The 179,185-nt window shown below is 67.6% G+C and carries 169 protein-coding genes, 1 tRNA gene, 2 CRISPR repeat arrays and 1 riboswitch (1 of these 173 only partly in view); of the genes, 116 read left to right on the plus strand and 54 right to left on the minus strand.

Going from position 1 to position 179,185, the window contains the following annotated elements:
* From H0B56_RS16770 to H0B56_RS16785, 4 genes are all read left to right on the plus strand, one after another.
* A protein-coding gene (locus H0B56_RS16770) for a peptidylprolyl isomerase (protein ID WP_180894032.1) crosses the window boundary here: on the plus strand, positions 1–305 show its 3' portion. 832 nt of this gene lie to the left of the window's left edge; only the last 305 of its 1,137 coding nucleotides appear in the window; the start codon falls outside the window, past its left edge; it ends in the stop codon at positions 303–305.
* Positions 302–517 (plus strand): hypothetical protein, encoded by a 216-nt coding sequence (locus H0B56_RS16775; protein ID WP_180894033.1) that lies wholly within the window; start codon positions 302–304, stop codon positions 515–517. Before H0B56_RS16770 ends, H0B56_RS16775 begins: the two co-directional genes overlap by 4 nt.
* Before the next feature lie 251 nt (positions 518–768).
* Positions 769–1,083, plus strand: a complete 315-nt coding sequence (locus H0B56_RS16780) for a hypothetical protein (RefSeq protein WP_180894034.1) — start codon at positions 769–771, stop codon at positions 1,081–1,083.
* On the plus strand, positions 1,080–1,718 hold the full coding sequence (locus tag H0B56_RS16785) for an RNA polymerase sigma factor (protein WP_180894035.1): 639 nt from the start codon (positions 1,080–1,082) through the stop codon (positions 1,716–1,718). The genes H0B56_RS16780 and H0B56_RS16785 overlap by 4 nt, the downstream gene beginning before the upstream one ends.
* Positions 1,719–1,776: 58 nt before the next feature.
* On the opposite strand, the gene H0B56_RS16790 is transcribed toward H0B56_RS16785, so the two are convergent.
* A complete protein-coding gene (locus H0B56_RS16790) occupies positions 1,777–4,107 on the minus strand; it encodes an ATP-binding protein (RefSeq protein ID WP_180894036.1) in 2,331 nt (776 codons plus the stop codon).
* A gap of 232 nt (positions 4,108–4,339) precedes the next feature.
* Between H0B56_RS16790 and H0B56_RS16795 the strand changes: the two genes are divergently transcribed.
* The 7 genes from H0B56_RS16795 to H0B56_RS16825 all read left to right on the plus strand — a co-directional run bounded on the left by H0B56_RS16795 (position 4,340) and on the right by H0B56_RS16825 (position 12,557).
* Entirely contained in the window at positions 4,340–6,007 is a 1,668-nt protein-coding gene (locus H0B56_RS16795) for a PucR family transcriptional regulator (RefSeq protein ID WP_180894037.1), read from the plus strand.
* Between the two features lie 249 nt (positions 6,008–6,256).
* Entirely contained in the window at positions 6,257–7,180 is a 924-nt protein-coding gene (gene purU / locus H0B56_RS16800) for a formyltetrahydrofolate deformylase (protein ID WP_180894038.1), read from the plus strand.
* Positions 7,181–7,253: 73 nt separating this feature from the next.
* Complete coding sequence (gene metK / locus H0B56_RS16805) at positions 7,254–8,498, plus strand: methionine adenosyltransferase (RefSeq protein ID WP_180894039.1); 1,245 nt, start codon at positions 7,254–7,256, stop codon at positions 8,496–8,498.
* A gap of 30 nt (positions 8,499–8,528) precedes the next feature.
* Positions 8,529–9,071 (plus strand): methylenetetrahydrofolate reductase C-terminal domain-containing protein, encoded by a 543-nt coding sequence (locus H0B56_RS16810; RefSeq protein ID WP_180894040.1) that lies wholly within the window; start codon positions 8,529–8,531, stop codon positions 9,069–9,071.
* The gene (locus H0B56_RS16815) at positions 9,058–10,023 is read left to right on the plus strand and encodes a methylenetetrahydrofolate reductase (RefSeq protein ID WP_180894041.1); all 966 of its coding nucleotides are present in this window, start codon (positions 9,058–9,060) and stop codon (positions 10,021–10,023) included. The genes H0B56_RS16810 and H0B56_RS16815 overlap by 14 nt, the downstream gene beginning before the upstream one ends.
* Positions 10,013–11,473: a class I SAM-dependent methyltransferase gene (locus H0B56_RS16820; RefSeq protein WP_180894042.1), complete on the plus strand. Its 1,461-nt coding sequence runs from the start codon at positions 10,013–10,015 to the stop codon at positions 11,471–11,473. Before H0B56_RS16815 ends, H0B56_RS16820 begins: the two co-directional genes overlap by 11 nt.
* 1 nt (position 11,474) lies before the next feature.
* A complete protein-coding gene (locus tag H0B56_RS16825; protein WP_180894043.1) occupies positions 11,475–12,557 on the plus strand; it encodes a uroporphyrinogen decarboxylase/cobalamine-independent methonine synthase family protein in 1,083 nt (360 codons plus the stop codon).
* Positions 12,558–12,866: 309 nt separating this feature from the next.
* Here H0B56_RS16825 and H0B56_RS16830 read toward each other — a convergent pair whose 3' ends face one another.
* A complete protein-coding gene (locus H0B56_RS16830) occupies positions 12,867–13,853 on the minus strand; it encodes an LLM class flavin-dependent oxidoreductase (RefSeq protein ID WP_180894044.1) in 987 nt (328 codons plus the stop codon).
* Positions 13,854–14,106: 253 nt separating this feature from the next.
* Between H0B56_RS16830 and H0B56_RS16835 the strand changes: the two genes are divergently transcribed.
* The 4 genes from H0B56_RS16835 (at position 14,107) to cofC (ending at position 18,535) form a co-directional block, all read left to right on the plus strand.
* The gene (locus tag H0B56_RS16835; protein ID WP_180894045.1) at positions 14,107–15,267 is read left to right on the plus strand and encodes a cobalamin-independent methionine synthase II family protein; all 1,161 of its coding nucleotides are present in this window, start codon (positions 14,107–14,109) and stop codon (positions 15,265–15,267) included.
* Positions 15,268–15,430: 163 nt separating this feature from the next.
* Positions 15,431–16,804: an L-serine ammonia-lyase gene (locus H0B56_RS16840; RefSeq protein ID WP_180894046.1), complete on the plus strand. Its 1,374-nt coding sequence runs from the start codon at positions 15,431–15,433 to the stop codon at positions 16,802–16,804.
* Between the two features lie 250 nt (positions 16,805–17,054).
* On the plus strand, positions 17,055–17,819 hold the full coding sequence (pgl, locus tag H0B56_RS16845; protein WP_180894047.1) for a 6-phosphogluconolactonase: 765 nt from the start codon (positions 17,055–17,057) through the stop codon (positions 17,817–17,819).
* Entirely contained in the window at positions 17,816–18,535 is a 720-nt protein-coding gene (gene cofC, locus H0B56_RS16850; protein WP_180894048.1) for a 2-phospho-L-lactate guanylyltransferase, read from the plus strand. Before pgl ends, cofC begins: the two co-directional genes overlap by 4 nt.
* Positions 18,536–18,736: 201 nt before the next feature.
* Here the strand turns inward: cofC and H0B56_RS16855 are convergent, their stop codons facing one another.
* Entirely contained in the window at positions 18,737–19,489 is a 753-nt protein-coding gene (locus tag H0B56_RS16855; RefSeq protein ID WP_343063928.1) for a TetR-type transcription factor C-terminal domain-containing protein, read from the minus strand.
* A gap of 122 nt (positions 19,490–19,611) precedes the next feature.
* Here H0B56_RS16855 and H0B56_RS16860 point away from each other — a divergent pair, with 122 nt between their 5' ends.
* The 7 genes from H0B56_RS16860 to H0B56_RS16890 all read left to right on the plus strand — a co-directional run bounded on the left by H0B56_RS16860 (position 19,612) and on the right by H0B56_RS16890 (position 26,902).
* Positions 19,612–20,880 (plus strand): alpha/beta fold hydrolase, encoded by a 1,269-nt coding sequence (locus H0B56_RS16860; RefSeq protein WP_180894049.1) that lies wholly within the window; start codon positions 19,612–19,614, stop codon positions 20,878–20,880.
* Positions 20,881–20,918: 38 nt separating this feature from the next.
* On the plus strand, positions 20,919–21,098 hold the full coding sequence (locus H0B56_RS16865; protein ID WP_180894050.1) for a hypothetical protein: 180 nt from the start codon (positions 20,919–20,921) through the stop codon (positions 21,096–21,098).
* A 596-nt stretch (positions 21,099–21,694) separates the two neighbouring features.
* Positions 21,695–24,352 (plus strand): AAA family ATPase, encoded by a 2,658-nt coding sequence (locus H0B56_RS23530; protein ID WP_180894051.1) that lies wholly within the window; start codon positions 21,695–21,697, stop codon positions 24,350–24,352.
* A 77-nt stretch (positions 24,353–24,429) separates the two neighbouring features.
* A complete protein-coding gene (locus tag H0B56_RS16875) occupies positions 24,430–25,698 on the plus strand; it encodes an MFS transporter (protein ID WP_180894052.1) in 1,269 nt (422 codons plus the stop codon).
* 88 nt (positions 25,699–25,786) lie between these two features.
* Entirely contained in the window at positions 25,787–26,005 is a 219-nt protein-coding gene (locus tag H0B56_RS16880; protein WP_180894053.1) for a hypothetical protein, read from the plus strand.
* 106 nt (positions 26,006–26,111) lie between these two features.
* Positions 26,112–26,495 (plus strand): hypothetical protein, encoded by a 384-nt coding sequence (locus tag H0B56_RS16885; protein WP_180894054.1) that lies wholly within the window; start codon positions 26,112–26,114, stop codon positions 26,493–26,495.
* 134 nt (positions 26,496–26,629) lie between these two features.
* A complete protein-coding gene (locus H0B56_RS16890; RefSeq protein WP_180894055.1) occupies positions 26,630–26,902 on the plus strand; it encodes a hypothetical protein in 273 nt (90 codons plus the stop codon).
* A gap of 42 nt (positions 26,903–26,944) precedes the next feature.
* On the opposite strand, the gene H0B56_RS16895 is transcribed toward H0B56_RS16890, so the two are convergent.
* A complete protein-coding gene (locus H0B56_RS16895) occupies positions 26,945–27,631 on the minus strand; it encodes a YqeB family protein (RefSeq protein WP_180894056.1) in 687 nt (228 codons plus the stop codon).
* A complete protein-coding gene (locus tag H0B56_RS16900) occupies positions 27,624–28,235 on the minus strand; it encodes a TetR/AcrR family transcriptional regulator (RefSeq protein ID WP_343063929.1) in 612 nt (203 codons plus the stop codon). Before H0B56_RS16900 ends, H0B56_RS16895 begins: the two co-directional genes overlap by 8 nt.
* A 156-nt stretch (positions 28,236–28,391) precedes the next feature.
* On the opposite strand from H0B56_RS16900, the gene H0B56_RS16905 reads away from it, so the two are divergent.
* Together H0B56_RS16905 and H0B56_RS16910 are read left to right on the plus strand one after the other, a co-directional pair.
* Positions 28,392–28,976 carry an AAA family ATPase gene (locus H0B56_RS16905; protein ID WP_343063939.1) on the plus strand — a complete coding sequence of 195 codons (585 nt, stop codon included), beginning with the start codon at positions 28,392–28,394 and terminating at the stop codon, positions 28,974–28,976.
* A 185-nt stretch (positions 28,977–29,161) separates the two neighbouring features.
* Entirely contained in the window at positions 29,162–29,959 is a 798-nt protein-coding gene (locus H0B56_RS16910) for a DUF2637 domain-containing protein (protein ID WP_180894058.1), read from the plus strand.
* Positions 29,960–31,185: 1,226 nt separating this feature from the next.
* Positions 31,186–32,498: direct repeats of the CRISPR family, unit length 29 nt; unit sequence CGGTCCACCTCCACGTGCGTGGAGAGCAC.
* 18 nt (positions 32,499–32,516) lie between these two features.
* On the opposite strand, the gene cas2e is transcribed toward H0B56_RS16910, so the two are convergent.
* The 12 genes from cas2e to H0B56_RS16970 all read right to left on the minus strand — a co-directional run bounded on the left by cas2e (position 32,517) and on the right by H0B56_RS16970 (position 46,938).
* A complete protein-coding gene (cas2e, locus tag H0B56_RS16915; protein ID WP_180894059.1) occupies positions 32,517–32,822 on the minus strand; it encodes a type I-E CRISPR-associated endoribonuclease Cas2e in 306 nt (101 codons plus the stop codon).
* A 6-nt stretch (positions 32,823–32,828) separates the two neighbouring features.
* Positions 32,829–33,806, minus strand: a complete 978-nt coding sequence (gene cas1e, locus H0B56_RS16920) for a type I-E CRISPR-associated endonuclease Cas1e (RefSeq protein WP_219632838.1) — start codon at positions 33,804–33,806, stop codon at positions 32,829–32,831.
* A 3-nt stretch (positions 33,807–33,809) separates the two neighbouring features.
* A complete protein-coding gene (gene cas6e / locus H0B56_RS16925; protein WP_180894060.1) occupies positions 33,810–34,451 on the minus strand; it encodes a type I-E CRISPR-associated protein Cas6/Cse3/CasE in 642 nt (213 codons plus the stop codon).
* Complete coding sequence (gene cas5e / locus H0B56_RS16930) at positions 34,452–35,204, minus strand: type I-E CRISPR-associated protein Cas5/CasD (RefSeq protein WP_180894061.1); 753 nt, start codon at positions 35,202–35,204, stop codon at positions 34,452–34,454. It lies immediately after the preceding gene.
* Entirely contained in the window at positions 35,201–36,397 is a 1,197-nt protein-coding gene (gene cas7e / locus H0B56_RS16935) for a type I-E CRISPR-associated protein Cas7/Cse4/CasC (RefSeq protein WP_180894062.1), read from the minus strand. Before cas7e ends, cas5e begins: the two co-directional genes overlap by 4 nt.
* Positions 36,394–37,008 (minus strand): type I-E CRISPR-associated protein Cse2/CasB, encoded by a 615-nt coding sequence (gene casB, locus H0B56_RS16940; RefSeq protein ID WP_180894063.1) that lies wholly within the window; start codon positions 37,006–37,008, stop codon positions 36,394–36,396. Before casB ends, cas7e begins: the two co-directional genes overlap by 4 nt.
* A gap of 73 nt (positions 37,009–37,081) precedes the next feature.
* On the minus strand, positions 37,082–38,701 hold the full coding sequence (gene casA / locus H0B56_RS16945; RefSeq protein WP_180894064.1) for a type I-E CRISPR-associated protein Cse1/CasA: 1,620 nt from the start codon (positions 38,699–38,701) through the stop codon (positions 37,082–37,084).
* Positions 38,702–38,807: 106 nt separating this feature from the next.
* The gene (gene cas3 / locus H0B56_RS16950; RefSeq protein ID WP_343063930.1) at positions 38,808–41,603 is read right to left on the minus strand and encodes a CRISPR-associated helicase Cas3'; all 2,796 of its coding nucleotides are present in this window, start codon (positions 41,601–41,603) and stop codon (positions 38,808–38,810) included.
* 238 nt (positions 41,604–41,841) lie between these two features.
* Positions 41,842–43,030: direct repeats of the CRISPR family, unit length 29 nt; unit sequence GTGCTCTCCACGCACGTGGAGGTGGACCG.
* A 505-nt stretch (positions 43,031–43,535) separates the two neighbouring features.
* On the minus strand, positions 43,536–44,327 hold the full coding sequence (locus H0B56_RS16955; RefSeq protein ID WP_180894065.1) for a class I SAM-dependent methyltransferase: 792 nt from the start codon (positions 44,325–44,327) through the stop codon (positions 43,536–43,538).
* Complete coding sequence (locus tag H0B56_RS16960; RefSeq protein WP_180894066.1) at positions 44,324–44,554, minus strand: HAD family hydrolase; 231 nt, start codon at positions 44,552–44,554, stop codon at positions 44,324–44,326. Before H0B56_RS16960 ends, H0B56_RS16955 begins: the two co-directional genes overlap by 4 nt.
* A gap of 228 nt (positions 44,555–44,782) precedes the next feature.
* The gene (locus H0B56_RS16965) at positions 44,783–45,616 is read right to left on the minus strand and encodes a class I SAM-dependent methyltransferase (RefSeq protein WP_343063931.1); all 834 of its coding nucleotides are present in this window, start codon (positions 45,614–45,616) and stop codon (positions 44,783–44,785) included.
* On the minus strand, positions 45,613–46,938 hold the full coding sequence (locus tag H0B56_RS16970; RefSeq protein ID WP_180894067.1) for an NsdA family TPR-like regulatory protein: 1,326 nt from the start codon (positions 46,936–46,938) through the stop codon (positions 45,613–45,615). Before H0B56_RS16970 ends, H0B56_RS16965 begins: the two co-directional genes overlap by 4 nt.
* Before the next feature lie 579 nt (positions 46,939–47,517).
* Between H0B56_RS16970 and H0B56_RS16975 the strand changes: the two genes are divergently transcribed.
* The 5 genes from H0B56_RS16975 to H0B56_RS16995 all read left to right on the plus strand — a co-directional run bounded on the left by H0B56_RS16975 (position 47,518) and on the right by H0B56_RS16995 (position 54,099).
* Positions 47,518–48,630: a phosphotransferase enzyme family protein gene (locus H0B56_RS16975; RefSeq protein WP_219632839.1), complete on the plus strand. Its 1,113-nt coding sequence runs from the start codon at positions 47,518–47,520 to the stop codon at positions 48,628–48,630.
* Positions 48,614–51,382: a Gfo/Idh/MocA family oxidoreductase gene (locus tag H0B56_RS16980; RefSeq protein ID WP_180894068.1), complete on the plus strand. Its 2,769-nt coding sequence runs from the start codon at positions 48,614–48,616 to the stop codon at positions 51,380–51,382. Before H0B56_RS16975 ends, H0B56_RS16980 begins: the two co-directional genes overlap by 17 nt.
* Entirely contained in the window at positions 51,355–52,485 is a 1,131-nt protein-coding gene (locus H0B56_RS16985; RefSeq protein WP_180894069.1) for an NAD-dependent epimerase/dehydratase family protein, read from the plus strand. Before H0B56_RS16980 ends, H0B56_RS16985 begins: the two co-directional genes overlap by 28 nt.
* 397 nt (positions 52,486–52,882) lie before the next feature.
* On the plus strand, positions 52,883–53,398 hold the full coding sequence (locus H0B56_RS16990) for a hypothetical protein (protein ID WP_180894070.1): 516 nt from the start codon (positions 52,883–52,885) through the stop codon (positions 53,396–53,398).
* Positions 53,395–54,099 carry an HAD family hydrolase gene (locus H0B56_RS16995; protein ID WP_180894071.1) on the plus strand — a complete coding sequence of 235 codons (705 nt, stop codon included), beginning with the start codon at positions 53,395–53,397 and terminating at the stop codon, positions 54,097–54,099. Before H0B56_RS16990 ends, H0B56_RS16995 begins: the two co-directional genes overlap by 4 nt.
* Before the next feature lie 421 nt (positions 54,100–54,520).
* Here H0B56_RS16995 and H0B56_RS17000 read toward each other — a convergent pair whose 3' ends face one another.
* Positions 54,521–54,664: a hypothetical protein gene (locus H0B56_RS17000; protein WP_180894072.1), complete on the minus strand. Its 144-nt coding sequence runs from the start codon at positions 54,662–54,664 to the stop codon at positions 54,521–54,523.
* Between the two features lie 317 nt (positions 54,665–54,981).
* Here H0B56_RS17000 and H0B56_RS17005 point away from each other — a divergent pair, with 317 nt between their 5' ends.
* From H0B56_RS17005 to H0B56_RS17015, 4 genes are all read left to right on the plus strand, one after another.
* A complete protein-coding gene (locus tag H0B56_RS17005) occupies positions 54,982–55,797 on the plus strand; it encodes an AP endonuclease (RefSeq protein WP_180894073.1) in 816 nt (271 codons plus the stop codon).
* Complete coding sequence (locus H0B56_RS23535) at positions 55,698–56,867, plus strand: glycosyltransferase (protein ID WP_180894074.1); 1,170 nt, start codon at positions 55,698–55,700, stop codon at positions 56,865–56,867. Before H0B56_RS17005 ends, H0B56_RS23535 begins: the two co-directional genes overlap by 100 nt.
* Positions 56,868–57,141: 274 nt before the next feature.
* On the plus strand, positions 57,142–57,264 hold the full coding sequence (locus H0B56_RS23300; RefSeq protein WP_281373678.1) for a hypothetical protein: 123 nt from the start codon (positions 57,142–57,144) through the stop codon (positions 57,262–57,264).
* Entirely contained in the window at positions 57,261–58,421 is a 1,161-nt protein-coding gene (locus H0B56_RS17015) for a methyltransferase domain-containing protein (protein ID WP_343063932.1), read from the plus strand. The genes H0B56_RS23300 and H0B56_RS17015 overlap by 4 nt, the downstream gene beginning before the upstream one ends.
* A gap of 218 nt (positions 58,422–58,639) precedes the next feature.
* On the opposite strand, the gene H0B56_RS17020 is transcribed toward H0B56_RS17015, so the two are convergent.
* On the minus strand, positions 58,640–58,951 hold the full coding sequence (locus tag H0B56_RS17020; protein ID WP_246361257.1) for a hypothetical protein: 312 nt from the start codon (positions 58,949–58,951) through the stop codon (positions 58,640–58,642).
* Positions 58,952–59,126: 175 nt separating this feature from the next.
* Here H0B56_RS17020 and H0B56_RS23305 point away from each other — a divergent pair, with 175 nt between their 5' ends.
* Both H0B56_RS23305 and H0B56_RS23690 read left to right on the plus strand, forming a co-directional pair.
* A complete protein-coding gene (locus tag H0B56_RS23305) occupies positions 59,127–59,261 on the plus strand; it encodes a hypothetical protein (protein WP_281373679.1) in 135 nt (44 codons plus the stop codon).
* Between the two features lie 30 nt (positions 59,262–59,291).
* Positions 59,292–59,687, plus strand: coding sequence for a GNAT family N-acetyltransferase (locus tag H0B56_RS23690; RefSeq protein WP_180894188.1), 396 nt, complete (start codon positions 59,292–59,294; stop codon positions 59,685–59,687).
* Between the two features lie 144 nt (positions 59,688–59,831).
* On the opposite strand, the gene H0B56_RS23695 is transcribed toward H0B56_RS23690, so the two are convergent.
* Together H0B56_RS23695 and H0B56_RS17035 are read right to left on the minus strand one after the other, a co-directional pair.
* Complete coding sequence (locus H0B56_RS23695) at positions 59,832–60,059, minus strand: DUF397 domain-containing protein (protein WP_180894075.1); 228 nt, start codon at positions 60,057–60,059, stop codon at positions 59,832–59,834.
* On the minus strand, positions 60,056–60,913 hold the full coding sequence (locus tag H0B56_RS17035) for a helix-turn-helix domain-containing protein (protein WP_180894076.1): 858 nt from the start codon (positions 60,911–60,913) through the stop codon (positions 60,056–60,058). Before H0B56_RS17035 ends, H0B56_RS23695 begins: the two co-directional genes overlap by 4 nt.
* 363 nt (positions 60,914–61,276) lie before the next feature.
* Between H0B56_RS17035 and H0B56_RS17040 the strand changes: the two genes are divergently transcribed.
* The 3 genes from H0B56_RS17040 to H0B56_RS17050 are packed head-to-tail and all read left to right on the plus strand — an operon-like array spanning position 61,277 to position 62,508.
* Entirely contained in the window at positions 61,277–61,768 is a 492-nt protein-coding gene (locus tag H0B56_RS17040) for a hypothetical protein (protein WP_180894077.1), read from the plus strand.
* Positions 61,769–61,826: 58 nt separating this feature from the next.
* A complete protein-coding gene (locus tag H0B56_RS17045; protein WP_180894078.1) occupies positions 61,827–62,258 on the plus strand; it encodes a hypothetical protein in 432 nt (143 codons plus the stop codon).
* Positions 62,248–62,508, plus strand: coding sequence for a hypothetical protein (locus H0B56_RS17050; protein WP_180894079.1), 261 nt, complete (start codon positions 62,248–62,250; stop codon positions 62,506–62,508). The genes H0B56_RS17045 and H0B56_RS17050 overlap by 11 nt, the downstream gene beginning before the upstream one ends.
* A gap of 1,859 nt (positions 62,509–64,367) precedes the next feature.
* Here the strand turns inward: H0B56_RS17050 and H0B56_RS17055 are convergent.
* From H0B56_RS17055 to H0B56_RS17070, 4 genes are read right to left on the minus strand one after another with little or no spacing between them, the layout of a single operon-like run.
* Positions 64,368–65,567, minus strand: a complete 1,200-nt coding sequence (locus H0B56_RS17055; RefSeq protein WP_180894080.1) for an FAD-dependent monooxygenase — start codon at positions 65,565–65,567, stop codon at positions 64,368–64,370.
* Between the two features lie 2 nt (positions 65,568–65,569).
* Positions 65,570–66,718, minus strand: a complete 1,149-nt coding sequence (locus H0B56_RS17060) for an MAB_1171c family putative transporter (RefSeq protein WP_180894081.1) — start codon at positions 66,716–66,718, stop codon at positions 65,570–65,572.
* On the minus strand, positions 66,715–67,266 hold the full coding sequence (locus H0B56_RS17065; protein ID WP_180894082.1) for a hypothetical protein: 552 nt from the start codon (positions 67,264–67,266) through the stop codon (positions 66,715–66,717). Before H0B56_RS17065 ends, H0B56_RS17060 begins: the two co-directional genes overlap by 4 nt.
* Positions 67,267–67,297: 31 nt before the next feature.
* Positions 67,298–67,765 (minus strand): helix-turn-helix domain-containing protein, encoded by a 468-nt coding sequence (locus H0B56_RS17070; protein ID WP_180894083.1) that lies wholly within the window; start codon positions 67,763–67,765, stop codon positions 67,298–67,300.
* A 144-nt stretch (positions 67,766–67,909) separates the two neighbouring features.
* On the opposite strand from H0B56_RS17070, the gene H0B56_RS17075 reads away from it, so the two are divergent.
* Positions 67,910–68,437 carry a winged helix-turn-helix transcriptional regulator gene (locus H0B56_RS17075; protein ID WP_180894084.1) on the plus strand — a complete coding sequence of 176 codons (528 nt, stop codon included), beginning with the start codon at positions 67,910–67,912 and terminating at the stop codon, positions 68,435–68,437.
* Positions 68,438–68,454: 17 nt separating this feature from the next.
* Here H0B56_RS17075 and H0B56_RS17080 read toward each other — a convergent pair whose 3' ends face one another.
* Positions 68,455–68,880 carry a winged helix-turn-helix transcriptional regulator gene (locus H0B56_RS17080; protein WP_180894085.1) on the minus strand — a complete coding sequence of 142 codons (426 nt, stop codon included), beginning with the start codon at positions 68,878–68,880 and terminating at the stop codon, positions 68,455–68,457.
* Between the two features lie 357 nt (positions 68,881–69,237).
* On the opposite strand from H0B56_RS17080, the gene H0B56_RS17085 reads away from it, so the two are divergent.
* The 22 genes from H0B56_RS17085 (at position 69,238) to H0B56_RS17185 (ending at position 92,916) form a co-directional block, all read left to right on the plus strand.
* The gene (locus tag H0B56_RS17085) at positions 69,238–69,747 is read left to right on the plus strand and encodes a prepilin peptidase (RefSeq protein ID WP_180894086.1); all 510 of its coding nucleotides are present in this window, start codon (positions 69,238–69,240) and stop codon (positions 69,745–69,747) included.
* Between the two features lie 234 nt (positions 69,748–69,981).
* Positions 69,982–70,482: a hypothetical protein gene (locus H0B56_RS17090; RefSeq protein WP_180894087.1), complete on the plus strand. Its 501-nt coding sequence runs from the start codon at positions 69,982–69,984 to the stop codon at positions 70,480–70,482.
* A complete protein-coding gene (locus H0B56_RS23005) occupies positions 70,482–71,471 on the plus strand; it encodes a hypothetical protein (protein WP_246361258.1) in 990 nt (329 codons plus the stop codon). Before H0B56_RS17090 ends, H0B56_RS23005 begins: the two co-directional genes overlap by 1 nt.
* Before the next feature lie 99 nt (positions 71,472–71,570).
* Positions 71,571–72,245 carry an SAF domain-containing protein gene (locus tag H0B56_RS17100; protein WP_180894088.1) on the plus strand — a complete coding sequence of 225 codons (675 nt, stop codon included), beginning with the start codon at positions 71,571–71,573 and terminating at the stop codon, positions 72,243–72,245.
* Positions 72,246–72,273: 28 nt separating this feature from the next.
* Positions 72,274–73,095 (plus strand): CpaE/TadZ family protein, encoded by an 822-nt coding sequence (locus H0B56_RS17105; RefSeq protein WP_180894089.1) that lies wholly within the window; start codon positions 72,274–72,276, stop codon positions 73,093–73,095.
* A complete protein-coding gene (locus H0B56_RS17110; protein ID WP_180894090.1) occupies positions 73,092–74,540 on the plus strand; it encodes a TadA family conjugal transfer-associated ATPase in 1,449 nt (482 codons plus the stop codon). Before H0B56_RS17105 ends, H0B56_RS17110 begins: the two co-directional genes overlap by 4 nt.
* The gene (locus H0B56_RS17115; RefSeq protein WP_180894091.1) at positions 74,537–75,427 is read left to right on the plus strand and encodes a type II secretion system F family protein; all 891 of its coding nucleotides are present in this window, start codon (positions 74,537–74,539) and stop codon (positions 75,425–75,427) included. Before H0B56_RS17110 ends, H0B56_RS17115 begins: the two co-directional genes overlap by 4 nt.
* The gene (locus tag H0B56_RS17120) at positions 75,427–76,335 is read left to right on the plus strand and encodes a pilus assembly protein TadB (RefSeq protein ID WP_180894092.1); all 909 of its coding nucleotides are present in this window, start codon (positions 75,427–75,429) and stop codon (positions 76,333–76,335) included. The genes H0B56_RS17115 and H0B56_RS17120 overlap by 1 nt, the downstream gene beginning before the upstream one ends.
* Before the next feature lie 34 nt (positions 76,336–76,369).
* On the plus strand, positions 76,370–76,618 hold the full coding sequence (locus H0B56_RS17125) for a hypothetical protein (protein WP_180894093.1): 249 nt from the start codon (positions 76,370–76,372) through the stop codon (positions 76,616–76,618).
* A 29-nt stretch (positions 76,619–76,647) separates the two neighbouring features.
* A complete protein-coding gene (locus H0B56_RS17130; protein ID WP_180894094.1) occupies positions 76,648–77,073 on the plus strand; it encodes a TadE family protein in 426 nt (141 codons plus the stop codon).
* Positions 77,070–77,498: a TadE/TadG family type IV pilus assembly protein gene (locus H0B56_RS17135; protein WP_180894095.1), complete on the plus strand. Its 429-nt coding sequence runs from the start codon at positions 77,070–77,072 to the stop codon at positions 77,496–77,498. The genes H0B56_RS17130 and H0B56_RS17135 overlap by 4 nt, the downstream gene beginning before the upstream one ends.
* Positions 77,495–77,914 carry a pilus assembly protein TadG-related protein gene (locus tag H0B56_RS17140; RefSeq protein WP_343063933.1) on the plus strand — a complete coding sequence of 140 codons (420 nt, stop codon included), beginning with the start codon at positions 77,495–77,497 and terminating at the stop codon, positions 77,912–77,914. The genes H0B56_RS17135 and H0B56_RS17140 overlap by 4 nt, the downstream gene beginning before the upstream one ends.
* A 2-nt stretch (positions 77,915–77,916) precedes the next feature.
* The gene (locus H0B56_RS17145) at positions 77,917–80,754 is read left to right on the plus strand and encodes a LysM peptidoglycan-binding domain-containing protein (protein ID WP_180894096.1); all 2,838 of its coding nucleotides are present in this window, start codon (positions 77,917–77,919) and stop codon (positions 80,752–80,754) included.
* 651 nt (positions 80,755–81,405) lie between these two features.
* Positions 81,406–81,666 (plus strand): hypothetical protein, encoded by a 261-nt coding sequence (locus tag H0B56_RS23700; RefSeq protein ID WP_425484544.1) that lies wholly within the window; start codon positions 81,406–81,408, stop codon positions 81,664–81,666.
* A 7-nt stretch (positions 81,667–81,673) separates the two neighbouring features.
* Positions 81,674–83,713: a hypothetical protein gene (locus tag H0B56_RS17150; protein WP_180894097.1), complete on the plus strand. Its 2,040-nt coding sequence runs from the start codon at positions 81,674–81,676 to the stop codon at positions 83,711–83,713.
* A 1,061-nt stretch (positions 83,714–84,774) separates the two neighbouring features.
* Positions 84,775–85,437, plus strand: coding sequence for a hypothetical protein (locus H0B56_RS17155; protein WP_246361260.1), 663 nt, complete (start codon positions 84,775–84,777; stop codon positions 85,435–85,437).
* 96 nt (positions 85,438–85,533) lie between these two features.
* On the plus strand, positions 85,534–86,025 hold the full coding sequence (locus H0B56_RS17160; RefSeq protein WP_180894098.1) for a hypothetical protein: 492 nt from the start codon (positions 85,534–85,536) through the stop codon (positions 86,023–86,025).
* Positions 86,026–86,114: 89 nt separating this feature from the next.
* On the plus strand, positions 86,115–87,350 hold the full coding sequence (locus H0B56_RS17165) for a DNA polymerase III subunit beta (protein WP_180894099.1): 1,236 nt from the start codon (positions 86,115–86,117) through the stop codon (positions 87,348–87,350).
* A gap of 431 nt (positions 87,351–87,781) precedes the next feature.
* Positions 87,782–88,336 (plus strand): hypothetical protein, encoded by a 555-nt coding sequence (locus tag H0B56_RS17170; protein ID WP_180894100.1) that lies wholly within the window; start codon positions 87,782–87,784, stop codon positions 88,334–88,336.
* A gap of 50 nt (positions 88,337–88,386) precedes the next feature.
* The gene (locus H0B56_RS17175; protein ID WP_180894101.1) at positions 88,387–89,154 is read left to right on the plus strand and encodes a hypothetical protein; all 768 of its coding nucleotides are present in this window, start codon (positions 88,387–88,389) and stop codon (positions 89,152–89,154) included.
* Between the two features lie 184 nt (positions 89,155–89,338).
* Complete coding sequence (locus tag H0B56_RS17180) at positions 89,339–90,235, plus strand: N-6 DNA methylase (RefSeq protein WP_180894102.1); 897 nt, start codon at positions 89,339–89,341, stop codon at positions 90,233–90,235.
* Positions 90,236–90,324: 89 nt separating this feature from the next.
* A complete protein-coding gene (locus H0B56_RS17185) occupies positions 90,325–92,916 on the plus strand; it encodes a DEAD/DEAH box helicase family protein (protein ID WP_180894103.1) in 2,592 nt (863 codons plus the stop codon).
* A 404-nt stretch (positions 92,917–93,320) separates the two neighbouring features.
* Here the strand turns inward: H0B56_RS17185 and H0B56_RS17190 are convergent, their stop codons facing one another.
* From H0B56_RS17190 to H0B56_RS17240, 11 genes are all read right to left on the minus strand, one after another.
* Entirely contained in the window at positions 93,321–94,016 is a 696-nt protein-coding gene (locus tag H0B56_RS17190) for a DUF6338 family protein (RefSeq protein WP_180894104.1), read from the minus strand.
* A gap of 130 nt (positions 94,017–94,146) precedes the next feature.
* Positions 94,147–95,112 carry a peptidoglycan DD-metalloendopeptidase family protein gene (locus tag H0B56_RS23010; protein ID WP_246361261.1) on the minus strand — a complete coding sequence of 322 codons (966 nt, stop codon included), beginning with the start codon at positions 95,110–95,112 and terminating at the stop codon, positions 94,147–94,149.
* Between the two features lie 7 nt (positions 95,113–95,119).
* Entirely contained in the window at positions 95,120–96,154 is a 1,035-nt protein-coding gene (locus H0B56_RS17200) for a replication-relaxation family protein (protein ID WP_246361262.1), read from the minus strand.
* Positions 96,155–96,265: 111 nt separating this feature from the next.
* Positions 96,266–98,761, minus strand: coding sequence for a type IV secretory system conjugative DNA transfer family protein (locus H0B56_RS17205; RefSeq protein WP_246361299.1), 2,496 nt, complete (start codon positions 98,759–98,761; stop codon positions 96,266–96,268).
* 43 nt (positions 98,762–98,804) lie between these two features.
* Entirely contained in the window at positions 98,805–99,626 is an 822-nt protein-coding gene (locus H0B56_RS17210; protein WP_180894105.1) for a GP88 family protein, read from the minus strand.
* Positions 99,627–99,712: 86 nt separating this feature from the next.
* Positions 99,713–100,084, minus strand: a complete 372-nt coding sequence (locus H0B56_RS17215) for a hypothetical protein (protein WP_180894106.1) — start codon at positions 100,082–100,084, stop codon at positions 99,713–99,715.
* Positions 100,085–100,100: 16 nt separating this feature from the next.
* Positions 100,101–101,930: a VirB4 family type IV secretion system protein gene (locus tag H0B56_RS17220; protein ID WP_180894107.1), complete on the minus strand. Its 1,830-nt coding sequence runs from the start codon at positions 101,928–101,930 to the stop codon at positions 100,101–100,103.
* The gene (locus H0B56_RS17225) at positions 101,930–102,982 is read right to left on the minus strand and encodes a PrgI family mobile element protein (protein WP_180894108.1); all 1,053 of its coding nucleotides are present in this window, start codon (positions 102,980–102,982) and stop codon (positions 101,930–101,932) included. The genes H0B56_RS17220 and H0B56_RS17225 overlap by 1 nt, the downstream gene beginning before the upstream one ends.
* On the minus strand, positions 102,979–104,907 hold the full coding sequence (locus H0B56_RS23015) for a TrbL/VirB6 family protein (protein WP_246361263.1): 1,929 nt from the start codon (positions 104,905–104,907) through the stop codon (positions 102,979–102,981). Before H0B56_RS23015 ends, H0B56_RS17225 begins: the two co-directional genes overlap by 4 nt.
* Before the next feature lie 4 nt (positions 104,908–104,911).
* Positions 104,912–105,304 carry a pilin gene (locus H0B56_RS17235; RefSeq protein ID WP_246361264.1) on the minus strand — a complete coding sequence of 131 codons (393 nt, stop codon included), beginning with the start codon at positions 105,302–105,304 and terminating at the stop codon, positions 104,912–104,914.
* A 53-nt stretch (positions 105,305–105,357) separates the two neighbouring features.
* Positions 105,358–106,251, minus strand: a complete 894-nt coding sequence (locus H0B56_RS17240; RefSeq protein WP_180894109.1) for a hypothetical protein — start codon at positions 106,249–106,251, stop codon at positions 105,358–105,360.
* Between the two features lie 501 nt (positions 106,252–106,752).
* Here H0B56_RS17240 and H0B56_RS17245 point away from each other — a divergent pair.
* The 6 genes from H0B56_RS17245 to H0B56_RS17270 all read left to right on the plus strand — a co-directional run bounded on the left by H0B56_RS17245 (position 106,753) and on the right by H0B56_RS17270 (position 113,530).
* Positions 106,753–107,610 (plus strand): hypothetical protein, encoded by an 858-nt coding sequence (locus tag H0B56_RS17245; RefSeq protein ID WP_180894110.1) that lies wholly within the window; start codon positions 106,753–106,755, stop codon positions 107,608–107,610.
* Positions 107,603–108,385 carry a TRM11 family methyltransferase gene (locus H0B56_RS17250; RefSeq protein ID WP_180894111.1) on the plus strand — a complete coding sequence of 261 codons (783 nt, stop codon included), beginning with the start codon at positions 107,603–107,605 and terminating at the stop codon, positions 108,383–108,385. The genes H0B56_RS17245 and H0B56_RS17250 overlap by 8 nt, the downstream gene beginning before the upstream one ends.
* The gene (locus tag H0B56_RS17255; protein ID WP_180894112.1) at positions 108,386–109,507 is read left to right on the plus strand and encodes a DNA-methyltransferase; all 1,122 of its coding nucleotides are present in this window, start codon (positions 108,386–108,388) and stop codon (positions 109,505–109,507) included.
* Positions 109,508–109,748: 241 nt separating this feature from the next.
* A complete protein-coding gene (locus H0B56_RS17260) occupies positions 109,749–109,997 on the plus strand; it encodes a hypothetical protein (protein ID WP_180894113.1) in 249 nt (82 codons plus the stop codon).
* A 101-nt stretch (positions 109,998–110,098) separates the two neighbouring features.
* Positions 110,099–111,724 carry a recombinase family protein gene (locus H0B56_RS17265; RefSeq protein WP_246361265.1) on the plus strand — a complete coding sequence of 542 codons (1,626 nt, stop codon included), beginning with the start codon at positions 110,099–110,101 and terminating at the stop codon, positions 111,722–111,724.
* Positions 111,725–112,525: 801 nt separating this feature from the next.
* Positions 112,526–113,530 (plus strand): abortive infection family protein, encoded by a 1,005-nt coding sequence (locus tag H0B56_RS17270; protein ID WP_180894114.1) that lies wholly within the window; start codon positions 112,526–112,528, stop codon positions 113,528–113,530.
* 100 nt (positions 113,531–113,630) lie between these two features.
* On the opposite strand, the gene H0B56_RS17275 is transcribed toward H0B56_RS17270, so the two are convergent.
* The 3 genes from H0B56_RS17275 to H0B56_RS17285 form a co-directional block, all read right to left on the minus strand.
* Positions 113,631–114,428, minus strand: a complete 798-nt coding sequence (locus tag H0B56_RS17275) for an inositol monophosphatase family protein (protein WP_180894115.1) — start codon at positions 114,426–114,428, stop codon at positions 113,631–113,633.
* Positions 114,416–115,297 carry a DUF5919 domain-containing protein gene (locus H0B56_RS17280; RefSeq protein WP_180894116.1) on the minus strand — a complete coding sequence of 294 codons (882 nt, stop codon included), beginning with the start codon at positions 115,295–115,297 and terminating at the stop codon, positions 114,416–114,418. The genes H0B56_RS17275 and H0B56_RS17280 overlap by 13 nt, the downstream gene beginning before the upstream one ends.
* A 150-nt stretch (positions 115,298–115,447) precedes the next feature.
* Positions 115,448–115,804, minus strand: coding sequence for a GntR family transcriptional regulator (locus tag H0B56_RS17285; protein WP_180894117.1), 357 nt, complete (start codon positions 115,802–115,804; stop codon positions 115,448–115,450).
* Positions 115,805–115,944: 140 nt separating this feature from the next.
* Here H0B56_RS17285 and H0B56_RS17290 point away from each other — a divergent pair, with 140 nt between their 5' ends.
* The 8 genes from H0B56_RS17290 to H0B56_RS17325 all read left to right on the plus strand — a co-directional run bounded on the left by H0B56_RS17290 (position 115,945) and on the right by H0B56_RS17325 (position 124,234).
* A complete protein-coding gene (locus tag H0B56_RS17290; protein ID WP_180894118.1) occupies positions 115,945–116,259 on the plus strand; it encodes a hypothetical protein in 315 nt (104 codons plus the stop codon).
* A gap of 142 nt (positions 116,260–116,401) precedes the next feature.
* Positions 116,402–116,932, plus strand: coding sequence for an RRQRL motif-containing zinc-binding protein (locus tag H0B56_RS17295; protein WP_180894119.1), 531 nt, complete (start codon positions 116,402–116,404; stop codon positions 116,930–116,932).
* Positions 116,929–117,873: a hypothetical protein gene (locus tag H0B56_RS17300; protein WP_246361266.1), complete on the plus strand. Its 945-nt coding sequence runs from the start codon at positions 116,929–116,931 to the stop codon at positions 117,871–117,873. The genes H0B56_RS17295 and H0B56_RS17300 overlap by 4 nt, the downstream gene beginning before the upstream one ends.
* Before the next feature lie 56 nt (positions 117,874–117,929).
* Positions 117,930–120,215, plus strand: a complete 2,286-nt coding sequence (locus H0B56_RS17305; protein ID WP_180894120.1) for an ATP-binding protein — start codon at positions 117,930–117,932, stop codon at positions 120,213–120,215.
* A 567-nt stretch (positions 120,216–120,782) separates the two neighbouring features.
* On the plus strand, positions 120,783–121,727 hold the full coding sequence (locus tag H0B56_RS17310) for a bifunctional DNA primase/polymerase (protein WP_180894121.1): 945 nt from the start codon (positions 120,783–120,785) through the stop codon (positions 121,725–121,727).
* A 26-nt stretch (positions 121,728–121,753) separates the two neighbouring features.
* The gene (locus H0B56_RS17315; RefSeq protein WP_180894122.1) at positions 121,754–122,803 is read left to right on the plus strand and encodes an AAA family ATPase; all 1,050 of its coding nucleotides are present in this window, start codon (positions 121,754–121,756) and stop codon (positions 122,801–122,803) included.
* 71 nt (positions 122,804–122,874) lie between these two features.
* Complete coding sequence (locus H0B56_RS17320) at positions 122,875–123,105, plus strand: helix-turn-helix domain-containing protein (RefSeq protein ID WP_180894123.1); 231 nt, start codon at positions 122,875–122,877, stop codon at positions 123,103–123,105.
* Positions 123,089–124,234 carry a site-specific integrase gene (locus H0B56_RS17325; protein WP_180894124.1) on the plus strand — a complete coding sequence of 382 codons (1,146 nt, stop codon included), beginning with the start codon at positions 123,089–123,091 and terminating at the stop codon, positions 124,232–124,234. Before H0B56_RS17320 ends, H0B56_RS17325 begins: the two co-directional genes overlap by 17 nt.
* Before the next feature lie 77 nt (positions 124,235–124,311).
* Here H0B56_RS17325 and H0B56_RS17330 read toward each other — a convergent pair.
* Positions 124,312–124,387 (minus strand) — tRNA-Ala (locus H0B56_RS17330).
* A gap of 209 nt (positions 124,388–124,596) precedes the next feature.
* Here H0B56_RS17330 and H0B56_RS17335 point away from each other — a divergent pair.
* On the plus strand, positions 124,597–125,439 hold the full coding sequence (locus H0B56_RS17335) for a glutamate ABC transporter substrate-binding protein (RefSeq protein WP_180894125.1): 843 nt from the start codon (positions 124,597–124,599) through the stop codon (positions 125,437–125,439).
* A gap of 7 nt (positions 125,440–125,446) precedes the next feature.
* On the opposite strand, the gene H0B56_RS17340 is transcribed toward H0B56_RS17335, so the two are convergent.
* Positions 125,447–126,211 (minus strand): ion transporter, encoded by a 765-nt coding sequence (locus H0B56_RS17340; RefSeq protein ID WP_180894196.1) that lies wholly within the window; start codon positions 126,209–126,211, stop codon positions 125,447–125,449.
* A 230-nt stretch (positions 126,212–126,441) separates the two neighbouring features.
* Here H0B56_RS17340 and H0B56_RS17345 point away from each other — a divergent pair, with 230 nt between their 5' ends.
* Positions 126,442–126,957, plus strand: a complete 516-nt coding sequence (locus tag H0B56_RS17345) for a Rieske (2Fe-2S) protein (RefSeq protein WP_246361267.1) — start codon at positions 126,442–126,444, stop codon at positions 126,955–126,957.
* A 22-nt stretch (positions 126,958–126,979) separates the two neighbouring features.
* Here H0B56_RS17345 and H0B56_RS17350 read toward each other — a convergent pair whose 3' ends face one another.
* Positions 126,980–127,753: an SGNH/GDSL hydrolase family protein gene (locus tag H0B56_RS17350; RefSeq protein ID WP_180894126.1), complete on the minus strand. Its 774-nt coding sequence runs from the start codon at positions 127,751–127,753 to the stop codon at positions 126,980–126,982.
* Positions 127,754–127,933: 180 nt separating this feature from the next.
* Between H0B56_RS17350 and H0B56_RS17355 the strand changes: the two genes are divergently transcribed.
* From H0B56_RS17355 to H0B56_RS17375, 5 genes are all read left to right on the plus strand, one after another.
* A complete protein-coding gene (locus H0B56_RS17355) occupies positions 127,934–128,329 on the plus strand; it encodes a Scr1 family TA system antitoxin-like transcriptional regulator (RefSeq protein WP_180894127.1) in 396 nt (131 codons plus the stop codon).
* 4 nt (positions 128,330–128,333) lie between these two features.
* On the plus strand, positions 128,334–128,483 hold the full coding sequence (locus tag H0B56_RS17360; protein WP_180894128.1) for a DUF397 domain-containing protein: 150 nt from the start codon (positions 128,334–128,336) through the stop codon (positions 128,481–128,483).
* Positions 128,484–128,636: 153 nt separating this feature from the next.
* On the plus strand, positions 128,637–129,251 hold the full coding sequence (locus H0B56_RS17365; RefSeq protein WP_180894129.1) for a VOC family protein: 615 nt from the start codon (positions 128,637–128,639) through the stop codon (positions 129,249–129,251).
* 169 nt (positions 129,252–129,420) lie between these two features.
* Positions 129,421–129,849: a DUF1801 domain-containing protein gene (locus H0B56_RS17370; protein ID WP_180894130.1), complete on the plus strand. Its 429-nt coding sequence runs from the start codon at positions 129,421–129,423 to the stop codon at positions 129,847–129,849.
* Between the two features lie 12 nt (positions 129,850–129,861).
* Positions 129,862–131,238, plus strand: a complete 1,377-nt coding sequence (locus tag H0B56_RS17375) for a pyridoxal phosphate-dependent decarboxylase family protein (protein ID WP_180894131.1) — start codon at positions 129,862–129,864, stop codon at positions 131,236–131,238.
* Positions 131,239–131,242: 4 nt separating this feature from the next.
* On the opposite strand, the gene H0B56_RS17380 is transcribed toward H0B56_RS17375, so the two are convergent.
* Positions 131,243–131,674, minus strand: a complete 432-nt coding sequence (locus H0B56_RS17380) for a CoA-binding protein (RefSeq protein ID WP_180894132.1) — start codon at positions 131,672–131,674, stop codon at positions 131,243–131,245.
* Between the two features lie 122 nt (positions 131,675–131,796).
* On the opposite strand from H0B56_RS17380, the gene H0B56_RS17385 reads away from it, so the two are divergent.
* Together H0B56_RS17385 and H0B56_RS17390 are read left to right on the plus strand one after the other, a co-directional pair.
* The gene (locus H0B56_RS17385) at positions 131,797–133,317 is read left to right on the plus strand and encodes a flavin-containing monooxygenase (RefSeq protein WP_180894133.1); all 1,521 of its coding nucleotides are present in this window, start codon (positions 131,797–131,799) and stop codon (positions 133,315–133,317) included.
* Positions 133,314–134,231, plus strand: coding sequence for an SDR family oxidoreductase (locus tag H0B56_RS17390; RefSeq protein ID WP_180894134.1), 918 nt, complete (start codon positions 133,314–133,316; stop codon positions 134,229–134,231). Before H0B56_RS17385 ends, H0B56_RS17390 begins: the two co-directional genes overlap by 4 nt.
* Here the strand turns inward: H0B56_RS17390 and H0B56_RS17395 are convergent.
* From H0B56_RS17395 to H0B56_RS17405, 3 genes are all read right to left on the minus strand, one after another.
* Entirely contained in the window at positions 134,228–135,022 is a 795-nt protein-coding gene (locus H0B56_RS17395; protein WP_180894135.1) for a hypothetical protein, read from the minus strand. The two genes, H0B56_RS17390 and H0B56_RS17395, sit on opposite strands and share 4 nt — an antisense overlap.
* A gap of 288 nt (positions 135,023–135,310) precedes the next feature.
* A complete protein-coding gene (locus tag H0B56_RS17400) occupies positions 135,311–136,513 on the minus strand; it encodes a DUF445 domain-containing protein (RefSeq protein WP_180894198.1) in 1,203 nt (400 codons plus the stop codon).
* Positions 136,514–136,658: 145 nt separating this feature from the next.
* Positions 136,659–137,288 carry a TetR/AcrR family transcriptional regulator gene (locus tag H0B56_RS17405; RefSeq protein WP_180894136.1) on the minus strand — a complete coding sequence of 210 codons (630 nt, stop codon included), beginning with the start codon at positions 137,286–137,288 and terminating at the stop codon, positions 136,659–136,661.
* Between the two features lie 234 nt (positions 137,289–137,522).
* Here H0B56_RS17405 and H0B56_RS17410 point away from each other — a divergent pair, with 234 nt between their 5' ends.
* From H0B56_RS17410 to H0B56_RS17475, 14 genes are all read left to right on the plus strand, one after another.
* Positions 137,523–138,719 (plus strand): thiolase C-terminal domain-containing protein, encoded by a 1,197-nt coding sequence (locus tag H0B56_RS17410; RefSeq protein WP_180894137.1) that lies wholly within the window; start codon positions 137,523–137,525, stop codon positions 138,717–138,719.
* Positions 138,720–138,822: 103 nt separating this feature from the next.
* The gene (locus H0B56_RS17415; RefSeq protein ID WP_180894138.1) at positions 138,823–139,254 is read left to right on the plus strand and encodes a type II toxin-antitoxin system Rv0910 family toxin; all 432 of its coding nucleotides are present in this window, start codon (positions 138,823–138,825) and stop codon (positions 139,252–139,254) included.
* A gap of 126 nt (positions 139,255–139,380) precedes the next feature.
* Positions 139,381–140,241, plus strand: coding sequence for a MaoC/PaaZ C-terminal domain-containing protein (locus H0B56_RS17420; protein WP_180894139.1), 861 nt, complete (start codon positions 139,381–139,383; stop codon positions 140,239–140,241).
* Positions 140,242–140,272: 31 nt separating this feature from the next.
* Positions 140,273–141,151 (plus strand): SDR family oxidoreductase, encoded by an 879-nt coding sequence (locus tag H0B56_RS17425; RefSeq protein ID WP_180894140.1) that lies wholly within the window; start codon positions 140,273–140,275, stop codon positions 141,149–141,151.
* 74 nt (positions 141,152–141,225) lie between these two features.
* A complete protein-coding gene (locus H0B56_RS17430; protein ID WP_180894141.1) occupies positions 141,226–141,882 on the plus strand; it encodes a TetR/AcrR family transcriptional regulator in 657 nt (218 codons plus the stop codon).
* Positions 141,883–141,986: 104 nt separating this feature from the next.
* On the plus strand, positions 141,987–142,889 hold the full coding sequence (locus H0B56_RS17435; RefSeq protein ID WP_343063934.1) for an MlaE family ABC transporter permease: 903 nt from the start codon (positions 141,987–141,989) through the stop codon (positions 142,887–142,889).
* Positions 142,890–143,753, plus strand: a complete 864-nt coding sequence (locus tag H0B56_RS17440) for an MlaE family ABC transporter permease (protein WP_180894142.1) — start codon at positions 142,890–142,892, stop codon at positions 143,751–143,753. It begins immediately after the preceding gene.
* On the plus strand, positions 143,750–145,018 hold the full coding sequence (locus H0B56_RS17445; RefSeq protein ID WP_180894143.1) for an MCE family protein: 1,269 nt from the start codon (positions 143,750–143,752) through the stop codon (positions 145,016–145,018). The genes H0B56_RS17440 and H0B56_RS17445 overlap by 4 nt, the downstream gene beginning before the upstream one ends.
* Entirely contained in the window at positions 145,015–146,037 is a 1,023-nt protein-coding gene (locus H0B56_RS17450; RefSeq protein WP_180894144.1) for an MCE family protein, read from the plus strand. Before H0B56_RS17445 ends, H0B56_RS17450 begins: the two co-directional genes overlap by 4 nt.
* Positions 146,034–147,026 carry an MCE family protein gene (locus H0B56_RS17455; RefSeq protein ID WP_180894145.1) on the plus strand — a complete coding sequence of 331 codons (993 nt, stop codon included), beginning with the start codon at positions 146,034–146,036 and terminating at the stop codon, positions 147,024–147,026. Before H0B56_RS17450 ends, H0B56_RS17455 begins: the two co-directional genes overlap by 4 nt.
* Positions 147,023–148,096 (plus strand): MCE family protein, encoded by a 1,074-nt coding sequence (locus H0B56_RS17460; RefSeq protein WP_180894146.1) that lies wholly within the window; start codon positions 147,023–147,025, stop codon positions 148,094–148,096. The genes H0B56_RS17455 and H0B56_RS17460 overlap by 4 nt, the downstream gene beginning before the upstream one ends.
* Positions 148,096–149,154 carry an MCE family protein gene (locus H0B56_RS17465; RefSeq protein WP_180894147.1) on the plus strand — a complete coding sequence of 353 codons (1,059 nt, stop codon included), beginning with the start codon at positions 148,096–148,098 and terminating at the stop codon, positions 149,152–149,154. Before H0B56_RS17460 ends, H0B56_RS17465 begins: the two co-directional genes overlap by 1 nt.
* A 3-nt stretch (positions 149,155–149,157) precedes the next feature.
* Positions 149,158–150,405: an MlaD family protein gene (locus H0B56_RS17470; RefSeq protein WP_180894148.1), complete on the plus strand. Its 1,248-nt coding sequence runs from the start codon at positions 149,158–149,160 to the stop codon at positions 150,403–150,405.
* 3 nt (positions 150,406–150,408) lie between these two features.
* Positions 150,409–151,128: a hypothetical protein gene (locus H0B56_RS17475; RefSeq protein ID WP_180894149.1), complete on the plus strand. Its 720-nt coding sequence runs from the start codon at positions 150,409–150,411 to the stop codon at positions 151,126–151,128.
* 82 nt (positions 151,129–151,210) lie between these two features.
* Here H0B56_RS17475 and H0B56_RS17480 read toward each other — a convergent pair whose 3' ends face one another.
* Positions 151,211–152,995, minus strand: a complete 1,785-nt coding sequence (locus H0B56_RS17480; protein ID WP_343063935.1) for an AMP-binding protein — start codon at positions 152,993–152,995, stop codon at positions 151,211–151,213.
* A 327-nt stretch (positions 152,996–153,322) separates the two neighbouring features.
* Here H0B56_RS17480 and H0B56_RS17485 point away from each other — a divergent pair, with 327 nt between their 5' ends.
* Positions 153,323–153,619, plus strand: a complete 297-nt coding sequence (locus tag H0B56_RS17485) for an iron-sulfur cluster biosynthesis family protein (RefSeq protein ID WP_089300886.1) — start codon at positions 153,323–153,325, stop codon at positions 153,617–153,619.
* Positions 153,620–153,705: 86 nt separating this feature from the next.
* Here the strand turns inward: H0B56_RS17485 and H0B56_RS17490 are convergent, their stop codons facing one another.
* Positions 153,706–154,635, minus strand: coding sequence for a proline dehydrogenase family protein (locus tag H0B56_RS17490; protein WP_180894151.1), 930 nt, complete (start codon positions 154,633–154,635; stop codon positions 153,706–153,708).
* Between the two features lie 202 nt (positions 154,636–154,837).
* Here H0B56_RS17490 and H0B56_RS17495 point away from each other — a divergent pair, with 202 nt between their 5' ends.
* Both H0B56_RS17495 and H0B56_RS17500 read left to right on the plus strand, forming a co-directional pair.
* Complete coding sequence (locus tag H0B56_RS17495; protein WP_180894152.1) at positions 154,838–155,248, plus strand: pyridoxamine 5'-phosphate oxidase family protein; 411 nt, start codon at positions 154,838–154,840, stop codon at positions 155,246–155,248.
* A 104-nt stretch (positions 155,249–155,352) separates the two neighbouring features.
* Entirely contained in the window at positions 155,353–158,226 is a 2,874-nt protein-coding gene (locus H0B56_RS17500; protein ID WP_180894153.1) for an FAD-binding and (Fe-S)-binding domain-containing protein, read from the plus strand.
* A gap of 31 nt (positions 158,227–158,257) precedes the next feature.
* Here the strand turns inward: H0B56_RS17500 and H0B56_RS17505 are convergent, their stop codons facing one another.
* The gene (locus H0B56_RS17505; RefSeq protein ID WP_219632841.1) at positions 158,258–159,016 is read right to left on the minus strand and encodes a carbonic anhydrase; all 759 of its coding nucleotides are present in this window, start codon (positions 159,014–159,016) and stop codon (positions 158,258–158,260) included.
* A 157-nt stretch (positions 159,017–159,173) separates the two neighbouring features.
* Here H0B56_RS17505 and H0B56_RS17510 point away from each other — a divergent pair, with 157 nt between their 5' ends.
* From H0B56_RS17510 to H0B56_RS17555, 10 genes are all read left to right on the plus strand, one after another.
* Complete coding sequence (locus H0B56_RS17510) at positions 159,174–160,391, plus strand: DUF445 domain-containing protein (RefSeq protein WP_180894154.1); 1,218 nt, start codon at positions 159,174–159,176, stop codon at positions 160,389–160,391.
* A 45-nt stretch (positions 160,392–160,436) separates the two neighbouring features.
* The gene (locus H0B56_RS17515; protein ID WP_180894155.1) at positions 160,437–161,354 is read left to right on the plus strand and encodes an Abi-alpha family protein; all 918 of its coding nucleotides are present in this window, start codon (positions 160,437–160,439) and stop codon (positions 161,352–161,354) included.
* 85 nt (positions 161,355–161,439) lie between these two features.
* Entirely contained in the window at positions 161,440–162,057 is a 618-nt protein-coding gene (locus H0B56_RS17520; RefSeq protein WP_180894156.1) for a TetR family transcriptional regulator, read from the plus strand.
* Positions 162,058–162,091: 34 nt separating this feature from the next.
* Complete coding sequence (locus H0B56_RS17525; protein ID WP_180894157.1) at positions 162,092–163,249, plus strand: trans-sulfuration enzyme family protein; 1,158 nt, start codon at positions 162,092–162,094, stop codon at positions 163,247–163,249.
* Positions 163,250–163,369: 120 nt separating this feature from the next.
* Positions 163,370–164,452 carry an alcohol dehydrogenase catalytic domain-containing protein gene (locus H0B56_RS17530; RefSeq protein WP_180894158.1) on the plus strand — a complete coding sequence of 361 codons (1,083 nt, stop codon included), beginning with the start codon at positions 163,370–163,372 and terminating at the stop codon, positions 164,450–164,452.
* Positions 164,453–164,723: 271 nt separating this feature from the next.
* The gene (locus H0B56_RS17535) at positions 164,724–165,941 is read left to right on the plus strand and encodes an alkane 1-monooxygenase (RefSeq protein ID WP_180894159.1); all 1,218 of its coding nucleotides are present in this window, start codon (positions 164,724–164,726) and stop codon (positions 165,939–165,941) included.
* Positions 165,938–166,102, plus strand: a complete 165-nt coding sequence (locus H0B56_RS23705; RefSeq protein ID WP_089300895.1) for a rubredoxin — start codon at positions 165,938–165,940, stop codon at positions 166,100–166,102. The genes H0B56_RS17535 and H0B56_RS23705 overlap by 4 nt, the downstream gene beginning before the upstream one ends.
* A gap of 43 nt (positions 166,103–166,145) precedes the next feature.
* Positions 166,146–166,319, plus strand: coding sequence for a rubredoxin (locus tag H0B56_RS17545; RefSeq protein WP_180894160.1), 174 nt, complete (start codon positions 166,146–166,148; stop codon positions 166,317–166,319).
* Complete coding sequence (locus H0B56_RS17550) at positions 166,316–167,578, plus strand: NAD(P)/FAD-dependent oxidoreductase (RefSeq protein WP_180894161.1); 1,263 nt, start codon at positions 166,316–166,318, stop codon at positions 167,576–167,578. Before H0B56_RS17545 ends, H0B56_RS17550 begins: the two co-directional genes overlap by 4 nt.
* 28 nt (positions 167,579–167,606) lie before the next feature.
* On the plus strand, positions 167,607–168,272 hold the full coding sequence (locus H0B56_RS17555; RefSeq protein ID WP_180894162.1) for a TetR family transcriptional regulator: 666 nt from the start codon (positions 167,607–167,609) through the stop codon (positions 168,270–168,272).
* 21 nt (positions 168,273–168,293) lie between these two features.
* Here the strand turns inward: H0B56_RS17555 and cobN are convergent, their stop codons facing one another.
* Positions 168,294–171,932 (minus strand): cobaltochelatase subunit CobN, encoded by a 3,639-nt coding sequence (cobN, locus tag H0B56_RS17560; RefSeq protein WP_180894163.1) that lies wholly within the window; start codon positions 171,930–171,932, stop codon positions 168,294–168,296.
* A 59-nt stretch (positions 171,933–171,991) separates the two neighbouring features.
* Positions 171,992–172,116, minus strand: a riboswitch (cobalamin riboswitch).
* Between the two features lie 91 nt (positions 172,117–172,207).
* Here cobN and cobG point away from each other — a divergent pair.
* The 3 genes from cobG to H0B56_RS17575 are packed head-to-tail and all read left to right on the plus strand — an operon-like array spanning position 172,208 to position 175,691.
* A complete protein-coding gene (cobG, locus tag H0B56_RS17565; RefSeq protein ID WP_180894164.1) occupies positions 172,208–173,524 on the plus strand; it encodes a precorrin-3B synthase in 1,317 nt (438 codons plus the stop codon).
* Positions 173,521–174,147, plus strand: a complete 627-nt coding sequence (locus H0B56_RS17570; protein ID WP_180894165.1) for a precorrin-8X methylmutase — start codon at positions 173,521–173,523, stop codon at positions 174,145–174,147. The genes cobG and H0B56_RS17570 overlap by 4 nt, the downstream gene beginning before the upstream one ends.
* The gene (locus tag H0B56_RS17575; RefSeq protein ID WP_343063936.1) at positions 174,144–175,691 is read left to right on the plus strand and encodes a precorrin-2 C(20)-methyltransferase; all 1,548 of its coding nucleotides are present in this window, start codon (positions 174,144–174,146) and stop codon (positions 175,689–175,691) included. Before H0B56_RS17570 ends, H0B56_RS17575 begins: the two co-directional genes overlap by 4 nt.
* Before the next feature lie 24 nt (positions 175,692–175,715).
* Here the strand turns inward: H0B56_RS17575 and H0B56_RS17580 are convergent, their stop codons facing one another.
* The 3 genes from H0B56_RS17580 to H0B56_RS17590 form a co-directional block, all read right to left on the minus strand.
* Entirely contained in the window at positions 175,716–176,141 is a 426-nt protein-coding gene (locus tag H0B56_RS17580) for a pyridoxamine 5'-phosphate oxidase family protein (RefSeq protein ID WP_180894166.1), read from the minus strand.
* 104 nt (positions 176,142–176,245) lie between these two features.
* Complete coding sequence (gene bluB / locus H0B56_RS17585; protein ID WP_180894167.1) at positions 176,246–176,896, minus strand: 5,6-dimethylbenzimidazole synthase; 651 nt, start codon at positions 176,894–176,896, stop codon at positions 176,246–176,248.
* The gene (locus H0B56_RS17590) at positions 176,893–177,639 is read right to left on the minus strand and encodes a cobalt-precorrin-6A reductase (protein ID WP_343063937.1); all 747 of its coding nucleotides are present in this window, start codon (positions 177,637–177,639) and stop codon (positions 176,893–176,895) included. Before H0B56_RS17590 ends, bluB begins: the two co-directional genes overlap by 4 nt.
* A 12-nt stretch (positions 177,640–177,651) precedes the next feature.
* Here H0B56_RS17590 and H0B56_RS17595 point away from each other — a divergent pair, with 12 nt between their 5' ends.
* A complete protein-coding gene (locus tag H0B56_RS17595) occupies positions 177,652–178,746 on the plus strand; it encodes a cobalt-precorrin-5B (C(1))-methyltransferase (RefSeq protein WP_219632842.1) in 1,095 nt (364 codons plus the stop codon).
* An 87-nt stretch (positions 178,747–178,833) separates the two neighbouring features.
* Positions 178,834–179,185: hypothetical protein (locus H0B56_RS17600; RefSeq protein WP_425484543.1), on the plus strand; the 352-nt coding region annotated here is incomplete at its 3' end.

The raw sequence follows: 179,185 nt of genomic DNA on the forward strand, positions 1-179,185 counted from the left end.
GCGCGGCGGAAGGTGACACGTTCGGCCCCGTGGAAACCGAGCACGGCTGGAATGTCGGCTACGTGGTCGAGGTCGTGGACGAACGCGAGCTGACCTTCGAGGAAGCCCGGGAAGAGCTACGGCGGACGCTGGAATCCGAGCGGGATCTCGAGATCTGGCGCGATTGGCTCGGCGAGCGAATCCGTGAAGCCGACGTCGAGTACGCCGACGCCTACCGCCCGGCGGAACCGGACGCACCACCGACCGGTCCCGAACAACCTGGAAGCACAGGTGATGGGAGCGAGGACGGTGGCGTGCCGCGATGACGATGTCGTTCCTGCTGGTGCTGTTCGCGATCGTGTCCTTCGCGTTCGGTACGTGGGGTAGACGGCACGCGGCGACGCTGGTCTCACCGTCGTTGTCGGACCATGGACGACATGTCCGGGAGAAGTCGTTGCGGAGGGGAAGTACGGCATTCCGGATTACCGGCGTACTGTGGTTCCTGCTCGCGGTCGTGCACGTGATCATGTACTACTGATGGTCGAGCCCCGTCACGCCGGCGCGATGGTCGGCACGCACGACTGAAGGCCCGAATGTTCAGACTTCTCGCCAATGACGTGGTGATATCGCGGTCTTACGATGTGACCATGCGCTGTTCCATTCTCCGCGTACGCTGAGGTGAGCAGGGGTACGGCGGAAGGCGCGACTGCCGGACGGGGTTCCCGTTCTGTCAGTCCCGCATGGGAACCACGCAGTCCATTGTCTCCGAGATCGTGTGGTTAGGCATTCATGACAGCGACTACCCAGCACGCGAGTACCCGGTACGAACACCCGCACGAGGCGGGGCCGGAACGCGATGGCGGCACGGTGGCGGAGAGTTTCGGGCATACTGTGACTGTCGCGGATGGATTCGACGGAGTGAACCGTATCATGGGAAAGCTCCGGAGCCATCGTTACCGGGTCACCGACTTCCACGCCTATCCCGTCTCGGAACCGAGTACCTGGGCCGCCGAGTACACGGTGGCCGGGACGACCGATGACGCGAGATTGCTGCGGGGTAAGCTCGAGCGGATCCCCAGTGTCATCGAGGTGCATTCGCGATGACCGTGCGCGGTGCGGGAAGCCGGCAGGTGGCCACGGGGAACGATAGCGCGCACAGCGAAGCTCCGCGGCGCTACCAACGCCCGTGCCAGGTCAGGGATGGAGACGCGCCGGTTCGCGGGCGCTGTAGCTGCGAGTCGAGTATCGCCGAGTGGTACGAGGACTACGGGCAGGCAGTACGCCAGTTCAGCATCTCGCGGACCGCTGACGTGGCGACGGCGGAGGATTGCACGAGTGAGACCTTCCTCCGCGCGCTCACCCGGAGGTCGCAGTTCTCCTGCGCGGGCGCGGGTGTACAGCCATGGTTGTTCACGATCACGAGGAACATCGTGCGTGATCACTACAACTCGGCCAGGCATCGGCGGGAAGTTCCCACGGAGTTCGTACCCGAGGATGTCGATACGGTCATGGGCCCGGAGCACGAGTTGGCGATGCGGGAGATGCGTGACTCCGTCGCGGCGCTGCTCGAACTGTTGCCGCAGGATCAGGCCACGTGCCTGCGGCTCCGCTTCATCGAGCAGCTCTCGGTGCGCGAGACAGCCGATCTGATGCACCGGACCGAGAACGCGGTCAGGGCCCTGCAGCACCGGGCCATCCGCAAGCTGAGCACGGTAGCTCCGGCTCATCATCACGCGTAGCGGCTGTACCGCCCGGCTCGCTGCCGTCGACGGACGCCGCCGTCTACATTCCGCGTGATCAGACCGCCTCGGTGCGGGCGTCACGCTCGGTCACCCATGCGGCGATCTGTGCCCGGGACGTGAAGCCGAGCTTGGCGAGCACGTGCTCCACATGAGCTTCGACGGTACGCCTCGAGATCACCAGCCGGGTGGCGATCTCGCGATTGCTGAGTCCTTCGGCGACGAGGTTCGCGATCTCGGATTCGCGTCGGGTGAGTTGTACTGAGGCCGCGTCGTGTCCCCTGGCGGGTTCCTCGTCGCCGGTCTTCTCGAGAGCGAACCTGACGGCCTCGTCGATACCCATCCTGGTGCCGGTTCGGAACGCCGACGTGAAGGGGCGTTCGCCGATGCGGCGTGCGCGCGCGACGCTCTCTGCCCGGTACCGGTTGAGGCCGGGGATGGTGCTCAGCGACATGCCCATGGCGCGCCATATCGTGTCCGCCGCGCCGAGGATGGTGGCAGCGCGCTCGCAGCGATGACGCGTTGCTTCGATCCAGGCTATCGCCTCGAAGCACTCCGCGATGCCGAGCTGGTCGTCGATGGCCCACTTGATGTTCAGACCGTCGAAGGCTCGCTGGAGTGCCAGGTCGATATCGCCTTGCTGCCAGGCGTTGAGCGACGCGGCCCACAGCGAATAGGACCGGATCCACAGCTCGCCTGCGGGCTCTGTCAGTGCCTGACAGCGGCGATGCGACTCTTCGGCCTTGGTCGGATCCCCGTTGAGAACGGCGGTAAGGCTGTGCAGGAACAGCGTGAAAGCGGCACCGATACGGTCGCCGATCTGGTCACAGATCTCGAGCGCGTACTCGAACACCGCGATGGCCTCCGCCGGCTCGTCGGCGTACATGGCAGCTAGAGCACGACCCTGTGCTACGTAGGCCATGCAGCGACTGTCGCCGACGCGCTGCGCGATGGTGTCCGCCTCGGCGAGCTGCTCGGCGGCGGTCTCGGGATCGTCCTGGAGAGTGGCCAGGTTCGCGTCGACGCAATGCGCATGGGCTTTGAGCTCGCCGTGGTTGGTGGTTCGCGCCAGTACGAGGTCCAGCCAGTGGCGCCCCTCGCTGATGAACCCGCGGGTGAGCCAGTAGAAGTACAGGTCGCTCGCCAGGCGTAAGGCGGCGTCCTCCTCACCGGGCTCGGAGACGCAGTACTCGAGTGCCGCACGGATATTCGTGTGGTCACGCCGCAGCCGGTCGAGCCGCTGCGCTTGTTCCGGCCCGATCCATTCCGCGAAGGTCCGTGCCACGAGATCGGCATAGAAGTCCCGGTGACGCCGTCGCCACCACGCCAGTTCACCGGAACCGCGGAGACGCTGTTGCCCGTACTGCCGGATCGTCTCGAGAAGCTGGTAACGGACGCGCGTTCCGTGGTCCTCGCGTATCAGGATGGATTTGTCCACCAGCGAGGCCAGTACATCGAAGATTTCCGAACCAGGTATGTGGCCGTCGGAGCAGACCTCTTCGGCGGCGTCGAGCTCGATGCCACCGGAGAAGACGGTCAGCCTGCACCAGAGGGCCTGCTCCTTGGGCGAGCACAGCTCGAAACTCCACGTGATCAACGCCCAGAGCGTTTTCTGCCGGTCGGGAGCATTCCTGCTACCGGAAGTGAGCAGATTGTAGCGATCGGTGATCCGCTCTACGATCTGGTCGAGTGACAGCGCGCGCAGCCGGATGGCGGCGAGCTCCAGCGCGAGCGGTAAGCCGTCGAGCGCGTGGCACAACGTCGCGACAGCCGTACGGTTGGCCTCGGTGAGCTGGAAGCCGGGGACGGCCGAGTTCGCGCGGTCCAGGAACAGGTTGACCGAGTCGTATTGCACGAGACTCGCCGCAGACGAGCACGCGGGATCGGGAACCGTGAGCGGGGGGACGGACAGCGTGCTCTCGCCGGCGATGCCGAGCGGCTCGCGGCTGGTGGCGAGGATTCGCACGTCCGGCGCGGTCTGCAGGAGCTCGTCTGCCAGGGTGGCGCATGCGTCCAGCACGTGCTCGCAGTTGTCGAGCACGAGCAGCAACTGTCGCGTGGCGAGATATTCGGTGAGCGTTTCGATCCGCCACTGCCGCGAGACTTCGCGCAGCCCGAGCGCGTCGGCTACAGTATGCCCGAGCAGCGAGGAATCCTGCAGTTCGGCGAGCCGGACGAAGCAGATTCCGTCGGGGAAAGCCCGCTCGAGCTCGCGTGCGAGCCGCGCCGCCATCCGTGTCTTCCCGGAACCGCCGACTCCGGTCAACGTGACGAGATGGGTGAGCGCGAAGAGGCGCTTCGCCTCGTTCAGCTCGCGCCGCCTACCCACGAACCGCGTCACCTCGACGGGCAGCGTGCGTGACGGCGGCTGCGGCGGTTTCTCTGTCATCGTCCGGATTCTAGACGAGGCCACTGTGAGGATTAGCGCAAATCATAGCCCTGGTTCAGCGCGTGTCCAGCCCCGTCGCTGCACACCGGGACAGTTATCCCCCATACGAGTGACCGAGGCACCGTCGACACCTCGCATCTAGGTATGACCGTGCGGTTGTCACGGTGCTGCCTCCGGGCGCCGCCATGGGACAACGGCCAGATCACGTCGACTGCGAAGAGGTGCTCCTGCTATGACGATCGTCGATAGGGTGAGTCTGGAGAGTGCCCCGATGGCCAACGGCTGCGAGGGACTTGTCACGAGCGATGTCGTCAGCGGCGACGGCGCACCGGGCCCGCCGTCGCTTCGCGATGTGCTCGGGCAGGCCGGCGAGCAGGCGCTCGATGTCATCTGCGCACCGCACGGGCTGGATGTGTCGCTACGTGGGGTACTGATCTGGGACTCCGGCGGCTTCGCTCGCATCGAGCCCGGTGACGTCGTGCTCGCGGTCGGACTGGCCACGGCATCCTCGGTATCGCAGGTCCTGCGGGCCGCCGCCCGGGCAGGCGCCGCGGCAGTGGTGATCAAGCAGCCCGACCATCCGTCGTGGGTGCGTTCCGAGGCCGATGCGCACGGGGTCGCCGTCCTGGCCGCACCGCAGGAGCTGTCCTGGGACAGGTTGTACACCGACCTGCGGGCGATCGTGACGGCAGCCTCGGTGTCCGCCGAGTCGGGCCACCGCACTCCTATCGGTGACCTGTTTTCCCTCGCGAACGCGGCCGCCGCGGTCTGCTCGGGCCCTGTCGAGCTGTATGACTCCGAGATGCAGGTGCTGGCGTACTCGAACCTGGACGAGGAGGCCGACGAGCTGCGCCGCCTGTCGATCCTGCACCGCCGTCCGCCGCCGTATGTCATGAGCTGGCTCCGCGACAGCGGCTCGCTTCAGCGTGTGCGCGGTGCGCACCGGCCGACCCGGATCGAGCCGGTTGGCCACCGTCCCCGGCTGGTCGTTCCGATCCGTGCCGGGGTAGACATCCTCGGTTACATCTGGGTCACCGTGTCCCCGGAGAAGTCCCGGGAGGCGAGTGGTGCCTCGTTGATCGATATAGCGCGCATCGCATCGGGGCTTCTCGTTCGCTTGCGGACGGCAGGCGACACCGAGCGGCGCATGCGTGGTGAGCTGTTGCGCGGCGTGATCGAAGGTGGCGGGTCGCCGGACGTGCTCGCAGGCTGCCTGGGAGTCGACAAGGACGAGTCGTTCCGCCTCGTAGCCTTCCGGTCACGCGCCGGCGAGCGGCTGGTGAACGCGCATCTGCTCATCGAGGAGCTTGTCGTGCTCCGTCTCGAGCTCGCCGGGATCCGCGGCAGCGCGGCATCGCTGGGTGGTCGTGTGTACGCCCTTGTGCCGGAGGCTCATGGGACGCACGGTGAGATGCGGGAGCTCGCGGAATCGATTCTCGACCACGTCGAGAACCAGCTGCGGACCGATGCCGTAGCCGCGATCAGCGACACGCTGCCGGACCTGGCGGCATTACCAAGAGGTCGCGACGAGGTCGATCGTGTCATGCGACTGACCTCCGGGACGGAGGGTTCGCGCGTCACCGGCCTCGCCGAGCTGCGGTCGAGCGTCATCCTCGCCGAGCTGCGCGAGCTCATGCGCGAGCGAACGCACCTGCTCCGTGGAGCGATTCAACTTCTCAGCGACATCGACAAGGCCAGGAACGTCGATTACGTCACGACCTTGCGCGAGTACTTCGACGCGCAGTGCGACCTCACGAAAGCCTCCAAGAGGTTGTGCGTGCATCGAAATACACTCCGATACCGGCTCGGTCGTATCCAAGAACTCTGCGGAATCGACATCAACAACCCGACGGAACGCCTCGTAGCCGAACTCCAACTGCGTATGGGGTTCGGTGAATGACACGTATCCCGATTCTCGTTCCGCCCGGAATTCCGTGCCGTTTCCGTGCGCCGTCGGGACCCGGGAACAGGTTCGTCGGCGAGGTGCATCAATGGGAGCCGAAGAAAGTTCCGTCCTGTCGATGGACTCGTGGTCGTGCGGCCGGTGAGAATAACGGAGAAACGTCCGAAACCGTGAGGTCGGCGATTGCGGCCGGGGATCGAACCGGTGCACCGGAAACAGTCGAGACGTATGGGAGGTGGCCGGTTCATGCTGGCAGGTGACGCCGTTGCGGAACCTGCGGCGCTGCCGAACGCCGCGCCGCACGCACCGCGATCGCACGTGGCAGGGCGCGTGGTGGCATCGGGTCCACGACGCGCGGGTGTCCTCTCCACCGTGCTCGCGTGTCTCGAGCCCCTGGGTGCGACCGTGCTCGAGTGCGATCAGCGCTGCATCGACGATGGCAGCGAGACGGATGCGCTGCGTGTCGAGTTCTCCGGCGAGCCGTCGGATGCCTGGTGGGACAGGCTCGGCGACCGGTTCGCCGATCTCGCAGGCGCACGCGGCATCACGTGGCGGATCGTCCCGGCCACCGACGTCAAGCGGATGGCGGTGATGGTCTCCCGGGAAGGTCACGTGCTGCAGGATCTGCTGTGGCGATGTGACTCGGGCGACGTACCGGCGAAAGTGTCCATGGTCATATCGAATCACGCCGACCTCGCGGGAATGGTTCGACCGTCGGGTATTCCTTATCACCATATCCCGGTTACCGCGGACCGCAAACGGTACGCGGAGGACCGGCAACTCGAATTGCTCTACGGTGCGGTCGACTTCATCGTGCTGGCTCGTTACATGCAGGTGCTGACTCCCAAGTTCCTCGAGTACTTCCCGGAAAAGATCATCAACATACATCATGGATTGCTGCCTGCGTTTCCGGGAGCGAATCCGTACAAGGCCGCGGCCGCGCGCGGCGTGAAACTCATCGGGGCGACGGCGCACTATGTCACAGAAGAGCTCGATGCTGGACCGATCATCGAACAGGGGGTGTGCCGGGTGAGTCATCGGCACGAGCCCGGCGAGCTGCGACGGCTCGGGCGATATGTGGAACGGGACGTACTCGGTAGGGCGGTGTCGTGGCACAGCGAGGACCGCGTTCTCGTGACCGGCAACCACACCACGGTCTTTGCCGACTGACGGGACAGGAGCACGGCCGGTGGCCGTGCTCGACCCGACAACACACAGATCACTATCACGGATGGGCGGTGTCATGAGCAGCAATGCCACAGGCGGCGACGAGTATCTCTTCACGTCCGAGTCGGTGACGGAAGGTCATCCCGACAAGATGGCCGACCGGATCTCGGACGCGATCCTGGACGCGGCGCTGGCCGAGGATCGAGCGTCCCGTGTCGCGTGCGAGACTCTCGTGACGACGGGCCTGGTCCTGCTCGCCGGTGAGATCACCACGTCCGGATCCATCGACTTCACCGAGACGGTGCGGCAGGCGATTCGCGATATCGGTTACGACAGCGGGACCTACGGGTTCGATGGCAATGCCTGCTCGGTGATCACCGCACTGGACCGCCAGTCGCCGGATATCGCGCAGGGCGTCGACGTCGGCCACGAGCTCCGCTCGCGACTCGCGGATGCCGATGTGTACGACCGGTCCGGTGCCGGCGATCAGGGCATGATGTTCGGCTACGCCACGAACGAGACCGACGAGCTGATGCCGATGCCGATCGCCATCGCGCACCGGCTGTCACGGCGGCTGGCCGAGGTGCGCAAGACAGGCAGCCTCCCGTACCTGCGCCCGGACGGGAAGACGCAGGTTACGGTCCGCTACCGGGACGGCGTGCCTGTGGAGATCGAGAAAGTGCTCATCCCTTCCCAGCACGCACCGGGGGCGGAGGATCGGCTGAGCGAGGACCTGTGGACGCACGTGGCGCTACCGGTGCTGCCCAGTGGCATGTACTCGCCGGACCTGCTGTGCAACAACTTCCTCGTCAACCCGACGGGACGTTTCGTGATCGGCGGGCCGGTCGGTGACGCCGGCCTGACCGGGCGCAAGATCATCGTCGATACCTACGGTGGCTTCGCACGGCACGGGGGCGGCGCGTTCTCCGGGAAGGATCCGTCCAAGGTCGACCGATCGGCCGCGTACGCGGCCCGGTACGTGGCGAAGAACGTGGTCGCAGCAGGGCTCGCGGACCGGGTCGAGATCCAGGTCGCCTACGCCATCGGCGTCGCGCGGCCGATGTCGTTGCTGATCGACACCTTCGGAACGGAGAAGATCCCGGTCAGGGCGATCCATGAGCTCGTCACGCGCCACTTCGACATGCGGCCCGCGGCGTTCAGGGATTACCTCGACATGAACCGTCCGGTGTACAGCAAGACGGCCGCGTACGGGCATTTCGGCCGCGATGACGCCGACTTCACGTGGGAGCGCACGGACAAGGCGGATGTGCTGCGCGATGAGGCCGCGCTGCACGCACCGGCGGAAGCGGCCGTGAACTGACGTGCCTGTGCGGAGGGAGAGGTGAGCGCGATGCCGTCACCACCCGCGGTGCCGACGCGCCCGGGGCTGTCCGTACGAACCTTGTACCGGCTGCATCGGCTCCTCGAGCCCAACGGGGCGTACCGGTTCGTGGCGAGGGTACTCGAGCGGCGGGCGTGGCTGCGCAGGCTGTTCACGCGCACGGAGGAGTCGGTCAAGCGAAACGTGTTCGGATGCCGCATGTGTGGCCAGTGCGCGCTGCCCGTCACGGGTTACGCGTGCCCGATGACCTGCCCTAAACAGCTCCGGAACGGACCGTGCGGCGGGGTGCTTCCGGACGGTGGTTGCGAGGTGTACCCGGGTGAGCGCTGCGTGTGGCTGATCGCCGTGGAGCGCGCCGAGGCAGGCGGTCACGCCGGAGACCTCGAACGATTGCACAGGCCGATCGACCAGCGGCAGTGGGGCGAGAGCTCCTGGATCAATTACTGGCAGGGACGGGACGACGGACTCTGGACCGAGCCCGGTGGGCGCGCGACTCCTGTTGATCTCGGCCTGCCGGTACTGGTGACAGGTAAGGGTGATGGTGAGCGGTAGCGGGTTGGCAGGAGCGCTTCGTGCGGGACGGTTCGTGGTGACGGCCGAGTTGGGCCCACCGCGCGGGGCCGATACGGACGTGATCCGGGAGAAGGCCCGCGCTCTGCGTGGCTGGGTGGACGCGGTGAACATCACCGACAACCAAGGCGGGTTCGTCCGGCTGTCCAGTCTGGCTGGGAGCCTTGTGCTCCTCGACGAGGGCATGGACCCGGTCATGCAGTTGACTGCACGGGACCGCAACCGGATCGCCCTGCAGTCCGACCTGGTTTCCGCGGCAGCGCTCGGCGTGCGCAATGTGCTGTTGCTCAGTGGGGACCATCCCAGTTACGGCGACCACCCGGACGCCAAACCGGTATTCGATCTCGACAGCGTGCAGATGGTATGGACGGCCCGGAACCTCCGTGACCGCGGGCAGCTACTGTCCGGCCGGTCACTCGACCCGCCACCCGAGCTGCATATCGGCGCGGTGGAGAATCCCTTCGCTCCGCCCGCAGGCTTCCGCGCACGACGCCTGGCCAAGAAGGTGCGTGCCGGCGCGGAATACGTCCAGACCCAGCTCGTCTTCGACATCTCCGCGTTCACCAGATGGATGGCCGAGGTCAGGGAGCTGGGGCTGCACGAACGCGCGCACATCATCGCCGGCGTCGGTCCGATCGTCAGCCCGCGGGCCCTCGAGCACATGCGGACCAAGGTGCCGGGGGTGTGGGTTCCGGACACGGTAGCCACGCGTTTGCTGCGCGCCGGAACGGAAGGCTTCACCGAGGAAGCGCTCCGGCTGTGCGCGGAGAGCATTCACCGTATCCGTGACATAGAGGGAGTGAGCGGGATACATCTGATGGCCTTCGGCAGAGAGCATCTCATTCCGGAAATCGTCGATCGTTCGGGGCTGGACCGGCCGCGATTCGAAGTGAACGCATGTGGTTCCCGTGAAAGGAGCGCCGATGCTGGTTGACGTGCGCCCGACAAAGCGACTGCACGGTTCGTCGCCTCTCGACGTCCGTCCCGTCCTGGGCCCGCTCGTTCAGGCACTCGGCCAGGACAGTGTCGATCTGTCGCGGCTACGAGTGGTGTGCGACTGGATCCAGTACAAGCACAACTTCCGCGACACCATTGATGTTCGCTCGATCACCGCCATGGACGGTATGGAATCGGCGGTGGAGGTCGCGGTCGACCTGCGGCGGGCGGGCAGTGTCGATATCAGTGACGAGGTCGTGGGCGCGTTGCGGGAACACCGCCACCCGGATACGCGTGGACGCACCTACCTGGAGCCGTGGACGCCCGGCAAGGACAGCTGCATCTGGGACTTCAACGCACTGTACTGGCAGGCGCTGTCGCTCTGGGAACAGGTGACCGGGGCCGCCTACGAGCAAGCGCTGCCGGGTGGGAGTAGCGACGCGCGCAGCGTGGGCGCCGCCCGCGAGATGATCCACAAACTGTTCTCGATATGGGACGAGCTGGCCACGCACAACGCGCTGCCCGACGAGCTCTACGTCATCGAGCTCGGCGTGGGTAACGGCGGTCCGGCGCGCATCTGGCTGGACGAGTTCCGGGAGCTGGCCCAGGAACACGGTGGCGACTACTATCGCAGGCTGCACTACATCATGGGGGACTACTCACCCCACGTACTGAAGCAGGCGCAGCGTGCCGTGGCCGACCATGCCACGAAGGTGAGCTCGATCGTACTCGACGCCACCGACCCGGCATCGTCCCTGGGATTCCTGCGCCACAAGGCTTTTCTCGCCTATGTATCGAACGTGTACGACAACCTGCCGACCGACGAGGTGGCATCCTTGTCCGGGCGGATGTACAGGGTGGAGGTACGTGCCTACATCGCGAACCGGGCCGCTGAGCGGCTCGCCGAGCACGCCTCGCTGCTGTCCTCGGATGTCGTCGCCGTAGCGGCGAAGTTGCTCCGGCTGGGCCCGGAGCTCCTCGCGGAAGCGATGCCGGGGCACTTCCCGGACGCGAGTGCCGCGGTCCGGTTCTGGCAAGAGCTCTGGGCGGAGGTCCGCCTCGAAGAGCGGTACGTCCCCCTCGAAGGGCTGGACCTGTACGAGATCGCCCCGTCGGTCACCGGAGAAGCCCTGCGCCCGGTCCTGGAAGGCTGCGGCGACATCCGGATGCAGGTCAGCAACGGTGCCGTAGCCAGTTTCGTCGGTACGCTGCCCTTGCTGCATCCCTATGGTTACCTGCACTGCCACGACCTCTTCGTCACCGATCCCGCCCGTTACGATACGAACTTCTGCGGTCCTGGCAAGTACGACGGTTCCGTAGTGAACTGGGTGAACGGTCCGTTGCTGCGGTACATCGGGAACCGTCGCGGATTCGATGTGGACTTCGTCCCGTTCACCCATCGTGCGAGTACCAACATCATGACTCTCACCGCACAAGCGAGGGATTGACGTGGCCGAGGAGAACGACTCGACGGAACTTCCGCTGTTGCCGACTACCGTGGTCGGCTCGTACTCGGTTCCGGAGTGGCTGGAAAGCGTCAAGACGGACTTCTACCAGCGGAAGATCAGCAGGCAGTACCTCGACGACATCCACGATGTCGCGACCAAGGCTGCGCTCAAGGATCAGGAGCGTACCGGCATCGACGTCGTCTCCGGCGGTGAGCTCCGGAGGGACAACGATGTGGACTACCTGCTGTCGCGCATACCCGGAATCGATATACCGGATGTCGCCAAATCGGACTCCTACAACTATTTCGACGCCGTGGTCAGCAGGCCGCTTCCGGACAACGCCATGCTCCCGCTGGGCCTGGTCGATGATCTGAGCTTCACCAGCGCCAACACCGATCGTCCGGTCAAGTTCTCGTTCACCGGACCGCTGTCGTTGTCACGTAGGATACGCAACCACGCGTACTCGGATTCCTCGGAACTGGTCCGTGCGCTCGCCCGGCTGTTGAACATGGAGGCCAAACGCCTGGCACAGGCGGGTGCGACCTGGTTGCAGATCGATGAACCGTTCCTGTGCGGTTACCGGGACCAGGTAGATGTGGCGGTCGAGGGAGTCAACATCATCACCTCCGATGTCGACGTGTACTGGTCGTTGCACGTGTGTTACGGCAACCGCTACGCGCGGCCCATCTGGGAAGGTCACTACGACTTCCTGTTTCCGGGGGTTCTGGACGCCAATGTGGATCAGCTGGTGTTCGAGTTCGCGCGGCGCGGGTACGGGGACCTCGGCCTGTTCGAACGATTCGGCTGGGATCGCTCAGTGGGTCTTGGTGTCATCGACGTCAAGACGGAGGAGGTCGAGACGGCAGGCACGGTTGCCGGGCGGATCCGCACGGCGCTGCGAACGATCCCCGCGGAGCGGCTCGTGATCAATCCGGACTGCGGACTGCGTCACCTTCCCGCACACATCGCCCGGGCGAAGCTGCTGGCGATGGTGGATGGCGCCGCGATGGTTCGTTCGGAGCTTCGAGATACACGGGACCGCGGCGCGTGCCACGCGGACTCCGCGCGGGAAGGTCCGGGATGACCATGAAGACGGCCCGTTCCGGACCGACCGTGACCGACCACCCGATGACGTTTCCCGGACGGTTCCGGGCGGGCTCGTGACGGAGGCTGTAAGGGTCCGAGTTCGACAGCGAGTACGGCTGCCGACACTCCGTTGGGGACGGTACTGATCGTGCTACCGACGTGTTGAGCTGATACGGGTGCGGGTCGGCGTGCCGGTTGGTCGGCAGCCGCGAGCACGGAGCCGCCGGTACGATCGCGAGATCGCCGTGTCCGTTCCGGTACGCCCCGGCACCCCGGCCGCCGTCGGCCGGGGTGCCGGCGTGCGGTGCTAGCTGAACTCGGGCAGGACGGACTTCGACACGAGGCGAAGTTCGTCGGCCGTGGAAGCGGGATTGACGGGAGCCAACACGACGCTCGAAGCCCCGGCGTCGAGCAGCCGCCGCACCTTGTCGGACACCTCCGCCGGGTTGCCCGCGATCGCCATCTCGTCGATCCATTCCTCGGGCATCTCGCGTTCCACCCGTTCCATGCCGCCCTCGAGCAGCTCCGCCAGGTGGTCGTTCCAGCCGAGTGCCCCGCTCAGCGGGTTGTGCGGTCCGAGGGCGGTGAGGTACATGGCCAGCGCAGGGCGTACGGCGGCACGAGCGGTCGCGCTGTCCTCGGAGACGCTCGACAAGGCGAAGACCGGCATCAGGTGTTCCTTCCGGTCGCCGGCAGCCATGCCCCGTTCGATGTGCTCGCGTGCCGACCGCACGTACGTCGGTCCCGCCAGGACACTGACCACGGTGCCGTCCGCGATGCGACCGGACAGTGCCAGCGACTTCGGTCCGACGACCCCGGTGAACAACGGTACGTCGGTCGTGGCGGGATGTGTCAGCGAAACGGACCGGTACGTGAAGCTGCGACCCTCGTCGTCGACGGTCTCCCCCCGCAGGAGACTCCGGATCCCGGAAACGCACTCTTCCATCGCGCTGAGCGGGGAGCGCGCGGTGAGTGCCATCTGATCGGTCCAGGCAGGAACGCCGTGCCCGATCCCGGCGGTGAACCGGCCGGGATAGGTCCGCGCGAGGTTGGCGATCTCCATAGCCGTGACCGCAGGGTGGCGGGCCACCGAGGCGACGATGCCCAGCTTGACGGGGATCGTCGATGTCGACGCGAGCGCGGCAGCGGACGCGGTGAAACCGCCGTAGAAGAAGTAGTCCTCCGCGACCCAGGCCTCCCCGAAGCCGAGGTCTTCGATCATGGCCGCGGTGGGCCCGACGTCTTCGGGGGGTGTCGACGTCATGACGAGGACACCCAGCGGGTTGGTGTTCATAAGCACTCTCCACGAGGAGTTCGGTCTCGGCGATCAGCCGGGAGTGAGCGTTTTCGGGTAGTATCTATCGCGATCGCGAACCGGTGCATTGACATATCGGTCAAGAACGCGATCGGTGTTTGGTGAATTTGGTCAATGGTCGCGCGTGCGCGAGCGCGGTACCGTGCACTGAGGTAAATAACCTCACCTGCATTCGGCCGTCGCGGATTCTGATCCGCATGACGATGCCACGTATGGAAGGACTACGAATACCATGAAGCGTAGCGTTGACCGCGTGCTGACGACGCATACCGGAAGTTTCGAAAGGCCCGAGGACGTCAACGAGATGATTACGGCTCGTGTGCTCGGGAACAATATCGACGACGACCTCTTCGAGAAACGTGTGCAGGAAGCGACCGCGGAGGTCGTGGCGCGGCAGGTCGAGTGCGGGATCGACGTGGTGTCGGACGGGGAGACGGCCAAGCCTGGATACCTCGAGTACGTCGGCGATCGTATCGACGGGTTCGACGAATACATCGATGCCTCGGAAGTTTTCCGGTTCATGGATATGGAGCCGTTCCCGGAGATCGTGTACCGGATCTACAAGGACACGCACGTCAAGATTCCGGTTTGCACCCGCCCGCTGTCGTACATCGGACACGACCAGGTTCAGCGGGACATCGACAACTTCAAGGCCGCACTGACACAGAGCCCACCCACCGAGGCGTTCATGCCCGCGGTGTCGCCGGGACTGCTGGCGATGTGTTCTCCCAACCGGTACTACAAGAGCTACGACGAGTACGTGCTCGCCATCGGTGAGGTCATGAACGCGGAGTACCGTGCGATCACCGACGCGGGGCTGCTCGTGCAGATCGACGCCCCGGATCTCGCGTTCGGTGCGGACATCCGGACATGGATGTGGGGCGAGGTGGAGGAACGCGGGTTCCGCACTATCCAGGACCTGCACGTGGAGGCACTCAACGTGGCGCTCCAGGGAATCTCTCCGGAACAGGTACGTATGCACCTGTGCTGGGCCAACTACAATGGACCGCACGTCAACGACATCCCGGTACGGGACGCGCTGGAGCCGGCGTTCAAGGCGAACGTGTGCGGTATCAACTTCGAGGCGGCCAACGCTGCGCACGCGCACGAGTGGGAGGTCTTCAAGGACCTCAAGGTCCCGGACGGGAAGGTGATCATTCCCGGTGTGGTCGACTCGAAGATCGAGATCGTCGAGCGTCCCGAGCTGATATCGCAGCGGATTCAGACCTACGCCAACCTGGTGGGGCAGGAGAACCTGATCGCAGGCGTCGACTGCGGATTCGGAACGTTCGTCAACGTTTTGATGGTCAACCCGAGGATCGCCTGGATGAAGTTGCGCAATCTGGTCGAGGGTGCGCAGATGGCCTCCGACGAACTGGCGAAGAAGAGGTAGCGACCATTCGCGGTTCAGTCATGGACCATCCGGGGAGCCGGGCAGGCGCACTCGTGCCGCGTGCCGCGCGATGGCGGGACCGGACCCGCACCGTTCCGCGGGGGGCCGGGTGGGGCGGCGGACGTCCCGCTGCGGGGCGGGGGACAAGGCAGGGAGCGCGTCGATGACAGTCAGCGTGTTCGACATGTTCTCCGTCGGCATCGGTCCCTCCAGTTCCCACACGGTGGGACCGATGCGCGCGGCCGGCAGGTTCGTTGCCGAGTTGCGGACCGACGGCCTCTTGCCGTCGGTAGCTCGGCTGCGTGTGGCGCTGTTCGGCTCCCTGGGTGCGACCGGCCGCGGGCACGGCAGTGACCGTGCGGTCCTGCTCGGACTGACCGGCGAGGAACCGGAAAGCGTCGATCCTGATGCGGCCGTGGAGCGTCTCGACGAGATGAGGCGCCGCGAACGGATCATCCTGGCGGGCGGGTATGAGATCGCGTTCGTGGAACGGCGTGACCTCCTCCTGTACCGCCGGAGAACGCTACCGGAGCATCCCAACGGAATGCGGTTCACAGCGCTGGACGCGAGCGGCGCGGCGCTGCGGGAGCGTACCTACTTCTCGATCGGCGGTGGCTTCGTCAGCGAGGGCGCTCCGGGTGAGCGGAACGGGACTGAGCTTGGGGCCTCGCGGGTACGGTACCCGTACGGGACGGCAGCCGAGCTGCTCTCCCGAACGGATGAGATCGACGGACCGGTGAGCGATGTCGTGTGGGCGAACGAACGCGTGTCGCGTCCGGAAGCGGATGTCCGAGCGGGACTGCTCTACCGGTGGCGGGTGATGCGGGAGTGCGTGCGTGCGGGATGCAGGGCCGCCGGTGTGCTCCCTGGAGGGCTGAAGGTTCCGAGGAGGGCGCCCGGCCTCTACCAGGACCTCCTCGCGTCGGCATCACCGCGCGACACGTTGCAGGTCATGGACTGGGTCGCGCTGTTCGCCCTGGCTGTCAACGAGCAGAACGCGGCAGGCGGCCGTGTCGTCACTGCTCCGACGAACGGCGCCGCGGGCATCGTTCCCGCGGTGCTGCACTACTACTGGCGCTTCGTCTCGGGCGCGAGCGAGGACGGTGTGGTCCGATTCCTGCTGACCGCGGGTGGGATCGGCATGCTGTTCAAGCAGAACGCCTCGATCTCCGGAGCCGACGTGGGTTGCCAGGGCGAGGTCGGTTCGGCGTGCTCGATGGCGGCCGCGGGCTTGACAGAGGTTCTCGGCGGAAGCCCGGCGCAGGTCGAGTATGCGGCGGAGATCGCGCTGGAACACAACCTCGGCCTGACCTGTGATCCGATCGGAGGGCTGGTTCAGATCCCGTGCATCGAGCGGAACGCCGTTGCCGCCAACAAGGCGGTGACCGCGTCGCGGATGGCATTGCGATCGACCGGTACGCATTACGTGTCCCTGGACGAGGCCATCGCGACGATGCGAGCGACCGGGGCCGACATGAAGGCCAAGTACAAGGAGACGTCGCGTGGTGGCCTCGCCGTGAATGTGGCGGAGTGTTGAACACGCCCACGTCATGCCGAGGTCACGAGGAGTCGTCTCGTGTTTGAGACCGACGCCCGCGATGCGGGTGTGATCACCGGATGCGACGTGCCCCGGTAGACCCCGCTGCCGGGCGGCCGCGGCGCGCTACGGCGACGGGTACGACAGCGAGGTCCTCCCCGGTCCCGGATGCGGGCGGGAACGGTTCCTGCGCGACTCCGGAGCGCGTTCGCGGGCGCCCGGCCGCTAGTTGTGCGAAGGGAGAGTGACTGTGTCCCACCACGCATCGTACGCCGAGCACGGATCGGACGTGCTCGTTCGGGACTCGGAGGACGCCCTGACCGAGTCGGTGGCAACGGAACTGGTCAGGTCGCTCGCGCATACGCAAGCCCGCGAGGGCTCGGCGTCGTTGGCCGTAACCGGAGGCCGTACCGGGATTGCGGTGTTCGAGCGTGTTTCCAGGCATCACCTGGTTCGCGAGGTGGACTGGTCCGCAGTGGACTTCTACTGGAGCGACGACCGCTTCGTTCCCCGTAACGATCCCGAGCGCAACGAGCTTCAGGTTCGTCGCGCACTGTTACAGTACGTGCCGGTCGAGACTGCCCGGGTGTTTCCGATGCCCGCTTCTGACGGTGTGTACGGGTCCGACTGCGCCGCCGCTGCGGCTTCCTACGCTGATTTGCTGGCTCGCAAGGCACGGACATCCGGGTCGTTGTTCGACATCTGCTTGCTCGGTGTGGGTGAGGACGGCCATGTGGCCTCGCTGTTTCCGGGGTCGGCCGCGGCTGAGGAACCTCTCCGCTACGCGGTCGCCGTACACGGTAGTCCCAAACCTCCATCGACCCGGGTCACGCTGACCTTCCCCGCGATCGCCCGGGCTGCCGAGACATGGTTGGTGACGGCCGGAGCGGCCAAGGCCGCCGCTGTAGCCTCGGCGGTGCACAAGGATCCCACGGACCCCGTTCCGGCCGCGCGAGTCCGTGGCCGCGTGAGGACGCGGTGGTTCCTCGATGATCAGGCGGCGAGCGCGCTGTGAGCGGGTGGGCGGTCGTGGTTCCCGTGAAGTCGTGGCAGGTCGCGAAGAGCAGGCTCACGGGTATGCACGCGCGTGCCCGGAAGGAGTTGGCGCGGGCTTTCGCGCACGACACCGTACGTACCGTGTGTGATACACCCGTGGTGGACGCGTGCTTCGTCGTAGCGCCAGCAGCTGAGTTGTGGGACCTCGCCCGTGCGCTCAGCGACCGGGGGCTCTGTCCGGTTCTGGAACCGGTGGTACGCGACGGGCGGGACACCCTGAACGCGGCACTGGTCTGCGGCAGCGACATCGCGCTCGACTCGGGGCACCGTCGCGTGGCGATGGTGGTGGCCGACCTACCCGGGCTCTCGACGGAGGGGCTGACCGGGTTCCTGCGTATGGTTCCGGCGGAACGTCCGGCATTCATCCGCGACGTGCACGGGACGGGAACGACCGTACTGGCGAGCCACCGAGGGGCGCTGCTGCGACCACGGTTCGGGCACGACTCGGCGGTACACCACCGGCGTTCGGGCGCGGTCGATCTCACCAGCAGGTGCGATCCGCGGTTGTCGCACGACGTGGATACCTGGCTCGATCTGGGAGCTGCGAGCCGTGTGGCTGGACCGCGGGTGAGCCGGTGGTTCGAAGGCAGCCGTTCCATGCTCGCCACGCTGTCGCGTAGTCGAACCGGTCGGTTCGCCGAAGCGGGTGATACCCGAGGACGGGAGATCGGATAGGCGGACAGGCCGGAACGCCGGGACAGGGCGACCGGAGATCCGCGTGCTTCCGCATCCGTCGCCGCCCCGGAACACGCCTTCCGTCTCCGGTGCCGGACCTTACGCGGATCCCTCGCGCGGACGTCGGTGCTGCCGACGGAAGCCACGACGCGGAGGAAGCGATGTCACCGGACGGTCGATTCCGTCGGCAGGGTGCCGGCATCACCGCTGCACGGCGTGATTGTCGTTCGCCGCTTCGAGGGTGTGCCGTACGAGCTCGGCGATGGTGCCGTTGGGGTCGCTGAGTCGTTCCACCCTGCTGTCGTCGATGACCAGCCCGCGGAGCGTGGTGGCGACGTACTCGCTGGCGATGTGGTCGACCGGGGCGTGGCCGTCCGGGTCGAACCAGGTCCACATCCAGTGGACCGAGCCGAAGATGTACAGGCTGACGATGTCCTCGTCACAGCGGCGGAACAGGCCGGTGTCGATGCCGTCGCGGATCACGTCGCGAACCAGCCGCCGGTAGTCGGCACGCTGCCGCCGGACGGTGGCGAGGGTCTCGTCGTCGAGTAGCTGGACCACTTCCCTCTGGAACGCGACCGTGGACGTCCGGTCGACGACCTGATAGTTCACGAACGCGTAGATCAGCGCGGCCAGTTGTTCGTCCGCGCCTGCCGTGTTGTCGAGAAGGGTTTCGGCCTCGGCGAGGCGCCTGCGCATGTATCGCTCTTGCAGCTCCCTGAGCAACACGCTCTTCGTGCCGAAGTGGTGCACGATCGTGCCTTTGGAAATACCGAGCTCGGCGGCGATGTCGCCGAAGTTGGCACGTTCGAACCCGCGCTCGGCTACGTGGCGGCCGAAGACGTCCAAGATCGTGCTGCGCCGGCCTGGCGCGCGTCCGTCGCCGGGGGCGCTGCCGGGGTGCTCGCTGGGGTTCACGTCGTATCGCCCGTCGCTCGGCGGTTGTCGATCCACAGTACGTCACCGTAGCCGAATCGGTCCGGCGCCGACCCGCTCCGTATTGACCGTACGTACGGTCAATACTATCGTAGCGGCCATCCAAGTGCCCGGTGGGAGTGCACAAGGAGGTGCTACGGGTGGGGAAACGGTGGATCCGAAGCGTGTTCGGTGTGCTGAGCGCGGCACTGTTGTGCGTCACGGCGCCACCGGCCGTGGCCGTTGCCGACACCGGCCCGTCGCGCGTGTGCCAGGAGCAGCGGATTCCGGTGTCGATGTCCGAGCGAGGCCCCGCGGACCAGCATGTCTATGGCGAGTTGTGCGTCCCGGAGGGGCGTTCCCCCGCCGCGGTGATGCTGCTGACCCATGGCATCACGTATGACCACCATTACTTCGACTTCCCTGGGTTCGACGGGCGGTACTCCTACGCGCGTTCGGCTAATGCGGAAGGGTTCGCGACCTTGACGATCGACCGGCTCGGGTCCGGGGCGAGCTCACATCCGCCGGGCTCGTCGCTGGGGATGAACACGCATGTGTGGGTGGCGCACCAGCTGGTTCAGAAATTGCGGCACGGTGGGATGGTCAGCGCGTCCGGGCCGATCACGTTCGACAAGGTCATCCAGGTAGGCCACTCCTACGGCAGTGGGGTGACCTGGATCGAAGCGAGTCGATTCGGTGACGTCGACGCGATCGTCGTCACCGGCGCCAACCACTTTCTCCGGATGGACACCATCGCCCAGGTCCTGACCCCCTCGTTCATCCCGGCGGCCGCTGACCCGAAGTTCGCGGGACGTATCGCCGACCCGTCGTACGTTACGACGCGCTCCGGTACGCGATACGCCGACTTCATGGCTCCCGGCAACGTCGATCCCCGGGTCGTCGCGGCCGACGAGGAACTCAAGCAGACCGTGACTACCACCGAGCTCGCCGAGATCCCGTTCGACATCGGCTACACCCTCGATATCCGGGTGCCGGTGCTGATCGCCCAGGGTGACGAGGACAGGCTGTTCTGCGGGGCCGGCGTCACATGTGAGTCCGAACGGCAGTTGATCAATGCCGAGGCGCCGCACCTGGGCGACCCGCCCTGCGTGGACGCCTACCTGCATCCCGGCGCGGGTCACGACAACGTGCTCATGCCGAACGCGCGCGACTTCTTCGAGGCCCTGAATTCCTGGGCGAAGCGAACAGTGCCGCCGGACGGCACCGTTTCGCATGGCTGTCCGCGGTTCGATCCCGACGAGTTCAAGTCGATGGACACCGGATCGCCTCAGGAGTATCCGTCCGACCCGGCGCAGGAACTGGCGACCACACCGCCGGTCGTGGGAGGAGTGCTCAACCACACCGGGCAGGCCTCCGCCGAGGTCCTCGACGGGCGAGTGTCCGACACCGTGTTCCCGGCCCTGCCGTGACCTCGCCCATCGTCCGGCATCACGAGGAGAGGATCCCGATGAGCACACCTGACACCCTCCACGGCCTGCTCGGAATGGTGAGCCGTACGACAGGTGACAAGACGTTCCTGCGGTGCGTGTCCGGTTCCGGCCCCGCCGATATCACCTTCGCCGAGCTGGAACATCGCAGCCGCCGCGTCGCGGCGGGTCGGGGTGGTGTGGAGCGGCCGGCGCGCTGATCCTTCGGGGAGGAGAAGTCACTGTTGCGGAGGACGGTGAGCACGGTGACCGATCATGCCGGTGTGGGGCTTGTGCGGTTGCTTCGCGAGTGATTGGAGCAGGCGAGTCCGGATCCGGTGCGGGAAATGCCGCGGATCTTCGCTGAGATGCCGTTGAGCGCCGCTGCCGACATCGTCTGCCGAGTGCCGTCCGTGTCCGTCGCCTCGACCAGTCCGGCGGGGGGGGGGCGAGCCGTGCTCAACCAACCCCAGCAGACACGCCGATCATTCTGAAACGAGCTCTTATAACAACGGGTCACGAAGGTGCACCTGGTGCAGGCGGCGTGATCCGACCACGCACGACAGAGCGGCAAGCACCTCCGGGCGCTCCCTGGATAGGGCTGAATACGCCGCACGAATCCGGTAGGCCAAGCCGATATGGGGCGTACCGGCCCAGCCCCGGGTCCACCGATGCTCAGCCGGCCCGATTCATCCCGGTCGGCCAGGAGACGCTGCCGGCCTGCTGCAACCGTCTCCTGCTGCCGAGGGTGGTGGACGCATGTGGGCATGACACGTGACGGTGTGGACGCGCTGGACCGAGTTGCCATGATGGGGGCGTGAGCAACTCGGGGTTCGTTGGTCGTGACGTTGAGCTGTCCCGCTTGATGGAGGTCTTCGAGCGGGTCCGGCATGACCGCACCGCGGAGGCCGTGCGCGTGGGCGGTGAGGGTGGTGTCGGAAAGTCCCGGCTGATCGCGGAATGGACCGGCCTGCTGGGGGAGGGGATTCGCGTCCTCTCGGGTGGCTGCGTCGAGCTCGGAACCGCGGGGCTGCCGTTCGCCCCGTTCACCGCGGCACTACGCTGCCTCGTCCGGGAGCTGGGGCCGGACGAGCTGCGCTGCTTCCTGCCGGGCGCGAGTGATCTGGCGTGGCTGGTACCGGACCTCGGGCCCGCCCACGGCACTGCCGATCGCGACCTGGACCGGGCTCGGCTGTTCGAGCGGGTCCTCGCCCTCCTCGAGGCGTTGGATCACCCAGTGGTCTTGATCATTGAGGATGTGCACTGGGCGGACCGGTCGACGCTGGATCTGCTGAGCTTCCTGACCTGCAACCAGCGATCCGTCGGTGGAGTGATCACCGTCGTGACCTACCGGCCGGAGGACCTGGATCACGAGCGGCGGGGCCGGTTGGCCGAGCTCGCCCGCGTGGCAACACGCATGGTGCTGCCGCGGCTGTCTCGCCGGGACGTGACCGTCCAGTTGCGGGGCCTGCTCGGCCGCGAACCACCTGCGGATCTGGTGGGTGATGTCTACCGGCGCAGCGAGGGAAACCCGCTCATCGTGGAGGCGCTGCAGGCCGGCGACCCCGAGCGGGTGGGTGATCTCTTTCTCGCGCGTGCCGATGGGTTGCCCGAACGGACTCGGCGTGCGGTACGCGAGTTGAGCGTGGCGAAGAGCAGCGTGCCGTTCCGGATGACCGATGAGGCCTCTCTCCGTCCCGCCCTCGACGCGGGACTGCTCATTGTCGACGGCGATGCGTACGACTTCCGCCACGAGCTGATCCGCGAATCCATCTACCGTGACCTGCTCCCCGGGGAGCGGACCGCGCTGCACCGGCGCTACGCGGAGACGGTCGACGGGTCGTCCGCGGAGCGGGCCTACCACTGGAGCCGGGCGGGCGAGCCCGACCGGGCGCTGGAGGAATTCTGGCGGGCGGCGGCCGAGGCCGGCGAGAGCCTGGCCTATACCGAACAGCTGGATCTGCTGGAGCGAGTGATCGAGCTGGAAGGCCCTGGTCGTGATCGGGCTCGTGAGCTCGCTGTCGAGGCCGCTAACCTCGCCGGGGAGCACGAACGCGGCGAACGCCATGCGACCGAGCTTCTCGTCCAGGAACGTTCCGCACGTATCCTGCTGCTACGCGCCCGGATGCGCCGTCACCTCGGTAACCCCGGCGACATCGAGGATCTCCGCGAGGCCGTGCGGCTGGCGCCGGAAGGGCAGCAGGCTCCCGCGCTGGCCGCACTCGCCTCCCGGCTCATGGAGAGTTTCGGCGCCGAGGAAACCGAGGCGGTCGCCGAGCAGGCCACGGAGGCGGCGCGGGCGGCAGGCGACGACGCGAGCCTCGCCATGGCGACGACCTGTCTGTCGGCCCTGAAGATCCGGGACGGTGATACCTCGGGCGGCTTCCCCGGGTTGCGTGAGGCCCAAGAGATCGCTCGGACGGGCGGGTACCACGGGGCCCTGATGCGGGCGATCCATTACGAGGCGCACCTTCTGGAGGCGTTCGGCGAACACGAAGAGGCGATCGCAGCCGCACGTAAGGGTATCGCCACCGCCGAGGGGACCGGCCTCGCGCGCACGTCCGGCGCCGTCCACTCGATCGATCTCGTGGAGGCGCTCGCGGTGTCGGGTCGCTGGGACGAGGCGCTCGAAGCCGCCGAACGTGGCCTCGAGCTCGCGCCGACACCGGCGCTGCGTGCCCACCTGCTCCGCCATCGCGCATCCATCGCCCTGGCCCGGGGCGACACCGCTCTGCCCGCCACGGTGATCGAGGAGAACCGTGCACTCGGTTCGGACCCGCACGAACTCCTCCCGTTGATCGTGCTGGAGATCGATCTCGCGCTCGTAGAGGGACGGCCCGACGACGCGGAATCGATCGCCGGCGGCGCTGTGGAGGAGCACGATCTGCGGCGGACGTCGCGCTTCTCGTGGCCGCTGCTCGTCGCCGCCGCCGAGGCAGGTGCGGGCGAGTCGCTCCGCGACGTGCGTGCGGACCTCCCCGTCACCGGCCCGATCCAGCGGGCTCACGCGGTCTACTTCGACGCTGCGACCGGTTCGGCCACGTGGGACGAAGCGGCATCGGCGTGGGAGGTCGCCGGGGATCCTTACCGTACGGCCCTGGCGTTGACGAAAGCCGCGCGCGCGTTGGCCACCTCCGATCGGGCCGCGAGCTCCGTCCGTCTGACGCGTGCCTTCGACCTTGCCTCGGACCTGCGTGCCGAACCACTTCTCGCCGAGATCGCCGATCTCGCCCGGCGCGCAGGCGTTTCGCTCGGTGAGCCAACCTCGCACTCCGAGAACGTCTTCGACCTCACCTCCCGGGAGATGGACGTGCTGCGTCTCGTGGTCGAGGGCCACGACAACCGGCAGATCGCGGCGCAGCTGTTCATCACCGCCAAGACGGCGAGCGTCCACGTCTCCAACATCAAGGCCAAGCTCGGAGCGGGATCCCGCACGGAGACTGCCGCGATCGCCCGCCACAACGGCCTGGCTTAGTTCGTGCTTCGAGATCCCGGCGGATATTGGGATGCATCCCAATGCGCGTGCGGGTGCCTTAGTCCGAGCCTGGTGCCATGAAGCAGACGAACTGGGCCGCCATCGTCGCGCTGGCTTTCGCCATCGCCCCGATGGCGCTGGACATGTCGATCGTCGCCGTCGGCTTGCCCGCCATCGGTGAGGATCTCGGCGCCCCGCCGTCAGGGACACAATGGGTGGTCCTCTCCTACCTGATTCCGGTGGCGTTACTCAGCGTCCCTGCCGGGCGATGGACGGACCGGTCCGGGACCAAGCCCGCGTTCCTGCTCGCCGTCGCTACCTTCGGGGCCGCAAGCGCACTCATCGCGGCCTCCACGACCCTGGCGATGCTGCTGGCCGCCCGAGTCCTTCAGGGAGTCGCCGGAGCAGTGCTCAATGGTATGGCTTATCGGGTCGTCGCGAATGTCACGCTACCGGAGCACCGCGGCCGGGCCATGGGGATTGTCACGGGCCTGATCCCGCTCAGCATGATCGCCGGGCCCGGCGTCGGCGGGCTCATGGTGGAGGCGTTCGGCTGGCGCTCGATCTTCCTCATCAACATCCCGATCGTGCTGATCACACTGGCTCTGGGCATTCGGACGCTGCCGGGCGGCGGACGGCCCGTGCTGCCGCACCTGTCCATGCTCGACATGCGGCCGGTGGTGGCGCTGGTTCGGCGGCCGGCGGCCGGCGGACGCCTGGTGGCACTGATGCTGGTGGTCACCGGCGTCGGCATGCCGTTCTTCCTGATGCCGTACTACCTCGACGAGTTCCTGGGGCTGACGGCCCAGGTCTCGGGCACCGTCATCCTCACCCTCCCGGCCGGAACGGCACTGCTCTCCCCGCTTGCCGGGTGGCTCGCCGACCGATTCGGCGCCCAGCGGCTCGCCCTGATCGGAGCGCTGGTGAGTGTCGGTGGCATGGCACTGCTGATTCCGCCCGTGGGCCCGGGCACGGGCTTGTCCGACATCGCCTGGCGCCTGTTCGTCCTCGGCGTCGGACACGGCCTGTTCAGTGGACCCCTGCAGGCGGCGATGATGGCGGCGGTGCCGGGGGACATGATGGCCACCGCCGGCGGTACGGCGGCGCTGTTCCGCACCGCCGGGTTCGCCATCGGCCCCGCGGCCGCCGCCACCTCGTGGACGTGGGCATCGGGTGGTGTCGCCGGTTTCCAGGCCGGTGCAATATCCCTCACCGTGATTACGGCGCTCGGTGTACCGGCTCTTCTGGTCGCGCGGAGGCGTTCGTCCGTCTCCACCGGGGCCGAGCAGGCGGCTACTGCTGACGTGGGTGGCGCCGGCCGTACAAGCCGGGTTCAGGACGCTTGATGTCGCTGCTGCGAGATGACCGGGGCTGGTCACCCGCTCGCTGTTCAGGCTCCGGGAAACAGGTGTGCGTCCGAGACGGTCCAGCGAGGTGACATGCCCGCGGTTGCGGGTCACCTTGCGCAGCCTGGCGTTGATCGACTCGTTCAGGTTGGTGATGAACATGACCTTACGCAGCGGTGCCGGGAACCGTAGCGATGGCGTGAACTCCGGCCGTGCCTCGGCCAGCCGCGGAACCAACCTCGCCGAACAGCACAGCCAGGTGGCGTCAAGTGGCGGTGATCACGACCGGCCGTGCCTGCTGCCGTGAACGTGTGTGCCGCGCTGCGGACCGTCGGACGAACGACGAACTGCCAGGGTAACGGCAGCGATCAAACGTACATGATTCACGACGCAACCTCCGTCAGACTGGAGGTATGCAGACCCGGCCCGAGCTGAATGCTCATCCACAGTGGCTCGGCACTGGCAACTCGTACTTCCCGGTTGCCGCTCGCGTTGACGGCCAATGGTGGGTGCTGCGACTGAACAACTTCCCTGACCACCCGATGTGGACCTTGTTCGTCGACGGCGTAAAGCGCTCCGACCTCGATGACGAACCGGAGGGCTGGGCCAATCCCGTGACACACACGGTTTCTGAGCTCGATGCCCGAACGGTCCGAGAAGTCTTGGAGCCGGTCAGTACCTTCCTCGCCTACGGCAGCGAGGTGGGTCAACCGTGTGATGGCCTGTTCTGCTGCTTCGGCGAACCGACGTCTTGCTTCGACGTAAATGGGTCCGAGGGCCCGCGAAGGTTCCGGTGACACCGACGTCCGTGGCGTGGATGCGCTCCCATGCTCTGTGCCGGGTTCCTGTGGCTGTGGCGGGCGACACATCTGGCCAAGCCGCTCCCGACGAGTCGGGCACAGGTAGCGGCGGTGCCCTGCGGTATGGCGACATGCTCGTCGAGCACCAGCCGCCCGCCTGGTGCGAGCGCGCGTGTCACCTCGTCGAGGACCGTGTCGCACAGCACCGTGAGCAGCTCGTCCTTGTCGGCGAAGTGGTAGCTGATCATCCCCGGGCTCTCGACAGGCCGGCCTCGGCGGCGATGCGGGTGAACGAGGCCTTCGACAGCCACTCGCGCGCGATCACCCGCACCGTCGGATCAACGATCTGTGCCCGCCGCGCCTGCATCGCGAACGACAGTCTTGTTTGCATGAACAAAACATGACACGCATGAACTGGACATGGTCGGACTCGACGCCAGCTGCCGTCAGCGCGATGAGATCACTCGGTACTGCTGCTCGTTGTCGCGGTCGCGCACGGCGATTCCCAGGGCGCGAAGTTCATCGAGCGCGTCATCGGCTGCGCCCGTTCGCTTGTCTGCGAGAGCACGGCGCCTGGTGCGCAGCAGATCGTGCACTCTGCTGTCCACGTCATCGCTCCCGTCGACCCACGTGACGTATGCGCTCTCGTAGGGGTCGGTGCTGCCCTGCCACGGATACCCGAATCCCTCGAACGCCTGACGCAGTCGCTTCGCAAGAACCCCGTCGGTGCGCGTTCGCGACACCTCGCCGCCGCGGTGGTCGGTGATGACGAGGTCGTGGCCGTCGGTGAACACGCCGCCGATCCATTCCCGGTCGATGCGCCTGTTCGCCCCCGCCCGCTGCATGGTGACGCTGTCGTCCGAGACTTCGACGAGGCCCATGTCCTTGCGCCACTCACGGACGACCCAGACCCCCAAGCCCAGCCCTGCCAGAGTCAGCACCGGGATGGCCCATGTGAGCGGCAGACCGGCCGCGAGACGCAACGGTCCGGGGGCATCGCCAACCTGAGACAGCAGCCAGTCCACGAGTGGGTGGACCAGGAACGCAGCACCGAACCCGAGGGCGGCGCCTGCAAGGCAGATGCCGGCAACCCACGCCTTCGGGAGCGTGATCGTCGTGCGACTCTCAGCCATCCGACTCTCCTTCCTCCTCGCGCGCGCCGAGATACCTCAGAACGGTGCGTCGCAGCTCGGGCACGGGCCAGTATCCGGGCCTGGCGTTGAGATAGGTCGCATCCACGATCGCCTGCAACCACCTCGCCGTCTCGACCGGATCCAGGGCCGCGTCGATCTCATCGTCGGCGATGCCCCGTGCGATCAGCGCGGCCAGACCGCCGGTGACCACCTCGGCGGTCTGCGCGACCACCGCGACGAGCGCGGGATCGTGCTCGGCGCGCCGCAGCAGTTCAACGAGCATTCCCGATGCGCTCGGATCCGCGGCGTCCTTGGCGAGCTCGCTGACCACGTCGAGGATCGCCGGCACGGGCGTCTCGCTGTCGGCATGCCTTTCGACCAGCGACTCCACGGCGGGTAGATCCCGTTCGAAGATCGACCGGAACAGCGCCGCCTTGTCGGTGAAGTAGTAGAAGACGCTTGCAGTGCTGACCCCAGCCGCCTCTGCGATGTCTGCCACGCTTGTGCGCTCATATCCCTGCGTCGCGAACAATCGGCTCGCCTCGACGGTGATCTGTTCGCGCTTCCGGGCGGCCCGCTCAGGATCAGCTCTCCTCGGCAACACCGACCCCCCATTTCTTTGTCTGACTGATCAGACAAAGAATACCGCCTTCCGTGCCGTGACTCGACACGGCACGGAAGGCGCAAGGGCCGGAGACGAACGTGGCGCAAGCCCCGAACGCCAGTGAGGGGTCGAGGCCCGGGCTGAGTCGGCCGTCGGCTGCAACGCAGGCGCCGCCAGATGCTGGCCGCTGGCGGCCGCGCCGGATCACACCTCACCCTCGAAACCGCCTGCCCCACCATGACCGCAGGCGGCGAGGCTCTGCTCATCGACTGGCTCGACAACAACCCGCACGCCCGCCTGGTCAACATCGACACCTTCGAGAAGATGCGCGGCAACGACCCGGCGGCCGCCTCGGCCTACGCCGCCGACTACACCGCCGCCGTGCGGTTCAAACGGCTCGTCGACCACGACAACGTGCCGTTCCTGCTCATTCACCATGTGCACAAGCAAGGCGCCGAAGACTTCCAAAGCCTGGTCTCCGGCACGAACGGCCTCACCGGCGCGGTCGACGCCGTGTTGGTGCTCGGACGCTCGCGCGGCCAAGCCGACGGGGTTCTGCACGTCACCGGCCGTGAGGTCGAAGAAGCCGACTACGCCATGAGCTTCGACGCCAGCGCCGGAGCCTGGATCAAGCTCGACGGTCCAGCCAGCGACCACCTCATGAAGGAGATCAGACCGGTCATGGTCGAAGGCGCAACCGCCATGGACAGGCTGTTTCCCCTCTGCGAGCGAGACACGTAGTCATGCGGTTAGTCATGCAAAAAGTTAGCGGGCCGCCATCCCTAAGGGACAGCGGCCCGCTAACCTGTGTTTTCGCTGGTGGACCTAACGCTAAAGCATACGAACCACCACGACGTGCTGGTCGAAGGTCCCGAGATCCGGATCAAGCCCGTCGGCGAGCGACGTCTGGCGGCAGGTGAGGTCTGATGCCCTCCGAGCCAGTTACCTCCAGCTCCCGTCCTGACCGGTCCTTGCGTCTGCAGTGCGCGCGCACGCTGCTGGTGTCCGTGGGTGCGGCCTACGTGTCGTATCAGCACGGCCGCGAGTTCGCCCTGCGGTTCGGTGCTGACGAGACCACCGCCGCCCTTTGGCCTCTCATCGTGGATGGCCTGTTGATCATGGCCACCATCGAACTGTGGAAGACCAGCCACCACCGTGCCGCCGGGCGGTGGAAGGCATGGCTGTCGTTCAGCTTCGGTATCGGCCTGTCGCTATGTGCCAACATCGCCTCCGCCCCCGAGTTGAACGCACCCGGCATCGCCGTGGCTGCCTGCCCACCGCTGGTGCTCCTCCTGTCGGTCGAATTGCTCAACCAGGCACTCAAGCGGCGCCATGCCGAGATCGCCAGCGGGACCGCCCCTGAGTACGACGAGAATGCGTCAGCACCGCCGCACTCGGCGGAAGCGAGCGAGGCCAACCCGCCCCTGGAGCCTCCCGAAGAAGCTCAGGATGTGCCAGCACCGCGCACGGTTGTGAACAACACGCCTGGTCACAGCGCCAACAGCGCGGACGATGTCCCGGAGACACCACACGCTGAGGAGGACGATCCGCTGTGCGTGCAGGCACACCGGCTCGACGCCGAACACTGGAACCTGTACCAACGTCCGATCTCCGCCGACACGCTTCGCCGCACGCTCAGCATCGGCTCGGCCCGAGCCCGCGCACTCACCCGCCACGGCCGCCAGCAGCACCAGCCGACAGCGGTGCTGGCGGCAGTGGAATGAGCACCCGACCCGCGGCGGGCCACCGACCTCCGAACGACCCACGACGACGGTCGAACATCGTCGCAAGCTCAGCGGCGGTGGGCATCGTGGCTGTCCGTACGGCTCCCGTCGAGCACATGTCTCCGGGGCACAGACAGGACCCGCCAAGCGTCAACCCCGCCGTACCGGGCGGCGTAGCGCTCCGCCGTCGCGCGATCACCGAACCGCACTTCTTGCGACCGCCTGACGTGCACGATCTTGACCGCCACCGCGACCTCCCCATCCGACTCCACGTTCACCCGCACCCAAATGTTCGCACATCAGTTCGATCGCCGCTCGTCGGCATCCGCTCGGCGACCGGATCACTGGCGGGCAGGGTCGTGTGGCGATTGCCGGGGCCTGGACCATGGTGGTCTCTTGCTGACGCCGCATGGGCCAGCGACGCAGATGACCATGCCGCGGGACTGGTGCATACATGACCTCGCAGGAACAGGTGAGGGTCGGGGCGACGTGAGGTGGTTCAGGAAAGGTCGGGCTAGGCGATCTCTGCCACCAGGCGTACTACCTGGCGAGCGGGGTCGCGCACTCCGAGTGGTGGTCGATTGAGACTCATGCCATGAAGCGCTCCGTGAACGTGCTTCACGGAGGACATCTCGCCCCGAGCTTCAGCCTCAGCGCGGGCGGGAATGTCGAGCTCGCGAACTCATAGATTGATCAGCTCTACATGCTGATCGAGTCTGCGTGCCAGAGTCCGCGACCCGACGCTCGTCATCGCGATGGCGCTCCCGGGACCGTGCGCCACCGTTTACGCGAACGTGGCATCGCGACGCGCGCCGAGGACAATCCCGTCGTCGGGGCAGTGAAACCCCTGGATCGGCAAGCGAACGGATTTCAGCGCTCACCCTGACTGACCCGTTCAACTGCAGGAATGCTATAACCATCCGGTTCGCAAAGTCCAGAGATCTCGCACTCTCAGAACGCCTCTGCAACCGACCACACAGGTCATACGTACTTCCACGTGCGTGGAGAACGCGGCGCATACACACATCACCCAGCGCGGTTCCGGTCCACTTCCACGTGCGTGGAGAACACGACCACGTTGTCGTGCTCGGTCATCTCACTGTCGGTCCACCTCCACATGCATGGAGAGCACTCGAGCACACGCTGCGGCAGGGCGCACAGCGCCGATCCACCTCCACGTGCTGTGGAGAGCACTCCGGATCCCCGGTCAGCTTCGCCGAGCTGCCCGGTCCACCTCCACGTGCGTGGAGAGCACAACCACAACGCCATCACCAGGTCACACACCTGCGGTCCACCTCCACGCGCGTGGAGAGCACTTCGACCCGGACAGGTACAGCGAATGCAGCGCCGGTTCACCTCCACGTGCGTGGAGAGGACGACGTCAGGACACCGATCAGCCAACCGGCCCACGGTCCACCTCCATGTGCGTGGAGAGCACTTTCCGCCCGAGTCGTACGGGTCGCGGGTGGTCGGTCCACCTCCACGTGCGTGGAGAGCACGGTGTCGTGCGGTACTGTCATTCCGTATGCTCCGGTCCACTTCCACGTGCGTGGAGAGCACCCGCCGCACCGGCCGCAGTGCCGCCAGTGCTTCGGTCCACCTCCACGTGCGTGGAGAGCACGCCAAGGATGCCCAGCACAGCAGCCGCGTCAGCGGTCCACCTCCACGTGCGTGGAGAGCACCAATGCCCAGCCACCGAGCACGTGCACGGGTGCGGTCCACCTCCACGTGCGTGGAGAGCACCGAGAACGTTTCCGGCGTGCTGCCGTCCACCATCGGTCCACCTCCACGTGCGTGGAGAGCACCGAGAACGTTTCCGGCGTGCTGCCGTCCACCATCGGTCCACCTCCACGTGCGTGGAGAGCACCTTGGCCCCGCGCCATTCGTTAGAGCCCCGGCCGGTCCACCTCCACGTACGTGGAGAGCACGACCAACGCGAAAGCAGTGAGCAGGAGGAGGACGGTCCACCTCCACGTGCGTGGAGAGCACACGGCGGGTCACATCGGACACCACGCGGTTCGCGGTCCACCTCCACGTGCGTGGAGAGCACCTCTATGAGCAGCGGAAGTAACGTGATGATCGCGGTCCACCTCCACGTGCGTGGAGAGCACTAATCCTCGTAGCACCCGGAGTCGTACGCCAGCGGTCCACCTCCACGTGCGTGGAGAGCACGACAGGCGCCGCGAGGACTTCGGCGAGAACGGCGGTCCACCTCCACGTGCGTGGAGAGCACCCGCTGCTGCTGCTTTTCTAGCCGCTCGCGGCGCGGTCCACCTCCACGTGCGTGGAGAGCACGGAACTCTTCTCCGCAATTGCACTCCCACCTACGGTCCACCTCCACGTGCGTGGAGAGCACCACCCCGACAACACAAGCGCATGCTGCCCCTGCGGTCCACCTCCACGTGCGTGGAGAGCACGTCGCTGCCCCGGCTGTAAGGGGCTACGCTCGCGGTCCACCTCCACGTGCGTGGAGAGCACGCGGGTCGGTACGCGCATCCTGACCCAGACGGCGGTCCACCTCCACGTGCGTGGAGAGCACCCTTTGCGACCTGCGGCTTTATACTTGTGGTATGTCAGTTTCGTCGCGGAACTCGATGAGTTGGAGGCCTTCGAAGTCCGCGACTCTGCGTCGGCGCTCTCCTGCGGTTTTGACGATGTAGCGTTGTTCGTTGTCCGCTGGGTGTACGCACACTGCGGCGCCGTCCTCGACGGCGTCGCTGACGGCTTCCCATAGCCGGTCGCGAACACGCGCTGAGACGGTGCCGACGTAGAGGCCGGGTGCTGGTTCGGTTAGCCAGCGGCTTAGGGATCCTCGGACGTAGTCCGGTACGGCAGTCGTTGAGATTACTAGCAGGTTCGACATGGTTGGTCACCATTCCGCGTCGGTCGCATAGTTCACTCCTGCCTCCATGGCGCCGAGATCCGGGTCCCATAGGTGCACCAGATCGACTTCTTCGGGTTGTTCTGTCTCGATTTCGGCGTCGGGTGTCAGGAGGCGCTGGATGTCGTGCACGATTTGCGGCATGAGCTTGTAGAGGCGGAACTCCGCCCGGAGGCGGATTCGGGCGTCGCGGTCGGGCTGGTTGCTGTGATGCAGCGAGAACGCCAGCGGTATGGTGTGTTTGGCCTTGTACAGGTCCGCGAGGTCGTAGACGAACGAGTGCTGCTTGCCACTGTGGATGAATCCGAGTGCTGGGGAGCAGCCCATGGCGAGGACGGCTGTGTGGACCACTCCGTACAGTGCGGTGTTCGCCGCTGATAGTGCCTGGTTGACCGGGTTCTGGTGGTCCCAGTGTTGCGGGTTGTAGTTGCGTTTGAAGCCACGCATCCGGTGGCGTTGCGCCAGCGACTGGTACAGCGCTTTCATTCGCTGCCCTTCGAGTCCGCGTAGGCTGTGCATGGTCGTGCCCTGCGGGACGGTCATGCCGAAGCGCATCTCGTACATCCTGCTGGCTACGTCGAAGCGGGTTGTCTCGTCGGCCCAGCAACGAACCTGGCGTTCGAGCCATTCGGTGGTGAGGTTCGATGGTTGGCTCGCCGAGTACATCCGCACCCCGCCGGCACCGCTCCACACGACGGTGGTGCCGTGTCGGGCGAGCGTTGCCATCGCGGGGTTGGTGATCGACGTTCCGGTACCCATCAGCACGCACGACAGCGCCGCCACGGGCAGGGACACGCGGCTGTCCGAGCCGTCGTCCTTCTGCACTTGCGCGCACACCCCGGTGTCGTCCTGCACGACCCGTACGTTCTCCAGGTAGAGGAAGGATAGCGAGTCGGCGATGCGGGGCAGCATCGCCACGGTCGGTGTCGTCAGTACGCGGCGGGGGTGTTGTGACGGTCCCGGCATGGGTCAGCGTTCCGGTCCGAGGCTCAGCATCCCGCAGCCGTAGCTCTTTGCGCGCCCGATGCCGTCGGCGAGGGTCTCGCGGAGCTGGTCGGCGTCAGTCACTACGGCGGTCCCGTCGAAACGTACGACACCGTGTCGTGCCCGGTGCTGCGCGCCGCGCACATCAGGCAGTGACGTCGATAGGACCTGTTGCGGCTGCAGGCCCGCCTCCTCGGCACGGCGAAGCCACCAGTCGTCGGCCGCGGATCCCCGGAGGGTGGCGAGCCGTCCTCGTTTCTCCGGTTCGGCGGTGTTGCCGTGTCGTTTCGTGGGATTGGCCGCGATGCGGTACCGCACCCGCATACCCGGCTGCAACGTCTCCAGCAGCGGCGAGAGCGGACGGGTGCGCACCGCGTCGGCGAACTCGTCCGCCAGCATGTCCGGGCGTGGTTGCAGGCATGTTTGCGCGAGGATGCGCAAGTTCCGCTGGTCCGGTGCCGGTTCGGCGCGGAAGAGTAGGCCGCTGGTCCTGCGTGGCTGGTCACCCAGGTCGGCGGGAACGAGCCGCATCAGTTCTCGGTGCAGGCGGTCGCCGTTGATGCCCTCACCGTGCCATGCTGCGTGAAACCGGTGTCGCACGGTGATCTCGGTTAGCCACAGCTCCATCTAGTGGTCACCACCCATGATGTATCCGGCGAGCTTGGTGAGGTAGGTGCGGGATGTGGTGTTCAGCTTGTCCGGGAGGCTGATTCGCTCGGTCTCGATCCAGCGGGTGCGGTACGTGCGGTCGATGGTCGAGAACACGTCCGGCACGTCGCGGATCTCGGCCTGTGTGGAGCTCGTCCGGTTCCGCGCTTCACGGATGATCTCCACCTGCTGACCGTCGCGCTGGCGGTACTTGTCCGGTGCGAGCGGAACACCGTGCTCTAGTTCGCGCGCCGCGTCGTCCGGCACCCTGCCGAGCAGGAACGGTTCGCTCGGTGGGCAGGATCGTCGCCCGAGGTACGGTTGCCAGTGCGGGTAGCGCAATGCCGCGTGCACCGGCTTCGTCAGTGTGTCCGGCCCGTCGACGGCTACGATGAAGACGGCGTCGGACAGGTACTCGCGCCACGTCTGCACCGTGCCCTTACCTTCCGGGCGGCCGGATCCTGCGGCGGTCGGTATCTTGGTTTTGCGTGGCAACCACCCGCCGGCCGTGTGGTAGTCCACGACCCGAACGCCGGGGCGGTCCACCCGAACCGTGAAGGTGAGAGGCGCGAGGTCGTCCAGCGATGCTCCGCGTGGACGTCCCATCGCGGAGGCGATCATGCCCAGCAGCCCGGAGCGGGTGGGCAATCGTGCCGTGTCGCGTGTCTCGTAGATGCTGCGCTCGCCCCAGCTCTGTAGGGGGGCGGCCAGCCGCAGCAGCAACCCACTCACGTCCGCTCACCCGCGTATGCGGCATCGACGGTCTCGCTGACCAGCGTGGTGAACAAGTCGTGGCGCGCTCCGAGAGCGGCCAGCTTCTCATCGAGATCGTCACCCTCCACGCCGTTCCAGTGCTGGTTACCCGCGTACCCGGACGCCAGCACGTGTTCGCGTCCCAGCAGCGTGTCGACCGACCCCGCGTAGGACGCCAGCGCCGTCAACGACGTCCGGATATAGCCGCCGTTCTGCGACAGCGGTTCCTCGAATGCCGAGGCGAGCGAGACCGGCCGGTCGTCGCGTACCGAGATGTGGACCAATTCGGGCACGGTCATCGCCGCTGTCGCGTTTTGCTTGCCCGACGGCAGGGTTCGGATGAACGCGTCCAGGAAGGAGCGCGTCACGGTCGCTGCCAGTGCGGTATCGCCGTCGAGGTTGTGCAGCAGCCCGGAGACGTCGATGTTGGCGTAGCGGTAGAACGTGCCGGCGCTGAACATCCCGGTGTTGATGTGCCCGCTTCCCGGGATGTCGAGTTTCTCTTCGACGTCGTCGACGGCCGAGAAGAAGTCGTACTCCACGCGGGTGCCGTGTGTGGTGAAGGCGTGGGCGACCTGGACGGCGCCGTCCACGTTGGCTCCGGGAAGTTCGGCCAGCATCCGGCCGAACAGGTTGATCGACGGGCTCCGGCGGGTGAGCACGGTGGCGATCTCGTCGGAGGGCAGTACCGGTTTCGGTGTGGCCCTTTTCCCGCGGGGTTTCGCGTTCAGAATCGCCTCACGATGGTCTGCGGCGATGCGCGCGAGCTCGTCGATGCCGCTTTCCGGTAAGAACAGCAGCACGTTGGTGGTCAGGACCTGCTCGTCCTGGTCGTTCTTGTCGTTCTTGAGGCTGATCCCGCCTCCGGCGGAGAGCGCGACCTGCTCGCCGGCGGCTTGCGCGTCCTCGTTGCTCCATCCTTGCTGCTCCAGCCGCTCGGCCACGCCGACGGCCACGCGGCGCGTACGCACGGTCTCCTCGCCGAGGTGTTCGTCGACCAGCTGTTGCTCGACCTGTTTACGGATCACTCGCTTCCAGCTCTGGCTGGACACGCGGGTGCGTTCGACCCCGCCGAAGTACACCGTTTTCGGCGATCCGAGATCGTCTCTGTTCACATTGGAGTAGGGAAGTGACTGGATGGCGTGGATGTTGATGTAGGACGCTGAACTCATCGATCCTCCTCGGATGCGGACGCGTTGTCCGCGCTGCTGGGTTTGTCGACATTTCGATAGAACTCCCGCAACCACCGTGCGGCGATCTCCTCGCGGCGTTCGTCCCATTCGGCGAGGTCGCAGACCAGTTGCTCCCAATTGATGGTGATCTGCGATGGGCGAAGCAGCGTGAGGACGCCCGGCAGTTGCCGGTGCACTGCAACGACATCGTTGCGGCAGAGCAGGAAGAGGCGTTTTTCGACACTGGTCTGCGCGGCGGCACCTTCCCGGGCGGCGTAGGCCAGGGTGCTGCCCAGGGACGGGTAGTGCCGCTGCCGGCTCGGTTGCGCCCCATCTGTGCTGTCTTCCGCGTCGGCGGACTCGTCGTCGTGGTCCGTCTCGCGCGTCGCGGTCGCCGCGCGTTCGGAGTCGCGCACCTGGCGCGGCTGGGCACACATCAGTGCCCCCACGGTCAGTAACGCGTGTTCCTCGGCCGGCCGAGGATTGTCGCTCGGCAGGAATCGCGCGATCTCGCGGTAGGCGTGGAACGTGCGGGGATGGCCGGGTTCCACCCCTAGTGCCCGCCGCATCGCGGCCCGGCGCCCCGGATCGCTGAGGACGCTGGTGCGCACATGCCGAACGAAGCTACCCGCCCGGCGTGCCAGCGCGGCGCGTCGACCGCTCGCGCGGAACGGCGTGGAGGTCTCAGGCATCGGCCGTGTCCTTCCTCTCGGTGTGCCAGGCACGCATGATGCGGCCGCGGTTGAACTCGAGTGTCTTGATGTCCTCCAGCGCGTGGGCGCGGCTGGCTGTGGCCCTGTCGTAGGCGTTCAACGCCCTGCGCACGAACAGGTTGCGAATGCTGCCGTCCGGACGGTCGTCGGCCCGAACCAGCTGCCAAAACACGGGCTCGGCACTGTCCCAGTACTCGGCCATTCCGCGGTGCAGCCACGGGACACCCTCGTCGCGCGCCTTGCCGTCGAGTTTGCTGCGCGTGACGTCTCGCCACGCGCCCCGCAACGCCTCCCGCAGCCGGTCTCCGGCCCGTTCGGCCGCCTCCCGCACACGAGCCACCCGGTCGGCACGGTCCGCCGAGATCCCTTCGAGCATGTCCAACACCGGCGGGGTACTGGCCACGTAGTACTGCCGGTTCTTCGCCTGGCTGCGGTCCTGGTCGAACCCGATCGCACGAATGGCGACCTCGCCGATGTCGATCGGCCCGCTGCCGTGTTCGAGCTCTTCCACGTCATCGAACACGCGCGGACGGTACCGCGTGAGCGTTCTGGCCGTGCCCGATTCGCGGGTCTTGCGCAACAGCGCATCGAGATCGCGCCAGACCGCTCGATCGGCACGGGCGTGCTCCGCAGACGGCGGCTCGTCCGCGGTGCGGTTGGCCCGGTAGAGCACGTACGGATCCCGAGCCGGCCCATGCTCGTACCGCCACGCCCAGGTGATGCGCGCGTCGGTGACCGCGCTGCCGTCCTCATTCGGCCTCAGCAGCACCGCGTGGCGAAACCGGCCGGTCAGCAGGCTCGCGATCCCGGCGGGCTCGCCCGGCACACCGAGCGGATCCGGCAGCTCCGGTGCCTCCCACGGCGCCACGTCCTGCTCGGTCGACGGTTCATGCACCAGCCCCAGCAGCAGCGTTTCGAACAGGTTCCGCCCCAGCGGGTGGAACGACGTCGTCGCCCGCAGCGGCGCAGCCTTGGTGTCGGCCTTGCTGACCGACCCCACCTGGCGCGACGTGCAGCGGCCCGGCTCGCCGTAGAACAACACCGCCAGCATCGACCACAGCGCATCCGGCGCAGCCACCGGCGGAGCATCCGCATCCCGCGTGTGCGACTGCCACACGAACGCATTACCCGCCGCCCGCCCCGACACCAGCTTGTTCACCCCCGACGAGACCGGGTGCCCCTTGGTGTTGCGACACTCCGACAGCAAACGCGGATCTTGCAGGAACGGCCACTCGGTAGCGGTATGAAACAGCTCGAACCGGGCGGCGCACCGGTCCAGGTAGGCATCAATAGCCCGCGCATCGAAACATCCGGCTCGCAGCACGCTGTCACGATGATCGAGCCAGTCGTCACGATCGACGATCCGATCAAGCCCGGTGATCCGCGCGGTCAGCACATACAGGATCCGCAGCAGCCCCGACTCGGCCGGCGGAAGCGGCACCCGAATATCGGCGATGTCGTGCGCGCACGCGAACAACGCGCGCAGACTCACCAGCTCGTCCGGCCCCGTCCCACCCGACGGTTCCCGCGGGGAAATCCAGCGCACCGGACAAAACCCCTGCTCAACGACATTGAAACTCGGTTGCGGCATACACACCTCCTCGGGCGCGCCGCAGTGTAGGGCACGAGACTGACAAGGACGGCCTCCACGCACGTGGAGGTGAACCAGTCGACGGGGCACAGGGCAGCTCCGGGAGTTATGCGGTGCTCGTGACCAGTCCCAGTTCGTGGTCGAGGTCGAACACGCGTTGCCCCAATTGGGCCGGCAGGACCTCGCCGTTTGTGGTTACTCGATGCCGCATAAGCAGCAGGCGGGCCAGGGCCCAGTTGTCCGCCCATGGGGACGGCAGCGTGTACTCCTCGCCCGCGTCGCGTACGAGCGACCCGGGTACGGGGATCGAGTGGTTCATTACCGTGGCGAGTTGTTGGCGGGTAAAGTGCCCGTCCGGGTCAGGGGTGGGCAGCCCGTCCCCGGTGGGGCTGCCGAGGCGGAGTTGGCCGTCGGGGGTTTCGAAACACACCAGTACGCGCACGGAATCGGCATTGAACCGGGTCGCGACGATTTCCTCGTCTACTTCGTGCTCGGAGAGTTTGCCCAGACTGGAGATTCTGTGGGGCTCGGGGATACTGCGCACCTCGGCGGATTGCCGCTCGACCATGGTGTTGGCGATGCGTTCGACCTCGGTGTCGTCAAAACCGTCCAACAGCGGATCGTGCGCAGGGAGCGCATCGCCCGGGTTGCCGAGATCAACGAGCCGTTGCACATCGTCGGGAATCCTGATCCCGTCGCCGATGCGGTCGTTGAGGATGCGGTGAGCCCGGATGAGGGTGGCTTTAGGGTAGATGTAGGGCCAGGTCACCGGCCATCGTCCCGCCTCGACGTCCCGCTCCGGCATCGTCAACACGACCAGGCGAGGATCCAGCGTGCCTGCCGTACACACCCAGTCGGGGCGGGACGTATCGAGCTGGCGGTGCCGCTGCAGCCGGCCCGCGCGTTGCAGCAGCAACTCGATCGGCGCCAGGTCCGTGATAACGAGATCGAAGTCGACATCCAGACTCTGCTCAATGATCGCGCTGGCCACCAGAATCGCCCGCGCGGGCCGATCCGGATGCACGCCATCGTCGGCATCGCCCTTACCGAACTTGCGCATCACCTGCGCGGTGATGTCCTCACGGCGATAGGCGGGAAAGCGGGAGTGCAGCAGCACCAGTTCAGGCTGCTGTGATTCCGGAAGGTGCGCAGACCACTGACGCAATGCCTGATACGTGCGTTGGGTTTCGGCCACCGTGGTACAGATGACTGCGGCACAGCCACCACGCTCGGCCAGCGGCTCCAGCTCGGTCGTCAGGGCAGGCATACGCTCCGGCGCGCCACCACTATCGCGGTCGATGGCCTGAACCGACACGGTCAGCGTTCGGCGGTGGGTCTGCGGCAGCGTCACTCTGGCGGATTCGGCCACCGGTGGTTCGGCTTGCACATACGCCCACCCCGGATACGGAACCACCGGGTCAGTGGGAGCCGCCGTCGTTGTCGGGCCGAGATAGGCCGCAGCCAGCTCACGCGCCACGCCCTGTGGCAACGTCGCTGACAGCAGCACCACCGGCACGCGCAACTCACCCAACCAGCGCAACAGCGTTTTCAACAACTCGCGCATGTACGGACTGAACGCGTGCACCTCGTCGATGATCACAGTCTTGCCGGACAGGGCGAACATGCGCAGCGCGTTGTGGCGCGTCGGCAGCACCGACAGCAGCGCCTGATCGATCGTGCCCACACCCACTGGCGCCAACATGGCCCGCTTGGCGCCACGCATCCATTCGGAAAACCAGCGCTGGTCGTCACCAGAAATGCCTGCCTTCTGATACACCTCGGCCAGAGTCGCCTCCACCGGCATCAGCCAGGCCATACCATGCAGCAGGGACGTGACCGCCGGATCCCGGCCCCGACGAGCCAGATACGTGGCCACCCGCCTCAGCATCTGGTCGGCTGTCGCCATCGTCGGCAACGCAACATACAAACCGGAGGTTCCCGCGATCTCGCTGAGGCGGCGGGCCGCATGCAAGGCGATCTCCGTCTTGCCGAACCCCGTCGGAGCCGCGACCATGAGCAACCCAGGACCGGTAGCGATATCACCAAGCCGATCAGCGATACTCGCCTGCAGCGCATTCGGCTCAAAATCCGGGAACTCCTCAGCAAACGAGCCAGCCTGCAAGTTCAAGCGCGACAGGCCCGACGAACGGACCAGCTCCGGCGCCGCCGCACACGAGCCGGCGAAGAACGACTCCAACGAGGCACCATCACCCCGCTGCGGAACCTCAGCCAGACGCGACTTGATGTACGGCGTCCCGCTGGCCAACCAATCAGCCAGAATCACCACACCACTGACCACCGCAGCACACGAAACACGCATCGACGCAGCCGGGACAGGCGGACGCAGAATCGATACCGCAGCAGCCAACGCTGCCTGCCGCTGCTGTTCCCACGCCCCGTCTCCAAGACCCTGCAACGGCAGCGCGTCCGGCATCAGAACCCTCGGCTCAAAACGATGAAACCGACCATGATGCCCACCCAGCAATTCCGCAACCAGCCGCGCCAACGACCGGCGCCCCGACGGATAGCCGAGCCCCGCCAACGCCGAAGCCAACCACACATGGGTTGCTTGATCATGCGCCCGGCCATCCCCATCCGACGCCGCATCCGCATATCCATCAGGAATCGCAACCTGCCGCTGAAACGTTGGCGTGAGCTTACCGACGTCATGCAGCCCCGCCCAAAACGCCACAAGACGTCCAGCATCCTCAACAGACATCCCCAACTGCTCCGCGACCCACCGCTGCGTGCCCGGAGCAACAACATCCCGCCACACCATCCGCGCCACCGCCGCCGTATCAAGCAAATGACACATCACCGGATAACGCGCACCATCCAAACCCCGCTCCTTCCCCCACAAACAGAGATCAACCCAACCCCCATCCCTCTCAAGTATCACCACGCACCCCCGCGCACAACCATCGCCACAACTCGACCTACCCCACCAAACACAACACCAAGCAGTTCAGAAACAACCACACACCCACGCACCCACCCCCGCGCTACACTCCCCCACACCACCACAACAACCACTACCCGAAACACGACGATCCACACATACATCGCGTTACAGACACAGCACCATTGAACACGCAACGTCAAACGTGCACAGAGCCACACAACACTCCAGGTCACAAAGGGTGCTCTCCACGCACGTGGAGGTGGACCGCTTGGTAGGTGGGCTCAGGACGCGCGGGACGCGTGCTCTCCACGCACGTGGAGGTGGACCGTACTTCTTCGCCCTGTTCGTAGCACTCACCGCGTGCTCTCCACGCACGTGGAGGTGGACCGCACGAGGTGAACGTCGGCACCCTGTGGCGCACGTGCTCTCCACGCACGTGGAGGTGGACCGGCGAAGGACAGGATTGCCTCCGGACTGAGCGTGTGCTCTCCACGCACGTGGAGGTGGACCGAAACCGAAGGTTGTCCACAGACGGGTTCGCCCGTGCTCTCCACGCACGTGGAGGTGGACCGGCACGCGCCGCTGTGGCGCAGCGAGACCAACAGTGCTCTCCACGCACGTGGAGGTGGACCGTGGGTGGTCGACGCTGGCGACGACGTGCACAAGTGCTCTCCACGCACGTGGAGGTGGACCGCGGGTCATTCCGGGAGCCGCACTGGTGTACTGGGTGCTCTCCACGCACGTGGAGGTGGACCGTTCGCTCCGGTGCCGTTCCAGGGTCTGCGCTGGTGCTCTCCACGCACGTGGAGGTGGACCGGCGTCCTCACTCAGGAGATCGGCGGGCCGCAGGTGCTCTCCACGCACGTGGAGGTGGACCGTCCTGGAACGGCCCGCCGGTTGGGATGCTGTTGTGCTCTTCACGCACGTGGAGGTGGACCGTCCTGGAACGGCCCGCCGGTTGGGATGCTGTTGTGCTCTTCACGCACGTGGAGGTGGACCGGCGTCCTCACTCAGGAGATCGGCGGGCCGCAGGTGCTCTCCACGCACGTGGAGGTGGACCGCACGCCGAACGCACCGCGAAAGCGCTGGAGGCGTGCTCTTCACGCACGTGGAGGTGGACCGGTGATGACCCAGCTGGGTCACAAGCAGCCGCAGTGCTCTCCACGCACGTGGAGGTGGACCGTAGATCACCGGCGGCGCGTCGTCGAAATCGTAGTGCTCTCCGCGCACGTGGAGGTGGACCGCTCAGCACGGCCCGGTCCCTGCTCGATGCCGAGTGCTCTCCACGCACGTGGAGGTGGACCGCCAACGACGGCGCGGCTACAGATGTTGTCAGCGTGCTCTCCACGCACGTGGAGGTGGACCGGACGACTGGAACATCGAAGAGGTTGAGGTGGCGTGCTCTCCACGCACGTGGAGGTGGTCTGGACGTACTCGCGGCTTGAACCGTTTAGTTGATGAGCTGACTGAAGTCAGGACAGTGCCCTTCAGTAGTTGGGGTCTAGCCGTGTCTGTCCTGTGGCGCAGAAGAGCGGGTCAGGTTGGCCGTGATTGTGTTCGGCGTTGGAATCGCTGGGGCCATCTTGTGTCGGCGGTGTTGGGTGTGGGGTGTTCTTCGTTCGCGGTGATGCTTCGGTGTCTGGGTTGTGCGCGTGAGGTGTGGGATTCGTTGGTAGCGCGTGCCACGATGCGGATGGCACAGCGGCTGCTGGTGTCAGTGCTTTGACGAGGGCTTGGTGTGTGAGGACCACTAGGCTGCCGCGGTGGTACTCCGTGCGCCAGCACCCCCCGTGGAGCGTGTGTGGGGTCTCGGGTCGGTGGAGGTCCGTGTCCAGGTCGACACCGCTGGCCGCGCGGATACGGACCGATGTCGTGGTCATGCTTGCCTTGTTCTGTTGGATGCGGCCATGGACGATCGGTCACCGTCGCTGTTTATGCTGTCGGCCGCTGTCCGATACGAAGGACGAACTCGTTGTCCTCGACGAAGACGTCGTGGGGGCTAACGGCGGCGAGCCGGTCCCTGAGGGTCGACTCGAACTCGGTTCGGCGGTTTCCGAACAGGCGTGGTGCGGCGAACGAGGTGGAGTACAGGTAGCCGAGGATGGTCTCGTAGCGCCAGTGGCGTGTCACGGGAACCCGGTATTCGCGGACTTCGCTGAAGGGGGATGCTGCCATGATCTCGCTGTAGGGGCGGTCGTGCTGGGTGAATGTGCCCGTCCCGGCGCGGCGGTTTTCGCCGAGGAACTCCTGGACCACGGTGCGCACCGTCTCGGTCCATGGTGTGCGTACGGTCCACAGGCTGCTGTCGCCGAAGATGGCCACAACCCCGTCCGGTGCGACGTGATGGTCGAGTCGCTGCAGCACGGTGGGCTGGTCGGTCCAGTGGAAGGTCCGGCAGATCGTGACGAGGTCGGCCTGCCAGCCTGCCGGTAGAGTGAGCTCTTCGGCCGCGCATTGCTGAAGCTCGAGTCGCACTCCCTGTGGGGTGTGCGGCCGCAGTGTGGCCTCGGCGGCGGTGAGCATGTCCTCGTCGGGGTCGATGGCGAGGATGTCGTCGACGTGCTCCTGTAGCGCTGCCACGACGAGCCCGGTGCCGGTGCCGATGTCGAGCAGTCGCCGTGGCCGATGATGCGGGGTGGCATCGGTCAGTAACGCCACGACCTCGCTGGGGATGCCGGGGCGGTAGCGGCGGTAGTACTCCACGGCGCTGGTGAACAGGTTCATCGATCCTCCGGTACACACAGGATTCGGACATGATCGCCAGCGGCGGTCAGGTCGGCAACCTCAGTGACGCCCAGGCGGCGGGGCGCGCTGATACGTTCCTGCGCGGCCGGTGCGGCGGAGATCCAGTACGGGTGGGTGCCTGCCAGTGTCGCGCTGACCACGTTCCACTCCCAATGGTCACCGATGTGCAGGGTCTGCTTCGGGAGCAGGCCGTGTCGGTCCGTCACCAGGCGAAAGGTGTGGAAGTCGGGTTTGGCGTGCCCGAGAACATGTGGTGTGTAGCTGTCGCCGGCCCATGGGTGTAAACGGTCACGGAGGTCATCGATGTTGGATTCGGCGGCGCTGACGTTGGACAGGGTAACGACCGGTGCGTGCCGGCTCATCTCCGGCAGCGCCGCGATCACCCCCGGGTACGGCACTACTGGTGTCGGCCCGGTTCGGCGCGGGAACGTGAGCTAGCGGTCGTATCGTGCTTTGTCGTCGTGTCGGGTGGTGTGGCAGAGCAGGATGCCGCCTCGGCAGGTGATCTGGAATCGGCCGTCTCGGTCGATCATGTGCTGGAGCAGATCTCGGGCGCGAGTCAACGTAGCGTCGAACGGCACGCCGATGTTTTCGGCCCAGCTGCGGTAGGAGGCTAGGTGGGCGATGACGGGTTCGGGTTCGTGCACCGTGATGGTGCCGGGCAGTTCCACGGTCTCGACTGCGGCGAAGTGGCTGCGTAGGCGCTGCGGGGCGTCGTTCAAGGCGAAACGAGTGCTCAGGGAGATGCGTCGCGGCCCGCGGTCGACACCGAGTACCTCTCCAGCCGCCCGGGCCCACAGATCGTCGAGCTCGGCCTTGTCCTCGCGTGCGTTGGTCGAGGCGATAAAGATGCCGCCGGGTTCGAGTACGCGCACCGCTTCGGCGACCGCCGCGTCGATGTTGTCGACGTGGTAGAGCGTGTGCATGGCCAAGACCGCGGTGGCGGAGTGATCACCTACCGGTAGACGGGCGGCATCGGCTGCCACAACCGGCGCAGACACGGTGGCCAGGATGCCCGGTGAGATGTCGAGCCCGACTACGGTCAGCCCGGGACGCTGGGAGCGTAGGCGGGTGACGTAGGTGCCGTTGCCGCATCCGACATCGAGGACTGTGCCGGTGCGGATCGGTAGGTGCTCGAGCACCAGCCCGGGCAGATCGTAGGTGGGCTGCTGCCAGCGATACAGCGATTGGCGCGCGGCGAGGTGACGGTCGTCGCGATAGGCGCTTCCGGTCAGGATCGTGGTGTCGGTGGTGTCCGGTTCGCTCACGGCAGCTCCACACAGTGCGTCGGTGATAGCGCAGGAGCCTGCGCGCAGAAGGAGTCGATCTCGCGTCGTAGACGGCGAGCTTGCGGTGACCGGGCGAATCGACCGGTGTCGAGGTATCGGCCGAGGGTGGCAGCGCGCTTGATGATACTGGCGGTCCGGAGGACCTGGGGCACAGCCAGTACCACCTGCAGCTGGTCGTCGAGGCCGTCCAGGTCCGATCGGCTGAGATAGGCGCGACCGAGGTCGAGGCGAGCGGCGAGCATGTCGCCGGACGAGCGCTCCTCGGGCGCGGCGACGTCGTAGATCCTCAACGCCTGCGACGATTGCTGCACCGCCCGGGCCACGGACTCCTGGTCGCCGAGCGTGAGTAGGGCGGTTCCGGCATAGACAGCCTGCTTGGCTGCCGGGAAGGTGAACACCCCGGCATCGTGCTCGTGATCGGCGGCGAACCGGGCCCGCTCGGCACGCTGGAGAGCTGTCAGCGCTCCGTTCTTGTCTCCACGTGCTGCGCTCGCGCGCGCTTCCAGACTGGGTAAGCGTGCTGCGATCGAACCATGCGGCCTATAGCGAACCCCATCCTGCGCGAACTCCACGGCATCGGCTAGGTGGCCGTTCCAATAGGCGATCAGGCTTTGCAGGCCACGTACCCACGCCCGCATACCGTTGTGTCCGGCGAGTTCGGCTCCCAGGAACGCTGTGTGCGCGTGCGTATGTGCCGCCCGATAGCGGCCGAGATCGAGACAGAGGTGGGCTTGCAGTCCGCCCAGTCGGCTCGCTTCCACGTAGAGCTCGCGCGTCAGATGCGGGTATCGCCCTTTCTCGACCAGGCGGAAGACGTCCTCACACAGCTCGTGGATATTCATGCTCAGGTCTGACAAGGGCCGCGAAACGTAATTCGTGGCGAGGCGACCAACCTCGGCATGAATGTATTCCAGGGGCGATCGGTTGGTGCGTGCTGTGGGGGCGGTTGGTCGCGCGCACCGAGCACCTTCGCGGTCGTGATCGGTGTCGATGATCGCGCCAGGAACCGTACCTGCATCTCCATGCTCCTGCGGGTGCGGTGGCCCTGATGGACCTGGTGGGATGCTCGTCCCAACGGAACTGTTACCGGCCTGACTCGGGGAGAGCAGCTCGTTCAGCTGCTCGAGTGTGATGCCGAGCGCCTTCGCGATACGCGCACGGCGTCCCGGTTGCGGAGTCAGCGTCCCGCGTTCCCACCGCCCGACCGTAGACAACTCCACACCCAGCGCAATCGCGAAGCTCTCCTGGGTGAAGCCCATCGCCTCGCGACGAGCCGCGAATGCGTCGCGCCGACCGGTCACGATTACCACCCCCGAGTACCGACCTCCCACAATAACCACTCCCACCGACGCTCCAGGACGACACACCTCGTTGGTACACGACCGGACGAGCAGACATCCCCTCACGGTAACGGTGTGTGACGGTCGACTGCCCTCTTGCTCGATCCGCGCCCATGCGAGCCGTGCAGAGTCTGTGCAGGTCACGCCATTCAACGCACGATAAACGCCTCAGTTTCGCCGACTTGACGCTCTGGCCGACCCACCGTCCGCACCGGCACAGTCCGGGAGACGTGACCGGTATCAATGGGCCGTCGACAGCATGCCGGCCGGTGGCCGGGTCACTGCTCTCGTCCACTGTCAGATGAAGCGAGCGAAGCTGTGGAGCAGATCAGAACAGTCACTCAGAGATCCAGGTGCATCGATACGTGGCGCTTACGCGTTCGGCACCCGGTTTCCTACCCACTCGGGATGTCCTCTCGGCACGCGCTGCGCGCCGATGTGCGCGATCCTCGGGGGTGCAGACGACAGAACACATCGCGCTGGTCCGTGCCTGGCACGCGAGGCACATCTCGGCTTCCGGAACGACGTCGGTGTCGGAGCATGCCGGTGCACCGTGAGGACCAGCAGCGCGCGTTCGACGGGACGGGGACGGTGATGACAGACCTCGGTCAGGGCGAGCTCGCCCGGCTGCTGCGTGAGCGGTACGGCCTGGCGGCGACCTCGGTGGAGTCGGTCGCCCGCGGGCAGGCTACGGTCAACTACCAGGTGTGGGCCGACGAGACAGCCTACTTCGTCAAGCACTACCAGGCCGGGTGCGACATCGACGCCGAACGGGAGGCGATCGGGCAGTCGGAACGGGCAGGTCGGCACGGCCTGCCGGTGGCGCCGGTGTGCCGCACCACCGAGGGGGAGACGATCGCCCGGGACGGCTCGCTTGTCGTGTCGGTGTGGCACTGGGTCGACGGCGAGGTCGTTTCCACCGGATTGACGCCGGCCCAGCAGCATGCCGCGGGCTCGGCCCTGGGACGGATCCATCGCCTGTTCGCCGACCAGCCGGAAAGCCACCGTCCGGCACCGCACGTGCAGCAGTGGTTGGCGGCCGATGCCGAGGCCCTCCGTGCTCGCGTCGATGACCTGCTGGGCACCATTGCCGCGCGCGACCGGATGGACGAGTTCGACCGGACCGCACGTCGGACGTTGACCGAGCGCCGCGCGGCACTCGACCAGCTACCCGACCTGCTGGCGGGGCTGCCGGAGTTGTCCACCCAGGTACTGCACGGTGACTACAGCGCGGTCAACCTGCTGTTCCAGGGCGATCAGCTGGCTGCCGTACTGGATTTTCGCCCGCCCGAGCCGTTCCTGCCCGCCTACGAGTTGGGCCGGATCGCGTTCGACCCCCGCACCGTGTGCTTGCGCGACGACTGGCGCGACAGCGCCCTGACTCTGGTTGAGGCCTACCTGCACACCAACCCGGACGCGGCGGCCCGTGATGTCACTGCCTGCGCCCGCGTAGCGGCGATACAGCTGCTGACCAGCCTGTACGGAATCAAGGAACACTACCGAAGCTCCGGCCTGTTGCAAGACGATCTCGATCGGTTTTGGGAACAACGCCACCGCACCGCCACCACCCTGCTGGAACACCTGCCCGAGCTCGAGCATGCCCTGAACACCCTCACAGGCCACCACGGGAAATGCCATGACACTGGCCGGTGACCACACCGACGAAGTCCCTGTCGAAAATCGCGATCACGCATGGACGGTGCTGCACACACCGCTAACCGCAGCGCAACTGGGGGATGCGGTGGCCGCCATCGCCGAACAGCACGATCTCCGGATCACCCAGGAGGGCAACGGTTCGGCGCACGTGAATCATTGGAGCGGTGCGACGGTCGTCGCGGTGTACTGGCGCAGCCTTCCTCCGCAACCGCCGAACACCTTGGGCTATCACGTGCCTGCCGTACCCGTGATGGAGGTGCTGATCCAATCCTGCGGCGAGCACGCTGTCGCGACTGCTCTCGCCCAATCGCTACGGACAACCGCCCTTACCTATCACGAGCGGGAACTCGACGGCGTCGCCGCATCAATGCCGCTACTGACGCAGTATACGCAGCCGGACGACGTCTTCGGCGATTGGGCCGTCATCTTCCGTGACCATTTCCTCGAACACAGCGTCGGGTTTCTGATGGCCCTGGAACGCTCCGGGTTACCTGCAGAGTGGATCTATGCATTGGACAAGGGCGACAGGACGCACAACCGCGATCGTGTGTGGGCGACGTTCCGTGCCCGCGGCTACCGCACCGACCTGCTCGACAACGCCGCGATCAACACGCCGGGCGAGTACTCCAACGAATTGGCCAGGACAACCGCTGGTATCGACGACTTCATCGACGCCGCCTGCGCTGAGGGAAGACGCGTGTTGGCGGTGGACGACGGTGGCCTGCTCGCACGCGGTTACGGCAGCAGCAACGCGGTGCGCCATGTCGACGCGGCCCTGGAGTTGACCGTCAGCGGACTCAAACGCATCCACGCAGCCGGGCCCATGACGATCCCGGTGTTCAACCTCGCCCGATCTCAAGTCAAAACACTGCTCGGATATCCAGAAATCGCCGACTCGTGCGTGCGCCGATTGCGCGCGCTGATTCCGGACACGAAATTCATGGGGCGCACGATTGTGCTCATCGGTTACGGCACGCTCGGTTCACGCGTCGCTCACGCCCTCCGCTCCTTGGGCTGCCGCGTCGAGGTGGTAGACGCTGATCTTCCCACCCTCATCACTGCCGCCGAGGCCGGATACGTCACCCACCGCACCGTCGTGCAGGCGCTGCGATCAACGCGACCCTTCCTCGTGATCGGTGCGACGGGCGAGACCGCGTTGTCCCACTCGGAGATCGACGCATTACCCGACGGGGTCTACCTCGCCCCACTTGCGACCCGCGACTTCGCGCTCCTCGGCGAATCCCCGTACGTCGAGTCACGCACCGACATTCCTGGCGTTGGACAGCGCTTGCACCTCCCGCGCGGCCAGTCGGCGACCCTGTTGGGCAACGGCCGCTCGATGAATCTGTTCGAGGCCGACTCCATTCCCAATCAGGGCTATGACGCCTACCGCGCCGCTACGTTGATCGCGGCGAAGGCGCTGTGCAGGAACCTCCATACGATTCCGGCGGGTGTACACCTCGAGCGTGTGGACCACGCCGTCGCCGAGGCCGGCCTGCTCGAGGCCTACTATCAGCACTACATCACCAACTGTACGGATTCGGAGTCGATACGATCGCCCGCTCGTGTCCATGAGCGACCACGAAGCTGCGTTATCGGCTATGGGGTTGCCGGGCGCTTACACGCCCGTATCTTGGCTGATATCGGTGCCGAGACGATCGTCATCGACCCGAAGCACCAGGACCTTCCCGCCACGGCACGTTCGTTCTCAGCCGATGTGGCGGATCTTCCCGCCAGCGTCGCCGACACGATCGATCTCTGGACAGTATGCTGTCCCACCCACGACCATCTCAGGGTCGTACGCTCGATACTTGGCCACGATCCTGCGGCACGAATCCTGTTGGAAAAGCCTGCATGCCAGGCCGATGAGATCCATGAGTTCACCGAGTTACTCGCGCAGCACCCGCAAGCCCGACTGGTCGTCAACGACCAATACCGTCACACGCGCACGGTTCCGGGATTAACGGAACTCCTCGAGTATTACGAACCCGATGTCACGCCCCACCATGTGGCGATCTCGTTCAGCAAAGACCGGACACCAGACATCGCACACGGCCGATTCGTCGATCGCTCCTACGGCGTCCTGGGATACGAGTGGCTACACATGCTCTCGATTCTCGACCAGCTGCTCCCGCAGGAGACGTACAAACGGTACCTCCAAGCCGAACCCGCCACAGCCGAACTGTGGGCCCACTTCGACACACGCATGTTTCTCACCGCGCTGACCGAACGTATGTTTGTGCACGCGGACACGCACGAGACTCATGTCGAACTGGCCTCATCACTACTGGGACCTCGAATACTTGCGCAACCTATTCCCGCCGCGCGAGCGCCGTGGCGTAAAAACCTGCGATCCCCCGACGATCGGCATCGCCATATCAGCATGAGAGCCGGGTGTACGCACCTCGTGCTCCACCTCGATCCGGTGACCACAGGAGACGAACACCAGCTCGACCGTAACCACCACCGCTTGACCGTGCAGCGTGGCACAGAGCTGGTCCACGACGAGATCATCCACGACTCTCCGCTGGACACCGCAGTACGACACTCGGTAGCCGCACTCAGGGGTGCCCAGCCACCTCCACCACCGGACTTCGCGGCGCTCCGCCGCATCGCGCGCTTGGCCGACTACCTCCGAAACCGCACAACCCCAGCACCATCCACGGAATCCGATCCGGACCAGGACGCGCCGGACGATCCACAGCCACAGCAAGGGAAACCATGCGGAGATATTCCTGTACAGCTCTGACAGAAAACCCGAACCGGAAGATATGGGCCGGACAACGAGTAGTCGTCACCGGCGGCGCCGGACTCATTGGTAGTCGTCTGTACCAACGCCTGGTTCGTGCCGGCGCCCACGTCCGCCTGTTCGACCGACTCGACGCTTACGAGCATCAGACACTGCGGCACTTCGGTGTCTCACACGATGATGTCAACCTGACGATCGCCGATATCCGCGACCGTCGTACAGTACGCCGTGCAATCGTGGATGCTGATTACGTCATCCACAGCGCCGCCTACGCCGACGTCGCCGCCTGTACACATGACCCGTTTCGAGCGTTTGCCTCGAATCTGCACGCCACCGAGGTGCTCCTCGAAGAAATCGCTCGTACATCACAAATTAAGCGCTTGATCCTTTACTCCTCGGCAAGCGTCTACGGCAACGGGACGCGCTCGACCGAGGGCCCACCCTGCTTTAGCGAGGACGACCCTGTCGCTCCGCTGTCGATATACGGCAACGCCAAGCAGTGGGCCGAACATCAGATGCGGCTCCTGCTCGATGAGGTCGTGCCCTACACGATTCTTCGCCTATTCTCCGTATACGGAGCACCGCAAGTTCCCAAGCGTTACAGTCATTCGTGGGCTGTCGCGTGGTTTGCCATGCGCGCCATCGTGGGACTTCCTATGGAAGTTCACGGCGATGGGTCGCAGGTACGCGACTTCATTCACGTGGACGACGTGGCCGACGCCACGATCCGCGCCCTGGCCAGTCCCGCAGCAGTAGGTCAGACGATCAACATCGGCACTGGCAAACCTACATCCATCCGCAGACTGGCGGGAGCGATCAAACAGCACTTCCCTCGTACTCGGATCCGTACCACGCCACGACCAACCGGTGATCCGACTGGTGGATATGCCGATACGACACGGATGCATCGCCTACTCGACTGGACACCGCCGATCTGTGTTGAACAGGGTGTGCCGGCCTATATTGACTGGTTGCAGCGCCATCCCGAGGTGGTCCCCAACTGGCTTACCGAAGCACAAGATCGCGATCGGCTCATCACCAACGCGTCCGGTCCCGATGCTCGGCTGGCGGGCCTCAACTACGCAGGGGATGGCCATGGGTGACGGTAAGCCAAACTCGGTCAGGCGTGCTCCCGACTCCGAGTGCCGCTTCAGCATCGTCAGTTCCGGCCGAACATTGGTTGTCGATGCGCCGGCGCGCGTGCTGCGGCGATGGAATGACGTGAGGCCCCATCTGCCAGCGGTGTCGAACCAACCGCCACGGAAGCAAGAAGTGGGACGATACCCGCCGGATGTCTCCTTGCCAGCAACAGTGACTCAGCATGACGCGCGACGTCTGATCAACGCCGCACTACACCGGCTTCACCTCCAACAGGACCAGTTGTGCGTACATGCTGTCGCTGCCACCCGCGATGATGGATCTGGCGTGCTCCTGCTGGGTGGGCACGGTGCAGGGAAGAGCCTTGTCGGACTCGCTTTGGCCGAACGAGGATGGCGCATCTTGGCGGGCGACATCGCACTGATGCGACCGGGCCACGGCAGCGAAACCCCGCGCATTCTCGGGGGTACCAGGGCCTACTACGTCCGGGCTGGCGTGGTGGGTCGCTGGTTTCCTCGCTTGCTCACGGTGGACAATCATCCCGGGAAGGTCGATATCGGGTCCCGACTGCCAACGACCGAATCACCGGTGTCGCTGGTCAGCGCCGCTGTCGTGAACATCGATGGTGATCCGCACCAGGTCATGGAGTCGTACACACAGTACTCCCGCCACACCGCACGGACGGTGTGGCTCCGAGCCAGCAGCCACCTGTTGGACCGCGTACTCACCGACGACGTCGTCGTGCTGCGCGAGTTCGAGAATGTCCGCGCGACGCGACGGCGCCTGAGCCTGATTCGCGTGCTGGCCAGCCAGGTCCCCATGATCAACAGCGTCGGATCAGTTCACATGGCGGCTGACCATATTGAAGCCCATGCCGCAGCCGAGGTTTCGGGCACGCCGTCTGGAGTGGTGCCATGAAACGTCCTCGCTACCTGGCATGGGATTTCGGCGGCACAATCGCGCGACCCGGTCCGGAACCAACAGGACCGATGGTCGCCGACATCCTGTGGTCCTCATCTCCGGCAACGGTGCGAGCGCAGTATGCCGCCGCGTTCGATTCGATACGTACCTACGTGCGGGAGAGTGACCGCATCAGCCATCAGCAGACGCCGTTTTCCACCATGCTCGCCGAGGCCGCACAACGCACAGGACTCGTACTCGCCGAACCGGCGCGCGCAGTCGAGAGGATCTTCACTGAGATCCCCGACGGAGCAATCGACCCACGTGCAGCCCAAACGATACGAGATCTGTACCGGCGAGGCTGGTCGAACCTACTGGCATGCAACACTCAGCGGCCCGAAGCCGTACGGCTACGAACCCTGGAACGAGCCGGCCTCGCCGCGTACTTCACCCAGCTGGTGCTCTCGAGTTCTCTTGGCGTCCGCAAGCCCCACCCTGCGTTCTACCGAGCAGTCGTCACGGCTGCCGACACGAAGCCACACGAGATCCTGTTCGTCGGCGACACCTATGACAAGGACGTGCGCGGACCACGTCGACACGGGATGAGCACAGTCCTGATTTCCTCCCCATCTATGACACCGCCTGCTGACACCACGACGACCGTTGTCGCTCACGTGACCGAGCTACCAGCCCTTCTGGAACGCGACTATGAATTCTGACGCTGACTCCTACGTTGGACCCCGAGTCTGGTTCACCCACAGACGTGTCACCGTGCTCCCCCCGACGGCACCGCCGTCCGGCTGGGTGCAGGCAACGTTCAGTGTCGTCAGCCCCGGCACCGAACGGCGCGCACTGGCCACGTCCACCGAATCGGCCATACCGGCCGGATACATGAATCTGACACCGGATCCGGAGCAGACGGGCGCCTGGTTGCTCGCACCGGTACCGCACGGTGCTGCGTTCAATCCTCACCATCCTTCGGCGCTGACGACGCCACCGAACACCACACTCGAGATCGCAGCCCTCGCACGCTTTCAACAGATAGCCCACCTCGGCATGAACAAGCTCGCGGCAGATGCGGAGCTGCACGACGCGCTCGTGATCGGCTCCGGGCCTGTCGCACTCGGCTGCGTGCTGGAGCTACATCGACGCGGTGCGCAGCGCGTGCGCGTACTCACCACACGACGCGATCCGCCCGTCGCTGCTGTGCCGGGCGTCGTCCTTGTCGCAGCCACCGACACGCACACCGCGGACGTGGTCATTGACGCCACCGGGCAGCCGCACCGAGCCACCGCCTGGCTCAACGAGGGCGGCGTATTGGGATTGCTCGGAACCCCCAACCAAGCACACCGCCTTGCCGCCCTCCCGATGCATCGGAGCGGATGGACCGTTCACGGCATGCACGAGCTCGCATCCTACGACCACGCTCACTACCGCGAGGCATACGCCACCTGTGCGCGCTGGCTCACGTCCGCGGTCACGCCACACCTCACCACTGCCTGCTGCCGGCTCGTCCCGGGAGCGCACGCTCCACAGCTATTCGAGTACTTGCAGCGTCCTCACGCCCGGCCGACGGAACCGATCTTGATCCTGGAGTGGCAGTGACATCCCATGCGAGTACCGACACCACGCACGCGGGCTCGCCGGTGGGGTTGTACAGCATCGGCGCACGTGACCTCGACGTCCCCGGGCTGCTGAGCTGGGCACATCAACACGGGCTCCCCTTCATGCACCTGCGCGCCGGTCCGCGCGGCTACGATCTCGCCCGACGCGACACCAGCACCCTGCGACACTGGGCGCGGGTGGCCACACACACCATTCCCGTAACCGGCCTGACCTGCGATGTTGATCTCGTCGATCTCCTCAGGTCCGACCCCGACAGCACGGCACAGACGACAGCGCTCACGGCTGCCGCACGCGTCCTCGGCTGTCAATGGATACGAGTGTTAGCCCGCACCCCACCAGAACGATTGCCCGAACCCGTGTACCTGCCGCCCGAGGTTCACACCAACCACCCGATCACCGTGCTGATCGAGCTGCATCATCCGAACTGGCTACTCGCCAGCTCGCTGGAGCTGCTTCGCAGGATCCTCGACAACGGACCGCATCTACGGCTCCTGATCGACACCGGCCAGATACACCGGGGACAACGCCTCCACCCTGACGACTCGGTTGCTGTGGACCAGCTCCTGGCCGCCGCGAAAGTGCTCCATCTGTCCGACGATGGAACCGGACTCGATGGTATCGGCCATGTCGACACCGCCGAATGCGCCGTACGGCACATCGACACCGGCCACAATCTCGAGGTGGCGTTCGAGTGGACCGGACGGGATCGCTCTCCGGCCCAATGCCTCCACCGGTACCGCTCGGCACTGCAGTGGTGGCAGCACAGACACCAGCAAGTGACGAACGGGTGACCAGCATGCGCCCATGGGTCATCGTGTCCACCCACCCGCACCGACCGAGCCCGTACTTCGCCGAACTTCACCGCCACGCCGACCCCGTCGTCGACATGCACTTCACCCCGACACTGCACGAGCTCACCCGCACGTTCACCAAGCCCGGAGTGGTGAATCTGCACCGGCTCAAACGGCTGTATCAAGATTCCCACGGTCGTCGCACAGCCGAACACGCCGACGCCTTCCTGACACAGATCCAAGACCTTCGCGCCCGCGGCTGGCGGGTCGTCTGGACCGTGCAGAACCTCCTGCCCATCGGCGATCCGCCACCCGGAAGACTCGACCGCCACGTTGCCAACTCCGTGCTGGCCAACTGTGACGCGGTCATCAGCCACACCCACGCCGACGCCGCATACCTGCGCAATCACACCGCAGCACCCGTCGTCGTCACCGGCTGGGGGGCCGGCATGCCCCCGCGGCCGACCACTTCACAGCCCTCGCATGTATCCGCACTCGTCGAGCACATGCGCGCAACGCGGCTGCCGATCCTGACGCTGGGACACCTGACCAGCTACAAGGCCATCCCGGAGACGCTCGAAGCGTTTCACACCCACACCCGAACAGCGCAGCTATTCCTCGTCGGAACCAGCGAAACCGACAGCATCAACCGGCGCATCACCGAACTCATGCGAACCTGCGGCTCCCGAGTGCATCGCCACCCCCACACCATTCCCGCAGAACACGTCCCCGATCTCTACAAAGTCGCTGCCGCAGCGTTGTGCCCCTACCGCACCGACGGGCCGTGGGCATTCTTCACCAAGGTATGCCGACCAGCATCAGTCATCACTGCCTCTGCCCTCGGCCGAGTCGTTATCGCACCCGACCTGCCCGCCGTAAACGAGATCACACATGGTCGACCCCGCATGCTGTACCCACCGGAGCAAGATCCCGGTCCGGCCATAGCGGCCACCGAACACGCGCTATCAACGGGCGCGCTCACCCCAGCGCCGGAGGACCCTCACCCCGGTAGCTGGGTCACCGTAGCCACCACGTATCAGTACCTCGCCCGCCGACTACTCACCAGTTGAGGAGCGGTCCAGGGCATGGCCCCGCATCCCCGACTCGCTTTCCCCCGCAGACAACACCCGATCGGACGCTCCACGCGTCCCGCTGCTACCGGCACTGACGTTGGTGAGCCAGACGAGTCAACAATCGCCGAGCAGAGACCTCGCCTGCGCATACCGAACGACGCCCGAAGTTCGCCTCACATTCGCCTGATGAGTGCTCTAGAGGACGAACCGTCGATACGGTTACCTGGTCCTCAGACTCGCCATCAACGAGATGACACGAAGGGCTCCCAAATTGGCGAAGACGGACGACGGCGACAAGGCGCCAAAGGATGACGGCAAGCATTCGGTCCAGGATGACAAGAAGACCGGCAAAGAGCCCAAGGACATCGATCCCAAGGAGTACGGCAAGAAGTGACCAGCACCGCCGAGGACGACAACGTCAATCATCTGGCCGCCGAGCTCGAATCGATGGGCGAACTCCCCGTCATATGCGCCTCGGCCTTTCGTACGGTGCCTCGCGAGCAGTTCATTCCCGACCGCATATGGGCACAGGAGAGCGACGACGACCCATACATGCCGATCGACCGCGAACGTGAACCCGAACACTGGTACAGGCTGGTCAATTCCGATCGTGTCATCGTCACACAGTTCGACGACGGAGCTACTCATTGGCCCGAGACCGGATACCGACCCTCATGCTCTACATCGATGCCGTCACTCGTCGTCGGCATGCTCGCCGAACTCGCTCCGCAACCGGGCGAGAGAATTCTGGAGATCGGTACTGGCACCGGATACAATGCGGCGTTGCTTGCCGAGCTCGTCGGCCCCGCAGGGCAGGTCACCAGTGTCGAGATCGATCCCGACCTCGCCGAGCTAGCGCGGGTGAGGCTCGTGCAGGCTGGCTACAGCAACGTACGGGTCGTCGTCGCCGACGGAGTCGCAGGCGTCGAACCCGAACAGCCGTGGGATCGAGTGATCGTCACAGCAGGGGTACACGTCGGTCGACTCCCGTACGAATGGGTAGATCACAGCCGAGCTGACGGTATCGTGCTGACCCCTATGCGCACCGACCTCGCATCAGGACCGTTGGTGCGGTTCGTCGTGAATGCCGACGGCACTGCCACCGGACGCGCTTGCGCGATGCGAGTCGGCTTCATGGAACTACGACAACAACGCGTGGCTGCTGCTCGCGCATCCCAGCTGCGGTGGGACGACGACAGCGCTGACGTCTCGATCACCACCACCAACCCATTCGTCGCCTTACTGGACGAGGCAGCCCGATGGGCCATCGCGCTCGCGGTTCCCTGCTGCCGCTATAACCTCGAAAAGCCAACTATCGAACGCAGGTACGGCCTCGCCTGGCTGCTCGACCCCGTCACCGGCTCGTGGGCCAGCGCGGTGCCGACCGACGACGAACATCGCTTCATCGTGCGCCAACGCGGGCCGCGCAAGCTCTGGAACGAGGTAGAAACCGCATACCGATGGTGGCAACACCACCATCAACCAACACTCGAAACCTGGGACTGGACTGTCACCCCATACGAGCAGAGCGTCACCCTCGCCGAACAATGAGAATCACAAGCATCGAAGCGACCTCGGGCAGGGCGCAACACCCCACACCAGCACCGAACGCACCAGCGAACACGACGACTACAACACGGCGCACCGACGCCACCCCTTGTCATGGTCGCCGAGGAAACCGCGCGTGCTGCCCGACTACTCGACAGACATCGGCATCGTGTCAACCCACCAACGTGGACGTAACGTTCTAGAGTTTCGCCGTGCCCGCCTTATCGGCGATACCCAGGTGCGTCTATCCGTGGGGTGAGTGCGCTGGCGAAGATCCACTGGTTTAGCCACGCCGTGCCGGCTCCGGAGCTGACGGGAAAGGTGACCCAACCGATCCAGTGCCCGGTGGTGGTGCGGTCCCACATGCTCAGCTCGCCCGGCACCGTCGCTTGGAGGTCGAGCCCGTCGACGAGAAACAGTCGAGGTCGCTGGCGCAGGGGGTAGACCGCTCCCAGGTCCACCCAGACCGGCTTCGGCGGCCTGATCGCACTCCGACGTCCGCGCCGTTCCAGCGTCGGCTGATTATCGAACATTAGTTCGATTGTCGTGCATGGAAGCGGCAATGTCGATGGGAGCGCAGGCACACGATCAGACTTCGAGCCATTCTGGGGCAGGGCAGCGGCACGATCAACGCGCAGGCCAGGCAGTACACACCGGGCGTGAGGCAAGACCATGTATAAGCCCGTGCTAGGGGATGGTGTACCGCGCTTGCGCCCGATCAGTATGACCGATGCGCCTGCGCACCGTGCGGGCGAGGATGCCGAACTCGTGCGCTGGCCGTCCGGAAGGCCCGGCACGCCTGCCTCGGTGCGTGCCTACATCGGGCGAGCTATCGCCCACTGAGCACAGGACGGCCCGACCAAGACCTTCGCGATCGAGCACATCGCCACCGCCGAGATCGCAGGCACGCTGGATACCCATACCAGGCAGGACCATCTGGCCAGGGATCAGGCAAACATCGCCTACGGTCTCTACCCCCAGTGGCGCGGCCGGGGCCTGGCCACCCGAGCCGTACTGCTGGCCTGCCACTACCTCTCCACCCGGACCGCCACACGACAGGCGGTGCTACGCATCCATCCCCACAACACCGCCTCCATCGCACTAGCCCACCGTGCGGGGCTCAGCTACACTCACCGCGTCCATGCTGACGACGGCCCGCTGTACTGGTACATCCGGGCGTTGGGAGAGCCTCCGACGGGGTTACGGCCAACGGGCTCTCGGCGACCTGATGCGGATGGTCTCCATCTATGGTGGTGCGGACGGGGCTGATCACGCGGTAGACGAATACAGAGGCCAGCTGATGCACCCACCGTTACCGGACGCCTCTGCGTGCGTAGGTCGATACATCGCGATTCCGATGAGACCTGGCTAGCGGGTGCCGGGGCCGCTTGACGGCCCACGGCACCCGTTGCTTCAAGCCTGAGGATCTACCGTCCCAGCCTTCGCACTGCGAAGGAACGCCTGAAACTCATCTGCCCTGAGCCGTAGGATCGGGCTGTCGTCGGCGAGCTTGGAGTCACGGATACCCACTCGCCCTTGCGCTGCCGCAACTTCCACGCAGTCGCTTTCAGCCTTCGAGTGGGACGACTTCTGCCATGGAGTCGTCTGCCCGAAGCCGTCGGCGGCAACGTGATTGTTCACTGAAGCTCCTCCGCGCGTTGGGCGATGATCTGAGCTGATTCTACGGGCTTGTGCGCTCCGATCTGTATGTGGGTGAAGGCGTTGCGATACTCGCGAATCTCTTCGGGTTCCACGTAGTAGGTGCCCTGGAGGAGACCTTCGGTGTAGGCGACGGACGGGTTGCCGATCAGATCGTCGAACTGCAGCAGGATGAACGACCCGTTGATTCCAGCGTGCGGACCTGCGTTCAATGGCAACACTTGGATCGTCACCGTGGGATGCTCGGCGAGCTCGACGAGATGGTCCAGTTGTTCCCGCATCACCTGTGGGCCCTTGGCCGTGCGATACAGGACGGACTCGTCGATGACCGACCACACGGTGGGTGGCTCTGGCCCTTGCAGGAGTTCCTGTCGAGCGAGTCGTAGCTCGACGAGCCGGTTCACCTCGTGCTCAGTGATCTCTGGTCGACCCTGGCGGATCACGGCCTCGGCGTACGCCGCGGTTTGGAACAGGCCCGGTATAACGAGCGCGTCGTACCGTTCGATCTGTGCGGCGCTTGACTCCAGACCCAGGTAAAGATCGAACCACGCGGGTGCGGCACCGGCGAACTGTGTCCACCAGTCCGATCCGGTTCGTGCCGCTTTGAGTAGCTCGATAAATCTGTCCTCGCGATCACTGGCACCGTACAGCGTGAGCATCTCGCGCAGCTCCGAGGCCTTTGGCAAGTTTCGTGCGATCTCGATGTGTGTCACCTTGCCCACCGCGCACACCAGCCGATCAGCGACCTGCTGCCGATTGATCCCTGCCTTGTCACGGAGCCTGCGCAGTTCTAAGGCGATCCACCACTTCAGCACCGTTGGGCTGGACGTCGGCATCAAGACCTCCTCCGTGTACTCCTCTACGTCAGCACGGGCTAGCTTGACATGTGACGCGTCACTTTCTAACTTGTCACAGTAACGCGTCACGTTGTAATGGCTGGCAAGCGTAGCAGGTGCGGGACTAGTGCAATGTGGTGATCAGGCGCCATCAGTCAGCGTCTCGTCGCCGGATCGGCCCGCGCGTTGCTTCCTGCCCTATGTGTGGCGTCGTGAACGTATGGCCCTGGGTACTGGACGGTGGTTGGAATGTCGGGTCGGCATCGGTTGCGGCGCGGTTGGTGGGGGTGGTTGGCGCGGTGGCGGTATGGGCGGGCGCGGCCGGTTTCTACGGTGTGGGCTCGGGATGAGCAGGGGCGGCGGATGGCGGTGACGGTGTGGGCCTGTCCGGGTGGGGTGGTGCTGAGCTCGCCGGTGGGTGAGGTGGTGCTCTCGCGCGGTCAGGCCGAGCGGTTGCAGGCGGCGATGTCTACGGCGGCGACCGCACTGCTCGGGGTAATCGGCAAGGGCCGATATGGCGGGCATCGCGCTACACACGCCGAGCGAGTTGCCGCCGAAGGGGGCGGCACCGGCCAGGAGGATGTGGACCCGGCCGCGGACCCGGACGAGTGGCGGGTGTCGCGGTCGGGGCGGGTACGGGTGGTCTTCGGCGGTCCGCAACCGCCCGCAGTGGCCGATCCGGAGGGTGTGGATGCGGGGGATCCGCCGACGGTGCCGCGTTTCCGTCCACTGGCGGGTCTGGGTAACGGCTGTATAGACGAAGGACGTGATCATGATGGTCAAAGCAATGGCGTCCCCGAGCCCCGTGGCCAGTGGGCGCACACGGACCGGGCCCGCAACGTGCGGGCGGCGTGAGGCTGGTCTGCTGGCGGCGGCCCGGGACTGTTATGTCGCCGAGTTCGGCTGGCCGGTCGTGGTCGATGAGCAGCGCAGGCAAGTGCACCTGGCCGCTGGTGCGGTGGTGAATGCGGTGAGCATGCCCGCCACCCCGCTCGGTGAGGCAGTACTGCACGGGCTGGTTACCGCGCTGCAGCCGGCCGCCATTACCACTCTGCCCACCCGTGGCGGGCGATGTCCGCAATGGCTGCTGCTGACCCAGCCGCGCCACAAGCCCCAGGCTGCACTAGCTGATGACCTGCAGACAGCCGGGGTGCGTCCGATTCGATCGGGTGAGCCGGTCGTGCTGCCGGTACCTGGGATGCTGCGCCCGGATGTGCAGTGGATCTGCCCACCGTCGCCCCGGCGCGGGCTGCCGGCCTACTCGGTAGTGCTGGGCCTGGCCCGGCGCGCCTGCCACACTCACGCCGCACACAGCAGAACGTCAGGGGGCACCAGTGTTGGCTGAGGACCGCGAATTCCTGGCACGTATCGCACGAGCCCACCGCACGGTCACCGAGTCCTTCTTCGCCCTGACCGAGGGCGCCCTCTCCCGCGAGGCAACCGCCTGGTTGGGAGGCGAGTACACCGCCATCGGCGCCGAGTTCACCCGCCGGGCCCAGCGCTCGGTGGTCGACCCCGAACCCCCAGTGGTCGACGATGACGGCATCGAGTACATCCCTGGGCCCGACAGCGGCGACGAGGACGGTCGGTCATGAGCACAGACCCGTTGCCGCGGGTCGGATCGGCTGGGCTTGGCCGTCGGTGGAGTGTGCACGGTCGCAACCGATGCGGTGTCGCGAAGAGGGACGATCGTACTCGACAGCCATCCTACCGCCACCGGCTGAGCGGGATGCCCCAGTGTGCAGGGGCTGCGCCTGGTCGAAGAGCAATGGTATGCGCAGCCGATGCGCAGTACGCGGGCTGCGGCCCGGATCTGGAAGATCACCTGGTATGGCGTGCTGCTGCCCTGCGGACTGGGGGTGGATGCGATCGAACCGTCCGGCAGCCTGTTCGCCGACGTGGTGGGCGCAGATCCTGGGCCCGGTCATCGCCGCGCCCCCGGGGGTGGCCGGATGCGGTTGTGCCGGTCGCCACGCGCCGGGGATGCCGCCTGCGATGGTGAGCACTGCCGCCGCTACGGCACCGGGACGTGGATCCCGTTACGGCCGACCCGCACCCATAGGGCCCGGTGCGCTGGCTGTGGCCAACGTGGCGCAGCTCCCTGGCCGTTGCCCAGATCTTCTACCGTGTAGCGGACGATCACTCGTGCTCCGATGGCACCTACCCTCAGCAGTGGTGGTGAGGTGGCGCGTGCGCGTTGCCGGTCGCAGGCTCATCCCGTGTGAACTCCGGTGGACCAATCTGGCGGTGTGCCCGCATGTGCCCACGAGCCGGGGTCGCTGCGGCTGCCGCTGGTGCAGTACCGGAGGTGGGATGCCGCTGCCATCTTCAGCGGCATCCCACCTCCACCCACGACGGCGGCAGTCGTGTCAGCCCGCGACGGTGATCAGAGTCTCCGACGTATCGATGGAGATGATCGATGTGGCGCTGATCGCTAGTGTCGCTGCGACCAGCAGGATCAATGCCCGCCAGGTGGGCCACCAAGCAGGCCGGAACAGGATGCCCTCGACAAGCCCGACCCATCCGTGGGACGCACCCTTATCGACCGGGAACGGCTGGTGTCTGCGGGCTCGGCAGGGTGGGGCGGCTACTGGTGCGAACCGATCCGTGTCGGCATCCAGCAACTCGTCCAGGCCCACCTCGGGAGCGGGATCCTCACGAGGCTTGCTACGGACAGTTCGCACCCGTGTGGGGGAAGGGGAGTGTCGGCGTGACCAGAACTGCGTTAGGTTACGCATGTCTGTCGGCCCTCCTGTCTAGCTCGGAAACGTTGCAGGGTTGCTGGCGGACACGCGGCTCCCCGGTTGCCTCGGGGAGCCGCGATCTTGTTTCCAGCGCCCTCATGATGGTCAGCCCGGTGCGCCAACGCATGCCCATTGAGCCCCGATGCGGCGGCCGGTGCCACAAAAGCGGCGAATGGTTACGAAAAGATAACAGAGCCGAAGTGGTCGGAACCGCGCACAGCGGAGCAAGGCCACTCGTCGTGCGGGTGTAACACGCGACTGGGTCGCGGTCGAGGTCGTCGACGCGTGCCGTGCCGCAGACCGGGAGGTGTTCCGGTTCATCGAGGTCATCAACGATGTTTTCGTGTAGGTGAGGCAGTGTGCGCGTGATGCGTGCGCGAGTGGAAGGCATGGTGATCACGGGTATGGCGTCGTCGGATACATTCATCTGCAGGGCGATCTGCATTTGCAGATGCACGTGCATATCACGTTATCAACGTTATAGTGCTGCTCGCTGATCCGCAGCCCAAGTACGGCGAAAGGTGGTCCTGGTGCGCTGGTCGTATCGGTAGTGATCGGTCGCGGCGAACTGCTCTGGGTGACGCTCTGGCTCCGGTCGTGACAGGAGCCGCTGACGATACGCGTGCTGCTGGACCAGCATCAGCATTGCGACCGAACGGTCAGGGCCACGGTCCTGGCGCGGATGAATGACCGCGAACCCATCTCTGAGATCACTCAGTCGTTGTGGCGCTGCTGGTTGTGTCGGTGACGGGGATGTGCCAGTCAATGTGGTGGCTGGTCAGCCAGGCCGAGGTGTTGCGGGGTCCACCACGGAGCAGCAGTGGCAGGAGTGCGTCGCGTACTCGGCGGGTCAGGGGACCGGGGATGGCGCGGCCGGTCATTTTGGCGCTCGTGGCCACGAGTTGTTCGGCGCGGGATCGCCGTAGGTGTTCGAAGGTGGCCAAGGCTTCGGGGATGGCGGGGAGGTCGCGGAGGCATTGGGCGAGGATGACGGCGTCTTCCAGCGCCAGTGAGGCGCCGTGGCCGGCGCTGGGTGAGGCGGCGTGTGCGGCGTCGCCGAGGACGATCGCGTGGTGGTGGTGCCAAGTGGGCAGGTGGGGGATGTCGTAGGCGCCGGTGCCGATGATGGTGCTGTCGCAGGCTGCGACGATGCTGGCGAGGGGTGTGTGGTCACGGGCCAGGAGTTCGAGCAGGTGGCGTTTCCACTGCTGGCTGGTGGTGGCGGCCAGCTCGGTGCGGGAGCGTTCGCGGCTGGGGATGGTGACGAACCACCAGGTGGTGCCGTCGGGATCGGTTGTGTAGCCGGCGAAGGCGCGGCGGCCGTAGGCCATGCGGTAGGTGCCGACTGGGGTCGTTTCGGGGCTGTGGTGTGTGTAGCCGCAGACGGTGATCATGTCGAGGTAGCGGGGCGCGGGGGCGGCCGGGTCGATGAGTCCGCGGGTGGTGGAGTGGACGCCGTCGGCGCCGATGAGCAGGTCGGTCTGGGTGTCGGTGTTGTCGGCGAAGCGCGCGGTGACGTGTGTATCGCCGCTGTGGCTGAGTCCGATCAGACGCTTGCCGTGGTGGATGGTGATGCCGCGCGGGGTGGCTTCGTCGTGCAGTAGGCGGTAGAGGGCGGCTCGGGTGAGGGTGCGGGCGGTGCCGGTGATGGGGACCGCGCCCAGCGGGCGGCCGGAGCCAGCCAGGAACTCGACCCGTTCGGCGGGTAGGGAGTGGTCGATGACGAGCTGGTCGGCGCCGATGGCGGCGAGCGCGTCGATGCCGTTGGCCATCAGGTTCAGGAAGGCACCGACGTCATCGGCTCCGGTGGGGTAGGCCTCGTGCACGGTGGCCTCGATGCCGGCTTGCTGCAGGGCCATGGCCGCAGCGGGTCCGGCGACTCCGCCGCCGATGATCACAGCATGGGTCACGGTCACCTCCGGGGGTGTGCGGCATCGAGTTGACGGGCCAGGGTGAGTAGCTGGTCGACGTCGGCGTCGAGCCCGGGCTGATCGGGCACGGCGATGGGTATCGCATGGGCGGGTACCACCTGCCCGGTCGCATGGGCGTGCAGGGCTTCGCGGATTCGACGCGCCAGGGGTTGGTCGTCACCGCCGTGGCTGTGTTCCAGGTGGGCGAGGTAGGGGCTCAGGCGCACCAGCCCATCGCGGCATTCGACCACACGCCGGTAGTAGCGGGTGTGCACCCCGCCCGGGCGTAGCGCCTCGATCCAGCGGCGGCCGGGCAGGCGTGGCAAGTGGTCTTCGGGGAACTGGGCGTGCAGCAGCGACCAGAGGGGTTCGAGCTGGTGGTAGGTGCGGCGGTGGCGCCACCACAGGCGCATGGCGGCCAGCCGCATGACCATGGCCGGGTAGATGATGCCGGCCAGAAACAGCAGGACCCCGGGCAGTAGCACGACGATGGCCGCGGTCAGCAGCGGCTGGGGCATGATTCCTCCGGCCCAGCGCACGATGTTGGCGACCACGAAGGTCGAGTTCGCCGCCACGATCGCGGCCAGTCCGAGGGCGACCAACCGCAGCCCCCGCCGCAACCGGGGTTCGGCCCGCTGCGCGTAGACCAGGGTGAGCACCAGCGCGGAGGTAAACGCCACCAGCAGGTAGGAGTTGGCGGTGGTGTAGAAGGCGCCGATGCTGGTGATCCCACGCGGTTCGGGATGGTTACCACCGGGCAGCATCGCCGCGGCCTGCCGCAGGGTGTCGGGAATCGCCGCCGCGGCCAGCATGATGATCACCATCGCCGTCGCCAACGGCAGAGCGTGCCCACTGGCCTGAAGCCGGGCACGAGCAGCATCGAAGGCCGAAAACAGGAAGAAGCAGATCAGCGCGTAGGCTCCGGCCAGCAGCAGCAGGTGCTGCACCAGCCGGGAGGTCATCGGATCCAACCCCGCCAGGGCGACCCCGTCGGTGGCGGCCACCCCGAACGGATACGCGGCGCCCCAGGTGGCGATCAACCCCGCGATCGCCCACAGCCGTACGTCCCGCGGCGTGCGAGCCAGCCGCACCGCCAGCCAGGCCAGCACCGTCAGCGCCGCGATCCCCTGGATCACCTGAGTGATGGTCATAGCCAACCCAGCCGATCCTGCAGGGCGCTGCCGAGCCGGCGGGTGGCGGCATCGGCGCCACCGCGCAGCGCGACCTGGTCGAGCACGCTGGCCCACTCCAGGATGATGGTCGCCGCCAGCTCCGCCTCGCGCTCCTGCTCGGAATCGTAGGCGGTGCGCCGCAGCGCACGACGGATCGCATCCGGGGTCAACTCCGGGTAGTGCTGCCGGAGCGTTCCCGGATCGGTGCCCGGGTACAGCTGGCTCAGCAGCGCGTCATCAGTCTCATCACTGCGATGCCCGGCCAGGATATGCCCGAACTCGTGCAGCACGATGTGGTTCTGGTGGGGCGCGCTGGTCTCCTGCTGGTACAGGATGTAGTCCCGCTCGCCGGTGGCGACCCACACCCCGAACGGCCCCGGCACCGGAATGGGGTGGGGCACCAGCCGGATCGGGCGATGACGGACTCGACCGATGCGCTCGCACAGCTGCTCGACATCCAGCGGCGGCTGGATGTCGAGTGCCCGCAACAGTCGGCGGCATCGTCGCCGCAGCTGCCGCTCCCGCATCACCGACGCTCCTCACGCGAGACGCGGGCGGCTACCCGCCGGGCTCCTGGGTGCCACGTTCGGACCGCTCGAGCCGGTAGACCACATCCAGCAAATCCATCACCTGCCGTCGCCCTTCGGGTGAGAGCTCCCCGGCCCGCAGTGCCATCACTCGCGCCTGGTCATCGCTGACCAGCTCGCTGACGCGTCGGCGTTCGGCACGGATCTCCGCCAGCCGTGCGTCGACACGGTCGCTGACCTCGTCGTCGAAGAAGTACGACACCGGCACCCCGAAGAACTCGGCCAACCCGCGCAGGTGGCGGTAGGTCGGATTGTCCTTGGCCCCGGTGCGTAGCTGCCAGATATAGCTGGGCGAGATCGTGCGGACCACACCACTGTCCTGGACGGCACTGGCCACCTGTTGGTTGCTGTACTCCCGCCCGTCAGCACGGGGGCAGGTGGCGAACAACCGGTTGAGCTTGTCGGCCAGAGTCTGCTCCGGTCCGTGTGGCGTGTCCATCGCGATGTCCCAGCCTTGTGTCGTTCACTGATATGAACACTCTATTAGGTGATGCTGTTCATCTCAGTTGATATGCGTACTGCGTGAACATAGACTGCTGCTTACCGTAGCTCAACTGAAGTGAATCGCACCATCACCTGAGCGATGCACGTCAGTGACGACGGTGTGGTGTTGCGGCAGGGGAGGATCGTGATGGTCAGCGCAGTTCGGGACACCTCCGTTCCCGGCAGTGGTTGGTGCCAGACGACGTCGGCAGGGGACGAGGGACACCTGATGGTCCGGGACGCACCCGCCGAGGATGACTTCGTACGGCAGCTCTCGGCGGTCTCGCATCTGTTCAGCGACAAGTGGGCACCATCGGTGATCGCCGCACTCTGGCAGGGACCTCGCAGCTACTCGGACCTCCAGGCCAGGATGCAGTCGTACTCGACGGCAGCGGCCTCACGCGGTCGGCCAGTCGTGCTGCATGCCACCGTGCTTACACGCATCCTCAAGCGGATGGTGGCCGAAGGTCGCATCATTCGCGAAGGCGTGCGCGGCGGACGTGTGCGCTATCGGCTGCACCCGGAGTTCGTCGACGCGATCTATGCCGCCGAGCCCTTGCTGCACTGGACGCGGTGCCACCCGGACTTGGCGCACCGCCTCGGATGCCACGGCACCGGCGCGGCGTGACACTCGGGCGCGCGCGGTTACCACGGGGACGACGCCTCGCGCTGCTGGCGCTGCTGCTGGGCGTGGGCGATGGCGTCGGGACGTGCGACCACCCAAGAGACCGCCGGGCGCAATGCGTCGAGCAGCTCGGCGGCTGTGGTGGTGAGCGCAAACCGCGGAGGCATCGTCGAGTCAGGCGTGCACTGCCGCTGCAACAGCCCTTCCTCGTGCATGGCCTCGAGCGTCTCCCTCAACACTTTGTCGGTGATGCGCCGGGACGGCCTACCCGTCCAGGCGTCGGGGCCGGTAGTGGCCTGCAAGGCGTGCAGCAGGTCGGTGTAACGCATCGGACCCGAGACGAGGGCGGTGAGGATGTGCGGTGCCCAGTACCGGTTGAGCAACCGCAACAGATCGCACAGATGCACTCGGAACGACTCGCTGTCCGGTGTGAGCGATGCGTCCATCAGCGGTTCCTTGCGCGCGAACAATCCTGGCGAGCATGGCAGCGCGGCAACGCTGCCGACGCGTTCTTTCTACTCAGCGTAATCGCCGTGGGCGTCGATTGGGATCCGTAGATGTACTCAGCGTGACTGTCGGAACTACGCATCCGGGGTCGAGTGGATCGCATTTGACTTGACCCGACAGCCGTGGGCCCGGTGAAAGGATGGTGGGTGGATATGGGTCCGGCTGTGTTGGCAGCCGTGGTGGGGCTGGTGATCGGCCCGGCACTGGCAGCGTGGGCCGATCGCGCTGCGCGACGCGAGCCACTGTTCGCCCCGGGCTGGTGGCGTGGGGGTAGCGCAGCACGGGCGGATCGGATCGTGGCCACAGCACTTGCGGCAGCTGTGTTAGCTGTCGTGGCCCATCAGTACGTTGGTAGCGCGAGCGTGCTGGCGTGGTTCTGGCTGTCCTGCACAGGCATTGTCCTTGGCCTCGTCGACGTTCGGTGTCGACGCCTGCCGCACGCCGGCACGGTGGCCATGGCAGTCGGTGGGGTGGCGTGCTTGGCGGGGGCTGCGGTGATCGAGAGTGCCTGGCCGCGCCTGATGGTCGCGATGCTGTCCGGTGTGGGCGTGTACCTGGTGGCGGCCGCGGTGCAACTACTGGCTCCCGGCCACACGGGCGGTGGCGATACCGCACTCTATGGGGCGCTTGCGCTGTACGTGGGCTGGTTCGGCTGGTCAGGTCTCGCGCTGGGGCTGCTCTTGGCGGTCGGATTGACCGGCGTCGTTGGTGTGTTTGTCGGGATCGCGCGCCGCACTGCGGCGGCCACGTTCCCGGCGGGCCCGTCGTTGATCACCGGCGCGATCACCGCGATCGTGCTGGCGTGACCGGTGCTTGCTCGCCATGGCGCACGTCCAACGGTAGCTACATACCTTGATGTTCCTACTTTGAAGTGGGTCTTCTCCGTCGTGTAGATGTGGTGTGCGTCACCGGTAGGAGTCGATCGGGCGCCTACGGTGACCACCCGCTATCCGGGGAGTCGTGTGGCTGGGAGGGATCTCATGCGGGCTCGTACACGATGGAGCACACGTGGCGCAATCACCGGTGCAGTGCTGGCGCTGATGCTGGTCATTGCTGGCTGTGACGAGATGCCCGATCGGGACGGGCACGACTCCGACGTCCAGGCGCCGACCTCGTCGGAGCTGACTACGCGCACCGAGCAGAACGATCGGGCGGCGGTGATCGAGGCCTACGACCGGTTCTGGGCGCGTACCCACGAGGTGCCGCACGAGCCAGAATCGGAGTGGGAGGAGTCGATGGCACAAGTCGCGGTGGATCCGCAGCTGAGTACCACCCTGCAGGGGATGCGGTTCCAGCACGAGGACGGTGTCACCTCCTACGGGCACGTTCGGTCGCGCGTGTCCGAAGTGGAAATCGACGCCGATGAGGCCGTGGTGGTCGATTGCCAGGATGCGTCCGAATCGGGACAGGCCGACCTCGACACCGGCGAGCGTAAGACCGTCGGCGTGGAACGCAATCCGATACGAGCGCGGATGGAGCGTGACACAGGCGACGGGCGATGGAAGGTCGCCGAGATCACCTATCCGGGCGGTGAATGCTGATGCGCGCACGCCACGAATCGCGGGTCGGTCTCGTCGGCGCCGTCACCGCCTCGATACTGATCATCTCCCCGCATGCGGCGCAGACCGACCCGGACGAGGAGTCCGGCCAGGTGACCGTGGCTCCCGGGGACCAGTTGGGCTGGCACGCGCCACCCCGGGTGGAGATGGAGGCCGAGCACTCCCTGCGTGCCCCCCAGGCAGGAAACGCCTCCGGTGGGGATAGCGCGACAGGGTCGTCGCACAGCGGTGGTGTGACGACACCGGCGTGCACGTATGAGCCGATCACCGCCGTCGGGGGTGTCGAGGGTGACCGCGTGGTGGACGCGCTGAAGGCGACGTTTCCGGACCTGCATTTGGGAACACGTGGTGGGGATGAGTCGCTGGCGTTTCGGGTGCGGTGTCCCGGAGCTGGCGGTGGCTGGGTGATCGGCGATGGCGACGCTGCCGGCCCCAGCGCGGCGGGCGCGTCGGCCTCGCTGCCTTCGGCGGCGGAGCTGGCCGAGCGGGCGCGGCAGAGACTGCAGCTGCCGCTGCCGACACCGAACATGTCGCCGGAGGTGACCCTGACGGATGGTCGCACGGCGACCATGGTGCGCGAACACACGTGGCTGTGGGTCGATTCCGAGGCGTGGACCGAGCAGTCCGCCCGGGTCTCGGCCGGGCCGGTGTGGGCCGAGGCGGTCGCCGTACCTCGGCGGTTGACTGTGGAGTGGAGCACCGGCGAGCGGACCTCGTGCGCAGGCCCGGGAACCCCGTACGACCGGTCGTACGGCATGCATGAGCCGAGCCCGGACTGCGGACTGCGACTGACCCAATCCACCTACGGCCTACCGGGAGAGCAGGCCGAGGTGGAATACGCCATCACGTGGTCGGTGCGCTGGCAGGGTTCGGACGGAGCGTCCGACGAAGGGGGTGAGCTGGCGACGATGGTTTCGCGAGCCAGCGAGCACGTCGTGGTCGCCGAGGCACAGTCGTTGCGGCAGGACTGATCACGACTCGCACCGCCGATCCAGTCCAGGCGGCGGGAACCGAGCGCGAAATTCACGACAGATCGACGACGAAGGTAGGTGCCTTCGATGGTCACAGGTGTGTCTCTACGACCCGACGCGGCGGACACAGCAGACGCCCAGGTGTCACCACCCACCACCGCGGCGAGCGAGCGCGTTCCGCGCGTGCCACGCCGACGCCGCTGGTGGCTGGCCGGGATCGCGGTCGCGCTGGCGGCATGCGGAGGATTGGGCGGCTGGCTTGTGATCGCGGCGGCCGATGAACGCGTCGAGGTCCTGGTGGCCGCGCACGACATCCCCTGGGGCACGAACCTGTCCGCGCAGAACGTGACCACTGCCTGGGCCGCCCCGGATGAGGCGACGGCGGTGGTCCTGGCCGCCGACCGGGACCAGGTGCTCGGCCGGACCACCGCGATGAGCGTGCCGCGAGGCGCACTGCTGGCGCCAGGGCACGTGCGGGAACACCCGCTACCCGGCCCGGAGGAGATTTTGGTGAGCATGCGCGGTCAAAGCCTTCCCGCGCACGGCGTGCAGCCGGGCGCTCGGGTACGCGTGGTGCCCGTGGCCGAGTCCGCGCCTGCCGAGACCGACACCACGACGGGCGAGTCAGTGGATGCTCGGGTGGTGGAAGTGGGTGAGACCGACACCCAGGACCGCACCCGGGTGGACGTCGTAGTCGCGGCCAGAGCGTCGCAGGCCGCGATCAACGCCGCTGCGGGCGACGTCGTGTTCGTCGTGCTCGGACCGGGCTCGTGACACATCAAGGGGGATGATGACGATGGCGATGATCACCATATTGTCGAGCAAAGGCGCTCCGGGGGCCACTACGGCGGTGGCCGCGCTGACCTGCGGATGGCCGGGACCGGTCGTGATCGCCGATACCGACCCCACGGGAGGCGACCTCACTGTAGGCTGGTTAGGACAGTGGCTCGTGGACGGACATTTCCATCGTGATCACGGTGTGCTGTCGTTCGTCACCAGCACACGTCATGAGTCGCCCGCAGGGCCACTGGCGGTGGGGCCCCATCTGCAACAGGTTCCGGTCGCGGCGCACGCTCGGATACTGGCAGGTCTGTCGAATCCTGCCCAGCAGGTCTCGATCGGACCGTCGGGTTGGCAGCGCCTGGCGAGCGCCCTGGCGGCACGCGCCGGGCAGGGATGCGATGTGCTTGTCGACGCCGGCCGATACGGTCCGACCACACCACTGCCGCTGCTGGCCGCGGCCGATCTCGTCCTGGTGGCGGTGCGGCCGCGCATCCGGCACGCGCTCGGCGCCGGCCCGGTCCTGGCAGGATTGCGCCGACTGGTCGAGCCCGCACGGTTGGGCCTGGCGATCTGTGCCGCGACCCCGGCTGGCAGCCGCGACATCCAACGAGCGCTGGGCATGACGCCGGGACTGCAGCTCCCGCACGACGTCGCCACCGCCGCGGCGCTATCCGACGGCGACGACGCCGGCCACCCACCGCGGCGCACGCCGCTGCTGGTGGCCGCGCATCACGAAGCCACACGGCTGGCGGCCGCGCTGAACGACACCGCCACCGAGTGCGGTCACCGTGACACACCCGCCGAGCACCAGGTTCCGGCAGCGGTCGGGAGCGGGTCATGAGTACGGCCAGTACCACGCACACCCACACCGACGGCGCCATGCGGCATGGTGCGGATACGGCAGCCGCACCCGCCGGAACGAACAGCGGGACCGGTGCGGCGCCAGGAGAGTGGCCGGATCCGCAAGTCGTGGCGGAGATTCGCCACGCGGTGGCCCGCCGCGTCGACGTGGACGACGACCAGGCGAGTGCGCCCGGCCAGCGACAGGCTCAGCTGTGGCGCTACGTCGCCGAGGAGATCGCCGCCTGGGTGCGCCGCCGCGCCGAGGCCGGCACGGCCCCACCGACTGCCGAGGCCGAGCGAGCTCTGCAACGGGCGGTGTGGGCCGCGCTCACCGGGCTGGGGCCGTTGGCGGAGCTGCTCGAACTGGATGAGGTGGAAAACATCCACATTCACGGGCACGACCAGGTCTGGCTGGAACGATCCGATGGCACCGTGGCGCGTTGGCCCGGCCGGATCGCCGACTCGGACACCGCACTGATCGAGATGCTGTCCACCATCTGCGCACGCCTCGGCCAGACGGCACGGGAGTTCTCCCCGGCTTCGCCGCTGGCTAACCTGCGCATCCCGGCGGGTGGACCGTTGGGAGCACGCTTGGCCGCGGTCACCGCGGTCACCGACCGGCCCCGGGTGGCAATCCGCCGCCATCGGCTGGTCAAGACCCAGCTCAGCGACCTCGTGCGGTCCGCCACCCTGGACGACACCGTGGCCGGGCTCCTGGCCGCTGCGGTGCGAGCTGGACTCAACATGCTGATCACCGGTGGGCCCGCTGTCGGCAAGACCACCTTGCTGCGAGCACTGTGCCACGAGATCCCCACAGCCGAACACGTCGTCACCGTCGAGGACGAGCAGGAACTCGGACTGCACCTGACCTCGGGCCGGCCCCTGGTCACCCCCATGGAAGCACGACTGGCCAACGCCGACGGCGCCGGCCGGATCAGCATGGACGACCTGCTCACCCAGGCACTGCGGCACAGCCCACGACGCGTCATCGTCGGAGAAGTGCGCGGCGGTGAAGTCGTCGCGCTGCTTCGGGCGCTGGGCAACGGCGCCACCGGTGGCATGGGAACACTGCACGCACGAAGCGCCGAAGCCGTGCCGGATCGCATCGCCAGCCTGGGCCTGCTGGCCCAGCCCCCGCTGCCAGTGGAGGCCGCCCACGCCTGGACGGCCTCGGCCCTGGACCTGGTGGTGCACCTAGCGGCCACCGACACCACCACACCATCCGGGCGACCCTACCGGCATCGGTGGGTCAGCGAGGTCCTCGAAACAGGTGTGGTCGGCGAAACCGGCAGACCCGAGACCACCCGGCTGTACGCGCGCGACCCCGCCACGGCCACATTCGCCCCGAGCCAGGGGCTGGCGGACCGGTTACGCCGCCACGGATTCGACCCGACCCGCCCGGCCACCGGCGACGACGCATGCCACGGGGTGAGTGCACCATGACCGCGATCGTGCCCACCCTGCCCGGCCTGGCGGTGGCCCTGGCGATCCTGTCCGGCTACGCCGCCTACCGACACGGCGAGAGTTTACGAGCCCTCCACCTGTTCCGACGGCTGCCCGGCCTCGTGCGCCGAGCGCGGAACCACGGCCGCCGACCGGGCCGTCTCGCGGCGGCACTGCTGGCGGGGACGGCCGCATGGCTGGGCACCACCTGGCCGGTGGCCGGGCTGGCCGTGGCCGCTGCGACGGTGGCCGGGCCACGAGTGTGGGCCGCGCCGGATGCCGAGTCGGTGATCACGCGTCTGGAAGCGCTGGCCGCCTGGTGCCGCCGCCTCGCCGACGTGCTCGCCTCCGGTGCCGGAGGCCTGGAGCAGGCCATCGCGACCACCGCCACCCGCACCCCGCCTGCAGCCTTGGAGCAACCCATCCGCGACATGGCGAGCCGACTGCGCAGCGACGGGCTGGAACCGGCGCTGCGTCACTTCGCCGAGGAGCTGGCCGATCCGAACGCCGACGCGGTCGTGGCCGCGCTACTGCTACGCGTGCGCGCCGGTGGGCGGGGACTGGTCGACGTGCTGCACGCCCAAGCCGAGGCGCTGGCCGCCGAGGCCGCCACGCGCCGCGAGGTCGAAGCCGAACGCGCCAAGCCCCGCACCGATGCGCGGCTGGTCCTGACGATCACCGCCGCCATGGTGGCCGGATTGGTCATCGTCAGCGGCGACTTCCTCGCCCCTTACAGCAGCGCAGGTGGACAGCTGATGTTGGCACTGATCGCGGCGGTCATGGGCACGGCCTGCTGGTGGATGTACCGGCTGTCCCGACCCCAGCGGCCCGGCCGCCTCCTGCTCGGCAGCCGACACACCCCCGTGTCCGGAACGGGGGTGCGGTAATGCATCCACCGCTCGCGATGGCCCTACCCGGCCTCGCGTTGGGCCTCGCCCTCTCCTGCGCCCTGGCCGCATCCTTGCCCCCGGCGCCGGTCCGGCTGGCCAACGCCCTGGACCGCCTAGGCGATCCCACCCGCACCCGAACGGAGGCTACCGCCCCGTCGTGGGGCCTGCGCATGCTGGATGCCTGGGCGGCCCGCGCCGGTGGGAGCACGCACCGCTGGTGGGGCATCCCGGCCACCGATCTCGACCTCCTCGCCCTGAGCCCCCGCCGGTACCTGGCGCGCCGCCTGACCTGGGCCGCCTGTGGCCTGGCACTCGCACTGGCGCTGGTCGGGATCGCGGCGGTGACCGGACTGGCACCGCCCACGGGCCTGGCGTTGTTCGCGGCCCCGGCCGGCGCCGTGGCCGGGCAGGCCGTGCCGGTGGCGGCGGTGGCCGGCGAGGCCGCACGCGGGCGGCACGAGTTCCGCCGCTGCCTGGCTGTGTATCTGGAGCTGGTCGCCCAAGAACGCGCCAGCGGCGCGGCGGTGGGCCCGGCTCTGGTCGAGGCCGCCTGCGTGGCCGACGCGTGGCCACTGGTTCGGCTGCGCACCAGCATGACCTACGCCGAGCACACCGGCCAGTCCCACTGGCAGGCTCTGGCCGACCTCGGCGAGCGTATCGGCGTAGCCGAGCTCGGCGAACTCGCCGACATCGCCGCCAGCGCCGCCGACGGCGCGGCGATCCAGACCACTCTGACAGCCACCGCCGCACGACTGCGGCGCAGCGCCCTGGCCGCCGAGACCGCCGAAGCAGGCGCCCGCAGCCGACGTCTGGCCCTTCCGACCAGCCTGCTGCTGACCGGATTCGTGCTGCTGGTGCTCTATCCCGCGCTCGCCCGCATGCTGGATCTCTACCCTCACACATGACGGACCGAAAAGGACAGACAGAAGGGATGAGACCATGAAACGATACGCAATCCACCGCGACGCAAGCACACGCCTCCACGTCTCGGTCGCCCTACTGGCCCTGTGGTGGTCAGGGCTCAGCGCCGGATTGGAACGGCGCCTGCGACGCGCGCGAGCCAGCGGCCAGACCGGCTCGGAAACCGTCGAGAAAGCCGTGATCGTGGCCACCATGCTCGCCCTGGCCGTGGGGCTGGCCGCCGTGATCCGCGCCGCGGTGACCCGCTACAGCGATCAGATCCAATAGGACCCCGCAGCCGGAGGAGGCGGCCGGTCATGCCAACCATCACACGATGTCGCGTCCGACAACTGCGACGGGACGCCGGCTCGGACACTGTCAGCCTGGCGATTCTCATGCCGGTGGCGCTGCTGCTGATCCTGTCCGTCGTGCAGGCCGGGCTGGCCTGGCACACACGCACCGTGCTCGCCGAGGCCGCTCAAAGCGGTGTCGCAGCCGGACGCGTGCACGCCAGCACCGCCAGCCAGACCCAGCACGCCGCGCTGTCGTTCATCCACCGCGCCGGGACCGGACTGATCACACGACCGGCCGCCGACGCCGACATCGAGACCACGACCATCGAGGTCACCGTCACGGGCACCGCCCCGCGCGTGCTACCGGTCCCCGGGCTGGACCTGCGCCTGACACAGGGCGCCCGCGCCCCGAGGGAACGGTTCACCACACCCCAACGGGACCGGTCATGATACCCCGCGGCACCGACACCGGATCCGTCACCGTCGAGCTGGCGGTGCTCGTGCCGCTGCTGGTGGTGCTCACACTGCTGGTGATTGCGGCAGGCCGCATCCACAACGCCCAGCAAGCCGTCGAACACGCCGCGGCCATGGCCGCTCGGGACGCCTCCCTTGCCCGGCAAGCCAGCACGGCGACTCGCCAAGCCGAGACCACCAGCCACCACGTGCTCTCCCAGCGGGAACTGACCTGCGCCCCCGCAGAAGTCACCGTCGATGCCAGCGGATTCGCCAGCACCCCTGGCGAACTCGGCCTCGTCGAGGTCACCGTGCGCTGCACCGTCACCCTAGCCGATCTCGGCGTACCCATGCTGCCAGGCACCACCACCCGCGCGGGCAGCGCAACCAGCCCCATCGACGGCTTCCGGGAGCGACCGTGACCCGCGCCCAGCCCAATGGCACCTTAGGCGACCGCGGTTCGGTGACCGTGCTGGCTGCCGTGCTGTTGCCCGCCCTGCTGCTGACCCTCGCGCTCGTCGTCGACGGGGCCGGCCACGCCCGGGCGATCAGCCAAGCCGACTCCACCGCCGCCGAGGCCGCCCGCGCCGCCCACACCGCACTCGACACTCGCGGCGCGACCATCACCGTCGATCCCGACGCCGCCATCGCCGCCGCTCGCACCTACCTCGCGCGCCGTGGCCACACCGGAACCGTGCGACTGACCAGCAGCGACACCGTCACGGTGACCGTGACCGTCACCACACCGGCGGTAATCGGGCTGCTCGGCACCACCTACACGGCCACCGGCACCGCCACCGCGCAGCTCAGCGTCGGCGCCAGCGACCCCGGAGACTAACCATGAGCCTCGAGACCTTCACCGCGCGACGCCTGATCCGGGCTGCTGCGGCCGTGGCTGCCCTGACCACGCTGGTGCTCGGCTACCCACTTGGCCTGTGGCACCTCCTCGGGGCCGATCCTCGCATGCTCATCCCCCACAGTTGGCCCGCGACCGAAGAGCTGCCCGCCTGGCTGTGGCACCAGGCCCTGTGGGGGTGGCGCACCGGGCGACTGCTCACGCACCTCCTCGTCGTCGCCGCCTGGGCCGCCTGGGGCGTGTTCCTGCTGCTCACACTGACCGAATTCGTCACCCAACTACACCGCGGCACCAGCGCGGCTCGACGAGGGCACCGCGGGCCGCGCCGCTGGATCGCCGCCCTGGTCACCGCCATCCTGCTGTCCGGTGTCAGCAACCCGGCCCTGGCCAGCACCCCGGCCACCGACGTGGTAGTCACCGCCCCGCAGCACCCCCCTCCGGACCACGCCAGTCCCACCGACCACACACACTCCGCAGACACCGCCCAGTCCGAGCCGGAAGCGCCCACCGACCGGTGCCGCCGCATCACCGTCGTCGCCGGCGACACCCTCTGGGGCCTGGCCGCCGACCACCTCGGCCACGGCGCACGCTACCCCGAGATCCTCGCGCTCAACCGCGACCGCCTCACCAGCGGTGCCGACCACCTCGAGATTGGCTGGCAACTCCTGCTACCCCCCGATGCCACCCAACTCGCCGACGACACCGATACACCATGCCCCGACCAACGCACCGTCACCGTCCAACCCGGCGAGACGCTCTCGACCATCGCCGCCCGCGAACTCGGCGACCCAACGCAATGGACCGTACTGTTCGAGCTCAACCGCCGACAGCCGCAACCCGACGGACGCGCCCTGCTCCACGCCGACATCATCCTGCCCGGATGGACACTTCATATACCGACGGCTACCGAACGCGGTGACGACACCGAAGCGTCCGGCCCAATCGACGAACCTGCAAGCGGCACGGGAACCGACACCCTTCCAGAGGCCCCAATACCCAATCAACAGGCACCAGATAGGTCCGTGACACTAGACCCTGAGACGAGCACGACACCGGACGACAGCTCCGCAATCGTGCTGTGGAGCGGTGGCCTGGTCGCAGCGAGCCTCGCCACAGCGATCGTCGCAGCGATGTTGCGCAAGCGCCGACGCCGAGACCGTACCTACCTCCCCGGCAGTGGCGATCGCACACCGCCACCACCCCCGGCTCCGGCCGTGCACGCGCTCCGCCTCGCCTACGACCGAGCACAAGTCGAAGCCGAGCCCGAGGACGCACACTCGACACGACCGTCCGGCGGAGATCACCAACCTCACACCGAGCATGAGGAGTGCAACCGCCATCCAGAAGCTACCGCCAACACCCTTGAGATCGGCGTAAGCGACCACCATGTCCGCGTGCTCGACATCGCCGCCGTCCAGGGACTCGGCGTAACGGGCGCGGGCGCCCAAGCGACCGTCCGGGCACTGCTGGTGCACCTATTGGGTACCACACACGCCACCGCAGTGGTTCCTACAGATACCGCACAAGCACTTATCGGCACCGAGTTACCCGAATCAGCGCGTCTGCACATCACCGACTCCCTTGAGTCGGCTATAGCCGAACTCGACGCGCGCTCACCTACGACGATTACTACGCCCCAGGACGGCGTGATCGACACAGTCCTGGTGGCGACCGTGAACGGTTCACACCAGCAGCTTCAGTCATTGCTCCACGTCGGCAGAACGACCGGAATCTTCTACGGGTATTGGCCAGACGGAGCCACCCTGCGCGTTAACTCCGACGGCATCGTGACCTCCGCAAGTCCAGCGATCGATGATCTTGTCGGTAGTCGCCTGTTCCACCTCGACGCCAGCGACACCCGAGACCTGGTCGCCTTGCTCGCCGACTCACGGCGCGCGCAAGAATTGCCATCGAACAAGGCAGACGAAGCACTGAATGACACGCACGAACCCACCAAGACGTCCGATACGGGCTCAGACACACACCGTTCCGCGGAGGACACATCGTCGACTCGGGCAGTTGAGGCATCACCGCAGCGCGACGGAAGTGCACGGCACCAGCAAGCACCATCAACACCATGGCGGCTGTCGATCTTCGGGCCGGTCACTCTCACCTGGCAGCCACCTCACGGTGACGAGTACGAACTCACGTCGGTGTTGGCGCCCAAACACAAGGCACTGCTAGTGTTCCTCGCCCTGCACCCCACGGGAACCACACGTGCAGCGCTTCGTGAAGCCCTATGGCCGAACGTCCGAGGACGTCGCCCGTACAACGCCTACTACGCCACGCTTTCACAGCTTCGGAAGGCCCTTACTGAGGCCGCTGATAGTGACGCCCCGGAACTCATCGAACAACGTGACGAGCACGTTGGCCTGCACAGAACACGTGTCGACGTGGACTACTGGCGGCTCGAACAGGCCGAGCATGACCGGCGCAATGCGGCTACCGATGACCAGCGAATGGCCGCTTGGACACGAATAGCTGCCGCATACCGAGGCGACATCGCCGACGGGATGTCGGCCCTCTGGCTCGACGGGCCGCGGGAAGCCGCACGCCGCACCGCCGTTGACGCGCTGGCAGGAATGGCATCCTATTACCGCGACCGTGACCCGCAGCGGCAGCTTCAGGTTCTCGAACACGCCCGCACCATCAACCCGGAAAATGAAAATATATATCGTGACATCATGCGGGTCCAGGCCAAACTCGGATTGCCCGACTCCATCAGTAGAACGGTTCAGTTGCTCACATCCAAGCTAGCAGAGATCGGCGAGCGTCCTGAGTCCGATACGCTCACCTTAGCGCGCGCCCTACAAAAACAATAAAGCAGACGTTGACATGATAGTATTTGGCACTGATCCGGCACTCGGGCATGACCGCATGGAAATTGCCAAAATATAACGTGGCCCAAGATGTGATTGCACACCTATCCGATGACTACCGTTACTGATGCAAACTCTGCGTCACACTATAACGCACGGCGCATCGAAGTCTGTGAACACCACACGCACTGACTGCAACCGAGACTCGTAGCTAGCAGGACCTCCCGCTGTGGAAGACCCTGCGAACCTGTAGGATCTCATCGGCCATTACATGTCGACCTTGTATGACCTGGGGTTTCTTGGTTGTCTTACCGTGACATCATCAAGATCAGTCTCAAATCCGTGGCATTTCCTCGGTGGTTGGTCTCGGCCACGCGAGACGAGCGCGGATGTTGCTACGGGGCTGCTGCCGGGCTTACCGGACAAGAAATGTTGGACGATCTCCGACCACGACGGTGACGACATTCCTGGACGGGGACGCAGTACTTGCTGCGTAGACGGGGTGGGATGCCGATGCGGTCGGTGACGAGCTGCGGAACTCCCGAACATCTCGGCGATACCGGCGCCGTACTGGTTGTCGACGAAACCGGCAACCTCAAGAAAGGAATTCACACCGTGCGTGCGCCAAGCTAATACACCGGCACCGCAGGGCGCATCGAGAAGGTCGAGGTTGCGGTCTACCTCACCTACGTCACCGACGCCGGACCCACGTTCATTGACCGGGCATTATATCTGCCGAAGTCCTGGACCAGCGATCCCGACCCGGTGCGCGGACACCAGAGTTCGCGCCGGCACCGCGTTCGCAACGAAGTCGGCACTGGCGAGGACCGTGATCGGACGTGCTCTCGACGCTGGCGTCGGGACCGGGTGGGTCGCCGGCCACGAGGTCTACGGCGCAGACCCTTAGCGCTATAATCCGAACGTGGTCGGTGGAGGCGCAGCAGTCAACTCAGGAATGGACTTTCAAGCGCGGGTTGGCGCTTTGGCGCTTGTCAGCATGCTCGCCGACGTGGTTGACCTGGGCTCATTCGGGCTCGGCGGAGTGGGCGAGGTCCCGCGTGAGGTTCGTTTCGAGACGGCCAACGCCGTCGATGACATAACCCTGGAGCTCCATCGAGGACGCGTCATGATCCAAGCGAAGAACTCGATCACGCTATCGAGTCGGGTCGACTCTGAGATCGCGAAATTCGTACGCCAGGTTGTCGCAGCGCACCGCGATTACTGTGAGGGCGATAGGTACGTCCTTGCCGTTTCACCGGCGGCATCGACTAGGATCCGTCAGGAACTCAAAAAGCTGTGCCACGCATACCGGCTGATTCCGACCGGAGCTGGCGCCAACCCACTCACCAAGAGTGAACGCGAGACAATGGACGTCCTTAGGGATCACGTGTTCCGGGAATACGAGATCGCCGGTGGCGTCCGTTGTGATGCCCGGACCCTCGAGGAGATCCTCCGAGCCGTGTACGTCGAGACAATCGATGTCTCCGAGGAAGCCATGGGGGAGCGAATGGCGCTCACCGCCCTCTCCACAGTTACACGGGACGACCCCTTGCCGTTGTGGCACAGCCTTGTCGCCACGTGTCTATCCTTGTCCCGCGACCGCGTGTCGATCGATCAATCCGGACTCACAGCTCGATTCGACGCGCTACTCACTGCCAAGAGCGCAACAGGCGCCGCCTCGCCTATCCTGGACAAAGCCGAGCCTCTGCTCGTCCTTCAAGGCGGCGCATCGATGGGACGGGAGGTGGTGCTGGCTGAAGACGCGGAGGGGCGTGTCTGCCTAGCCGAGTTTCGCCGCTTCGACGAGACTGGCGCTCGGCGTCTCCACTTTATTGACGGCTTCGTACATCTGGCAGAAGGTGTTCGGTGGCGCGTGCTGCGCCGCACCGCGACCTACAGCGGCATGGTTCGCGAGCTCGAAGATGGGCTCTCCACTCAGATCAGCGACAAGGCCGCCACTGTGTTCGAGACCAACCTTGGTGATCTCGACAACACGCCCTTCGCGCAAGCGCACGCAGCCGCCTTCGACACTGCCCTCGAGACCGCTGCCCGTCCTATGGTCTGCTTGGTCTGCGGTCGAGTCATCTCCCAGAACAGGGCCTACTCGATAGAAGTCGATGAGGCTAACCATCCGTACCAGGTCGGGATCGTCCACCGCGGTTGTCTACATCCCACACACCGCGTTGTCGGAGTGCTCGGCGCGGACAGTTTCCCTATCTCTACCTCTCTGATCGACTTCGACATCAGCACTTGGCTCCGTCAACTGCGGGCCGGGCAGGCGGCCTGGAGTTCACAGCACCCCGCTGGTGCTGGCGCTCCTCTGCGCGTTGCCTGGAACCCGGCGAACAGCGCACCCACGACCGGTGGATGGGCGGTCGAGTACGACCTCGCCGATGGTTCCACCAGATACGTACTCGTTCGAGGACATGTTCACAGAGGCAGCCGTCAACAGGCCAGACAGACAGCTACACAGTTGAATAAGTCTCTCCAGAAGGCGTCTGCCAAGGGAGATCCGCTGGTTTATGGATTGCGCGGCTACGGCCAGCGGTCGGTCGTCATATCGGCCGAAGATCCGAATCCACCCGAAGTCCTGACACATCGAGCAGTCCAAGTCACTGAAGCAACCGTCTCTGCCTACAGCGTGGCCGAGAACTATTATGCCCCGCTGTTCTACTTGAACGACCCCGAGACGGGGGAACTCTTCACGATTCTGCAGATGCCGATCCTGCTCACCAACCCATTGCGCTTCGACGAGATGACAGCCAACTGGAAGACCGCAGGAGTCGGCATGCCTGCCTCGGTATCGGCCACCGTCATAGCCACAGATGAACAGTTCGACCTGTTCATGACTCGTGCCAGTACCGGCGGCGCGGCAGCGTGTGTCGATCCAGTGCTGGCCTCTGATGGACAACTCGTCGCCGGTTTCCTAGTAACCAATCTGAACGATCTCGTTCGGGCATAGGTCGGCATGGAGCGTTCTCGGGCTCTGACCAGGGCTGGCAGACATCAATCAGCTCCACCGGCGGTGGTGCTGAGCCACGATATGGCGCACCGACACATCGAAGTCGGCGAACAGCAGGCGGGCCAGTTCCAACCGGGACTCGTAGATGACATGGCCCCGATCAGTGGCCGACCAATAGGTACCCGAGTAGTGCTTTTGGCCCTTGTACCAGCGGAAAGTCCGCCACGGCGACGCCAAACCCAACGACTCAACGTCAGCCCTACTCCACGGACGAACATCCTCAGTTCCCTCGGTTGAGCACCGGAAACACACAACGGTAGAATTGGGTTCCGTCGCATTTGGCATGACTTTCCTCCAGCATTGCCTCAACCAGATCGCTGAAGGCCACTAACTACACCCTCGATCCCGAGGGGAGCGTGTTCGAACCCGGCGAGTCGACGACACCACCCGAACGGCCTAAGAATCCGACCAGACGCTCAGTCTCAATGATCTTGGCGGATCCGCCAACTGTCCGCCAAGATCATTGAGAATCCGCCAAGGAAGCTGAGACCCTACAGAACCTACTCGTCTGCCTGCTCACCTTCCCACTCGTCTGCCTGCTCGTCTTCCTGTTAAGCCGGAAGCCCCTCGGCTACGCGTTGTCGCAGGTCAGCGCGCCCCTAGCCGTTCCTGAGTGCACCAAGCCTCGGTACCCCACGGGAACCGGTTGACGACTGCGGGGAAGGGAAAGGGGCAACCGAAGCCGACGGAGAACAGGGATGTCGTGTGAAGGGGCGCGCGAGTTCACTGCTAATCTTACTTTTTTCACATCATCGTGCCTCTCAAAAGAGCTTCCCTGGCTCCTCCTAAAAGACCTACACGTGGAATCAGTTCAGCTTCCGCAGCATCTGTTTAATGTGAACATCTGCACTGGGCAGACTCACGCGAAAGTAGTTAAGTGTCACCAAAGAAAAGCACTAGAAAACCAGGATAGATGTTGTGTGGCCTGGGGCGCCGGCGTTAGGATAGAGCCATCGGAATACAGGGAAGAGAATCCGGGACGTTCCGAGTAGAAGGAAATATTGCGGGTAGGGATTGGCACCCCGTTATTCCCGCAGTCACAAACTCCGAAAGGTATTCTCATGACTAGTGTGTCTGTTGAAGCGTGGTCGCACGGTGACGGTTATCTGATCGTGGACACGCAGGAGTGGATCGACGATCGTGGCGAGTACGCCGCCGACCTCACCGAGGATTTGCGCGCGTGGATGGACGAGAACGGGCATGATCACCCGTATGATGCGGTAATCGTTGCGTGGATCTCTGCGCGCACGGGTGAGCCTCCCGTCGGTTTGCACGGTGATGGGGAGGTGTGGTCGCACAACCTGCTCTCGTCGGCCGACCACCTGATTGATGATCTCGGTTTCGTGGTGCTGTCGTCGGCCGAGCACGGCGATTTGATGATCATCGTGAGCGATCATCTCGGCTTGTACGTCGCGCCGACCGTGTACCGCTCCACCGTGACCGAGCTGGAGGACTGGGCCGACTACTCGAACGCTACGGGCGAATGTGCGCACGGGCACCGGTGGACCACGGACGACACGGTCACGCTGCACGCGTGGGACGGCTCCGACATGACCGTCTACCGGGTGCCTGACCAGGTCCGCGTGCCGTTCGGCGACCGTGACCGCGCCTATGTGGCCTGCCCGACCTGTGGCAAGGCCGTGCGGTTCACCTGCCGCTTCTAACCTCCCGCGCGGCCGGCCGCGCCGTGCTGCCGCGTGCTGCGGCCGGCCGCCTCCCTGTCTCTGTTCTCGTTCCTGATCTGGCATGTGAGGTGTGTTGTGTTCGTGCTATCCGCCAACGGCGAGATGATCTCCACCGACTTCGACAACGACTCGTCGGTGATCACGGAGAACGCCGACGACACCGAATGGCGGTGCGAGGCGTGCGGTGAGTCCCTGTCTGAGGAATCGGACGGCTACGCCGACGAATCGGGGTCGCTGATCTGCGATGCCTACGACCCGTACGACGATCCCGGGATTGACGACGTCGAGGCCGCTCCGGACTTCCGCGAGGGTCCGCACCGTCCGCACCGGGTCCCGCTGTCGTGGGCCAACAGCGCCGCCATCCACGCCGACCCCGATGAGGACTCGATCACGGTCACGATCAGCGTCGGCGACCCGCGCGGCGCGTTCGCCGTCACCGTGCGCCGCATTCCGGACGACGCCGAGACCAACGGCGGCCGGTTGATCATGCACACCCCGTATCCGGGTGAGCCCATGCCACACGCCGCCCTGACCACCGCCCACACCGGCACCTACTGGGTCGACTGACCCCACGACGGGGGCGTTCGCAAGCGAGCCGGGCGTCCCCGTCCACTCCTGGGTTTCCGGTTCCCGCAACGCCTTTGGAGGTACCCACGATGACCACCGCCACCGACACCACCACGCCCACCGTCACCCCATCGACCCCGGAACTGGAGGTTCACACCGACCGGGCCACACTCGCAGGCGCCTTGACCACGGTCGGCGTGGGACTGGCGCGCCGGCCCGGCGTGCCCACGTTGGGCGGCGTCCTGTTGGACGGGCGCGACGGAGACTTGACCCTGACCGCTACCGACCTGGAAACCGTCGCCACGGTGCGCGTGCCCGATGCCGTGCGCACATCGGGCCGGCTGCTGATCGATCACACCGAAGCAACCAAGCTACTGGCCGCGCTGGTCAAGGGCGAGCGCAAGCGCGATGCCGACGCCGCGCCGGTCACCGTGCGCACCACCGATGACGGTACGGCCGTACTCGACGTGGGCGGCTACACCATGCCCGTGACCACCTACCGTGCGGCGGAGTTCCCGACGCTGCCGGAAGCTCCGCCCGCCGTGGCCGAGATCGACCGCGAGCGGTTCACCACCGACGCGCGGCGCGTCCTGGTCGCCACGGGCGACGACGACACGGTGCCGATGGTCATGGGCATGCAGATGCGGATCACGCCCGGCACGCTCACGCTCGCCGGCACCGATCGGTACCGGCTGGCCGTTGCCACCCTCGCCGCGACCACGGCCGCCACCGAGGAACGCGCGGTGCTGTTCCCCGCCCGGAAGCTCTCGGCCGCACTCAAACACTGTGCCGCCGACCGGGTCCGGCTCGGGCAGGACGCGGCCGGCGAGTGGGTGTCGCTGACCTGCGGGACGCTGACCGTGATCACGCGCCCGATAGACACGCAGTTCCCCACCGTCGAGGAGCTGGTCCCACACGCGGCCGTCACGGCACGGGCCGACCGCGAGGCGCTCACCCACGCGACGGCACGCGCCGCCGCCGCGCTGGAGGCCAAGAAACACACCGCCCGAGCCAGCCACGGACAGCCCACGGCGGCACAGGTCGCGCTCACCGTCGATCCCGCCGGATCAGTCTCCCTCGCGCCCGTCGTACGCGAGCACGCCGACGCGGTGACCGCACCCGCGCATCCTGCCGAGGTGGATGGTCTCAGCGAACCCGTGCGCGTGCTATTCACCGCGTCCTACCTACGCGACGCGTTGAACACCCTCGACGGCGACACCGTGACCGTCCAACTCGCCAGCCCCACACGGCCCGTGCTGCTCACCGGCACCGACCCGGACACCTACCGGCACCTACTCATGCCCGTCCGCCCACCACGGTCCTGACCCGTGGTGGTCCCGGCAGCGCGCTTCGCCACTCCCGGGACCACCACTGAGGTGACCACGACTACTCGCACGATAACCGCACAGCGCGAACGGCACGGGATGCTCATGGGTTCGGTGAGCTACCCTGGCCATGCCTCCCGGTAGGGATGGCAGCCCTTTCGAGGGTTTGTGACAGGCCGGCGGACCGTGCCAACACCCCTTCGGGGTGGGTCCGTCGGCCCTCTTACTGCCCGGGCTCCCGTGCCGCTCGCGTCGCCACCGCGACCATGCCGGGTTCGACGTCACATCGGACCCTCACGCCACTGCGCACAAACACCCCGACCGGCCTGTCCAGGTCTCTGGTCGCATCCCTCCTTCTCTTCCCCTGCCTTGTCGTCCTGTCCGTTGGGAGGCCTCTGATGAAAACCCGTTGCGAGCGCCCGTACCACAGCATGATCGCCACCGCCGGAACGGTGCGCCGACTGCCCGAAGAAGCCACCGAGTGGCATGTCCGCCGACTGGCCACCGAACTGGCCCGTGCGGTCTTCGACCTCGATGCCCGCATGCGCGCCGGACTGGCCCCACCCCGCGCCTGGCAACACGCCGCGCCCACTGAGCAAACACACGCAGCGAGCAAATCGCAGGACACCGAATACCCGGAGGGCACGATTGCTGACAACACTGAACTCGACGACACCCCCGACCGTCCCGTCTTCTACTGGTTGCCTGCCGCCGACCTCGACGAGGGCATGAGTACCGACGACGGGCAGGACATCGTCTCCGTCAGCGTCGCGGACGACTGGGTGTTCGTCGACGTGTACACACCCCGCTCGGACGATCCCGAGCAGGACGCGCAAAACCGCGACGAGACCGAATGCCGCATGTACCGGCCCGACGAACTCGTCGGCATGGCCACTTTCCCCGACACCGCCATCGACGGCTCATCGGCCGACCACGCCTGCCCGCATCCCCACGCGGACCCCCGCACCGATGACGCCCCCAGGTAAACGGACCAACGACGACGCGCACAGACTCACGCAGAAAGGAACGGCCCGCCATGACCACCGACACGACGCACGCGCACACGGTGTTCGCCCTCGGCCGCGGCGACCAGGCCGAACTACTCGGAGCGTTCGCCGGCTACCTCACCCCGAACGACCTGGTGCGCCTGCCCATCGGACGACAAGTACTCGCCTCCACCACGGCGACCGACGTGCGCGACCACTTCGCGCGTTTCGCCCTCGCCTGGGACGTGGCTGGACTCGACACCTTCATCCGGGCCTGCGCGGACCCTCACATCCCCGACGCCGCACCCTGCCATGCGGACCAGGTTGCCGACACACGCCGCCGCGATGTCTACGCCTTCGATGACGGCCAGTGGTACCACTGGAGCACCGCAGGCCACCCGCAGTGGCATCACCTCACCCTCGCTGCCAACAGCACCGTTATCGAGCACCCCGTCGCGCGTAGCTACGGCACGGACTACGTCCACACCCGAAGCCTGGACCTTCCTCACCTCGCCGCTTGGATCATGGGCGCGGCCACGGAACGCCTCGCCCGCTCAGACGTGCAGCTGTCCGCCCGCGTGCACACCGAGCCCACCGAGGACGGAACGACAATTCATCTAATCGTCCACAACGCACACGGTGGCGACCTCGACTGGGTATCGACGGAATTGCAGTCGATCGCGCGAGCCTGCAACTGGACGAATCCGTGCGATCCGGGAGACCGACGCTTCGGCTGGTGCGCACCGTGCACCGACGGCCCGATCGCCACACTCCCGGGAGAGATCGTGATCGTGCCCGCTGATCTGCCCGACGAATGACCTCATGCCGACATTTCACCGTGACCGTCGTATCTGAACGATCGTAGTTCTGAATTCCGTTCGTTCCACTCACACCTATTCCGTGGTCGGGCACACGTGTGTCCGACGACGAAGCGTCCGGTGTCACGGCCGATTCGGCCTGGAAGCCCCGGGACGCCATCACAACATCAAGGAGGGCTGACCCGTGAACCGATCCATGAAGCAACGACACGCCCACCGCGATCTCGGCCAACACGCCATCGCCATCGCCCAGGCCGTTGACACGGCCTGGAACAAATCCAACCACTCCGGTCGCCGCGACGTGGCCTTGTCCGTGGTGGCCGCGTTGTCGCTGGTCACCCAGCGCGACCCACACGGTCCGGACCCCGCCGAACAACTGCGCGCACAGGACGCGCACACCTTCACCGGCACGCTCCAGGAGATCTACACTGCCCTGGTCAACAGCCGACCCGACTTGACCCACTTGGTCTATCCGCTCATGGCCTGGGTGTTCGACGAACCAGAGTCCGCCATGCAGCAGGCCGCCAAACACGTCGCCGACGCCGCTCTACGCGAAGGCCAGCTCAGCCTGACCGGCACCGAAGACCGCTACGACACCGACCTGCTGGGCATCGTGCTCACCCTGCTGAAATCGGACAGCGCCACCGGCGCGAACGCCCAGATCTACACACCCACCGTGGTCGCAGACATGATGGCGCGCATAACCACACCCCATAACGGGGACACCGTCCAGGACCCCGCCGTCGGCACCGGTGGACTGTTCCGCGCCACCGCCGAAGCCATGCGCCAGAAAGGCCGCGACCCCTCCACCGTCACCTGGTACGGCGCCGACATCGACGACCTCGCAATTGCCGCCTGCGCGATCAACAGCCTGCTGTGGGGACTCGGCCCCCGCATCCTGCTGTGCGTAGCCGATACCCTCGCCGACGGCGACTGGGCATACCGAGCCGAAGCCCAACGCACCGAGATCCTGCAGCTGTCGGAGACCATCCAACGCCACAAGCAGATGATCCACGCTGTGCGCACCGCCCGGAGTTTCACCGAGACAGTCATTGACCGTGACCAGCCGCGTGATCAATAGTATGCTGTCTACCGGCTTTGTGCTCGGGCTTCTCGGGCCTGGACGAGCATGGAGTGCCAGCGATCCAAGAAACTCGCAGTGTAGGGGAGATGGTGGCGCACGCGCCGGTACCGGACTTCGCCGACCGCCTCGCCGCATTCGAGTCGGCGAGGTTCACCGAGCTACGGCAGGGGCAGGATCAGGTCCTCGCTACATACGCTGAGAAGCATCTCGACACCGACGACTTGGCCATCGAGATGCCGACAGGTGAGGGCAAGACCCTGCTAGCCTTGTTGATCGCCGATTATGCTCTGGACCGTGGCTGGTCGGTGGCCTATCTAACCGGAACGCGCCAGCTCGCTGACCGGGTCGTGGAGGAGGCGGAGGCTCTGGGGCTGGACGTTGTGCGCTTCGCGGCCAAGGATTACGGTGGCGCCAAACTCGATGACTACCACCGGGCGCACGTCGTCGCAGTGATGAATTACTGGGTCTACTTCAATAGCAGGCCCATTCCCAATCCAGCCGATCTCGTTATCTTTGACGACGTCCACCTTGCTGAGCAGCCCCTGAGTGGGCTGCAGACCTTACGCATCCCCGACAAGCAGGGTCCGGCCCGCGAGCTCTACCGCACAATCTGCCAGCTCGTGACTGCGCATACCGACGCCTATCCTGGCTTGTACGCGATGCTGGAGGGCACGGCGCAGGCAGGTGACCCGCCACAGCTGCTCTCGTTTCGGGATTGGGCTGCGATCGCGAATCCGATTCGCGACGCTATCGAGGCATCGGCCTTCGTCGACGAGGATGAGATCAAGTATGTCTGGCCCACCGTCCGCGAGCACCTCACCCGTTGTGGAGTGCTGATCGGGCCCTCCGGCATCGAAATCCGCCCCTATCACCCGCCAACAGCCCTCAACTCTTGGTACAGCCAGGCCAAGCAGCGGATCTATCTCTCCGCCACGCTCGGTACGATGGACGACCTGCAGCGTCGCATCGGCGGTGGCCCCGTTACGCAGTTGACGACCCAGCAGTCGCTTCCCCCGGGCGAGACTGGCGAGCGGCGGCTGGTGCTCAATCCCAGCAGTGAACAGCCCTTCGATCCCACAGTGCTCGGCTGGACGCTTCGTCAAGCCCAGGCTGCCGGAGGGCGAGCCGCCTGGTTGTGCGCCAGTCATGCCGAAGCCGACGCGCTACAGGCCAAACTTGTGGAGTCCGGTGAGGTGGTCTATCGGTTCCGGGCCGGCGATGACTCGACAGTCGACGCCTGGAGTCGGGCAGCGAACGGGCACCTGGTCACGGCAGGCCGCTACGACGGACTCGACCTTGCCGGCGATGTGTGCAAGCTGGTCGTCATCACGACAGTCCCGCAAGCCAGTAGCGAGTTCGAGCGGTTCGTCGTCGCTTACCTCGGCGATGCCAGCTTCATGCGTCATCGCGTCGGTCAGCGGATCACCCAGGCACTGGGTCGCGCGAACCGCGAAGCCAGCGATCGCACCCTCTACCTCGGCCTGGACCCCAGCTTCGCGCAGATACTTGCCGACCCGGCGGTCCGCAATTCGATCCCCGAAGGTCTCGACCCGACCATCCGCGCTGCCCTGGAACTGTACGACGAAGGCTGGGAAGCCACCGAGCGCGAGTGCACCGCGTTCTGGCAACGTAATGAGACTCCTGCGGCTTCACCGAGCGAACAGCAGTCACCGCGACGCAAGCCCCGCCCCGGCCGCGGTGCCAGCGAAGCTAGCGAAGCTGGCGAGGCCGCCAGCGCCCGATCCGAGGTATCAGCGGCGACCGATCTCTGGCTTGCCGATTACCGACGAGCCGCAGAGAACGCCCGTAACGCCGCATCCCAGCTCGCCGGAGCCGGAGAGACCGAACACGCGGCGTTCTGGCACTACGTCGAGGCCCACGCACACTTCGATCGGGGTCGGCCGGAGGACCTGGCGGCCGCACGCAAGGCTCTGCAAGTCGCCACAAAGGACGGCCCGCGCACCACCTGGTTCCGTCAACTGGAACGCACCATAGCCAGCCTCGAAGGCTATGAACCCGCCGCAGACGATTGTGACCGGTTATTCCTCGCGTGGGACGAGTGGTGCCGTGAAGCCGGCCTCCGACTCGACCGCGTTCTCTCCCGTGGCCGCACGCAGTTGACTGGTAGCCACGACCAGCAGTGCGAAGGACTTGAAATGCTCGCTCGCCTCGTTGCTGCCCATGGCAAGCGTGCACCCAAGGGTGAACAGAGCGCCACGGACTGCCGCTGGTTCTGGTCTACAGCTCGGCGTGCCGAGCGCCGCGTGTGGGAAGTCAAGACCGTACCGAATGGTGATCCCAAACCACTCTGTCGCGACGATGTGAATCAGCTGCTCGGACAGGTCGAGGTTGAGAGAAAGCGCTCGCCGAATGCCCGCGTCTACGGCTGCTTGCTCACCCCAGCAACCGTTGTTGAGAACGATGCCGCCGAAGCAGCCCATGACAAGATCGTCCTAATCAACCACGATGCAGCCGTTCGGCTCTATGATTTACTAGCCGACCGACTTCGGAGGTATTGCGTGCTGTGCGGCGACGACGGCGCCGAAGCTCGGGGGGATGCGCGCACCAAAATCGAAGCTTTGCTACCTCAGGATGCGTGGCTCGGCACGTTGCTGTCCCCAAGCCATGGCAAGCTCATCACCGCCAATGGCATAGAGACTATCTTCCCCTCGGCCTGAGCGAGTCCTCAGCATCACTCACCCGGTGATGCTGATATGACGGCGGTGCTGAGTAGGTGTCACCTGGGTCTGGAACGCACTCTCCGATTCACCCGGGCGAACTATCGCACTAACAGCGCCTATCCAGAGCGCTGCAGGAAGCGGGGCATGAAGGTTTGGTTGCCGCCCTGGCGTTCCAACTCGCGACTCCGGCTCTCGGTTACGTGCGCGGATCTGTCGGCGAGCGATAGTAGGCTTCTCAGTTGCAATGTCTCGGCAGGTCCCAGGAACGGCTCCGGGACGTAGCCGTTCGAGAAAGGAGATCGACATGAACGAACGTACCCGTGGTGAGAAGTACGGACAGCGTCACGAACGGGGACAACGACCGACCAAGGGACAGCGCCCAGGCGACACGGCCATCCCACCTAGTCAGGAGAAGCCGCAGTCTCCGCCACCTCCGTCTCCGAATCCGAACTCTGAGAAGTAGCCGGGCGTGGTACGTATGCGACGGTCATTGCAACGATATGACGTGCTGATACGCATGCCGCTCCGCAATCTAGTTCCGTCGTTTCCGCCGCGCCGGATGGCCGGTAAGTGATTGGCGTCATCAGAACGAGATCGCGATCGGCGGTATCGGCTTCACTCTGATTGAACGAGCTCAGTGTGCCGTGCAGGTAAGATCCATCGTCGAGCATCACACCGACGTGCCGATCCCGGTCCCGACCGAAGGTCTCGAACAGCAACCACCACGCTGACCCACCCGAGGGATGAACGGGCCTACGGCGGGCGAGTATTGCTGCGATCCACGCGGTGGCGCAGGCAGCGACGAGCAGTATCACCATCCAGGTGAACATCAGAAGGTAGCTGGTGGCGAGGTACCTCTGGGGCGCGGCGATCAGTTGACGAATGTTCGGCGTCCATTCGGGTGCCAGCACGTGAATCACCGCGAAGATGCCGAGGACAATCAGTTCGGAGAGCACGCTCGCCAGCGCGATCGCAGCTGTCTCATGAAGTGGGGACGGGCGTTGCTCGGGCCGCTCCCGGCGAAGGGCCGTGGCAAATATGAACCCTGGTAGCAGCAGGACGACAAACAGCAGCAGCCCGGTCAGCGTAGATGGCATGATGATCCCTCCGATCCGTCCGCGCCAGGAGACTACTCGACGTCGTTCTCTAGATCTCCACTACGCACTGCTGGTCCATGCTCGCTCGGGAGCCGGCGAGAGCACCGCGCTCACTGCGGCATCGAACGCATCACGGTGCATTGCCGCATAGCTCGGTCCCCTGTCGCTGGTAGACCGCCACGGGGTCGAGTTTCTGACCTGCGGTTTCGATCTCGAAGTGCAGGTGGGGGCCGGTGGAGTGCCCTCGGTTGCCGACCTGCGCGATGATCTGTCCCGCTCGGACGCGTTCCCCTGGATGAACGTGGTTGCGGTGGTTGTGTCCGTAGGTCGTGATCACGCCGTTGGGGTGTCGGATGCGGACCCAGAGTCCGTAGCCGCGTGCTGGCCCGGCGTCGATGACGCGGCCCGAAGTGGCGGCGTGGATGGGGGTACCGACGGGCGCGGCGATGTCTTGTCCGCTATGGAAACGCGCGCCTCGCGGGCCGAACTCGGAGGTGCAGCGGCCGTTGACAGGGCTGGTCCAGGCGCGTGCTTGGTGCTGTGCTGCGTGTGTGGCGCGATACGTCGAGGCCTGATCAAGAACTTTGCGCACATACGAGTCGGCGCGGTTGTAGGCGTAGATGGCGCCGTCGAGGTCGCGCCCGTCGTGGGCGCCGGATTCGCACAGGTAGCCGGCGGCGGCGTAGATGGCGTCGTGTGGGTTGTATCGCGACGGCGGGGTGCTGCCACCTGGAGGGATGTGGTGCCGCTCCACCACAGAGTCGAATGTGGACTGGAGGAACTGCATCGGCCCGCCTGCGCCAGCTTTGTTTGATCCGCTGTGTACTCCGGGGAGGTTGGAGCGGCCGTGATTGGTTTCGATTTTGCCGATGGCGGCGAGGATGCTCCAGTCCAGCCCGGGGCAGGTGGTGGCGGCGTGCCGGTACAGGGCGAGGTAGTCGCCGGGGATGTCGGATAAGGCGGCTTGGCTGGGTTGGCTTGCGGTCGCGGAGTCGCCCCGGCCGACGGCGGCGGAGATGACCCCGGACACGGCTGCAGCGACCAGCACGACCAGGGCCACGATGGCGCCGAGGACGGTGGTGGCGAGTTTGAGCATGCTCCGATCACCTCGAGGGTTTCCAGGTCAGGTCGTGCTGCGCGAAGGGCGGCATGGGGGCTGGCGGGCTGAGCCGGGGCACCGGGCTGGCTTCGCTCGTGTTGGTGGTGGTTTGGGCGCTGGCGATGGGTTCGCCCAGGTGGGGCCACGCGGTGTGGAGGTCGATCAGCCGGGCGCGCCCGGCATCGCGGTGGGCCAGCGGCAGCCATATCTCTGCTGAGCCCGTCGCGGCGCGGTTCAGGTCGTCAACTGTTGTGGTGGCGATCGGCAGGTCCTGCGGGCGCGGTTGGGCGCGCAGGTGCTCGGCCAGCAGCGGGCGGGCGTGGGACTCGCGCTGAGCCGTAGCGAACACAGCCAGCAGCGGTGTGACGATCCTCGTGGTGGTGGCGAGTTCGAGGTAGCCGGGGATCTTGGCGACGAACCGGGACAGGTGGTAGCTGCCGGTGTCCCATTCGAGGAAGAACTCGATCTGCCGGTCGGCTTCGCGCCAGCGGCCGTAGCCGTCGGGACGGACGAGGTCGCCGAAATGCCTCGCACAGCGGGCTTCGGACCACCAGGCGGTGACGTTCCGGTCGTCGTGGGCGAGGGCGTCGGCGATGAGGCCGGTGAACAGGCTGTTCAGCCCGTGTAGGTGGGCCAGGCGCAGGGAGTAGGCGATGCCGATGGAGCGTTCGGCACGAAAGTGCAACTCTCGGGGGTCGATGCCGTCCTCGTGGGCCAGCAGGTGGGCGCCGGTGGTGTCGAGGACGTAGAACATGGGCGCCCGGCCGCGTCCGATGTAGGGCTGGAAGCGGTCGAGGATTCGCCATTGGTGGAGGCGTTGGAGCCGGTGGTTGGCCGCGCGTCGACTGGGGAAGGCGATTCGGGCGATTTGGGTGGAGGTCAGGGTGCGGTGTTCGGCGCATAGGCGGGCGATCCAGCGGTCCCGTTTCGTGAGGTGGGCGGCGACGGTGGCCTGGTGCTCGGTGGAGGCGGCCACACGGGGGGTCACGCGTCCAGGGATCGGTGTGCGCAGGTCACGTTGGGGCGTGCTGGGGTCCAACTTGAACGACTCCTTCTGGGCAAAGAGGGCGTGCTGGGACAGCGAGAGCGCACAAAACGGGGGCGGGCCACGCCTGGTGGCGTGGTCCGCCCGTGTCGGAGGGTGCGGTTGTCAGGCGGCGCGGCGAGGGTCGGTGCCGGTGCTCTCCGGTCCGGTCTGGTCGGGTGGTTGCTCGGCCACGGTCGACAGTGGCTGGGTGTGGCGGGTGGCGGCTTTGCGCACCATGCGCGCTCGGCCGCGGATCGCAGGGGGCAGCGGCTGCGTGGCCAGGGTGCACGGTTGGGTTTCCGCGCCGCCCACCACGAGCCGGGCGGCGGCATGGAATACGGCGAGGTGGGCGAGATCGTGCTCGCTGACCCGGGGTGCGGTGTGGCGTGCGAGTTCGCGGGCGTCCTCGGGACCGGCGGTGAAGAAGATCTTCGACCTCGCGTTGGTGCTGATGCCTTCCTTGAGGTCCTTGCCGAGCTGGCCGAGATGCTGGTGGGCCAGCGTCATGGAGAGCCGGTAGCCGCGTGCTTCGGCGAGCATGTCTTCCATGGCATACGGCAGGTTCAGGAAGTTGTGCGCCTCATCGACGTACAGCGACGCGTCGAGGCGTTCGCGTTCGGGCACGGCGGCGCGGGCGGTCGTGGCCTGCCAGACCCGCGCCACGATCAGTGAGCCGAGCAGTCGGGTGGTGTCCTCGCCCAAGCTGCCCTTGGGGATGCGCACGAAGCACAGCCCGCCGTCCAGTGCCGCCGACAGGTCGACAGTGGACTCGCCGGCGGCGATGGCTTTGACGACGAACGAACGCAGCAAGAACGCTCTCAACTTGTTAAGAAGTGGTGCTGAGACTTGGGCTCGGGCTCCATCGGAGAGTTGCTCGTACCAGTCCCAGAAGCCGCGTAGGGTCGCGTCGTTCTCGATCTTCTGACGGTGGCGTTCGCGGGTGGCCGAGTCCGTGAGTAGCTGTGGGAGCGCGGAGAGCTTCGGCGTGTCGGAGACGGCTCGGAGGGTCAGGCATCCGGCGCGCAGGATGTCCTCGGTGCGCGGCCCCCAGGCGGAGGAGAACACCCTGCTGAACACGGACACGAGGTTGTCCACGGCCGCCTCCTTCGGTCCTTCCAGGGGGTTCAGGCAGGGGGTGGTGCCGGGTGTGTCGGCGTCGAAGAGCACGACGCGTTCGGCGGCATGTTCGGGTAGGCGTTTGAGCACGTCAGTGATCAGGTCGCCCTTGGGGTCGATGACCACCGCGCCGCGACGGTGCTCGGCGTCGGCGAGGATCATCCGCGCCAAGACGGTGGATTTTCCTGACCCGGTGGCGCCGAGCACGTGCAGGTGGTGGCGGGCATCGCTGACCTGTAGCCCGACGGGGCGGGCGTGGCCGGTGTCGGAGACGCCGATCGGGCGGACCAGCTCGCCTTCGGTCGGGGTGTGCGGTGGGGGCGGCACGGCCTTGGCCCCCGCCCGAGCGAGGCCCGGCACGGCGTCATCGGTGGGCAGATGAGCCAGCGCGGCCAACTCCGGCACCGACAACAGATCCCCGCGGCGCAGTCGCCGCCGGGCCAGCACCTGCTCGGGGTGGCGCAGTCGATGGCGGCGGTAGTGGTTGTGCTCGGTGAAACCGGAAAACGCGCTGGCGATGGCGTGGGCGCGGCCCCGCAGCTGGTCCCGCACGCGTGCCACCTGCTCCGGCGGCGTCTCCGCCGGGACGGTGGTCGCCACCGCGTAGCGGATCAGTGTGTCCCATTGACTCCCGCGCTGTTTGGTCACGATGGCGCGGTTCTGCGTCTGGTACTCCAGCGAGGTCTGCGGGTCCAGCTTCGGCTGGCCGCCCGCCCCGGAGGAGGGCTTGGGCCTCGCGCCCGGGGTGATCACATCCAACAGCCGACCGACTGGGCGCGTTGAGCGGCCCGCGTGCAGGTGCCGGGCAGCACGCCGCGCCTGCGTGACCCTCCGGCCGGTGACCGGGCGGGCCAGCACCTGGACACACGCCGCCTCGTGCACACCGAGCCCGGTGGGCGCGCCCAGCAGCGCGCGGATGGGGTCGGCGTCGAAATCGCTGCGGATGGGTAGCGCCTCGGAGCGGGCCAACCGGAGCACGCCCCCGGTGACCACCTGGCGACGGCCCTCGTCAGCCGCCACGGCCAGCGGCGGAGTGGCCTGCTCGGTGCGGGTGTGCGCGCCCGGCCACGCGGCCTCGACGGCGCGCTCGACCATCCCGGGCGGCACCGTTCCCGGGACCCACAGCCGAATCTGCACGCCGTCATGGCCGAACACGTACTCCCACGCCAGATGCGGTTGGCCGCCGACCAGGCGCGCCCACTTCGGACGCAACAGCCCGACCAGGTTCGACCACGCCGCTTCAGCCCCGTCGGGGTCCACGGTCGGTGGTGCCAGGATCGTGACGACCCGCGCCTGGTCGTGCAGACGGTCCTGGCAGCGGTCGTCCCACCAGCGCCGCAGGCCGATCAGGCCGCTGATCGCGGTCAGCGCGAGCGGGCCGACGATCGGTCCCCAGACCTGTATCCACGACCACACAACGTCCACAATCGCTCGGATCGCTACCCACGGATCGGTGAGCAGCCCGCCCAGCGGGCTATCCACGATGGATGATTGCAACAGCATCACGGGCTGACCCTCCTGACCTGGTCAGAAGCGCACGACGGGGTCACGCGGCCCGCCGACCATCGGTGTGGTTTCGGCGGCGGGCGGACGGTGCACTGGTGATCGAACGAACTGCCGCGTCTCCGCGAGTGTGGCGGTGTGCGTCGACTTCGGCCTGCCACTCCGAAAACCGGCGCCCGGACAGCTTCTCCAGGAAGTGCGGGATGCTGTTCGCGGGCACGCCGACCAAATGGGGGCCGAGCACCGCGAGCAGGTCGGAGGCTTCCTGGGACGACCATCCGGCCGCGGTGATGGACTCCTCGTCCGGGAACACGTCGGCGACCCGATCAGTCTGCGGGTCGAGCACATGATCCTGAGTGCCGCCGTAGCTGTAGGCCCACAGGAAGTTCTCGGGCGGGTTGGGTTCGACGAGTCGGCGGAACCGGTCGACTTCCTTGGTGTAGCAATAGAAGTTCGCCTCCGGCCGGTGCCGCGTGATGCGCAGCCAGCGGGTGGTGTAGTCATCGCTGAAGAAGTCGCCGCTGTCGTGAATCCTGATCCAGCGGCCGGCGAACTTCGGTGCGGCGAGTTCGGCGAGCATGGCCTGTTCCCAGCCGTCCGGGTCGTCGAGCACGAATTGCAGGTTGGCCTGGTGCTTGGCGCGCACGGCCGGCCACAGGTAGGTCCCGTGCCGGGCGTAGCAGACCTGGCGGCAGATGCCGGCCGAGGGACAGGTGTTGTAGGTACGCCCATCGGGCAGGCGCCCCGCCCACGCGGGCAATGTCCAGTTGTAGACGCCGATGGCCCGCATTTCCCGGTTCTGAGTGAGCAGGCGGCGGGGACGCGCTGGTGGTCCACCGGCAGTTGCAGGAGCGGAGGAAGGCATAGGTGTACCTCCGAAGAGATGAGGTCAGTGAGTGCGAGGTCAGCTGTGCGTGGACACGGTTGGCTGGCGGGTGATGCGCCGGTTGGTCAGGCCGATCCGTCGGGGCGTTCGGTCGAGGGTGAGCGGCTGTGGCGCTGTCGGTGGCGGCGTCGGTAGTGATCCAGGTTGATGATCATGGTGGTCACCCCGTCGGGATGGACCGTGACCAGCTGGGAGGATGCGGCGTGGCGGCGACGCCGCACCTGCCGGGCGCACGCGCGGATCAGGCCGCGGGCACCGACGAACGTCAGACTGCCCAGGTAGACGCCGCAGACGGTCCCGACGGCGCAGGCGAGCCAGATCGCCGCCATGAGCCCGGAGGCCACGGCGACCGTGGGAAGGACGTCGTGGGCGAGGCTGTCCAGGTTCGTGAGGATCGTCGTGTCGTCGGCAGCGGTGGCTGGGGTGGGCGCGGGCATTCCTCCCTTCGGATGGTCAGTCGAGAACGAGGTCGTGGCCGACGGCGGAGTCGTCCTCGTCGGCGGTGGTCTTGTCGGCCATGGCAGCGAGTTCGGCCGGGTCGGTGGTGATCAGCTGGTGCTCGGCGTCGGAGGCGATGGCTTGGAAGGCGACTCGTTGGGTGCCGGTGGAGAGCAGTCCTTGGCCGGTGCCCGCGGAGAGCAGGAACTGCCGCTCGCCTTCGCTCAGCGCGAAGGTGCGCACGATGTCGTCGATCGCCTGTGGTGACTGCCTGAGCAAGATCTGGGTGGCCGCGTTGCTGATGATGGCCTTGCCCAGATCGGAGCCGAGGACGTCGCCGGCGTCCTGGGTCGCGACGGTCAGTCCGGCCCAGTGTTTGCGGGCGGATTTGGCCATGCGCCATAGGAATTCGGCGCCGGCCTGTTGCTGCATCAGCAGCCATGCCTCGTCGACCACGCACAGCCGCGGCCGACGCGTGGTGGGGGTGGAGATTCGGCGCCAGGTCGCGTCCAGGGTCAGCAGGGTGCCGGCGGGTTTGAGCTCGTCGGGCAGGTTCCGCAGGCTGAACACGAGCAGGTGCCCGTCGGGCGGGGTGGTGGTCGGCCCGTCGAACAGGCCCGAGAACGCGCCGTGGGTGAACGGGTGCAGCCGGCTGGCGAGCTCCCGGGCGGTGGCGTCGTCGGACTGGCTCAGTACCGCACGCAGGTCGGCGAGCAATGGTGCCTGCCGTGTCCAGGTGCGGGCATCGTCGGTGATCCCGGCGACACGGTAGGTCGCGGTGACCGCCTGATCGAGCGCTGCCCGCTCGTCCGCGCTCAACGGCTCTCCGAATAGTACGGAAAGGAGGGTGTGGACGAACAGGCTGCGGCGGGTGAGCGCGTCCGCGGGCGCCGAGCGGCGCCCGTCCGCGCGGGTGTGGATCGGCAAATCCAGGGGGTTGAGCCGCACTCCTTCGCTGCCGAGTGGGAAGTAGGTGCCGCCGACGGCGCCGGCCAGCCGGGCGTATTCGTCTTCGGGGTCGAGGATCGCGATCTCAGTGCCGTGGTACAGGCTGCGGAGCGCTTCGAGTTTGACGAGGTAGGACTTGCCGGCCCCGCTACGGCCGAGGATCACGGAGTTGTAGTTCTCGCAGCTGAACCGGTCCCAGTGCACGAGTCCCTGGCTGCCGAGGTTCCAGCCGTACAGCACTCCGTGGGCGGCTGATGTCGAGGTGACATCGGGAGGAGGCAAGTCCGGACTGGTGAACGGAAACGCGGCGCTGAGCGCGGCGGTGTCGAACGAGCGGGTTATCCCGATCTGGTCCAGGCCCATCGGCAAGGCCGTGATCCACCCCTGTAGGGACCGGTAGGTGGTGGGTTTGGCGTCCATGAGCAGGCTCGTGGTCAGGGCGCGCAGCGCGCTTACCTCCTCGACGAGTTCCTGCTGTGAGTTCGCGTGGACGGTGAGGTACACCCCGACGCGGAACAAGCGGCCCTCGCCGCGGGCGAGCCGGTCGGACAGGTCGTGGGCATCTTCGGTAGCCGCTTCGACCTGCGGGTCGGCCAGGCGGCCGTGCGCGGCGGTGTGCCGCCGGCCGGATTCCAGGCGGCCGAGCTGTTTCTTCAGCCGTTCGGCGGCCACCTGCGGGTCGATCGGTTCGATGTGCAGCGACACATCGAGTCGGGCCGGGTGGGTCAGCAGTGGTTGCAGCCAGCCCGCGTGGACTTCCCTCGGGTAGCCGGCGACGGCGAAGCTGGCGACCCATTCGTCGCCGATCTGCAGGTGGCGTGGGTGGATCTCGACGGCGTCGGGGGCGAAGGCGGCCGAGGCTGCCTGAGTGGTGCGGCGTCGATTCCGGGTGAACATCACAGGTGGTCCTCCTCGTCGGGGTCCCAGTCCTCCGCTCCGGCCGGGGTGGTGATCACTTCGTCGGCGCCGGCCATCTCCGGCGAGGGCGGTGGACTGTCCGGGTTGGTGGCGCTGGTGAGCACGGCGGTGGCCTGCGCGGCGTCCAACGGGGTGACCTCGATCCCTGCCGCCGACAGCAGCTCGCTGGCCTCGTGCATGCGCCGCAGCAGCCGTGAGGCCGCCGCGCGCCGCGCCCCGTCCGACGTCTCGGCCTTCTCCTCGCCGCGGCCACGGCGTCGAGGCAGGCGGCTGCGGCGGGTCAACGCGTCCGGTGCGCTGTGCACCGGTTCCTGGAGGACCAGCAGGATCTGTCGGCGCAGTAGCTCGGCCTGCTGGCTCAGCTGGGCGAGGTAGTCGGCGTGATCGAGAGCGGCGGTCTCCAACGCCGGGTGGGGCAGGCTGGCCGCGCGTTCGCGCAGCTGCGCGATCTGCTCGGACAGGTCCAGGGGCTGGGCGCGCACCAGGATTTGCACCGGCGCGGACAGACTGTGCAGGTAGCGGCCGAACGCCGCGGTCAGCGCCTCCTGCTCGGCCGGGGTCCGCAGCGAGAAGTTCACTGTCGAACATGCGGCGAGCAGCGCGAGCCCGTCCGAGCCGAGATCGACCACTCCGGCCTCGCTGACTCCGCTGAGCGGCAACTCCAGCGGGCCGGCCACGGGTTCGCTCGCGTCGTTGGCGACGCCAGCCAGCCACTCCGGGACCGTCGCCGGGGGCTGGCTGGCCGCGACCCGGCGTTGGGGCTGGAGCCGCTGGCGGAGCGCGGCCAGCAGCAGGCGGTCCAGCGTCACACCGTCGCGGCGCAGCACCACCAGCGCGCTCATGGCCACCCCGACCGGCACCGCGACCACGAGATAGGCCACCACCGGCAGGAACGTTCGGCTGAGCAGCCACCCGCCGTAGAGCACCAGGCCGGTCACCGCCATGACCGCGACCTGCCGGGCGGTGAAACCGGCCAGGATGGTGTCCTCCCGGTCCACATCCGCCGGGATGCGCACGCTGTACTGACTCACCTCGACTCACCTCCTTCGCGGCGGGTTCTCGGGCGCGGTGGGGAGACCTTCGGCAGATTCAGCGGCAGATCGTGTTGGCGTGGCTGTCGAGTGCGCGTCCGCTGCGGCGGCGGTGCCTGGGGCTGACTGCGGGGTGGCTTCCGCGTGCGCTGCACGTTCAACGGAAACTGGTACTGCCCGTCCCGCCCGACCTGGGGTTTGTTCTCCGGCCATTCGCCGTCGGCAGGCAGCTTCAGTTGTCGTCCGCGGGCCGGCCAAGGCGGGGTCGGTGGAGGTGACGGTGGCGTCGGGCGGCGCACCCGCTGCGCGGTGATCGGCAGCCGGTACTGCCCGTCGCGGCCCAGCCGTGGCCGGTTCTCCGGCCATTCGCCGCTGGCCGGGAACCGCAACTGCCGTCCCCGGCTACGCGAACCTGCCGACGAGAGGGGCGGCGAGTCGGCTGCCGGTTTCGGAGCACGCTGGCGCTGCACGTCCAGCGGCAACGCGTACTGCCCATCGCGGCCCAGGCGGGGCTTGTGCTCGGGCCATTCCCCGTCCAGCGGCAACGACAGCTGCCTGCCGCGGCCACGGCGGCGGGGCCGCGGCGAGGACGTCGGGCCAGGACGCCGTGTAGACTGAGCCGCCCGCTGCCGTGTGAGGCCGTGCAGCGGCAGCATGTACTGGCCCGACGGGGTCGCTCGTGTACTGGCGTACGGGTCGGTCGGCCCAGACGGCGTGGGGCCGCCGCGCGGCGCTGGGCCGGCCCCACGGCCACCGCTGCTGCCACCGAGACCGCGCAGGAGACCGAAGGTCTTGTATGCGATAACCCCTTTAACCAGCGACCCGATAAACGAGCGACCACCGCTGCGAACCGAGCCCAAGATCCAGAACGGAATCTTGACCAGGATGTACATCAAGGCCAGCGCCACGAGCAGATTCACCAGCCCGTCTGTGGTCGGGCCGAAGAAGGTGAACCCACCCGGAGACAGGAAGACCCGCATCGCGGTGATCAGCGTCAACGATTGGCCCAGCTGAACAGCCAGGCAACCGCCGAAGGCTTTCCACCACCATGTCGCGACGGGCTCGGTGTGTGGCAGTGCGTGGCACATCAGCGCCAGCGGTGCTCCCACAATGAGAATCACGGTCAACGCGACGCGGACGATGTAGGTCAGCAAAAGCGCGACGAGCATGCCGGCGAGAAACAGGCCGACGAAGATGATGAAGAAACCGCCATTGAGGGAACTCAGCACCAAATTCTTCAGCGTCTCGGCCGTGGATTTTTCGTCGACCCCGCCCGACATGATCGCCTGCGCGAGCGCGTTAGCAAGACTGATCGCCTGCGAACACACCCAGAGCGACAACGCCCCGGCCAGGAAACCGATGATGACCCGCGGAAGAATCTCCTTGATGGAGATCCGGGTCTGCATGGTCTCGTAGGCCATGACGATGATTCCCGCGATGAGCACCAACATCCCGTAGCAGGCCAACATGATCTGCCACGAGGACTGCCACAGCTCGCCGATGCGGGGCAGTTGATCCAACGTCGGAGTTGTCAACAGAGTGTCGGCCAGTAGATCCAGCAGGCTGTTCAGCGCTGGGGTGACCAGTTTTCGGAAAAGCGAGTCGATCGCATCGGTGACGCAGGCCGGGATATCGGTGATCCCGCACGAGGATTCTTCGGAATCGTTGTCGTCGCCAGACTGGCCCGGCGTCTCGCCCGGTTGGGGTGTGGGTGTGGTGGGCCGCGGGATACACCCGGGTCCCTGGCACGGCGGCGGCCCTGGCGCCGGTGGCGAGGGGGTGGGTGTGGGTGCGGGCTGGGCCGAGGCTGTGCCCGCGCCGGCGATGCCGACCAGAACGCTGACGGCGAGCAGGCCGGCCACCGCGGTGAACGCGCGGCCGAACCGGTGGCCGGCCCCAGAGGTGGGGGGTGCGGTGGCCGGCATGCGATCAGGCCCCCACGATCCCTTTGAGGATCTCGACCACCAGGGGAGCCAGCGCCGCGAGGCCGTAGCCGAAGCCGGCGCTCTTGAAGCTCTGCTTGGCCTTCTCGACCTCACTGGGGTCGCCGCCTGCCAGCACGTACCGGACCCCGCCGATGGTCAAGAAGACCGTCGCCAGCAGCGCCAAGATCCCCATGATCCAGTTGCGGATGTTGGTCAGCACTTCGTCGACCGAGTCGGCCAGCGCGATCACGTGCGTGGTCTCGGCCGAGGCCGCGGCGGCGGTGACCACCACGCTGGCGGCGACGAGCACGGTCACGGTCAGGAGCCGGCCGGCCCGGCGGCGGCGCGGCGTGCGGCGACCGGCGGCGAGGCGAGTAGAGGGCGCGATCGAGCGCATCGTGGACCTCCAGGGCTTTCCAGCGGGCGAAGAGCGCGAGACGCGGGCAGGGATCACCCGCGGCCCTGAAGTCCGGATCTGCTGGGCTCATTGGACAGGCCCTCGTCGACTTTTTTCGCGACCCTCTGTGACTGCCCTGAGGTCTCCGAGGTAGTTCTGGGCGAGGTCTGGGACGTGGCCGCCTCACCCGTGGGGTCGCTCTCGCCGGAGCCGTCAGCGGACTCGGAAAGCCAAGCGGCGAGTCGGTACTCGGCCCGCTTTCGGGTCTTGTACGCGGCCCAGAACTCGATCGCGTGGTGGGCGGCCCAGTCGGTCAGCAGGGTTTCGCCGAGGCGGGTCTGCGAGATCACCTCGGCCTCGGTCGGGGTCAGGACCCCGACCTGCACCGCGCGGGCCAAGACCAAGTCCGGGTGCCCCGACGGGGGTTTCGGCTCGGCCGAGAAGAACCCGGGAGCCTTCGGGGTGGGTCCGTCCAGCGCCGCGGTGAGCGCCCGGTGCCCGGAGCGGTAGGCGGCCCACCGCAGCCGGATCGTGATCCGCCCCTTGGTGAGATCGATCGTCTGCAGGGCGTCGAGGAAGCCCTGCACGATCTCGGCGTGGATATCGGCGGGCTCACCGGCGTACCGGTCGGTCAGCCGGGCCGCCATGGGGGTCAGCATCGGCAGCGCGAGCCCGACGGCCACGATCGTCCACGTGCCGCCCTCGCTGCGGGCGCGTGTGATCACATGCCGCCACACCTGGTCCCACACCCGCCGCGGGCAGGACCGGCGCAGCAGCAGATCGCGGAGTTCATTCACCGGGATCTCTCGGTCGGGCATGTAGTCGAACACGCGCCCGTCCACCGCGACCGGGTGGTCCCCGGTGGTCAGCCACGTGAACGCAGCGCGGGCGGCATCCAGCGGGTTAGCGGGCCACTCTGCGTGCTCGGAAACCGACGAGCGTGGCATGGCTGGCTCCTCTCGAAACGGCGTCCAACGACGCCGCCGAGAAGGCCAGGCGCAGAACAGCACAGCGCACGGTTCCGCGCTACGAACGGTTTAAAACGATCTCCTTGTCCCGGAACAAGAAGATCACCGCATCGCTGGATCCGAGATCGCCCACGCAGTCACCAGCACGTCCGTGCGCTGCGGTGTTAGTCCCCTCTTGTTCCGTTGCTGTCACCCGGCAGACCGCTCCCACCGAAACACGAGAGATGATCTCGACAAGTTTCTGGAGCGATCGTGGACCGCCCCGCGCGTGATCACCGAACCCGCGCGAGGTTGATCAGAAACCAGGACACCCAAGATCACCAAGTGGCGCCTGTCGACCATCTCCAGCCGTCACCGACTGTCACACCAAGCTGTGACTTGGATCACGTATGCGTTCTCGGGAGGCGTGTCCAATCGCACGCGGTTTCGCGGACTTCAGGGGTGTCCTTGCCCCTGACCGACGATCATGGAGCGTCTGTCATGTCGCCACCGTCGTTCCCGCGCACGCCCGACTCGCACGAGCCCATCCAGTCCGTGTCATCCCCGCAGCAGGCGCGCCGTCACCGGAACGGCTCGGGGCGCCGTCGCGGCCCCGCGGGTGTCGTGCCCGCCAGCGTGCTGGTCTGTCACGTCGCCCCCGACTCCGGTCCCGAGGAGAGAATCGTCGCGGCGGTCCGCGTGGTCGTGACCGCCTACAGCGACCCCGGCGACCGGGTCGCGCTCGCCGATGCCGCCGAGCCGGGATCAGCGGCGGGGCGCGAGCACCGCGACCGTCTTGTGGAGACGGTTCTGCGACTCGCTCGCGGCGCGGTCACCGAGCTGTCCCGACCGGCACGCGGTGATGACCTTCTCGACCGCGGTGAGGCCCGGTTTGGCACCGCACCGGAGTCCGGGGCCGAGTCCGGACCCGGACCCGAGCAGCCGCCTTTCCCGGTGGGGGAACCGACCGCACGCCCGGCCACTCCTCGCGCCCGAGAGCGGCACCCGGACCGGTTCGCCGTGATCGTCTGCGGGTGCACCCGCCAGCCGACCGATCCCGGTCTGATGGCCGACTGGGCGCCGCTGCTTGCTCCGGACGGCGTCCTCATCGTTCTCACGCACAGTCATCACATGCCGCAGGTTCGGACGGCGCATTCCGGGGCCATTGGGCGGGCTGCGACGCTGGCCGGTCTGACGCCTGTCGACCGGCTGATCCTGGCGCACGACGCCCCGAGCGCCGGCCCGCCGACGGGTCAGCGCGGCCGGCGCGCCGTCGCTCTCGGCGCTCATCGCCGCATCCACGCCACCGCCTGCGTGTTCCGCCCGTCGATCCCGTCGCTGGAGCCGTGCCATGCCTAAGAACGTCGTGTGCCCGGCCAGCGTGTGGGCCACCGGGCAGCGCTCACCCCGCCAGCACATCGCCGACCGGCTTGTCGGCGCCACGCGCTCCGAGACCGCGCTGACCCCGGCCATCGCTGGCTGGATCATCGAGACCTACACCGACCCCGGCGCGATCGTCTGCGATCCCAACCCCGGTCCCGGCCTCGTGCTCGCCGAGGCCGTCCGCGCCGGCCGCCACGCCCTGGCCCTGGCCACCCAGCCCCGCTGGGAATCCGCGCTGGAAGCCAACCTCGACCTCGCCCGACTCGCCGGCAGCGCCGGTCACGCCACACTCCTGGACAGCATCGACGACCCCCGCGCCGCCGACCTGCCCGGCGCGGTCGACCTCATGCTGACCGGCCTGCGCCACACCCCGACCAGCGAGCCCAGCCGCGTCCTGGTCGGGCTGTATGAAGACCTCACCGCGGTCGCCGACTGGGTCTGGCCCGGCGGGCACATCGTGATCACCTGCCGCCCCTGGCGCCGCCGCGGACGCCTGCTCGACCTGCCCGGCAAGATCCACGACGCGGCCGAGGCCGTCGGCCTCGTGCCCGCCGACCACTGCATCGCGCTGACCGCCCCGATGCACGGTCATCAGCTCCGACCCCGGCACATCAGCCGCACCGGCCATCGACCGGAATCGACCGACCTGCACGGTCAGCCCACTGCTCACCCCACACACATCGACGTGTTGATCTTCCGCGCGCCCACCACGGCGCCAGATCCCAACACCACGACCACGGAGGTGGCGTAGATGCCGACGACCTACTACCGCGACGACACCATCACTCTCTACACCGGCGACGCCGTCGACACGCTCGCCACCCTCCCGCACGCATCCGTCGACTGCATCGTCACCAGCCCGCCGTACTGGGGATTGCGTGACTACGGCACCGGCCTCTGGGTCGGCGGAGACCCCGCGTGCCTTCATTCGGCGGGACGGGAAACCACTCAGCCACGGACCATCAACCCGCGGGGCAGCTACCCGAACTCAGCGGTCGAGCGAGACGGCCATCCACAGCAATGCCGCCGCTGCGGAGCATGGCGCACAGACCGTCAATACGGCCGCGAATCCACCCCCGAGGAGTACGTGCGCGCGATACGCGACGTTTTCGCCGAACTGCACCGCGTTCTGACCGAAACCGGCTGTGTCTGGCTCAATCTCGGAGATTCGTACTCCGCCGAACCACCCGGCCACACCAGCGAGCCCATGCGCGCTAGCACCCTCGCTGGAAAACACGCCGCCGCGCCCCTGCGGGACTCCATCCGGCGAAACGGAACCAACCGCTCCAGATCACTTCCTCGCAAGAACCTGTACGGCATTCCCTGGAGGGTCGCGCTCGCCCTGCAAGACGACGGATGGATCCTCCGCAACGCCATCATTTGGCATAAACCAAACGCCATGCCGGAATCCGTGCGAGATCGGCTGTCGTGTCGGTACGAGACGCTTTTTCTGCTCGTGAAGAACGATTGCTACTATTTCGATCTCGACTCGATTCGAGAATCATACACCACCGACCGGCCGCTCAGCAGGAAAATCCGCTACGGCGGCAACAAGGACAACACGATCAAGCTATCGTGGACTCCCCAAGGTAAAGGGAAAAACCCCGGGGATGTGTGGTCAATATCCACTCGTCCACTGCGGGAAGCACACTGCGCACCATTCCCCATCGACATACCACTCCGCTGCATTGCCGCCGGATGCCCAGAAGGAGGACGTGTTCTCGACCCGTTCTCCGGCGCCGGCACGACCGGACTCGCTGCCCGGCAGTTAGGACGCTTCTACCAAGGCATCGACCTCCGGCGCGACTACCACGACATCGCCATTCGTCGTCTCGGCTTCACTGCTCTGCACGACCGGAGTGCAGCAGCATGAGCACGATCCAGAATCGATCTTCCTGGCCGGCTATGCGGTTGCTTGCACTGGGAGCTGCTGGGCTATCCGCGTCCGCGTCGGGTGCTGCCGCACGTGTTCGCCGAGCAAGCCCTCCACGGGATAAGGGACGCGGGTGCACTGGCTGAGGTCGTGTCCGCCGCGTCGACGGTTGCCCAAGCCCGCCGACCAGCTCCCGCGACCTACCGCTCAGCAGCGGAGTTGCGGGCTCGGAGGTGCGCCCATGTGCGCTGATGACCCCCATGTCGACCACGACGAAGCCAACGACGGCGCAGACCAGCAGCCGAACACTGTAGTCCCGTTCACCCACGATGCCGACCGCGCCGGCGTTACAGTTCACATCGATCACGTCGAGACCACGCCCATGACCGACGAGCAGTACCGGCTCGCCGTCACCGCGCTGGCCGCGCTGATCAACCAATGGAAACACGCACAGCAACACAATCCGGATGAAACCGACAACGCCGCGTGACGCGAGAACACGCAGTCTCGGCACGAACCGCCGAGGCCAAGCCTTCCGGCCTCGGCGGTCGGGAAAGCTACACATCGCAGTCCAGCAAGGGAGTCTTGTCGATGGCGCGATCCGCCACCGCACAACGCACGAAGAGAGCCGCCAGCCTCGACGACCTCGACACCGTCCGGGTGGGCATCTACACCCGGCGCTCCACCGACGACGAGAACCAGCCGTACTCCATCGAAGTGCAAGACGAACGGCTGGACTCCTACGTCGGTTCCCAGCCCGGTTGGCAAGTGGCGATGAGGTTTTCCGACGACGCCTCCGGCGGCACGACCAATCGGCCTGACCTGCAACGTGCGTTGCAGGCGGCGCGCGCGGGCCTCATAGACGTGCTGTTGGTCTACCGGGTTGACCGGTTCTCCCGGAACCTGCGCGACACGGTGACCTTGCTCGACGAACTGGATCAGCTCGGGGTGGTGTTCCGCTCAGCCACGGAGCCGTTCGACACCTCCACCCCGATGGGCCGGATGTTGGTGCAGATGCTGGGCATGTTCGCCCAGTTCGAGCGTGACAGCATCATCGAGCGCGTCATCGCCGGCATGGAACGCAAGGCCGCCAAGGGGTTGTGGAAGGGCGGCAGGCGTCCGTTCGGCTACACCGTCGACCGCGATACCCACCGCCTCGTTCCGCACGCCGATGAGGCCGCGATCGTGCGGTTGATCTTCCGCAGCTACACCCGCGACAGGCTGGGCTCGAACGCCGTCGCCAGCCTGCTCAACGAGCGCGGGCACCGCACCACCAACGGCGGCACCTGGTCCGGATACCAAGTCCTCCGTGTGCTGGCCAACCGCATCTACCTCGGCGAGCTGACCTTCCGCGGCATCACCGTCGCCGACTGTCACGCCCCCCTGGTCGACACCGAGACCTTCGAGCACGCCGAACGCATCCTCGCCGAACGCGGCGAGGATCATTCCCATCGCGCCGCCTCCGGTTACGACTACATGCTCACCGGTCGGATGCGCTGTCCTCAGTGTGGCAAGGCCATGCTCGGCACCCGCGCCACCGGCCGGAACAAGACCTACCGCTACTACACCTGCTTCACCCGCGCCCGCTACGATTCCAGCGCATGCGACGCCAAGCGCCTCAACGCCGACGCCGTCGACGCTGCCGTGCTCCACGCACTTGGCCGCTTCTATCGTGACCAGCACGGCCTGATCACCGACGCGATCGCCTCAGCCCAGAACGACCACGTAGCCGGCCACGCCGACCGTCACGCCGAACTCGCCGCAGTCGATACCGAGCTGAACAAGGTCCACGCCGCCATCGATCGTTACCTGGCCGCCTTCGAGCGCGGCACCCTCGACGAGGAGATGGTCGCCGACCGACTCCCCGCCCTGCGCGATCAGACCAAGCAACTGCGGGCCCGCCGTGACGAACTCGCCGCCGCCCTCGACGACCAACCCGCCGCCCCCGACATCACCACGCTCACCGAGATCGCCGACCACATCAGCGAGATCATCAACAGCGGCACCGCCAACCAGTGCAAGGCCCTCATCGAGGCCCTGGTGTCCCAAGTCAAGATCACCGGACCAGACCGGCTCGTCCCGGTCTTCCGCGTCCCTCAGCCCCGGAACAACGAAGAGGCCGTTCCCGCTTCACCAGCGGAAACGGCCTCGGAAGGAGCGGTTCGCACAATGACTAATTTGGTGGAGCTGACGGGATTCGAACCCGTGACCCCTTGACTGCCAGGCACTGACCTCATGGGGATGGCCTGCCGAGAGCTCAGGACCAAACCCTGGTCAGGTCCGGCAACGTCCATCGGTGTTCACACGCGTCCGGGCCGATTGACGCCCAGTTTGGCCCCCAGGAAGGCACCCGGTTCATGCGTCATCTGCGAAGCTGCTGAAACATTGGGGGTGGGGCGCCCCCACAATGTTCCAGCCTTCCGGTTACACCTGTGACATAGAGAGAGTGGGAGTTACAGCATCGAAGAGAGTGTCACTCAGCTGTCACACCCAGAATCGCAGGTCAACTGGCATCGAGTGACAGAGTGACAGGTGTGACAGTTTGGCCCTGGTCCGGGTGTCACTGGCTTCGCACCCGCCTACCGTGGTGCCGTATGCGTATCAGCCTCGGACGGATGACACCGGCGACCACTTTCCGGGCCGTGTGTGACCGTCTCATGTCGAAACTCTACCCACGTCAGCGGCGCTGATGTTGCTTCTCCCGCACTTTACTTGTCGCGCAGGCCCCTTGGGGGCTACGCGAGACGGGTCTCGGCGCCCAAGACGAACTCAGCAGGCGTTCGGTGATCAACGGGTACTGTTTGCGCCTCGCCGCGCTAGGCTCACAAGCGGTGCCGGATCCCGCTGCGCGCCTCGCTTGACGTGAGCATTGCGGCGCCCGGTCGCTAATCAGCAGGGGCACCCTTGGGTAGCGAGCACCGACCAATGCCTAGTCGCCAATGGGTGCCACGCTTCGACTGGTGTGTACTGCGGTTGGAGCATTGACTCTAAGTGGTTAGGGACTGACGATTTCTAGTTATGGACGAACTCTGCGATCGATTCGGTATCGAGCGCCCCCCTGAGCTGCCCGACGACCATTGGGTATGCGTCGAGCGCGAGGGCCAACGGCTGAAGCGATCGTTAGAGGCCGACGATGCCTGGCAAGCGCTCAGTGACCTTAAGTGCATGGTCGAAAGCATAGCTCGAATCGTTCTTGAGATTGAAGGTACGCCTGCTACTCCAAATGCTTCATTCGACGGTATTGTCAAGCGGGCTCACGAGTTGTTGGCACGTCAACCAGGTCACGAACTTGCCTATGATACTCCGTTCGGTAATATTGCTACGCAGTCAAACAAGATTGTGCTCAATCTTGCAACTATCAGAAACACGTACGGCGGCGGACACGGGCGTGCTCGTACTCCCATCCTTAAGGATGAAATGGTGACGCTCGCCTTCGATGGTGCGCTACTGTGGTCGCGATGGGCCTTGAGAAGACTTGGCTACTTCTCGTTGGGGCGACCTAACGCCCTCGTTGAAGATCTAGTTGTACGGAACAAGACTTTCCACTCCGGGAAGCTAAAAGAGCGTCTCATGGCGGCTAACCTGCCGGACGCGGCTGAAGATCACCAACGTAGTATTGGTGTAGCCGTGGGGCGACGCGCGATGCAAGGTACGTTTGTGGTTCGTCGGGACGGCTTAGATCCTTGCCTGGAGTCTGATGATTTAAACACATGGCCGCGCGATTACCGACTCGGTCTCGCTTATGGCCTGTGGTTTGATCGTGGTGATCGTATAACGATTACTGCAGGCTCGGTTAGATGGGCACTCGGAGTGCTGGAGCCTGTGTCAGATTGTGGTGACGAGCTAAAAGAATGGGTCGACGCAATCGTTCGGATCCGAAATTCGGGTGGCGTAAGTGATGATTGGCAAGAGTCGCGCGCAGTGGCTGATTTTGTCAAGTCCCAGCTGCGTGTTAGACCTGAACAGGAAAAGTTCGCTCTCCAGCGTCTGGCTGACAATATTACGCCTGAACCGCTATTCTGACAGCGGTTTAGACTAATGTTCACGAGGAAAATGTCTCGACAACAAGGTTAACGAGATGGGAAGGGTCTTATTTAACTCCTCGAAGTCGCAACCGTAACCATTACCCCCGAACAGTGGTGTTCAGTAGGTCAAGGAGCGGCGGGCCGAGCCCGGGTGTGACTGCGATGGTGGCAGCTGACTGCGCTGTGTGAGGTACGCCTTCGGCGTCGACCACTACGGCGCCGGCTTCCCGTGCGATGGCGGCGCCTGCGCTTGTGTCCCAGGGTTTGTTGGCGAGCATGAGGGAGCCGTCGAGGCGACCTTCGGCGACCCAGGCGAGGTCTATGGCGGCGGAGCCGAACATGCGGACGCGTTGGACGTGGGTGGCGAGTTGTTCGGTGAGTTGTAGTCGCGGTTGGTTGCGCTCCTCGGCGCGAGGTCCAACGGCGTAGTCGCCGATAGCCACGATGGCATCCTGCAGCGCGGTTGTGCCGCTGACGTGGATGCGGGTGTCGTTGCGGAGCGCTCCGTGGCCTTTCGCGGCGGCGTAGTGCAGGTCGAGGAAGGGCATGCCCACGACGCCGAGGATTGATTCGTCGCCGGATATGAGGCCGAGCGAGATGGCGGTGAGGGGGAGTCCGCGGACGAAGTTGGCGGTGCCGTCGACGGGGTCGAGTACCCAGCGCAGCTCGCTCGTGGATGCGTAGGTGGCGCCGTTCTCTTCGCCGAGGAAGCCGATTTCGGGGGTTTCGGTGGACAGGAACTGTTGCAGCGCGTCTTCAACGGCGTAGTCGACCTCGCTGACCATGTCGCGGTCGCCTTTGCTGGTCACGGTGCCGGGCGCGCGGTTGTGCACGATCTGGGTGCCGATGCGGATGGCTTCGCTGGCGACGGGCAGCAGGTGTTTCAGGTTGGCCACGCGGGTGCTCCTTTGTTCCAGAGGGACTCGAAGACCTGCTCGAAAACGTCGTACAGGCCTGCTTCGTTCCCGTCGCGTGTGGCGACGAAGGTTGGCGAGTCCACGCCGCGCGTGTCCGGCATGTAGGGCTGGGCGAAGCACCGTTCGTCGTCGATCAGGGTGATGTTGAACCGGATCGGCTCGTCGTAGGTACGCACCTGGAGCCGGTCCCGCGCCTCGCCAGTCAGACGCCCGCGTACGCGCTGGAGTACCTCCATGTTCAGGCGAGTAAGCGTGGAGAGGTGCCCCTCGGCGAGGTGTTCTTCCTGCTCACGAGTCTTGATAGACGCCCCGTCCGGATCGAGGAACAGGCACCTGACCTCGCACCCCGATTCAAGGAGAGCCACAAGGCTGTGATCGGGATAGCTCTGGCAGAGCATGTTGAGCGATAGCCCCGCTAAGCGCACCTTGTGCGCGTGGTCGAGGAAGCTGTGAGGCGGCACCTGATGCGCGAACTCCGCGCGGCTGAGGAACACCCGCTCAATACCGGCTAGTTCATGAGTGACTGACGCAGGCTCAGTTGATGCTGCTGAGTGCCGTTGATCGTCGCGCGACGGAGGTGGTCCGCTGGCGGAGTCCCACGGCTCGAACAGCTCGTGAGATGCCCAGCCGTCGAACATCGCTTCCAACACTCGGCATCGCCCGGGGTGCGGTAGCTTGCGCACTTCGCCGGACAGCCAGCGGAAGAACGTTGCCTTCGAGGGATACTCGCTCTTGAGGTGCGGATCGATCCGCTCAGCGACCTTGACGAACTCTCGACAGAAAGCACCGTGCTCCTGCAGGTGCCGTTGCCGTAGGAGCGCTTTGAGCACCGTGCCGTCAGCCGCCACTGAGTCCCCCTTCGCTTCACGGTCCCGCCGTGAGACTTAGATGAGACCAGACGAGTAACGAACGGTCAAGATGAGAACTACACGAAGTAGTGATGAGAGCGCTGACCAGGCGAAACTCGAGACATGGCAACGACAGCAGACGCACAGAACTCACTCCGTGAGCTTCGAGAGTGCATCAGAGACCCGATCCTCAAGCCCGGCCACTTGTTGGCGCAGGTGATGCAGTTCCGACTGGACTTCCCGCAGCTCGTCTCGGGCCGACTCTACGCGGTCCTCTCCGCTGACCGCGGAGTCGTCGGGGGAGAGGACGACCGCACGGCTCGCCGTCTTGGTCGCGATCAGCCCTTCCTCCGAGAGGATCCGCACGGCCTCGCCGACGGTGTTCGGTGCCGCCCCGAACATCTTCGCGAGCTGGCGGTAGCCGGGGAGCTTGTCACCGCTCCGGTACTTGCCCGAGGTGATGTCCCGTCGAAGCTGCGTGGCGATCTCGTGCCGGTCTAGCCCCATGAAGATCCCTTCGTAGACCCATCAAGTCTAGCTCTGTCTTAAGCCAGTTGTTGACATGGCGCAACTGACTCACTTACTGTCTTAAAACAACGCACTGACTTAAGTCAGTTGTGTGTTGGAGAACAACGAACAGGAGCCGCATGGAGTTCACACGGATCGCCAATCGGCAGGCACGGGAGTGGCTGCGTACGGCGCTGGATGACGACGTTTTGGCAGTTCAGCAGGAGGAGGACATGGCTAACGAGCGTGTGGAGATTGATGCGTTGATCGAGGCCGTTGATCGCGAGATGGCGGCGGAGGCGCGCGCGGAGACGGAGCGGGTTCAGCGCGAGGTGCGCGGCCAGGTGCGGGCGCGTCGTGCTCGCCGTCGCGCTGATCGCGAGGTGCTGCGGTCGCTGCCGGTGCGGTTGGACCGCACGCAGGTCGGCGACTGGATCGAGAGCGAGGCCGCGTGATGTGCAGTGTTGTCGACCGTTTCGGTGTCCCTGGCCCGGCGGGTGGTCCCGCCAAGAACACTTCCGCTGGGCCAGGGCTCCCCGTCTCCGTATCTGACGATTCGAGGAGGTCACCCATGGTAGAGGCTGGGGGTGAGTCGTGATGGCTCGCCGATTGCCGTGGGATTTGCGTCCGGTGCCGTGGTCGGACGTTGCGGAGTTCACGCGCGGCACCTTCGAGGGGTTGCCGTTGCTGTCGTGGGGGATCGCTCCGCGCGACAAGCTGGCCACGCGACGCCAGCTGCGGGCGATGGGGTTGCGCCCGGGCGGGCAGGATCCGGTGGCGCTGCTGATGTTTCGACATCGAGCAGCGTGTACGCGGGTGGTTGCCGAGCTATTCCTGATCGACCGGGCGCGGCCGGTGCGGCCGATGACCCCGGCCCGGTGGCGGGCGGTGCACACCGCGTTGGCGGCCCGCCGCACGTGCGGCCAGTGCGGCACCGACACCGAAACCTATCTACCGCGAGAACGGCGGGTGTGTGAACCGTGCCGGTACCGGCTGGGTGCGCTGGACGCGGATGACTACCTGCACGACTACCTGGCCGGCACGTCGGTGTTGGCTGGCGAGGAGTGGTCGGTGCCGGTGATTCCGCTGCCGCGTGCCCCGCGTCCGGAGGAGGGGGTGGCGGCATGAGTGCTTCGCAGGACGCGCGGCATGTGCCGCTGAGCCGGGCGCAGCGGTTGGCCCAGGATGCGGCAGAGGCTGCCGAGGTGCGCGCCTATGCCGAGCATCCGGATGTGGTGGCGTTGCGGGTGGAGCGTGTGCGCCGACAGGTGGACTGGCTGATGTGGACGGGGATCCTGCTGGGTTTGGCGTTCACGATGGTCAATGTTCAGCAGTTCGCGGCCAGCGGCGCGGGTCCGTGGTCGTTGACGTGGATCGCGGCGTGGCTGCTGGATCCGATGGTCTCGGTCGTGCTGATCGCGGTGTTGCGTGCTGAGCAGATCACGGCTCGCTATCAGGTGGATACCGGCCCGTGGATCCGGCGTACGAAGTGGTTCGCCTTCTTGGCGACCTATGTGATGAACACGTGGCAGTCCTGGGGTGGGCTGCATGCGGCCGGGATCGTGCTGCACTCGGTGCCGCCGCTGCTGGTGTATCTGGCCAGCGAGGCGGCCCCGATGCTGCGGGATCGGCTGACCGAGGCTGTGCACCGGGCCGCCCGCGCGCACGCCACCGGTGCCGCGAACACCGGCCCGGCCCCTGCCGTCGAGTCGCCCGCTTCCGGTGCGGCGCCTACGGGCTCGGCTGCCGGGAACGGTCCCGCGCACACCGCGCCAGCGAAGCCGAAGCCACGGCCGCGAACTCCGGCTACGGCGCGCACGAAGGGGCAGGCGAAGCCGTCCGGGCGCAAGCTGCTCGCGGACTTCGTGACCGAGGCTCGCGCGGCCTGGGCGCCGGGCATCGAGGTCACCCCGGCCTGGGTGCGGCAGGTGACCGACTGCGCACGCGGCACCAGCAAGAGCGTCGCCGACGCACTCAACGCGGAGCTGGCCGTCGATAGCCAGGCCACCACGGTCCTGCCCGCCACTGGCGAGCACGACACCGCCCAGGCGGAGAGGAGGGCCGCCTGATGCCGGTAGGAGACCGCGACCACGAACACCACAATCCCACCCCCGCTGGAGGGTTCATGAACACCGACGACACCAGCGCGTCGAACGGCCCGCAGGGCCGCGCCGCGAACGATGACAGCCACGCCGTCGCACACGGCAGCGACGGTGCGGCGAACGGGAGCACGGTGGTTCCGCTGCATCCGCACGCCGCCGCGCACCCGGAGGAGATTCCCGCGCCCCGCGTCCCGCAGGACGGGCCGGGCACGGAGCTGGCGCGTGATGAGGCGATCACGGGTGAGCTGGTCAGTGAGCGGCAGAGCCGCGCGCTGGATCGCCGGTTGGCGCGGCAGGCGACCGCGTGGGCGCGCACGGTGCCGAGGCAGGCTGTGCGGCTGGTACGCGAGTCGGAGCGTCCTAAGCAGACCGGGAAGGCGCTGGTGCGGCACGGGCTGGTGTTGTGCCAGGGCTTCGAGTCCTGGGGTAAGCGTGCCTGGGATGCCACCACGCTGGGGGTGTATCGCCGCCAGATCAAGGCCGCTGAAGCCACCGGGGACCGGGAGATGCTGCGCGAGTGGACCGAGCGCAAGGAACACGCGGTGGAGGCGCGGCATCAACGGCTGATGGACCTGCCCCGCCTGGCGGCCGGGCTCGCGAAGGTGACCGTGGGCAGTCTGCTGGGATGTGTGGTCGCCGTGCTGCTGATCGGGCTGTTCGTGCAACTGTCCGGCACGGGCGCGTTCGTCGATGTCATCACCGGGGTCATGAACACCATCCGGTGGGTGTTCACCGCGATCGCGGTCGCCTGGACTCCGCTGGTGATGGCGACCCCGTTCGCGGTGCTGTTCGCCGCGTGGCGGGAAGGCCGCCGCAGGGGCACCGCTCCGGGATGGTTGGCCACGGCCCGCGAGGCCGACACCGATGCCGCGATCGACGAGAGCACCATCGCCAAGGCACTCGAGGCACTGCGCATTCCGCAGGTCACGGCGTATCTCAAGCAAGGGTTGCCGCTCCAGTTCATCACCCCGGCCCGTATCGACGGGCGCGGCACGCACGCGGTGATCCGGCTGCCTGCCGGGGTCACCGCCGACAAGGTGGCCCGCCGACGGGCCGATCTGGCGACGGGCCTGCGTCGCCTGGCCAAGGAGGTCTGGCCCACCACCGGGGCTGAGGCCGGGATCTTGGATCTGTGGGTGGCGGACAAGGGCGCGCTCGCCGAAGGTGCGGGAGCCTATCCGTTGCTGGATGAGGGCACGGCCGATGTGTTCCAGGGGGTGCCGTTCGGCAAGACACTACGCGGCCAGCCGCTGGCGGCGCCGATGATGGAACGCAACACCATCACCGGCGGCATGCCCGGTCAGGGCAAGTCTAGCGCCGCGCGCGTCATGATGTGCGGCGCGGCCCTGGACCCGACGGCTGAGCTGCGGATCTGGGTGCCCGATGCGAACTTCGACTTCGAGGCCTTCCGGCCCCGGTGCTCGCGCTACGTCATGGGTGCCGAGGATGAGCGGGTCGCCGAGATCACCGAGCACCTGCGTGAGCTGCACGAGGAGGTGCAGGGCCGGGGTGAGCTGCTGATCAAGCACGAGGCCCCGTCGGTCACCCGCGAGCTGGCCAGCAAGAACGTCGGGCTGCACCCGCTGTTCTGCCTGCTGGAGGAGGCCCACGTGGCCATCCAGCACCCCACCTACGGCAAGGAAGTCTCGAAGCTGCTGTGCGACATCGTGCGGTTGGGCCGCAAGCGGGCGATCCATCTCATCGTCTCCACGCAGGCACCGACCAAGGACAGCATGCCGCGCGACGTCACCCGGAACTGCTCCAACGGCATCGCCTTCGCCGTCGGCGACCACGTAGCCAACGACGCCTTGCTCGGGCAGGGCGCCTACTCGGCCGGGCACCGGGCCACCGAGCTGATTCCGGGCACGGACAAGGGCACCGCCGTGGTCAAGGGCTTCACCGGCGAGCGCTCGGACATCGTGCAGGTCTATTTCCTCGACGTGGACCGCAAGAACGACCAGGTCAGCCCGATCATCGATCGGGCCATGGCCGCCGTCGCCGAGCGCGGCAGCCTGCCCGGCAGCGACAAGGCCGCACCGCAACCCGCATCGCGTGATCTGCTCACCGATCTGGACGCGGTACTGGGCGAGCACCCGGTACCCGTGGCCGATGTTCCCGCGCTGCTGGCCGCCCACGCCCCGGACTGGGCGCCGTACCGCAAGCTCACCGGCAAGGCGCTGCGCTCGGTACTGGACCGCGACCACGGCATCAAAGTCCCCTCGACCGGCAACAAGTTCCCCCTCGATCCGGTCACGGTGCGTGACGCACTGGCACGGCGAGAGGCCGACGAGCACGACGAGACCGGCTAGCCGCGCGGTGGTCGAGTGAGGCGCCACGCCCCGGGGGTGCACATGCCCGCCACGGCGGGTCCGCACGGGCCGGTTCAGCCCGCCTCACTCGGCTCACCTGGCTAACTTTCCGCAGCGCACCAGGTCAGCGGCCCGACGCTGCCGGGCGAGTGAAAAACCTAACCCACCTCCGGGCAGCTAACCCCGACCGCTAACCCCAACCGAACCGCCACACCGAGACCAACCACGGGCCATCGGTGCGGCACTGCCGACCCACAGACAGGCACACACAGTAACGGAAGGACACCCATGGCCACGCCCATGCACATCGGCACCGCGAGCTGGTTCAGCGGCAAGGTCCGCACCCTGTGCGGCCGACCCTCGGCCCCGGCGACGGAGCCGCCAAGAACGCGCCCCTGTGCCCCACGTGCCGCCATCAAGCCGGATGGAACCACGACACACGCCGCTAACCGGCGTCGGGCCGGGCGCGCCCCGACGCGCGTCCGGCCCGCAGATCCCCGAACGAAGGAACCACCGGCACGGAAGGCCACAAGCCGACGGCTCCCCCACTGAAAGGACTACCCAAACATGGACACGACGAAACCACTGCTGGATCGAGCGCTCGATCTGGCCGCGCGCGGCTGGCCGGTGTTCCCGCTGCGTGTCGGCGACAAGACACCGGCCCTGCACGGGCTGACCGACTGCCCGGGCACCGGCGTGTGCGCAGACGAGCATCAGGGCTGGGAGCAGCGCGCCACTACCGACCCCGAGCGGATCCGGGCCGCCTGGGCACACGCGCCGTTCAACATCGGGCTGGCCACCGGCCCGGCCGGGCTGTGCGTGCTGGATCTCGACGTGCTCAAAGACGGTGAGACCGTGCCCGAGGCGTGGGCAGGCACCGGCGTGACATGCGGCGAGGACGTGCTCGCCGCACTGGCGGAGCAGGCACACCAGCCCGTGCCCGGGGACACGCTCACCGTGCGGACCCCCTCGGGCGGGCTGCACCTGTACTATCGCGCCCCCGACGGCGCGGCGCTGCGCAACACCGGAGGCGAGCGCGGCAACGGCCTGGGCTGGAAGGTCGATACCCGCTCCTGGGGCGGCTACGTCGTCGCCCCCGGCTCCGTCACCACCACCGGCAGCTACGACTACCTCTGCGACAGTGACCCCGCGCCGCTGCCGGACTGGCTGGCCCAGCGGCTCACCCCGGCACCACCCCCGCCTGCGCCGGTCACGCCGATCCGGCCCACCACGGGGCGGCGCTCGCGCTACGTGGAAGCCGCCGTGCGCGCCGAAGCCGCCAAGGTGCACCACGCACCCAAAAGCCAGCGCAACGGCACGCTCTACGCCGCCGCGCTGGCCCTCGGACAACTCGTCGCAGGCGGCGCCCTCTCCGCCGACGAGGTGACCTCAGTGCTGCTGGGCGCGGCCCGGCGCCATATCGCCGCGCGCGCCTACAGCGAGATCCAGGCGCGCAAAACCATCACCTCCGGCCTGTCCGCAGGCGCCAAACGCCCCCGCCAGATCGCCTGACCACCACCGTGTCTGGAGGCTCTGACATGACCGCAGCCCGCCCGCTCACCCCGGTACCGGACCAGCCACAGCGCCGCACCCGCTGGACCGATGCCGAGCTGATGGCCGTGGACTTCCCCGAACCCCGGTGGGCCGTGCCCGGCCTGCTGTGCGAAGGACTCAACCTACTGGCAGGCGCGCCCAAGCTCGGCAAGTCCTGGCTGTCCCTCGGGCTCGGGGCCGATATCGCCAACGGCGACCCCGTGCTCGGCTCGATCGAGGTCGAACGCGGCCCCGTGCTCTACTGCGCCCTGGAAGACACCGGCCGCCGCCTGCAACGCAGGCGCCGCCAGATGCTGGCCGCTGGCGGCCGCGCCGCATCCCACCTCACCCTCGAAACCGCCTGCCCCACCATGACCGCAGGCGGCGAGGCCCTACTCATCGACTGGCTCGAAGACAACCCGCACGCCCGCCTGGTCATCATCGACACCTTCGAGAAGATGCGCGGCAGCGACCCGGCAGCCGCCTCGGCCTACGCCGCCGACTACACCGCCGCCGTGCGGTTCAAACGGCTCGCCGACCACTACAACGTGCCGTTCCTGCTCATCCACCACGTGCGCAAACAAGGCGCCGAAGACTTCCAAAGCCTGGTCTCCGGCACCAACGGCCTCACCGGCGCCGTCGACGCGGTGTTGGTGCTCGAACGGGCACGCGGCCAAGCAGACGGGGTTCTGCACGTCACCGGCCGCGACGTCGAAGAAGCCGACTACGCCATGAGCTTCGACGCCCACGCCGGAGCCTGGACCAAGCTCGACGGCCCCGCCAGCGACCACCTCATGCACGACACCCGCGCCCTGATCACCCGCTTCGTACGCGACTACCCCGGCCAAAAACCCGCCGCCATCGCCGAAGCCCTGCAACTCAACGCGGGAACCGTCCGGCAAACCTGCCGCCGCATGGCCGACGCCGGACAACTCCACGTCAACGCCCAAGGCACCTACCACCCACCGCAGAACAGTGACACCGCAAACACCGGCCAACTGTCACACCTGTCACTCAGTCACTCCACCCCACCTGACCAGCACGAAAACCTGTGACACCCCCTGTGACACCCCGCAAGGCCGTCACCGCTCGGACGGCACCGACACCCGCACGAAGGAGGACCCGGATGGACACAGTGCCGATACCGGAACCGGTGCCCGACCGGCACCTCTACCGCATCTCCGAGGCCATGCGGCTGCTGTCCATGAGCCGATCCGTGATCTACGAACAGATCCGATCCGGCCGCCTGCGCTCCGTCAAACAAGGCCGCACCCGACTCGTGCCCGCCCAAGCCATCCACGACTACATCCAACTACTCATCCACGAAACGGAGGACAACCATGGCCAAGCGGCGTAGCCACGGTGACGGCACTCTCTACTGGGATGAAGATCGGCAACGCTGGGTCGGGGCAGTCACCACCGGCTACACACCTGCTGGTAAGCGAATTCGACGCAAGGTGACCAGAAAGACCAAGACAGAAGCGAGAGAGAAGCTTCGCGAGCTATTGCGGGAGGCTAGCGAGGCGGCTCACGAGGATCGTCGGTATACGGTTGCTGACGCCGTAGATGGTTGGCTCGCCTACGGCATACCCGGCGCGAAAGAGGTCACAATCGACAACTACCGCACGCTGATTAAGCGCCATATCCGGCCCCATCTTGGTGCTCGCAAGTTGCGTGATCTGGCAGCGGAGGACGTCGATAAGTGGTTGGCCGAGCGCGCCAACTATGTCAGCACCAGAACGGTGCGCTTGCTTCATTCGATCCTGAATCGCGCGGTCCGGCAGGCCCAGGCACGCGACAAGGTACGGCGCAACGTGGTGGAGTTGTGCCAGATCCCGCAAGGTCAGAAGGGGCGCCCGTCGAAGGCGCTCAATCTGGACCAGGCTGAGGCCGTACTCAGCGCGTCGGAAAGCTCTCCATTGCACGCCTACATCGTGGTGTCACTGCTCACTGGGGCACGTACGGAGGAGCTTCGGCCACTGAGTTGGGACCGCGTCGATCTGGATGGTGACCCCGAGGCTGATCCGCCGGTGTTGCCGTCGATGGCGGTGTGGCGCTCCGTTCGCGGGGATACGAAGACGAAGGGTTCACGTCGCACGCTCGCCTTGCCCAACCGGTGTGTTACAGCGCTCCGGCGACAGCAGGAACGATTGTCGACACCCGGCGCTCCGGCGAATCCACACAACCTGGTGTTCCCCACCGCCAACGGGACAGAGATGGACGCGCACAACGTACGTCGTGAATTCCGAAAGGTCATCAAGGCAGCAGGGCTGCCACCCGAGCAATGGACGCCCAGGGAGCTGCGGCACAGTTTCGTGTCGCTCCTATCGGGGTCCGGCGTGCCACTTGAGGATATCGCTCGCCTGGTGGGCCACAGCGGGACCAGGGTGACCGAAACCGTGTACCGCAAGGAGATCAAGCCGGTCATGGTCGAAGGCGCCACAGCGATGGATGACCTGTTCCCATCGGATGCCGCGAGCAGTTAGGCGCCCAGTTTGGCTCCCGACACGCCAGTGGGGCCGCTACCCATGTGGATAGCGGCCCCACTGACCTGCGTTTTCACTGGTGGAGCTGACGGGATTCGAACCCGTGACCCCTTGACTGCCAGTCAAGTGCGCTACCAACTGCGCCACAGCCCCAAGCCGTGCACTTCGTCGTGCCGGGTACATACGCTACATGATGCGTCGGGACGGCATTGAAGCCGCCCCCCACATGCGGTAGCGACGCCGTGCGCGGGGCGGGCGAGCGGTCGACGCGCCTTATATGCTGACGCCCCGGGTCGGAAACCAGAGTGGGGGCTGGAGTCCATGTGAAGCGGGCGATGGACGTGTGCGGCCGAGGAGGCGTTATGGGGCTCGCCCGGTTGCTGCTCGCGGCGACGGCCGCGGTCGGCCTTGCCGGTGCGACGGCCGCGTGCGGCGACGCGCCTGCGGGCGCGGGGGCGTCCCTGGTGGACCGGGTCGAGGACAACGACGCCATCACCATCGGTATCCGCTCCGACCAGCCGGGGTTGTCCCGGTACACGGTCGATGGCCGCTACACGGGCTTCGACATCGACCTGGCCACGTTCGTGGCCGGCGAGCTCGGCGTTGACCCCGAGGACATCGAGTGGCAGGACGTGCCTGCTGCGGAGCGGGAGTCGGCGCTGGTCCACGGCGAGGTCGACATCGTCGTCGGGACGTACTCGATCACCGAGGAACGCAGGCACGAGGTGGATTTCGCCGGGCCGTACTTCGAGACGGGCCAGGACCTGCTCGTCCGGGCGGACGACACGGAGATCACCGGCCCGGAGGCGCTGGACGGCAACGCCCTGTGCTCGGTGTCCGGGTCGACCCCGGCGAAGCGCGTGCAGCAGGAGTTCGCCGGTGACGTCGAGCTGGTGGAGTATCCCCGCTACCAGGAATGCGTCACGGCCCTGCTCGCCGGGCACGTGGATGCCGTCACCACCGACGCGGTGATCCTGGCCGGGTACGCCGCCCAGCACCCGGAGCTGCTGAAGGTGGTGGGGGAGAGGTTCTCGACGGAGCGCTACGGGATCGGCCTCGCGAAGGGTGACCCCGAGGGCAGGCGCGCGCTGAACGACGCGATCGAGAAGATGATCGACAGCGGTGAGTGGCGGGACTCCCTGGAGCGCAACATCGGCGCGTCCGAGTACGAGATCCCGCCGCCGCCCGACGTCGAACGCGGGTGACGGGCACTTACCGGCGGTACGCGCTGTCCGGGCTCACCCGCCGGGGGTAGCCGTCGCCGGACGGGTCCGGGGCCGCGCCCGCTTCGAGGTCCTCCTCGTGCAGGCCCTCCTGGACCGCCATCCGGATCTGTTCCCGGTTCTCCCGCACGACGTGCGCGAAGAACGAGTCGGTGCGCGGGTCGACGAGCACCTCGAGCGTCACGCGCAGTGCGGTGTCGACCACCGACTCCACGATCTCGTCGTGGAACGGTACGCGCTTGAACCGGCCGGCCTGGGGGTCGTTGCGCACCTTCTCGGTGACGATCGCGCGGAGCTGGTCACTGTTCTCGTTCAACGAGCGCGCCAGGTTGTGCGGGTAGTTGCCCGTTTCGAGCACTTTGACGACCTCGTCGAGTACCGCGATGGTGATGGGCTTCTTGATGGCGAGCACGATCGGCCGTGACAGGCGCTCCACCAGCCGGTAGACGAACCGCTCCCCGAACGCCCTGTCGGCCGCGCGGACCAGGCGGACGATCATCACGACGAGCCGGAGCAGCCGGAAACCGCGCAGGGCCGGGTGCGCCACCGGGATCATGCCCAGGATCTCGTACCAGTTGCGCAGCGGGAACTTCCGTGCCCAGCCGTTGGCTCGCCAGCGGTAGAGGAACTCGATCACGAAGATCCCGCAGATGGAGGTGTCGGTGATCAGCACCCACCGGGCGTCGATGTCGACCCGGTCGGAGAACATCGCATAGACCAGCAGCCCCACCGAGAAGATCGCCAGCAGCAGCATCCCGACATCGATGGGGCTGACCTGCGACTTGCGGAGGACCCCGTGGGGGTTCGATGCGGAGTGTTGCACTGTGTCGCTCCAGGTGGCTGTTGCGCTGGTCCGGAACCTTACCGCGCACGTCGCGGGCGCCTTACGGGCGTCTCACGGCATCATGGACAGGATCGCGAAAGGCCCGAGGCGCGCTGAGTGCCCGGAAACCGGCGCGGGAGACGAAACGGAGGTTCGAGGACATGGACGACACACGTGAATTCTCGACCGGTGAACCGTCCGACGGTGCGACCGCGGCCGAGCGGCCGGACTCGGTGATGCCGCGGCGGGCTGCGATGGCCGGTGTCGGTGTCATCGCGGTGTCCGGACTCGCGCTGGCCGGGTGCCAGGTCGAGGACGGCGGCGGCAACGGTGGCGACGACGGCAACGGCGACGGCGGTGACGGCGGCGACGGCGGCGGCAACGGTGGCGGCGAGAGCATCGCGACCACCGACGAGATCCCCGTCGGCGGGGGCGTGGTGTTCGGCGACGAGGGTGTGGTCATCACCCAGCCGGTGCAGGGCGAGTTCAAAGGCTTCTCCGCGACGTGCACGCACCAGGGCTGCACCGTGGCCGGCGTCGCCGGGGGGACGATCAACTGCTCCTGCCACGGCAGCAAGTTCTCCATCGAGGACGCCTCCGTCGTCAACGGCCCCGCGGAACGCCCGCTCGACGAGCGCGCGCTGTCGGTGGACGGCGACTCGCTGTCCCTCGGGTAGGGCAGCGGCCCGGCGCGCGTGTTCAGCGTGCCGGGGTCAGGTCCGGTCGCTTGGGCGCGCGCCCGTCGCCGGAGGATCGGCCCCGCACCCGGCGGCCGATCCACGGGCCGAGAAAGCTCGCCAGCCACCACAGCTCGGTCTTGGTGAAGTGCATGGAGCCGGACGAGGGAAGTGGCGGCAGCGGTTCGCGCCAGTCGGCACTGCTCCCGGGCAGGCCGAGTGCGTAGGCCATGCCCGCGGCGATGCGCTCGTGCCCGAGCGGGCTGGCGTGCAGGCGGTCCGGGCTCCAGATCCTCGGGTCGGTGGTGACCGGGTGGTGGAAGGTCTCGAGGATCGCCACGCCGTGACGGACGGCGGCTTCGTGTATCCGCGCGTTGAGTGACACGACGCGATGGGTCAGCGGTTTCGCGATCGGTACCAGCTTCGCGACGTCGGGGAACGTCAGCGTGGCGACCGTGGCGCCTGCGTCGGTGAGTGCGGCGAACATGTGTTCCAGCTCGCCGGCCACGGCGTCGGCGTCGAAGCCGGGGCGCAGCAGATCGTTCATCCCCGCGACCACCGTGGCCAGATCGGGTTCGAGCGCGAGCGCCGCATCGAGCTGCTCGGCGCGTACCTGGTGGGCGAGGCGGCCCCGGACGGCGAGGTTGGCGTAGTGCAGCTCGGGGTTGAGCTCGGCCAGCTGGCCTGCGAGCCGGTCGGCCCAGCCCCGCAGGCCGTTCTCGTCGTCACCGTCCCACAAGCCTTCGGTCTGGCTGTCTCCGAGTGCTACGTAACGACCGTAGGTACCGCTACTCATGCCGTTCTTTATAGCGGATCCGCGCGCGCGGCTCGTAGTAGGTCTACCCGTGTCCCGTAGGATCGCCGGTTTCGCGCTCCTGTCCGGCGCGATGCGCTGCGAGTGCGGCACTCGATCGAGCGATGCAGGGGGCCGGGCCCTCGCCGTCGGTCACCAGGTCGAGGGCCTGCCACCCTGCGCATGCTGCTCGGAACTCGCCGCCCGGCCCTGCGGTTCTGGTGCGTACTCGGGAAGGCCGCGCTGCGCGGCAACATCGGCGGCCAGCGGGTCATGTGCGAGCAACTCGCGCACCTGATCCACGCGCACCTGTCGATGGAGAACGTCGTGATCCAGATACTGCCGCTGGGCTCGGGGCCGCATGAGTTCATGTCCATGACAGCCACGTTGGACGGGTTCCCACCACCGGCGACGAGCGTGCTGGTGACCGGGAGCTACGGCCGGGAGACCTTCCACGAGAAGCCTCCCGAGGTGACCCGTGCGGCCCACCACCTCGATCCGGTCAAGGCGATGGCGCTGGGGCGGGACGAGAGTACTGAGTGCTTACAGCGGCTGCATCAGGAGCGTCACCTGGACTGAGGTCATGCCGCGCACGACCGGTGGCTGGTTCGTTCCTCGCCGCAGTGCCGATGGCAGCACCTGTGGCGGGACCGCGTTCACCGCGGACGCCGTGCACGTTCGCAGTAGCCTCGCCCGCGATGCCGGTACCGCAACGTTCACCCACGAGGAGTGACGCGCCTTCGTCGCCGGCGTCGAGGACGGCGACTACGACGTCTGGTGCGGCACGTCGGAAGCCCGTGCACGGGCCGTGTGGGGCAGGATCTGGCGGCCGATCGGTCAGGAACCGAGAAGCGGGGACGCCGGGACCGCAACTAGCGTGACCGCCATGGCGACGATCGAGTTTGTCACGCTCGAGGTGGCCGATGCCTCGGCTGCCGACAGCTTCTACACGGCCGCTTTCGGTGCGGGCAGTTGGCTGCGCCTGCGGGCGTCGGAGGCATCGACGACCGGCTTCCGCGGGTTCACGCTGTCGCTCATCGTATCCCAGCCGGCCACCGTCGACAGTCTCGTCGGCAGCGCCGTCGATGCCGGCGCCACGCCGCTGAAGCCCGCCGCGAAATCACTCTGGGGATACGGCGGCGTCGTACAGGCCCCGGACGGGACGATCTGGACGGTCGCCTCCTCGTCGAAGAAGGACACCGGCCCGGCCACCCGGCGGATCGACGAGGTCGTGCTCCAGCTGGGAGTCACGGATGTGGCAGCGAGCAGGCGGTTCTACGCCGACCGAGGCTTCGCCGTGGTGAAGAGCTATGGCCGGAGGTACGTCGAGTTGGACACGTCATCCGGTCCGGTCAAGCTGGCGCTCTACCGGCGCCGTGCCCTCGCCAAGGTCGCCGGCGTCCCCGCCGACGGCAGCGGATCGCACCGGCTCGTGATCGGGAGCGATGCCGGGCACTTCACCGACCCGGACGGGTTCGTATGGGAAGCCGCATCGCGCTGAGCCGGGCGGCGCGGCGGTGCCGTCATCCCACCGCGCCGCGACAGGACGACATGGGACTCGACGGCCAAGACAACGGCCTTCCGCATGAAGCGGGGGCTACAATGCTCGCGTCGGCACGCTCGTGAAGCTTCTCGCCGGCTGTCACGGAACTCGTTCAGGACGTGAACCCATGACCGAGCGCAAGAAGGACGATCCGGGACCGAAGCTGCTCTCGGGCGGCAACCCGCAGATCCCCAAGGGTGAGGGGAACGGCCCGGTGCAGGATTACATCGCTGCCATGCCCGGCTGGAAACAAGACGTCGGGCGGCGTCTCGACGACCTCATCGTGCGCACGGTCCCCGATGTGCACAAAGCCGTGAAATGGAACCAACCGTTCTACGGCCTCGAGGGCGAGGGCTGGTTCCTGTCGTTCCGTTGTTTCACCCGCTACGTGCAGCTGCAGTTCTTCAGGGGGACATCGCTCGATCCCGTGCCGCCCAAGGCGTCCAAGCACGATGAGGTGCGCTACCTCGACATCCACGAGGACGATGGCCTGGACGAGGATCGACTCCGAACGTGGATCGAGCAGGCCAGCAATCTGCCCGGCGAGAAGATGTGACGCTACTCCGCTATGACTGACTTGCCGGACCTGCTTGCACGCACGACCGAACACGCTCTCGCCTACCTCGAGGGCGCGAGCGACCGGCCGGTGAGCCGGCCGGTACCGGCCGGCGAGCTGGTCGCCGCGCTCGGCGGACCGGTTCCCGACCAACCGCGCGACCCGGCCGAGGTCGTCGACGAGCTGGCCGGCGCCGTGGACCCCGGCCTGGTGGTGACCAACGCCGGACGGTACTTCGGGTTCGTGGAAGGCGGCGTCGTGCCCGCCTCGCTGGCGGCCGACTGGCTCACCTCGATCTGGGACCAGAACCCGGCGTTCTCGGCGCTCTCGCCAGCCGCGACCGCTGCCGAGGAGGTCTGCCGCGGCTGGCTGTGCGAGCTGCTCGGCCTTCCCGGGACCGCGTCGGCCGGGTTCACCAGCGGCGCGCAGCTGGCCAACGTGACCGGGCTGGCCGCGGGGCGGCATCACGTCCTGCGCGCCGCAGGCTGGGACGTCGAGGCCGACGGCCTGTTCGGTGCGCCCGCCGTGACGGTGTTCGCCGGGGAGGAACGGCACGCCACGGTGGACCGGGCATTGCGCTTCCTCGGGTTCGGCACGCGGAGCATCACCCCGATCCCGGTCGACGGCCAGGGACGTATGCGCCCCGACGCGCTCGAGCACGAACTCGAGCGCGCCCACGGGCGCGGTCCGGCGATCGTGTGCGCGCAGGCGGGCAACGTGAACACCGGTGCGGCCGACCCGCTGCGCCGTATCGGCGAGCTCACCCGCGAGCACGACACCTGGCTGCACGTCGACGGGGCATTCGGGCTGTGGGCAGCGGCCGCGCCGGAGTTCGCGCACCTGACCGACGGCGCGGAGCTGGCCGACTCCTGGGCTGTGGACGGGCACAAGTGGCTCAACGTGCCCTACGACTGCGGCATCGTCCTCTGCGCGCATCCGGACAGTCACCGTGCCGCGATGAGCCTGTCCGCCGCGTACCTGGCCCGTGGCGGTGGACGGGACGGCAGCGACTGGACCCCGGAGAGCTCGCGGCGGGCGCGGGTGTTCGCGGTCTGGGCCGCGCTGCGCGCCCTGGGACGCACCGGAGTGGCCGAGCTGGTGCGTACGTGCTGCGCACACGCGCGCCGCTGTGCCGAGCTGCTGGCCGGTGACGAGAACGTCACCGTGCTCAACGATGTGGTACTCAACCAGGTCCTGGTCCGGATCGGTGACGACGACGCGCGCACCAGGGCCGTCGCCGAGGCTGTGCAGGCGGAGGGGGTCACGTGGCTGGGCACGACGACGTGGCGGGGCGGTACCGCGATCCGTATCAGCGTCTCGGACCACGCGACCACACACGAGCACATCGACGAGCTCGTGCGCGCGGTGCTCCGCGCGGCGCGCGGGTGAGCCGTCAGCTCGCCGTCCGGTGCCGCGGCCACTCGATGGCGGGGCACCGGTCCATCACCATCGACAACCCCGCGTCCGTGGTGCGCCGGAACGCTGCCTCGTCGATCACCCCCAGCTGGAACCACACCGCCCGCGCGCCGATGCGGACGGCCTCGTCGGCGAACGCGCCAGCCGCCGAGGAGTTGCGGAAGACATCGACGCAGTCCACCGGGAACGGGATATCCGCCAGCCTCGCGTAACCGCGCTCGCCGTGCACGGTGGTCGCGCTCGGGTGCACGGGGACGACGTGCTTGCCGTGCCGTAGCAGGAAACTCGCGACGCCGTAGGCGGGCCGGTCGGGGTTGTCACCCAGCCCGACGATGGCCCAGGTGTGGCATTCGGTCAGTACCGACCGGATCGTGTCCGGATCAGCCCAAGGGGTCGTGTCGTCCCGCACAGCCCGACCCTGACATGCGGGGCTGTTGTGTGGCACCGCGGGGGGTGCTAACGTCGCAATCCAGATACTATTGGTATGTGAGTTTGGCAGGTACTCGGCTTCCGAACCGGTAAGGAGAGGCGATGGCACGCGCGAGGAACACACCGGGCTCCGGGCCCGATGCCGGGCCGCGGGAGATCGATGTCGTGGTGGTCGGTGCGGGCGCGTCCGGGATCGGGGCGGCGATCCGGCTGCTGCGGGAGCACATCACCGACTTCGCGGTGCTGGAGAAGGCCGATGATCTCGGCGGGACGTGGCGGGACAACACCTACCCCGGCTGTGCGTGCGACGTGCCCTCGGCGCTGTACTCGTACTCCTTCGCGCCGAACCCGGGCTGGAGCCGGGTGTTCGCCACCCAGCCGGAGATCCGTGCCTACCTCCGCGACGTGGCCGAACGCCACGGAGTCGACCGTTACGTGCGGTTCGGTGCCGAGGTCACCGCCGCGCACTGGGACGAGGCCACCGGGCGCTGGCGCGTCAGCAGCACGGCAGGCGAGTTCAGCGCGCGCATCCTCATCGCCGGTGCCGGTCCCTGGCACGAACCCCGGATACCCGAGATCGACGGGCTGGCCGGGTTCCCCGGTGCGGTGTTCCACTCCTCCCGGTGGGCACACGATGTCGACCTGGCCGGCAAGCGGGTCGCGGTGGTCGGCACCGGAGCATCGGCTGTGCAGTTCGTACCCGAGATCCAGCCCGAGGTCGCGAGCCTGCACCTGTTCCAGCGAACAGCCCAGTGGGTGCTGCCGAAACCCGACCGCGCGCTCTCCGCGGCCGAACGGTGGGTGCTGCGCCGCGTGCCCGGTGCACAGCGGGCGCTGCGCGCAGCCGAGTACGCGCTCATGGAGGCGCTCGGGGTGGGCTTTCGCCACCCGTGGATCCTGCGCCTCGTGCAGCGGGTCGGGCTGCGGCACCTGCGCAGGACGGTGCGCGACCCGGGACTGCGCGCGGCGTTGACGCCGGACTACACCCTCGGGTGCAAGCGCCTGCTGATGTCCAACACCTACTACCCGGCCCTCGTGCGCCCCAACGTGCGGGTGCACCCCACGGCGCTGCGCGAGGTGCGGGGCAGCACCGTCGTCGGTGCCGACGGCTCCCGCGCGGAGGTGGACGCCATCATCTTCGGCACCGGGTTCCACATGCTCGACATGCCGGTCGCCGAGAAGGTCTTCGACGGGCACGGCAGGAGCCTCGCCGAGCGCTGGCAGGGCAGCCCGCAGGCGTACCTCGGCACGACCGTGAGCGGATTCCCGAACGCGTTCCTGCTGCTGGGGCCGAGCCTCGGCACCGGGCACTCCTCGGCGTTCACCGTCGTCGAGGCGCAACTCGACTACACGATCGACTCCGTGCGCAGGATCCTCGGCAACGGCTGGTCGTCGGTGGACGTGCGGCCGGAGGTGCAGGACAGGTTCAACGCCGAGGTGCAGCGGGCGCTGCAGGGCACCGTGTACAACGCGGGTGGCTGCTCGAGCTACTACCTCGATGCCAACGGCCGCAACAGCTTCAACTGGCCGTGGTCCACGCCCCGGTTGCGCAGGACCATTCGCGCGTTCGACCCCGCCGACTACACGATCCGGCACCGTGACACCACGGAGGTCGCGCGATGACCGGCGTACGCGGCCGACGTTACCCGGCGATCGACCTGTCCGGCGCGGTCGTGGTGATCACGGGAGGGGGCAGGGGCATCGGCAAGGCGACCGGAGCGGCCTTCGCCGCCCGCGGTGCCACGGTGAGTCTCGGCGACATCGATGAGCAGGCGGCGCGCGGTGCGGCGCGCGAGGTCGGTCGTGGTGCGCGCGCCTACCGGGTGGACGTCACCTCCCGCGGCTCGTTCAGCGCGTTCATCGATGCGGTACTCGCCGAGCTCGGCGGGGTGGACGTTCTGGTCAACAACGCTGGCGTGATGCCGCTCGGCGGGTTCGTCGACGAGGCGGACGAGATCAGCAGGGCGGCGCTGGATGTCAACGTATGGGGTCCGATGCACGGGATGCGCATCACCCTTCCGCACATGACGGTCAGGGGGCGCGGGCACGTCGTGACCGTCGCCTCGATGGCAGGCAAGATCCCCATTCCGGGCATGGCAAGCTACAACGCGAGCAAGTACGCCGCCGTCGGACTCACCGCCGCGCTCCGGCGGGAGTACGCCGGCAGTGGCGTGAGCATCAGCGCTGTACTGCCGAGCGCGGTGCGCACCGAGCTGGCCTCCGGAGTTCCCCTCGGCAAGGGCCTGCCCACGGTGGACCCGGAGGCCGTCGCGGAGGCGGTGGTGCGCAGCTGCCGGACAAGGAAGGCGGAGATCCCGGTTCCGCGTTACCTCGGCGGCTGGGACCTGCTCGCCGCGCTGACCCCCGAACCGGTGATGCGGGTGCTGCGCGGGCTCATCGGTGACGACCGTGCCCTGACCTCCGTCGACCCTGCCGGGCGCGCTGCCTATGAGCGCCGCGTCGCCCGGCAGGCAGCGACATCCGGCGAGGAACCCCCACCGGGGCGTAGCCGGGCGCGTCACCCGACGAGTAACTAGCCGAGGGTGTCCAGCACGCCTCCGACGACGCCCTCGACCGGGTCGAGCAGCGAACTGTCCTCTTCCTCGTCGCCGTCGTTGGTCCCGTCGTCGCTGCCGCTGTCCGTGCTGCCGTCCGAGTCACCGTCGCCGGTGGAGTCATCGGCGGAGTCGTCGGTGGAGTCGTCGAGCGTCCCGGACCGCGCACCCGAGTCGGAGTCATCCTCCTGCTGCGTGGTCGAGGTGGGCTGCGGGGACTGCGTGGTGGTGCTGGTTGCCGTGTCGCCGCTCGAGGTCGGCGAAGCGGTGTCCTGCCCGTTGCCCTGCTGCTCACTCGAACCCTGCACGCCGCGTGCACCGGGGTTGCTCGACGAGGTCGTCTCCATGGCGACCGAGGCTGTCGCCACGTCACCGCCGTCCGGCTCGAGGATGCGCGGCTGCGTCGAGTCCGACGACCCGCTCGCACGGTTGTCGGACTCCGGGGACAGGGCCGTTGTCGGCTTGAGCGCGACGAGCCCAGCGAGCGTCAACCCGCACAGGACCGCCGCGCTGCCGACGGTCGCGCCGCGAAAGTGGCTCTTGTGGCCCTCGCGGGCATCCGCGGTGTCCGGCAGCCGCGCCGCGGTGCTCGCGGCGGTCGCCTGTGTCGCTACCTTGCCGAACGGCTGCGCCGACGCTGCCGGGACGCTCGTCCCGGGCCTCGACCCGGGGGCCGTACCGCCAGCGCGCGTGCCGGAGGATCCTTCGCGCCGGAGCAGCTCCGCGACGGGCAGGACGGATGCCTGCTCGCCCTCGTGCGCGTCCGGCCTCACTCGGTCCGGGGAAGCGCCCCCGCGGCTTTCCCGAGCCACGAGCTCGGCGACCGTGCATGGATGATCTGCCTTGCGCCGACTACGTCCCGTGCTCATCGTGTCGCTCGAACCTCTCGCGTCGTGGCGCGCCAGGGACCCCGGCTGGCGCGAACTGTCACTCTTCGCGTTCCCAATGGTTCGGTATACTACCCGTTCAGGTGAGTATGCCAAGAGCTGGTGGGTGATCTCCGTTGATCATGAGGCGTCACGTACGTCACAAGTACCCGTGACAGGCGACGGAGGTACTGGTTACACGGCGAGGATGCCGAGCGCCATCGGCAGGTAGATCAGCACGAGCGCCTGCATCTCGCCGATCACGCCACCGAGCACGGCCCCGACCATCACCGCGGTCTTCTCGTCCTCCTTGAACGCGGGCCGGATGATCTGCTCGAACTGACCGGAGGTGAGCACCTTCATCCGTTCGGCGATGGTGTTGCGGATGTCCAGCGCTTGCTCGGTGTAGGCGAACATACTCCGCGCCGTTTCGGGCGCCGTGCGTATCACGCGGGCCGCCGCGTCCTGCTTGAGCGCTTGGAAGCGCCGCCCGCCCACCGCGAGGATCACCAGCGGCTTGGCGAGTCCCGCCTGCTCGTCGATGGTGCGCCGCACCTCGCGCTGCACGATCGCGACGAGCTTGTCCGACTTGGGGCCGGAGAGCATCCCCTCGAGAAGGTTGCGCGGGGTGAGTATCTCCTTGGCGATCAGGTCGCCGTACCGGACGCCGACCTCCGCCCTGCGCCGCTGGAACTTGCCGTGCAGCCGGATCCCGAGGAAGCGCTTCTCCTCGCGGGGCAGGAACAGCATGTTCAGCGCGAGGTAGTCGGTGACCCATCCGGTGAGGAACCCGAAGATCGGCATCACGAGCGGGCTCTTGGTCAGACCCCAGGCCACGGCCTGGATGACGCCGATCGCCGCACCGAAGTAGATGCCGGAGCGCACGATGAACCGCAGCTCCGGCTCGGCGACATCCCGGATGAGGCGGTTGAGCAGCTCCTTGTCGCGCACCAGGTTGGAGACCACCATGTGCCGCACGTCGACCACCGCGTGGACATCGCTGGTGACCTCCCTGGCCAGCTGCTTGACCACCTTCGGTGCCTCGGCCTGCACCCGCCGGACGAGCAGCGCGCGTACCGGCTCGGGAAGCGACTCCCACAGGCCCGGCTGGTACTCGGAGAGCAACTCCCGCGCGAGATCCTCGACGGCCTCGTCCAGCGGTCCGGCGAGCTCGGCGACCAGCTCGTCGGGGTCGATGCGGCTCATCAGTTCCTGCAGGTCGATCAGCCCGGACGTCATGGTGTCGTAGGCGATCGCGGCCATCTTGCCCGCGCGTGCGGGAATCATGCCCTGCCAGCCGAGGAACGGGCGGATGCCGCGGTACTCCAGCGGCTCGAAGAGCATCCGCACGGCGAGCAGCTTGGTCAGGTACCCGATGACGGCGGCCATGACCGGCATCGCCGCGTACACCCACCAGTACTCGACGACGTCGGTGAGAACAGCGTCGACCGTCCCGGACCCCACTACGGGCACTCCTCGACCGCAGGCAGGCGGTCACGGCATCCGATGGGTGCCCGCTGCGCCGGGGGAGCCTGCGACCACATCAGTCACGCTCTTCGAGGAGTCGCAGCAGCTGTGCCTTCGTGCGCCGCCAGCGGCCCTCGACCTCGGCCTCGCTGAGCTTGGCTACGCGCTGGCTCATCGCGAGCCCGGTCATCGTGTTCAGCGCGGTGTAGAGCGCGTCCTCGAAGTCGGGATGGCTGGCCTCCTCGGGAAACAGCAGCGGAACCGATCCGCGGATGAGGTCGGCGGTGACCTGGTTGAGCACCGAGAGCTTGTCCTCGATCTCCGGATCGCCGGGGCCCGCGACGGAGATCTGCAGCGCGGCCTGGAACAACCTGCCCCGGAAGGTGCTCCACAGCAGGTCCAAGGCACGGTCCGCGCGGTCGGAGCCGACGGGAAGCTGCTCGATCTCGTTGAACAACGACTGGCTGACCTGGCCGATCAAGTACTGGATCGCCTCGATGACCAGGGTGGCCCGTGTGGGGAAGTGATGCACCTGTGCCCCGCGCGATACCTCGGCCCGTGCGGCGACCTTGGTGGTCGTGAGGTTGACGTAACCCTCCTCGACCAGGCAGTCGATGGTCGCCTCCAGGAGCGCGCGCCGCGTCGTCGCGCTGCGTTCCTCCTGGGTGCGCCTGCGCCGGGGTGCGCTTCTGGGCTCAGCCGTCATGGGGGAAGTCTAACTTGCAGTCGAGAGTGATTGTAAGTGACAGGTGGTTACTGTGCTCGCGAGCACCACGGTACGCGCCAGTCGTGTGACGTGGCTCTCCTGTTCAGTTGAATAAGCAGGTCACAACGCTGATCGACAACGCAGTACGGGGAACTCCCGGGTCATCTCTAGATAACAAGCAATCAAGTATGTATGTTTCTTGCTGTAGGCGCGTCAGAGAGGAGTGCGTTGGCTGTGGTGAACAGGGTGTACGTCATCGGTGTGGGGATGACGAAGTTCGAGAAGCCCGGCCGCCGGGAAGACTGGGACTACCCGGATATGGCGCGGGAGGCCGGTACCAACGCGCTCGCCGACGCCGGGGTCTCCTACGAGGCGATCCGGCAGGCCTACGTCGGCTATGTCTACGGCGAGTCGACTTCCGGCCAGCGAGCGGTGTACGAGCTGGGCATGACCGGGATACCGGTGGTCAATGTGAACAACAACTGCTCGACGGGATCGACGGCGTTGTTCCTGGCCGCGCAGGCGGTGCGCAGCGGGACGGTGGACTGCGCGCTGGCGCTGGGGTTCGAGAAGATGCAGCCGGGCTCGCTCGGGGCGACCTACGAGGACCGTGAGCAGCCGATGATGCGGCACATCCAGGCGCTGGCCGAGATCTCTGAGGTCGGGATGCCCCCTGCGCCGTGGATGTTCGGTGCGGCCGGGCGCGAGCACATGGCCAAGCACGGCTCGACCCCCGAGCATTTCGCCCGGATCGGGGAGAAGAACCACCGGCATTCGCAGAACAACCCGTACGCGCAGTTCCAGGACGTCTACTCGCTTGAGGAGATCCTGGACGCGCCGATGATCTACGACCCGCTCACCAAGCTGCAGTGCTCGCCGACCTCGGACGGCTCCGGGGCGGCCGTGCTCGCCGGTGAGGACTTCGTGGCGGCCAACGGGCTGGCCGAGCAGGCTGTGGAGATCACAGGGCAGGCCATGACCACCGACTTCGACTCCACGTTCGACGGCAGCGCCAAGAACATCATCGGCCACGACATGAACGTGCGGGCCGCACGGCAGGTCTACGAGCAGTCCGGGCTGGGGCCACGGGACTTCCGGGTCATCGAGCTGCACGACTGCTTCTCGGCCAACGAGCTGCTGCTGTACGAGGCGCTGGGACTCTGCGCGGAGGGTGAGGCCCCGCGGCTGGTCGAGGAGGGTGCGACGACCTACGGCGGCACGTGGGTGGTCAATCCCTCGGGTGGGCTGATCTCCAAGGGGCACCCGCTCGGCGCGACCGGGCTGGCGCAGTGCGCCGAGCTGACCTGGCAGCTACGCGGTCAGGCCGGGGCACGCCAGACCGACGGGGTCGACGCGGCGTTGCAGCACAACATCGGTCTCGGCGGGGCCGCGGTGGTCACCGCCTACCAGCGCGCAGACCGCTCCGGGTGAGTGGCGCGCACCGCGGGCGGCAGCGGGCCGCGCACGCGTTCGCGCGGGCCCGGAGCCGGCCGGAACAGTTGGCCGGACACGACAGGTAAGCAGGAGGAGCATCATGGGTCGGATCAGTGCCTCGGTGGAGCTTCCGGCAGCACCGGAGAAGGTGTGGCAGGAGTTCTCCAACCCCAGCAACTTCGAGAAGTGGCTGACCATCCACACCAAGTGGAAGGGCGAGGTTCCCACCGAGTTCACCACGGGAAGCCAGGTGTCCGAGGTGGTGACCATGCTGGGCATGCCCAACACCATCACCTGGACGGTCGACGAGTTCGACGAGCCCCGCAAGCTGTCCATCTCCGGCACCGGCATGGCCGGTGTGAAGGTGACCTTCGACCTGCTGGTCGAGCCCGCCGACAGCGGCTCGCGCGCGACGATCGACGCGGAGTTCGAAGGGCAGATGATCGTGGGGGCGCTCGGCAAGGCCGTGGAGAAGGACGGCAAGAAGAACCTGGACGAGTCCATGCAGCGCTTCGCTGAGCTGCTCGCGTGAGCGGCACGGGCAAGTTCAGCCGAGCTGCTCGCGTGAGCGGCGCGGGCAAGGTTGGCGGCGATGCTCGCGTGAGCGGCGTGGGCGAGACGAGCGCTGCTCGCGTGAGCGGCGGGAGAAGGGGTGTCGATGAGTGAGGAGCTGGCCTTCGACTCCAGCGGGCTGGGCACCTGGACCGAGGAGTCCAGGTTCGAGGTCACCCGCGAGCGGCTGGTCGAGTACGCCGAGGCGACCAACGACCCGATCGAGGCGCACCGTGCCGGCGACATCGCCGCGCCGGTCTTCGCGATCGTGCCGGTGTTCCAGTCCCTGATGGAACCCGCTCTCGAGGTGGTGCCGCCGTCGTTGATGGGCCGGATCGTGCACGGCGAGCAGGACTTCCGGTTCCACCGCCCGATCGAGCCGGGCGACGTGCTGACCTCGCGGGCGACGATGCTCGGTTACGAGGGATTGCCGAAGGGCAGCAGGGCCGCCGTGTACCTGGAAAGCCGCGATGCGCGCGGTTCCCTGGTCAACGAGCAGTACGTGACCTTCTTCGTGCGGGGTTTCGACTGTGGCGAGACGGTGGGCGAGCTGGCCCCGGACCACAAGTTCGACGAGGAGCTGCGGCAACGCGATCCGGTGGCGGCCGTCTCCGCGCACGTCGACGAGGACCAGACGTTCCGGTACGGACCCGCCGCTGGCGATCCGATGCCGATCCACCTCGACGAGGACGTGGCCAAGGACGCGGGCCTGCCCGGCATCATCGCGCACGGCCTGTGCACGATGGCGTTCACGTCATGGGCGGTGCTCTCCGAGCTCGCAGGCTCGGACGTGCGCAGGCTGCGCAGGCTCGCGGTGCGGTTCTCCAAGCCCGTGCTGCCCGGGCAGGACATCCACACCCGGATCTGGCGGGCGGGCTCCTCCGGCGGTGTGACCAGCTACGCCTACGAGACCACGGTCGGTGCGGACCCCGTGATCACCGACGGGCTCGCCGAGATCGTGAACTGACGGACGACACACGGGAGGGACGAGGAACGTTATGGGTACATTGGACGGACGCGTAGCGGTGATCACCGGTGCGGGCAGGGGCATCGGGCGCGAGCATGCGCTGCTGTTCGCCGCGGAGGGTGCCGCTGTCGTCGTCAACGACCTCGGCGGGGGCAATGACGGTGAGGGCGCCGACTCGGGCCCGGCCCGGGAGGTGGTCGAGGAGATCACCTCCGCGGGAGGGCGCGCGGTGCCCAGCACGGACAACGTCGCCGACTGGGACGGCGCGCGGGCGCTCGTCGACACGGCCGTGCGCGAGTTCGGCAGGCTCGACGTCCTGGTCAACAACGCCGGCATCCTGCGCGACGCCTTCATCGCCGGTATCGACGAGTCCCAGTGGGACGCGGTCATCGACGTCCATCTCAAGGGGCACGCTGCCGTGCTGCACCACGCGGCCGCGCACTGGAAGGCCGAGAGCAAGGCCGGTCGCCACCCGCGGGCCGCGGTGATCAACACGGCGTCGGCCTCCGGGGTCACGCTGCCGAACGCCGGTCAGGCCAACTACGGCGCGGCCAAGGCGGGCATCGCGGCGCTGACGCTGGTGGCCGCCGAGGAGCTGGAGCGGTACGGGGTCCGGGTCAACGCGATCGCCCCCATCGCGCGCACCCGGCTGACGCTGGCCACGCCCGGGATGGGGGCGCTGTTCGCCCAGGAGGTCGGCGAGGACGGGTTCGACGCGTTCTCGCCGGCCAACATCTCGCCGCTGGTGGCCTACCTCGCCACCGAGAAGTGCCCGCACACCGGGCAGGTGTTCGCCGTCCAGGGTGGTTCGATCCAGAAGCTGCAGGGCTGGACGGTCGCGGAGAACACCGAGACGGACGGGCCGTGGACGGTCGGCGACGTGGCGAAGCGCCTGGACGCCTGGGCCTGATCACGTGGCTTCGCGGCCACCCGGGATGCGCGTTCCGCGCATCTCGGGTGGCGCGATGTCGTTACCATCACATGATGGTGAAAACAGTTCGCGACTCCGACGTCAAGCGCCGCATCGTGATCGCGGCGCGGCGCGTCGTCTCGGAGCAGGGCGTGCACGCCGCGACCATGCGCGGGATCGCGGCGGAAGCCGACGTGACGACCGGAGCCGTGACGCACTACTTCGCCGACAAGGCCGATGTGATGGCCGCGGTGCTGCAGTACAACAACCATCTCGCCGTGGACCGCATCAGCGGCAGGGTCGCGGGCAGGCGCGGCTTGGATGCTCTGGGGGCCACGGTCGAGGCGCTCGTGCCGATGGACGAGGAGAGCCTGCACATCTGGACGGTGCTGATCGCGTTCTGGGGACACGCTCCCGCGCACCGCATGCTGGATTCCTGGGTGACGGAGGGCGGCGCCACGGGGCTGCGCAGCTGGCTGGTGAAGATCTTCCGGGACGCGGTGTCGCTCGGGGAGCTCGACCCCGATGTCGACGTGGAACGCGAGACGGAGCGGGCGCTGGTGCTCGTCGCGGGGCTGGGGTTGATGGCGGGCGGCTTCCCGCAGGAGCTGGAGCAGGTGCGTAGGCGCACGGAGGACCTGCTGAGCGACTACCTGGACGGCCTGGCACGGTCCCGGCCCGCCGAGCAGCCCGCCGAACAGGCCACCTCGGAAGCCACCTCGGGCCGGTAATTGACATAGCGCCAACAATGGGGTTGTGTTTCCGGCGCGACATCCGTAACTTGCCTCACACAACACTCGTTATGAAGCAGTAGCATGCATCCGGTGTGGTGTGCGTGGCGCATGACCTGTGCGGGGATGTCACCGGAACGATCGACCGGAGGGATCAGATGGCCGTTGCCGCCGAGCGGTGGAGCGCGCGCGCGATCCTGGCGCGGCGGAAGGCGGCCCGGCAGCGTGACATCTCCCCGAGCGTGCTCGAGCTGGGACTGCTCTTCGGCTTCGCGGCCGACACCGTGGTCGCGGTATGGACCTCCATCGCCCGCAGGCGGTTCGCCTGGCGCGAGACGCTCGTCCAGCTGCAGTTCCTCGCCGCCGTCTGCTCGATACCCGCGGTGCTGGTCATGCTCCCGCTCGGCGTCGTCGTCGGTGTGGTGGTGGCCTCGCTCGCAGCGCAGGTCGGCGCGGAGATCTACAGCGGCGCGGTCGTCGGCCTGGTGATCGTCGGCCAGATCGCGCCACTGGTCGCCGCGCTGATGATCGCCGGGGCGGGTGGCTCGGCGATGACCGCCGACCTCGGCGCACGCAAGATCCGTGACGAGACCGACGCGATGGAGGTCATGGGGGTCTCGGTGCTCGAGAGGCTGGTCGTGCCGCGTCTGGTGGCGGCCGTGATCGTGACGATGCTGCTCACCAGCCTGGTGATGGCGCTCGGCATCGGGGCGAGCTTCGCGTTCCAGGTCGCGGTCATGGACGTGTCCCCTGGAGCGTTCCTGGACACGATGACCGACTTCGCGGGCCTGCCGGACTTCATTGCCGCTCAGGTCAAGGCGATCGCGTTCGCGGTGTCCACGGCGATCGTGTGCTGCGCGAAAGGGCTGACAGCCAAGGGCGGCCCCGGCGGGGTCGGTACGGCGGTGAACGAGGCCGTCGTGCTGGCGTTCATCCTCGTGTTCTTCGCCAACGTCGGTATCGGCGAGGTCTACGCGCTGATCACACCGGAAGGCGGGGGGTTGTAGATGGTCCTCCGCGAAGTCGGCCGCGCGCAGCGCGCGGCGCGTGTGCCGGCGAACCGGCTGGTCAACGCGCTCACGGAGGTGGGAAACCACCTTGCGTTCTACATCAAGGCGCTGGCGTACATCCCGTTCGCGCTGAAACAGTACTGGCGGCACATCGTGCGGCACGTCGCGGACATCAGCTTCGGCAGCGCGACCTTGCTGGCCGCAGGCGGCACCATCGGCGTGGTGTTCGCGATGTCGTTCGTCAGCGGCGCGCAGGTCGGGCTCGAAGGGTTCCGCGGCCTGGACCTCGTCGGCCTGTCCCCGCTGTCGGGGGCGGTGTCCGGGCTGGTCAACACCAGGGAGCTGGCGCCGGTCGTCGCGGGGATCGCGCTGGCCGCCAAGGTCGGTACCGGCTTCACAGCGCAGCTCGGCGCGATGCGGATCTCCGAGGAGATCGACGCGCTGGAGACGATGTCGGTCAACTCGCTCCCGTTCCTCGTCACGACCAGGATCATCGCGGCGATCATCACCGTCGTCCCGTTGTACCTCGTCGGGCTCTTCGCGTCGTACGTGTCCACGCGCGTGGTCGTGGTGAACCTGAACAACCAGTCGGCGGGTATCTACGACTACTGGTTCGAGCTCATGCTGCCCACGCAGGACGTGTTCCTGTCGCTGGCCAAAGCCGTGGCGCTCGCGGTGGTGGTGACGCTCGTGCACTGCTACTTCGGCTACTACGCGACCGGCGGGCCGGAGGGCGTCGGCAGGGCGGCAGGCAGGGCGCTGCGCACCAGCATCGTGCTGATCATGATCGCCGACATCCTGCTGACCTTCGCGTTCTGGGGTGTGTACATGGAACTTCCCGGGCTGGCGGGTGAGGCATGATCAGGCCGGCGCGGCGGCGCAGCGAGATGGGCAGGTTCCGGCTGGCGGCCTGGGGAGCCGTCGGGCTCGTGGCGTTCCTGGTGATCACGGTGACCACGACGGTCTACGGCACAGGGGCGTTGAGCGGTCATCCCGAGGTCACGGCCGAGGTAGCTGCCGACACCATCGGCGTGCCCTCGCGCGCGCCCGTCGAGTACAAGGGGGTGCTGGTCGGGACCGTGACCAAGGTGGAGACCACCAAGACGACCTCCGTGCTGACCATGCGCATCAACGAGCGGCACGCCGAGTCGGTCTCCACCCGTGCGCGGGTGCGCGTGCTGCCCCGCACGCTGTTCGGTGACCTCTTCGTCGAGCTGGTCCCCGCGGAGGAGGCCGGCGAACCGATCTCCGACGGCGACGAGCTACGCCCCGATGAGTCGGAGGAGGCAGTGCAGCTCTACGACGCGTTCGAGCGGCTCACCACCCTGCTCGAGGAGATCGAGCCCGCGAAGATCAGCACCGCGCTCGGCGCGCTGTCCAGCTTCCTGGAGGGGCGTGGCGAGCGGTTCGGGACGATGCTCGACCAGCTGCACGAGATGACCGACGACACCGACGACCTGATCGCGTTGATCGACGACGGGATGGAGGCTGTCACCACGCTGTCCGAGCAAGCCGTCGAGGCCACCCCGGACGGTATCCGGGCACTGCGCAACGCCGTGCAGATCTCGCGGACGATCGTCGAGGAACGCCGGACGATCCACCAGCTGCTGACCAGCGGCAGCACGCTCGCCGGTGAGGGTTCCCGGCTGGCGCGCAGCGACAACGTCGACCGGTTCGTCGAGCTCGTGCGCACCGCCGACCCGATCACCGACGAGCTGGTCGCCGATCCAGGCGCCCTGCCGCGCACCGTGCACAGCGTGCGTGAACTGCTCGAGGCGGCGCCGCCGACGTTCAAGGAGGGTCCGTGGTTCCGGATCCGCGCGAACCTCACCACCGAGGAGCCGTACCCGTACACCGCGGAGGACTGCCCGCGGTACCCGGGGCAGGACGGGCCCAACTGTTCCGGGGCCGAGCAGGACGAGCGTGCGGGCGAGCAGGAGGCGCAGCGGGAACGCTACGGCGGCACGAGCGGTCCGGTCGGTAGTGACGCCGAGAAGGAAACCCTGAACGAGCTACTGGAGGCGGTACCGCAGGACATGCGGGCGGCGCGGGACTCCGAAGCGGAGGGTGCCGTCGGTGTGCTGCTCGGGCCGCTGGTGCGTGGGTCGCAGGTGGTCGTGCCATGACATACGGCAACCTCCTCGGGACCTGGCTGAAGCTGGGCGCGTTCCTGGTGATCACCCTGCTGTGCACGGCGCTGGTCACCAACACCCTGCACCGCCCGCTCGGCCAGGCGACGACCACGTACCAGGCCGAGTTCACCGATGTCGTCGGGCTCACCAAGGGCAGCGACGTCCGGATCGCGGGCGTGCGCGTGGGCAAGGTCGACCGCATCGAGCTGACGGGCAAGCACGCCACCGTGACCTTCGAAGTCACCGACGACCAGCACGTCCCCGCCGACGCGGAGGCCGCCCTGCGCTTCGCCGATCTACTCGGCGCGCGCTACCTGGCCGTGCGGCCGGGGGGCGGCAGTTCGGCGGAGTTGGAGCCGGGCAGCACCATCCCGCTGGAACGTACGAGCCCTGCCGTGGACCTGACCGAGCTGTTCAACGGGTTCGCCCCGGTGTTCGAGAGCCTGCAGCCCGACGAGGTGAACGAGCTGGCAGGCAAGCTCGTCGCGGTGTTCGACGGGCAGGGCGGCACGCTCGACAGCTTGCTGTCGCACCTCGTCTCGGTCACCGAGAACCTCGTCGACCAGGACGAGCTGATCGGCGAGGTGCTGGCGAACCTGCGCTCGGCGACCGACTTCGCACTCGAGCACGAGCCGGAGTTCGAGCGGCTGGTGAACAGCCTGGCGGAGCTCGCGGCCGGGATGGCCGACAGCGCCGAGGAGATCGGCGCGGCGATCGACGGCGCCGGCGAGCTGGCGCGTTCGGTCTCCGGCCTCATGACCGAGGTGCGGGAGCCGCTAGAGAGCAACATCGCCTCGCTGGACTCCATCACCGAGACGTTCGTGGAGCAGAACGAGAATTTCGCCGCGACGCTGGATGCCGGGACCCGGATGCTGCCTACGGTCAACCGGACGCTGGAGTACGGCGCGTGGCTCAACGTCTACGTCTGCTTCATGACGATCGAGACCGAGTTGCCGCTCGTGGGTGAGGTCGATCCCAGCGTCGGCCCCCACTCGGAGGTGTGCCGGAAATGAGGGTGCCGTTTCGGGAGCGTGACCCGCGCGTGCTCGCGGCTGTGGGTACCGTGCTGCTGGTGGCGATCGTGGCCTCCTCCCTGCTGCTGCCGCAGGCCATCTTCTACTCGCGCACCAGTGACTACTCCGCCGAACTCGAGAACGCGGCGGGCCTGGCCCCGGATGATCCGGTGTACGTGGCAGGTGTGCGCGCCGGCCGGGTGAGCGACATCGAGATCGCCGGTGACCGGGCGGTCGTGCACTTCAGGATGGACGACGGCAAGCGGGTCGGGGAGGACAGCACGGCCAGCGTGAAGATCAAGACGGTACTGGGCCAGCGCTACCTGGACGTCGCCTCGAAAGGGGAGGGGACGCTCGACCCGTCCGATACCATCCCGCTGAGCCGCACATCCGTGCTGTACACATTGGATGAACTCTCTCGCTCCGCGAAACACAGCGCGGAGGAGCTCGACCTCGGGACGCTGCGCGAGCTGATGGCCTCGCTGGAGCAGGACACGCCGGACGGGGAGCTGCTCGGCCAGGCACTGGACGGTGTGTCGGCTACCGCGGAGATGTTCACCAGGCACAGTGACCAGTTCCAGGCCTTGCTGTCCGGGACGCGGGAGGTCACCGACAGCATCCTCGAGCAGTCCGACACGCTGGTCACGCTGCTCGGCGACGCCGACCTCGTCGCCGACGTGCTCGCGCAGCGCAAGGAGACGATCAGCAGGCTCATCCGGGACATCAGCGCCCTGAGCAGGGACCTGGAGAACTTTGTCGACACCAACAGGCCGGAGATCGACAACGTGCTCGAGCGCATGGACACCATCACCCGGACGCTGAGCGAGACCCAGGACGAGTTCGACGAGATGCTGCGCCAGTTCGCCCCCACCACGCGGTACATCGCGAACACCTTCGGCCAGGGCCCCTGGGGTGACGTGGCCGGTCCGGCCGGACCGCTGCCGGACAACATCCTCTGCCTCGCAGGCCTGCTGGAGGGGTGCGGATGACGGCGAAACCCGCACGCGCGCTGTCGTTGCTCGCGGTGGCCGTGCTCGTGGCCGCGGGGCTGTTCCTCGTGGTGCGCCCCGAGCCCTCGATGACCGTGCACGCGGACTTCGCGCAGGCCGACGGCCTGTTCGTGGGCAGCGACGTGGCCGTGCTCGGCGTACCGGTCGGCCGGGTCGTCGAGATCGAACCCCGGGGCGACAGGGTACGGCTGACCATGTCGCTTCCCGCCGACACCGACGTCCCTGCCGGCGCCGAGGCGTGGGTCGCCTCCCCGACGGTGGTCCCCGACCAGTACATCGAGCTCACCCCGGCCTACACCGGAGGGGAGAAGATGGCAGACGGCGCCGTGATCCCCACCGAGCGCACGCGCTCGCCGATCGCCTGGGACACCCTCGTCGAGTCGGTGAACGACCTGCTGGTGGCGCTCGGCCCCGACGGGGCGGGCAAGGACGGCTCGCTGGGCAGGATGATCGACAGCGCGGCAGGGCTGCTCGACGGGCGCGGGGAGAAGCTACGCGAGGCCATCCTGAACATCAGCCAGGCATCTCAGGTCGCGCTGGACGGTACTCCCGACGCCGAAGCGCTCCTCGAGTCCGTCGACGCCCTGATGGAGATCCTCGTCGAGAACCAGTCGACAGTGGACTCGCTCACCCGGTCGGTCAACGACGTGGCAGGCGAGTTCGCGCGGCAGGAGCGCGAGGTCGAGCAGGCACTGACCTCGCTGACCTCGGTGCTGCGCGAGGTGGCCGAGCTGACGGGCAAGCACGGCGACTCGATCGCCGACAGTGTCGAGCGGCTGGCGGACGTGTCGGTGCACCTCGGTGAGCAACAGGCCGAGCTCACCGAGCTGATGGACACGTTGCCGCTGGCGGCCGACAACATCACGCGCGCGGTCACCGACGAGCAGAAGCTGCGCATCCGGTTGGACATCACCACCAACCTCTCGCAGTTCGACCGGCTGCGCCCGCTGTGCGCGGAGCTGCCCCTGCCGTTGTGCGACGGCCCCGGGATCGTCAACCCGATCCCGCTACCACCCGAGCTGGCTCGCGGCTGGACGGAGGGTGAGTGATGTCGACCCTGCTGCGCGTGCTCATCCTGCTCGGCGTGCTGCTCGCACTGCCCGGCTGCGGCATCAGCCTGCAGAACTCCCCGCTCGGTACCGGTGTGGACGGCCCGTCGTACGAGGTGACCGCGGAGTTCGCGGATGTGGCGGGCATGACGCGGGGAGGCCGGGTGCGTATCGGGCCTGCCACCGTCGGCAGGGTGATCGCCATGCGTGCCGACGAGTTCACCGCACGGGTGACCCTGCGCATCCGCTCGGACGTGGAGCTTCCCGAGGAGACCGAGGCCGGGATCGAGATGAGTACCGCGCTCGGCGACCCCTACATCGCGCTGGATGTACCCGACGAGCACGACGGTGCGCTGCTCGGTGACGGCGACACGATCCCGCTCGACCAGACGCGGCACGGTCCCGAGGTCGAGGACAGCATGGCCCTGCTGGCGAACATGCTCAACAACAGCGGCATCGAGCAGGCCCGCACCATCATCACGGAGACGAACACCATGCTTGAGGGCAGGGAAGGCACGGTACGCGATCTGCTCGGCAGGACCGAGGAGGTGCTCGCCTCGCTGGACGAGCGGTCCGACGAGATCAACCGCACCCTCGAGGCCGTCAACACGCTCGGCGCGACCGTCGAGGACAACACCGAGCTGCTCGACGAGGCACTGACCGAGATCCGTCCCGCCGTCGACGTGCTCGTCGCCGAGCAGGACAACTTCGACACGCTGCTCGGCGAGGTCGGCACGCTGGCGGGCGACGTGCAGGACGCGATCGACGCGACGGAGGAACAGCTGGTCAGCCAGCTCCGCAAGCTGGAGCCGGTGCTCGCGGAGTTCACCAAGATCGACCGCGACGTCGAGACGTTGCTGACCAAGTTCCTGGAGTTCGAGCCGCTGTTCAACGCCGCGGTTCCCGGTGACTACCTGAACCTCGACGCGGCGTTCCACGTGCCCGACTCGGTCGGTGGTGTGCTGGAAGGTATCCCCGACGTGGTGCCGCTGGGAGGCGGTGGTGCCACCGCGGGCATGGAAACCACGCTCGACCGGCTGCTCGAGGAAGGTGAGTAGACCATGGCGGGTTCGCGAGGCCTCCGGCAGCGGTTACCGGCCGGTCAGATCGCCCTGTTCCTGGCGATCGCGCTGGCGTGCGGTGTCTACATCGCTGTCAACGCGGTCGGGACGGACGCGGTCATGGCCAAGGACAGGGTGACCGTGCGGATGGCCGACGGCGGTGGCATCACCCCGCGTGTCCCGGTGACCTACCGTGGGGTCACGGTCGGCACGGTCTCCGACGTGCGTGTGGCCAGGGGTGACGGTGTCGAGGTCGAGCTGGCGATCCGCTCGAATGCCGACGTGCCCGCCGACACCGAGGTGGTCGTCGCGCAGGATACGCCCGTGGCGCTCAAGCACATCGACCTGCGCCCGTCGAGCCACGACCCGCCCTACCTGTCCGACGGCGACGAGCTGGGGCCCGAGGACACCAGCAGGCCGGTGCCGTTGGAGACGGTGCTGGTCAACCTGATGCGGCTGACCGACAACATCGACACGGAGGACGTCGCGGTCATCGCCGACGAGCTGGCAGCCGGCCTGTCGGGAACGGCGGAGGAGCTGGAGCGGCTGGGGGACAACTCGATCGAGCTGGTCGACCGGTTCACCGAGCTGGAGCCGACGGCCTCGAACCTGATCGACAACACCCTGCGGTTCCTCGAATCCAGCGAGGGGACCGCCGGCCGGCTGCCCGAGCTCACCCGCACGCTGGCGGAGGCCACCGAGCAGGTACGCAACCAGACCCCGCACGGCATCGAGCTGGCACGGTCGGTTCCCGAGGTGACCGACGAGGTGGTTCCGCTGCTGCGGGAGCTCGAGCCGTCCGTGTCGGTGCTGCTGAGCAACCTGATCACGCCTGTCCAGATCGTCTCGCAACGCATACCGGCACTGCAGCACGGGCTGGTCGTGATCCCGGACGCCTTCAGCCAGCTGGCCAGCATCGCCGATGGGGACCGGGCGAACTTCGAGTTCGTCACCACGCAGGGCGGTACGTGTTACTTCCCAGAGGAGCGGCGTACGCCGACGGACACCTCCGAGAAGGAGCCGAATCTCGGGTATCACTGCCCACCGGACGGGCCGACGGTCCGGGGCGCGGCGAACGCGCCCGGCCCGGAAGCCCAGCGGCGCACCGTCGTGACCACATCGGACCCCAACACCGGGCGGACCCAGGTCCCCGGCTCGGACCCGATCCGGATGGGGTCCAATGGTGGGCAGGACGATGTCCTCGGCGAGGAGTCCTGGCACGCCGTCTACCTGCAAGGAGTGGAGTAGGCAGTGAGTGGAGGAGACAGCGACGACGAGCGGCGGCAGCCCTCGCCGCGCCCGCGCGCGGGACCGGACGCGGAAGGCACCCCGCGGGACGTCCACGCGGATACCGCGGAGTCGACGGAGTCCGCTGCGTCCACGGAGTCCGTTGCGGATGGCGAGACGGCCGGTGACACGCAGGGCGCCACCGATGGCTCGGGCGAGGAGGAAGAACCTGGTCGGCAGCACGACCCGGGCAGGCGCGCCGGACGGCTGAGGGGACGCCTGCCGGTCGTGCTGGCGGCGGTGACCGTGACGTGCTCGCTGGCCGCGGCGGCGACGTTCGGCCTGCTCTGGTACTCGCAGAGCCGCACGGACGCCGAGCGCGCCCGGCTGCTCGACGAAGCCGAGTCGTTCGCGGCGGAGTTCACCACGTACCACTTCACCGAGCTCGACGAGAACTTCGAGAACATCTCGGCTCGCCTGACCGAGCGGTACGAGGAGGTCTACGGTGAGGCGTACGAGTCGTTCACCGAACTGCTCGAGGAGAACAAGGCCGACTCGGAGGGCGAGGTGACGCATGTCGGCCTCGCCGAGTTCAGCGAGGACGAGGCAGTGGTGCTCGCGTTCGTCGACCAGACCACAACCAACGTCAACAGCCCGCAGCCGAAGATCGACCGCAACCGGATGGTGCTGACGTTCACCAAGGTCGACGGCGAGTGGAAGGTCGACAAGGTCGACCTCACCTGATCCGTGCGCTGAATGTGTGTGCTGAATGACGCTTTCAGCCCGTGTCGTGGACTGAAAGCGTCATTCAGCCGTCCCGATGCGCTCAGGCCAGGTTGACGACGTCCTCGCCGGGCGAGTCGGCGTAGAGTTCCTCGATCTCGGCCTTGTACTTGTCCGCGATGGGCTTGCGCTTGAGCTTCAGCGTGGGGGTGAGCTCCTCGCCACCCGGCTCCCACTCGGCGGCCACGAGCCGGAACCGCTTGATCTGCTCCACACGCGACAGGCGCTCGTTGCCCTCCTTGGCCGCCCTGGTGATCTCCTCGCGCACCTCGGGGCGCTTGGCCACAGCGGCGACCGAGGTGTCCGACATGCCGAGCGAGCTCGCGCGAGCGGCGGCCGCATCGGGGTCGAGCACGATCAGGGCGGTGACGTAGGGCCGGTTGTCCCCGATGGCGACCGCCTGGCCGATCAGCGAGGACGACGCCTTCAGCGCGTTCTCGATGTTGGTCGGCGACATGTTCTTGCCGGCCTCGTTGATGATCAGTTCCTTCTTGCGGTCGATGATCTTGACGAAGCCCTCGGAGTCGATCTCGGCGATGTCGCCGGTGTGCAGCCAGCCGTCGGAGTCGATCGTCTCGGCCGTCTTCTCCGGCTGCTTGCGGTAACCGCGCATCAGCACGGGACCGCGGACGAGGAGCTCGCCGTCGTCGGCGAGCTTGAGCTCGGCCCTGGACACGGCCTTGCCGACCGTGCCGATCTTGGTCGCGCCCGCGGCGTTGCTCGTGGTCGCACCTGTGGACTCCGACATGCCCCAGACCTCGTAGACCGGGATCCCGAGCCCGTGGAAGTACTCGAGGACCTCAGGGGGGATCGCCGACGCGCCGGAGGCCGCCCAGCGTATGCGGTCGAGCCCGAGGGTGTCCCTGAGCTTGGCCAGTACCAGCTTGTCGGCCAGCGCGCTCTGCACGCCGAGCAGGCCGGCGGGCTGCCTGCCGGCCAGACGTTCCCGGGCGGCCTTGATGCCGGTCTCGATCGCCCAGTTCGCCAGCTTCTTCTTGACCGGGCTGGACTCCTCGGCGAGCTTCGCCTCGATACCGGCCTTGATCTTCTGCCACACGCGGGGCACCGCGAACCAGATCGTCGGGCGAGCGTCGGGCAGTGCCCCGGCGATCGCCTTCGGGTCGGCCACGCTGGTGATCTGCATTCCGCGCATGATGCCCGCGTAGTGGCACGCGACCCGGTCGGCGATGTGCGCGGACGGGAGGTACGAGGCTGTACTGTCGTCCGGTCCGACCTCGAGGATCGGGATGAGGGCATTGACCTCGGCGACGATGCTGCTGTGCGGGATCTCCACACCCTTGGGTGGCCCGGTGGTGCCGGACGTGTAGATCAGGGTCGCGATGTCGTCCGACCCCACGGCCCGCCAGGTCGCCTCGAAGTCGAAGCCCTCACTGGTGCGCGATTCGAGGTCGGCGAGGCTGATGGAGGAGCCCGACTCGCCGTCCACGGTGACGATGTGCTCGATGCCGGTCTCGGCGTTGGTGATGGGCTGAAGGAACTGCTGCTCGGTGATCACGACCGCGTTCTCGGCGTTGGAGAACAGGTAGTTGATCTGCTCGGGGGTGCTGGTGTTGTAGATGGAGAACGGCGTGGCGCCCAGATGCAGGGCAGCCGTGTCGACGAGGTTGAACTCGGGACGGTTGGTCAGCATGATGCCGACGGTGTCCCCGCGCTTGACGCCGAGGGCGGACAGGCCGGTCGCGATCGCGCGCACCCGTTCCGCGTACTCCCGCCACGTGATCTCGATCTGTCCACCAGGAACCCGTAGCGCCACAGCGTCCGGTCGCATCGACGCGGTGCGCTGGAACGCCTCACACAACGTGCTCACGGTTCCACCTGCGGGATGCGGGCAGGTGATCTCGTCAGCATTGGTCATATCCGGCCTCCGGTCGGTTGTCGTGTACGCACGGGCAGTGCTGCCACGGCCACTTGGTCCTGGTAGGAGCATCCTAGTGGTCGGTGCGTGCTGTCCCGCCCAGCCGCACGGCGATTGTGACAAGATCGCAGCAGTGCAGGGCCGCGACCAGTATCCCCGTGCAGTTGTCATTCCGTCAACGAGCGAGTTCGCCGTGGGATACACCCCGCGTGCTTCGCGGTACGTCGACACGTACCGTGGGGACTTTACGCCAGAACAGGCAACTCGAAGGGAAATCCCATGCTTGCGATGACGGATGTCGCCGCGGAGGCGATCAACGCGCTGACCGAGGAGAACGAGGAGCAGACCGACGCCGGTCTCCGGATGGCCGTGGACCAGGCCTCCGACGGTGGCGCGCAGCTGTCGCTGTCGGTGGCGACGACTCCGGAGGAAGGCGACCAGGTGGTCAGCAGCGAGAGCGGTGCGAAGGTCTTCCTGGAGCAGCAGGCGGCTCAGCTTCTCGAGGACAAGGTCCTCGATGTGCAGAAGGACGAGGAAGGGCAGCTCAACTTCACCATCTCGCAGCAGGAGTCCTGAGGCTCCGGCTGTGCTGACCACCCGGTCGTCATGACGGCCCGGTCGTGATGACGACCCAGCCGTGATCCTGACGCCGGTGAGGACCGTCACCGCCGGGTGGTCACCGAGCGTAGGAAGAAGCCGACGTTGGCGGGGCGTTCGGCCAGCCGGCGCATGAAGTACGGGTACCAGTCGTCGCCGTACGGTACGTACACCCGCACGGTGTGGCCGGCGCGCGCCAGGCGTAGATGCTCGTCCGGGCGCACCCCGTGAAGCATCTGGAACTCGTACTCATCCGGGCCGCGGCCGTGTTCGGCGGCGAGCGTGCCCGCGATGGCGATCATGCGCGGATCGTGTGTGGCGATCATCGGGTAGGCGCTGCTGGCCATGAGCGTGCGCAGGCACCGCACGTAGGAGTGGTCGACCGCGTACTTGCTCCGGAAAGCAACGGACTCGGGCTCCTGGTAGGCACCCTTGCACAGCCGGACCCGGGCTCCTTCGGCCGCGAGCTCGGCGCAGTCCGTCTCGGTGCGGCGCAGGTAGGACTGCAGGACGGCTCCTACCCAGGGGAAGTCGGCGCGCAGTGTGCGCAGGATACCCAGCGTGGAGTCCACCGTCGTGTGATCCTCCATGTCGAGGGTGACGGTGGTACCCGCGGTCCCGGCGGCCCGGCAGATGCGGTAGGCGGCGTCGGTCGCGACGCGCTCGCCGTCACCGCGCAGGGACTGCCCGAGTGCGGACAGCTTCACCGACACCTCGACGGCATCAGCCAGCCCCGCCTCGTCCAGCGCCTCGAGTACGTCCTCGTAGGCCTGCACGGTCGTGCTGACCTGGGCCACCTCGGTGATGTCCTCGCCGAGGTGGTCCAGGGACACCCGTAGCCCTGAGCCGACGAGTTCGGCAGCGGTGTGCAGCGCGTCGTCGACGCCGGTCCCGGCGATGAACCGGCCGACGACGCGCTGGGTGAGCGGGTTGTGCTCGACGAAGCGCCGGATGGTTGCCGAGCGACTGGCGAGCAACAAGCTGGATCGCAGCATCTCCACCTCTCCGTTCGGGGTGCGTGGTCCGGTAACGGTATACGGTAAGGCCGCGCTCGCTCCCGTGTGTTACCGAATCGACTACGCTTCGGGCCACGTCCTTGTCGTGCGCGGCAGCGGTGCGGGACCGGCTGTGTGCATCCCGTAGGCCCGCGCCGCGGGAAGGGGTGGCAGGCTGGCGGCGGCGACTACGGTGGGATGTGTGGACATCTCGCTGCCGGATCTGACGTCGCGCGGCGCAGCATTCGCCAGGTTCTGGACCGAGCCGCACTACTGCACGTTGAGTACTCCGCGCACGGGCCGCCCCCCGCATGTCGTGCCGGTCGGGGTGACACTGGATGTCGAGCGCGGGGTAGCGAGGGTGATCTGCGCGCGCACATCGGACAAGGCGCGGCTGGTCGCCGACGGCGGCGAGCGGGGGACTCCGGTCGCCCTGTGCCAGATGGACGGTCGCCGGTGGTCCACACTGGAAGGACGCGCCCTGTTGCGGGACGACCGGAACGCCGTTGCCGAGGCCGAGCGGGAGTACGCCGAGCGGTACCGGACGCCGACGGCCGACCCGGCGAGGGTGGTCCTCGAAGTGCTCGTGACCGGGGTGCGCGGCAACGTGTGACGGGCCGGCAACTCCGGACGAGTCGTGGGCACCTCCGAGCAGGTGACGAGGATGTCTGGGATCCTGGCCGGGGTGAATGGGTCGAGCTATCCGTGAGGACACCGATGGATCTGCAGGCGGACCTGGTGGCGCACGTACGCGGCGATGTGGACTTCTCCAGCAGGCGGCGCGCCGAGTACAGCTCGGATGCCTCCAACTACCGGCGCACGCCGCGCGGCGTCGTGTACCCGGCGGACCGCGACGACGTGGCAGCGGCGGTCGCGGTCTGCGCCCGCCACGACGTGCCCGTCACGACGAGGGGCTCGGGCACCTCGATCGCGGGTAACGCTGTCGGTGAGGGGGTGGTCGTCGACCTGTCCCGCTACCTCACCCGGATCGTGTCCGTCGATCCCGAGGCTCGGACGGCGACCGTGGAGCCGGGAGTCATCCCGGACGTGCTCAACAGCGCGGTGGCCGAGCACGGGCTGCGTTTCGGTCCCGACCCGTCGACACACGGGCGGTGCACCGTCGGCGGGATGATCGGCAACGACTCCTGCGGCTCCCATTCGGTGGCCTGGGGCCGGACCTCGGACAACGTGGTCGCGCTCGAGGTGCTGTGCTACGACGGCACCCGGCTGTCGGTCGGCGCGGGGCACGAGCCCGCGGCGGAGGACGGTGATGCGTCCGGTGGTCGGGCAGGGGCCATCCACGCCGGGCTGCGCGAGCTGGTCGACCGGCACCGCGCGGCGCTGCGCACCGAGCTCGGCCGGTTCTCCCGCCAGGTGTCCGGCTACGGCCTGCATCACCTCCTGCCGGAGAACGGCTCCGACCTCGCGCGAGCCCTCGTGGGATCCGAAGGCACCTGCGCGATCGTGCTGTCGGCCACAGTGCGCCTCGTGCCGGTTCCGCGGGAGGAACGGCTGGTGGTCGCCGGGTTCGACGACTCGGTCGCGGCCGCGGACGTGGTGCCGCGCGTCCTCGAGTACCGGCCGCTGACCTGTGAGGGCATGGACGACCGGATCCTCGACGTGCTGCGGGCCCGGCGACCGGAGTCCATCCCGCAGGGCGTGTTGCCCGAGGGCACAGCCTGGCTGCTGATCGACGTCGACGGTCCCGCCGAACGCGCGGACGAGCTGGCGGGGGAGCTGTCCGGGATGGCGGGCGTGCGGGGAGTCACCACGGTGGCCGACCCGGCCAAGCGCCGGGCCGTGTTCAAGATCAGGGAAGACGGTTCGGGGCTCGCGACGCGCTCGCCGGACGGAACCATGTCGTGGCCGGGTTGGGAGGACGCCGCCGTCCCACCCAGGAACCTGGGTGCCTACCTGCGGGACTTCCATCACCTGCTGGACGAGTACGGGTTGTTCGGTGTGGTCTACGGGCACTTCGGCGAGGGCTGCCTGCACGTGCGGCTCGACTTCGACCTCTCGAGTGAGCGGGGTGTGCGCCGTTTCGAGGAGTTCATGAGCGCGGCCGCCCTGCTCGTCGTCCGGCACGGTGGGGCTCCCTCCGGCGAGCACGGCGACGGCAGGGCGCGTTCGGCTCAGCTGCCCGCGATGTACTCCGCGGAGATGCTCACCGCCTTCGCCGAGTTCAAGGCGATCTGGGACCCGGACAACCGGATGAACCCCGGCATCATCACCGACCCCGACAGGGAGTCCGCCGGGCTGCGCATGGGGCCGCAGAACACCTGGCTGCCGCTGCCGACATCGCTGGAGCTGCACGAGGACGGCGGCAGCATCGGCACGGCCGTACACCGCTGTATCGGCGTGGGCAAGTGCCTGAACACCTCGGGTGGGGTGATGTGCCCGAGCTACCGCGCGACACGGAACGAGAAGGACAGCACCCGGGGGCGGGCGCGGGTGCTGCAGGAGATGATCCTCGGCGACGTGGTGACGGACGGCTGGCAGTCCGAGGAGGTCGGCGAGGCACTCGACCTGTGCCTGTCCTGCAAGGGGTGTAAGAGCGACTGCCCCGTCGGTGTCGACATGGCTACCTACAAGACCGAGTACCTGTACCAGCGTTACCGGGGCAAGCTGCGCCCGGCCGCGCACTACTCGATGGGCTGGCTGCCCTCGCTCGCCCGGCTGGCCTCCCGGATGCCGCGCCTGGCCAACGCGATCTCCGCCGCGCCGTTTCGCGGGGCGCTCAAACGTGCCGGGGGGATCGCGCCGGAGCGCGAGCTTCCCCGCTTCGCGGAGCGCACCTTCCTCGACTGGTTCGCGCGCAGGCCGGATACCGGCGGTGCCGCGCGTCCGGGCGGTACGCGGCCGACGGTGCTGTTGTGGGCGGATACCTTCACGAACTACTTCTCCCCGCAGGTCGGGGCCGCCGCGGTGGAGGTGCTGGAAGCCGCCGGGTTCGAGGTACTCGTGCCGCGGCGCGCGCGGTGCTGCGGGTTGACGTGGATGAGCACCGGTCAGCTGGACACGGCGCGCAGGAAGCTGCGCCGCTCGATCGAGACGGCGGCGCCGCACGTCGAGGCAGGCGTGCCCATGGTGGTGCTCGAGCCGAGCTGCGCGGCGCTGTTCCGCTCCGATGCCACCGAGCTGCTCGGCGACGACCCGGATGTGCGCGCGGTGTCCGGGGCTACCCACACCCTCGCCGAGTTCTTGCGCGCGCACGCGAGCGACTGGACGCCGCCCGAGGTAGGCGGGTCGGCCAGGGTGCAGGTGCACTGCCACCAGCACGCGATCATGGGGGCGAGCGCCGATGAAGGGGTGCTGCGCGCGGCAGGCGCCGAGGCGGCGCAGCTCGACGCCGGTTGCTGCGGGCTCGCCGGGAACTTCGGGTTCGAGCGGGGGCACTACGAGACGTCGCGCCTCGTCGCCGAGCACGGGGTACTGCCGGCGGTCCGGGCCGCGCCGTCCTCGGCGGCGATCGTCGCCGACGGGTTCAGCTGCCGGACCCAGCTCGACCAGCTGGCCGGGATGCCCTCGGCGCACCTCGCGGAGGTGCTTGCCGACGGCCTGCGCGCCCAGCGAGGACAGCAGCAGGGATGAACGGTGGCCAGGGAGATCGCCGGGCGGCACCTCAGCGGCGTGACACCCGGGAGTCGTGCAGGTCGTAGACGGCAGGCACCAGTTCCACGCCCCGGCCTGCCGCGGCCTCCCGGATGGTCGCCGAGCGCTCGGTCAGCTGCGTGACCACGCGGCGGGCCTGGTTCTCGACGCACGCGTCGACGAACCGCTCGCGGTCCGCTTGCGGTGCGGTGGTTGATTTCTCCCGGTCGGCCTGCGGCGCGGTGGCTAAGACAGTTCCCTCGATGGCGCGGGCGATCGTGCTCACCGAGCCGGTGTACGAGGCGCCGTCCCGTACCAGGTCGACCGCCGCCGAGACGGCACCGCAGCCGGTGTGCCCCAGCACCACGACCAGCCGCACTCCGAGGTACTCGACCGCGTACTCGACGCTGCCGATGACGGACTCGTCGAGCACCTCACCGGCCGCCCGGATGGTGAACAGATCGCCGAGCCCGCGGTCGAAGACGACTTCGGGGGGTACTCGCGAGTCCGCGCAGGACAGCACGCAGGCGAACGGCTCCTGGCCGTCCACCAGCTCCTCGCGGCGCTCGGCGTCCTGATGCGGGTGCCGCTGGCGTTGCTCGGCGAACCGGGCGTTGCCCGCGAGCAACGTTCGCCACGCCGTCTCCGGCTCCACCCGGCCCTCCGGAACGGAGCCTGCCGCGGCCGGTGCTGTGGACGCGACCATGCCCGCCGTGGCCGCGGCTGTCACGCCGAGCACGCGCCTGCGGCCGACCCGGACCGATGCTGGATTCGCAGAGTAGTCAGACATGCGAATACCGTAGCGAACCGTTCCGGTGCGTCTACGCCGACCGGCCGATTCCCGGTGGTGCCACGGCGGTAGTTGATCGCGTTAACGCTGGGGTGGTAGACATTCGTCACATTACTCGGAGTCGCGGAGGGGTTAGGCCTGGATGACGGTGTTCGGCATGGACGTCGACACCGGGACGCTGCTCATCCCGGTGTTCGCCGGACTGATCGGCTATGCCACGAACTGGCTGGCCATCAAGATGATGTTCAAGCCGATCAACTTCGCGGGCTGGAAGATGCCGTTCAAGGTCCTCGGCTTTCCGGTGTTCGGCTGGCAGGGAATCATCCCCTCGAAAGCGGCGAAGATGGGCAGCATCGCCGTCGACACGGGGCTGGCCAAGCTGGGCACGATGTCGGAGTTCTACCGGGAGCTGGATCCGGAGGAGCTGGCTGCCCAGATCGTGAAGACCTCGCGCACCGAGATCCATTCGATGATCGACGACATCATCGCCCGGGAGTACCCCGACCTGTGGGCCCAGCTTCCGCTCGTGCTCAAGCAGGCCGTGCACAGCAGGATCGAGGCCGAGCTACCCGACGCGGTCCGCAGGGTCACCGACGAGATGGGCGAGCACATCGACCGGCTCGTCGATCTCAAGCTGATGGTCATCCGGCACATGGAAGCCAACCCCCGGCTGATGAACCGGATCTTCCTCGAGGTCGGAGCCAAGGAGTTCCGCTTCATCATCCGCTCCGGCGCCGTGTTCGGTTTCGTGCTCGGCGTCATCCCCATGCTGATGTGGCAGTTCGCCCCGCAGTGGTGGACGGTGCCGCTCGGTGCGGCCGTGGTGGGGTACCTGACCAACTGGCTCGCGCTGAAGGTGATCTTCACCCCGGCGAACCCGGTCAAGATCGGCCCGTTCACCGTGCAGGGGCTGTTCCTCCGGCGCCAGGCGGAGGTCTCGGAGGTGTACTCCGGCATCATCGCCCACGAGGTCGTGACGATGAGCAACATCGCGGCGGAGATGTTCCACGGCCCGGACGGGGACCGGACCTACCGCCTCATCTCGGACACCTTGCGGCCGATCGTGGACCGCACGGTCGGTGTGGCCCGGCCCATGGTCCGTGCGGCGACCGGCAGCCACTACGACGCGATCCAGCGCAACATCGCGGCCGGGACCGTCGGCCACACCATCGAGTCGCTCACCGACGAGGAGTTCGTCAAGGGCCGGGCCGAGAAGCTGCACGCGCTGCTGGCCGCCCGGATGCGGGAGCTGCCGCCCGAGGAGTTCGCCGACATGCTGCGCTCGGCGTTCCGCGAGGACGAGTGGCAGCTGATCGTGGTCGGCGCGGCGCTCGGCTTCCTCGCCGGGCTCTTGCAGTTGTCCACCACGTTGTGAAGGGTGGTGCCGGGAGAGTCATGGCAACGATCCGGGTGGTACGTGATGGCTGAGCGGGACACGGGACAGGACGCGGGGCACGGCCGGAGCGCGGGTGGCCAGGGCCTCGGCGACGCGCTGAACATCCCGGTGCGGCTCGCGGGCACGGCGCTGTCGGTCGCGGGCAGGCTCGGCACCGATGTGGCCACGCACGCGGTGTCGGTCAGCAGGGACGTCCTCGCGGGTGCGCAGGAGGGCAGGCCGCCCGCGGAGCTGGCGGGCGTCGTGCTGCACGGTTGGGTGCGGGGGGTGCGTAAGGCGCTCGGTGTCGACTCCGGCGGGTACGACGCAGGTGAGCGGTTCGACGGGTACGTACCCCCGCGGGCCACTCCGCTGCCGGGGCAGGAGCGTCCGGCGGTCGTCGAGATGCCGTCGACCCCGGCCAACGGGCGCACCGCGCAGGGCGCACCGAGCGAGCTCCGGCAGCGTGGCCAGGAGCTGCTGTACCGCTCTACGGCGCTGGACGACCCGGACGAGCATCCGGCGCTCGCGGTGATCCTGCGCGAGCTCAGCCCGGACGAGGCACGCATCATCCGTTACCTGGCCGCCGCGGGGCCACAGGCGCTTGTGGACGTGCTCGCGCACAACCCGATGTCGCGCAAGCAACGCGAGATGTTGCACCACTTCTCGCTGCTCGGCAGGGAAGCCGGATGCATCCGTCCCGGGCGGGTCCCCGTGTACCTGGACAACCTGGTACGGCTGGGTCTGGTACACGTGCGGCCGTACCGGCTGCGTGGTCAGCCGAGCTACGAGCTGCTCTACGCGCAGCCGGAGGTCAAGCAGATCCGCAGGCCCGGTGGGCGGCTCGTGCGGCTCAGGATCGTGCACAAGGGCGTCGAGCTGTCCGAGTTCGGCAAGGAGCTGTTCTGCCAGTGCCTGGAGACCGAGGAACACCGGATCGCGACCTCGCCCGGCAGGCTCTGACCGCTGGGGCACGCGACGCGTGCTCGCACGGAGTGTGTATACGGGGCACTTTGTGTCACGAACGGGCCGGTCCTAGAGTTGATTCGTGGCAAACAGAGGCGCCTTCCAGCAATCCGTCCGATCGTTACTCCGGGAGAACCTGCTCGACGCCGCGCGTGAGGTCGTGATCACGGGGGGTTGGAGCCGGCTGCGCATGGCGGGAATCGCCGGGCAGGTCGGGGTGAGCCGGCAGACGGTGTACAACGAGTTCGGCAACAAGACCGGCCTCGGCGAGGCGCTCGCCTTCCGGGAGGCCGAGGTGTTCCTCGCCGGGGTGTCCGAACGGCTGGAGATGCACCCGGACGATCTGGCCAAGGCGATCGAGTCGGCTGTGGAGTTCACCCTCTCCGAGGCCGCCGAGAACCCGCTGCTGAAGGCCGTGCTCACCGCGACCCGCGGGGGCGCGGGGGAGATGCTGCCCTTCCTGACGACGCGGTCCGAACCGATCCTGTCCGCCGCGACCGACGTCCTGCTCGGCTACGTGGACAGGAACTGGCCGGACCTCGCGCTGACCGAGCGGCAGCGCAAGACCGTCGTCGAGTCGGTGGTCCGGCTCGTGGTCAGCCACGTGATGATGCCGCTCGGCTCCGCGCAGGAGATCGCCGAACAGGTCTCGTGGCTGGTAGACAGGGTGGCCGGGACGGCGGGGAGCGAGCGCTCCTGACAACCACGAACCGGCGGCGAGAGGGGCCTGCGTCATGCGCGATGACCATGCGTTCGAGACCACGGCAGTGCACGCGGGGGAGCGGCGCCCCGGCCCGGAAGGCTCCGTCGTGTTTCCCATCTACCCGGGCACCGTGTACGCCCCGGCCGACGGGGACGGCTACGGCGACATCCGCTACCCCCGCCTGAGCTCCACACCCTCGCAGGTGTACCTGCACGACAAGCTCGCGGAGATGGAGGGGGCCCACGCCGCGATCGCGACATCCTCCGGCATGGCCGCCATTACGACGAGCCTGCTCAGCGTGCTGCGCGCGGGAGACCACCTCATCGCGGGCGACGTGCTGTACGGCGGAACCGCCGGGTTCCTGTCGCACTTCGCCGAGCGGTTCGGGTGGACGTACACGCTGGTCGACCCGGGCAGGCCGGATACATGGGAAGCTGCCCGCACCCCGCGCACCAGGGCATTCCTCGTGGAGTCGATCACCAACCCGCTCGTGCGGGTCGGCAGGCTCGCCGAGGTGGCCGGGTTCTGCCACGAGCACGGGCTGGTCAGCATCATCGACAACACCTTCGCCAGCCCGGTCAACTTCCGGCCGCTCGCCGCCGGTTTCGACCTGTGCGTGCACAGTGCCACGAAGTACCTCGGCGGCCATTCCGACCTGGTCGCCGGGTGCGTCGCCGGCGTGGAGGACCTGATGGGCGAGGTGCGTACGAGCCTCAACTACCTGGGGGGCAGCCTCGACCCGTACGCCGGGTTCCTGCTCGCCAGGGGGCTGAAGACCCTGTCGGTGCGGGTGCGCGCGCAGAACGACAACGCGCTCGCGCTGGCGAGCTACCTCGCGGACCATCCCCGGGTCGCCGAGGTGCACTACCCGGGTCTGCCCTCGCACCCCGATCACGGGCATGCCAGCGAGCTCATGGACGGCTTCGGCGGCATGCTCAGCCTGCGCCTGCACGGCGGAGCGGAGGCGGCCGAGACCCTGCTCAAGTCGGTCACCATCCCGGCATCGGGGCCCAGCTTGGGCGGTGTGGAGTCCCTGGTCACGCGGCCCGTCACCACCTCGCATGCCGCGCTGACCAGTGAGGAACGCGAGGCGGCCGGGGTGACCGACGATCTGGTGCGGGTCAGCTGCGGGATCGAGAACTCCCAGGACCTGATCGCGGACTTCCGGCAGGCGCTCGACGTGGTGTGACGGTGCGTTTCCGGCGCCTGCTCGCAGGCGCGCCCGCGATCGGATGTGCCGAAAGGGGTGCGGCCTCACCCCGATGGTCGATAGGTTGATCGCTGCCAGTCCAGTGACGAAGGAGCGTGCATGGTTCGGGCCTTGATCGCACGGGGAGTGCACACCGATCCGGAGATCGCCGAGGTCGAGCTGCCTCAGCCGGGCAGCGGCGAGGTGACCGTGGCGGTGCGGGCCGCGGGGGTGTGCCACTCGGATCTGTCGATGATCGACGGTGTGCTGTCCCCCTCGTTCCCGCTCGTGCTCGGGCACGAGGCATCCGGGGTGGTCACCGCGACGGGCCCGGACGTCACGCGGGCCGGTGTCGGTGACCATGTCGTGCTCAACTGGACCCCGCCGTGCCGGAGCTGCTGGTTCTGCGTACACGGCGAACCGTGGCTGTGCACCGCGACCGAGGGCGTCGCCTCGTTGCCGAGGGGCGCGCTCGCCGACGGCACACCCACCCATGTGACGTTGGGTGTCGGCGCGCTCGCCGAGCAGGTCGTGATCGGGGAGAACGCGGTGATCCGCATCCCGGACGAGCTGCCGCTCGCGGAGTCGGCGCTGATCGGGTGCGCGGTGGTGACCGGCGTGGGAGCGGTGCGCAACAACGCGCGGGTGCGCCCGGGCGAGTCGGCTGTGGTGGTCGGCCTCGGAGGTGTCGGCCTGGCGGCCATCGCCGGTGCCAGGCTGTCCGGAGCCGACCCGGTGATCGGCATCGACTCCTCCGAGTCCAAGCAGGAGCTGGCTCTCGCGGCGGGCGCGACGCACTTCCTGCAGGCGGGCGACGGGGCGGCGAAGGAGGCCCGCCGGCTCACCGGGGGCAGGGGCGCCGATGTCGCGCTGGAGTGTGCCGGGCGTTCGGCTGCGATCCGCACCGCGTGGCAGAGCTCGCGCCGCGGGGCTCGTGTCGTCATTCTCGGTGTCGGTTCCGCGGACGACCACGTCAGCTTCAGCGGGCTCGAGCTGTATCACTTCGCGCGGTCGATCAGTGTCTCGGTTTACGGTTCCGCCGATCCGGATATCGACGTGCCGAAGCTCGCCGAGTCGGTGCGCACCGGTGAACTCGATCTGGACACCTTCGTGACCGATCGCGTCGGCCTGTCCGACGCGCCTGCGGCGTTCGACCGGATGCGCCGCGGCGAGGGCGGCCGCTCGCTCGTGCTGTTCGACTGAACCGTGTGGTCGCCGGTGCGCGACCGGCGATGAGCGCCCCGGCGTGCGTGTGACGCCCCGGGGTCGTCGAGCTTCCCGCTCGGGGCGGGAGACCCGTCCTTCGCATACCTGCGTATGCCTGCGCATGCCTGCACAGAGCTTTACATGTGACCTCCCGTGTCTTCGTTGCTTGACACTAAATCATTATATGTCTAATCTCAGGACGCAGTTCGGAAGTATGTAAACCCGGTTTCGTCGCGCACGGTCCGGGAGTCCGTGAGGAGGCTGTGTCATGACGTCGGCGACCGCGGATCACGGCACGGGAGAAACGGCCGCGTGGCGGGACGGGAAGCGCTACGCGTGGTTGCTCGGGCTCGTCGTGCCCGCGATCCCGTTCCTGGCCTGGGGGCTGGTATCGGCGACTGGTCTCGGCGCGTTCTGGTGGCTGGGCCCGGTCATCGTGTTCGTGCTCATCCCCCTGATCGACGTGGCCGTCGGATCCGACGCGGAGAACCCGCCGGACGCGCTGATCGAGTGGCTCGAGCAGGACCGGTACTACCGCTGGGTGACGTACCTGTACCTGCCGATCCAGTACGCCGGGCTGGTGTTGGCCTGCTGGCTGTGGACCACGTACCCGATGACGCTCGTCGACGGGATCGGGCTCGCCGTATCCGTCGGTGTCGTGGCCGGTATCGGTATCAACACCGCGCACGAACTGGGTCACAAGAAGGAGAAGCACGAGCGGTGGCTGTCCAAGGTCGCGCTGGCGCAGTCCTGTTACGGGCACTTCTTCATCGAGCACAACCGCGGGCACCACGTCCGCGTCGCGACCCCGGAGGACCCGGCGAGCTCGCGGTTCGGGGAGACGTTCTGGGGGTTCTTGCCGCGTAGCGTGCTCGGCAGCCTGAGATCTGCGTGGGCGCTGGAGAAGGCCCGGTTCGCGCGGCAGAACAGGAGCCCGTGGACGCTGCACAACGACGTCCTCAACGCCTGGGCGATGTCGGTCGTGCTGTTCGCCGGGCTGACCGTGGCCTTCGGCCCGGCGGTGCTGCCGTACCTGGCCATCCAGGCGGTGTTCGGGTTCTCGCTGCTCGAGGTGGTCAACTATCTGGAGCACTACGGCCTGCTGCGGCAGAAGACCGACAGCGGCCGCTACGAGCGTGCGGCGCCGCGGCACAGCTGGAACAGCAACAACGTAGCCACCAACGTGTTCCTCTACCACCTGCAGCGGCACAGTGACCACCATGCCAACCCGACGCGCCGGTACCAGGCCCTGCGGGACTTCGAGCAGGCTCCGCAGCTGCCTGCCGGCTACGCGTCGATGATCGTCTGTGCCTGGATCCCTCCACTGTGGCGGAAGGTGATGGACAAGCGAGTCCTCGCGCACTACGACGGCGACGTCACGCTCGCCAACATCAACCCGCGCAACCGGCGGAAGGTACTCGCCAGGCACGGCGCCGCGAGCGAGGCGCACGCGGCGGGCTCGACCGTCGAAGGGGGTGCGCGATGAGCGCCTACCGGTGCCCCGTGTGCGACTACACCTATGACGAGCGGACCGGGGACGCGCGCGAAGGCTTTCCCGCGGGCACCGCATGGGCCGAGGTGCCGGACGACTGGTGCTGCCCGGACTGCGGGGTGCGGGAGAAGGTGGATTTCGAACCAGCCGGGTAGCCGCCAGGCAGGCACGGACCCCGGGACAGGGAAGGAGGATGTCATGAGGATCTACCGCTGCGAGGTGTGCGGGTTCGAGTACGACGAGTCACAGGGCTGGCCCGATGAGGGCATCGCGCCGGGCACGAAATGGGAGGACATTCCCGAGGACTGGTGCTGCCCGGACTGCGGTGCCGCCAAGGCCGACTTCGTGATGGTCGAGGTGACCCCGGCATGACCGCGCCGAGCGGCGTCGACGCGGCGAGCACGATCGCCGTCGTCGGCACGGGCGTCGCGGGGACGTCGGCGGCGCTGACCCTGCGCAACGCGGGTTTCACCGGCCGGGTCGTGCTGATCGGCGACGAGCCGGACGAGCCCTACCGCCGCCCACCGCTGTCCAAGGACGTCCTGCGGGGCACGATGCCACCGGAGAAGACCCGGCTGCGCGCGCCGGACACGTGGAGCCAGCACAGCATCGAGCTGCGCACCGGCACGCGGGTCTCCGGCGTCGACCCCGAGGCGCGGCGGCTCATCTTCGCGGACGGCACGGGGCTGGACTTCGACCGGATCCTGCTGGCCACCGGCGGCCTGCCCAAGGTGCTCCCGCAGGCGCGCGGGGTCGACGGGGTGCACACGCTGCGCACGCTGGCCGATGTCCCCGCACTGCACGGTGTGCTGGCGGCGGGGAGCAGGCTGCTGGTCATCGGCGCAGGCCTGATCGGTTCCGAGGTCGCGGCGACCGCCAGCGCCATGGACTGCGCGGTGACCGTGCTGGAGGCACAGCCCGCGCCACTGTCCCGTGCGCTCCCCCGGGAGATCACCCGGGTGTACGAGGAGCTGCACAGGGCGTCCGGAGTGGACCTGTACACCGGCGTGGACGTCCGCGAGCTGATTCATGAGGGGGATCAGCTCGCGGTGACCGACGCCGACGGACGGGTCTACTCCGCCGACGCCGCCGTTGTCGCCGTCGGCCTCGACCCCCGTACCGAGCTCGCCGAGCACGCGGGGATCGCCACCGGTGACGGCATCGTCGTGGACGAGTACTTCGCGACCTCGGCGCCCGGCGTGTACGCCGCGGGCGACGTCGCGAACCACCCGAACCACGTCCTCGGTGGACGGCAACGCGTCGAGCACTGGCTCAACGCGCAGGAGCAAGGCGGCGCCGCTGCGCGGGCCATGCTCGGTGATCCCACCCCGTACTCCTGCGTACCGTGGAGCTGGTCCGACCAGCACGGGGTCACGTTGCACGTGTGCGGCTGGCCCGAGGTGGCCGAGGACGTCACGGTCCGGGGCGAGCTCGACGAGCGGGACTTCACGGCGATCGCCCGCAGGAACGGCAGGGTGGTCGGTGCGGTCGGGATGAACCGGCCCGCCGAGCTGCGCGCGTTGCGCACGGTGGTCTCCGCCGCACCGCACGTCGAGCGGGCCGTGCTGGCCGATCCGGCCACGGAGCTCGCCTCACTCGCCTCGTTCGAGGTCGCGGGCACCTCGAGCTGAGGTGCCCGCGACCGGCAAGGAGATCATCGTGTCACGGTCGACGACGCGGGGCGCCTACGACGGCCCCGTGACGACCACCTCCGGAGGCGGGCGCCGCGTTCGTTACGCCGATGCGGCTCGCGCACTGCTGAAGGAGACGCTGTTCGACGCCGCGAGCGGGCTGCTCCGTGAGCACCCCTGGTCGGCAGTCCGGATGGTCGATATCGCGCGGGCAGCAGGCGTGAGCAGGCAGACCCTGTACAACGAGTTCGGCTCCCGGCAGTCCTTCGCGCAGGCCTACATCATGCACGAAGCCGAGAAGTTCCTCGCCGCCGTCCGGGAGGCCGTCCACGCGCACCGTGACCGGCCCCGTGCCGCGGTGTCGGCTGCCGTGGAGGTGTTCCTGACGGCAGCGGCCTCCGAGCCCCTGATCGCGGCGATCGTCGCCGGTGACGAGAGCGAGGGCTTGCTGCCGCTGGTCACCAACCAGGCGGGCCCCGTGCTGTCGTTGGCCACCGACAACGTGACCGCGTACCTCGCCACGGTCTGGCCCGGCGTGGCTTCGCGGTCGCTGCGCCTGGTCGCCGAGCAGCTGGTACGGCTGGCCATCAGCCACGCGGCGTCACCGACCGCGACCCCGGCCGAGGTCGGGGCCACGCTCGCCGAGGTGCTCGGCCCGCACCTCGACGAGCTGGTGGCCGGGTCGCAGCAGTAGCGCTGCGCGCTCCCGGCCGCCTCAGGAGTCCCCGGCCTCCAGGTCGCCTTCCAGTTCGAGGTAGATCTCCCGCATCTTCGCGAGCAGCTCGGGGTCCGGCTCGGACCACAGCTCACGGTCGGCGGCCTCGGTCAACCGTTCCACGATGCCGCGCAGCGCCCACGGGTTGGACGTGCGGAGGAACTCCTGGTTCTCCGCGTCGACGACGTAGGTCTCGGCGAGTTTCTCGTACATCCAGTCGTCGACCACCCCGGAGGTGGCGTCGAAACCGAACAGGTAGTCCACGGTGGCGGCGAGTTCGAACGCTCCCTTGTAGCCGTGCTTGCGCATCGCAGCCAGCCAGCGCGGGTTGACCACGCGGGAGCGGAACACTCGCGCCGTCTCCTCCCCGAGGGTGCGGGTGCGCACCGCGTCCGGGGTGGTGCTGTCGCCGATGTAGGAGGCGGGTGAGGCGCCGCTGAGCGCCCGGACCGTCGCGATCATCCCGCCGTGGTACTGGAAGTAGTCGTCCGAGTCGGCGATGTCGTGCTCGCGGGTGTCGGTGTTCTTCGCCGCGATCTGGATGCGCCGGTAGGTGGACTCCATGTCCTGCCTGGCCGGTACACCGTCGAGGTCCCTGCCGTAGGCGAACCCGCCCCATACGGCGTAGACCTCGGCGAGGTCGGCATCGTCGCGCCAGTTTCCGGAGTCCATCAGGGGAAGCAGGCCCGCGCCGTAGGTGCCGGGCTTCGAGCCGAACACGCGGGTGGTCGCGCGCCGCTCGTCGCCGTGCTCGGCGAGGTCCTCGCGCACGTGCGCGCGGACGAAGTTCTCCTCCTCCGGCTCGTCCAGCTCGGCGACCGCGCGGACGGCGTCGTCGAGCATCTCCACCACGTGCGGGAAGGCGTCCCGGAAGAACCCGGAGATCCGCACGGTCACGTCGACCCGCGGGCGCCCCAGCTCCTCGAGCGGGATCACCTCGATCCCGCTCACCCGGCGCGAGGCCTCGTCCCAGACGGGCGTGACACCGAGCAGCGCCAGCACCTCGGCTGCGTCGTCGCCCGCCGTGCGCATCGCCGAGGTTCCCCACACCGACAGCCCGACCGAGCGTGGCCAGTCGCCGGTGTCCTCGCGGTAGCGCTGCAGCAGCGACTCCGCGAGCGACTGGCCGGTCTGGTAGGCGAGCCTGCTGGGAATCGCCTTGGGGTCGACGGTGTAGAAGTTGCGCCCGGTCGGCAGGACGTTCACCAGCCCGCGCAGCGGGGACCCGCTCGGCCCGGCCGGGATGTACCCGCCGTCGAGGGCGTGCACCACCGAGCGCATCTCGTCGGTTGTGTCCGCGAGCCGGGGAACGACCTGGGTCGCCGCGAAGTCGAGCACGCTCGCCACGTCCTCGTTCGAGCCGCCGAGCACCTCCCGGCACACCTCGGGCACGGCAGTCGGCGCCCAGTCACGCTGTTCCATCGCCGCGACGAGCTGGTGTGCCGTGGACTCGATCGCGTCCACTTCGCTGCTGGCGGTGTCCGAGTTCTCCTTCAGGCCGAGCGCGGTGCGCAGGCCGGGTACGGCGTTCGCCTGGCCGCCCCACATCTGCTGCGCGCGCAGCATGGCCAGCACGAGATTGACGCGCTCCTCGCCCTCAGGGGCCTTGCCGAGCACGTGCAGGCCGTCGCGGATCTGGGCGTCCTTGACCTCGCAGAGCCAGCCGTCCACATGCAGCAGGAAGTCGTCGAACTCGGCGTCGTGCGGCCGTTCCGAGATGCCGAGGTCGTGGTCGAGCTTGGCGGCCTGGATCAGCGTCCAGATCTGCGCGCGGATCGCGGGCAGCTTCGCGGGGTCCATCGCCGAGATGTTGGCGTACTCGTCGAGCAGCTGCTCCAGCCGCGCGATGTCACCGTAGCTCTCGGCGCGCGCCATCGGGGGGATCAGGTGGTCCACGATGGTCGCGTGCGCCCGGCGCTTGGCCTGCGCGCCCTCGCCGGGATCGTTGATCAGGAACGGGTAGATCATCGGCACGCTGCCCAGCACGGCGTCCGGGGCGCAGGAGGCCGACAGCGCCGCGTTCTTGCCGGGCAGCCACTCCAGCGAGCCGTGTTTGCCCAGGTGCACCACGGCGTGCGCGCCGAACCCGCCGTCGTCCTCCGCGGCCTCCAGCCAGCGGTAGGCGGCGAGGTAGTGGTGGCTGGGCGGGAGGTCGGGGTCGTGGTAGATCGCGATCGGGTTCTCCCCGAACCCGCGTGGCGGCTGGATCATGATCAGCACGTTGCCCGCCCGCAACGAGGCGAGCACGATGTCGCCCTCGGGGTTGTGGGTGCGGTCGATGAACTGCTCCCCGGGCGGCGGTCCCCAGTGCTCCTCGATCTGGCCGCGCAGGTCCTCGGGCAGGGTCTGGAACCATTCGCGGTAACGCGCGGCGGGCACCCGCACCGGGTTCCCGGCGAGCTGCTCCTCGGACAGCCACTCGGGGTCCTGCCCGCCTGCCGCGATGAGCGCGTGGATGAAGGCGTCGCCCTCGGACCGGTCGGTGGGCTCCGCGCCGTCCGGGGCCGTCTCCACCCCGGGGATGCCGTCGCCGAGGTCGTAGCCGTTCGCCCGCAGCGTGCGCAGCAGCTCCACCGCGCTGGCAGGGGTGTCCAGGCCGACGGCGTTGCCGACCCTGGAGTGCTTGGTGGGGTAGGCCGACAGCACCAGCGCGATCTTGCGCTGCTCCGGCGGCGTGTGCCGCAGCCTGGCGTGCGCGACGGCGATACCCGCGACGCGTCCGGCGCGCTCGGCGTCCGGCACGTAGCGGGGCAGCCCGTCCTCGTCGGTCTCCTTGAAGGAGAACGGCACCGTGATGATCCGGCCGTCGAACTCGGGCACGGCGACCTGCGACGCCGCGTCCAGCGGGGACACACCCTCGTCGTTGTCCCACCAGGTGTCCCGGTCGCTTGTCAGGCACAGCGCCTGCAGCGTGGGGATGTCGAGCTCGGCCAGCTCCGCGACGTCCCAGGCCTCGTCATCGCCGCCCGCGCTGACCGCCGAGGGCCGCGACCCCCCGGCCGCGAGCACGGTGACCAGCAGCGCGTCCGCCTTGCGCAGCTGCTCGATCATCTCCGGCTCGCGGGAACGCAGGGTCGCGCAGTAGATCGGCATCGCCTGGCCGCCGGCGTCCTCGATCGCGCGGGACAGGGTCTCGACGAACGCGGTGTTACCCGCGAAGTGGTGTGCCCGGTAGTAGAGGATCGCCACGACCGGACCGCTTGTCGTGCGCGGCTGACGGTCCAGCACCCCCCAGGCGGGCTGCTCGGCAGGCGGGTCGAAGCCGTCCCCGGTGAGCAGCAGCGTGTCGGACAGGAAGCGGTGCAGTTGGGTGAGGTTCTCCGGGCCACCGTGCGCCAGGTAGGTGTGCGCCTCGCGGGCGATGCCGCCCGGCACGGTGGACAGCGCCATCAGCTCCGCGTTGGGGGCCTGCTCACCGCCGAGGACCACGACGTGCGCGCCGCTGGAGCGGACGATGTCCAGCCCTTCCTTCCAGTCGCGCTCGTCGCCGAGGATGCGCACGACGACGATCAGCGCGCCCTCCAGCATCGCGGGTAGCTCGTCGAGCTCGATGCGGGCGGGGTTACCGAGGCGGTAACCCATGTCGCTGGCACGGGCACTGAGCAGGTCGGTGTCCGAGGTGGACAGCAGAAGGATCACTGTGGTTCCGGCTCCTCTCGGGGTGTCCTCGCCCCGTTCGGTCTTGTCATCACTGGCTGGAGTGTCCTGGCTCGGAGGATCGCCGCTCGCCCCGGCCTTCCAGGCGCACGCGCCCGTGACCTTATACGGGGTTCGCTTCCCTCTCACAGTGGCGGGACCGCCCCGGATTCGCACCGGGTTCCTCCACGACCAGCGGCAGGCTGGCACCTCACTCTTGCCCGGCGCGGGTGCCCGCGTCAAGCTGGGGTGGCCAACGACAACCTACAGTGGCAGGCATGTCCGATCCTCACCAAGCGACTCCGGCAGGCTACCGCCGCGGTGCGCGCGCGGACGCCTGCCCGGGGGCGTTGACCACGCACGAGGCGGCCGACGGGCAGCTCGCGCGGGTCAGGGTCCCCGGTGGCCGGCTCCGCGCGGGCCAGCTGCGCGAGCTCGCCGCGTGCGCCGAGGAGTTCGGTGACGGTGTGCTGCATCTGACATCGCGCGGCAACGTGCAGCTGCGCGGGTTGGGTGCCGATGCCGGGCTCGCGGACCGGATCGCGGCGGCGGGCCTGCTGCCCTCGGCGAGCCACGAGCGGGTGCGCAACATCGTCGCCTCGCCGTTGAGCGGGCTGAGCGGGGGAGTGGCCGACGTGCGCCCGCTGGCCGGTGAGCTGGACGAGGCGGTGTGCGCGCGTCCGGAACTGGCCTCGCTTCCCGGGCGGTTCCTGTTCGGCCTGGACGACGGCAGGGCGGATGTGGCCGACGACCGGATCGATGCCTGCTGGTACGCGCTGGATGCCGGGACCGGGGCGCTGGTACTCGCCGGCCGGGACACCGGCCTGCGGGTGCCTGCCGGGCGGGCCGCCGATGCCCTGGTGGAGGCTGCCGCGACGTTCGGCCGCGTACGCGGCGACGCGTGGCAGGTGCGCGAGCTCGACGACCGCGCCGACCGGATCGCCGACGCGGTCGCGGCCCAGCTCGGTTCCGGGGTCGGCCGCGCCCGGCAGACCCCGCGTGCGCTGCCGCGCTCGGCGGAGCCACCGCTCGGCGCGACCCGTCAGGACGACGGCGGGTGGCTGGTCGTGGCCGGGATCACGTTCGGTGCGATCTCCGGTGCGCAGGCGCGCACGCTCGCCGGGCTCGCCGGGACGGTAACGCTCACGCCGTGGCGCTCGGTGGTCGTCGGCGATATCGACGCCGACGCGGTGGACACGGTGATCGCCGGGCTGGACGCGGCCGGTTTCCTGCTCAGCGAGGGGGCGCCGGAGCACGCGGTCGGCGCGTGCATCGGCAGCCCGGGCTGCGCGAAGTCCCGCGCGGACGTGCGCGCCGACGTGAGTGAGGTCATGCGTACGGCAGGTGGGGCGCTCGCGGGCGCGGCGACGGCGGCACACTTCTCGGGGTGCGAGCGGCGCTGCGGGCGCCCGCGTGCCGAGCATGTGGACGTGCTCGCCGAGGGCGATGGCTACCGCGTCGACGGGAACTGGGTTCCGGTCGAGCGGCTGGCCGAGGCGCTGGCGTGCGCGACGAACGCAGGCGGCGAGGCCGCCGCCGACCACGGGCACACCGCCCGGCCAGGCAGGACGCAGCAGGAAAGGACCGGGTCGTGATCGACTACCTCCGCGACGGTTCGGAGATCTACCGTCGCTCGTTCGCCACGATCCGTGCCGAGGCCGAGCTCGACGGCCTGCCGCCCGACGTGGAACGGGTCGCGGTGCGCATGATCCACGCCTGCGGGATGGTCGACCTGCCGGGTGACCTCGAGTACTCGGCGGATGTGGTGGCGTCCGGTCACCGCGCGCTCGCCGGGGGCGCACCGGTACTCACCGACGCGAAGATGATCGCGGGTGGCGTCACACGGAAGCGGCTGCCCACGGACAACGAGGTGCTGTGCACGCTGGCCGATGCGTCGGTGCCGGAACTGGCCGAGCGGACGGCGAACACGCGCAGCGCGGCCGCTCTCGAGTTGTGGCGCGAGCGCCTTCCCGGCGCTGTGGTGGCGATCGGTAACGCACCGACCGCGCTGTTCCGGCTGCTGGAGCTGCTGGACGAGGGGGTGGGCGCGCCTGCCGCGATCATCGGCACCCCGGTCGGGTTCGTCGGTGCTGCCGAGTCGAAGGTCGAGCTGGCCAGGCGCGCTCCGGCACCGTACCTGGTGGTGCACGGGCGCAGGGGCGGCAGCGCGATGGCTGTCGCCGCTATCAACGCGATTGCGACGGAGGCGGAGTTGTGAGCGAGGCGACAACCGGCAAGCTGTGGGGCGTTGGCCTCGGGCCGGGCGACCCGGAACTGATGACGGTCAAGGCCGCACGGCTTATCGGTGAGGCGGAAGTCATCGCCTACCACTGTGCCCGCCACGGGCGCAGCATCGCGCGGTCGGTCGCGGAGCCCCACCTGCGTGGTGACCAGGTCGAGGAACGGTTGATGTACCCGGTCACCACCGAGACCACCGACCACCCCGGCGGCTACGAGGGCGCGATCGCGGAGTTCTACGAGCACGCCGCCAAGCGGCTGGCCGAGCACCTGGACGCGGGGCGGGACGTCGTCCTGCTGTGCGAGGGAGACCCGTTCTTCTACGGCTCGTACATGTACATGCACGAGCGCCTGTGTGACCGTTACGAGGCCGAGGCGGTTCCCGGGGTGAACTCGGTGAGCGCGGCGTCGGCACAGCTCGGCCTTCCGCTCGCGCAGCGGGACGAGGTGCTGACGGTGCTGCCGGGCACGATGCCGGAACCGGAGCTCGCGATGCGGCTGGCCGACACCGACGCGGCTGCGGTGATGAAGCTCGGCCGGACGTTCAGCTCGGTGCGCTCGGCGATGGCCGAGGCAGGCAGGCTCGACGACGCCTACTACGTGGAGCGCGCGACGTGGGGTGCGCAGCGGCTGGAACCGCTGGCCGACGTGGACCCGGACTCCGTGCCGTACTTCTCGGTGGCGGTGTTGCCCAGCCCGGCCTATGCCGCGCGCACCTCCGGCGAGCAGGCCGCGAGCGCCGACCCGGCTGGGCCGGACGCGCGCACCGGTGAGTTGACGGTCGTAGGCCTCGGTCCGGGACCGGCCGAGTGGCTGACCCCGGAGGCCGAGCAGGCGCTGGCCGGAGCCGAGCACGTGGTCGGCTACGGACCGTACGTGGCGCGGGTGCCGCAGCGGGCCGGCCAGCAGCGGCACACCTCGGGCAACACGGTCGAGGCCGACCGTGCCGCGCACGCGCTGGACCTCGCCGCGCAGGGCGCGCGGGTGGCCGTGGTGTCCTCCGGCGACCCGGGAGTGTTCGCGATGGCATCGGCCGTGCTGGAGAGGGCCGAGGAGCCGCGCTGGCACGGTGTGCGGGTGCGGGTCGTGCCGGGGATCACGGCGGCCCAGGCGGCGGCCGCGCGGGCCGGTGCCCCGCTGGGGCACGACTTCTGCGTGCTGTCGCTGTCCGACCGGCTCAAGCCGTGGGAGGTGATCGAGCGCAGGCTGGATGCCGCCGGTGCGGCGGACCTGGCGCTGGCGATCTACAACCCGGCATCACGCAGCCGGACCACGCAGCTCGCCAAGGCCAGGGAGGTACTGCTGCGGCACCGTGCCGCCGATACGCCGGTCGTGGTGGCCAGGGACGTCGGTGGCGAGGAGGAGTCGGTGCGGGTGACCACGCTGGCCGAGCTGGACCCGGACCAGGTCGACATGCGCTGCCTGCTGATCGTCGGGTCCTCGACGACCACGACGGTCGAGCGGGACGGTTCCACCACGGTGTGGACGCCCCGGACCTACGGCGAGCGGCAGCAGCAGGAGTGACGGCGGGCGCCGATGCGGGTCCGGCTACATCGCGCCGAGATCGGCGGAGAGCCACCGCTGCGGCCGCATGACGATGGTGAGCTGCTCACCCAGTTCCGCATCGGCGAACTCGACGTACGGTCCGACCTTCTCCGCGGGGAGGTACCGGGCGGCCATCTCCCGCATCTGTTCGCCCGTGCCCGGCAACGTCCGGGTGACCGGTCCCTCCACGGAGACGTAGCGGACCGATGGTTCGAGCCGCTCCACCATCAGCGTGAAGCGCCCCGCTTCGTGGATGAGCCTGGCCTTGCGTGAGTCGGCTGAGGTCAGCACCCACACCTCGCCACCAGGCGTGTACTGGTACCAGATCGGGACCGTCAGCGGACCGCGCTCCGGACCCGCCGACACGGACAGTGCCGCGATGTGCGGCTCGGCCAGGAACGCCTCGCGTTCCGCAACGCTCAGTGCCATGGTGCGGACCGTAGAGCACGGCACCGACACCGCGCGTGAGGTTCACGGCTCGCGGGAACGGAGTGCTACGTCGGGGCCTTCGGGCCCTCCCTCCGGCTGCCGGGCTAGCCTCCGTAGCGCTCCCAGTGCACCGCCTGGTCCAGGGGCCTGCGCTCCCGCCAGCCGTGCCGCTCCAGGTCCGGCGCGTCTGCGAGCTCGCGGACGGGACCGAGGCACAGCCACGCGACGGGCCGGACCCCCTCCGGCAGGTCCACCAGCTCCGCGAGGAATTCCTCCCGGTAGAAGCTGACCCATCCCACGCCGAGGTTCTCCGCCGTTGCCGCCAGCCACAGGTTCTGGATCGCCAGGCACACCGAGTACAGGCCCGCGTCGGCGATCGCGTGCCTGCCGAGCACGGCCGGGGCGCCGCGTTGCGGGTCGTAGGTCACCACGATGCCCAGGCTCGAGTCGAGAATGCCCTCGATCTTGATGCGGCTGAACGCGCCCTTGCGTTCGGCGTTGAGCGACTCCGCGAACACCTCCCGCTCATCCAGCACGTGCCTGCGGAACTCCGAACGCGTGTCGGTGTCCGAGACGACCACGAAGTCCCACGGCTGGGACAGCCCCACACTGGGGGCCGAGTGCGCGGCGCCAAGGACGCGCCGCAGCACGGCGTCCTCCACCGGTTCCCCGGTGAACTCGGCGCGGACGTCCCGCCTGCGCTCGAGCACCTGGTAGAACGCGTCGAGGGTGGTGTCCGGTTCGGTGCGTGTCACTTCGCATCCAATCTGGTCAGTACCCAGCGCACGGCATCGCCGACCTCGGTGGTGGTCGCGACATCCGTACGCCGCGGACGGCGTACCACGAGCACGGGGACTCCCAGCTCGCCTGCGGCTTCGAGTTTCGCTGCGGTCATCGACCCGCCGCTGTCCTTGGTGACGAGCACGTCGATGCCGTGCCTGCGCATCACCGCACGCTCACCCTCGACGGTGTACGGGCCGCGGGAGAGCACGATCTCGTGCCTGGCCGGAAGCGGCGGCTCCGGGGAGTCCACACAGCGGATCAGGAACCACTGCGTGACGTTACCCGCGAACGAGGCGAGACCTTGCCTGCCTGTGGTGAGGAAGACCCGTTCGCCCATCCCGGGAAGCATCGTGGCCGCCTCGTCGAGCGAGCCTGCCCAGTGCCACTCGACCCCCTCGTGCGGTGACCATCCGGGCCGCTCCAGCCGCAGGAGTGGCACTCCGGCCCGGTGTGTAGCGTCGACGGCCGAGGAGCTGATGCGTTCGGCGAACGGGTGCGTGGCGTCGACCACCGCGGCGATCCGCTCCTCGCGTAACCAGGCGGCAAGCCCCTCCGGCCCGCCGAAGCCCCCGATGCGTACCTCGCCCTCGGGAAGGCGGGGGGCCGCGACCCGTCCGGCCAGCGACGACACCACACGTACACCGCGCCCCACCAGCTCGGCGGCCAGCGCGCGTGCCTCGGCGGTACCGCCGAGAACGAGCAAGGGATAATCCACAACCACGAGACTATGGGACAGACACTGCGCTACGGATGGACCACGGGGGCATGTGCGACCGCTGCCACGACAGCGGCGTACACCGCGTTGCTGACCTCCGAGTTCCCCGACCCGGTCGAGGTGCTCTTGCCCAAGGGCAAGCAGCCGGCGTTCGCGCTGGCCAGCGAGGGGCGCACGGGCGAGGCGGCATACGCGGGTGTGGTGAAGGACGCCGGTGACGACCCCGACGTGACCCATGGCGCGCTGATCGTGGCCACGGTCCGGCACGGCTCGCCGGGCAGCGGGATCCGTTTCGTGGCCGGTCCGGGTGTGGGAACCGTCACCCGGCCGGGCCTGCCCCTGGACGTGGGGGAGCCGGCGATCAACCCGGTCCCGCGCCGCCTGATGAGCGAGGCCGTCGAACGCGTCGCCGCCGAACACGGGGGCAGCGGTGACGTGGTCGTGGAGATCTCCATCCCGCACGGCGAGGAGATGGCCAGGCACACCTGGAACCCCCGGCTGGGCATCGTGGACGGGCTGTCCGTGCTGGGCACGACCGGGGTCGTGGTGCCGTACTCCTGCTCGGCGTGGATCGACAGCATCCGGCGCGGTATCGATGTGGCCCGGGCGCTGGACGTGCGTCACGTGGCGGGCTCGACCGGAAGTACCTCGGAGCAGGTGGTCACCGAGCTGTACGGGCTGGACGAGACCGCCCTGCTCGATATGGGCGACTTCGCGGGTGCGGTGCTCAAGTACCTGCGCAAGCACCCGGTGCCCCGGCTGTCCATCGCGGGTGGCTTCGCGAAGATGTCCAAGCTCGCTGCCGGGTACCTGGACCTGCACTCGCAGCGTTCGCAGGTGAACTTCGGCCTGCTCGCCTCGATCGCGCGGGACGCGGGATACGAGCATCTCGCGGAGCCGATGAGCAACGCCAACACGGCGGTGCACGCGCTGGACATCGCCAGTGCCGACGGGCTGGACCTTGGCGGGTTCGTGGCGGAGCGGGCACGCCGCACCGCCCTCGATGTACTGGGTGACGCACCAGTGGACGTGGACATCGTGGTGATCGACCGTTCCGGGACCATCGTCGGCCGGGCTCCCGATCCCGGCGCGCCGTCGTCCACGTAGCCGCCGCGCTTCCTCGCTGTGCTGATGCCGGGGATTCCCGGCGTGTCGCTGCGGGATGGTCGAACGTGTGTGCGATATGCTGGGGATGTGCCGGAGTTCGTGCAGGTTGTTGGTCCGGCCGGGGTGATGTTCGTCCCGGCCGGGCAGGCGCCTGCGGTCGCGTTCACGCCCGAAGAGCAGGCGGAGATCCGGTGCCGCACGTTCACCGGCGAGCAGGTCGGCGAGTTGAGTGCGGAGCAGGTGATCGAGACGCTGGCGGCGGCGCGCCGGATCCGGGCGCATACGGATGCGATCGAGGCGCACGCGCTGGCCCGGCTCGACCAGCTACGGGGGCAGGATCGGTATGTGGCGGATGAGGCCGCCCTGGAGTTGCGGGTGTCCCGGCATACGGCGGCGTTGCGGCTGCACCGGTCCCGTCAGCTCACGCAGCGGATGCCGC

It is taken from the genome of Haloechinothrix aidingensis (assembly GCF_013450155.1).
GTDB classification, from domain to species: domain Bacteria; phylum Actinomycetota; class Actinomycetes; order Mycobacteriales; family Pseudonocardiaceae; genus Haloechinothrix; species Haloechinothrix aidingensis.

Excerpts from the sequence above, each read along its gene's own strand:
- cas7e (WP_180894062.1), bottom strand. The coding sequence starts at position 36,397 with ATGAGTTCAGCGTCCTACATCAACATCCACGCCATCCAGTCACTTCCC.
- H0B56_RS17315 (WP_180894122.1), top strand. The coding sequence starts at position 121,754 with ATGACCGCAGCCCGCCCGCTCACCCCGGTACCGGACCAGCCACAGCGC.
- H0B56_RS16975 (WP_219632839.1), top strand. The coding sequence starts at position 47,518 with ATGCCGGTGCACCGTGAGGACCAGCAGCGCGCGTTCGACGGGACGGGG.
- H0B56_RS17110 (WP_180894090.1), top strand. The coding sequence starts at position 73,092 with ATGAGTACGGCCAGTACCACGCACACCCACACCGACGGCGCCATGCGG.
- H0B56_RS17510 (WP_180894154.1), top strand. The coding sequence starts at position 159,174 with ATGGACGTCGACACCGGGACGCTGCTCATCCCGGTGTTCGCCGGACTG.
- H0B56_RS17465 (WP_180894147.1), top strand. The coding sequence starts at position 148,096 with ATGTCGACCCTGCTGCGCGTGCTCATCCTGCTCGGCGTGCTGCTCGCA.
- H0B56_RS17345 (WP_246361267.1), top strand. The coding sequence starts at position 126,442 with ATGGACGACACACGTGAATTCTCGACCGGTGAACCGTCCGACGGTGCG.
- H0B56_RS17135 (WP_180894095.1), top strand. The coding sequence starts at position 77,070 with ATGATACCCCGCGGCACCGACACCGGATCCGTCACCGTCGAGCTGGCG.
- H0B56_RS17255 (WP_180894112.1), top strand. The coding sequence starts at position 108,386 with ATGCCGACGACCTACTACCGCGACGACACCATCACTCTCTACACCGGC.
- H0B56_RS17390 (WP_180894134.1), top strand. The coding sequence starts at position 133,314 with ATGACCGGCGTACGCGGCCGACGTTACCCGGCGATCGACCTGTCCGGC.
- H0B56_RS17125 (WP_180894093.1), top strand. The coding sequence starts at position 76,370 with ATGAAACGATACGCAATCCACCGCGACGCAAGCACACGCCTCCACGTC.
- H0B56_RS17190 (WP_180894104.1), bottom strand. The coding sequence starts at position 94,016 with ATGCCATCTACGCTGACCGGGCTGCTGCTGTTTGTCGTCCTGCTGCTA.
- H0B56_RS16810 (WP_180894040.1), top strand. The coding sequence starts at position 8,529 with ATGCCGTCACCACCCGCGGTGCCGACGCGCCCGGGGCTGTCCGTACGA.
- H0B56_RS16985 (WP_180894069.1), top strand. The coding sequence starts at position 51,355 with ATGCGGAGATATTCCTGTACAGCTCTGACAGAAAACCCGAACCGGAAG.
- H0B56_RS17440 (WP_180894142.1), top strand. The coding sequence starts at position 142,890 with ATGGTCCTCCGCGAAGTCGGCCGCGCGCAGCGCGCGGCGCGTGTGCCG.
- H0B56_RS17235 (WP_246361264.1), bottom strand. The coding sequence starts at position 105,304 with ATGCGCTCGATCGCGCCCTCTACTCGCCTCGCCGCCGGTCGCCGCACG.
- H0B56_RS17270 (WP_180894114.1), top strand. The coding sequence starts at position 112,526 with ATGGACGAACTCTGCGATCGATTCGGTATCGAGCGCCCCCCTGAGCTG.
- H0B56_RS17355 (WP_180894127.1), top strand. The coding sequence starts at position 127,934 with ATGCTGCTCGGAACTCGCCGCCCGGCCCTGCGGTTCTGGTGCGTACTC.
- H0B56_RS17220 (WP_180894107.1), bottom strand. The coding sequence starts at position 101,930 with ATGTTCACCCGGAATCGACGCCGCACCACTCAGGCAGCCTCGGCCGCC.
- cas6e (WP_180894060.1), bottom strand. The coding sequence starts at position 34,451 with ATGGAGCTGTGGCTAACCGAGATCACCGTGCGACACCGGTTTCACGCA.
- H0B56_RS17455 (WP_180894145.1), top strand. The coding sequence starts at position 146,034 with ATGAGGGTGCCGTTTCGGGAGCGTGACCCGCGCGTGCTCGCGGCTGTG.
- H0B56_RS16875 (WP_180894052.1), top strand. The coding sequence starts at position 24,430 with ATGAAGCAGACGAACTGGGCCGCCATCGTCGCGCTGGCTTTCGCCATC.
- H0B56_RS17290 (WP_180894118.1), top strand. The coding sequence starts at position 115,945 with ATGGAGTTCACACGGATCGCCAATCGGCAGGCACGGGAGTGGCTGCGT.
- H0B56_RS17550 (WP_180894161.1), top strand. The coding sequence starts at position 166,316 with ATGACCGCGCCGAGCGGCGTCGACGCGGCGAGCACGATCGCCGTCGTC.
- H0B56_RS17020 (WP_246361257.1), bottom strand. The coding sequence starts at position 58,951 with ATGTTCGATAATCAGCCGACGCTGGAACGGCGCGGACGTCGGAGTGCG.
- H0B56_RS16835 (WP_180894045.1), top strand. The coding sequence starts at position 14,107 with ATGAAGCGTAGCGTTGACCGCGTGCTGACGACGCATACCGGAAGTTTC.
- H0B56_RS17070 (WP_180894083.1), bottom strand. The coding sequence starts at position 67,765 with ATGGACACGCCACACGGACCGGAGCAGACTCTGGCCGACAAGCTCAAC.
- H0B56_RS16885 (WP_180894054.1), top strand. The coding sequence starts at position 26,112 with ATGCAGACCCGGCCCGAGCTGAATGCTCATCCACAGTGGCTCGGCACT.
- H0B56_RS17120 (WP_180894092.1), top strand. The coding sequence starts at position 75,427 with ATGCATCCACCGCTCGCGATGGCCCTACCCGGCCTCGCGTTGGGCCTC.
- H0B56_RS16775 (WP_180894033.1), top strand. The coding sequence starts at position 302 with ATGACGATGTCGTTCCTGCTGGTGCTGTTCGCGATCGTGTCCTTCGCG.
- H0B56_RS17490 (WP_180894151.1), bottom strand. The coding sequence starts at position 154,635 with ATGCTGCGATCCAGCTTGTTGCTCGCCAGTCGCTCGGCAACCATCCGG.
- H0B56_RS17090 (WP_180894087.1), top strand. The coding sequence starts at position 69,982 with ATGCTGGTCATTGCTGGCTGTGACGAGATGCCCGATCGGGACGGGCAC.
- H0B56_RS17075 (WP_180894084.1), top strand. The coding sequence starts at position 67,910 with ATGCACGTCAGTGACGACGGTGTGGTGTTGCGGCAGGGGAGGATCGTG.
- H0B56_RS17130 (WP_180894094.1), top strand. The coding sequence starts at position 76,648 with ATGCCAACCATCACACGATGTCGCGTCCGACAACTGCGACGGGACGCC.
- H0B56_RS17205 (WP_246361299.1), bottom strand. The coding sequence starts at position 98,761 with ATGCTGTTGCAATCATCCATCGTGGATAGCCCGCTGGGCGGGCTGCTC.
- H0B56_RS17370 (WP_180894130.1), top strand. The coding sequence starts at position 129,421 with ATGACCGAGCGCAAGAAGGACGATCCGGGACCGAAGCTGCTCTCGGGC.
- H0B56_RS17350 (WP_180894126.1), bottom strand. The coding sequence starts at position 127,753 with ATGAGTAGCGGTACCTACGGTCGTTACGTAGCACTCGGAGACAGCCAG.
- H0B56_RS17485 (WP_089300886.1), top strand. The coding sequence starts at position 153,323 with ATGCTTGCGATGACGGATGTCGCCGCGGAGGCGATCAACGCGCTGACC.
- H0B56_RS17250 (WP_180894111.1), top strand. The coding sequence starts at position 107,603 with ATGCCTAAGAACGTCGTGTGCCCGGCCAGCGTGTGGGCCACCGGGCAG.
- H0B56_RS17320 (WP_180894123.1), top strand. The coding sequence starts at position 122,875 with ATGGACACAGTGCCGATACCGGAACCGGTGCCCGACCGGCACCTCTAC.
- H0B56_RS17260 (WP_180894113.1), top strand. The coding sequence starts at position 109,749 with ATGTGCGCTGATGACCCCCATGTCGACCACGACGAAGCCAACGACGGC.
- H0B56_RS16840 (WP_180894046.1), top strand. The coding sequence starts at position 15,431 with ATGACAGTCAGCGTGTTCGACATGTTCTCCGTCGGCATCGGTCCCTCC.
- H0B56_RS17300 (WP_246361266.1), top strand. The coding sequence starts at position 116,929 with ATGAGTGCTTCGCAGGACGCGCGGCATGTGCCGCTGAGCCGGGCGCAG.
- H0B56_RS16980 (WP_180894068.1), top strand. The coding sequence starts at position 48,614 with ATGACACTGGCCGGTGACCACACCGACGAAGTCCCTGTCGAAAATCGC.
- H0B56_RS23010 (WP_246361261.1), bottom strand. The coding sequence starts at position 95,112 with ATGCTCAAACTCGCCACCACCGTCCTCGGCGCCATCGTGGCCCTGGTC.
- cas2e (WP_180894059.1), bottom strand. The coding sequence starts at position 32,822 with ATGTCGAACCTGCTAGTAATCTCAACGACTGCCGTACCGGACTACGTC.
- H0B56_RS17470 (WP_180894148.1), top strand. The coding sequence starts at position 149,158 with ATGGCGGGTTCGCGAGGCCTCCGGCAGCGGTTACCGGCCGGTCAGATC.
- H0B56_RS17425 (WP_180894140.1), top strand. The coding sequence starts at position 140,273 with ATGGGTACATTGGACGGACGCGTAGCGGTGATCACCGGTGCGGGCAGG.
- H0B56_RS17365 (WP_180894129.1), top strand. The coding sequence starts at position 128,637 with ATGGCGACGATCGAGTTTGTCACGCTCGAGGTGGCCGATGCCTCGGCT.
- H0B56_RS17185 (WP_180894103.1), top strand. The coding sequence starts at position 90,325 with ATGGTGGCGCACGCGCCGGTACCGGACTTCGCCGACCGCCTCGCCGCA.
- H0B56_RS17240 (WP_180894109.1), bottom strand. The coding sequence starts at position 106,251 with ATGCCACGCTCGTCGGTTTCCGAGCACGCAGAGTGGCCCGCTAACCCG.
- H0B56_RS17545 (WP_180894160.1), top strand. The coding sequence starts at position 166,146 with ATGAGGATCTACCGCTGCGAGGTGTGCGGGTTCGAGTACGACGAGTCA.
- H0B56_RS17295 (WP_180894119.1), top strand. The coding sequence starts at position 116,402 with ATGGCTCGCCGATTGCCGTGGGATTTGCGTCCGGTGCCGTGGTCGGAC.
- cas1e (WP_219632838.1), bottom strand. The coding sequence starts at position 33,806 with ATGCCGGGACCGTCACAACACCCCCGCCGCGTACTGACGACACCGACC.
- H0B56_RS17505 (WP_219632841.1), bottom strand. The coding sequence starts at position 159,016 with ATGTCTGACTACTCTGCGAATCCAGCATCGGTCCGGGTCGGCCGCAGG.
- H0B56_RS16830 (WP_180894044.1), bottom strand. The coding sequence starts at position 13,853 with ATGAACACCAACCCGCTGGGTGTCCTCGTCATGACGTCGACACCCCCC.
- casA (WP_180894064.1), bottom strand. The coding sequence starts at position 38,701 with ATGCCGCAACCGAGTTTCAATGTCGTTGAGCAGGGGTTTTGTCCGGTG.
- H0B56_RS16780 (WP_180894034.1), top strand. The coding sequence starts at position 769 with ATGACAGCGACTACCCAGCACGCGAGTACCCGGTACGAACACCCGCAC.
- H0B56_RS17310 (WP_180894121.1), top strand. The coding sequence starts at position 120,783 with ATGGACACGACGAAACCACTGCTGGATCGAGCGCTCGATCTGGCCGCG.
- H0B56_RS17400 (WP_180894198.1), bottom strand. The coding sequence starts at position 136,513 with ATGCCGGTCATGGCCGCCGTCATCGGGTACCTGACCAAGCTGCTCGCC.
- H0B56_RS17500 (WP_180894153.1), top strand. The coding sequence starts at position 155,353 with ATGGATCTGCAGGCGGACCTGGTGGCGCACGTACGCGGCGATGTGGAC.
- H0B56_RS16955 (WP_180894065.1), bottom strand. The coding sequence starts at position 44,327 with ATGAACCTGTTCACCAGCGCCGTGGAGTACTACCGCCGCTACCGCCCC.
- H0B56_RS17460 (WP_180894146.1), top strand. The coding sequence starts at position 147,023 with ATGACGGCGAAACCCGCACGCGCGCTGTCGTTGCTCGCGGTGGCCGTG.
- H0B56_RS17535 (WP_180894159.1), top strand. The coding sequence starts at position 164,724 with ATGACGTCGGCGACCGCGGATCACGGCACGGGAGAAACGGCCGCGTGG.
- H0B56_RS16865 (WP_180894050.1), top strand. The coding sequence starts at position 20,919 with ATGAGCACACCTGACACCCTCCACGGCCTGCTCGGAATGGTGAGCCGT.
- H0B56_RS17035 (WP_180894076.1), bottom strand. The coding sequence starts at position 60,913 with ATGCCGACGTCCAGCCCAACGGTGCTGAAGTGGTGGATCGCCTTAGAA.
- H0B56_RS16890 (WP_180894055.1), top strand. The coding sequence starts at position 26,630 with ATGCTCGTCGAGCACCAGCCGCCCGCCTGGTGCGAGCGCGCGTGTCAC.
- H0B56_RS16910 (WP_180894058.1), top strand. The coding sequence starts at position 29,162 with ATGCCCTCCGAGCCAGTTACCTCCAGCTCCCGTCCTGACCGGTCCTTG.
- H0B56_RS17450 (WP_180894144.1), top strand. The coding sequence starts at position 145,015 with ATGACATACGGCAACCTCCTCGGGACCTGGCTGAAGCTGGGCGCGTTC.
- H0B56_RS17285 (WP_180894117.1), bottom strand. The coding sequence starts at position 115,804 with ATGGGGCTAGACCGGCACGAGATCGCCACGCAGCTTCGACGGGACATC.
- H0B56_RS16785 (WP_180894035.1), top strand. The coding sequence starts at position 1,080 with ATGACCGTGCGCGGTGCGGGAAGCCGGCAGGTGGCCACGGGGAACGAT.
- H0B56_RS16995 (WP_180894071.1), top strand. The coding sequence starts at position 53,395 with ATGAAACGTCCTCGCTACCTGGCATGGGATTTCGGCGGCACAATCGCG.
- H0B56_RS17105 (WP_180894089.1), top strand. The coding sequence starts at position 72,274 with ATGATCACCATATTGTCGAGCAAAGGCGCTCCGGGGGCCACTACGGCG.
- H0B56_RS17445 (WP_180894143.1), top strand. The coding sequence starts at position 143,750 with ATGATCAGGCCGGCGCGGCGGCGCAGCGAGATGGGCAGGTTCCGGCTG.
- H0B56_RS17340 (WP_180894196.1), bottom strand. The coding sequence starts at position 126,211 with ATGCTGCTGCTGGCGATCTTCTCGGTGGGGCTGCTGGTCTATGCGATG.
- H0B56_RS17530 (WP_180894158.1), top strand. The coding sequence starts at position 163,370 with ATGGTTCGGGCCTTGATCGCACGGGGAGTGCACACCGATCCGGAGATC.
- H0B56_RS17595 (WP_219632842.1), top strand. The coding sequence starts at position 177,652 with ATGGGACAGACACTGCGCTACGGATGGACCACGGGGGCATGTGCGACC.
- H0B56_RS17245 (WP_180894110.1), top strand. The coding sequence starts at position 106,753 with ATGTCGCCACCGTCGTTCCCGCGCACGCCCGACTCGCACGAGCCCATC.
- H0B56_RS16795 (WP_180894037.1), top strand. The coding sequence starts at position 4,340 with ATGACGATCGTCGATAGGGTGAGTCTGGAGAGTGCCCCGATGGCCAAC.
- H0B56_RS17060 (WP_180894081.1), bottom strand. The coding sequence starts at position 66,718 with ATGACCATCACTCAGGTGATCCAGGGGATCGCGGCGCTGACGGTGCTG.
- H0B56_RS17515 (WP_180894155.1), top strand. The coding sequence starts at position 160,437 with ATGGCTGAGCGGGACACGGGACAGGACGCGGGGCACGGCCGGAGCGCG.
- H0B56_RS16790 (WP_180894036.1), bottom strand. The coding sequence starts at position 4,107 with ATGACAGAGAAACCGCCGCAGCCGCCGTCACGCACGCTGCCCGTCGAG.
- H0B56_RS17430 (WP_180894141.1), top strand. The coding sequence starts at position 141,226 with ATGGTGAAAACAGTTCGCGACTCCGACGTCAAGCGCCGCATCGTGATC.
- H0B56_RS17040 (WP_180894077.1), top strand. The coding sequence starts at position 61,277 with ATGGCGGTGACGGTGTGGGCCTGTCCGGGTGGGGTGGTGCTGAGCTCG.
- H0B56_RS17145 (WP_180894096.1), top strand. The coding sequence starts at position 77,917 with ATGAGCCTCGAGACCTTCACCGCGCGACGCCTGATCCGGGCTGCTGCG.
- H0B56_RS17375 (WP_180894131.1), top strand. The coding sequence starts at position 129,862 with ATGACTGACTTGCCGGACCTGCTTGCACGCACGACCGAACACGCTCTC.
- H0B56_RS17525 (WP_180894157.1), top strand. The coding sequence starts at position 162,092 with ATGCGCGATGACCATGCGTTCGAGACCACGGCAGTGCACGCGGGGGAG.
- H0B56_RS16820 (WP_180894042.1), top strand. The coding sequence starts at position 10,013 with ATGCTGGTTGACGTGCGCCCGACAAAGCGACTGCACGGTTCGTCGCCT.
- H0B56_RS17065 (WP_180894082.1), bottom strand. The coding sequence starts at position 67,266 with ATGCGGGAGCGGCAGCTGCGGCGACGATGCCGCCGACTGTTGCGGGCA.
- purU (WP_180894038.1), top strand. The coding sequence starts at position 6,257 with ATGCTGGCAGGTGACGCCGTTGCGGAACCTGCGGCGCTGCCGAACGCC.
- H0B56_RS17335 (WP_180894125.1), top strand. The coding sequence starts at position 124,597 with ATGGGGCTCGCCCGGTTGCTGCTCGCGGCGACGGCCGCGGTCGGCCTT.
- metK (WP_180894039.1), top strand. The coding sequence starts at position 7,254 with ATGAGCAGCAATGCCACAGGCGGCGACGAGTATCTCTTCACGTCCGAG.
- H0B56_RS23005 (WP_246361258.1), top strand. The coding sequence starts at position 70,482 with ATGCGCGCACGCCACGAATCGCGGGTCGGTCTCGTCGGCGCCGTCACC.
- H0B56_RS17325 (WP_180894124.1), top strand. The coding sequence starts at position 123,089 with ATGGCCAAGCGGCGTAGCCACGGTGACGGCACTCTCTACTGGGATGAA.
- H0B56_RS17385 (WP_180894133.1), top strand. The coding sequence starts at position 131,797 with ATGGCACGCGCGAGGAACACACCGGGCTCCGGGCCCGATGCCGGGCCG.
- H0B56_RS17175 (WP_180894101.1), top strand. The coding sequence starts at position 88,387 with ATGACCACCGACACGACGCACGCGCACACGGTGTTCGCCCTCGGCCGC.
- H0B56_RS17420 (WP_180894139.1), top strand. The coding sequence starts at position 139,381 with ATGAGTGAGGAGCTGGCCTTCGACTCCAGCGGGCTGGGCACCTGGACC.
- H0B56_RS17305 (WP_180894120.1), top strand. The coding sequence starts at position 117,930 with ATGAACACCGACGACACCAGCGCGTCGAACGGCCCGCAGGGCCGCGCC.
- H0B56_RS17170 (WP_180894100.1), top strand. The coding sequence starts at position 87,782 with ATGATCGCCACCGCCGGAACGGTGCGCCGACTGCCCGAAGAAGCCACC.
- H0B56_RS17415 (WP_180894138.1), top strand. The coding sequence starts at position 138,823 with ATGGGTCGGATCAGTGCCTCGGTGGAGCTTCCGGCAGCACCGGAGAAG.
- H0B56_RS17360 (WP_180894128.1), top strand. The coding sequence starts at position 128,334 with ATGCCGCGCACGACCGGTGGCTGGTTCGTTCCTCGCCGCAGTGCCGAT.
- H0B56_RS17210 (WP_180894105.1), bottom strand. The coding sequence starts at position 99,626 with ATGCCTTCCTCCGCTCCTGCAACTGCCGGTGGACCACCAGCGCGTCCC.
- H0B56_RS23705 (WP_089300895.1), top strand. The coding sequence starts at position 165,938 with ATGAGCGCCTACCGGTGCCCCGTGTGCGACTACACCTATGACGAGCGG.
- H0B56_RS17580 (WP_180894166.1), bottom strand. The coding sequence starts at position 176,141 with ATGGCACTGAGCGTTGCGGAACGCGAGGCGTTCCTGGCCGAGCCGCAC.
- H0B56_RS16895 (WP_180894056.1), bottom strand. The coding sequence starts at position 27,631 with ATGGCTGAGAGTCGCACGACGATCACGCTCCCGAAGGCGTGGGTTGCC.
- cobG (WP_180894164.1), top strand. The coding sequence starts at position 172,208 with ATGTCCGATCCTCACCAAGCGACTCCGGCAGGCTACCGCCGCGGTGCG.
- H0B56_RS17115 (WP_180894091.1), top strand. The coding sequence starts at position 74,537 with ATGACCGCGATCGTGCCCACCCTGCCCGGCCTGGCGGTGGCCCTGGCG.
- H0B56_RS17165 (WP_180894099.1), top strand. The coding sequence starts at position 86,115 with ATGACCACCGCCACCGACACCACCACGCCCACCGTCACCCCATCGACC.
- H0B56_RS17080 (WP_180894085.1), bottom strand. The coding sequence starts at position 68,880 with ATGGACGCATCGCTCACACCGGACAGCGAGTCGTTCCGAGTGCATCTG.
- H0B56_RS17405 (WP_180894136.1), bottom strand. The coding sequence starts at position 137,288 with ATGACGGCTGAGCCCAGAAGCGCACCCCGGCGCAGGCGCACCCAGGAG.
- H0B56_RS17265 (WP_246361265.1), top strand. The coding sequence starts at position 110,099 with ATGGCGCGATCCGCCACCGCACAACGCACGAAGAGAGCCGCCAGCCTC.
- H0B56_RS17215 (WP_180894106.1), bottom strand. The coding sequence starts at position 100,084 with ATGCCCGCGCCCACCCCAGCCACCGCTGCCGACGACACGACGATCCTC.
- H0B56_RS23015 (WP_246361263.1), bottom strand. The coding sequence starts at position 104,907 with ATGCCGGCCACCGCACCCCCCACCTCTGGGGCCGGCCACCGGTTCGGC.
- H0B56_RS16815 (WP_180894041.1), top strand. The coding sequence starts at position 9,058 with ATGGTGAGCGGTAGCGGGTTGGCAGGAGCGCTTCGTGCGGGACGGTTC.